189 protein-coding genes, 3 tRNA genes, 1 pseudogene and 1 riboswitch (1 of these 194 only partly in view) are annotated in these 227,865 nt (G+C 71.0%); of the genes and pseudogenes, 116 read left to right on the forward strand and 77 right to left on the reverse strand.

The annotated features are described in order from the left end of the window. Positions 1–18: 18 nt before the first annotated feature. From ACIBKY_RS33430 to ACIBKY_RS33440, 3 genes are all read left to right on the forward strand, one after another. Complete coding sequence (locus tag ACIBKY_RS33430) at positions 19–534, forward strand: flavin reductase family protein (RefSeq protein ID WP_397102971.1); 516 nt, start codon at positions 19–21, stop codon at positions 532–534. Between the two features lie 123 nt (positions 535–657). Then, the gene (locus ACIBKY_RS33435) at positions 658–1,437 is read left to right on the forward strand and encodes an alpha/beta fold hydrolase (RefSeq protein ID WP_397102973.1); all 780 of its coding nucleotides are present in this window, start codon (positions 658–660) and stop codon (positions 1,435–1,437) included. Positions 1,438–1,585: 148 nt separating this feature from the next. After that, positions 1,586–2,956 carry a sensor histidine kinase gene (locus ACIBKY_RS33440; RefSeq protein WP_397102975.1) on the forward strand — a complete coding sequence of 457 codons (1,371 nt, stop codon included), beginning with the start codon at positions 1,586–1,588 and terminating at the stop codon, positions 2,954–2,956. A gap of 68 nt (positions 2,957–3,024) precedes the next feature. Here the strand turns inward: ACIBKY_RS33440 and sppA are convergent, their stop codons facing one another. The 4 genes from sppA to glgB form a co-directional block, all read right to left on the reverse strand. After that, on the reverse strand, positions 3,025–4,722 hold the full coding sequence (gene sppA, locus ACIBKY_RS33445) for a signal peptide peptidase SppA (RefSeq protein ID WP_397102977.1): 1,698 nt from the start codon (positions 4,720–4,722) through the stop codon (positions 3,025–3,027). 70 nt (positions 4,723–4,792) lie between these two features. Continuing rightward, positions 4,793–6,727, reverse strand: coding sequence for a S8 family peptidase (locus tag ACIBKY_RS33450; protein WP_397102979.1), 1,935 nt, complete (start codon positions 6,725–6,727; stop codon positions 4,793–4,795). 254 nt (positions 6,728–6,981) lie between these two features. Then, positions 6,982–8,823, reverse strand: coding sequence for a S8 family peptidase (locus ACIBKY_RS33455; protein ID WP_397102981.1), 1,842 nt, complete (start codon positions 8,821–8,823; stop codon positions 6,982–6,984). Between the two features lie 205 nt (positions 8,824–9,028). After that, a complete protein-coding gene (glgB, locus tag ACIBKY_RS33460) occupies positions 9,029–11,233 on the reverse strand; it encodes a 1,4-alpha-glucan branching protein GlgB (protein ID WP_397102983.1) in 2,205 nt (734 codons plus the stop codon). A 169-nt stretch (positions 11,234–11,402) separates the two neighbouring features. Between glgB and ACIBKY_RS33465 the strand changes: the two genes are divergently transcribed. Next, on the forward strand, positions 11,403–12,110 hold the full coding sequence (locus ACIBKY_RS33465) for a DUF4328 domain-containing protein (protein WP_397102985.1): 708 nt from the start codon (positions 11,403–11,405) through the stop codon (positions 12,108–12,110). Here the strand turns inward: ACIBKY_RS33465 and ACIBKY_RS33470 are convergent. Then, positions 12,073–13,224 carry a copper amine oxidase gene (locus ACIBKY_RS33470; protein ID WP_397102987.1) on the reverse strand — a complete coding sequence of 384 codons (1,152 nt, stop codon included), beginning with the start codon at positions 13,222–13,224 and terminating at the stop codon, positions 12,073–12,075. The genes ACIBKY_RS33465 and ACIBKY_RS33470 overlap by 38 nt on opposite strands. Position 13,225: 1 nt before the next feature. Beyond that, the gene (locus ACIBKY_RS33475; protein WP_397102989.1) at positions 13,226–13,879 is read right to left on the reverse strand and encodes a hypothetical protein; all 654 of its coding nucleotides are present in this window, start codon (positions 13,877–13,879) and stop codon (positions 13,226–13,228) included. A gap of 125 nt (positions 13,880–14,004) precedes the next feature. Here ACIBKY_RS33475 and ACIBKY_RS33480 point away from each other — a divergent pair, with 125 nt between their 5' ends. Then, on the forward strand, positions 14,005–15,567 hold the full coding sequence (locus tag ACIBKY_RS33480) for an MFS transporter (RefSeq protein ID WP_397102991.1): 1,563 nt from the start codon (positions 14,005–14,007) through the stop codon (positions 15,565–15,567). Here the strand turns inward: ACIBKY_RS33480 and ACIBKY_RS33485 are convergent. After that, positions 15,552–18,803 carry a BTAD domain-containing putative transcriptional regulator gene (locus tag ACIBKY_RS33485; protein ID WP_397102993.1) on the reverse strand — a complete coding sequence of 1,084 codons (3,252 nt, stop codon included), beginning with the start codon at positions 18,801–18,803 and terminating at the stop codon, positions 15,552–15,554. The two genes, ACIBKY_RS33480 and ACIBKY_RS33485, sit on opposite strands and share 16 nt — an antisense overlap. Before the next feature lie 58 nt (positions 18,804–18,861). On the opposite strand from ACIBKY_RS33485, the gene ACIBKY_RS33490 reads away from it, so the two are divergent. Then, entirely contained in the window at positions 18,862–19,722 is an 861-nt protein-coding gene (locus ACIBKY_RS33490) for an NAD(P)-dependent oxidoreductase (protein WP_397102995.1), read from the forward strand. Here the strand turns inward: ACIBKY_RS33490 and ACIBKY_RS33495 are convergent. Genes ACIBKY_RS33495 through ACIBKY_RS33505 form a run of 3 tightly spaced genes read right to left on the reverse strand, consistent with a single transcriptional unit; the run spans position 19,719 to position 24,934 of the window. Continuing rightward, entirely contained in the window at positions 19,719–21,059 is a 1,341-nt protein-coding gene (locus ACIBKY_RS33495; RefSeq protein WP_397102997.1) for a phosphotransferase, read from the reverse strand. The two genes, ACIBKY_RS33490 and ACIBKY_RS33495, sit on opposite strands and share 4 nt — an antisense overlap. Positions 21,060–21,062: 3 nt before the next feature. Then, a complete protein-coding gene (gene treS, locus ACIBKY_RS33500) occupies positions 21,063–22,775 on the reverse strand; it encodes a maltose alpha-D-glucosyltransferase (protein WP_379612088.1) in 1,713 nt (570 codons plus the stop codon). A 23-nt stretch (positions 22,776–22,798) separates the two neighbouring features. Continuing rightward, a complete protein-coding gene (locus tag ACIBKY_RS33505; protein ID WP_397102999.1) occupies positions 22,799–24,934 on the reverse strand; it encodes an alpha-1,4-glucan--maltose-1-phosphate maltosyltransferase in 2,136 nt (711 codons plus the stop codon). A gap of 249 nt (positions 24,935–25,183) precedes the next feature. Here ACIBKY_RS33505 and glgP point away from each other — a divergent pair, with 249 nt between their 5' ends. Then, a complete protein-coding gene (gene glgP, locus ACIBKY_RS33510) occupies positions 25,184–27,754 on the forward strand; it encodes an alpha-glucan family phosphorylase (protein ID WP_397103001.1) in 2,571 nt (856 codons plus the stop codon). Positions 27,755–27,776: 22 nt separating this feature from the next. Continuing rightward, entirely contained in the window at positions 27,777–28,652 is an 876-nt protein-coding gene (locus ACIBKY_RS33515; protein WP_397103003.1) for a MurR/RpiR family transcriptional regulator, read from the forward strand. Here the strand turns inward: ACIBKY_RS33515 and ACIBKY_RS33520 are convergent. Beyond that, positions 28,649–31,525: an AAA family ATPase gene (locus tag ACIBKY_RS33520; RefSeq protein ID WP_397103005.1), complete on the reverse strand. Its 2,877-nt coding sequence runs from the start codon at positions 31,523–31,525 to the stop codon at positions 28,649–28,651. The genes ACIBKY_RS33515 and ACIBKY_RS33520 overlap by 4 nt on opposite strands. Before the next feature lie 102 nt (positions 31,526–31,627). Here ACIBKY_RS33520 and ACIBKY_RS33525 point away from each other — a divergent pair, with 102 nt between their 5' ends. Next, entirely contained in the window at positions 31,628–32,701 is a 1,074-nt protein-coding gene (locus ACIBKY_RS33525; RefSeq protein WP_397103007.1) for an alkene reductase, read from the forward strand. Positions 32,702–32,734: 33 nt separating this feature from the next. On the opposite strand, the gene ACIBKY_RS33530 is transcribed toward ACIBKY_RS33525, so the two are convergent. After that, positions 32,735–34,642: an N-acetylmuramoyl-L-alanine amidase gene (locus ACIBKY_RS33530; RefSeq protein WP_397103009.1), complete on the reverse strand. Its 1,908-nt coding sequence runs from the start codon at positions 34,640–34,642 to the stop codon at positions 32,735–32,737. 118 nt (positions 34,643–34,760) lie between these two features. On the opposite strand from ACIBKY_RS33530, the gene ACIBKY_RS33535 reads away from it, so the two are divergent. Beyond that, positions 34,761–36,128, forward strand: a complete 1,368-nt coding sequence (locus ACIBKY_RS33535; RefSeq protein ID WP_397103011.1) for an FAD-dependent oxidoreductase — start codon at positions 34,761–34,763, stop codon at positions 36,126–36,128. 12 nt (positions 36,129–36,140) lie between these two features. Here ACIBKY_RS33535 and ACIBKY_RS33540 read toward each other — a convergent pair whose 3' ends face one another. After that, positions 36,141–36,578: a VOC family protein gene (locus tag ACIBKY_RS33540; RefSeq protein WP_397103013.1), complete on the reverse strand. Its 438-nt coding sequence runs from the start codon at positions 36,576–36,578 to the stop codon at positions 36,141–36,143. Positions 36,579–36,668: 90 nt separating this feature from the next. Between ACIBKY_RS33540 and ACIBKY_RS33545 the strand changes: the two genes are divergently transcribed. After that, positions 36,669–37,274, forward strand: a complete 606-nt coding sequence (locus ACIBKY_RS33545) for a DNA-binding response regulator (RefSeq protein WP_397103015.1) — start codon at positions 36,669–36,671, stop codon at positions 37,272–37,274. On the opposite strand, the gene ACIBKY_RS33550 is transcribed toward ACIBKY_RS33545, so the two are convergent. Together ACIBKY_RS33550 and ACIBKY_RS33555 are read right to left on the reverse strand one after the other, a co-directional pair. Then, entirely contained in the window at positions 37,200–39,095 is a 1,896-nt protein-coding gene (locus ACIBKY_RS33550) for a sensor histidine kinase (RefSeq protein ID WP_397103017.1), read from the reverse strand. The two genes, ACIBKY_RS33545 and ACIBKY_RS33550, sit on opposite strands and share 75 nt — an antisense overlap. Before the next feature lie 25 nt (positions 39,096–39,120). Then, positions 39,121–40,740 (reverse strand): lysylphosphatidylglycerol synthase domain-containing protein, encoded by a 1,620-nt coding sequence (locus ACIBKY_RS33555; RefSeq protein ID WP_397103019.1) that lies wholly within the window; start codon positions 40,738–40,740, stop codon positions 39,121–39,123. A 78-nt stretch (positions 40,741–40,818) separates the two neighbouring features. Between ACIBKY_RS33555 and ACIBKY_RS33560 the strand changes: the two genes are divergently transcribed. Genes ACIBKY_RS33560 through ACIBKY_RS33580 form a run of 5 tightly spaced genes read left to right on the forward strand, consistent with a single transcriptional unit; the run spans position 40,819 to position 47,415 of the window. Next, positions 40,819–41,781, forward strand: coding sequence for an NAD-dependent epimerase/dehydratase family protein (locus ACIBKY_RS33560; RefSeq protein WP_397103021.1), 963 nt, complete (start codon positions 40,819–40,821; stop codon positions 41,779–41,781). Next, on the forward strand, positions 41,778–43,121 hold the full coding sequence (locus ACIBKY_RS33565; RefSeq protein ID WP_397103022.1) for a hypothetical protein: 1,344 nt from the start codon (positions 41,778–41,780) through the stop codon (positions 43,119–43,121). The genes ACIBKY_RS33560 and ACIBKY_RS33565 overlap by 4 nt, the downstream gene beginning before the upstream one ends. Further along, positions 43,108–44,106, forward strand: a complete 999-nt coding sequence (locus ACIBKY_RS33570; RefSeq protein WP_397103024.1) for an iron ABC transporter substrate-binding protein — start codon at positions 43,108–43,110, stop codon at positions 44,104–44,106. Before ACIBKY_RS33565 ends, ACIBKY_RS33570 begins: the two co-directional genes overlap by 14 nt. Then, on the forward strand, positions 44,106–46,622 hold the full coding sequence (locus ACIBKY_RS33575) for an ATP-binding cassette domain-containing protein (RefSeq protein ID WP_397103026.1): 2,517 nt from the start codon (positions 44,106–44,108) through the stop codon (positions 46,620–46,622). Before ACIBKY_RS33570 ends, ACIBKY_RS33575 begins: the two co-directional genes overlap by 1 nt. A 19-nt stretch (positions 46,623–46,641) precedes the next feature. Continuing rightward, complete coding sequence (locus tag ACIBKY_RS33580; RefSeq protein ID WP_397103028.1) at positions 46,642–47,415, forward strand: enoyl-CoA hydratase/isomerase family protein; 774 nt, start codon at positions 46,642–46,644, stop codon at positions 47,413–47,415. A gap of 169 nt (positions 47,416–47,584) precedes the next feature. Here ACIBKY_RS33580 and ACIBKY_RS33585 read toward each other — a convergent pair whose 3' ends face one another. From ACIBKY_RS33585 to ACIBKY_RS33600, 4 genes are all read right to left on the reverse strand, one after another. Further along, the gene (locus ACIBKY_RS33585; protein WP_397103030.1) at positions 47,585–48,196 is read right to left on the reverse strand and encodes a class I SAM-dependent methyltransferase; all 612 of its coding nucleotides are present in this window, start codon (positions 48,194–48,196) and stop codon (positions 47,585–47,587) included. A 147-nt stretch (positions 48,197–48,343) separates the two neighbouring features. Further along, entirely contained in the window at positions 48,344–49,582 is a 1,239-nt protein-coding gene (locus tag ACIBKY_RS33590; protein ID WP_397103032.1) for an MFS transporter, read from the reverse strand. A 5-nt stretch (positions 49,583–49,587) separates the two neighbouring features. Then, complete coding sequence (locus ACIBKY_RS33595; RefSeq protein WP_397103034.1) at positions 49,588–51,039, reverse strand: family 20 glycosylhydrolase; 1,452 nt, start codon at positions 51,037–51,039, stop codon at positions 49,588–49,590. Continuing rightward, positions 51,036–52,235 carry a glycoside hydrolase family 1 protein gene (locus tag ACIBKY_RS33600; RefSeq protein ID WP_397103036.1) on the reverse strand — a complete coding sequence of 400 codons (1,200 nt, stop codon included), beginning with the start codon at positions 52,233–52,235 and terminating at the stop codon, positions 51,036–51,038. The genes ACIBKY_RS33595 and ACIBKY_RS33600 overlap by 4 nt, the downstream gene beginning before the upstream one ends. Positions 52,236–52,327: 92 nt before the next feature. Here ACIBKY_RS33600 and ACIBKY_RS33605 point away from each other — a divergent pair, with 92 nt between their 5' ends. Next, on the forward strand, positions 52,328–52,924 hold the full coding sequence (locus tag ACIBKY_RS33605; RefSeq protein ID WP_397103038.1) for a TetR/AcrR family transcriptional regulator: 597 nt from the start codon (positions 52,328–52,330) through the stop codon (positions 52,922–52,924). A gap of 51 nt (positions 52,925–52,975) precedes the next feature. Here ACIBKY_RS33605 and ACIBKY_RS33610 read toward each other — a convergent pair whose 3' ends face one another. After that, a complete protein-coding gene (locus ACIBKY_RS33610; protein WP_397103040.1) occupies positions 52,976–53,428 on the reverse strand; it encodes a hypothetical protein in 453 nt (150 codons plus the stop codon). A 72-nt stretch (positions 53,429–53,500) separates the two neighbouring features. Further along, positions 53,501–54,325 (reverse strand): alpha/beta fold hydrolase, encoded by an 825-nt coding sequence (locus ACIBKY_RS33615; protein ID WP_397103042.1) that lies wholly within the window; start codon positions 54,323–54,325, stop codon positions 53,501–53,503. Between the two features lie 67 nt (positions 54,326–54,392). Between ACIBKY_RS33615 and ACIBKY_RS33620 the strand changes: the two genes are divergently transcribed. The 12 genes from ACIBKY_RS33620 to ACIBKY_RS33675 all read left to right on the forward strand — a co-directional run bounded on the left by ACIBKY_RS33620 (position 54,393) and on the right by ACIBKY_RS33675 (position 67,383). Next, positions 54,393–54,962 (forward strand): TetR/AcrR family transcriptional regulator, encoded by a 570-nt coding sequence (locus ACIBKY_RS33620; RefSeq protein ID WP_397103044.1) that lies wholly within the window; start codon positions 54,393–54,395, stop codon positions 54,960–54,962. A gap of 26 nt (positions 54,963–54,988) precedes the next feature. Continuing rightward, complete coding sequence (locus tag ACIBKY_RS33625) at positions 54,989–55,612, forward strand: class I SAM-dependent methyltransferase (RefSeq protein WP_397103045.1); 624 nt, start codon at positions 54,989–54,991, stop codon at positions 55,610–55,612. A 20-nt stretch (positions 55,613–55,632) separates the two neighbouring features. After that, positions 55,633–55,920, forward strand: coding sequence for a hypothetical protein (locus ACIBKY_RS33630; RefSeq protein ID WP_397103047.1), 288 nt, complete (start codon positions 55,633–55,635; stop codon positions 55,918–55,920). Continuing rightward, positions 55,917–57,122 (forward strand): DUF6395 domain-containing protein, encoded by a 1,206-nt coding sequence (locus ACIBKY_RS33635; protein WP_397103049.1) that lies wholly within the window; start codon positions 55,917–55,919, stop codon positions 57,120–57,122. Before ACIBKY_RS33630 ends, ACIBKY_RS33635 begins: the two co-directional genes overlap by 4 nt. Next, complete coding sequence (locus ACIBKY_RS33640) at positions 57,110–57,961, forward strand: M55 family metallopeptidase (protein WP_397103051.1); 852 nt, start codon at positions 57,110–57,112, stop codon at positions 57,959–57,961. Before ACIBKY_RS33635 ends, ACIBKY_RS33640 begins: the two co-directional genes overlap by 13 nt. Next, complete coding sequence (locus tag ACIBKY_RS33645) at positions 57,958–59,502, forward strand: flavin monoamine oxidase family protein (RefSeq protein WP_397103053.1); 1,545 nt, start codon at positions 57,958–57,960, stop codon at positions 59,500–59,502. The genes ACIBKY_RS33640 and ACIBKY_RS33645 overlap by 4 nt, the downstream gene beginning before the upstream one ends. Before the next feature lie 25 nt (positions 59,503–59,527). Then, a complete protein-coding gene (locus ACIBKY_RS33650; RefSeq protein ID WP_397103055.1) occupies positions 59,528–60,058 on the forward strand; it encodes a YbaK/EbsC family protein in 531 nt (176 codons plus the stop codon). A 194-nt stretch (positions 60,059–60,252) separates the two neighbouring features. Further along, complete coding sequence (locus tag ACIBKY_RS33655) at positions 60,253–62,367, forward strand: protein kinase (protein ID WP_397103057.1); 2,115 nt, start codon at positions 60,253–60,255, stop codon at positions 62,365–62,367. Between the two features lie 16 nt (positions 62,368–62,383). Further along, positions 62,384–64,153, forward strand: coding sequence for a serine/threonine-protein kinase (locus ACIBKY_RS33660; protein WP_397103059.1), 1,770 nt, complete (start codon positions 62,384–62,386; stop codon positions 64,151–64,153). 35 nt (positions 64,154–64,188) lie between these two features. Then, positions 64,189–65,412 (forward strand): serine/threonine-protein kinase, encoded by a 1,224-nt coding sequence (locus tag ACIBKY_RS33665; RefSeq protein WP_397103061.1) that lies wholly within the window; start codon positions 64,189–64,191, stop codon positions 65,410–65,412. Positions 65,413–65,630: 218 nt separating this feature from the next. After that, positions 65,631–66,410, forward strand: coding sequence for an electron transfer flavoprotein subunit beta/FixA family protein (locus ACIBKY_RS33670; protein WP_397103063.1), 780 nt, complete (start codon positions 65,631–65,633; stop codon positions 66,408–66,410). A gap of 19 nt (positions 66,411–66,429) precedes the next feature. Next, positions 66,430–67,383 carry an electron transfer flavoprotein subunit alpha/FixB family protein gene (locus ACIBKY_RS33675; protein ID WP_397103065.1) on the forward strand — a complete coding sequence of 318 codons (954 nt, stop codon included), beginning with the start codon at positions 66,430–66,432 and terminating at the stop codon, positions 67,381–67,383. A 48-nt stretch (positions 67,384–67,431) separates the two neighbouring features. Here the strand turns inward: ACIBKY_RS33675 and ACIBKY_RS33680 are convergent, their stop codons facing one another. After that, entirely contained in the window at positions 67,432–67,767 is a 336-nt protein-coding gene (locus ACIBKY_RS33680; protein ID WP_397103067.1) for an HIT family protein, read from the reverse strand. Then, complete coding sequence (locus ACIBKY_RS33685) at positions 67,764–68,927, reverse strand: cysteine desulfurase family protein (RefSeq protein WP_397103069.1); 1,164 nt, start codon at positions 68,925–68,927, stop codon at positions 67,764–67,766. Before ACIBKY_RS33685 ends, ACIBKY_RS33680 begins: the two co-directional genes overlap by 4 nt. Before the next feature lie 54 nt (positions 68,928–68,981). Here ACIBKY_RS33685 and ACIBKY_RS33690 point away from each other — a divergent pair, with 54 nt between their 5' ends. Both ACIBKY_RS33690 and ACIBKY_RS33695 read left to right on the forward strand, forming a co-directional pair. Continuing rightward, on the forward strand, positions 68,982–69,482 hold the full coding sequence (locus ACIBKY_RS33690) for a TetR/AcrR family transcriptional regulator (protein WP_397103071.1): 501 nt from the start codon (positions 68,982–68,984) through the stop codon (positions 69,480–69,482). A gap of 150 nt (positions 69,483–69,632) precedes the next feature. Continuing rightward, positions 69,633–70,757: an MFS transporter gene (locus ACIBKY_RS33695; RefSeq protein ID WP_397103073.1), complete on the forward strand. Its 1,125-nt coding sequence runs from the start codon at positions 69,633–69,635 to the stop codon at positions 70,755–70,757. Here the strand turns inward: ACIBKY_RS33695 and ACIBKY_RS33700 are convergent. Further along, complete coding sequence (locus ACIBKY_RS33700) at positions 70,754–71,290, reverse strand: hypothetical protein (protein WP_397103075.1); 537 nt, start codon at positions 71,288–71,290, stop codon at positions 70,754–70,756. The two genes, ACIBKY_RS33695 and ACIBKY_RS33700, sit on opposite strands and share 4 nt — an antisense overlap. Positions 71,291–71,370: 80 nt before the next feature. Between ACIBKY_RS33700 and ACIBKY_RS33705 the strand changes: the two genes are divergently transcribed. Both ACIBKY_RS33705 and ACIBKY_RS33710 read left to right on the forward strand, forming a co-directional pair. After that, positions 71,371–72,054 (forward strand): response regulator, encoded by a 684-nt coding sequence (locus ACIBKY_RS33705; RefSeq protein WP_397103077.1) that lies wholly within the window; start codon positions 71,371–71,373, stop codon positions 72,052–72,054. Continuing rightward, complete coding sequence (locus ACIBKY_RS33710; RefSeq protein ID WP_397103079.1) at positions 72,041–73,846, forward strand: sensor histidine kinase; 1,806 nt, start codon at positions 72,041–72,043, stop codon at positions 73,844–73,846. The genes ACIBKY_RS33705 and ACIBKY_RS33710 overlap by 14 nt, the downstream gene beginning before the upstream one ends. Here ACIBKY_RS33710 and ACIBKY_RS33715 read toward each other — a convergent pair. Further along, entirely contained in the window at positions 73,767–74,822 is a 1,056-nt protein-coding gene (locus tag ACIBKY_RS33715) for a DUF695 domain-containing protein (RefSeq protein WP_397103081.1), read from the reverse strand. The genes ACIBKY_RS33710 and ACIBKY_RS33715 overlap by 80 nt on opposite strands. 413 nt (positions 74,823–75,235) lie before the next feature. Between ACIBKY_RS33715 and mnmA the strand changes: the two genes are divergently transcribed. After that, positions 75,236–76,294, forward strand: a complete 1,059-nt coding sequence (gene mnmA, locus ACIBKY_RS33720; protein WP_397103083.1) for a tRNA 2-thiouridine(34) synthase MnmA — start codon at positions 75,236–75,238, stop codon at positions 76,292–76,294. Between the two features lie 334 nt (positions 76,295–76,628). On the opposite strand, the gene ACIBKY_RS33725 is transcribed toward mnmA, so the two are convergent. Beyond that, positions 76,629–77,261: an MBL fold metallo-hydrolase gene (locus ACIBKY_RS33725; protein ID WP_397103085.1), complete on the reverse strand. Its 633-nt coding sequence runs from the start codon at positions 77,259–77,261 to the stop codon at positions 76,629–76,631. Between the two features lie 28 nt (positions 77,262–77,289). Here ACIBKY_RS33725 and ACIBKY_RS33730 point away from each other — a divergent pair, with 28 nt between their 5' ends. From ACIBKY_RS33730 to ACIBKY_RS33775, 10 genes are all read left to right on the forward strand, one after another. Further along, positions 77,290–78,282, forward strand: coding sequence for a methionine synthase (locus ACIBKY_RS33730; protein ID WP_397103087.1), 993 nt, complete (start codon positions 77,290–77,292; stop codon positions 78,280–78,282). A 14-nt stretch (positions 78,283–78,296) separates the two neighbouring features. Further along, on the forward strand, positions 78,297–78,716 hold the full coding sequence (locus ACIBKY_RS33735) for a hypothetical protein (protein ID WP_397103089.1): 420 nt from the start codon (positions 78,297–78,299) through the stop codon (positions 78,714–78,716). An 80-nt stretch (positions 78,717–78,796) separates the two neighbouring features. Then, positions 78,797–82,702 carry a hypothetical protein gene (locus tag ACIBKY_RS33740; RefSeq protein WP_397103091.1) on the forward strand — a complete coding sequence of 1,302 codons (3,906 nt, stop codon included), beginning with the start codon at positions 78,797–78,799 and terminating at the stop codon, positions 82,700–82,702. Between the two features lie 12 nt (positions 82,703–82,714). Beyond that, the gene (locus tag ACIBKY_RS33745) at positions 82,715–83,053 is read left to right on the forward strand and encodes a hypothetical protein (protein WP_397103093.1); all 339 of its coding nucleotides are present in this window, start codon (positions 82,715–82,717) and stop codon (positions 83,051–83,053) included. A 55-nt stretch (positions 83,054–83,108) separates the two neighbouring features. Next, on the forward strand, positions 83,109–85,283 hold the full coding sequence (gene ligA / locus ACIBKY_RS33750) for an NAD-dependent DNA ligase LigA (protein WP_397103095.1): 2,175 nt from the start codon (positions 83,109–83,111) through the stop codon (positions 85,281–85,283). A gap of 197 nt (positions 85,284–85,480) precedes the next feature. Next, a complete protein-coding gene (locus tag ACIBKY_RS33755) occupies positions 85,481–87,556 on the forward strand; it encodes a putative bifunctional diguanylate cyclase/phosphodiesterase (protein ID WP_397103097.1) in 2,076 nt (691 codons plus the stop codon). Between the two features lie 166 nt (positions 87,557–87,722). Continuing rightward, positions 87,723–88,022, forward strand: coding sequence for an Asp-tRNA(Asn)/Glu-tRNA(Gln) amidotransferase subunit GatC (gatC, locus tag ACIBKY_RS33760; protein ID WP_184960458.1), 300 nt, complete (start codon positions 87,723–87,725; stop codon positions 88,020–88,022). Further along, positions 88,019–89,509: an Asp-tRNA(Asn)/Glu-tRNA(Gln) amidotransferase subunit GatA gene (gene gatA, locus ACIBKY_RS33765; RefSeq protein ID WP_397103100.1), complete on the forward strand. Its 1,491-nt coding sequence runs from the start codon at positions 88,019–88,021 to the stop codon at positions 89,507–89,509. Before gatC ends, gatA begins: the two co-directional genes overlap by 4 nt. A gap of 5 nt (positions 89,510–89,514) precedes the next feature. After that, positions 89,515–91,002, forward strand: a complete 1,488-nt coding sequence (gene gatB / locus ACIBKY_RS33770; RefSeq protein ID WP_397103583.1) for an Asp-tRNA(Asn)/Glu-tRNA(Gln) amidotransferase subunit GatB — start codon at positions 89,515–89,517, stop codon at positions 91,000–91,002. 149 nt (positions 91,003–91,151) lie between these two features. Further along, positions 91,152–92,480, forward strand: a complete 1,329-nt coding sequence (locus ACIBKY_RS33775; protein ID WP_397103102.1) for an MFS transporter — start codon at positions 91,152–91,154, stop codon at positions 92,478–92,480. A 491-nt stretch (positions 92,481–92,971) separates the two neighbouring features. Here ACIBKY_RS33775 and ACIBKY_RS33780 read toward each other — a convergent pair whose 3' ends face one another. From ACIBKY_RS33780 to ACIBKY_RS33790, 3 genes are read right to left on the reverse strand one after another with little or no spacing between them, the layout of a single operon-like run. Next, entirely contained in the window at positions 92,972–94,495 is a 1,524-nt protein-coding gene (locus tag ACIBKY_RS33780; RefSeq protein WP_397103104.1) for a tripartite tricarboxylate transporter permease, read from the reverse strand. Between the two features lie 3 nt (positions 94,496–94,498). Further along, on the reverse strand, positions 94,499–95,035 hold the full coding sequence (locus ACIBKY_RS33785) for a tripartite tricarboxylate transporter TctB family protein (RefSeq protein WP_397103106.1): 537 nt from the start codon (positions 95,033–95,035) through the stop codon (positions 94,499–94,501). Further along, positions 95,035–96,009, reverse strand: a complete 975-nt coding sequence (locus ACIBKY_RS33790; RefSeq protein WP_397103108.1) for a Bug family tripartite tricarboxylate transporter substrate binding protein — start codon at positions 96,007–96,009, stop codon at positions 95,035–95,037. The genes ACIBKY_RS33785 and ACIBKY_RS33790 overlap by 1 nt, the downstream gene beginning before the upstream one ends. A 136-nt stretch (positions 96,010–96,145) precedes the next feature. On the opposite strand from ACIBKY_RS33790, the gene ACIBKY_RS33795 reads away from it, so the two are divergent. The 3 genes from ACIBKY_RS33795 (at position 96,146) to ACIBKY_RS33805 (ending at position 100,413) form a co-directional block, all read left to right on the forward strand. Further along, complete coding sequence (locus ACIBKY_RS33795) at positions 96,146–97,705, forward strand: ATP-binding protein (RefSeq protein ID WP_397103110.1); 1,560 nt, start codon at positions 96,146–96,148, stop codon at positions 97,703–97,705. Then, positions 97,702–98,352, forward strand: coding sequence for a response regulator (locus tag ACIBKY_RS33800; protein ID WP_397103112.1), 651 nt, complete (start codon positions 97,702–97,704; stop codon positions 98,350–98,352). Before ACIBKY_RS33795 ends, ACIBKY_RS33800 begins: the two co-directional genes overlap by 4 nt. Positions 98,353–98,442: 90 nt before the next feature. Beyond that, positions 98,443–100,413 carry a VanW family protein gene (locus ACIBKY_RS33805; RefSeq protein WP_397103114.1) on the forward strand — a complete coding sequence of 657 codons (1,971 nt, stop codon included), beginning with the start codon at positions 98,443–98,445 and terminating at the stop codon, positions 100,411–100,413. Here ACIBKY_RS33805 and ACIBKY_RS33810 read toward each other — a convergent pair. Further along, the gene (locus ACIBKY_RS33810) at positions 100,394–101,419 is read right to left on the reverse strand and encodes a PQQ-dependent sugar dehydrogenase (RefSeq protein WP_397103116.1); all 1,026 of its coding nucleotides are present in this window, start codon (positions 101,417–101,419) and stop codon (positions 100,394–100,396) included. The two genes, ACIBKY_RS33805 and ACIBKY_RS33810, sit on opposite strands and share 20 nt — an antisense overlap. Before the next feature lie 128 nt (positions 101,420–101,547). Here ACIBKY_RS33810 and ACIBKY_RS33815 point away from each other — a divergent pair, with 128 nt between their 5' ends. The 5 genes from ACIBKY_RS33815 to ilvC all read left to right on the forward strand — a co-directional run bounded on the left by ACIBKY_RS33815 (position 101,548) and on the right by ilvC (position 108,664). Further along, complete coding sequence (locus tag ACIBKY_RS33815; protein ID WP_397103118.1) at positions 101,548–102,366, forward strand: 2-hydroxyacid dehydrogenase; 819 nt, start codon at positions 101,548–101,550, stop codon at positions 102,364–102,366. A gap of 178 nt (positions 102,367–102,544) precedes the next feature. Next, positions 102,545–105,184 (forward strand): putative bifunctional diguanylate cyclase/phosphodiesterase, encoded by a 2,640-nt coding sequence (locus ACIBKY_RS33820; RefSeq protein ID WP_397103120.1) that lies wholly within the window; start codon positions 102,545–102,547, stop codon positions 105,182–105,184. A gap of 215 nt (positions 105,185–105,399) precedes the next feature. Next, positions 105,400–107,133, forward strand: a complete 1,734-nt coding sequence (locus ACIBKY_RS33825; RefSeq protein ID WP_397103122.1) for an acetolactate synthase large subunit — start codon at positions 105,400–105,402, stop codon at positions 107,131–107,133. Further along, on the forward strand, positions 107,133–107,657 hold the full coding sequence (gene ilvN, locus ACIBKY_RS33830; protein WP_184960445.1) for an acetolactate synthase small subunit: 525 nt from the start codon (positions 107,133–107,135) through the stop codon (positions 107,655–107,657). Before ACIBKY_RS33825 ends, ilvN begins: the two co-directional genes overlap by 1 nt. 23 nt (positions 107,658–107,680) lie before the next feature. After that, a complete protein-coding gene (gene ilvC, locus ACIBKY_RS33835; protein ID WP_379612253.1) occupies positions 107,681–108,664 on the forward strand; it encodes a ketol-acid reductoisomerase in 984 nt (327 codons plus the stop codon). A 64-nt stretch (positions 108,665–108,728) separates the two neighbouring features. Here the strand turns inward: ilvC and ACIBKY_RS33840 are convergent, their stop codons facing one another. Then, positions 108,729–110,138 (reverse strand): MFS transporter, encoded by a 1,410-nt coding sequence (locus ACIBKY_RS33840; RefSeq protein ID WP_397103125.1) that lies wholly within the window; start codon positions 110,136–110,138, stop codon positions 108,729–108,731. A 102-nt stretch (positions 110,139–110,240) separates the two neighbouring features. Here ACIBKY_RS33840 and ACIBKY_RS33845 point away from each other — a divergent pair, with 102 nt between their 5' ends. Continuing rightward, on the forward strand, positions 110,241–113,000 hold the full coding sequence (locus ACIBKY_RS33845; RefSeq protein ID WP_397103127.1) for an ATP-binding protein: 2,760 nt from the start codon (positions 110,241–110,243) through the stop codon (positions 112,998–113,000). Here ACIBKY_RS33845 and ACIBKY_RS33850 read toward each other — a convergent pair. Further along, the gene (locus tag ACIBKY_RS33850; protein WP_397103129.1) at positions 112,987–113,931 is read right to left on the reverse strand and encodes an EamA family transporter; all 945 of its coding nucleotides are present in this window, start codon (positions 113,929–113,931) and stop codon (positions 112,987–112,989) included. The genes ACIBKY_RS33845 and ACIBKY_RS33850 overlap by 14 nt on opposite strands. A gap of 42 nt (positions 113,932–113,973) precedes the next feature. On the opposite strand from ACIBKY_RS33850, the gene ACIBKY_RS33855 reads away from it, so the two are divergent. Further along, positions 113,974–114,468, forward strand: a complete 495-nt coding sequence (locus ACIBKY_RS33855; RefSeq protein ID WP_397103586.1) for a MarR family winged helix-turn-helix transcriptional regulator — start codon at positions 113,974–113,976, stop codon at positions 114,466–114,468. Positions 114,469–114,477: 9 nt separating this feature from the next. Here the strand turns inward: ACIBKY_RS33855 and ACIBKY_RS33860 are convergent, their stop codons facing one another. The 4 genes from ACIBKY_RS33860 to ACIBKY_RS33875 all read right to left on the reverse strand — a co-directional run bounded on the left by ACIBKY_RS33860 (position 114,478) and on the right by ACIBKY_RS33875 (position 119,234). Next, a complete protein-coding gene (locus ACIBKY_RS33860; RefSeq protein WP_397103131.1) occupies positions 114,478–115,410 on the reverse strand; it encodes a hypothetical protein in 933 nt (310 codons plus the stop codon). Positions 115,411–115,675: 265 nt separating this feature from the next. After that, positions 115,676–116,485 (reverse strand): CAP domain-containing protein, encoded by an 810-nt coding sequence (locus tag ACIBKY_RS33865; RefSeq protein ID WP_397103133.1) that lies wholly within the window; start codon positions 116,483–116,485, stop codon positions 115,676–115,678. A 483-nt stretch (positions 116,486–116,968) separates the two neighbouring features. Continuing rightward, positions 116,969–118,513, reverse strand: a complete 1,545-nt coding sequence (gene dacB, locus ACIBKY_RS33870) for a D-alanyl-D-alanine carboxypeptidase/D-alanyl-D-alanine-endopeptidase (protein ID WP_397103135.1) — start codon at positions 118,511–118,513, stop codon at positions 116,969–116,971. A gap of 79 nt (positions 118,514–118,592) precedes the next feature. After that, complete coding sequence (locus ACIBKY_RS33875) at positions 118,593–119,234, reverse strand: FHA domain-containing protein (protein WP_397103137.1); 642 nt, start codon at positions 119,232–119,234, stop codon at positions 118,593–118,595. Here ACIBKY_RS33875 and ACIBKY_RS33880 point away from each other — a divergent pair. The 3 genes from ACIBKY_RS33880 to ACIBKY_RS33890 are packed head-to-tail and all read left to right on the forward strand — an operon-like array spanning position 119,233 to position 122,995. Then, positions 119,233–119,742 (forward strand): PadR family transcriptional regulator, encoded by a 510-nt coding sequence (locus ACIBKY_RS33880; protein WP_397103139.1) that lies wholly within the window; start codon positions 119,233–119,235, stop codon positions 119,740–119,742. The genes ACIBKY_RS33875 and ACIBKY_RS33880 overlap by 2 nt on opposite strands. Continuing rightward, a complete protein-coding gene (locus ACIBKY_RS33885; protein WP_397103141.1) occupies positions 119,739–120,419 on the forward strand; it encodes an ABC transporter ATP-binding protein in 681 nt (226 codons plus the stop codon). The genes ACIBKY_RS33880 and ACIBKY_RS33885 overlap by 4 nt, the downstream gene beginning before the upstream one ends. After that, positions 120,416–122,995 (forward strand): FtsX-like permease family protein, encoded by a 2,580-nt coding sequence (locus tag ACIBKY_RS33890; RefSeq protein WP_397103143.1) that lies wholly within the window; start codon positions 120,416–120,418, stop codon positions 122,993–122,995. Before ACIBKY_RS33885 ends, ACIBKY_RS33890 begins: the two co-directional genes overlap by 4 nt. A gap of 77 nt (positions 122,996–123,072) precedes the next feature. Here the strand turns inward: ACIBKY_RS33890 and ACIBKY_RS33895 are convergent, their stop codons facing one another. The 3 genes from ACIBKY_RS33895 to ACIBKY_RS33905 all read right to left on the reverse strand — a co-directional run bounded on the left by ACIBKY_RS33895 (position 123,073) and on the right by ACIBKY_RS33905 (position 126,113). Further along, positions 123,073–123,828, reverse strand: coding sequence for a class I SAM-dependent methyltransferase (locus ACIBKY_RS33895; RefSeq protein ID WP_397103145.1), 756 nt, complete (start codon positions 123,826–123,828; stop codon positions 123,073–123,075). After that, positions 123,786–125,165 carry an MFS transporter gene (locus ACIBKY_RS33900; RefSeq protein WP_397103147.1) on the reverse strand — a complete coding sequence of 460 codons (1,380 nt, stop codon included), beginning with the start codon at positions 125,163–125,165 and terminating at the stop codon, positions 123,786–123,788. The genes ACIBKY_RS33895 and ACIBKY_RS33900 overlap by 43 nt, the downstream gene beginning before the upstream one ends. A gap of 84 nt (positions 125,166–125,249) precedes the next feature. Further along, positions 125,250–126,113 (reverse strand): hypothetical protein, encoded by an 864-nt coding sequence (locus tag ACIBKY_RS33905; RefSeq protein WP_397103149.1) that lies wholly within the window; start codon positions 126,111–126,113, stop codon positions 125,250–125,252. 276 nt (positions 126,114–126,389) lie between these two features. Here ACIBKY_RS33905 and serA point away from each other — a divergent pair, with 276 nt between their 5' ends. After that, positions 126,390–127,979 carry a phosphoglycerate dehydrogenase gene (serA, locus tag ACIBKY_RS33910; RefSeq protein ID WP_397103151.1) on the forward strand — a complete coding sequence of 530 codons (1,590 nt, stop codon included), beginning with the start codon at positions 126,390–126,392 and terminating at the stop codon, positions 127,977–127,979. A 429-nt stretch (positions 127,980–128,408) separates the two neighbouring features. On the opposite strand, the gene ACIBKY_RS33915 is transcribed toward serA, so the two are convergent. The 5 genes from ACIBKY_RS33915 to ACIBKY_RS33935 are packed head-to-tail and all read right to left on the reverse strand — an operon-like array spanning position 128,409 to position 133,105. Next, complete coding sequence (locus ACIBKY_RS33915; RefSeq protein ID WP_397103153.1) at positions 128,409–129,221, reverse strand: class I SAM-dependent methyltransferase; 813 nt, start codon at positions 129,219–129,221, stop codon at positions 128,409–128,411. A 10-nt stretch (positions 129,222–129,231) separates the two neighbouring features. Then, a complete protein-coding gene (locus tag ACIBKY_RS33920; RefSeq protein WP_397103155.1) occupies positions 129,232–130,104 on the reverse strand; it encodes an ROK family protein in 873 nt (290 codons plus the stop codon). Continuing rightward, a complete protein-coding gene (locus ACIBKY_RS33925) occupies positions 130,101–131,276 on the reverse strand; it encodes a sugar ABC transporter permease (RefSeq protein ID WP_397103157.1) in 1,176 nt (391 codons plus the stop codon). The genes ACIBKY_RS33920 and ACIBKY_RS33925 overlap by 4 nt, the downstream gene beginning before the upstream one ends. Then, positions 131,273–131,983, reverse strand: coding sequence for an ATP-binding cassette domain-containing protein (locus ACIBKY_RS33930; protein ID WP_397103159.1), 711 nt, complete (start codon positions 131,981–131,983; stop codon positions 131,273–131,275). The genes ACIBKY_RS33925 and ACIBKY_RS33930 overlap by 4 nt, the downstream gene beginning before the upstream one ends. Beyond that, a complete protein-coding gene (locus ACIBKY_RS33935) occupies positions 131,984–133,105 on the reverse strand; it encodes a sugar ABC transporter substrate-binding protein (RefSeq protein ID WP_397103161.1) in 1,122 nt (373 codons plus the stop codon). A gap of 487 nt (positions 133,106–133,592) precedes the next feature. Here ACIBKY_RS33935 and ACIBKY_RS33940 point away from each other — a divergent pair, with 487 nt between their 5' ends. Beyond that, positions 133,593–135,236 carry an ROK family protein gene (locus ACIBKY_RS33940; protein ID WP_397103163.1) on the forward strand — a complete coding sequence of 548 codons (1,644 nt, stop codon included), beginning with the start codon at positions 133,593–133,595 and terminating at the stop codon, positions 135,234–135,236. Positions 135,237–135,764: 528 nt separating this feature from the next. Here the strand turns inward: ACIBKY_RS33940 and ACIBKY_RS33945 are convergent. Beyond that, entirely contained in the window at positions 135,765–136,277 is a 513-nt protein-coding gene (locus ACIBKY_RS33945; protein WP_397103165.1) for a C40 family peptidase, read from the reverse strand. A 144-nt stretch (positions 136,278–136,421) separates the two neighbouring features. Further along, a riboswitch (cyclic di-AMP (ydaO/yuaA leader) is annotated at positions 136,422–136,567 on the reverse strand. Between the two features lie 99 nt (positions 136,568–136,666). On the opposite strand from ACIBKY_RS33945, the gene ACIBKY_RS33950 reads away from it, so the two are divergent. Beyond that, positions 136,667–137,722, forward strand: a complete 1,056-nt coding sequence (locus ACIBKY_RS33950; RefSeq protein WP_397103167.1) for a 3-isopropylmalate dehydrogenase — start codon at positions 136,667–136,669, stop codon at positions 137,720–137,722. Positions 137,723–138,052: 330 nt separating this feature from the next. After that, a complete protein-coding gene (locus ACIBKY_RS33955) occupies positions 138,053–139,150 on the forward strand; it encodes a branched-chain amino acid aminotransferase (RefSeq protein ID WP_397103169.1) in 1,098 nt (365 codons plus the stop codon). Positions 139,151–139,385: 235 nt separating this feature from the next. Here the strand turns inward: ACIBKY_RS33955 and ACIBKY_RS33960 are convergent, their stop codons facing one another. Next, positions 139,386–140,030: an O-methyltransferase gene (locus ACIBKY_RS33960; protein ID WP_397103171.1), complete on the reverse strand. Its 645-nt coding sequence runs from the start codon at positions 140,028–140,030 to the stop codon at positions 139,386–139,388. 14 nt (positions 140,031–140,044) lie between these two features. Further along, complete coding sequence (locus tag ACIBKY_RS33965; protein ID WP_397103173.1) at positions 140,045–140,632, reverse strand: Uma2 family endonuclease; 588 nt, start codon at positions 140,630–140,632, stop codon at positions 140,045–140,047. A 132-nt stretch (positions 140,633–140,764) separates the two neighbouring features. Between ACIBKY_RS33965 and ACIBKY_RS33970 the strand changes: the two genes are divergently transcribed. Continuing rightward, positions 140,765–141,412, forward strand: a complete 648-nt coding sequence (locus ACIBKY_RS33970; RefSeq protein WP_397103175.1) for a DsbA family protein — start codon at positions 140,765–140,767, stop codon at positions 141,410–141,412. 232 nt (positions 141,413–141,644) lie between these two features. After that, positions 141,645–143,219, forward strand: a complete 1,575-nt coding sequence (cimA, locus tag ACIBKY_RS33975) for a citramalate synthase (protein ID WP_397103177.1) — start codon at positions 141,645–141,647, stop codon at positions 143,217–143,219. A gap of 65 nt (positions 143,220–143,284) precedes the next feature. On the opposite strand, the gene ACIBKY_RS33980 is transcribed toward cimA, so the two are convergent. Both ACIBKY_RS33980 and ACIBKY_RS33985 read right to left on the reverse strand, forming a co-directional pair. After that, complete coding sequence (locus ACIBKY_RS33980) at positions 143,285–144,805, reverse strand: N-acetylmuramoyl-L-alanine amidase (RefSeq protein ID WP_397103179.1); 1,521 nt, start codon at positions 144,803–144,805, stop codon at positions 143,285–143,287. An 84-nt stretch (positions 144,806–144,889) separates the two neighbouring features. Beyond that, on the reverse strand, positions 144,890–146,509 hold the full coding sequence (locus ACIBKY_RS33985) for a heparinase II/III family protein (protein ID WP_397103181.1): 1,620 nt from the start codon (positions 146,507–146,509) through the stop codon (positions 144,890–144,892). Between the two features lie 112 nt (positions 146,510–146,621). On the opposite strand from ACIBKY_RS33985, the gene ACIBKY_RS33990 reads away from it, so the two are divergent. From ACIBKY_RS33990 to ACIBKY_RS34000, 3 genes are read left to right on the forward strand one after another with little or no spacing between them, the layout of a single operon-like run. Continuing rightward, positions 146,622–147,227 (forward strand): HD domain-containing protein, encoded by a 606-nt coding sequence (locus ACIBKY_RS33990; RefSeq protein WP_397103183.1) that lies wholly within the window; start codon positions 146,622–146,624, stop codon positions 147,225–147,227. Positions 147,228–147,241: 14 nt separating this feature from the next. Beyond that, positions 147,242–148,015 carry an SAM-dependent methyltransferase gene (locus tag ACIBKY_RS33995; protein WP_397103185.1) on the forward strand — a complete coding sequence of 258 codons (774 nt, stop codon included), beginning with the start codon at positions 147,242–147,244 and terminating at the stop codon, positions 148,013–148,015. A gap of 35 nt (positions 148,016–148,050) precedes the next feature. Further along, entirely contained in the window at positions 148,051–148,404 is a 354-nt protein-coding gene (locus tag ACIBKY_RS34000; protein WP_397103187.1) for an antibiotic biosynthesis monooxygenase family protein, read from the forward strand. A 599-nt stretch (positions 148,405–149,003) separates the two neighbouring features. Here ACIBKY_RS34000 and ACIBKY_RS34005 read toward each other — a convergent pair. The 4 genes from ACIBKY_RS34005 to ACIBKY_RS34020 all read right to left on the reverse strand — a co-directional run bounded on the left by ACIBKY_RS34005 (position 149,004) and on the right by ACIBKY_RS34020 (position 149,943). Further along, positions 149,004–149,076: transfer RNA gene (locus ACIBKY_RS34005), tRNA-Glu, on the reverse strand. A 17-nt stretch (positions 149,077–149,093) separates the two neighbouring features. Beyond that, positions 149,094–149,169, reverse strand: a tRNA-Glu gene (locus ACIBKY_RS34010). A gap of 78 nt (positions 149,170–149,247) precedes the next feature. Beyond that, complete coding sequence (locus ACIBKY_RS34015; RefSeq protein WP_397103189.1) at positions 149,248–149,829, reverse strand: hypothetical protein; 582 nt, start codon at positions 149,827–149,829, stop codon at positions 149,248–149,250. Positions 149,830–149,871: 42 nt separating this feature from the next. Next, positions 149,872–149,943: transfer RNA gene (locus tag ACIBKY_RS34020), tRNA-Gln, on the reverse strand. Between the two features lie 166 nt (positions 149,944–150,109). On the opposite strand from ACIBKY_RS34020, the gene ACIBKY_RS34025 reads away from it, so the two are divergent. Continuing rightward, positions 150,110–152,077 (forward strand): M3 family metallopeptidase, encoded by a 1,968-nt coding sequence (locus ACIBKY_RS34025; RefSeq protein ID WP_397103191.1) that lies wholly within the window; start codon positions 150,110–150,112, stop codon positions 152,075–152,077. Between the two features lie 43 nt (positions 152,078–152,120). Here ACIBKY_RS34025 and ACIBKY_RS34030 read toward each other — a convergent pair whose 3' ends face one another. Beyond that, on the reverse strand, positions 152,121–152,660 hold the full coding sequence (locus tag ACIBKY_RS34030) for a PadR family transcriptional regulator (RefSeq protein WP_397103193.1): 540 nt from the start codon (positions 152,658–152,660) through the stop codon (positions 152,121–152,123). 54 nt (positions 152,661–152,714) lie between these two features. Here ACIBKY_RS34030 and ACIBKY_RS34035 point away from each other — a divergent pair, with 54 nt between their 5' ends. Continuing rightward, the gene (locus ACIBKY_RS34035) at positions 152,715–153,998 is read left to right on the forward strand and encodes an MATE family efflux transporter (protein WP_397103195.1); all 1,284 of its coding nucleotides are present in this window, start codon (positions 152,715–152,717) and stop codon (positions 153,996–153,998) included. On the opposite strand, the gene gltX is transcribed toward ACIBKY_RS34035, so the two are convergent. Continuing rightward, positions 153,892–155,265, reverse strand: a complete 1,374-nt coding sequence (gltX, locus tag ACIBKY_RS34040) for a glutamate--tRNA ligase (RefSeq protein ID WP_397103197.1) — start codon at positions 155,263–155,265, stop codon at positions 153,892–153,894. The two genes, ACIBKY_RS34035 and gltX, sit on opposite strands and share 107 nt — an antisense overlap. Then, positions 155,258–156,034: a fumarylacetoacetate hydrolase family protein gene (locus ACIBKY_RS34045; RefSeq protein WP_397103199.1), complete on the reverse strand. Its 777-nt coding sequence runs from the start codon at positions 156,032–156,034 to the stop codon at positions 155,258–155,260. The genes gltX and ACIBKY_RS34045 overlap by 8 nt, the downstream gene beginning before the upstream one ends. A gap of 179 nt (positions 156,035–156,213) precedes the next feature. Between ACIBKY_RS34045 and ACIBKY_RS34050 the strand changes: the two genes are divergently transcribed. From ACIBKY_RS34050 to ACIBKY_RS34075, 6 genes are read left to right on the forward strand one after another with little or no spacing between them, the layout of a single operon-like run. Next, a complete protein-coding gene (locus tag ACIBKY_RS34050) occupies positions 156,214–156,684 on the forward strand; it encodes an Asp23/Gls24 family envelope stress response protein (protein ID WP_397103588.1) in 471 nt (156 codons plus the stop codon). Next, positions 156,681–156,953, forward strand: a complete 273-nt coding sequence (locus ACIBKY_RS34055; RefSeq protein WP_397103201.1) for a hypothetical protein — start codon at positions 156,681–156,683, stop codon at positions 156,951–156,953. Before ACIBKY_RS34050 ends, ACIBKY_RS34055 begins: the two co-directional genes overlap by 4 nt. Beyond that, complete coding sequence (locus tag ACIBKY_RS34060; RefSeq protein ID WP_397103203.1) at positions 156,950–157,135, forward strand: hypothetical protein; 186 nt, start codon at positions 156,950–156,952, stop codon at positions 157,133–157,135. The genes ACIBKY_RS34055 and ACIBKY_RS34060 overlap by 4 nt, the downstream gene beginning before the upstream one ends. A 26-nt stretch (positions 157,136–157,161) precedes the next feature. Beyond that, positions 157,162–157,563 carry a hypothetical protein gene (locus tag ACIBKY_RS34065; RefSeq protein ID WP_397103205.1) on the forward strand — a complete coding sequence of 134 codons (402 nt, stop codon included), beginning with the start codon at positions 157,162–157,164 and terminating at the stop codon, positions 157,561–157,563. After that, a complete protein-coding gene (locus ACIBKY_RS34070) occupies positions 157,560–158,123 on the forward strand; it encodes a DUF6286 domain-containing protein (RefSeq protein WP_397103207.1) in 564 nt (187 codons plus the stop codon). The genes ACIBKY_RS34065 and ACIBKY_RS34070 overlap by 4 nt, the downstream gene beginning before the upstream one ends. Then, positions 158,120–158,686 (forward strand): hypothetical protein, encoded by a 567-nt coding sequence (locus tag ACIBKY_RS34075; RefSeq protein WP_397103209.1) that lies wholly within the window; start codon positions 158,120–158,122, stop codon positions 158,684–158,686. Before ACIBKY_RS34070 ends, ACIBKY_RS34075 begins: the two co-directional genes overlap by 4 nt. A 27-nt stretch (positions 158,687–158,713) precedes the next feature. On the opposite strand, the gene ACIBKY_RS34080 is transcribed toward ACIBKY_RS34075, so the two are convergent. Both ACIBKY_RS34080 and ACIBKY_RS34085 read right to left on the reverse strand, forming a co-directional pair. Continuing rightward, on the reverse strand, positions 158,714–160,441 hold the full coding sequence (locus ACIBKY_RS34080) for a hypothetical protein (RefSeq protein WP_397103211.1): 1,728 nt from the start codon (positions 160,439–160,441) through the stop codon (positions 158,714–158,716). A 68-nt stretch (positions 160,442–160,509) separates the two neighbouring features. Beyond that, positions 160,510–161,226 (reverse strand): IclR family transcriptional regulator, encoded by a 717-nt coding sequence (locus tag ACIBKY_RS34085; protein ID WP_157250884.1) that lies wholly within the window; start codon positions 161,224–161,226, stop codon positions 160,510–160,512. 65 nt (positions 161,227–161,291) lie between these two features. On the opposite strand from ACIBKY_RS34085, the gene leuC reads away from it, so the two are divergent. The 4 genes from leuC to ACIBKY_RS34105 all read left to right on the forward strand — a co-directional run bounded on the left by leuC (position 161,292) and on the right by ACIBKY_RS34105 (position 163,907). Beyond that, positions 161,292–162,689: a 3-isopropylmalate dehydratase large subunit gene (gene leuC, locus ACIBKY_RS34090; protein ID WP_397103213.1), complete on the forward strand. Its 1,398-nt coding sequence runs from the start codon at positions 161,292–161,294 to the stop codon at positions 162,687–162,689. Positions 162,690–162,707: 18 nt separating this feature from the next. Next, positions 162,708–163,295, forward strand: coding sequence for a 3-isopropylmalate dehydratase small subunit (gene leuD, locus ACIBKY_RS34095; protein WP_397103215.1), 588 nt, complete (start codon positions 162,708–162,710; stop codon positions 163,293–163,295). Continuing rightward, on the forward strand, positions 163,274–163,516 hold the full coding sequence (locus ACIBKY_RS34100; protein ID WP_397103217.1) for a hypothetical protein: 243 nt from the start codon (positions 163,274–163,276) through the stop codon (positions 163,514–163,516). The genes leuD and ACIBKY_RS34100 overlap by 22 nt, the downstream gene beginning before the upstream one ends. Before the next feature lie 91 nt (positions 163,517–163,607). Beyond that, positions 163,608–163,907 carry an HU family DNA-binding protein gene (locus tag ACIBKY_RS34105; protein WP_157250888.1) on the forward strand — a complete coding sequence of 100 codons (300 nt, stop codon included), beginning with the start codon at positions 163,608–163,610 and terminating at the stop codon, positions 163,905–163,907. A 57-nt stretch (positions 163,908–163,964) separates the two neighbouring features. Here ACIBKY_RS34105 and ACIBKY_RS34110 read toward each other — a convergent pair whose 3' ends face one another. Then, positions 163,965–164,165 carry a hypothetical protein gene (locus ACIBKY_RS34110; protein ID WP_184960401.1) on the reverse strand — a complete coding sequence of 67 codons (201 nt, stop codon included), beginning with the start codon at positions 164,163–164,165 and terminating at the stop codon, positions 163,965–163,967. Between the two features lie 55 nt (positions 164,166–164,220). Here ACIBKY_RS34110 and ACIBKY_RS34115 point away from each other — a divergent pair, with 55 nt between their 5' ends. Continuing rightward, entirely contained in the window at positions 164,221–165,444 is a 1,224-nt protein-coding gene (locus ACIBKY_RS34115) for an MFS transporter (RefSeq protein ID WP_397103219.1), read from the forward strand. Between the two features lie 215 nt (positions 165,445–165,659). On the opposite strand, the gene cofC is transcribed toward ACIBKY_RS34115, so the two are convergent. Next, the gene (cofC, locus tag ACIBKY_RS34120; protein WP_397103221.1) at positions 165,660–166,301 is read right to left on the reverse strand and encodes a 2-phospho-L-lactate guanylyltransferase; all 642 of its coding nucleotides are present in this window, start codon (positions 166,299–166,301) and stop codon (positions 165,660–165,662) included. An 80-nt stretch (positions 166,302–166,381) separates the two neighbouring features. On the opposite strand from cofC, the gene ACIBKY_RS34125 reads away from it, so the two are divergent. From ACIBKY_RS34125 to ACIBKY_RS34135, 3 genes are read left to right on the forward strand one after another with little or no spacing between them, the layout of a single operon-like run. Beyond that, a complete protein-coding gene (locus tag ACIBKY_RS34125; protein WP_397103223.1) occupies positions 166,382–167,092 on the forward strand; it encodes a lysophospholipid acyltransferase family protein in 711 nt (236 codons plus the stop codon). A gap of 4 nt (positions 167,093–167,096) precedes the next feature. Continuing rightward, positions 167,097–168,107 carry an NAD(P)H-dependent glycerol-3-phosphate dehydrogenase gene (locus tag ACIBKY_RS34130; RefSeq protein ID WP_397103225.1) on the forward strand — a complete coding sequence of 337 codons (1,011 nt, stop codon included), beginning with the start codon at positions 167,097–167,099 and terminating at the stop codon, positions 168,105–168,107. Between the two features lie 28 nt (positions 168,108–168,135). Beyond that, complete coding sequence (locus tag ACIBKY_RS34135) at positions 168,136–169,230, forward strand: D-alanine--D-alanine ligase family protein (protein WP_397103227.1); 1,095 nt, start codon at positions 168,136–168,138, stop codon at positions 169,228–169,230. On the opposite strand, the gene ACIBKY_RS34140 is transcribed toward ACIBKY_RS34135, so the two are convergent. After that, positions 169,213–169,647 carry a DUF3515 domain-containing protein gene (locus tag ACIBKY_RS34140; RefSeq protein ID WP_397103229.1) on the reverse strand — a complete coding sequence of 145 codons (435 nt, stop codon included), beginning with the start codon at positions 169,645–169,647 and terminating at the stop codon, positions 169,213–169,215. The two genes, ACIBKY_RS34135 and ACIBKY_RS34140, sit on opposite strands and share 18 nt — an antisense overlap. A 20-nt stretch (positions 169,648–169,667) precedes the next feature. Then, a complete protein-coding gene (locus tag ACIBKY_RS34145; RefSeq protein ID WP_184960545.1) occupies positions 169,668–169,901 on the reverse strand; it encodes an Lrp/AsnC family transcriptional regulator in 234 nt (77 codons plus the stop codon). 180 nt (positions 169,902–170,081) lie between these two features. Here ACIBKY_RS34145 and ACIBKY_RS34150 point away from each other — a divergent pair. From ACIBKY_RS34150 to thiD, 3 genes and pseudogenes are all read left to right on the forward strand, one after another. Next, positions 170,082–170,633 (forward strand): annotated as a pseudogene (locus ACIBKY_RS34150) (thiamine-monophosphate kinase); the annotation flags it as partial. A gap of 2,477 nt (positions 170,634–173,110) precedes the next feature. Then, on the forward strand, positions 173,111–174,097 hold the full coding sequence (locus ACIBKY_RS34155; protein WP_397103231.1) for a hypothetical protein: 987 nt from the start codon (positions 173,111–173,113) through the stop codon (positions 174,095–174,097). 8 nt (positions 174,098–174,105) lie between these two features. Next, the gene (thiD, locus tag ACIBKY_RS34160; RefSeq protein ID WP_397103233.1) at positions 174,106–174,930 is read left to right on the forward strand and encodes a bifunctional hydroxymethylpyrimidine kinase/phosphomethylpyrimidine kinase; all 825 of its coding nucleotides are present in this window, start codon (positions 174,106–174,108) and stop codon (positions 174,928–174,930) included. A gap of 81 nt (positions 174,931–175,011) precedes the next feature. Here the strand turns inward: thiD and rpmB are convergent, their stop codons facing one another. Continuing rightward, positions 175,012–175,197: a 50S ribosomal protein L28 gene (gene rpmB, locus ACIBKY_RS34165; protein ID WP_049556934.1), complete on the reverse strand. Its 186-nt coding sequence runs from the start codon at positions 175,195–175,197 to the stop codon at positions 175,012–175,014. A 199-nt stretch (positions 175,198–175,396) separates the two neighbouring features. On the opposite strand from rpmB, the gene ACIBKY_RS34170 reads away from it, so the two are divergent. The 8 genes from ACIBKY_RS34170 (at position 175,397) to mutM (ending at position 183,495) form a co-directional block, all read left to right on the forward strand. Continuing rightward, positions 175,397–176,941 carry a DAK2 domain-containing protein gene (locus ACIBKY_RS34170; protein WP_397103235.1) on the forward strand — a complete coding sequence of 515 codons (1,545 nt, stop codon included), beginning with the start codon at positions 175,397–175,399 and terminating at the stop codon, positions 176,939–176,941. Between the two features lie 52 nt (positions 176,942–176,993). After that, positions 176,994–179,210, forward strand: a complete 2,217-nt coding sequence (recG, locus tag ACIBKY_RS34175; protein ID WP_397103590.1) for an ATP-dependent DNA helicase RecG — start codon at positions 176,994–176,996, stop codon at positions 179,208–179,210. A gap of 647 nt (positions 179,211–179,857) precedes the next feature. Next, entirely contained in the window at positions 179,858–180,424 is a 567-nt protein-coding gene (rsmD, locus tag ACIBKY_RS34180; protein ID WP_397103237.1) for a 16S rRNA (guanine(966)-N(2))-methyltransferase RsmD, read from the forward strand. 15 nt (positions 180,425–180,439) lie between these two features. Beyond that, positions 180,440–180,916, forward strand: a complete 477-nt coding sequence (gene coaD / locus ACIBKY_RS34185) for a pantetheine-phosphate adenylyltransferase (RefSeq protein WP_379612477.1) — start codon at positions 180,440–180,442, stop codon at positions 180,914–180,916. 72 nt (positions 180,917–180,988) lie between these two features. Next, entirely contained in the window at positions 180,989–181,540 is a 552-nt protein-coding gene (locus ACIBKY_RS34190; RefSeq protein ID WP_397103239.1) for a YceD family protein, read from the forward strand. A gap of 1 nt (position 181,541) precedes the next feature. Continuing rightward, positions 181,542–181,721, forward strand: a complete 180-nt coding sequence (gene rpmF / locus ACIBKY_RS34195) for a 50S ribosomal protein L32 (protein ID WP_157250905.1) — start codon at positions 181,542–181,544, stop codon at positions 181,719–181,721. 209 nt (positions 181,722–181,930) lie between these two features. Continuing rightward, positions 181,931–182,650 (forward strand): ribonuclease III, encoded by a 720-nt coding sequence (gene rnc, locus ACIBKY_RS34200; RefSeq protein ID WP_379612526.1) that lies wholly within the window; start codon positions 181,931–181,933, stop codon positions 182,648–182,650. A 2-nt stretch (positions 182,651–182,652) separates the two neighbouring features. Continuing rightward, positions 182,653–183,495, forward strand: a complete 843-nt coding sequence (mutM, locus tag ACIBKY_RS34205) for a bifunctional DNA-formamidopyrimidine glycosylase/DNA-(apurinic or apyrimidinic site) lyase (protein WP_397103241.1) — start codon at positions 182,653–182,655, stop codon at positions 183,493–183,495. On the opposite strand, the gene ACIBKY_RS34210 is transcribed toward mutM, so the two are convergent. Further along, positions 183,443–184,522 carry an MFS transporter gene (locus ACIBKY_RS34210; RefSeq protein ID WP_397103243.1) on the reverse strand — a complete coding sequence of 360 codons (1,080 nt, stop codon included), beginning with the start codon at positions 184,520–184,522 and terminating at the stop codon, positions 183,443–183,445. The genes mutM and ACIBKY_RS34210 overlap by 53 nt on opposite strands. 132 nt (positions 184,523–184,654) lie before the next feature. On the opposite strand from ACIBKY_RS34210, the gene ACIBKY_RS34215 reads away from it, so the two are divergent. The 6 genes from ACIBKY_RS34215 to ACIBKY_RS34240 all read left to right on the forward strand — a co-directional run bounded on the left by ACIBKY_RS34215 (position 184,655) and on the right by ACIBKY_RS34240 (position 193,369). Beyond that, positions 184,655–185,572 carry a LysR family transcriptional regulator gene (locus tag ACIBKY_RS34215; RefSeq protein WP_397103245.1) on the forward strand — a complete coding sequence of 306 codons (918 nt, stop codon included), beginning with the start codon at positions 184,655–184,657 and terminating at the stop codon, positions 185,570–185,572. Continuing rightward, entirely contained in the window at positions 185,573–185,851 is a 279-nt protein-coding gene (locus ACIBKY_RS34220; RefSeq protein ID WP_184960384.1) for an acylphosphatase, read from the forward strand. It abuts the gene before it with no gap. 190 nt (positions 185,852–186,041) lie between these two features. Next, on the forward strand, positions 186,042–186,236 hold the full coding sequence (locus ACIBKY_RS34225) for a hypothetical protein (RefSeq protein ID WP_157250910.1): 195 nt from the start codon (positions 186,042–186,044) through the stop codon (positions 186,234–186,236). 219 nt (positions 186,237–186,455) lie between these two features. Next, positions 186,456–190,133 carry a chromosome segregation protein SMC gene (gene smc / locus ACIBKY_RS34230; protein ID WP_397103247.1) on the forward strand — a complete coding sequence of 1,226 codons (3,678 nt, stop codon included), beginning with the start codon at positions 186,456–186,458 and terminating at the stop codon, positions 190,131–190,133. A gap of 54 nt (positions 190,134–190,187) precedes the next feature. Then, positions 190,188–191,366, forward strand: coding sequence for a signal recognition particle-docking protein FtsY (gene ftsY / locus ACIBKY_RS34235; protein ID WP_397103249.1), 1,179 nt, complete (start codon positions 190,188–190,190; stop codon positions 191,364–191,366). 332 nt (positions 191,367–191,698) lie between these two features. Further along, a complete protein-coding gene (locus ACIBKY_RS34240; RefSeq protein ID WP_397103251.1) occupies positions 191,699–193,369 on the forward strand; it encodes a tetratricopeptide repeat protein in 1,671 nt (556 codons plus the stop codon). 138 nt (positions 193,370–193,507) lie between these two features. On the opposite strand, the gene ACIBKY_RS34245 is transcribed toward ACIBKY_RS34240, so the two are convergent. From ACIBKY_RS34245 to ACIBKY_RS34255, 3 genes are read right to left on the reverse strand one after another with little or no spacing between them, the layout of a single operon-like run. After that, positions 193,508–194,290 (reverse strand): ABC transporter ATP-binding protein, encoded by a 783-nt coding sequence (locus ACIBKY_RS34245; RefSeq protein WP_379612469.1) that lies wholly within the window; start codon positions 194,288–194,290, stop codon positions 193,508–193,510. Beyond that, complete coding sequence (locus ACIBKY_RS34250; protein ID WP_397103254.1) at positions 194,287–195,339, reverse strand: FecCD family ABC transporter permease; 1,053 nt, start codon at positions 195,337–195,339, stop codon at positions 194,287–194,289. Before ACIBKY_RS34250 ends, ACIBKY_RS34245 begins: the two co-directional genes overlap by 4 nt. Beyond that, entirely contained in the window at positions 195,336–196,367 is a 1,032-nt protein-coding gene (locus ACIBKY_RS34255; RefSeq protein ID WP_397103256.1) for a FecCD family ABC transporter permease, read from the reverse strand. Before ACIBKY_RS34255 ends, ACIBKY_RS34250 begins: the two co-directional genes overlap by 4 nt. A gap of 95 nt (positions 196,368–196,462) precedes the next feature. Here ACIBKY_RS34255 and ACIBKY_RS34260 point away from each other — a divergent pair, with 95 nt between their 5' ends. Further along, the gene (locus ACIBKY_RS34260; protein WP_397103258.1) at positions 196,463–197,431 is read left to right on the forward strand and encodes an ABC transporter substrate-binding protein; all 969 of its coding nucleotides are present in this window, start codon (positions 196,463–196,465) and stop codon (positions 197,429–197,431) included. On the opposite strand, the gene ACIBKY_RS34265 is transcribed toward ACIBKY_RS34260, so the two are convergent. Next, complete coding sequence (locus tag ACIBKY_RS34265; protein ID WP_397103260.1) at positions 197,408–198,493, reverse strand: PLP-dependent cysteine synthase family protein; 1,086 nt, start codon at positions 198,491–198,493, stop codon at positions 197,408–197,410. The genes ACIBKY_RS34260 and ACIBKY_RS34265 overlap by 24 nt on opposite strands. Before the next feature lie 245 nt (positions 198,494–198,738). Here ACIBKY_RS34265 and ACIBKY_RS34270 point away from each other — a divergent pair, with 245 nt between their 5' ends. After that, entirely contained in the window at positions 198,739–199,323 is a 585-nt protein-coding gene (locus tag ACIBKY_RS34270) for a sigma-70 family RNA polymerase sigma factor (protein WP_379612464.1), read from the forward strand. On the opposite strand, the gene ACIBKY_RS34275 is transcribed toward ACIBKY_RS34270, so the two are convergent. Then, positions 199,300–200,256, reverse strand: a complete 957-nt coding sequence (locus ACIBKY_RS34275) for an anti-sigma factor RsbA family regulatory protein (RefSeq protein ID WP_397103262.1) — start codon at positions 200,254–200,256, stop codon at positions 199,300–199,302. The genes ACIBKY_RS34270 and ACIBKY_RS34275 overlap by 24 nt on opposite strands. A gap of 28 nt (positions 200,257–200,284) precedes the next feature. Then, positions 200,285–201,118, reverse strand: coding sequence for an EamA family transporter (locus ACIBKY_RS34280; RefSeq protein ID WP_397103264.1), 834 nt, complete (start codon positions 201,116–201,118; stop codon positions 200,285–200,287). Between the two features lie 88 nt (positions 201,119–201,206). Between ACIBKY_RS34280 and ACIBKY_RS34285 the strand changes: the two genes are divergently transcribed. From ACIBKY_RS34285 to ACIBKY_RS34310, 6 genes are all read left to right on the forward strand, one after another. Continuing rightward, complete coding sequence (locus ACIBKY_RS34285; RefSeq protein ID WP_397103266.1) at positions 201,207–201,782, forward strand: helix-turn-helix domain-containing protein; 576 nt, start codon at positions 201,207–201,209, stop codon at positions 201,780–201,782. A gap of 75 nt (positions 201,783–201,857) precedes the next feature. After that, positions 201,858–202,163, forward strand: coding sequence for a hypothetical protein (locus ACIBKY_RS34290; protein WP_397103268.1), 306 nt, complete (start codon positions 201,858–201,860; stop codon positions 202,161–202,163). A 90-nt stretch (positions 202,164–202,253) separates the two neighbouring features. Beyond that, positions 202,254–202,979, forward strand: a complete 726-nt coding sequence (locus tag ACIBKY_RS34295; RefSeq protein ID WP_397103592.1) for a polysaccharide deacetylase family protein — start codon at positions 202,254–202,256, stop codon at positions 202,977–202,979. Beyond that, the gene (locus tag ACIBKY_RS34300) at positions 202,976–204,490 is read left to right on the forward strand and encodes a helicase HerA-like domain-containing protein (protein ID WP_397103270.1); all 1,515 of its coding nucleotides are present in this window, start codon (positions 202,976–202,978) and stop codon (positions 204,488–204,490) included. Before ACIBKY_RS34295 ends, ACIBKY_RS34300 begins: the two co-directional genes overlap by 4 nt. Positions 204,491–204,520: 30 nt before the next feature. Beyond that, positions 204,521–205,171, forward strand: coding sequence for a DUF2461 domain-containing protein (locus tag ACIBKY_RS34305; RefSeq protein WP_397103272.1), 651 nt, complete (start codon positions 204,521–204,523; stop codon positions 205,169–205,171). A 92-nt stretch (positions 205,172–205,263) separates the two neighbouring features. Beyond that, positions 205,264–206,691 (forward strand): DUF2079 domain-containing protein, encoded by a 1,428-nt coding sequence (locus ACIBKY_RS34310; RefSeq protein WP_397103274.1) that lies wholly within the window; start codon positions 205,264–205,266, stop codon positions 206,689–206,691. On the opposite strand, the gene ACIBKY_RS34315 is transcribed toward ACIBKY_RS34310, so the two are convergent. Beyond that, a complete protein-coding gene (locus tag ACIBKY_RS34315; RefSeq protein WP_397103276.1) occupies positions 206,688–209,177 on the reverse strand; it encodes a hypothetical protein in 2,490 nt (829 codons plus the stop codon). The two genes, ACIBKY_RS34310 and ACIBKY_RS34315, sit on opposite strands and share 4 nt — an antisense overlap. Before the next feature lie 142 nt (positions 209,178–209,319). Between ACIBKY_RS34315 and ACIBKY_RS34320 the strand changes: the two genes are divergently transcribed. Continuing rightward, positions 209,320–209,934 (forward strand): hypothetical protein, encoded by a 615-nt coding sequence (locus ACIBKY_RS34320; RefSeq protein ID WP_397103278.1) that lies wholly within the window; start codon positions 209,320–209,322, stop codon positions 209,932–209,934. A gap of 51 nt (positions 209,935–209,985) precedes the next feature. On the opposite strand, the gene typA is transcribed toward ACIBKY_RS34320, so the two are convergent. Beyond that, positions 209,986–211,839, reverse strand: a complete 1,854-nt coding sequence (gene typA / locus ACIBKY_RS34325; RefSeq protein WP_397103280.1) for a translational GTPase TypA — start codon at positions 211,837–211,839, stop codon at positions 209,986–209,988. A 72-nt stretch (positions 211,840–211,911) separates the two neighbouring features. Then, positions 211,912–212,088 (reverse strand): hypothetical protein, encoded by a 177-nt coding sequence (locus ACIBKY_RS34330; RefSeq protein WP_397103282.1) that lies wholly within the window; start codon positions 212,086–212,088, stop codon positions 211,912–211,914. A gap of 148 nt (positions 212,089–212,236) precedes the next feature. Between ACIBKY_RS34330 and ACIBKY_RS34335 the strand changes: the two genes are divergently transcribed. Genes ACIBKY_RS34335 through ACIBKY_RS34350 form a run of 4 tightly spaced genes read left to right on the forward strand, consistent with a single transcriptional unit; the run spans position 212,237 to position 216,603 of the window. Continuing rightward, a complete protein-coding gene (locus tag ACIBKY_RS34335) occupies positions 212,237–212,971 on the forward strand; it encodes an AMP-binding protein (protein ID WP_184960363.1) in 735 nt (244 codons plus the stop codon). 42 nt (positions 212,972–213,013) lie between these two features. Next, positions 213,014–215,428, forward strand: a complete 2,415-nt coding sequence (locus ACIBKY_RS34340; RefSeq protein ID WP_397103284.1) for a LuxR C-terminal-related transcriptional regulator — start codon at positions 213,014–213,016, stop codon at positions 215,426–215,428. A gap of 55 nt (positions 215,429–215,483) precedes the next feature. Further along, a complete protein-coding gene (locus ACIBKY_RS34345) occupies positions 215,484–215,834 on the forward strand; it encodes an AMP-binding protein (RefSeq protein WP_397103286.1) in 351 nt (116 codons plus the stop codon). A 10-nt stretch (positions 215,835–215,844) separates the two neighbouring features. Further along, complete coding sequence (locus tag ACIBKY_RS34350; protein ID WP_397103288.1) at positions 215,845–216,603, forward strand: alpha/beta hydrolase; 759 nt, start codon at positions 215,845–215,847, stop codon at positions 216,601–216,603. A gap of 390 nt (positions 216,604–216,993) precedes the next feature. On the opposite strand, the gene ACIBKY_RS34355 is transcribed toward ACIBKY_RS34350, so the two are convergent. Together ACIBKY_RS34355 and ACIBKY_RS34360 are read right to left on the reverse strand one after the other, a co-directional pair. Then, positions 216,994–218,427: an aldehyde dehydrogenase gene (locus ACIBKY_RS34355; RefSeq protein ID WP_397103290.1), complete on the reverse strand. Its 1,434-nt coding sequence runs from the start codon at positions 218,425–218,427 to the stop codon at positions 216,994–216,996. Positions 218,428–219,049: 622 nt separating this feature from the next. Further along, positions 219,050–222,067 carry a M14 family zinc carboxypeptidase gene (locus ACIBKY_RS34360; protein WP_397103292.1) on the reverse strand — a complete coding sequence of 1,006 codons (3,018 nt, stop codon included), beginning with the start codon at positions 222,065–222,067 and terminating at the stop codon, positions 219,050–219,052. Between the two features lie 190 nt (positions 222,068–222,257). On the opposite strand from ACIBKY_RS34360, the gene ACIBKY_RS34365 reads away from it, so the two are divergent. The 3 genes from ACIBKY_RS34365 (at position 222,258) to ACIBKY_RS34375 (ending at position 225,175) form a co-directional block, all read left to right on the forward strand. Further along, positions 222,258–223,148, forward strand: coding sequence for a coiled-coil domain-containing protein (locus tag ACIBKY_RS34365; protein WP_397103294.1), 891 nt, complete (start codon positions 222,258–222,260; stop codon positions 223,146–223,148). Between the two features lie 16 nt (positions 223,149–223,164). Beyond that, positions 223,165–224,010: an RNA polymerase sigma factor SigJ gene (gene sigJ / locus ACIBKY_RS34370; RefSeq protein WP_397103594.1), complete on the forward strand. Its 846-nt coding sequence runs from the start codon at positions 223,165–223,167 to the stop codon at positions 224,008–224,010. Between the two features lie 64 nt (positions 224,011–224,074). Continuing rightward, positions 224,075–225,175: an NAD(P)/FAD-dependent oxidoreductase gene (locus tag ACIBKY_RS34375; RefSeq protein ID WP_397103296.1), complete on the forward strand. Its 1,101-nt coding sequence runs from the start codon at positions 224,075–224,077 to the stop codon at positions 225,173–225,175. Here ACIBKY_RS34375 and ACIBKY_RS34380 read toward each other — a convergent pair. Further along, positions 225,157–226,449 (reverse strand): GH1 family beta-glucosidase, encoded by a 1,293-nt coding sequence (locus ACIBKY_RS34380; RefSeq protein WP_397103298.1) that lies wholly within the window; start codon positions 226,447–226,449, stop codon positions 225,157–225,159. The genes ACIBKY_RS34375 and ACIBKY_RS34380 overlap by 19 nt on opposite strands. 80 nt (positions 226,450–226,529) lie before the next feature. On the opposite strand from ACIBKY_RS34380, the gene ACIBKY_RS34385 reads away from it, so the two are divergent. Continuing rightward, positions 226,530–227,168 (forward strand): TetR family transcriptional regulator, encoded by a 639-nt coding sequence (locus ACIBKY_RS34385; RefSeq protein ID WP_184960354.1) that lies wholly within the window; start codon positions 226,530–226,532, stop codon positions 227,166–227,168. Between the two features lie 80 nt (positions 227,169–227,248). Here ACIBKY_RS34385 and ACIBKY_RS34390 read toward each other — a convergent pair whose 3' ends face one another. Next, on the reverse strand, positions 227,249–227,865 hold the final stretch of the coding sequence (locus ACIBKY_RS34390; protein ID WP_397103300.1) for a peptidoglycan D,D-transpeptidase FtsI family protein. 841 nt of this gene lie beyond the right edge of the window; the window shows 617 of its 1,458 coding nt (coding positions 842–1,458); its start codon lies off the right edge, out of view; the stop codon is at positions 227,249–227,251.

The raw sequence follows: 227,865 nt of genomic DNA on the forward strand, positions 1-227,865 counted from the left end.
CGCGCGGGGGCGGGTGGTGTGTGGTGGGGGGGGGGGGCGTGTGTTTGTGGGGGGGGGGGGGGGGCCGGGGGGGGGGGCCCCCCCCCGCGGGGGGGGGGGGGGGGGCGCCCCCGGGCGCCCCCCCCCCCCCACGACCTCGGGGTCACGGTCTCCGCCCTCATGTCGGTCTCCGCGGACCCGCCGCTGGTGCTGGTCTCACTGACCAGCCGCGGCTACCTGGCCGAGGTACTGCTGCGCCAGGACCTCTGGGCCGCCTCCCTGCTGTCGTCGGGCCAGGCGGCCGTCGCCAGCCGGTTCGCCACCGCCGGGCGCCCGTCGGCGCGGCATCTGGTGGCAGGTGTGCCGCACCACCGCGGGCCGCGTACCTCCGCGCTGATCGTCGGAGGCGGAGTGGCCGCGCTGGAGCTGGAGACCGTCCGGGTGATTCCGGCGGGCGACCACACGTTGTTCGTGGCCGGGGTGCTCGCCGTCGACTACGTGACTCCCACTGTCGACCCTCTGGTACGGCTGCGCGGCCGCTACCGCCCGGTCTGACCCCTCTTCTCCGATCCCGGCCGGGAGGCCGCATGCCGTTCACCGAAAGAATTTTTCTTCTTGACAAGTTCTTTTGTCGGTAGAACACTGGAGACAAGCGACCCCCCAGACAGGGAGAAGACCATGAGCACCGTTCGTTCCCAGGACGGCACGACCCTCGCCTACGACCGGATCGGCGAGGGGCCCGCGCTGGTCATCGTCGGCGGCGGTGGCGCCACCGACCGTTCCGTCAACGCGCCGCTGGCCGGCCTGCTGGCCGACTCGTTCACGGTGTACAACTACGACCGGCGCGGCTCCGGCGAGAGTGGCGACACCGAGCCGTTCACCGTCGAGCGCGTCTACCAGGACCTCGACGCCGTCATCCGGGAGGCCGGCGGCCAGGCGTACGTCTTCGGCTCCTCCGGTGGCGGCATCATCGGGCTGGAGGCGGTCCTGAACGGGCTCCCCATCACCAAGCTGGCCGTCTGGGAGGCCCCGTACATCGTCGACGACTCCCGCCCGCCGGTGCCCGCCGACTACCTCGACCGGCTCGTCGCGCTGCGCGAGCAGGGCCGCAGGGGCGACATGGTGGAGCTGTTCCTGACCGCCGCGGTCGGGCTGCCGGCCGAGTTCGTCACCCCGATGCGCGGCATGCCGATGTGGCCCGGCATGGAGAAGGCCGCCCACACCCTGATCTATGACGCCATGGTCGTCGGCGACTTCTCGCTGTCCGCCGGGCGCATGGCCGGAGTGGCGATCCCCACCCTGGTGCTCGACGGAGGCACCATGCCGTGGGCCACGAACTCCGCCGAGGCCCTCGCCGCCGCCCTTCCCGCCGCGCGTCGCGAGACGCTGGCCGGGCAGCCGCACAACGTCGACGCCGCGGCCCTCGCCCCGGCGCTGCGCGCCTTCTTCGCGGCCTGAATTTGAGTTTTTACCCGATGTCGGATCTGGCGGGCAGAGCGAAGGATCGGCACGGCGGAGCCCATCCTGACCTGGGTAAATACTGATATATCCGGAAGCTTTACTCGCCAGTAGGCGTTCCCCCAAAACGCATAAAGGGGGGTAACGCGTGAGCCTTCGCGCGCGCAGCTGCGTCATCGCCGGGCTGGTTTCCACAGTCCTCGGGCTGCTGTTGTGTACCGGTCTGGCCATTCAGGGATATCGCTCGGAGATCGACGACGTCACCGACCAACTGGCGACCGCGGCCCGGCGGCTGGCCATACTGGCGAGCGAGAACGCGCTGCCGAACCCGATCCCGTCGGTCAGCGGCCAGAGCGTCCAGGTGGTCACCGAGGGCGGGAAGGTGCTCGGCAGCACCCCCGACCTGGCCGGGCAGCCACCGCTGACCACACAGCTCCCTCCCCGGGACGACTTCCGCTGGGACGGCGTCGTCCGGCACGACGGCCACGAGCTCATCGTGGTCGGCTTCACGATCACCCCCGCGGGCTCCGCCTCCGACCTGTCCGTCTATGTCGCCACCCCCAAACCCGGCTACCTCTACGACTGGCCCGCCCTGCTCGGACTGCTCGTCGCGGCAGCCGTCGGCATCACCGGGGTCATGGTCCTGACATGGGTACTGGTCTCGCGCGCGCTCAAGCCCGTCGAGGCGATCACGGCCGAGCTGGAGGAGATCACCGGCAGCCACCCCCACCGCCGCGTGCCGGAAACCGGCCGGCACGACGAGATCGCCGCCCTCGCCGTCACCGTGAACCAGACCCTCGACCGGCTCGACGGCGCCCTCAGCCAGCAGCGCAGCTTCGTCGCCGACGCCTCCCACGAACTGCGCAGCCCCATCACCGGGCTGCGCGCCGAGGTGGACCTGGCCCTCATGGAGACCCGTGGCGACGGTCCCGAGCACGCCGCGCTCGAAGCCGTGGACCGCGCGGCCGACCGGCTGCAGCTCCTCGTCGAGGACCTTCTCGCCGTCGCCAGGCTGGACGCCGGGATGGAGCCGCGGCCCGAGCCGGTGGACCTGGCCGAGCTGACCCGCGACGAGCTGGCCAGGCGGCACCCGGCCAAGAAGCTGCTGACGGAGCTGGAGAACGGCGTCGTCGTCGAGGGCGACCGGCTCCAGCTCACCCGCGTGCTGGTCAACCTGCTGGACAACGCGATCCGGCACGCCGACAGCACCGTCCGGCTCGTGGTGCGCGGCGACACCTGTGCCGAGCAGGCCGTGCTGGAGGTCAGCGACGACGGCGACGGGCTCGCGCCGGACGACCGCGAACGGGTGTTCCAGCGCTTCACGCGGCTCGCCGAAGGACGGACCAGGGATCCGGGCGGCAGCGGGCTCGGGCTGCCGATCGCGCGGGAGGTCGCCACCCGGCACGGCGGGACGCTCCGGGTCGAGGATCGTTCCCGGTTCGTCCTGCGGTTGCCGCTTCTGACCCGCTCGGCGGTCTCCGCCGGCCGTTACGACGAGCAACCCCGTCAGACTGCCTGACGACACCTCCCGACCCGCCCGCCGACGTCGGCGGGGGGTGCGGGGGTGGCTTGCCGTAACTCAGAAGATCAGCGGATCTCGTACCAGGCGGGCAGGGCGAGCGGCCCCTGCGGCGGGAGGCCGAGCTCGGCGGAGAGCCGGGCGAGCGGACCCCAGGCCTCCAGGCGCATGCGCGTCAGGGCCGCGGCGCGGTCCTCGCTGGAGTCCGGCCCGCGCAGGCGCTCCAGCGGGTTCAGGCGGGGGTAGGTGCGCACGGGCGCGTCCTCGGCCAGCCCGGCGCGCTTGCGGGCCAGCACCAGGGCGTCCTCCAGCCCGCCGAGCTCGTCGACCAGGCCGCCTTCGAGGGCGTCGGCGCCGGTCCAGACGCGACCGCGGGCGAGTTCGTGCGCACGTTCGCGGGTGAGCTTGCGACCCGTGGCCACCTTGCCTACGAAGTCATCGTAAATACGGTCCAGCCAGGCGTTGACCCGGTCCCACTGCTCCGGGGAGAACGCCCGGGACGTCGAGAACATCCCCGCGTTGGCCCCCTGGGAGATCAGCTCGGAGCTGACCCCGACCTTCTCCAGCAGCTCCGACAGGACCGGCTTGCCGCCGAACACCCCGATCGACCCGGTCAGCGTCCCCGGTTGCGCGACGATGACGTCGGCCGCCATCGCGACGAAGTACCCGCCCGACGCCGCCACGTCACCCATCGACACGATCACCGGCTTGGTCTTGCGCGTCAGCACGACCTCCCGCCAGACCGTGTCAGAGGCGACATACGACCCGCCAGGACTGTCGACGCGGAACACCACGGCCTTGACGTGCTCGTCCCTGCGCGCCGACCGGAGCGCCGCGGCGATCGTGTCCGACCCCATCGCGCCGCCGCCGCCGAGCGGGCTGCGCCCGCTGCGGCCCATCCTGATCGGCCCGCTGCCGTGCACGAGCGCGACCGTGTCCACCCCGGGATGCGGCAGCTTCCGTACGGCCGGCGCCTTCGCGTACCGCGACACGAACAGCAGCATCGAGTCGGCGCCCGCGGCCTTCTTGACCTCGTCGTAGACCTCGTCCCGGTAGGCCAGCCGGTCGACCAGCCCGGCCTCGACCGCCTCGTCGCCGATGAACGGCCCCCGGTCGACCAGTTCCCTGACCTTCTCGGGATCCAGCCGCCGCCCGTCCGCGATCCCGGCCACGACCTGCTCGGTGACCGACTCGGCGATCCGGGTCAGCGACTCGCGGTGCGGCTCGGTCATGTGGTCCTGGGTGAACATGTTGGCCGCGGTCTTGTACTCGTGCCGCTGCGCGCCTTCGTAGGCGATGCCCAGCTTGCCCAGGGCGTTCTTGATGAAGCGCTGCTCCAGCGCGACGCCGGTGAGCCCCACGTCGCCGCTGGGCTGGAGGTAGACGCGCTCGAAGGCGGAGGCGAGGTAGTAGGGGACGGTGCCGTTCCCGAACTCGCCGAACGTCTCGGAGAAGGCGACGGTCAGCTTGCCCGAGGTACGGAAGTGGATGACCGCCTGGCGCAGCTCCTGCACCATGGCCAGGCCCAGCGGCTGCCCGCCGATCTTCACGATCAGCGCCTTGACCCGCGAGTCGTGCCTGGCCCGCTTGAGCCCGCCGAGCACGTCGGCCAGGCGGGGCTTGCGCATGGACAGCAGCGCGGAGAGCGGATCCGCCGGAGGCCCTTCGGTGAGCCCCTCGGTGAGATCGAGCTCCAGCACGAGCGGGGCGGTGCGCCGCTGGCGAAGCTTGTCGACGGTTTCGAAGATCGCCTTGCCTGGGTCCATATTTCACACCCTAAGCGACATGTCCCTCTCCGGGGCGGCACCCCGGAGAGGGACGGCGATCAGTCGATCCTTACTTGTTGACGTGCCGGTAGAGGAAGACGGCCGACTTCTTCAGCTGTGCCGTCGTCGCCTTGCCGGTCCGGTACTTCTCGGCGATCGTGATCGCCTTCTTCAGCGTGGTCGTGCCGTGCACCTTGGCCGAGGAGTTGTACACGCCGTGCGCGTAGTTCAGCCACGCGGCCAGCAGTTCCCGGTCGAGCAGCGCCTTGCCCGCCTTCGACTTCGTCTTCAGCACCTTGTACGCACGGGCCAGGGTGTCGGCCTTGGTCGCCTCGGGGAAGACCTTGCTGCCGTTCTGCGCGATGGACAGGTAGCAGATCAGCGTCTTGTCCGACAGCGAGCCCTTGTTCTTCAGCATCTCCGTGGCCCACGCCTTGGAGCTGAGCGGCTTGGTGCCCTTGCCGCGCTCACAGGTGTCGGGGACCGGCTCCGGGTTCGGGTCGATCGAGATCGGGTCCGGGTCCGGCTGCGAGGTCGGCGTCTTGGTCGGCGTGGGGGTGGGCGTCGGCGTGACCGTGGCCGTGGGGGTCGGCGTGGGCGTCACGGTCGGCGTCACCGTGGGGGTGGGCGTCGGCGACTGGGTCGGCTTCGGCGGGGTGCCCTTGGCCAGGTCGATCCGCGGCGTGGTGACCTGGGGGCCGCCGGCCGAGTAGGTGATCGGCTTGCCGGTGGTGCGGAGCTTGGCCAGGATCTGCGCGGGGCCGTAGGCCGGGTAGGCCTGCTTCACGACGGCGAAGGCGCCCGCGACGTGCGGGGCGGCCATCGAGGTGCCGTTCTTGTTGCCGTAGGCGTCGTCCGGCACCGAGGAGTTGATGCCGACGCCCGGCGCGAACAGGTCCAGCAGCCTGCCGCGGTTGCTGAACGGCGCGACGGCGTCGCCGTCGTCGGTGGCGCCCACGGTGACGGCGGAGGAGATGCAGGCGGGGCTGCTGACGCCGTTCTGGAAGGCGGAGTTGCCCGAGGCGATGACCGTGGCCACACCGAGCGCCGCGAGCGCGTCGATGTTCGGCTTGATGGCCGCGGCGTCCACATTGGCGTCACAGTGCGCGGTGAACTTCTGGTTGCCGCCCAGGCTCATGTTGACCGCGACGACGTTGTTCGCCGTGGCGACCGTCGCCAGGTACTCCAGCGCCAGCTTCTGGTCGGAGTTGAAGCTGAGGTAGCAGGGCGCCGGGATGCCGAAGCCCTCACAGACGCTCGCGGTGACGATGCGGCTGAAGACCTGGATCGGCAGGATCTTGGCCTCGGGGGCCACGCCGTTGGCCGGGGCGCCCTCGGTCTTCTTGCCGGCCGCGATGCCGGCCACGTGGCTGCCGTGCGAGCACTGGTTGACGCCACCGGCGATGCACCGCTCGGTCTCGGCGTTGGCCGCGCCCGCCCCGATCTGCTCGCTCTGCTTGTTCGGGCAGAGCGACTCGGACTCGTACTCGCTGTTCTTGAAGTTCGATGAGAAGCACGCGTCGCCGACCAGCCGGCCCGCGAGGAAGGGGTGGTCGCTGTCGACACCGGTGTCCAGGACGGCGACGGTGTAGCCCTTGCCGGTCCAGCCGGCCTCGTTGGCCTTGTCCGAGCCGATGAGCTTGGTGCTGACGTCGAGCGTGGGCGCGCTGAGCTCGTCCTTCGTGATGGACTTGATGCGCTTGTCGTCCTTCAGCGCCGCGAGCGTCGTCGCGTCCACCTCCGCGACGAAGAACTTCGCCGAGGCGTCCTTCTCGATCACGTCGGTCTTGGCGGAAGCGTCTTCTGCCTTGGTCGCGACGGCCTTGACGCTGGCGCCGGGCGCCAGCTCGATGATCGCGCGGACGGTCTCCGTCTTCGCTTCCTGCTTTAACTCCGCGCTGACGACCGGGTCAGCGGTGGCCGCCTGGGCGGCCGGGGCCACCACGAGGGCGGCCGAGGTCGCCGCCAGCGCGACCGCGCCGGCGAGCAGAGACCGTAGTCTCACTGTTCCTCCGAGGGTAGGCGCCCGCCCGGACACACGGGCAGGCGTGAGGCAGTGGGACGCCGTCAGCGGCGCGGCGCGCCGAAGCAGAGCTCTGATATTGGAAAGCCCCCCAATAGCTCATGCGCCGATTTGACTGATGACAGCCGGAAAAATCCCCACATGTGATGGTCGTGGGGCCTGAGCTTACTGAGGGGCCTGCGAGGTTTGGGAGTTTGAGATGGCTCCGTTATGCGGATATCGGCAGTTCCGGATGATTAGCTGCTCTTTAGGGTTTTTGTGGATTTTGTAAGCTGGGCTGTCGAGGACTTGGCGCTCAGGCGGACCTTCTCCGCGGACTGGAGGGCCTGGAGGGTGCCGGTGCCGTTCGACCAGTTCAGCCAGCCCCTCAGCAACGCCGCGTCCAGCTTGGCCCGTGCGCCTGACGTGCCCTTCAGTACCCGGTACGCCGTTCCCAGCGACGAGGCCTTGGTCACCTCGGGGAAGACCTTGCTGGCCTTGCCGACCATGCGCAGGTAGCAGGTGAGCGTGGCGTCCGGGATCGTGCCGCTGCTGCGGTGGATCTCCACGGCCCACTGCTTGCCGGTCAGCTTCTTGCCGGCCGTACCCCGCTTGCAGACGGCCGCGGGCGGGGTGGCCTTCACGGTCACGGTCACCGTCACGGTGGGCAGCGGGACGGGACTGGGCTGGGGGTTGTCCGGCTGGGGCTCGGGGGAGGGGCCGCTGGGGTCGGGGTCGGGGTTGTCCGGACCGGGGTTCTCCGGGTCCGGGTTCTCCGGGTTTCCCGGCGTGGGGGTCTGCTCGATCGGCGGGCCGGGGGTGGCGCCGGTCAGTGCCGCCTGAAGGTCGAGGCGCGGAGTGGTGACACCGTCGTAGGTGTAGGGGCGGCCGGTCGTCCTCAGCTTCTCGATCAGCTCCGGCATCGGCGTCTGCGGGTTCTGCGCCTTCAGTACGGCCAGCGCCCCCGCCACATGCGGCGCGGCCATCGAGGTCCCGCTGTAGGACGTCATCTGGTCGTCAGGGACCGACGAGTCGATGTCCACGCCCGGCGCGAACAGGTCCAGCAAGGCACCGCTGTTGGAGAAGTCGGCGATCCTGTCGCCGTCGTCGTTGGCGCCGACGGCCACGGTCGAGGAGACGCAGGCCGGGAAGGAGGCGCCGGTGAAGGACTCGTTGCCCGCGGCGACCACCGTGGCCACGCCCTTCGCCAGCAGGTCGTCGACCTTGGGCTTGAACGCGGCGCCCTCCTCGCCGGTGTCGCACGAGGCCGGCGTCGGCCAGCCGCCGAGGCTGAGGTTGACCGCGGCGATCGGGCGGGTGGCGGCGAGCGTGGCGACGTGGTCCATGGCCAGGCGCAGCGAGGACTCGAACGCCGCCAGGCACGACGGCTCGCCACAGACCTCCGCGTCGTTGATGCGGCTGAACACCTGAACCGCGATGATCCCGGCCCCGGGCGCCACGCCGCCGCTGCCCGCGGCGATGCCGGCCACATGGGTGCCGTGGTCGCAGATGTTCGCGCCGCCGAGCATGCACTTGCCGATCTCGACGTCGGCCGCGCCGGGGCCCAGCTGGGTCGTCGAGCCGTTCGGGCACAGCGACTCCACGCCCTGGTCGACGGCCGAGAAGCAGGCTTCGTCGACGATGCGGTTCTGGAAGAACGGGTGGTCGCGGTCGATGCCGGTGTCCAGGACGGCGATCGTCTGGCCGGTGCCGGTGAAGCCCTGCGCGTGGGCCTGGTCGGCGCCGATCTGCTTGAGGCTGGAGGAGAGCGTGGGCGGGTAGGCGCGGTCGCGGCGGACGGCGGTGACCCTCGGGTCCTCGGCTAACTTCGCGAGCTCTTCCGCGGTGCCGTTCACGACCACGAACGGCTGCGTCGCCGGCTGGAGAACGACCTCCACGTCGCTCTGCGCGGCGGCGCCGGCGATCGGGGCGTTCTGGGCCGGGTCGGTCAGTTCGACGATGGCGCGTACCGGGCCCGTGCCGACGGCGATGCCCTCTTCGAGCTTGTCGGAGACCGGGGGCGGATCGTCGGCGAAAGCGGGGGTGGCCGGGAGTACGGCGAGCAGGGCCGCTGCCGCGATCAGGCGTCGAAGTCGCACTCGTCCTCCGATGGGGATGATCTCGGAGTTTAGGGGGATTTGCCCCGCAAGCCCAGAGGGAGCCCTGAGGTGGTGCGCGCAATCTGAGGCCCCCTCGCCTGGCAGGGGGCTGAGGGGGCCTCAGATTGCTGGGGGGAAGCGTAAGGATGACCGGCTTGTCGGGGCAATGGGTGAAGATCCCTTTTAAGCCTCGCTTGAGCTTCCGTTAAGGTGCCTCTTCCGAGCCCTCCTCAAGTTCTGCGGGCTCGGGAGAGCCGGCGGGCGGGCCTTCGCTGTGGAGCCACACCGCGCCCAGCGGCGGCACCCGCAGCACTGTCGAGTACGGCAGGCCATGCCGCGACTCCTCGACCGCCTCGACCCCGCCGAGGTTGCCCACCCCGCTGCCCGCGTACTCGTAGGCATCGGTGTTGACGACCTCTTCCCACCGCCCGCCGTACGGCAGGCCGAGCCGGTAGTCCTCGTGCGGGGCCCCGCTGAAGTTGACCACGCACGCCACCGCCGCCCCGTCGGCCGCGTAACGGACGAAGGAGAAGGTGTTGCCGGAGGCGTCGTCGGCGTCGATCCACCGGAACCCCTCCGGCGAGCAGTCCTGCTCCCACAGCGGCGGCGTCCGCCGGTAGACCTCGTTGAGGTCGCGCACCAGCTTCTGCACGCCCTTGTGCCCGTCGAACTCCAGCACCCACCAGTCGAGCCCGCGTTCCTCCGACCACTCCGAGCCCTGGCCGAACTCGCCGCCCATGAACAACAGCTGCTTGCCCGGATGCGCCCACATGAACGCCAGCAGCGCCCGCAACTGCGCGAAGCGCTGCCACTCGTCGCCGGGCATCTTGCCGAGCAGCGAACCCTTGCCGTGCACGACCTCGTCGTGGGAGAGCGGGAGCACGAAGTTCTCGCTGTAGGCGTACATGAGCGAGAACGTCATCTGATGGTGGTGGTACTGGCGGAACACCGGCTCGTGCCGGAGGTAGGCGAGCGTGTCGTGCATCCAGCCCATGTTCCACTTGAAGCCGAAGCCGAGGCCGCCCAGGTGAACCGGCCGGGAGACCCCGGGCCAGGCGGTCGACTCCTCAGCCACGGTCGAGATGCCCGGCGTCTCCCGGTAGGCGACGGCGTTCATCTCCTTCAGGAACTCCACCGCGTCGAGGTTCTCCCGCCCGCCGAACACGTTGGGCGTCCACTCGCCCTCGCGGCGTGAGTAGTCGAGGTAGAGCATCGAGGCCACCGCGTCCACGCGCAGCCCGTCGATGTGGAACTCCTTGAGCCAGTAGACCGCGTTGGCCACCAGGAAGTTGCGGACCTCGGTGCGGCCGAAGTCGAAGACGTAGGTGCCCCAGTCGGGGTGCTCGCCGCGGGCTGGGTCGGCGTGCTCGTACAGCGGGGTGCCGTCGAAGCGGGCCAGCGCCCACTCATCCATGGGGAAGTGCGCGGGCACCCAGTCGAGCAGCACGCCGATCCCGGCCTGGTGCAGCCGGTCGACGAGGTGCCGGAACTCGTCCGGCGTCCCGAAGCGCGCGGTCGGCGCGTAGTAGGAGGTGACCTGATATCCCCAGGAGCCGCCGAAGGGATGTTCGGCCACCGGCATCAACTCGACATGCGTGAAGCCCATCTCGCTGACATAATCCGTCAGCTGTTCGGCCAACTCGCGATAACCAAGTCCGGGCTTCCACGAACCGAGATGCACCTCGTACACGCTCATCGGCCGCCGCTGCGCCGGCTCGGCGGCGCGCCCGTCCATCCACCGCGCGTCGTCCCAGGTGTAGCGCGACTCCTCGACCACCGAGGCGGTCTGCGGCGGAGTCTCGGTCCGCCTGGCCATCGGGTCGGCCTTGTCGCGCCACACCCCGTCGGCTCCGAGGATCTGGAACTTGTAGCGCTGCCCCGCCCCCACACCCGGCACGAACAGCTCCCACACCCCCGATCGCCCCAGCGAGCGCATCGGATGCCCGGCACCGTCCCAGTGGTTGAAGTCGCCCACCACCCTGATGCCGCGCGCGTTGGGCGCCCAGACGGAGAAGGCGGTGCCCTCCGCCTCCTCGTGGGTCATCACCCTCGCGCCCAGCGCCTCCCAGAGCCGCTCGTGGCGGCCCTCGCCGATCAGGTGCAGGTCGATCTCGCCCAGCGTGGGCCAGTAGCGGTAGGGGTCCTTCGTCTCGTACGGCTCGCCGCCCCCATAGCGGATCCGCAACGTATACCCCGGGACCTTGTCCAGGCCGGGCACCATGACCTCGAACACCCCGTGCGCCACGTGCTCCATGACATGCGAACCACCGTCGTCGAGCACCACCTCCACCCGCTCGGCCAGCGGGCGCAGCGTACGGAAGGTGACCCCGCCGCCGCCGGGGTGGGCGCCGAGGATGGAATGCGGATCATGATGTGCCCCGCCCGCGAGGCGGTCGAGCTCTGTCCTCATCGGCATGCTCCCCACAGTGCCCTACGACGGCCGTCTGCCTCAGCCCCTGCCCGCTTTCACGATGGGAATCCCCGAAAGTGCGAAATCACGGCATCAGAATGCAGATGACCTGGTGCCCAGGTATTCGACATACTGACGCAACCCCCACCGGAACGCACGAGGACCCGCCATGCAACCCCCCAACCCCATGCGCCGCGTGCGGCCCGTCCGTGGCCCGGCCACGCTCGCCGTCGCCCTGCTCATCGCCGACTCCGTGGCCGGCCTGGCCGCGGCCGGCGTCGACCTGTGGGTCGCCGGGCTCATGGACCAGGTCGCCGCCGATCTCTTCTCCGTCACCGAGGCCGAGCTGACCTGGGCGGACGTGATCTGGGCCGGGTCGGGTCTGGTCGAGATGGCCGCCCGCGTGGCCGCCATCGCCGGATTCCTGTTCTGGCTCTTCCGCGTGCGCGACAACGCCGAGGCGCTCAGCCCCGAGTCCCACCAGCACTCGCGTACGTGGCTCGTGCTCGGCTGGCTCGTGCCCGTCGTCAACCTCTGGTTCCCCAAGCAGATCGTGGACGACATCTGGATCGTCTCCACGCCCGGAAGGGTCCACGGCGTCGGCCTCATGCACGCTCGCCGTCCCGGCCTGGTGTGGGCCTGGTGGCTGGCGTGGCTCTGCGGCTGGCTGGGCTCGAACGTGGCCGGGCGGCTGCTGTTCGCCGGGGAAGATCCGGAGAGCCTCGCCCGCGCCGCCCGGTTCGACGTGTTCAGCATCGCGCTGTACTGGATCGCCGCCGCGCTCGCCATCGCGGTCATCCTGAGGATCACGGCCATGCAGGAGGCCGGTCGTGCCGCGGCTAGTGCGGGTTCTTCGCCGTCACATCTCTTGGCGTGATGCGGAAGCCCTGCCAGTGGACCGGCATCGGGTCGGCGTCCTCGTCTCTGGCGACGTGGTGGTAGCCGACGTTCACCCAGATCACCGGGTCCTTGACGCGCTCGCGGCCGGCGTACTGGTCGACGGACTTGCCGCATTTGGGAGCCACGTTGTAGGTGGCCAGGCGTTCGCAGGAGCGGTACTGGGTCACGTAGAGGTCGGCGCGGGTGAACGCCTCGTCCGACGGGCCGCGGTACTGCGCGCTGTCGGAGTTGTTGATCTCCCAGCTGACCGGGTGGAGATCGGTGTTGCGCACCTTCGGATCGACCACGCGCCACCAGCGCATCCGCCGGTTGACCGCCTTGGTCTCGCGGCGTAGGACGGTCCGCTTCAGCGCCCGCTTCTTCGTCCTGTCGCCCGCGAAGTCGTACTGCTCCACGACGTCGCGGGAGGCGCCCTGGATGTCGAAGTCCATCCGCCAGAACACGTTGTGGCTGTGGGACTCCTCGAAGTGCCTGCCGCCCACCCCGATCGGCCAGCCGTGCTTGGGCGCCGTCGTGGTGCCCGCCAGCGAGCCGGTCGCGCCCACGCGCGGCGTGATCGAGCCGTCGTCGCCGAAGACGAACTCGGCGATGTAGGTGTACCAGCCCACCTGGTAGGCCGACAGCACCACGAGCTCGCGCCCCTGCTTCGACCTGCGCAGCGCCGGGTCGCCGAAGCCGTCCTTGAGGTAGGCGTGGCCGCGCGGCCTGGTCGTCACGCACACGACCTGCCGGCGCCGCTCGCCGCCCGGGCAGTCGGCGTCGGTGAGCGGGATCGCCGCCGACCCGAGCGAGCCGATGTCGTGGTAGCGCGGCTCGCCCGAGTCGTACGGCACGTGGATCTGCGCCAGCGCCGCGCTCCGCAGCACGCTCACGGCCGGCGAGCCCTTGGGCACGTACGTGACCCGGTTGAGCGTCAGCCCCTCGATCGTGCGCATTTCCCAGCACAGCCGCCAGCGCGCGCCGCCGGGAAGCTCCCGGTCGATCAGGTACGGCGAGCCGCACGGACGCTCCGCGGGAGCCGTACCGGAGGCGAGGGGTGTGACGGAACCGGCGGCGGCCACGAAGACCGCCAGAGCGAGTTGCAGGAACAAGTCACCACTCCAGGGTGTGAACCTTCTTGGCGGACAGGTCGATGACGATGCGGCTGGTGTCGAGGTGCTTGCCGTCGGGCAGCCGGACGAACAGCCGCACGCACCGGTGGGTGACGCACGGCCCGCCGGGCTGGGAGTAGATGAGCCCGCGCAGCCCCAGGTCGGCGGCCGAGCGCAGTTCGCGGCCCGCGGCCTTGGCGTAGGCGCGCCGTACGCCCTTGCCGAGCTTGGGGTGGGCAAGCAGCAGTTCGGCGGCGGCCGTCTCCTCACGGCGCGACGGCGGCGGCTGCACGCCCTTGCCACGGGTCTCCCTGACGATCTTGTTGGCGCCGAGGTCGACCGTGCGCACGATGAGCGAGTCGTCGGCGTAGTCGTAGAGGTAGGCCTCCGCCCGCCGCTCGTCCTCGGCCTTGTCGTCGTCGCGCTCGACGTAGAGCAGTTCGACGCGGCCGGCCTTCATGTGCTCGTGGGAGGGCCCGGTCGCGATCACGCCCGCGCGGCTGATCTCGCCGGGGGTCAGCGGGTCGCCCGGCGAGGGCGCCGTCCGCGCGGTCCGCGCGGCTTCCGGGGCGTCTTCGCCGGCCAGCAGCACGGCCGCGCCGGCGAACAGCGAGATTCCGGTGGCCGCGGCCGCCACCACAACAACGCGCCGCATGCCGCCTCCTTTACCCTTCGTTAGACAATGCCTACGAAGAGTAGTGGTTGGCGGTGTTGTCCCGGCCGGCAATCGCCGATATCAGGTTGACCTCAAGTCGAGTTGAGCTTTTATCGTCTATTTGCATGAACATGAAACGTGCCGGTCGTCGCGAGTGGACCGGTCTGGCGGTCCTGATCCTGCCGACCCTGCTGATCTCCATTGACGTGTCCGTCTTGCATCTGGCCGTTCCCGCGCTGACCGAGGACTTGCGGCCCAGCGCCGCCCAGCTCTTGTGGATCAACGACATCTACGGCTTTCTCATCGCCGGCTTTCTGATCACGATGGGCAACATCGGCGACCGGATCGGCCGCCGCAAACTGCTGCTGATCGGCGGGGCCGCCTTCGCCGCCGCCTCCGTGCTGGCCGCCTACGCGCCCAGCGCCGAGTTGCTCATCGCCGCGCGCGCCCTGCTCGGTGTCGCCGGCGCCACGCTGATGCCCTCGACGTTGTCGCTGATCAGGAACATGTTCCACGATCCGGCCCAGCGCACGGCCGCGATCAGCCTGTGGATGACCGGCTTCACCGCGGGCATGGTGCTCGGGCCCGTCGTCGGCGGGGCGTTGCTGGAGAACTTCTGGTGGGGGTCGGCGTTCCTGCTGGGCGTGCCGGTCATGGCGATCCTGCTGGTCGCCGGGCCGTTGCTGCTGCCCGAGTACCGCGCGCCGAGCAGCGGCCGCGTCGACGTGGCCAGCGTGGTGCTCTCCGTCGCCGCCGCGCTGCTGGCCATCTACGGGGTCAAGGAGATCGCCACGTACGGCCCCACCTGGCCGGCCGCCGCCACCCTCGTCGTGGGCCTGGCCCTGGCCGCCGTGTTCATCCGCAGGCAGCGTGGGCTCGCCGACCCGCTCCTGGACATGAAGTTGTTCGCCGAGCGCCGGTTCAGCGCCGCGCTCGGGACGCTGATGCTCGTCATCCTGATCGGCCCGCCGCTGGGCCTGCTGGCCGGGCAGTATCTGCAGCTCGTCGAGGGACTGTCCCCGCTGCAGGCGGGGCTCTGGGCGCTGCCCCCGAGCGTCGCCGTGATCATCGGCTTCCTGGTCGCGCCGCTGCTGACCAGGAAGATCCGTCCCGGATACGTGGCCGGCGGCGGGCTGGTCATCGGCGCGGCAGGCGTCGCCCTGCTCACCCAGGTGGACGCGGGCGGCGGCGTCGCGCTCCTGGTCGGCGGCCAGGTGCTGTTCTTCCTGGGCGCCTCGCCGCTGCTGGTCGTCGGCACCGACCTCGTCGTGGGCGCCGCCCCGCCGGAGCGGTCGGGATCGGCCGCCGCGCTGTCGGAGACCGGCCAGGAGTTCGGCGGCGCGCTGGGGCTCGCCGTCTTCGGCAGCATCGCCGCCGCCGTCTACCGGGGCAGCCTGGAACTGCCCGACGGCGTGTCACCGCGGGCGGCCCTCGACACGCTGGGCGGGGCCCTGTCCGCCGCGCGGGACCTCCCCGCGGACACCGGGACCGCGCTGGCGAGCGCCGCCCGCGAGGCGTTCACCACCAGCGTCAACGTCGCCGCCGGTGCCGGGGCAGTGGTTCTCCTGGCCGCGGCCCTGCTGTCGGCCGTGGCCCTGCGCATGGTCCCGCCGACGAGCGCCCAGCCGAGCGAGGAGCCGGAGCACGCCCCGGAGGAGCGGCCCGTTCCCGATCAGGTGGCCCGGTAGGCCAGGTCGAGAACGTCGGACAGGGGCAGGGCGGCCCCGCGGGCGCGCGCCGACATGTACGGCTGCTCGCCCAGCCCCGCCAGCGCATGGGCGGCGATCCGGTCCACGTCGCCCCGCTCGCCCGGCGGTAGTGGCGCCCCGGATCCCTCCCGCAGCGCGGTCGCCTGCCCCAGCAGCACCGCCGCCTGCTCATGACGTCCCTGGAGCGTCCTGGCCCCGGCCACACCCTCCAGGGACAGCGCGATCGCCCGGGGGTCACCCACGGCCCGCGCCGCGGCCAGCCCGTCGAGATGCGAGGCGACCGCGACGTCCGCATGCACCAGCACAGCGGCACGCGGATCACCGCCCAACCCCGCGCCACCTGGACCAGAGCCGACCCCCGCGCCACCTGGACCACCGCCAAGCCCAGCGCCTCCTGGACCAGCGCCCAACCCCGCGCCACCTGGACCGGCTCCAAAGCCCGAACCGCCCTGACCCGTGCCGAAGGCCGCGTTGTCCTGGCCCGTCGCGGCGGTCAGGACGGCGTGGCCGCGTAGTTCGGCGATGAAGCCGAGCTCGGCCAGGATCAGTGCGGCCCCCGGCTCGCCGGCCACCTCGCGCACCCAGCCCAGCCAGCGCCGCAGGTGCCGCTCGGCGTCGTCCAGCCGCCCCTGCCGCCGGGCCGACAGCGCGAGACCGACCTCGGCGTCCTCCTCCGCCGGCCGGTTGGCCTGCTCGACCGCGCGCCTGCGGGCCCGTTCGTGGTAGTCGTCGGCCAGCGCGTAGTCGCCCTCCAGCAGCGCGATCCGCCCGAGCTTGGACAGGATCGAGGTGACGTCGCTCCACAACCCGAGCTCCTCGGCCACCCGCAGCCCCTCGCGCCGCAGCTCGGCCGCCCGCGCGTAGTCACCGACGATCTCGGCCAGCGAGCTGAGCACCTCGGTGGCGCGTGTCTGCCCCCACCGGTCACCGGCGAGCTTGAACAGCTCCAGGCTCCGCTCGGCGTCGGCCCGCAACTCGGCCAGTTCACCGCGCAACATCGCGCGCTTGGCCCGCACGCTGAGCGCGGCGGCCTCGCCCCACGTGTCGCCGATCTCCACGAACGTCTCCAGCGCCGGGCCGATCAGCGAGTCGCTGCACTCCGGGCTCTCGAACCCGAACAGCGCCATCCCCAGGAACCACCCCAGCCTGGCCCGCTGCCCGGGATCGTCGATCTTGCCCAGCTGGGCGGGATCGAGGTCGACGGGATCGCCCATCGACATCGCCACCCCGGCCCACCACATCCGCGTCTGCGGCTCCTCGGCCAGCGACAGCGCCATCTCCAGCGACCGGCGTGCCTCGCCCAGCCTGCCGCGCAGCACCCAATACCAGGCCAGCGCCCGCACGAGGCGGTGCGCCTGCCCGGCCAGCCCCATCGCGGCCGCGGTGTCGAGCGCCGCGCGCAGGTTGGCGGCCTCGGTGTCGAGCGTGTCGAGCCAGCGTTGCTGGTCATGCCCGCGCAGGTACGGCTCGGCCCGCTCGGCCAGCGCGACGTGGTGGTCGAGGTGGCGCCGGCGTACCAGGTCGGACTCGCCCGCCTCCGCCAGCCGTTCGGCCGAATAGGCGGCGACGGACTCCAGCAGCCGGAAGCGCGCCCCGCCCACCACGAGCGAGCGGTCGACCAGCCTGGCCAGCAGGTCGAGCACGTCGAGGCCCGGCTCCGCGCACACCTGCTCCGCCGCCTCCAGCGTGCACCCGTCGGCGTGTACGGCCAGCCGCCGCAACACCAGCCGCTCCGGCTCGCTCAGCAGGTCCCAGCTCCAGTCGATCATCGCCCGGAGCGTCCGCTGCCGCGCCGGCGCGTCCCGCATCCCGGTGCTGAGCAGCCGGAACCGGTCGTCCAGCCGGTCGGCGAGCTGGCGCGGGGACAGGGCGCGCGCCCGCGCGGCGGCCAGCTCGACCGCCAGCGGGATTCCGTCGAGGCGGGCGCAGATCTCGGCCACGGCGGCGTCGCCGGCCAGCCCGCCGCCCGCGCGCACGCTGAACAGCTCGATCGCCGCATCCGGCGTGAGCGGCGGCACGCTCCAGGCGCTCTCGCCGCTGACCCGCAGCGTCTCCTGACTGGTGGCCAGCACGCGCAGCTCGGGCGCGGCCTGCAACAGGTGGCGGGTCAGCGGCGCGACCTGCTCGACCACGTGCTCGCAGTTGTCGAGGACGAGCAGGGCGCGCTTGCCGGACAGGGCGGCGGCGACCCGGTCGGCGACGGACTCCTGCCCGTGGTCGGGCAGCCCGAGCACCTCGCCCACGATCGCCGCCACGCACCGGTCGTCGCGCCGCGGGCGCACGGGCGCCAGTTCGACCAGCCAGGTGCCGTCGGGGAAGGACTGGGCCGACGCGGCGGCGGCGGCCAGGGCCAGCCTGGTCTTGCCGACGCCGCCGGGGCCGGTCAGCGTGACCAGGCGGTTGTCGGCCAGGAGCGCGCGTACCTCGGCCACGGCCTCGTCGCGGCCGATGAGGTCGGTGAGCGGGGCGGGCAGGTTGCTCTGGGCGCGCGTGGGCGCCTGCAGGGCCGGGTCCTGGCGCAGGATCCGGGCGTGCAGGTCGGCGAGCTCGGGTGACGGGTCGAGGCCCAGCTCTTCGGCCAGGCGTTCGCGCAGGTCGGAGTAGGCGGCCAGGGCCTCGCTCTGGCGGCCCTGCCGGTAGAGGGCGCGCATGTGGGCGGCACGCAGCCGTTCGCGCAAGGGGTGCTCGGCCACCAGGTCCGCGACCTCGACCGGCTCGCCGAGGGTCAGCCGCACCTCGGCCAGCTCCTCCAGGGCCGACAGGCGCTGCTCCTCCAGCTTGGCCGCCGCCGGGCGCACCACGTCGTGGTCGGACTGCCCGGCGAAGGCGGGCCCGCGCCACAGGCCGAGCGCCTGGACCAGCGCGTCGGCCCGTGCCCGGGCGTCGGGCGCGGGCGTGGCGAGCAGCGCCTGGAAACGTTCGGCGTCGACGGCCTCTGCGGGCACGTCGAGCACGTATCCGGCGGCGCGGAACTTGATCGCGTCGCGGTCGGCCAGCGCCCCGCGCAGCTGGGACACCTTGACCCGCAGCGCGGCGAGGGCGTCACGCGGCGGCCGCTCGCCCCACAGCTCCTCGACCAGCCGGTCGGCGGAGACCGGCCGCCCACGGTGCACCAGCAGCCCCGCCAGCAGCAGCCGGACCTTCGCCTCCCGCACGGTGAGCGGCTCCCCGGTGGCCGCCCACACCTCCAGGGGCCCCAGCACCCCGAACCGCATAATCCCCCCATAACTCGCTCAGAAGCCGACCATAACCCCATGCCAGCACGCTGGAGCCATGACTGAGATTTCGATCGTCGGCCTGGGCCTCATGGGCACCGCACTCGCCGAGACCCTGCTCAAGGCCGGGCATGAGGTAACCGTATGGAACCGCACCGACAGTAAGACGGAACCCCTGGTCGCGATGGGTGCCAGGCGCGCCGCGAACCTCGCGGAGGCGGTGCGGCCCGGGTCGCTGGTGATCGTGTGCGTCCTCGACTACGACGCCGTCCACGGGCTGCTCGGGGAGACGGATCTGCGGGGTGTGACGCTGGTCAACCTGACCAGTGGGCGGCCGGAGGAGGCCCGCCGTACCGCGGAGTGGGCCGGAGCGCGTGGCGCCGGCTACCTCGACGGCGGTGTGATGGCGGTTCCCCAGATGATCGGCGCGCCCGGGGCACTGATCCTTTACAGCGGCTCCAGGGAGGTGTTCGACCGCTTCGCCGAGCCGCTGGGGCAGCTCGCCGAGGCGCGGTTCGTGGACGCGGACCCCGGGCTCGCGCCGTTGCTGGACATGGCCCTGCTGACCGGCATGTACGGGCAGATCGCGGGCATCACGCAAGCGTTCGCGCTGGTGCGCTCGGCCGGTCTGCCGACGGGCGACTTCGCCTCGACGCTGCTGGTGCCGTGGTTGCGCGCGATGGGCGAGCTGGCGCACCGCTGGGCGGAGGAGGTCGACGCCGGGCAATGGGGCACGGACGTGTCCAACCTGGGAGTGAACAAGGTCGCCCTCGACAGCATCGTGCTGGCCACCCGCGAGCAGGGCATCGAGGACAACCTGCTGGCCCCGCTCAAGCACCTTGTGGACAGGCGGGTCGCCGGCGGCCACCCGGACCATGGCCTGCAGAGCCTCGTCGAGGAGCTCCACCCCGGCCGTTAGCCGAAGGCGGCCAAGGGGATGGAGATCCAGGAGGGGCGGTTACGCGCCTCGTAGACCACCTCGTAGACGGCCTTGCCCAGCTCGAAGGCGCGCAGCAGCGGCACCTGGGCCGCGTCCAGGTTGCCGCCGCCGTTCTTGTACCCGGTCAGGAACGCCTCCCGGTTGTGCGCGGACCAGTCGGCTGCCCGGGGCTCCAGGCGGTCCGCCTCGGGGTGGCCGGCCAGCAGGTGGCGGGCGGCGTAGTCGAAGGAGCGCAGCATCCCCGCCACGTCCCGCAGCGGCGAGGACAAGGCCTTGCGCTCGCCCAGCGGCTGGCCGGGCTCGCCCTCGAAGTCCAGGATGATCCACTCGGTGGTCGTGCGCATGACCTGGCCGAGGTGGTAGTCGCCGTGCACGCGCTGGATGGGCACCTCGACGGCCACTTCGTCCAGGTCCTGGAAGGCGGCCTCGATCGGCCCGGCGTGCTCGCGCAGCACCGGCACCTCCGCGATGGCCCGGCCCAGGCGGCGGCGGAAGTCCTCGGCCATGCGCTTGATCTCGTGCGGCTCCACGGTCGAGGTCGGGAAGGCGGCGGCCAGCTCCCCGTGGATGCGCGCGGTGGCGGCGCCCAGCCGTTCCGCCTCGGCGGCGAAGTCGCCGCCCGCCTCCGCGGCGAGCACGCGCTCGCCGGACTCGGCCACGGGCTCGGGCATCGCGTAAAGATCACGTACGCTGGTGAGGGCCAGGTCCCAGCCGTCGTTGGCGGTGGACAGGAACTCCTGCATGATCGCGAACGTGGTCGCGGTCCCGTCGAGTTCCCCCTCGATCCACCCGTACGGCTGCGCGATGTGCGGCGCGTTCCTGGCCGCCAGGGCCCGGACGATCTCCAGCTCGGGGTTCACGCCGGGGATGAGCCGCCGGAAGAGCTTGCAGATGTACGCGTCGCCGTACACCAGAGAGGTGTTGGACTGTTCGGCGCCCAGCACGAGGCTGCGCGGCGAGGTGTCGACGGCGACGCCGGGGATGTGGCGCAGGCGCAGGCCGCCGGCTGAGGCGTTGCGGGCCATGCCGTCGAGCAGCCAGCCGGTGCGGTCGGCGTCGTGCGCCGCGTCGTAGTGGTACCTGTCGTCGATGACGCCGATCAGGGCGTGCGACAGCCTCTCCGGGAGTTCGTCACGGATGCCGAGCAGGAGCTGGTAGCGCTCGCGTGAGCCGTCCTGCCAGACCGCGAAGATCACGTGCTGGAGTCCGGGCTCCAGCACGACGTCCGAGTCGACCGACACCGAGTCGATCGGGCGCCCCTTGCCGCCGAACCAGCGCTGCTGTGGAAGCCATGCGGCAAGGAGCTGCTCCAGCACGTCTTACTCCTCCTGGGCTCTGGCCGGTGGGAGAGTGAACCAGTAGAACCCATGCCCAGGAAGCGTCAAAAGATACGGAAGTTCGCCAATCGGTGGGAAAGGTACCCCGCCCATGGTCTCGACCGGTGAGACGCCGGTGAATCTGCGCAGGTCCAGCTCGACCGGCTGGGGGAAGCGCGAGAGGTTGTTGACGCACAACATGCGGTCGTCACCCAGTTCGCGCACGAAGGCCAGCACGCTCGGGTTGGAGGAGTTCAGCTCGATGAACTCGCCCAGGCCGAAGACCGGGTGCCGCTTGCGGATCTCGATCATGCGCTTGGTCCAGTGGAGCAGCGAGCCGCCGTTCTTCTGCTGGGCCTCGACGTTGATGGCCTGGTAGCCGTAGATCGGGTCCATGATGACCGGCAGGTAGAGCCGCCCCGGGTCGCAGTCGGAGAAGCCCGCGTTGCGGTCGGGGTCCCACTGCATCGGGGTGCGTACGCCGTCACGGTCGCCGAGCCAGATGTTGTCCCCCATGCCGATCTCGTCGCCGTAGTACAACACGGGCGAGCCGGGCAGCGACAGCAGCAACGCCGTGAACAGCTCGATCTGGTTGCGGTCGTTCTCCAGCAGCGGTGCCAGGCGCCGCCGGATGCCGACGTTGGCGCGCATGCGCGGGTCCTTGGCGTACTCGGAGTACATGTAGTCGCGTTCCTCGTCCGTGACCATCTCGAGCGTCAGCTCGTCGTGGTTGCGGAGGAAGATGCCCCATTGGCAGTTCTCCGGGATCTTCGGCGTCTGGGCCAGGATCTCGGAGATCGGGTAGCGCGACTCCCGTCGTACCGCCATGAAGATGCGCGGCATCAGCGGGAAGTGGAAGGCCATGTGGCACTCGTCGCCGCCGCCCACCGGGTCGCCGAAGTACTCCACCACGTCCGATGGCCACTGGTTGGCCTCGGCCAGCAGGACGCGGTCGGGGTAGAGGCGGTCGACCTCGGCCCGCACCCGCTTGAGGTAGGCGTGGGTCTTCGGCAGGTTCTCGCAGTTGGTGCCGTCCTCCTCGAACAGGTAGGGGATGGCGTCCATGCGGAACCCGTCGATGCCGAGGTCGAGCCAGAACCTCAGGACCTCCAGCATCGCCTCCTGCACGGCCGGGTTCTCGTAGTTGAGGTCCGGCTGGTGGTGGAAGAAGCGGTGCCAGTAGTACTGGCCGCGCACGGGGTCGTAGGTCCAGTTGGACGTCTCGGTGTCGATGAAGATGATCCGGGCGTCCTGGTACTTCTCATCGTTGTCGTTCCAGACGTAGAAGTCGCCGAACGGGCCCTCGGGGTCGTGCCGGGAGGCCTGGAACCAGGGGTGGGCGTCGCTGGTGTGGTTCATCACCAGGTCGGCGACGACCCGCATGCCGCGCTTGTGCGCCTCGTCGACCAGCTTCACGAAGTCCCCGAGGTCCCCGAACTCCGGGAGGATCTTCATGAAGTCGGCGATGTCGTAGCCGCCGTCGCGCAGCGGCGACTCGTACAAGGGCAACAGCCATAGACAGTCGACGCCCAGCCACTGAAGGTAGTCGAGGCGTTGGATGAGGCCCTTGATGTCGCCGGTACCGTCTCCGTTGGAGTCGGCGAAACCCCGGATGAGCACCTCGTAGAAGACCGCGCGTTTGTACCAGTGGGGGTCGCGGGGCTTTTCCTCGTCGAAGGTGTTGGGGATGGCAGCGGAGTTCACGGTGTCTGACAAGTTGGACTCCCCGAAAGGCTTCGTTACCTGTGAGCCGCTCGCACGGTGAAGATGTGCGCCGGGTGGATATGGGGGTCGAGGCGCACGTAGTTCTGCTGCCGCCACCGGTACGACTCACCTGTGAGCTCGTCGTCCACGACGAACTCGGCGTTCCAGTCGAGTCCGAGGGCGGGCAGGTCGAGTTCGACCGTTGCCTCATGGGTGTTGTGCGGATCCAGGTTGATGACCGCCAGGACGACGTCGCCCAAGCCGTGCCGTCGTGTGGCCGTGTCAAAGGCGCCGGGAAGTCGCTTGGAGAAGCAGACCATGTCCGGGTGGTCAACCCTGTGGAAGTGTAGATTACGCAATTCCTGAAGTGCTGGGTGAGCTCTTCGGAACAAATTCAGATGGGTGATGAAGGGGGCGAGACTGCGGCCTTCTCGCTCTGCTGCCACCCAATCGCGTGGTCTGTACTGATATTTCTCACTATCTAGGTATTCTTCGCTGCCCGGCCGTACCGGGACGTTCTCCGCGAGCTCGTACCCCGAGTAGACGCCCCACGTGGGCGAGCACAGCGCGGCGAGGACGGCGCGGATCTTGAACGCGGGCACACCCCCGTGCTGCAGGTACTCGTGCAGGATGTCCGGAGTGTTCACGAACAGGTTCGGCCGCAGGTAGTGCGAGGTCTCGCGGGACAGCTCCGACAGGTAGCTCTCCACGTCCTGCTTGGAGTTCTTCCACGTGAAGTACGTGTACGACTGGTGGTACCCGATCTTCGCCAGCGTCTGGAGCATGGGCGGCCTGGTGAACGCCTCGGCCAGGAAGACCACGTCGGGGTCGGTCGTGTGGACGTCGGCCAGCAGCCGCTCCCAGAACGCCACCGGCTTGGTGTGCGGGTTGTCCACGCGGAAGATCCGCACCCCGTGGTCCATCCAGTGCCGCAGCACCCGCTTGACCTCGGTGTAGATGCCCTCGGGATCCCTGTCGAAGTTGAGCGGGTAGATGTCCTGGTACTTCTTGGGCGGGTTCTCCGCGTACGCGATCGTGCCGTCTGCCCGGATCGTGAACCACTCCGGGTGCTCCTTGACCCACGGGTGGTCGGGGGCGCACTGCAGCGCGAAGTCGAGCGCCACCTCCATCCCCAGCTCGCGGGTGCGTCCGACGAACTCGTCGAAGTCCTCGATGGTGCCGAGGTCGGGGTGGATCGCGTCGTGGCCGCCGTCCTCGGAGCCGATGGCCCAGGGAGAGCCGGGGTCGTCGGGCTCGGGGGTGAGGGTGTTGTTGCGGCCCTTGCGGAAGGCGTGGCCGATCGGGTGGATCGGGGGCAGGTAGACGACGTCGAAGCCCATGCGGGCGACGGCGGGCAGGCGCTTGGCGGCGGTCTGGAAATTTCCGGACTTGCTGATGCCCTCGGCGTCCACGATCGCGCCCTCGGACCGGGGGAAGAACTCGTACCACGAGCCGTACAGGGCCCGGCGCCGCTCCACCCTGATCCGTTGCTGCTTGGACCGTGTCACCAGGTCGCGCAGCGGGTGGGCGGCCAGGAGCGCGGCCGTCTCCGGCAACTGGGCGATCGACAGCCGCGCCCGGGGGTCGAGGTCCTCGTCGCGCAGGGTCGCCGAGACCGACAGCAACGCCACCCGGTGCCCGCACGGGCTCTCGCCGGGCGCGCCCGCCGCCGGCGTGTCGTCGGCCATGGCGGAGGAGGAGGCGGCGGCGGAGGTGGTGGCGGCGGTGGTGGCGGAGGTGGTGCGGGCGGGGCGCAGCGGGTGGGGGCAGTCGGCCGGCCGTACGGCGCGGGCGGCGCGCTCGAACAGGCGCGCGCCCTCCTCGCACATCAGGTCGCTGTCCATCCCGCGCGGGATCTTGATCCCCGCGTCGTGCAGCCACGTGGCGATCGGGTCGCTCCACGCCTCCACGCGGAACTGCCAGTCGCCCTCGTCGGCCAAGGTGACGGGCACCGCCCAGTGATCGGTCCCCTTGCCCTGTTCGAGCATGGGTCTCAGCCGCCCGCGCAGGCCGTCGGGCGAGGTGAGCACGACCCCGGCCGCCACGGCGTCGTGTCCCTCCCGGAACACGGTGGCGGAGATCTCGAAGGTCTCACCAGCTACCGACTTCGCGGGCCACTGCCCGCATCCGACGACAGGCTGGATGTCCGTGATGGGAATTCGTCCGATCATCGCTTCCGTTCTCATGGCTCGGGTCCGCGTAGAGCAGATACGTGGCAGGAACGATCCTTGCATCTCGATGCGGGAGGCGGCGGAAGCCACCCAAGTGTGTCCCCGGGACGGCCATATGGGGGAGTTGCCCCAATAGTCCCGCTTCATGCTTCTGGTCGGTAGGGGGTTTGAAGGGGTATGCGCATGGTGAGGGACTCAGAGGTCCCGATCACCTCGTGCTCGCCCCTTCGACGCCCTAGGGTTCCCAACGTGAGAGCTATCCGCAGGTTCACCGTCCGCACCGTCCTGCCCGCGGAGCTGGCCGCACTCGGCGAGCTCGTCCACAATCTCCGCTGGTCATGGCACCCGGAGACGACGGACCTGTTCGCCGAGGTCGACCCACAGCTGTGGCGTCAGGTCGGGCATGATCCCGTCGCCCTGCTGGGCGCCGTCGACCCCGCCAGACTGCGCGAGCTGGCCGCCGACCGCCGTTTCCTGCGCCGTCTCGCCGACGCAGCCGACGATCTGCGCGAGTACATGACCGCGCCCCGGTGGTACCAGACGCTCTCCGACGCGCCGAGCGCCGTCGCCTACTTTTCTCCCGAGTACGGCATAGCCGCCGCCCTGCCCCAGTACTCCGGCGGCCTCGGCATCCTGGCGGGCGACCACCTGAAGGCCGCCAGCGACCTGGGCGTGCCCATCCTGGCCGTCGGCCTGCTCTATCGCCACGGCTACTTCACCCAGTCGCTGTCCCCCGAGGGCTGGCAGCTGGAGCACTATCCCTCACTCGACCCGGGCGGCCTGCCGCTGACCCTGCTCAAGGACGTACACGTCCGCGTGGGACTGCCCGGCGGACGCACCCTGCACGCCCAGGTCTGGGCGGCCCAGGTGGGCCGGGTGCCGCTGCTGCTGCTCGACTCCGACGTGGCCGAGAACGACGCCGCCGCCCGCGACGTCACCGACCGCCTCTACGGCGGCGGCACCGACCACCGCCTCATGCAGGAGCTCCTGCTCGGCATCGGCGGCGTACGCGCCATCCGCGCCTACTGCGAGATCACCGGTCACCCCGAGCCCGAGGTCTTCCACACCAACGAGGGACACGCCGGATTCCTCGGCCTGGAGCGCATCCGCGAGCTGACCGAGGCCAGGCTGAGCTTCGACGAGGCCCTGGAGGCGGTACGCGCCGGCACCGTCTTCACCACCCACACCCCGGTCCCCGCGGGCATCGACCGCTTCCCCGTCGAGATGATCGAGCGGCAGTTCGGCGGCGACAACTCCTGGCCCACGGTTCCGGTCGACCGCATCCTGGCGCTCGGCGAGGAGGCGGAGCCCGACCGCTTCAACATGGCGATCATGGGCATGCGGCTGGCCCAGCGGGTCAACGGCGTCTCCGAGCTGCACGGCGAGGTCAGCAGGGAGATGTTCCACACCCTGTGGCCGGGCTTCGACCTCGACGAGATCCCGATCGGCTCGATCACCAACGGCGTGCACGCGCCGACCTGGGTGGGCCGCGAGCTCATGGAACTGGCCGGCCGCGAGCTGCCCGCCCTGATCGAGCGGGCCCAGGGCTGGGAGGGCGTACAGAAGATCCCGGACTCCGAGCTCTGGGCGATCCGCGGCATCCTGCGCCGCCGCCTGGTCGAGGGCGCCCGCGAACGGCTGCGCGCCTCCTGGCGGGCCCGGGGCTCCTCCGACGCCGAGCTCGGCTGGATCGACGAGGCACTCGACCCCGACGTGCTGACCATCGGCTTCGCCCGCCGCGTGCCGTCCTACAAGCGGCTGACGCTCATGCTCTCCGACATCGAGCGGCTGAAGACCCTGCTGCTCGACCCGGACAAGCCCGTGCAGATCCTGATCGCGGGCAAGGCCCACCCGGCCGACGAGGGCGGCAAGAAGCTCATCCAGCAGATCGTGACCTTCGCCGACGCCGAGGACGTGCGCCACCGCATCGTCTTCCTGCCCGACTACGACATGGCACTCGGCCAGCTGCTCGTCCAGGGCTGTGACGTCTGGCTGAACAACCCGCTGCGCCCGCTGGAGGCCAGCGGCACCTCGGGCATGAAGTCGGCGCTGAACGGCGGCCTCAACCTGTCGATCCGCGACGGCTGGTGGGACGAGTGGTACGACGGCACCAACGGCTGGGCCATCCCCACCGCCGACGGTGTCACCGACCCCGACCGCCGCGACGAACTGGAGGCGGCCGGCCTCTACGACCTCATCGAGCACCAGGTCGCCGACCGCTTCTACGACCGCTCACCCGAGGGCCTGCCCAGGCGCTGGCTGGAGATGGTCAAGCACACGCTCGCCTCGCTGGGCCCGAAGGTGCTGGCCGGCCGCATGCTGCGCGACTACGTGGTCGGCCTCTACGCGCCCGCCGCCGCATCGGCCCGCGCCCTGTCCGCCGACGGGTACGCGCCCGCCAAGTCGTTCGCCGCCTGGCGGCTGCGGGTGACACGGGCCTGGCCGGGGGTCAGGGTCGAGCACGTTGAGGCGTCGGGTGTCGGCGACACGCCCGAGGTGGGCGCCGCCCTGGACCTGCGCGCCACGATCGCGCTGGGCGACCTCGACCCCTCCGACGTCATGGTGGAGGCGGCCTACGGCAGGGTCGGCCCGCACGACGAGCTGATCCATCCCGGCTACCTGGAGCTCACGCTCGACGGGCACACCGGGGACGACGGCCGCGCCCACTACACGGGCACGATTCCGCTCGACAACACCGGCGCCTTCGGCTACACCGTCCGCGTGGTGCCCTCGCATCCGCTGGCGGTCGCGCGGGCCGAACTCGGGCTCATCGCCGTACCCGAGGAACCCGCGGGTATGACGAACGGCACACTGCGCTGACATTGGCCCCATAATCGATTTTGTGGACGACAGTCGCGACGGCATGCGTGCCGACACCCTGGTGGCCACGGTCCGAGGTGTGCTGCCGTCGCTGACGCCCGCCGCCCAGACCGTGGCCCGGCTGATCCTGGAGGATCCCGCGACCGTGGCGCGCAGCACGATCACCGAGCTGTCGGCCGCTTCCGGCACCAGCGAGGCCACGATCGTGCGGACCGCCCGGCTGCTCGGATTCGCCGGGTACCCGCAGCTGCGCCTGGCGCTGGCGGCCGCCGCGGCCCAGCCGGACCGGCTGGTGCCCGGCGACCTGGCCCCCGACGATCCGCTGTCGGAGGTCATCCACAAGGTCGCCCGCGCCGAGTCCGAGGCGATCAACGACACGGTGGCGCAGCTGACCTCCGAGCGGCTGGGCCTGGTCGTCGACGCGATCGTCGGCGCCCGCCGGGTGGACGCCTACGGGGTCGGCGCCTCCGGGCTGGTGGCCATGGACATGGCGCAGAAGCTGCTGCGCATCGGCATGTCCAGCCACGCCTTCCAGGACGCCCACCTCGCGCTGACCAGTGCCGTCCTGCTCAAGCCCGGTGACGTGGCGATCGGCATCAGCACCTCGGGGGAGACGCCCGACGTGCTGGAGCCGCTCGGACGGGCGGGCGAGGCCGGAGCCACCACGGTCGCGATCACCAACAACCCGCGCTCGTCCATCGCGGAGCTGGCCGAGCACGTGCTGATCTCCGCCGGGCGGGAGACCGAGTTCCGTCCTGCCGCCATGGCCAGCCGCATCAGCCAGCTCGTCATGGTCGACTGCGTGTTCGTGGGCGTCGCCCAGCGCACGTTCGACTCCTCGCAGGAGGCGTTGCAGAGCACCCGGCAGGCGGTCGCGGACTTCGTCAAGAAGCGTTAGCCGGCGCCGGTGAGGTCGAGGCGGGCCAGCTCGCGGCGGTTGCCGACGCCCAGCTTCGGATAGGCCTTGTACAGGTGGTGCTCCACCGTGCGCTTGCTCAGGAACAGCTGGGCGGCGATCTCCCGGCTGCTGTGGCCCTCGGCGGCCAGCCGTACCACCTGGAGTTCTTGGGCGGTCAGGCGGTCGCGCGGGTTGGTCGCGGTCGCCTCGGCCACCGGGACGCTGTCGCCGGTCGCCCGGAGTTCGGCGCGGGCCCGCTCGGCCCAGGGGGTGGCGCGGAGCCGTTCGAAGATCTCCAGCGCGGAGCGCAGGGGCGTGCGGGCGTCGCTGCGCCGCCTGGCCCGCCGCAGCCACTCGCCGTAGAGCAGCTCGGTCCGCGCCCGCTCGAACGGCCGCCCCGGCCCTTCCCGATGCAGCCGTACGGCCCGCGAGAACAACTCCTCAACCCCGGACCCGGCACCCACCTCGCCCTCAGACCCGGACCCGGCACCCTCCCGGTCCCCGGGCCCGGCCGGCTTCCCGGCCTCGGCGCCCTTCCCGGCTCCGGCTTCGGATCCGGTCACCCCTGGCCCGGTCGCCCCTGGTCCGGTTGCCTCTGGCCCGGTCGCCCCTGGCCCGGTTGCCTCTGGTCCGGTCACCCCTGAGGTGGCCACCCCGGAGGTGGGCAGGGTGGGGTCGGTGGTCAGGGCCTGGCTTCTGGCGGCCACTGCCAGGGCCCAGGGCTGGCCGGTGGCCTCGGCCCAGGCGGTGAAGCGGCGCAACGGGGCCTGGGCGCGGTCGGGGCGGCCGAGCCGTACCGCGGCCTCGATCTGGTCGGCGGCGGCGGTGATGAGGTCGAGGCCGTTCGCGCCCGGCCCTCGCCAGGCGCTCTCCAGCCGGGACAGGGCCGGCTCGTAGTCGCCCAGGCCCAGGTCGAGGAGGCTGAGGGTGATGGCGGTGCCGGCGTGTTCCTCGTCGGGCGCCTGGGCGGCGAGGTCACGGCAGGTGCCGGCGTCGCCCTCGATGGCGGCGATCCGCGCGGGGACGGCCTTCAACCAGGGCAGGTCCTGGGGCAGCCCGGTGTCCCTGACGATCTCCGCCGCCTCGGCCACGGCCATCTCGGCCTCGCGGTGCAGCCCGGCGCGTACCTGTGTCTCGGCGAGCACCCGCAACGCCTCGGGGAGGGCGCCCACCAGGCCGCGCTCGCGGCAGCGGGCCACCTCGGCGGCGGCCAGCGCCAGCGTGGCGGCGTCGTCGCCGACGATCACGCCGGTGTACATGGCCTCGGCGGTCCTGCCCGCCTCCGGTTCGGCGAGGAACCCGGCCAGCTGCGGCAGCCCGCCGGCGTAGTCCTCGTCCATGAGCCGCGCCAGCCCGTACACCATGGGGTCGGGCCGGCCGATCTCTCGCAGGCTCGCGGCGGCGGTGCGCACCGCCGCGGACTCGCACGAGAACCACGCGTACGTCGCGCCCGCGCGCAGCATCTCGGCCGCGCGGTCCGTCTCGGCCTGCCCGGCCCGCTCCATCAGCAGGTGTACGGCCCGCCCCCGCTCACCCAGCTCGAACAACGCGGCCGCGCGCACCTGGGCCAGCTCCGCCAGCCCCGTCCCGTGCGCCGGCGCGGTCCTGGCCAGCTCCTCCGCCTGCTCGGACAGCTCCGCCGCCTGGGCGGGATGCCCGGCGCTGAGCGCGGCGCCGGCGGCGTGGCCCAGGTGCGCGATCTGGGCGGCGTCGCCGGGTGACAGGCGGGCGGCCTGGCGGTAGAGGCGTACGGCGGCGGAGTACGCGCCGCGCCCGAGCGCCCGCCCGGCGGCGTCGGCCACCTCGGCGGCGACGTCCTCGTCGGGCGCGGTGGTGGCGGCCGAGAGGTGGTGGACCCGGCAGTCGGCGGTGGCGCTCGCCTGGGCCAGCGCGCGGTGGACTTCGACCCGGCGGGCCATCGGCGCGCCCTGGTAGGCGGCGGTGGCGATCAGCGGGTGCCGGAACGCGAGCGTGTCGTCGATCACCTGCACCAGGCCGGCCCGCTCGGCCGGCTCCAGGTCCTCAAGGCCGACGCCCAGGACCTTCCCGGCGTTCACCAGCATCGGCAGGTCGCCGCGTCCCTCGGCGGCGGCGATGAGCATCATGCGCCGCGTACGCTCCGGCAGGTTCACGATCTGGGCGCGGAAGGAGCCGAGTACCCGCTCGGCCACGTGCAGGTGGACCGAGGGGGCCGGCCTGTCGCGCTGGGCGGCGGCGAACTCGATCAGCGCCAGCGGGTTGCCCGCCGCCTCGTCGATCACGTGCCGGCGCATCGCGGCTGCCAGGCCGTGCTCGGTGAGCAGTTCGGCCGCGCCGGCCGCGTCGAGCCGGGACGGCCGCACCTCGGCCAGCCCGGCGGCGGCGAAGCCGTCCTCCCGCGTGGCGAACACCAGGGCCACTCCCTCGGCGCCCAGGCGCCTGGCCGCGAACAGCAGCGCTTCCGCACTGGCCTGGTCGAGCCACTGGGCGTCGTCGGCCAGGCACAGCAGCGGTTCGTCCTCGGCCAGGTCGGCCAGCAGGCTCAGGGTCGCCAGGCCGGTCAGGAACCGGTCGGGGGCCGGCTCGCCCGCCGCGCCGCCGCCGCTCAGCACGGCCTTCAGCACGTCCGCCTGTGGGGCCGGCAGCCGGTCGAGGCGCTCGCGAACCGGCCACACCAGGCGGGCCAGCCCGGCCAGCGCCAGGTCGGCTTCCTGCTCGATCCCGGTCACGCGCAGCACGCGGAGCCCGGTCGCCTGCCGTTCCGCCCAGTCGAGGAGCGCGGTCTTGCCGATGCCGGGCTCGCCGCGGATCACCAGCGCGCCGCTGCGCCCGTCGCGTGCCCGCGCGATGAGATCCGCGAGCCCGGCCTGCTCGGTGGTCCTGCCGTACAGCACGCGTCCTCCTAAGTACACGGACCAGTAAACCGTACGGATTCGTCGGTGATTCCGCCGCTCGTACCGTCGTGGCCAGCCCCGTTGACGCAGGAAGAGGTTGTGATGAACGAGTTGTTCGAGCCGGTGACCGTAGGAAGACTGGAACTTCCCAACCGGCTCTTCATGTCCCCGATGACCCGCAGCCGTGCCGCCGAGGGCGCGGTGCCCACCGAACTGGCCGTCGACTACTACGCCCAGCGCGCCGCCGCCGGATTGATCATCTCGGAGGGCACGCAGCCCTCGGTGATCGGCCAGGGATACATCGACACTCCCGGGTTGCACTCCGAGGAGCAGATCGCGGGCTGGCGCAAGGTCACCGACGCCGTGCACGCCCGCGGCGGCCGGATGTTCGCCCAGCTGATGCACTCCGGCCGGGTCGGGCACCCGTGGCTCTACCCCGACGGCGCGCTGCCGCACGGCCCGTCGGCCATCCCGTCGGGTGAGCGGCTCTACACCCCCGAGGGCATGCTGGAGCACCCGGCGCCCAAGGAGATGACGCTCGCCGACATCGCCGCCACCGTGGACGACTTCGTCGCCGCGGCGGGGAACGCCCTCGCCGCCGGGTTCGACGGGGTGGAGCTGCACGGGGCCAACGGCTATCTCATCCACCAGTTCTTGTGCGGCAGCGCCAACGCCCGCACCGACGCCTACGGCGGCAGCGTGGACAACCGCATCCGCCTGGCCGTCGAGGTCGCCCAGGCGGTCGGCGACGCCATCGGGCCGGAGCGGGTCGGCTTCCGCATCTCCCCGCGCAACCCCAGCAACGGCATCAGGGAGCGGGACTCCGACGAGCTCTACCCGGCGCTGGCGCGCGCCCTTTCCCGGTACGGCCTGGCCTACCTGCACATCATGGAGTGGGACAGGGAGCTGACCAAGGCCATCAGGGCCACGTGGCCGGGAACGTTGATCCTGAACCCGAAGGCCGAGCCCGGCACCCCGTCGGGCACTCCCGAGCAGGCGGCCGCCGTCCTGCGCGAAGGGCTGGCCGACGCCGTCACGCTCGGGGCGTACTGGCTGGCCAACCCCGACCTGCCGGCCCGGATCAAGTCGGGCGGGCCGTACAACGTGGCCGACCCGGCCACGTTCTACGGCGGCGACCACCGCGGCTACACCGACTATCCCGCCCTGATCGGGTGAGAGGCGGGGCGGCCCGGCCGCCCCGCCCGGTGGTCAGGCCCAGGACAGGGTCACGTCACTGGCCTTGACGAACATCACGCGATGCCCGAACTGGATCTGGTAGTAGAGCGTCTTGCCGCGCACCACCTTGTGGGTGGACGGGTCGATGGTGACCGCGCGGTAGTACTCGCCGAACTGGGCGCCGCCGAAGCTGTACTTCTCGCCCGCGGAGAACGTGTACATCAGCGGTGTGATCGGCTGGTACGGGATGTCGGCCGGGTAGGCCTCCTGCTCCGGGTAGGCCCTGCCGTACACGGGAACGGTCGCGAGGCCCTTCTTGGGCGTGACGACGAGCCCCATGGACGGGATCGCGGTCGGGGCCGAGGCGGGGTTGTGGAACCAGGCCTTCTGCCCGAGGTACCAGATGGCGGTCCACTCGCCCTGGCGATCGGCCACGGCGTAGCGCTGGCCGGTGACGGCGCGGGCGCTGTGGTCGTAGACGCTGTAGATGGACCTTCCAGCGCCACGCTTGCCGATGTCGTCCACGAGCGGGCCGTCGGGGCGCGGCTCCTTGCGCAGCCAGACGGTGGCGGCGCTGGTGGGCGGGCAGTCGAGCTCGGGCTGCTTGCGGTCGCAGCCGTAGAAGTACGGCTTGTTGGTGGCGAAGTCCGGCTTGATCATGACCGTGCCCGCGTTCGGGCCGCCGAAGGGGTGGAACGGCGCGCCGATGAGCTTGAAGTAGCGGTCCCAGTCCCAGAAGGGCCCAGGGTCCTCGTGCATGCCGCGCACGGTCGTCGGCAGGGTGCCGGGCACGTTGTCGTGGCCGAGGATGTGCGCGCGGTCGAGCGGGACGCCGTGCCGGAGCGCCAGGTACCGGACCAGTTTGGCGGAGGTGCGGTACATGGCCTCGGTGTACCAGGAGCCGCGCTCGGCGAGGAAGCCCTCGTGCTCCAGGCCGATGGACTTGGCGTTGACGTACCAGTTACCGGCCTGCCAGCCGACGTCCTTGGTCTTGATGTGCTGGGCGATGTGCCCGTCGTTGGAGCGCAGCGAGTAGTGCCAGCTGGCCGCGCGGGCCGGGTTCAGCAGCAGGTCGATGGAGGGCCGCCAGTACCCCTCCATGTCATGGATGATGATGTAGTCGACCTTCTGGTTGAAGGGCCGGTTCGAGGTGTCGAAGTTGCCGTAGTTGCCGTTGGGCAGTTCGGCCTGCTTGGCCGGGATCCACTCACAGGAGATCGTGGACGGGCACTCGACGCCGTCGCGGCGCGGGGGCTTGAGCCCGAGCTTGTCCAGCCACTCCTTGATCGCGCCGAGTCCGGGTACGCCGGTCAGCCTGACCTGCTGGCCGTCGTCGGTGGTGCGCTCGGCGCCCTGCTTGATCGTGGTGTAGACCTCGTCGGCGAAGAACTGGGCGGCTTCCTTCTCCTCCGCGCCGGAGTAGCGGGCGACCGCGCCGTACCACTGGGCCGGGTCGTCGCTGAGCGGGGCCCCGAGCGCCTTCTGGTAGGAGGCCAGCAGCGCGGCGCCGCCGCGGATGTTGGCGGCCGGGTCGGTGCGCAGCTTCTCGTGGGACTCGCCGGTCAGCTCGGCGGCCTTCTCCATGGTCCGCAGCGACTCGGGGATCTCGGCCGGTGCGGGCGGAGTCTCCTCGCGCGGGGGAAGGGGCCTGCTGTCGTCGCCGCGCGGGTCCTCCTCGCCCTCTTCATGGTGGTTGGAGCCGGTGTAGGCGGCGGCGTCGGTCAGGTGCATGGGGCCGAATCCGGCGTCGCTGCTGGGCCGGCCGGCGTTGGCGTCCCAGCGCGACTCCAGGTACGAGACGCCGAGCAGCACGCTCGCCGGGACCTGGAACTCCTTGGCCGCCGCGGCGAAGGCCTGCTGCCGGTCGGCGGGTTCGTCGGCGTGGGCCGCCGGAATGTTGAGTAACGGGAGCAAGGCGACGATCGCCAAGGCTCTGCGCATTCACTGCTCCTTGGACTGGGGGGCTTCAGGTGGAGTCAGCGTCTCAACATTTTCCTTCTCGGGCGAGAGTTTTGCGAAGGAATTTTTCACTCGTTAACGTCTCATAGGCTGATCCGCTGTGACGAGTGCGGATCTGGTGATCCTCGGAGCGGGGCCGGCAGGGCTGACGGCCGCCTGGCGGGCCGCCGCGCGCGGCCTGTCGGTCGTGGTCCTGGAGCGCGCGGACCACGTCGGCGGGCTGTCGGCCGGGTTCGAGGTCGCGGGGGTGCGCGTGGACCACGGCAGCCACCGCCTGCACCCCGCCACGCCGCCGCACCTGCTGGCCGCCCTGCGCGGGCTGCTCGGCGCGGACCTGCAGCTCCGGCCGCGCAACGGGCGGTTGCGGGTGGCGGGGCGGTTCGTCGGGTTTCCGCTCCGGGCGGGGGAGTTGGTGCGGCGGCTGCCGTACCGGCTGCTGGGGGGTGTCGTCCGTGACGCCCTCACCTCTCCGCTGCGGGTACGGCCGGCCGCGGGCACCTACGCGGAGGTCCTGCGCGCCGGCCTGGGACCGGCGCTGTACGGCGCGCTCTACGAGCCCTACGCCCGCAAGCTCTGGGGTCTGCCCGGCGAGGAGATCGACGGCGACCAGGCACGCAGACGGGTCACCGCCGACAGCCCGTGGAAGATCGCCCGCAGGGTCCTGCGCGGCGCCCCGGACGGCCAGGGCAGGGTCTTCCACTACCCCAGACGCGGTTTCGGGCAGATCGTGGAGGCGCTGGCAGACGCGGCGAGCGCCGCCGGAGCCGAGATCCGGCTCGGCACCGCCTGCACCCAGGTGTCCGGCGGCGTCGTGCACGCGGGGGAGGAGATCCGCGCCGGGCACGTGTTCTCGACGATCCCGATGCCGCTGCTGGCCAGGCTGGTCGAACCCGGCCCCGGACCGGAGGTGCTGAGCGCGGCGGCCCGGCTGGGGTTCCGGGCGATGGTGCTGGTCTACGCGGTGCACGAGGGCGGCAGGTGGACCCCGTACGACGCCCACTACCTCCCGGACGCGGGCACCCCTGTCACCCGCGTCTCCGAGCCCGCCAACTACCGCGTCAGCGCCGCCGATCCGGCCGATCGCAGCGTGCTGTGCTTCGAGATCCCCTGCCAGGTGGGCGACGAGATCTGGACCTGTGACGACTTCTCTGGGCTGGTCGCCGAGTGCCTGGCCCGCTCTGGCCTGCCGCCGGTCAACCTCGCCGGGATCGAGGTACGCCGCCTGCCGCACGTCTACCCGGTCTACCGCACCGGCTACGCCGGGCACCTGGCCGGTCTCGACGCCTGGGCGGCCGGGGTGGAAGGGGTCACCACGTTCGGGCGGCTCGGGCTGTTCGCCCACGACAACACCCACCACGCCATGGCCATGGCCTACGACGCGGTCGCCGCGCTGACCGCCGGAGGCTGGGACGACGCCGCCTGGTCGGCGGCGCGCACCCGTTTCACCCGGCATGTCGTGGAGGACTGAGTCGAGGACTGATCAGCCCTCGACCGCCGTCTCCAGGCCCTTCACGTCGATCTTCCCCATCGTGAACATGGCCTGCATCGCGCGCTCCGCCCTGGCCGGGTCGGGGTCGCTGAGCAGGCGCGGCAGCGCCTTCGGGATGATCTGCCACGACACCCCGAACTTGTCCTTGAGCCAGCCGCACCGGCCCTCCTCGCCGCCGCCCTCCAGGAGCCTGCCCCAGAGCTCGTCGACCTCTTCCTGGGTCTCGCAGTCGACGTAGAGCGAGATCGCCTCGTTGAACGTGAACTGCGGGCCGCCGTTGAGCGCGAGGAAGCGCTGGCCCTCCAGCTCGAAGGTCACGATCATCGGCGTGACCTCGATGACCCGGGAGTTCTTGAAGATCGAGACGTAGTGGTTCGCGGCGTCCTCCGCCTGGTTGTTGAACCAGAGGTAAGGGGTGATCTTCTGCATGACGTGCTCCTCTCTTGTGTCTGTATAGTCGCCAATCGGAAGTAACTCCAGGTAGTGCCGCATTCACCGATCCCGCGTGAAGGATTCACAGTGATCCGTGTGCTGATCGCAGAGGACGTCCGCATCCTCAGGGAGACGCTCACCGCCGTCCTCGCCCTGGAGGACGACCTTGAGGTGGTGGCCGCCGTGGAGCGCGGCGACCAGATCGTCCCCGCCGCCGTGACCTACACTCCCGACGTCGCGGTCATCGACATCGACCTGCCGGAACTGGACGGCCTCACGGCCGCCGCCGAACTGCGCGAGAAAGTGCCGTCCTGCGCCGCGCTGGTCCTGACCGGGCTGGCCAAGCCCGGATACCTGCGTCGCGCGATGGCCTCGGGCGTCAGCGGCTTCCTGCTCAAGCACTCGCCCACCGGCGACCTCATCGACGCGATCCGCAAGGTGCGGGCGGGCGAGCAGGTGGTCGACCCGCAGCTCGCCCTCGCCGCGCTGCGCAAGGTCGACAACCCCCTGGCCGCGCGGGAGGTCGACGTGCTGCGCCAGGCCGCCACCGGCGCCGAGCCCGACGAGATCGCGGTACGGCTGTCGCTCAGCCGCGGCACGGTACGCAACTACCTGTCGTCAGCGGTCATGAAGCTCAACGCGCGCAACCGGGTGGACGCGATCAGGATCGCCGCCGACGAGGGCTGGATCTAACGGCAGCGCCGCCGCCAGCGCGAACGTGTCCGGCCCGGTCTCGATCGACAGCTGCCCGCCCAGGATCTCGACCCGTTCGCGCAGGTTGCCGAGCCCCGATCCCGGCTCGTGGGCGGGGGCGCGTACCCCGTCGTTGGCCAGGCGCAGCCCCACCGTCTCGTCGTCCACCGCGAGCACGAGCGTGCCGTGGCGGGCGTCGCTGTGACGCAGCACGTTCGTGACCGCCTCGCGCAGCACGGTCGCCAGTACGGCGTCGTGCGTGTCCGGCAGGCGCTCGGCGGAGACGTCCGCGATCAGCTCGACGCCCGCGGCGGCCAGCACCGCGCGGGCGGAGGCGATCTCGTCGGCCAGCGCGATCGTGCCGTAGCCGGAGGCGACCGAGTCGATGTCGGACAGCACCCGGCGGGCGGCGTCAAGACCGTCGGACAGTTCCCGCCTGGCCGCCGCGGGGTCGCGGCCCAGCAGCCGCACGGCCAGCTCGGCCTTCAGCACCACCACGGACAGGCCGTAGCCGAGCAGGTCGTGCAGGTCGCGGGCGAAGCGCAGCCGCTCGCGCGCCACCTCCACCCTGGCCAGCTCCATCCTGGCCTCGTGAATCTGGGCGGCCAGCCGCGCCATGCGCCACAGCGCGTAGACGATCAGCGCCCGCTCGGCGATGTAGACCAGGCCGTAGGCCGTGTCGAGCGCGTTGTCGGCCCAGCCGGTGACCGCCGAGTGGTAGTAGAGGTCGCCGAGCATCGCCGCCGCCGCGACCGCCCACCGCAGGCGACCCGGCACCAGCGCCAGCGCCGCGCCCGGCAGGTACGCGGCCACGTACCAGAGCTTCGGCCCCAGAGCCAGGCTCGGCAGGTAGGTGACCAGCACCAGCGCCGCCAGCACCCACGGCCAGTACCGGTCGGTACGCAGGCAGGCCCGCAGATGCAGCCCGACCATCAGCACCAGCGACGCCCCGAACAACGCCAGCAGGCCCGGCGGCGGCGGCGCCAGCGCCACCTGCCGCAGTTCCCGCGGCACGATCATGAGCAGGATCGTCACCACCACCAGCACCGACGCCACCCTGATGGTCAGGTCCGCGGCCACCGGACGGCCGCGCGCAGTCTCTCGGGTGGTGTGCGAGACCGACCTGACCTCGGTCAGGGCCAGCCTGGCCGTGCTCAGCCCCGTGTCGAGCTCGTGCCGGGCGCGTTCCCGGTCCTCGGCGGCGAGTACGGCCTCGCCATGCCTGACCACCCGCTCCAGCCCGGCGCCGACCCGTTCGTTGAGCTCCTCGGCGAAGGCCAGCCGTTCCCTGGCCACCACGGCCGCGGCCAGCCCCGCCTGGGTGCCGCGCAGGTCGGCGATCAGGTCGGTCAGCCGGACCACGCCGTACAGGGCGATGCCCACGAACGCGGTCTGGCCGATCGCCACGTACAGGCCCTCGGTCACCGCCGGGCGAACGGTCAGGGTGGAGGCGAACTGGGCCGCCAGCACCAGCGCGAACCCGCCCCACTTCGGCCACGGCCGCCGGAACAGCAGCAGCATGGCGGCGGCCAGGAAACCGGTGTTGCCGTACCAGGTGGCGGGGAACAGCAGCAGGCCGGCGCCGGTCAGCACCACCTGGACGGCCAGCGTCCAGGGCCAGCCGCCGGGTCTGCGGCCGTCGGCGCGCCGTACGCAGTTGCGCAGGTGCAGCGCGAACAGGACGGTGAGCAGGGTGAAGGCCAGCGCCTTCATCGGCGCGGGGTCCTTGGAGTACACGATGCCGATGACCCCGCCGAAGGCGAAGCCCGCGCTGACCCCGGCCGCGACGAGCCGGGCCAGGCGTAACGCCGGTGCGTTCATGGAGCCGCAGGGTAGAGGCCTCAGGTCACGTATTGAGCTCGCGGTGCACGGCGGGGACCACCTCGCGCAGGTAGCGGCCGAGCCTGACGAAGGACTCGCCGCTCTGCCGGAAGGCGTAGCGGATCGGGACCTCCTGGTAGGCGAAGCCCTTGGCGAGCAGGTCGAGGGTGAGGACCTGGGCGTAGTTGTAGTCGTGGATGACCTCGGCCGCGCGCGCCGCCCGAGGGGAGAAGGCGCGGTAGCCGCTCTGGCCGTCGGTCAGGTCGCGGCGGCGGGTCAGCCAGCGGACCCAGAGCGTGAGCACCCGGTTGCCGAAGCGGCGGCGGGGGAGCATGCGCTCGATGGTGCCGGCGAAGCGGGAGCCGACGACGTAGTCGGCCGCGCCGCTCAGAACCGGCGCGGCCAGGGACTCCAGGTCCTCGGGGAAGTACTCGAGGTCGGCGTCCAGGTAGACGGCGACCGCCGGGGTCCTGGCGCTCGCCTCACCCAGGCCGCGCCGGACGGCGGCGCCCAGACCCAGGTTGCGTGGCTGGGCGAGCACCGTGGCGCCCGCGGCCCGCGCGCGGCCGGCGGAGGCGTCGGTGGAGCCGTCGTCGATCACCAGCGTGACGACGGGGCGGCCGGAGACCGTGCGCGGCAGGCGGGCCACCACCGCGCCGATCGTCGCCTCCTCGTTGTAGGCGGGGATGAACACCACGACCGGGGCGTCCGGCGCGGGCTCCTCCGTCGGCGGGCGGGGCGGCAGGCGGCGGGGCAGGCGGAACCTTCCGAAGTAACCGGGAGCCGGGACGAAGAGGGCGGGGACGCCGACGGCCAGCGAGTACGCGGTCTTGACCGCATGGGTGAGCAGGGCCACCGCGAACGCCTGACCCGGCGCGACGCCCAGAGTGGTGAGGGCGGCGGTCGCCGCGGCCTCGTAGGAGCCGATGCCGCCCGGGGTCACCGCGACCGTCTGGGCGGCGATCGTCACGGCCGTCACCGCCACCGCGCCGGCCGGGCTCAGCGCGACGCCGCTCATCCTGGCCACCTCGTACACCACGGCCGCCTCCAGCACCCACGCCACCAGCGCGCACACCGTCACCAGCGGCAGGTGGGACCGGGTTAGCGGAAGGAAGCGGAAGGCCGCCGCCATCACCAGCGCCAGGCCGGCCGCGACCGGCCACACCCACCAGCCCGCCGGCCCGCCGACCAGCGCGGGCCCGCCGGCCAGTGCCGGTCCGCCGGCCAGCGTCGCCACCAGGGCCAGCGCGAGCACCGCGAGCAGGTCGGCCGCCCGCACCGCCACCACGGAGGCCACCACCGTCTTGGCGTCGGTCAGGCGGGTCCGGCGCAGGACCGAGGTGGCGCGCAGGGCCTCGCCCAGGCGGAACGGCAGCATGTGGTTGCCCAGCAGCGACACGTGGACCGCCGCCCAGGCCTGGCCGCCGGGCAATCCGGGCAGCACGCGGGTCCAGGACCACGAGCGCAGGGCGAAGGCGGTGCCGTACAGGATGAGGGCGAGCGCGAGGCCGAGCGGGCCGGACAGCAGCGCGCGGGCGGCGGCGGCGAGGTCGGGGCCGGAGACCACCCGCGTCAGGTACCAGCACGCGACGGCCAGCAGCACCACGCCGGCGATCCGCCGGGCCGCCCTGGTGACGTTCCCCATGAGGCACCTTTGTGGCTGGAAGGAGTGAGGTTAGGCTACCTTTACCTAGCTCTTGGCGCTCCAGCGAAGGGGACGCGGGTGACAGTCGTCGTGACCGGGTCCGCGGGCTTCATCGGCCGGGCCCTGACGGAGGCGCTGCTCACCGCGGGCCGGCGGGTGATCGGCGTCGACCGGCGGGCGCAGGCCGCCCGCCCCGGGCTGACGGCGCTCACCGCAGACCTGCTCGACGACGACCTGGTCGGCGCCGCACTGGCCGCCGCCGACGCCGTCTACCACCTGGCCGGCTGCCCCGGCGTGCGCGGCGGCGGCCCCGGCCTCGCCCGCCGCAGGCACCGCGACAACGTGCTCGCGGGCGCGCGGGTGCTGGCCGCGGTCCCGCCCGGCGTCCCGCTCATGATCGCCTCCTCCAGCTCCGTGTACGGCGGCGCCCGCCACGGCCGCCCCAGCCACGAGGCCGACCCGCCCCGCCCGGCCGGAGGCTACGCCCGCAGCAAGCTCGCCCTGGAACACCTGTGCGCCGGGCGGCCGGTGACCGTGGTCCGCCCGTTCACCGTCGCAGGGGAGGGCCAGCGGCCGGACATGGCGCTGTCGCTCTGGCTGGAGGCCGCCGCGCTCGGCCGCCCGCTGCGGGTGCTCGGCTCGCTGGAGCGTACCCGCGACGTGACCGACGTACGGCAGGCCGCCCAGGCCATGATCGCGTTGACCGGGGTGCCCGGCGTGGTCAACCTCGGCACGGGCCGGGGACGCACGCTGCGGGAGCTGGCCGGGGCCGTGGCCGAGGTGACCGGGGCGCGGGTGCGCTACACGATCGAGCCCGCCCCGCCCGTGGAGCCGGGCGACTCGCTGGCCGACACCCGCCGGTTGCGCGCCCTGACCGGCTGGACCCCGGAGACCGACCTGCTCGACGTGGTCCGCCGCCAGTACGCCCATGTTCTGGCCACGACCGGATTGGCCACGACCGGTTTGGCGCCGACCGGTTTGGCGCCGACTGGGTTGGCGGCGACCGGGTTGGTGGCGACCGGGTTGGCGGGGAGGTCGTGATCGCGGGGGCGGGTGTCGCCGTCGCCCGCGTGGGCTCCGGTGTGCTCTACCGCCACATGGCGCTGGCCGGGGTGGTGGCCGTCGTGGCGGCGGCGCTGGGGATCGGGGTGCCGTCCACGTTCGGCGCGCACGTGGCCGTCGACGAGCCCCAGTACCTGCTCACCGCCCTCTCCCTGGCCGAGGACCGCTCGCTGGACATCTCCGACGAGCTGGCCGGACGCCGCTGGGTCCCGTGGGGCGGCGCGGAGCTGCCCGTCCAGACCGAGGTGCTCGACGGCGGTACCCAGATCAGCCCGCACGACCCTCTGCTGCCCATCGTGCTCGCGATCCCGATGCGCCTCGGCGGCTGGGTGGCGGCCAAGGCGGTCATGGCGCTGATGGCCGGAGCCCTGGCCGTCCTCACCCTGTGGACGGCGGTGCGCCGCTTCGCCGTACCCCTGAAGATCGCGACGGCGGGGGTGGCGATCGCGGCGGCGAGCGCGCCGCTGGCCGTCTACGGACAGCAGGTCTACCCCGAGGTGCCCGCGGCGCTGGCCGCGGTCGGCGCCGTCGCGCTGCTGGGCACCCCGAGGATCTGGGCCTTCGCCGCGGTGGTGTCGGCGCTGCCGTGGTTGTCGGTCAAGTACGTGCCCGTGGCGCTGGCACTGGCCGCGCTCGGCCTGTGGCGTACCCGATCGAAGGCGCTGCTCGCGGGCTTCGCCGTCATGGGCGCGCTGTACCTGGTCGTCCACCGCCTGATCTGGGGCGGCTGGACCGTCTACGCCAGCGGCGACCACTTCCAGACCTCCGGCGAATGGGGCGTGATGGGCTTCGCCCCCGACCTCGCCGGACGCGCGCTGCGGCTGACCGGCCTGCTGGTCGACCAGGGGTACGGCCTGGCCGCCTGGCAGCCCGCCTGGCTCCTGCTGGTCCCGGCGCTCGCCCTCGGGATCAGGCGCGTGAGCCTCGTGCTGCCGCTGGCGGCGGGCTGGCTGACGGCCACGTTCGCGGCGGTGACCATGCACGGTTTCTGGTGGCCGGGCCGCCAGCTCGTCGTGGTGCTCCCGCTGGCCCTCATCCTCATCCTGTGCTGGCTGGACCGCACCTGGAAGCGCGTCGCGGCGGCGGTGCTCGGCCTGTCGGGCGTCCTCACCTACGCCTGGCTGGCCGCCGACGGCCTGGCCGGGCGGCTCACCTGGGTGTCCGGCTTCCGGGAGGTCGCCTCGCCCGTCTACCAGGTGGTCGCGAACGTCCTGCCCGACTACCGGCGGCCCGGCTTCTGGCCCCCGCATCTGGCGTGGGCGGCGGTGCTCGTCCTGTTGTTCACGATCAACCTGAGGAAGTCCCATGTCCGTGCGTAGGCTGATCGCCGCGGTTCTGGTACTGCTGGCCGCGAGCGCATGCGGGTCCGGCGGGGCGGAGGGCTTCGCCGACGACTCCCTGGTGATCTACTCCGGCCGCAACGAGAAGCTCGTCGGCCCGCTGCTGGCCCGCCTGAAGTCGGCCACCGGCCTGAACGTCCAGGTCAGATACGGCGACAGCGCCGAGCTGGCCGCCCAGATCATGGAAGAGGGCGAGCGCACCCGCGCCGACGTCTTCTTCTCCCAGGACGCGGGCGCACTCGGCGCGCTGTCCAGGCAGGGCGTCCTCGCGCCGGTGCCGCAGGAGACGCTGGCGAAGGTGCCGCGGCAGTACCGCGGCGCCGACTGGGTGGGCGTCTCCGGCCGCTCCCGGGTGATCGTCTACGACCCGCGCACCGTGACCGCGCCGCCCAAGAGCGTCTTCGAGCTGACCCACCCCCAATGGAAGGGCAAGGTCGGCTGGGCGCCGACGAACGCCTCCTTCCAGGCGTTCGTGACCGCGCTGCGCGTGCTCAAAGGCGAGGACGCGGCCAGGAAGTGGCTCACCGGCATGAAGGCCAACGGCGTCCAGAGCTTCGGCGACAACATCAAGATCCTCAACGCCGTCGACGCCGGGCAACTCCAGCTCGGCCTGATCAACCACTACTACTGGTACGAGAAGACCGCGGAACAGGGCCAGATCCCCTCCAGGCTGGCCTACCTGCCGGGCGGCGACCCCGGCGCGCTCATCAACGTGGCCGGTGCCGGCACGCTCAAGGCGTCCCTGCACCTGCCCGCCGCCCAGAAGGCCATCGGCTACCTGCTCAGCCCCGACGCCCAGAAGTACTTCGCGCAGACCACGAAGGAGTACCCGCTGGTCGCCGGCATCGAACCGGATCCCGCCCTGCCCAAGCTCGACGCGCTCAAGGGCCCGCAGATCGACCTGGCCAAGCTCGACTCGCTGGAGCAGACGCTCAAACTGCTCCAGGAAACGGGCCTCGTCTGATGCCGCGCGGCCGCCTCCCCGCGGCGCTCCTGGTGCCCGCCCTGCTGGCGGCCGCGCTCTCGCTCGCGCCCGTCGCCTATCTCGTGGTGCGGGCGGCCGAGGGCGGTCCCGCCGCCTTCGCCGGGGTGCTCTTTCGCGTCCGTACGGCGGAGCTGGCCGTGCGGAGCCTCGGGCTGGCGGCGGTGGTGACGGCCGCCTGCCTGGTCGTGGGGGTGTCGCTGGCGTGGCTGGTGGTCAGGACCGACCTGCCGGGGCGCGAGGTGTGGGGCGCGCTGGCCGCGTTGCCGCTGGCGGTGCCGTCGTACGTGGCGGCGTACACGTGGGTGGCCGCCTTCCCCGGCGTCTCGGGGTTCTGGGGGTCGGCGCTCGTGCTCACGTTGTGCACCTACCCCTACGTGTACCTGCCCGTGGCGGCGGCGCTCGGCCGGATGGACCCGGCGCTCGAAGAGGTCGCGCTGTCCCTCGGCCGCGGGCGCATGGCCGTCGTGGTGCGGCAGCTCAGACCGGCCGCGGCGGCGGGCGGGCTGCTGGTGGCCATGTACGCGCTGGCCGAGTTCGGCGCCGTGTCGATCATGCGCTTCGACGTCTTCACCACGCAGATCTACACGTCCTACCGGGCGGGGTTCGATCGCACTCCGGCCGCGGTGCTCGGTCTGGCGCTGGTGGTGATCACTCTGCTGATCGTGCTGGCCGAGGGGCGTACGCGGGGGCGGGCGGCCTATGCCCTGCGGGGCAGCCCCGCCCGGCGGCGGGCCGTCGTACGGACCTGGAAGGCGCCCGCGCTGGCCTGGGCCGCGCTCGTGGCGTCGCTGGCGGTCGGGTTTCCGCTGGTCGGCATCCTGTACTGGCTGGTGGCCGGGTCCTCGCGCGGGCTCGACCTGGGGACGCTGGTCTCGGCCACCGGGGCCACGCTGGGAGTCTCCGCGGCGGGGGCGGTTGTGACGGTGGCGCTGGCCGTACCCGTGGGGATCGTCGCGGCCCGGCATCGGGGGCGGCTTTCCCGGTTCGTCGAGCAGTCCGCCTACGTGGGGCATGCGCTGCCCGGTGTGGTGATCGCGTTGTCGCTGGTGTTTTTCGCCGTGCGCTACGCCTATCCGATCTATCAGCAGTGGCCGTTGCTGGTGCTCGCTTACGCGGTGTTGTTCCTGCCCGCGGCCGTTGGGGCGGTGCGGGCCTCCGTTCTTCAGTCGCCGCCGGTGCTGGAAGAGGTGGCGCGGTCGCTGGGGCGTGGCCCGCTGGGGGCGGTGCGGCAGGTGACGCTCCCGCTCGCGCTGCCGGGGGTGCTGGCCGGGGCGGCGCTGGTGTTTCTCACCGCCATGAAGGAACTGCCCGCCACGATCCTGCTGCGGCCCAACCGGCATGGAGACGCTGGCCACGCGGCTGTGGACGGAGACGGGGGCGGGGGCCTATGCGGCGGCGGCGCCGTACGCGGCGCTGCTGATGGCGCTGGCCGCGGTGCCGGGATTCCTGCTGGGAAGGCGGGGGACATGAGCGGGCTCACCGTTTCCGGGGTGACGAAGGCGTTCGACGGCGCGGCGGTGCTGCGTGGCGCCGCGCTGGAGGTGGCCGACGGGGATCTGGCGGCGGTGCTGGGGCCGTCCGGGTGCGGGAAGACGACGTTGCTGCGGATCGTGGCCGGGTTCGAACGGGCCGAGGCCGGGTCGGTGCTGATCGGCGGGGCCGAGGTGGGCGGGCTGGCGCCGGAGAAGCGGCGGGTGGGGATCGTGCCGCAGGACGCCGCGTTGTTCCCGCACCTGTCGGTGGCGGGGAACGTGGGATTCGGGTTGGTTCGCGGGCTCTTCCGGCGGGCCGGGGCCGGGGTTCTGGAGCGGGTGGAGGAGTGCTTGGAGCTGGTCGGGCTCGGTGGGTACGGCTCGCGGATGCCGTACCAGTTGAGTGGAGGGCAGCAGCAGCGGGTCGCGCTCGCCCGCGCGCTGGCACCGCGGCCGGGGGTGGTGCTGCTCGACGAGCCGTTCAACGCGCTGGACCGCTCACTGCGCGGGACCGTACGCGACGACGTGCGCGCGGCGCTCAAGAAGGCGGGCGCCACCGCGGTCCTGGTCACCCACGACCAGGAGGAGGCGCTGTCGATGGCCGACACCGTGGCCGTGATGCGAGACGGCGTGATCGTCCAGCAGGGCACCCCGGAGCAGCTCTACGCCCGCCCCGCCGACCTGGGCGTGGCGACGTTCGTCGGCGAGGCGGTGGTCCTGGAGGCCGTCGCCGCGAACGGGACGGTCACCTGCGCCCTCGGCCCGCTACGGGCCGACGTCACCTCAGAAGACGGCCTGCCGGGAACCGGCCGGGTGGCGTTGCGGCCCGAGCAGCTTGTGCTGGTACGCGGTGGCGTGGCCCGGGTGGAGCGGGTGGAGTTCTTCGGCCACGACGCCGCCGTCACGGTGGTACTGCCCGGCGGTGTGATGGTGCGCGCGCGGGCGAGGGGAGAGGCGGCGTACCGGGTCGGCGACAGGGTGAGCGTGCGGGTGCAAGGGCCCGTCCTCTTCTTCGCGGAGTGATTCCGGTAGCGTGCCTGGCATGGGTGAGTTCGTGCGTGTCGAGGTGGCCGACCGGATCGCGACGATCAGACTCGATCGTCCCAAGATGAACGCTCTCAACGGGCAGGTACAACAGGAGATCGCCGAGGCCGCCCGCCTGGTCGATGCCGACCCCGTGGTGCAGGCGGTGATCCTTTACGGTGGCGAGCGCGTCTTCGCCGCCGGAGCCGACATCAAAGAAATGGCCGACATGTCCTACGCCGACATGTCCGCCCACTCCCGCACCCTCCAGGACTGCTTCACCGCCGTGGCCAGAATCGGCAAGCCGGTGATCGCCGCGATCACGGGATACGCGCTGGGCGGCGGATGCGAGCTCGCCCTGTGCGCGGACTTCAGAGTGGCAGGAGAAGGCGCGAAGCTGGGCCAGCCCGAGATCCTCCTGGGCATCATCCCCGGCGCGGGCGGCACCCAGCGCCTCCCCAGGCTGGTGGGCCCGTCGAAGGCCAAGGACCTGATCTTCAGCGGCCGCCACGTGACGGCCGGGGAGGCGTTGTCGATCGGCCTGGTGGACAAGGTGGTGGCCGACGACCAGGTGTACACGGCGGCACTGGAGTGGGCGTCGACCTTCGCGGCCGGCCCGACGATAGCGCTGAGAGCCGCGAAACAGGCAGTCGACCAGGGCCTGGAGGCAGACCTGGACACCGGCCTGGAGATCGAACGCCTGCAGTTCTCCGGCCTGTTCGCGACAGAGGACGCCAAGGTGGGCATGCGCGCCTTCACCGAGAAGACCAAGCCCAAGTTCACCGGCAACTAACCACCAACGAGGTCCCTGCTCCTCGCTTCGTTCGGGCGGTTCCGAGTGGCCCCCTCTCCTTTGGAGGCCACCGCCTGTTCGTTGTCGCGCGTCGGAGGCGATCGGTCCGGGTTGGCCGCCGGGTCCCGCGAGCGGGGGTGTGCCTGTCGTCGAGGTGACTGGTGGGCGGTCAAGGGGCCTTGGTGGGTCTGCGGCAGTGGTAGACGAAGGCCGGGGGGAGGTTGGCCCAGATGGTCCGGCCCACCACGACTTCTTCGAAGGCCGCCTCCAGGGATCGGCGGAGCCCGCGTGCCGGGGCGGCCCAGCGCAGGTGCGCGTACGCGAACGTGGTGAACGCGCCCTCCCGGGAGAGTGAGCCGACCACGGCGTCCAGGACGTCACGCTGCTTGGCCGGCGGGAACGCGGCCCACGGCAGGCCGCTGACGATCACGTCCGCGGGCAGGTGACCGCGCCGGGTCAGCAGGGCGGGCAGCTGCCGGGCGTTGCCGGCCACGACGTCCACGCCGGGGAATCGGGCGGCCAGTCCGCGGGCGAACTGTTCGTTGCTCTCCACGGCGATGTGGTGGCCGCGACCGCCGAGCAACCGCTGGATCACGTGGGTGAACGCGCCGGTTCCCGCGCCGAGTTCGACGACGACCGGGGCGCCCGTGTGCGGGATCGGTGCGGTGATGGCGTTGGCCAGGGCGGTGCTGCTCGGGGTCACGGCGCCGACGGTCATCGGGTGACGGGCGAATTCCAGCAGGAAGGAGATGCGGTTGTCGTCGGCGGGTCTGCGGTTCATGGTTGTCTGCGCGATCAGGTGTGGGCGAGGCCCTGGCCGGGATCGTGGACGACGGCCGTCCACGTGTCCACTGTGCCAGTCAACGCCGTCCAGCACGCCACCGGCAGGCGCGTGACCTGCCGATCCTGATGGAGAACCCGGCGGGGCTCAGCGCACCGACCTGATCGGAAGCACGGCGAGGGCGCCGAGCGCGGCGACGACGGTGACCGCCAGGTAGAGGGCGCCGTAGCCGCCGAAGGCGGTGACGATGGTCCCGGCGGCCACGGGTGCGACGGTGCTGGGCAGGGTGGCGGCGATGTTGATGACGCCGAGGTCCTTGGCGTAGTCGTCCTTGCGGGGGAGCACCTCGGAGACCAGGGCCATGTCGACGGAGATGAAGGTGCCGAACCCGATCGTCAGGACGACCGCGGAGACGATCAGCCCGGTCACGGTGGGCCAGAACACGGGAAACAGCGCGGAGGCGGCGATGATGAGCCCGCCGGCCAGCACGAGGGGTTTGCGCCTGCCGAGCCTGTCGGACAGGGGCCCGGACAACCCGATGGCCAGCAGGAAGCCGGGCAGCCCCGCCAGGCCGATGAGGGGAACCAGGCGCGCGGCCTCGTCGAGGGTGAGCCCGATGTGGTCCTGGGCGATGTACAGCTGGAAGGTGTTGGTCATGGCGAAGCCGCCGAAGATGAGGATGCGGCCGAGGAAGGCCCAGAAGAAGTCGGGGTGGCGTACGGGGTTGACCCAGAAGGCGCGGGCGAGGGCGCGGGCCGGCAGCGGTGGCCTGGGGACGTGCCGGTTGTCGCGGTCGGGGTTGAGCGCGAGGAAGATCACGATGGTCAGCAGGACCAGCCCCGCGACGCTCAGGTAGCCGACGGGGATACGGCCGGCGAAGGCGGAGGCGAGGACAGGCCCGAGGAGCGCGGCCAGGACCGTGCCGAGCCCGATCAGGGTGGAGAATCGGCCGCGCCGGTCCGTGGGGACGCGGTCGGGCAGGATCGACGACAGCGGACCTTGGAAGGCGTTGAAGCCGAACTGCAGGATCATCATGGCCACGACGAGGTGGGCGATGGCGGTGGACAACCCGGCGACGACCATGCCGACGGCGCCGATGGCGGCGCCGGCCAGCATCCAGGGAGTACGGGCGCCGTGCCGCGTACGGGTCCGGTCGGACAGGATGCCGACCACGGGCTGGGCGAGCATGGCGGCGACCGCGCTGAGGGTCTGGACGAGGCTGAGGTTCTCGATCTTGGCGGTGGCGTCGATGGCCTGGACCTGCAGGGGCAGGTAGTAGGCGGCCACCGCGTAGGCGAGGGGCGCGGCGGCGCTGGCGAAGGGAATGGAGAGGAACAGCCGCCGCATCGGGGTGACGGCGGGGGCGTGTGTCTCGTGGTCCGTCATGGCGTTCAGGTCCAGTCGATTTCGGTGGACCTCAGGAACGTCAGGCCCCGTTGCGCCCACAGGCGTCCGTCGGCCGCCAGGTGCCGTCGTTCTTCGTTCCAGGGGGTGGGCCGTCCGGTCCAGGCGGTACGGGCGATGGTGGCCAGGCGGGGCAGGAGCATGGTGGTCAGGTCGTCGAAGCCGCGCAGGGTCTCGCTCCACAGGGCCGCCTCCACTCCGGCCACGTGCTCGTCGCCGAGCCCGTACGCGCCCGGGTCCCAGCCGGCGACGTCGCGGACGGTGCGGGGCTCGTAGATGAATCCGAGGCCGGCGGCGCGTTCCCGCTGCGCTTCCGGGACGATCGCGGGGGCGTAGGGCCGGTCGAGGTAGAGGTGTGACTGCGGCGACAGCAGAACTCGTCCACCGGCCCCGACGATGCGCGCCAGGTCGTCGCCGGAGGGTGCGAAGAATTCGGTGATGGTGGCGATGAGGTCGCCGGTCAGGCCCAGGGCGGTGAGTTCGGGGCGCCGGTCGAGGTCGCCGGGGACGGGCAGGTCGATCATCTCGGGGTCGACCCACCACTGCGCGACGCCGCCGGGGTCGAGGCCGGCGCGTGCGGATTCCTGCCAGCCGAGCGGCTGCTTGCCGCCGGCGCGGATGACGGCGCGGGCCAGCACGACGGCCTGGTCGTAGAGGGTGCCGTCCATGCCGAAGGCTTCGTCGGCGCCGAAGTGGACGTAGGGGCCTTCGGTCATGCGGCACAGCTCGGTCAGGACGTGGGAGACGAAGTCGCGGGTGGCGGCCTCGCGCGGGTCGAGGGCGACGGGGGCCGGCAAGTGGGCGCTCCAGCCGGTCGGCGCGGGCAGGACGGCCAGGTCGGGGTAGGCGCGCAGGGCGGCGGCGCTGTGACCGGGCAGGTCGATCTCGGGAACGATGACCACGTGCCGCCGGGCCGCGTGGCGTTGCAGCTCGGCGTAGTCGGCCGTGCTGTAGTGCGGGGTGCCGGCGGTGAGGCGGGGCAGGCCGGGGATCTGGATCCGCCAGCCCTCGTTGTCGGTGAGGTGCAGGTGCAGGACGTTGAGCCGGTGGATGGCGGCCAGGTCGATGATCTGGCGCAGTTCGGGAACGGTCCAGAAGTGGCGCGCGGTGTCCAGCATGAGGCCGCGCCAGGCGTAGCGGGGTCCGTCTTCGACGGTCCCGGCGTGCGGCGGGCCGTACAGGCGGGTGTGCAGGGCGGCGCGGAACAGGCCCTGGTGGGTGCGGGCCCGGCAGACGGTGGCGGTGGGGGTGGTGGTGATGCGGTGGCACTCGTCTCCGCCGCTGATGGGCACGCCCGCGGCCGCCGGCGCGCGGGTGAGGTCGCCGAGGGTCAGGTGCAGGTTGGTGGTGAGGGGCGCGTGGGGGCGCGCGAGGTCGGCGACGAGGTCGGCGACGGGCTGGAGCGACGGGTCGGCGACCGTGACGCGTGCGGCGTTCATGGCAGGTACGGCAGGGCGCGGGTGCGGCCGACGGCGCCGAGCCAGGCGGCCGACGGTTTGGGGGTACGGGCGAAGGTTCCCCGGTCGACGTGGATGAGGCCGAAGGTGGGCGCGTAGGTGCCCCATTCGTAGTTGTCCAGTGCGCTCCAGTGGAAGTACCCGCGTACGTCGACGCCGTCGGCCATCGCCTCCGCCATGCCGGTGAGGGCGGCGCCGGTGTAGGCGATGCGGCGGGTGTCGTCGGCGGTGGCGATGCCGTTCTCGGTGACGATCAGCGGGACGCCGGGGACGACGGCGGCGGTGTGGCGCAAGGCGTGACCGAGCGCGGCGGGGTAGTACTCCCAGCCCGTCAGGGTGCGTTCGGCGTCCGGGGGCACGGGCAGCGGGCCGTCGGGGCCGATGCGGGTGCGGGTGTAGGACTGCACGCCGAGCCAGTCGTCGTCCGCCGCGGCCTGGAGGAAGAGGTCTTCGCGGGGGTGGGAGTAGGCGGCGGCGAGGTGTTCGGCGCCGGGCAGCGGCTGGTAGACCTGGTTGGCGACGGTCCAGCCGGTGCGCACGTGGGGGGCGTGGGCCTTGACCGCCTCGACCGCGCGGCGGTGGGCGTGGACGAGGGCCTGGGAGACGGCCTGGTCGGGCTCGGGCAGGCCCGCCTCGGGCATGGCGGCGCCGGTCGTGAGGAGCTGGATGAAGCCGGCCATGGTGGCGATCATGTTGGGTTCGTTGATGGTGCACACGTGCTCGACGCCTTCGCCGTACACGGGGGCGGCGGCTTCGACGTAGCGGGCGAACAGGTCGCCGGAGTCGGCCGCGGGCCAGCCGCCGCGCTGGCTGAACCATGCCGGGGTGCTGAAGTGGTGCAGGGTCAGCATGGGCCGCAGTCCGCGTTCGCGGGCGCCGTCGACCATGCGGCGGTAGTGGTCGAGGGCGGCCCTGGAGAATTCGCCCGGCGCCGGTTCGACGCGGGCCCACTCGATGCTGAAGCGGTAGTCGGTGAAGCCGAGGCCGGCCAGCAGGTCCATGTCCTCGCGCCAGCGGTGGTAGCTGTCGCAGGCGTCGCCGCTGGGTTCCTTGATGTGGCCGGTGCCGGTGGAGCTGTGCTCCATGACCCACCAGTCGCTGTTGGTGTTGCCGCCTTCGGTCTGGTGGGCGGAGGTGGAGGCTCCCCAGAGGAAACCGTCGGGAAGGGGACGATGCACGGATGGGTCCTTCCAGGTGGGGGGTGGTGGCGCCTCAGCGTAACCACGAAAACCTTGAACCTCAATAGTTTCGTGTCGCTAGAATCCTCCGCGTGAGCGCACCACGGGGCCCGTATGCCAAGACCTCCGCCAAGCGGGAGCGGATCCTGCGCGCCGCCCTGGAGATCTACGCCGAGGCCGGCAGCCGCAAGGTGTCGGTACGCGACATCGCCAAGCGGGTCGGCATGACCGACACCGGGGTGCTGCACCATTTCGGCAGCCGGGAGGGCCTGCTGACCGCCGTGCTCCAGGCCAGGGACGAGATCAGCGCCGAGATGTACGGCAGCGCCCTCACCGACCCCCCGGCCGGGGCGAAGATGCTGGCCGACAACGTCTCCACGCCGGGCCTGGTCAAGCTCTTCCTGGATGTCGCGGCGGCCGCCGCCGAGCCCGAACATCCGGCGCACGACTTCTTCACCGAGCGCTACGCCCGTTTCCGCAGGGAGGGCGCCGCCGCCCTCGCCGACCCCGCCCTCACCCCCGGCTCCGGCACCGAGGCCGGTCACATCGACGGCGAGTGGGCGGCGCGGATTCTGATCGCCGCCATCGACGGGCTGCAGATCCAGTGGTTGCTGGAGCCGGAGATCGACATGGCGGCCGACCTCGCGGCCCTGCACAGAACGCTCCTGGCGGCTCTACGCCCGAACTAGACTCAACGCCCGAACCAGGGCTCTACGCCCGAACCAGGCTCTACGCCCGAACTAAAGGTGGAAGGGCGCGGTCTCCACCTTCACCCGCAACCAGAACCTGCCGTCGAGTTCGAGCTTGCAGTTGATTTTGTAGGTGTTCTCGTTCCCGCCGCCGATCGTCGAGGCGCCGGTGTCCACGCGCCTCGTGACGTTCGGTCCCTGGCGGATCTCGTATCCGGTGTGCGAATGCCAGGTCGCCGAGATGCCGTTCCAGTGGCGGTGAACAGGGAAGCACCAGATGCGCATCTTGCGGGTCTTGGCGCAGGATCCAAAGCCACGGTAGGTGTACCTGTTCGCGTTCCGGTTCCAGCTGACCGCGGCCTTCACCGTGCAGCCGAAGGCGCTCGCCTCACGCGAACTGCCCCCGACGGGGCCGGCGGCATTGACGGGAGTGGCGCACAGACTCAGCCAGGAAACGAGAACGACCGCCCCCGCCGCCAGTACGCGTAATCGCCCATGACCCATCGAAGATCACCTCGACAGCTTGTCCAGGGTCCTTTCTCAGGCTTACCAGACCGGTGAAACCGCGTCGAGGGGCTATCCGGGGTCATTGGCCGGGTGGGTGAGCAGGCGCGTGAGCTCCCGGCAGAACGCCGCCGGTTCGGTGACGTGGGCCAGGTGGCCGCCGGGGAACTCCGCGACCCGGAGGCCGAGCCGGTCGGCGAGTTCCGTGGTCGCCCGGTAGCAGGGATACCCGCGCGAGGCCCGTCCCGCCGCGAGGATGATCTTGGTGCGCAGCTCCGCCAGGGCGGTCAGATCGAGCGTGCCCGCGGGGTACGGCCGGAGCTCATGCTCGAACCAGTGCGCGACGTTCGCCCGTATTGGCGGGACGAGCAGGTGCAGTCCCCTCCCGGCGTTCATGGCCTTGCGATCGGGCTCGGCGAACGTGTTGTCCCGGAACAACTTCAGCGCGGGCCGCATACCGCGCCGGCGGTAGGTGTCGTAGGCGTCGTGGAACAGGTCGATCCAGCGCTGCCCGTCGGGCAGCAGGCGCATCGCGGGCGGTTCGAACGGTACGACGGCGTCCACGTGGCCGGGATGCCGGGTGAGGAGTTCCAATGCCACCAGCGCGCCGGAGCTCTCGCCGAACACGGCGGCGGGCCGGTCACCGATGTGCTCGATCAGCCGGGCGGCGTCGTCCGCGTCGACGGCCACTAGGGAGTCGCCGGCCGGCCCGTCGGCACGGCTGCCGGAGAACCCGCGACGCGCGTAACGAACCACGGTGTATCCGGCCGCCAGCCGTTTCGCGACCCGCGCGAACGCGAGGCCGGTGCCGCCCGCACCCGGTATCAGCAGCAGAGTCCGCCCGGTACCGGTCGCCGTGTACGAAAGCACGGCGCCGGAGACCTGAAGTTTCGGCATGGCGACACCATATGAGACACACTGTGTATAGGCAAGACACTATGTCTACGGACGGTACGCTACGGGGATGGCCGCGCAGTGGAAGGAGATCGTCGAGGCACATCGCCGCGACGCCCGCGAAACGATCCTCGACGCCACGGCGGCCCTGGTCGCCGAACGAGGACTCACCGGAGTGACGATGTCCGGCATCGCCGCCGGAGCCGGAATCGGACGCGCCACCCTGTACAAGTACTTCTCCGACATCGAGGCGATTCTGCACGCATGGCACCAGCGCCATGTCGAGCAACATCTCCAGCGGCTGGAGCAGGTCCGTGCACGGGCCACCGATCCGGGCGAACGCCTCGAAGCCGTACTGACCGCCTGCGCCGAGCTGGCCCATCATCGCCCGGACACCGGCCTGGCCGCCCAGTTGCACCGCGACCAGGACGTGGCCGGCGCCTACCGTCGCGTCCACGCCATGGTCCGTGACCTGATCGCCGACGCCGCCGGCTCCGGCGTCATCCGCACCGACGCCACCCCGGACGAGCTGGCCGCCTATTGCCTGCACGCGCTCACCGCGGCCACCGGGATGCCGTCGGAGGCCGCGGTGCGTCGCCTGGTCGCCATCACCTTGAACGGCCTGCGCGCACCCCGATAAGAGACAGCCACCGGTCAGGGGAACCTTTGCCGAACGAGACGTACTGGAACACCAATGTCGCCCGCCACCCCGGGATTCTGCGTGAGATGCCCGAAGGGTGCGCGGAGGCGCTGGACGTGGGCTGCGGGGACGGCCTGCTCGTGGCGAAGCTGGCCGGGAAGGCCAAGCGGGTCACCGGCGTCGACACCTCGCCGGAGATGATCGCCCGCGCCCGGGAAAGGGCCGGAGGAAGCCGGGACGTCGTTCTCCTGGAGGGCGACTTCCTCGCCGCCGACCTGCCGCGGGAGGGATTCGACTTCATCTGCTCGGTGTCCACGATCCACCATATGGACTTCGAGGCGGGCCTGGTCAGGATGCGTGAGCTGCTGCGTCCCGGCGGCAGGCTGGTGGTGGTCGGGCTGGCCCGCGACGTCACCCTCGCGGACTGGCTGGTCAGGATCCCGGGGCTGCCCGCCGTATGGCTGGTCAAGAAGCTGCGGCGGGCCGCCGGGCCCCCGGGCATGCCCGCCGCCGACGTCCAGATGGGGTACGGGCAGGTACGGCGGGAAGCGCGGCGGCTGCTGCCCGGATCCCGGTACCGCCGCCACCTGCTGCGCCGGTATTCGGTGATATGGGAAAAGCCCGGTGGAACAGCCGAATATGAGGGCTGATGCCGGTATGGTGACGGTTCATGATGCGCGTCCTGGTTCCTGTACGGCTGCGTAAGGCGGTACGCGGCTGGTTCGACTCCCGGTACATCTCGGTCGCGGATCATCGCCAGGACATCAAGGACGCCCTCTGGGAGGTCCAGACGCTCCGGCGCGAGGTCGTCACCCTCCAGGAGGAGGTCAGGCAGCTCGCCTCCAGGACCGGTGACGCGCAGCGGCTGTCCAAGGAGACGGCGGACGCGCTCGACCACGTCCTGCAGAACGAAGTGCTGGTCTGGCAGGCGATCGACGGGCTCAAGGAGCGCTCGTGAGGGTCGTCTGGGACGGCGCCAGGCTGGCCTTCCGCCTCGACCCCGAGGACGAGATCACCGGCAGGGCGGCCGACGAGCACCCGGTCAAGCTCAGGACCAGCTCGTGCGCGTTCGGCGGCGTGCCGGACGACGCGCACCCCGACCTGTTCGCCGTGGCCGCCTGGTCGGTCGTCGCGCCCTGGACACGCAGGCGGATCACCTTCGACCGGCCCGTCTCCGCCGAGGTGGCGCAGGCGTTGCACGACGGTTGGGGGATCGAGGCGGGCCCCGTCGGCGGGCCGTCCAGGAGCCAGGGCCGGACGCTGGCGATCTCCTACAGCGGCGGCGCGGACTCCGTCGCGGCCGCGGCGATCTTCCCCGAGGCGCCGTTCGTGCACTTCAGGCGGGTACCGCATCCGAGGGTGCCCAACCGGTGGACCCACTACCGCTCCGACGTGCTGGCCGGCCTGGCGAAGAAGACCGGCCGCGAGCTGACCACGGTCACCTCCGACCTGGAGTTCACGCTCGCCGAGCCGCGTCCCGGCTACCCCGAGCACCACGCCGTCGCGGCGGGCGCGCTGCTGCTGGCCGACCGGATGGACCTCGGCGGGCTGGCGTTCGGCTACGAGCTCGGCTCCCGGTGGCTGGGCGGTGACCGGTACCTGCTGCGGTTCACGCCGGACAACCCGATGTGGGCGCCGCACGGGGCGTGGGGCCGGTTGTTCGCCGCCGCCGGCGTGCCCATCGTGCTGCCGGTCGGCGGGGTCAGCGAGGCCGTGACGATGCGGCTGGCGCTCGGCTCCGCGCTCAGGGCCCAGGTCCGCTGGTGCCTCCAGGGCGGCGACGGGCCCTGCCGTACCTGCGGGAAATGTTTCTACAAAGAGATCATCCAGGCCGCCGTGGAGCGGCGGCCCCTCGACACGCCGCTCACCGCCGACCGCGCCGTGGTGCGCAAATGGCTGCGCAAGCCGCCTTACGGCGGCATGGAGATGATCGAGTACGGCCTGGCCCGCATCCCCGGTGTGGAAAGCTCCATACTTGCCGGAGCCCTCGACTACTTCGACGCCACGGAGGAGTCCACGAGCTGGCTGGAGCGCTGCTACCCGCCCGCCCTGGCGGAGATCCCCGAGCCGTGGCGCGAGCCGGCGAGTGCGTTCATGGCGGAGAACGCCGGGCTGATGACCCCCGGCGAGGCACGGCGCGTGGAGGAATGGGGAGCGTGAAGGTCTACCTGTCGGTCGACATGGAAGGCGTGACCGGGTTGACCGACCCGGAGGAGATGCACGCGGGCAAGCGCGGCTATGAACGCGGCTGCGAGCTCATGACCGCCGACGCCAACGCGGCCGTCGAGGGGGCGTTCGCGGCCGGGGCGACGAACGTGCTGGTCAACGACGCGCACGGTTCCACGAAGAACCTGCGGATCGACCTGCTCGACCCGCGCGCCACGCTCATCAGGGGGCCTGGCAAGTCGCAGCGGATGGCCCAGGGACTCGACGCGTCCTTCCAAGCGGCCTGCTTCGTCGGCTACCACGCCATGGCCGGGGTGCCGCACGGGGTGCTCAACCACACGTGGATGGGCAAGGAGATCCAGAACGTCTACCTCAACGGCGAGGTCTGCGGCGAGACCAGGATCGTGGCCGCGTGCGCCGGGTTCCACGGGGTGCCGGTGGTCCTGGTCGCCGGGGACGAGGCGGTCGGCGAGGAGGCCCGCGAGCTGCTCGGCGACGTCGAGACGGTCGCGGTCAAGAAGGGCATCGACAAGTTCTCCGCCGAACTGCTGCCGCCGAGCGTGGCCCAGGCCAGGATCCGGGCCGCCACGGAGCGGGCGCTGAACCGGGTCGCGGACTTCACGCCCTATGCGGTGGCGGCGCCGTACACGCTGGGGGTGGAGTGGAATTCCACCGCCATCGCGGCGGCGGTGGCGCTGATCCCGGGCGTGAAGACGGCGGGGACGCGCCACACCGAGTTCACGACCGACGACTTCACCCAGATCATGGCGCTGTTCGGGCTGTTCGCGACCATCGGCGGTCAGGTCGCCTGCGGTAGCGGTCCCTACGGATGAACACGGTCACCCGGCGCGGGCTCCTGGTCGGGATCGGCGCGGCCGGGGGAGCTGGGGCGATGTACGCGGCGATGGGGGCGCTGGGGCTGGCGCCCGACGAACAGGAGAAGGCGTTCACACCGCCGTCGCCGGGCGACTTCACGCTGCGCGGCAAGGCCTCGGCCAAGGTGGTGATCATCGGGGCGGGGGTCGCGGGGCTGACGGCCGCGTACGAGCTGGGCAAGGCCGGCTACGACTGCACGCTGCTGGAGGCGCGGGCGCAGGCCGGCGGGCGGAACCTGACGCTGCGCGGCGGCGACCGGCTGACCGAGAGGAGCGGGCCCGCGCAGGACGTGCGGTTCGGGGAGGGCGTGTACTTCAACGCCGGGCCCGGGCGGATCGCGCCGTGGATGGTCACCATGGACTACTGCCGTGAGCTGGGCATCCCGATCGAGGCGTTCATCAACAACAACGCCAACGCGTTCGTGCACACCAACGGGCGGACGGTCCGGGCGAAGGCCGCCCGAGCCGACATGTACGGATATATCGCCGAACTCCTCGCCAAAGCCACAAATGTCGGCCAGCTCAACCGCAAGCTCACCAAGGACGACAAGGAACGGCTGCTGGAGTTCCTGCGCCGCTTCGGCGACCTCGGCCCGGCCTACGACTACAACGGCTCCGCCCGCCGCGGATTCGTGAAATATCCGGCCACCCAGAACGGCATCCAGCTCGACCCGCCCGGCTCACTCCACCAGGTCCTCGCCGCCGCCACCGGCCGCGCCATCACCAACGACTTCGGCTACGACCAGGCCACCCCCATGTTCCAGCCGGTCGGCGGCATGGACGCCATCGTCAAGGCCCTGACCGCCGCCGTCGGCCCCGAACGCATCAGGACCGGCGTCCAGGTCACCGCCGTCACCACCCGCGAGAAGGACGTCCAGGTCACCTGGAACGGCGGCGCCCTCACCGCCGACTACTGCCTGGCCACGCTCCCGCCGCACATCCTCGCCAAGATGACGCACAACCTCGGCGCCGACGTCACGGCCGCGCTCAAGCGGCCCGTCCCGGTCGCCGCGGGCAAGATCGGCCTGGAGTACGGCCGGCGCTGGTGGGAGATCGACGACCGGATCTACGGCGGCATCACCGAGACCGACCTCGACATCACCCACATCTGGTACCCCTCCCACGGCTACCACTCCCGCCGCGGCCTCATCGTCGGCTACTACACCAGCGACCAGCACGCCGAGCTGTACGGCGCCCTGACCCCCGAGGACCGCCGCCGCCGGGCACTCACCCAGGGCAAGAGGATCCACGGCGAGAAGTACCGGGCGGAGCTGCTGTCCGACGTCTCCGTCGCCTGGGAACGCCAGCCGCACATCCAGGGCGGATGGGCCCGCTGGCCCGCCTTTGATTCGTCCTTCACTCTTCTGCAACGCCCCAGCGGAAGGGTTTACTTCGCGGGTGACTGGCTCACCCACCTGATCGCCTGGCAGGCGGGGGCCATGGAGTCCGCGCGCAACGCCGTCACGCAGCTGCATCAACGAGTGCTGCAGTCACCGTAGCGACGGCGGGCGTAAGGTCCTGAGGATGGAAGAGACTTTGCACTGGCAGCCTGCGGCGACACACACCGAGCTCCTTGCCGGCCCGGTGGCCGAGGCGGTGCGCGCGCTCGCTGACGACGACGTCCACGTGGCCGCGATCGACCCCGGCCTGGCCGACACCGCCGCGTTCTGTGAGAAGTACGGCGTGGCACTCGACGAGTCGGCCAACTGCGTGATCGTGGCGGGAAAGCGGGGCGGTGAGGTGCGGTACGCGGCGTGCATGGTGCTGGCGACCATGCGGGCCGACGTCAACGGCGTCATCCGCAAGCACCTCGACGTCCGAAAGTCCAGCTTCGCGCCGATGGCCGAGGCGGTCGAGCTGACCGGCATGGAGTACGGAGGCATCACCCCGCTCGGACTGCCGGCGGACTGGCCTATCCTGGTTGATTCGAACGTGGCATCGCATAACAGGGTCGTCATCGGCAGCGGCGTACGCAGGTCCAAGCTCGCCGTCTCCGGGGCACTACTGGCCGGGTTGAAGGGTGCCGAGGTGCTCGACCTGGCCACTGGAGCGTAGGAGCTCTGACCGTAGAGAGAGCGAGGAACGATGCCGGCGAAGGTCAGAGCGGACGCGACCATTTAGACATTGAGATCTATTCGAGACCGTTGGATGGGAAACCGATGGGGCTGATCCGGACGTTGTACGAGTGGGAATGTGGCCCCATGGTTCATCTCGTGGGCGGGGATTAAGCCGGTATGGTGCTTCATGCCATGAACGATGACCGACTCGGCCCTTACCGGCTGCTCAGGCGGCTCGGTGAAGGCGGAATGGGCGTTGTCCACCTCGCTGTCGATCAGCATGGTCGGCAGGTGGCGGTCAAGGTCCTGCGTGCCGAGGTCGCCGGCGACGAGGTCGCCAGGCGGCGGCTCTCGCGTGAGGTCGAGACGATGCGGCGGGTGCGCAGCAAGTACATCGCCGAGGTGGTCGACGCCGACGTCACGGGTCATCGGCCGTACATCGTCACCCGGTACGTGGCCGGGCGCGCCCTCGACGAGATCGTCAGGGACGACGGCCCGCTGGAGCTGCCCGCGCTGCTCGCGGTCGCGCACGGCGTGGCCTCCGCGCTGTCCGCCGTCCACTCCGTGGGCGTCATCCACCGCGACCTCAAGCCGGGCAACGTGCTCATCCTCGACGGCCAGCCGGTGCTGATCGACTTCGGCATCGCCCAGGCGGTCGACGCCACCCGGCTGACCCAGACCGGCATGTTCATCGGCACGCCCGGCTACCTCGCGCCCGAGATCATCGAAGGTCAGGAGGCGGGGCCGGAGGTCGACGTGCACGCCTGGGCGGGCACGCTGCTCTTCGCCGGCACCGGCCTGCCGCCCTTCGGCAAGGGCACGCTGGAGATGATCTTCTACAACATCACCGCGGGCAAGGCTGACGTGAGCGCCGCGCCGGCGGTGCTGCAGCCGCTGCTGAAGGCGGCCTTCCAGCGCAACCCCGCCAGGCGGCCCAAGGCGGCCGAACTGGCGGAGCAGACCGCGCGGCTGCTGCCCAAGTCGGCCAGAACCATCCCGGACGAGATCTCCACCGTCCCCCGCACGGACCGTACCGGCGACTCGCAGGCCCCGGCCCAGCCGCCCCAACAGTACGTTTCCCTGCTCCCCAACGGTCCCCAGAACGGCGGCCAGGCCCCGCCGGCCACCTCAGGCCCGCACCAGGGCCAGGCCCCGCCCGCCTCGGGCCCGCACCAGGGCCAAGGCGGCCAGAGCGGCCAGAGCCAGGGCCAGAGCGGCCAGAGCCTGGGGCAGAGCGGCCAGGGCCAGAGCGGCCAGAGCCAGGGGCAGAGCGGACAAGGCCCGCAGGTCACCATGCCTCCCCGGCACGGTCAGCCGTCCCCGCACGCCGCGTCGGGAGCGCAGGCGCCACCGCAGCACGGCGCGCCTCCGCCCGGCCCCGCGCACTCCGACCAGCACGCCAGGCCGCCCGGCTACCAGCAGAGTCCCGCCCAGGGCGACCCGTGGCCCACCCGCAGGGTCACCCCGGAAGAGCTGCGCCAGATGCAGGACGGCGGCGGCGCCCCCAGCGTGCCGTGGCCTGGTCAGCAGGGCTGGCACAACAGCTACCCGCCGCCTCCGCGCGAGGGCGACGTGCCGACCACGCGGGTGCGCTCCGAACCGCCGCCCTACGTTCCGGTGCAGGCGCCGCCGCACCAGCAGTACCCGCAGGATCCGGCCACGCGCCGCGAGCCGTACATCCCGGGAGTACGTCCGGGACAGCTCCTGCAGCGGTCCCGCGCGTACGGCGTGGCCGGCGCGATGCTGCTGATCATCATGATCGTCCTGGCCGCGCTCGCCCCGGTCCTGGTGGCCCTGGTGGCCCTCCCGGTCGCCCTGCTCCTGCGCGCCGCGGACCTGGCCCAGCCCGAGCTGAGCGCGCGCCGCTCCACCGGCGCCGCCGCGCTCGACGTGCTGCGCGTCTTCAGCCATCCGAAGGCGCTGGTCAAGTCGGCGGGGATCACGCTGGCGCTGGTCCTGTACGCCGCCATCCTCGGGCTGCCGGTCACCCTCCTGCTCACGGTGCTGGGCAGGAGCGTGCCGGCGAACGCCCTGGCCTGGGGCGCGGCCGTCGCCATCTGGACGATTTGCGCCGGTCCCGGCGTCGAGGGACCTGGCCGCCAGATGCGCAGGACCCTCTCATCCCTCGTACCCTCAAGGACATCGGCCATGGTGATGGCCGGGGTGCTCGCGGCGGGCGCCGCGCTTTCACTGGTGCTCGCCATCGGTACGTTCGGCACGTCGCCGAATTTGCGCGCAGTATGGACACCAGTGAACGTCTCGCAGCTGGAAGATCAGCTCGGGAAACTGTCGAAGTCGGGGGGATGATGCAGGGAGCCAGGCGATGAACACGCAGGTTCCAGAGCGGCTCGGGCCGTACCGGCTGGTCAGGAAGATCGGCGAGGGCGGCATGGGTGTGGTCCACCTGGGCATGGACGCCGATGGCGGCCAGGTGGCCATCAAGGTCCTGCACCCGCATGTCGCCGCGGACCTCAAGGCGCGCGACCGGCTCACCCGCGAGGTCGAGACCATGCGGCGCGTGCGCAGTTCGCACGTGGCCGAGGTGCTCGACGCCGAGCTCGTGGGTGGCCAGCCGTACGTCGTGACCCGGTTCGCGCCGGGCCGCACGCTGGAGGACACCGTCCTCGCCGACGGGGCGCTGCGCGACTACGAGCTGGTCCGGCTGGCGCGCGGGCTCTGCCAGGCGCTCGTGGCCATCCACGCGGCCGACGTGATCCACCGCGACTTCAAGCCCTCCAACGTCATGCTCGTGGGCGGGGAGCCGCTGGTCATCGACTTCGGCATCGCGCACCTGGTCAACGCCACGCGGCTGACCCAGACCGGGATGTTCGTCGGCACGCCCGGCTATCTGGCGCCCGAGATCATCCGCGACTCGGAGATCACCCAGGCGGCCGACGTGCACGCGCTGGCCTCCACCGTCTTCTTCGCCGCCACGGGCGCGCCGCCGTTCGGCACGGGCACGTTCGAGGCGGTCTGCTTCAACATCATGGAAGGCCGGGCCCAGCTCGACAAGGCGCCGATGTGGCTGCGCGGCTGGCTGAGCCGTGCCCTGCAGGTCGACGCCCGCTCGCGGCCCGGTGCCCAGGAACTCCTGCGGATGGCCAGGCAGCTCGACCCGACCAGGACCGCCTTCCACGAGGTGCCCACCGCGCCGCCGCCCTCTGGGGGTACGCGCGTGCTGCCCGCCGGGGACAACTACTCCGACCTGCTGCCGCCGGTCGAGTACGCCAAGCCGCCGCGCGTGGAGAGACCGCAGCGGGTGGAGAAGCAGCCGCGGACCGCCACGCCGCCGCCCTATGTGCCGGCGCCGTTGCCGCGCACCGACCAGCGGGTCGCCGGTTATCCGGCGCCGCCCCAGGTGCGTCCCTACACGCCGCCGCCCGCGCCGGCGACGCAGGCCAGGCCGTACACGCCGCCGGGGGAGCGCAAGCGCTTCGTCGTCGGCAGCCAGCTCGTCGGGTTCTTGCTGCTCGTGGGGCTGACCGCGATGACGGTCATGGTCCCGGTCACCGTCGGCGCGGTCGCCATCGCGCTCGCGGTCGTGCTGCGCGTCGGCGAGTACCTGTTCGGCGAGATGGTGAACCGGCGGCGGGCGCGCGGCGGAGGCAGCTCGGCCGACGCGTTGCTGGCGATCGTCGGCACCCCGTGGGCGCTGGTGAAGGCCGCTCTGATGACCCTCGTGCACGTGCCGCTCGCCCTGGCCTTCGGCGCGATCGTCTGGGGCATCCTGCGCTGGGGCGGCGGCATGAGCATCAACGGGGCCGCCGCCTACGCCGCCGGGGCCTTCACGCTCGGCCTGTTCGTCCTGCCCGGCGGCGGCGCTCCGCGCAAGGCCGTGACCCGCAGCCTGACGAGCGTGCTGCGCACTCCGGGCGCCGCCCTGGTCGCCACGGTGGCCGTCGGCACCCTGACCTTGCTGGCGGTGTTGTTCGCCTTCAGCCAGAAGACCGTCTGGACCCCCTGGGAGCCTCCCTCCGAAGTCATCGACCGCCTGACCGCCCAAGCCCAGGACGGCGCCGTCAGCCTCCTCACCGGCCTGGCCGACGACCTGCTCAAGAAGACCGGGCTGGGATTCCTGTCACCCTGGTCCTGAGTGTCCCGTCCCTGCCACCGGGGGAAAGGATGGGTATGAGCGAGCAACTGGGGCCGTACCGGTTGCTGTCCCGGCTCGGCGCGGGCGGGTTCGGCGAGGTGCATCTCGCGCTCGACGCCGAGGGCCGGACGGTGGCGGTCAAGATCCTGCATCCGCACGTGGCCGCCGACGATGCCGCTCTGACCAGGCTGGCGCGTGAGGTCGAGACGATGCGGCGGGTGCGCGGGGCGCGGGTGGCGGAGGTGCTCGACGCCTCTCTGGACGGCGAACGCCCTTATCTGGTGACCAGGTATGTGCAGGGGAAGCCGCTGTCCGCCGTCACGGTGCCGGTCGCCGATCTGCGGCTGCTGGCTTGCGGGCTGGCCGAGGCGCTGTCGGCCATGCACGAGGCGGGCGTGACCCATCGGGACCTCAAGCCGGCCAACGTGATGATGGCCGACGGCGAGCCGGTGGTGATCGACTTCGGGATCGCGCTCGCGCTCGACTCCCTGTCGGTGACCGCCTCGGGCGCGGTGATCGGGACGCCCGGCTATCTCGCGCCCGAGCTGCTGGAGGGGCGGGAGGCGGGCATGGAGGCCGACGTGTTCTCCTTCGGCGCCACCATGGCCTATGCCGCTACGGGGCGGGAGCCGTACGGGAAGGGGCCCGCCTCCGCGGTCGCCTACCGGGTGGTCCATCACGAGCCCGACCTCGACGGCGTGCCGGAGTGGCTGGCCCCGCTCCTGCGCGAGTGCCTGGCGCGCGAGCCGGCCGCGCGGCCGACGGCCGCGCGCGTCTGTGCGGTGCTGGGCGCCACACCGGCCCCGCGCGGCAGTCACAGCCGCGGACCTTCCTCCGGTACGGCACAGCCGCCGGTCCTGGTGGCCGATCCGCACGCCGAGCCCACCCGCGAATGGCGGCCGGGCGCCCGGCGGGACGTAGGTCTGGAGCGCGCGCTGCACCGGGAGAAGGTGCGCAGGCGGTGGGTGATCGGGTCGGGGCTGTTCGTTTCGTTGCTGGCCGCGGCGGCGCGCGAGCCTCTGCCCGAGGTGTCGCTGTTCCTGCTGTCGGCCTTCGCGCTGGCGATCGTGGCCGACGCGGGGGTGGCCCTGGTCTCGCGGCGGCAGTTCAGGAACCGCAGGATCGTGGCCGATCTGGCGACGATCGCGGGGACGGGGGCGTTGTGGTTCGGGCTGAGCACGTTCTTCAGCCCGTTCACTCTGGCCCTGTTCGCCGGGACCGCGCTGGTGGCCGGTGTGGTGTTCCTCATGTCGGCCTGATCACATTTCCCGATCCACCCCATAGCCGGACTCTGGAACAAAGTTCGGTAAGCTGGGGCCACCTGCGAGTTTGCCCTCAAGCTACTCATGGGTAACATAGCGACTCAGGAACGAGGGGTGACCCGCCGACGCGGTCCACCCCTGGCACCTGGCACTCTGGACACCGCACGAGCTTTCTACCGAGCTATCCGGCGAAAACGGGAGGTCGGCCACCGGCCATGAACATCGTCGTCTGCGTGAAGCAGGTTCCCGACACGGCGACCGAGCGCAAGCTGCGGTCCGATGACAAGACGCTCGACCGTGACGCCGTCGACGGCGTGGTGAACGAGCTTGACGAGTATGCGGTCGAGGAGGCGCTGAAACTCAAGGAGGCCCATGGCGGTGAGGTCACCGTCCTCACCATGGGCCCCGGCAAGGCCACCGAGACCATCCGCAAGGCCCTGGCCATGGGCGCCGACAAGGCGGTCCACCTGACCGACGACGCCCTGCGGGGCTCGGACGCGCTCTCGACCTCCTACGCGATGGCACAGGCGCTGAAGAAGATCGGGTTCGACCTGGTCATCCTCGGCTCCGAGTCCACCGACGCGCGTACCGGCGTGCTGCCCGCGATGCTGGCGGAGCGCCTGGGCGCGCCGCAGCTCACGCTGGCCAACAAGGTCGACGTCGAGGGCTCCTCGATCACGATCCAGCGCCTGACCGACTACGGCTACGACAAGGTCGAGGCATCGCTGCCGGCCGTCGTCTCCGTGGTCGAGAAGATCAACGAGCCGCGTTACCCGTCCTTCAAGGGCATCATGGCGGCCAAGAAGAAGCCGGTCGAGACGCTCGGCGTGGCCGACGTCTCCGCCGACGCGGCCCAGGTCGGCCTCGGCGCCGCCTGGTCGGAGGTCGTGGACTTCGCCGCGGCCCCGCCCCGCGCGGCCGGCACGATCGTCAAGGACGAGGGCGACGGTGGCGCGAAGGCCGCCGACTTCCTCGCGTCCAAGAAGTTCATCTGAGAACGGGGGTTTTGCTGATATGTCGGAAATTCTCGTTCTGGTCGAACACGTCGACGGCGAGGTCAAGAAGGTCACGCTTGAGCTGCTGACCCTGGCCAAGTCCCTCGGCTCCCCGTCGGCCGTCTGGGCGGGTCCCGGCCTGAGCGACGCCGCCACGGCCAAGCTCGCCGAGTACGGCGCCGACAAGGTCTACAACGCCTCCTCCCAGGAGATCGTGGACTACGTCGTGGCCCCGAAGGCCGAGCTGCTCGCGCAGCTGGTCTCCTCGGCCGCGCCCGCCGCCGTCCTGGTCGCCGCCACGGCCGAGGGCAAGGAGATCGCCGGCCGCCTGGCCGTCAAGACCGACTCCGGCGTCATCACCGACGCCGTCGGTCTGGGCGACGGCTTCGTGGCCGACCAGTCGATCTTCGGCGGTGGCGTCAACGTCAAGTCGAAGGTGGCCAAGGGCACCCCGATCGTCGCCGTACGCCCCAACTCCACGGCCCCCGTGGCCGCGGCCGGCGCCGGCGCCGTCGAGGAGGTAGCGGTCGCGCTGTCCGACGCCGCCCGCGCGGCCAAGGTGGTCGACCGGGTCAAGCAGGAGAAGGGCGCGCGCCCCGAGCTGACCGAGGCCGCCATCGTGGTCTCCGGCGGCCGCGGCGTGGGCTCGGCCGAGAACTTCTCGGTCATCGAGGGCCTGGCCGACGCGCTCGGCGCCGCCGTCGGCGCCTCCCGCGCCGCGACGGACGCCGGGTGGTACCCGCACCAGTTCCAGGTGGGCCAGACCGGCAAGACGGTCTCGCCGCAGCTGTACGTGGCGGCGGGCATCTCCGGCGCCATCCAGCACCGGGCCGGCATGCAGACCGCGAAGACCATCGTCGCGATCAACAAGGACCCCGAGGCGCCGATCTTCGAGCTCGCGGACTACGGCGTGGTGGGCGACCTCCACCAGGTCGTGCCGCAGCTGACCGAAGAGGTCAACAAGCGCAAGTAGGCACACGGGCGGCGCCGGACCCCTCGCGGGCTCCGGCGCCGTCCGCTTTCACCCGAGCGCCCGCCTGAGGCGTGCGGCCAGGAGCTCGCCCTCCTCGGGGCTCCACTCCAGGACACCGTTCTCGGCCATCAGCGCGTGGTACTGCTGCCGCTCGTACGGAACGCCGGGCGGCAGCGCCGCCACGTGCCAGTGCAGGTGGGAGTTGCCCTGCCGGCTGCCGAGCGAGAGCACGTAGGTCCGCTCGGACGGGACCACCGCCTCCACGGCCAGCGCCACCCGGCGCACCACGCCCATGAGCGCCAGGTAGGCGCCTTCGTCGAGGTCGCGGACCACGTGCTCGACGTGCGCCTTCGGGCAGACCAGCACGTACCCGGGCAGGGTCACGACAGGCCCGCCCGGCGGGCCCGTTCGACCGCGGCGGGCAGGACGTCGACCAGGCGGTCCACGTCCTCCAGGGTCGAGGTGTGGCCCAGGCTGAAGCGCAGGGAACCTCGGGCGGCGGCCGCGTCGGCGCCCATGGCCAGCAGGACGTGGGAGGGCTGGGCGACCCCCGCGGAACAGGCGGAGCCGGTCGAGCACTCCACGCCCTTGGCGTCCAGAAGCATGAGCAGGGCGTCGCCCTCGCAGCCGGGGAAGGAGAAGTGGGCGTTGCCGGGCAGCCGGTCGACGGGATCGCCGTTGAGCACGACGTCGGGGACGGCCTGCCGTACCCGCTGGATGAGGGTGTCGCGCAGGGCGGTCAGGCGGGCGTGCTCGTGCTCCTGATCGCGTACGGCCACGCGCACCGCGGCGGCGAGCCCGGCGATGGCGGGGGCGTCGAGGGTGCCGGAGCGTACGTCGCGCTCCTGGCCGCCGCCGTGGAGGACGGAGACCGGCGTCAGCCCCCTGGCCAGCAGCAGGACGCCGACGCCCATCGGGCCGCCGATCTTGTGCCCGGTCAGCGTGAGCGCGTCGGCCGTGGACTCGGCGAAGGAGACGGGCAGCTGGCCGATGGCCTGGACGGCGTCGGTGTGGAAGGGGATGCCGTGCTCGTGGGCGACGCCGGCCAGCTCGCGCACGGGCTGGATGGTGCCGACCTCGTTGTTGGCCCACATGACGCTGACCACGGCCACGCCGGACGGGTCGCCGGCGATGGCCGCGCGCAGCTCCGACGGATCGACGCGGCCCACCGGGTCGACGGGCAGGAGGGTGACGCGGGCGCCCTGGCTGCGTTCGAGCCACTGGGCCGGGTCGAGCGCGGCGTGGTGCTCGACGGAGCTGATGAGGATGCGGTCGGCGGGGCGGCGCGACCAGTACAGGCCCTTGATGGCGAGGTTGTCGGCCTCGGTGCCGCCGGAGGTGAAGACGACCTCGCTGGGGCGGGCGCCGAGGGCGTCGGCGATGGACTCGCGTGACTCCTCGACGATCCGGCGCGTCTGGCGGCCGGCGGCGTGCAGGGAGGAGGCGTTGCCCACGCGGCCGAGTTGCTCCGTCATGGCCTCGATCGCCTCGGGGAGCATGGGAGTGGTCGCCGCGTGATCAAGGTAGGCCGACGGTCTGGTCACCCGTCCAGGGTATCTCGCTTGCTACTGTACCGTCCGGACGGTACAGTGTCAGGTATGCGTAGAGACGAGTTGCTGGATGCCGCGGAGGGACTCCTCTGTGACCATGGCTCCGACGCGCTCACGCTGGCCGCCGTGGCCGACCGTGCGGGAGTGAGCAAGGGCGGGCTGCTCTATCACTTCAGCACCAAGGAAGCGCTGATCAAAGCGATGGCCGAACGCCTCATCGGCGACTTCGACGAACTGATGGCGGCGCAGCCGTACGACACCTATACCAAACGCTACCTGGGCGCCACGATGGCGGCGATCCGCTCCGGCCGGCTCCGACGATGGGCCGTGGTGACCGGAGCCTCCGGGAACATGTTCCTGCTCACGCCGCTGCGTGAGGCCATGAGCCGCTGGCATTCCGAGGGCATCAGGGACGAGCCCGACCCGGTCGCCGCCCAGATCGTCCGCCTGGCCTGTGAGGGCCTGTGGGACGTTGCCAGCCACGACCCGAGCCTGCATTCGGAGGAGGAGCTCGCCGCGCTGGAGCGGCGACTGCTCGCGCTCCTCTGAGCGAAACCCTTCCTGACAAGGGGTACGGCCCGGCGGCCGTGCCCCTCTTCTTTGTGCGTGTGAAAGGAACCTGTGATGACCCGCGACCTGAGGACTGCCCGTTTCGGGGCGATCCTCACCTTTGTCCTTGCTGGCTTGATGGTGGGCACCATGACCGTGCGCATCCCCGCGCTGACCGACAAACTCGGTCTGTCCGCGGCGGAGGTGGGCGGCGTACTGCTCGCCTGGGGTCTCGGCGCGCTCGTCAGCATGCAGGCGATGCGCGGCGTCATGAGCCGCGCGGGCAGCAGGGCGGTCCTGCGGGTCGGCGGTCCCCTGACCGCGCTCTCCCTGCTCGGACTCGCCTTCGCGCCCAACCTGCCGTTGCTGCTGGCGACCGCGGTGCTGTTCGGCATGGCGTTCGGCGCGGTCGACATCGCCATGAACGCCCAGGGCTCGGCGGTCGAGCAGGCGTACGGGCGGCCGCTCATGAACAGCATGCACGCGGGCTGGTGCGTCGGCGCCATCGGCGCGGGTGTGATCGGCTCCCTGTCGATCGCTTCGGGGCTGTCGCTGACCGCCAACCTGGCGCTCATCGCCCTCGTCTCGCTGCCCGTCATGGTGTGGGTGAGCCGTTCGTACCTGGCCGACAAGCCCGTGACGGGTTCGGCGGCCGAGACCGGCAAGAAGCGCCTGCCACCGGTCGTCTACCTGCTCGGCGCCATCATGTTCTTCGCCTTCATGGTCGAGGGCACCGTGGCCGACTGGAACGGCCTGTTCATGCGCGACTCGCTCGGCGCCCCCGAGGCGCTGGCCGCGCTCGGCTACCCGATCTTCGAGGCCGGCATGCTGCTGGCCCGGCTCACCGGTGACCGCCTGCGCTCCCGCTTCGGGGTGAAGGGCCTGATGACCGCCTCCGGGCTGGCCACGGCCGCCTTCTTCGCCATCGTGCTGACCGCGGCGACGCCGATCATGGCCTTGGCCGCGATGTTCTTCGTCGGCCTCGGCGTCGCCACGATCGCACCGGTGACGATGTCCATGGCGGGAACCGCCACGGACACCCCCGGGCCCGCGATCGCCCAGGCGGGCGCGATGGGGTACGCCGGACTGCTGCTCGGTCCCGTGGTGATCGGGTTCCTGTCCGACGTGACCTCACTGCGCACCGCGCTCGGGCTGGCCGTGGTGCTCGGCCTGCTGATCGCGCTGGCCGCCCGCTTCCTGCCGCGCCCGCGCCTCCTCGCCCCCGTGAGGATGCCGGAGCGGGGCGAGGAGCGCGAGCTGGCCAGGGCCGGCTAGGAGAAGGCCTCGACGCGGGTGCGCCGCTCGATCTCCAGGCGTTCCGCCTTGCCCATCTTCGGGGTCTCGGTGTACTCCCAGCCGCCCTTCACGGCCTTCACCTTGACCCCGGCGGCGTTGAGCAGGCGTACCCACTCACGGAAGTCGGCGTCGTAGTTCCGGTTGTACCTGGGGTCCATCGCCTTGGGCATCAGCACCTGCTTGTCCGCGCAGCGCTTCACCTTGGCCTCCTGGCCCTTGGCCGGGACGCCGATGCCGCCCGGCCCCACGACCGCCGGGGCCGAGGCGAACTTCACGCCCTGCGCCTTGAGGCAACGGTTGTAGGCCTCCCGCAGGCGAAGGAGCCGGGCCTCGGTGTAGTCGAGCGGGAGCCGTACACCCCGCTCCGCGCCCTTCTCCGCGACGGGCGCGGGTGCGGGGGTTTTGACGGGCGCGGGTGCCGGAGTGGGGGTCGCGGCGTGCGCCGCGATGCTGCCGCCGCCCAGCGTGACGGCGGTGAGACCGGCAATGGCGAGTGCTTGGGTGAGCTTCATGGGCCTCACCCTGCCGCCCGCTTTTAAGGGACTTGTCAGGACGACATGGGAAACCTGTCTTGTCACATACCGTGAAGCGCATGGGGGCACATGTCTTGATCGCCGAGGATGACGAGGGCCAGGCCGAGCTGATCCGCCGCTACCTCGAACACGAGGGCCACCGGGTCACCGCCGTGCACGACGGCCGCGCCGCCATCGACGCGGCCCGCGCCGCCGGGCCGGACCTGGTCATCCTGGACCTCATGCTGCCCCGGGTGGACGGCCTGGACGTCTGCCGCGTGCTGCGCGCCGAGTCCGACGTGCCGCTGCTCATGCTGACCGCCCGCAGCACCGAGGACGACCTGCTGCTCGGCCTCGACCTGGGCGCCGACGACTACATGACCAAGCCGTTCAGCCCGCGTGAGCTGATGGCGCGCGCCCGCGCCCTCCTGCGCCGCCGCGTGCGCGCCGCCTCCCCGGTGCACGCCATCGGCGACCTGCTCATCGACCCCCTCCGCCACCAGGTACGGCAGGGCGGCCGGCCCGTCGAGTGCACCCCCGGCGAGTTCCAGCTCCTGGCGGCCATGGCGGCGGAACCGGAACGCGTCTTCACCCGGCGCCAGCTCCTGGAGCACATCCACGGCTTCGACCGCTACATCACCGAGCGCACGGTCGACATGCACGTGATGAACCTCCGCAAGAAGCTCGAACCCGACCCCCGCCGCCCCGTCACCCTGCTGACCGTCTACGGCGTCGGCTACAAGCTCGTCGATGCGGCGCCGTAGCGGGCTGCGGGTCAAGCTGCTCGCCGCCTCCGTGCTCGTGGCCGTGTGCTCCGTCGCCGCGACCGCCTGGGTCGTCAGCACCCTGACCTCGGGCGCCATCCAGCAGCAGCGCGGCCAGGCACTCGCCGAGGACACCCGCGTCTACGACACCCTCCTCGCCTACGCCGCCCGCCACCCCGCGTGGAACGGCGTGGACCGGATCGTCGCCGACCTCGCCGCCAAGACCGGCCGCAAGATCACGCTGACCACCCACGACCGCCGCCCGATCGCCGCCTCCGCACCCGGCACCCCGCCCGCGACCCCCTCAGCCGTGGTCGACCCGCTGGCGGTGGACACCGCGCTGCTGCCCTCGGTCGGCCCCGACCGCATCGACCCCAGGGCCACCGGCCCGTTCACCCTGCGCACCGCCGAGCTACGCGCGCTGCGCCAGCTCGCCCAGCGGCGCGTGGAGTGCCTGCGCCGCACCGGGTTCGACGCCAAGGCGGTGACCGGCCCGTCCGGCCGTCCCGACGTCGAGGTGGAAGGCGTCGCACCCAGCCCGGTCCGCAACACGTGCTCCGAGGAAGAGCTCGCCCGTCCCACCCGCACCGAGGCCAAGGCCCTGCGCCAGCTCAACTCCCTGGTCAACGCCTGCCTGAAACGCGAGGACCGCGACCCCGTAAAGCTCTCCCGCGACCTCACCTGGACCTGGACCCGCGCCGCGGTCGTCGGCGGCCCCGTCGCCGAAGGCGTCAACGGCTGCCTCGACACCAGCCGCCGCGAGCAACTGCGCTCCCACGTGGCCCCCGCGGCCTGGCTGTTCATCGAGTCGGCCCCCACCGCCCCCGCCCTGAACCTCTCACCGGGCAACACCGTCCGCATCGCCGCCGTGGCCGCCGCGATCCTGGTGCTGAGCGCCGCCATCAGCTTCTACCTGGCCACCCGCGTCATCCACCCGCTACGCGCCCTGACCGCCGCCGTCCACCGCATGCGCGAGGACGGCGCCGCCAAGGTCAGCGTGTCGGCGGGCGGCGAACTCGGCGACCTCGCCGCGGCCTTCAACGAGATGGCCGAGCACCGGCTCCGTCTGGAGGCGCTGCGCAAGGACATGGTCAGCGACGTCGCCCACGAACTGCGCACCCCGCTCAGCAACATCCGCGGCTGGCTGGAGGCGGTCGAAGACGGCGTCGCCCCCCTGGACACGCGGCGCCTGCTCAAGGAGTCGCTGCTGCTGCAGCACATCATCGACGACCTGCAGGACCTGTCGATCGCCGACGCGGGCAAGCTCCGCCTTCACCCCGAGCAAGCCGACCTGCGCGACCTCCTCGACCAGGTGGCCGCCGCCCACCCCGCGCCCGGCCTCACCCTGACCGTCACCGCCGCCCCCGGCCTCACCCTCGAAGCCGACCCGGTAAGGCTGCGCCAAGCCGTGGGCAACCTGGTCACCAACGCCATCCGCCACACCCCACCCGGCGGCCACATCGCACTGACCGGCCGCCTGCTCGGTGATCAGGTGGCGATCGAGGTGGCCGACACCGGCACCGGCATCGCCCCCGGGGACCTGCCCCACGTCTTCGACCGCTTCTGGCGGGCCGACCGCTCCCGCAGCAGGAAGGGCGGCGGCAGCGGACTCGGCCTGGCCATCGTCCGCAGCATCGTCACCGCCCACGGCGGCACGGTGACGGCCGCCGGCACCCCGGGAGAGGGCACCGTCTTCACCATCACCCTGCCGCTCAGGACAGGAACGGCGCCACCGACACCCAGGCGGGATCGGAGTCGACGTCCACCACCGGATCGCCCTCCTGCCAGCTGACGATGAGCTCCTTGGCGTGGATGGCCGCCTCGCCCGTCGGGTCCGCGTACAGGTGGATCACCCGGTGGCCCTCGGCGCTCAGGTGCGCCGCCAGGATCGCGTCGGCGTGGAGCTTGGTCAGGCGGGCGGCCAGCCGTTCCTCGAAGTCGCGCAGCGCGATGAGCGAGTCACCGACCGGAAGCCCGTTCTCGTCACGGTGGGAGTAGGGGAGCGTGATCTGGATGTGCTGGTCGAACAGCGGATAGTCGACCGGCCGCAGCGGATACCGCGTCGTGGCGACCAGCGGCGCGCCACCCGCGGTCTGCCCCTCCAGGAGCGCCCACTGCTCCTCGTCATACCCCGAGGCCACGTCGTCGACGACGGCCCGCAGATGAGCGGCCGAGACGGCGTCGATGGGCTGGAACGTCGCCGCGGTGATCTCACCGATCCAGCGGGCCACGTCGTCCTCGCCGAGCAGCCAGTCGAGCGCCAGCAGCGCCGCCTCCATGCGCGTCTCGTCGTCAAGATCACTGAACACCGGGTGGTAGGCCGCCACGTCGATCCGCGCCGACCCGCGCGGCACGCGCAGCCCGAGCATCAGCTCCTCCAGCGCGAACTCCTTGCCGCCCACATCCAGCGTCAGCTCCAGAGCCAGCGGATTGGCCTGCCGCGACGGATGGAACTCCCACAGCAGATCCGCCGGCGGCGCCGCCTTGGCCCACCGATGCGCCAGCGACCGCAGCTCGGCGTCCCCGGCAGCGGTCACGACCAGCGCATGGGCCGCCCCCCGGCCCGGCGCGATCTCGTACACGAGCCTGGGATGCACCGCCGCGACGGCCGGCTCCAGCGTCTCGGCCAGCCGCTCGGGCTCCTCGGCCGCCACCATGCCATCCAGCTGTGGCCGCGTCCGCTCCCACCACTCCCAGAAGTCGGCAATGAGATCACCGGGCATGACCGGCTCCTGGTCCTCGTCGTCCTTGCGCCCGAACAGTCGCATAACCCGTCATTCTCTCAGAGCCCCCGCCTTTCCCACGCCGCCTTTCTTCCCACCCCGCCCTTTCCGTTGCGCCAAGCCCTCAGGGCGCCTTTCCGTTACGGCAAGCCGCCCCACCGCCACCCGCCGTCGTGCGCGGACGCCGATCGTGGGGATCGCTTCTCACGTCGGACGTGGTCCCCACCGCAACGGCCCCCCTTGACCCAGCCACCGTGCCAAGGCCGGCCACCTGCCGAGGCGCCGACACCCAGCACCAGGCACCCCGCCGTCCCTCTGTCCCGGCGCCCAAAGCCACCGCTGGCACCAGCCTCGCCCGCCACTGACCGGCAGGGGCCGTCTGTTGCTCGTTTGTCTGCTGGATCTTGGCCGTGGGTGGGAAAAGGGTGGCTTGGTTGAGCGGGTACGCTGGTTGGGTCATGGGACTTCGTGTGCTTGCCGCCATGTCGGGCGGCGTCGACTCTGCCGTGGCCGCTGCTCGGATCGCCGAGGCCGGCCATGATGTCACCGGTGTGCATCTGGCGCTGTCGGCCAACCCTCAATCGCACCGTACCGGCGCGCGTGGGTGTTGCACGATCGAGGACTCCCGCGACGCCCGCAGGGCCGCGGATGTGATCGGGATTCCGTTCTACATCTGGGACATGGCCGAGCGTTTCCAGCGGGACGTGGTCGAGGACTTCGTGGCCGAGTACGCCGCGGGGCGCACGCCGAACCCGTGCCTGCGGTGCAACGAGAAGATCAAGTTCGAGGCGGTGCTGGATCGGGCGCTGGCGCTGGGGTTCGACGCGGTGGCCACCGGGCATCACGCGAAGCTGGCCGACGGGGTGCTGTCCAGGAGCCCGGACATGGCCAAGGACCAGTCGTACGTGCTCGGGGTGCTCACCCGCGAGCAGCTCAGCCACGCGATCTTCCCGCTCGGCGACTCCACCAAGGCGCAGGTACGCGAGGAGGCCTCCCGCCGTGGCCTGACCGTGGCCGACAAGCCCGACAGCCACGACATCTGCTTCATCGCCGACGGCGACACCCGCGGCTTCCTGGCCAAGCGCCTCGGCTCCGAGCCGGGCCGCATCCTCGACCAGGACGGCGAGGTGGTGGGCGCCCACCAGGGGGCGCACGGGTTCACGGTCGGCCAGCGCAAGGGCCTGCACATCGACCGCCCGGCCCCCGACGGCCGCCCCCGCTACGTACTGTCGATCGAGCCGGTCTCCAACACCGTGACGGTGGGCCCGCGCGCGGCGCTCGAGGTCACGACGATCCACTGCGTCCGCCCCCTGTGGAACGGCCCCGCCGCCACCGGCCCGGTCACGGTCCAGCTACGCGCCCACGGCGAGGTCTACGACTGCCACTACGCGCAGACCGGCGACGACCTCCACATCACGCTGGCCCGCCCGGCCACGGGCGTAGCCGCCGGCCAGGCCGCCGTCCTGTACACGGGCGACACGGTCATAGGCTCCGCCACCATCACCGCCTCCTCCTAGCCCAGTCCCCACCTCCGCCCCACGCCATCCCGCACACGCGCCTCCGGTGGGTGGCCGGGCTTGGCACGGTGGCTGGTCAAGGGGGGCCGTTGCGGTGGGGACCACGTCCGACGTGAGAAGCGATCCCCCCGATCGGCGTCCGCGCACGACGGCGGGTGGCGGTGGGGCGGCTTGCCGTAACGGAAAAGGCGGGGTGAGAAGGGCAGCGCAACACCGGCCTGCCGTAGCGGAAAGTGCCGTGAGTAGGGCAGCGCAACCCCGGCCTGCCGTAACGGAAAGGCGGGGCGAGAAGGGCGCTGAGGCAAATCCAGCGCGACGCTCGGGAAAGGGCGGGTTAGGAGAGGACTGTGGGGGAGCGCAGGGGGAGGCGGCGGATGTCGGCGTTTTGGCGGTCGGCTTCCATCTTGAGCCAGTTGTCGACCAGGGTCAGGCCGACCTCGCCGTACAACGCGTCGTGCGTCGAGTACGCCCGCGCCGGGCGGATCGTGCGCAGGTACTCCACCATCTCCGACAACTTCAACCATGGCGCCCCTGTCGGCACCAGCAGTGTTCCCACCCGCGCCTCAGGCACCGTCAGCGCGTCCCCGGGGTAGAAGAGCTCTTCGTCCACCAGGAAACCGACGTTGTTGGCGATCGGCATGTCGGGGTGGTTGGCGGCGTGCCATTCACCGTGGGTGCTCACGGTGAATCCGGCGGTGGTGAAGGTGTCGCCGTGCTTCACCGTCTGGACCCTCATCGGCGCGTCGGTCAAGGAGGCGGCCACTTCCGCGCAGGTCCAGACCTCGATGTCGGGGGAGGCGGCCTTGAGGCGCTCGGTGTCGAGGTGGTCGAAGTGGGCGTGGGTGATGAGCACGGCGTCGGCGTCGTCCAGGACCGGGTCCTCGGTGAAGACGCCCGGGTCGATGATCAGGACCTTTCCGTCCTTCTCCAGCCGCACGCACGCGTGTCCGTACTTGGTGAGCTCCATGGTCCCCACGATAACTAGGCTGAGGGCCATGACTGCGTGGGAGGCTACCGGGGTTGGTTCGCATCCGGGTGAAGATCATCTGGAGGCGCTGCGTGTGGTGTTCGGTGAGGTGCCCGGGTTGCCCTATCTGCCGGAGCTACCGGCCAGGGGCGTGGGTGCGGACATGGTCGGGCGGACGGCCTCGATGCTCGTCGATCTGGCGGTCGAGGTGCAGCCGTCGGGCTGGCGGCTGACGGACCGGCCCGGACGTGATCACCACCGCGCGACCGACCACCTGCGCCGTGATCTCGACGGGCTGGAAGAGCTGGGACAGGGGTTCGAGGGGCCGTTCAAGGTGCAGGTGTGCGGGCCGTGGACGCTGGCCGCCACGATCGAGTTGCGTCACGGCGACAAGATGTTGTCCGACGCCGGGGCGGTGCGGGATCTGACCGCTTCTCTCGCCCAGGGAGTTCAGGAGCATCTGGCCGAGGTCAGGAAGCGGCTGCCCGGGGTGAGCGAGGTGGTGCTCCAGCTCGACGAGCCCGGACTGCCCGGCGTGCTGAGGGGCACGGTGCCGACGGCCTCGGGGTTCGGGCGGCTGGCCGCGGTCGAGGAGTGGCGGGTGGAGGAGTCGCTGAAGGGGTTCGAGGCGCCGCTGGTGCACTGTTGCGCGCCCGGTGTGCCCTTTGACCTGCTGCGGCGGGCCGGGGTGCGCGGGGTCTCCATGGACGCCTCGCTGCTGCGGCGGCGCGACGATGACGCGATCGGCGAGGCCGTCGAAGCCGGGCTGGTGTTCCTGCTGGGCGTGGTGCCGGGCACAGACGCGCGGCTGCCGGACGCCGGGGACGTGGCCGGCCCGGCGGTGGAGATGTGGAGGCGGCTCGGGTTCGCGCCGGGTGATCTGGCCGACCGGGTCACGCTCACGCCCACGTGCGGTCTGGCGGGAGCCTCTCCCCGGTACGCGCGGGCGGCGCTGCGCGCCTGTCACAAGGCGGCGGAGGTGCTGCGGGATGATCCTGCAAGCGGGATGCAAGGCGCCTGACTAGCCTCGGAATCATGATTTTTCGCACCATGGCCGTCGGCGCGACCCTCCTCTTCGCGTCGGCGACGCTGGCGGCCCCAGCCATGGCCTCGGCCAACCCCGAGACCTGGAGCTGGGGCTCCATCTATTCCGCTGACCGCGCGGGCAAGGCCAAGGGCAAGGTCGTCCTCGACCGGCCCGGCTTCACCGTCTCCGGCAAGCTCTACGACTTCCCCGGCAAGAAGGGATGTTCCTGGCTGAAGTTCCGCTGGACCAAGGAGAGCGGCGGCCAGGGCAAGAAGACCTACAAGAACTGCTCGGGCACCAAGCCACTGGCGTTCTCCCTCAGCACCGGCTACATGCTCTCCATCGAGGGCAAGGTCTGCCGCGGCACCGCCACCAAGATCACCGGAAAGTGCTCCGGCTGGGACGGCGTCTGGGCCCAAGGCGGCTGAGGCCCAGGTGGCTGAGGCCCAAGGTGGCTGAGTAGGGACCTACCCATAGCGCGATCGCGAGATTGTGCTGAACTCGATGCGTGAGAGCCGGTGATTTCGCGGGCGCCAGCGCGCTGCTGATCGGCACGGGCACGCATCGTCCAGAATCCGACCTGCCGGACCTCCCCGCGGTCGCTCGTACCCTCCACGACCTGCGTGCGGTGTTGCTGGAGACGTGTGGGCTGGCCGACGTCCGGGTCGGGCTCGATCTGGCGAGTCCGCTGGAGCTGGGCGCCGCCGTCTCCCAGGCGGCGGCTTCCGCGGGCGGCCCGCTGATCGTGTATTACGTGGGCCACGGCCTTGTCAGCCGTCGTGGCTCGCTTCATCTGGCCGCCGGTGTCACCCGTTCCGGGCCGCTCCACCTGGAACACACGGCTCTGCCGTATGACACCGTGCGGCGCTACCTCCTCGACAACGTGGACGCGCCGGTCGCGGTGGTCCTCGACTGCTGCTTCTCCGGCCGGGCCATCGAGGGCATGTCCGCGCTCGACGAGGTGGCCGGGCTCACCGAGATCACCGGCGCGTACGTGCTGACCTCGGCCGGGCGCAGCGAACCTTCCTTCGCCCCGGAGGGCGCCAGGTACACGGCCTTCTCCGGGGCTCTGCTGCGCCTGCTGCGGGAGGGGGATCCGGGCGGCCCGCCGTACCTGACGCTGCAGCACGTCCACCGGCATCTGAGCCGCACGCTGCCCGCGGCCGGGTTCCCGCGCCCGCGCGCCCGCTCCACCGGCCGCGTGGGCGAGCTCGCGCTCGCCCGCAACCCCGCCCACGGGCTTTCTCCCGACGGTGTACGGCTGTCGCCGTCCGGCCTGCCGGAGGGCGCCCCCTACAAGGGCCTGGCCGCGTTCGGCGAGACGGACGCGGCGTTGTTCTTCGGCCGGGACCGGCTGGTCGCCGAGCTGGTCAGGCGGCTGGTCGAACGCGAGGCCGACCCGGCGCCGCTGATCGTCACCGGGCCGTCGGGGTCGGGCAAGTCCTCGCTGCTGCGGGCGGGACTGGTCCCGGCGCTGCGCCAGGGCGCGATGGGCGGCCCGCGCACCGCCGCGGTGATCAGGCCAGGCGACCCCCTGCCCGGCGACGTGGACGTGCTGATCGTCGACCAGTTCGAGGAGGACCTGGACGCCGCGGCGCGCGTCTGCGCCCGTCCCGGCCTGACCGTGCTGGCGGTCCGCGCCGACTTCCTCGGCCGCTGCGCCGGGCATCCGGCCCTGCGCACCGCGCTGGAACGCGGCCAGGTCGTGGTCGGCGCGATGACCGAGGACGAGTTACGCGCCGCCATCGAACGCCCCGCCACGGCGGCCGGGCTGTCGCTGGAGCCGGGCCTGGCCGAGCTGCTCCTGCGCGACCTCGGCCAGGAGCCGGGACGGCTGCCGCTGCTGTCCCACGCGCTGCTGGCCACCTGGCAGCAGCGCCGCAGGACCGTGCTGACCGTGGCCGGATACCGCCAGTCCGGCGGCATCCACGGCGCGCTCGCCGCCACCGCCGACGACGTGCTGGCCTCGCTGCCCGACCCGGGCCGCGCGAAGGCGCTGTTCCTGCGGCTGGTGCACGTCGGCGACGGCACCGACGACACCCGCCGCCGCCTCACCCGTGACCAGCTCGCCCTGGAGCTGCCCGCCGCGGACCTGCCCGCCGAGGAGGCGATCGCCGCGTTCGCCGCCGACGACGCCCGCCTGCTCACGCTGGACGGCGAGTACGTCACGATCACCCACGAGGCGCTGCTGACGGCCTGGCCGGCGCTGCGCGGCTGGATCGAGAACGACCGGGCCGCGCTCCTGGTCGAGCAGCGCCTGGTCGAGGCGGCCCGCGCCTGGGAGGGCGACGCGGCGGGGCTGTATCAGGGCTCGCGGCTGGAGCTGGCCCGCGAATGGGCGGCGGGGCGGCGGCCCGGACCGCTGGTGGCCCGGTTCCTGGCCGCCTCCCAGGCGCTGGCCAGGCGGCGGTCCCGGCTGCGGGTGGCGCTGGTGTCCGTGCTGAGCGGGCTGCTCGTGGTGTCGTTGATCGCTTCCGCGGTGGCCGTACTGAAGTATCAGGACGCCGAGCGCGAGCGCCGCACGGCCGCCGCGCGCGCGAAGGTCTTCCAGGCCGACGTCGTACGGCAGGCCGACCCACCCGCCGCCCTCCGCCTCGGCATCGAGGCGGTCAGAACCGACGCCGGAACCGTGACGGAGTCCGCCCTTGCCGCCGACGCGCTCAGCATGGCCTACCGCGCCCGCCTGACCGGGTTCACCGCCTCGGTCAACGCGGTCGCCGTCAGCCCGGACGGCGCCAGAGCCCTGACCGGCGACTTCCAGGGCGCGCTCCACCTCTGGGACCTGGAAAAGCGCGCCAAGCTCGCCACGCTGCCCGGCACCGGCAAGGGCTCGGTCTACGCGGCCGGCTTCGGCCCGGACGGCCGGGCGGTGGTGTCCTGGCGCGAGACGGCGCCGGAGATCTGGGACCTGACCGGCTCCGCGCCCCGGCTGCAGGCGGTCCTGGGCGATCCCGGCCATCACGCGGAGTTCTACGCGGACGGCGAGCGGGTGGCCGTGGCCACGGACCGCGGCGTGGAGCTGTGGGACGTGCGCGGCACGCCGAAGATGCTCTCCCGCTTCGGCCCTCCGGTCACGGACCTGGCCGTGGCTGGTGAGGTGCTGGTGGCGGCCGACGGGTCCGCCGCGGGGCGCGTCTGGCGCCTGGACACCGGAACCTCAGAGCCGCTGCCCGTGCCGGAGACGGAGAGTAACCCGAGTCTCGGCGTCGCGCTGCGCGCGGACGGCGCCCTGGCCGTGGTGGGCGAGCGTGTCTGGGACGTACGCGGCAGACCCGAGCTGGTCGGCTACCTGACCGGGCACGAGGGTTTCATCGGCGACGCGGCCTTCGCGCCTGGCGGCACCATGCTGGCCACGGCCGGTGACGACTACTCCGTCATCGTCTGGGATCTGTCCGACCCGCGCTTCCCGCAGGTCAGGACCCGGCTGGCCGGGCACACCGCCGAGGTGACCGCGGTCGGGTTCGGGCCCGCCGGACGGCTGCTCACGGGAAGTGGCGACACCAGCGTCATCCTCTGGCGCTACGCCGACCCGCCCGCCAGGAAGGTCCTGCCGGGCGCGGCGGACCAGATCGCGGTGGGCGGGCCGATGAAGCTGACCCACGACCGCGAGGGCGCCACCCTCTGGGGTCCGGGGGGCGAGGTGGCGAGCTTTCCGGCGGCGACGGCGGTGGCGCTGAGCGCGGACGGGACCTCGGCCCTGATCGGCGGTGAGGCCGGTGCGACGCTGCGCCGTCCGTCCGGATCGCTGACGCTGGCCGAGGGGATGCGGCTGCGCTCGGTCGCGCTCAGCCCGGATGGCCGCCTGGCCCTGATGAGCGGGCCCGACGGGGTGGTCCTGTGGTCCGCGGCGACCGGGCTGGAGAGCCGCCTGCCCGGGACGGGCGCCGCCTCCGTGGTCGCGCTGGGCGACGGGTTCGGGGTCGTGGGCGGGGCGGACGGGCGGCTGGCGCTGTGGGATCTGCGTGATCCCGTACGGCCTCGCCGTACCGGCACCGGTGACGGGCACTCCGGTGACGTGCGGGCGCTGGCCGTACGCGGGGAGCTGGTGGTGAGCGGCGGCGAGGACAGGAAGGCGGTGCTGTGGGAGGTGAGCGGGGGCACGCGGCTGGGCGCGGCGGGCTCGATGGGCGGGCACGGCGGCCCGGTTCACGAGGTGGCGATCAGCCCCGACGGCCGCGTCGCCGCGACTGCCGCCCTGGACGAGACGGTCGCCGTCTGGCTCATCCGGGACCGTTCCGGGCCGCGCCGCGTGCACACGCTGTCCAGGGCCGGGGAAGGGGTCGCCTTTGGGCCTGGCACGTACGCGATGGTCGCAAGTAACGTCCAAAGCGGGGTTGTCGAATGGGATTTCCGCTATTTGGCCGATGTGATCGACCAGCCGTTGATCGCGGCCTGCGCACTGACCACGTGTTAGGAGAGGCGGGAAATGGTGGAGAGCACTAGCAAGGTGTCCCTTCCTTCGCCTTCTCACCGGGCCGACGCGACACTCAAGATCAGCCCCCGGAGAAAAGGGTTCAAGAGGTACCGCATCCGCTACTCCCTGGAGGACGGCGGACCGGGCTGGGACACGCGGCTGACCATCTACTACAGGACCGAGGGCGGCGGCCGGGGCAGCCGTGAGATCTTCAATCCCGGGCCCGGCACGGACACCGGCACGATCGTCATCAACGCCAGCCGGAAGATCACCGAGATGGGCGCCAAAGTCGAGCGGATCAATTCGCACGAGACAGGGGTGCGCGGCAGGGACCCCAATGTCTTTTCCTGACCGCCGCTCCCTTGGATAGCGTTCACCCTGAACGTTGAACGAGGGGAGTACGGGGATGACCGCCGAAGCGCCCGATGATGCCCGCAAGAGGCACGCGGAAGTAAGCGAACTGGTCGAAGAAGCTCGCTGGCGGTATTACGTGCTCGACGATCCGACGGTGAGCGACGCCCAGTTCGACCAGTGGTTCCGGGAACTGCTCTCGCTGGAGGAGACCGACCCCACGCTGCGCACGCCCGACTCGCCCACGCAGAAGGTGGGCGCGCCGCCGTCGGGCGACTTCGCCAAGGTGCAGCACATCGCGCGGATGGAGAGCCTGGACAACGCCTTCAACGAGGCCGACATGGCCGCGTGGAGCGCGCGGGCGGAACGGCTGGCCGAGGGGGACGCGGGGCCGTACCTGTGTGAGCTGAAGATCGACGGGCTGGCGATCGCGCTGGTCTACCGGGACGGGAAGCTGGAGCGCGGCGCGACCCGCGGCGACGGGCGCACGGGTGACGACGTAACCCCGAACGTGCGCACGATCCAGGGGGTGCCGCACCGGCTCCGGGGCGACGACATCCCGTCGCTGGTGGAGGTACGCGGCGAGGTGTACATCCCGGTGGCCGACTTCGCCAGGCTCAACGAGCAGCTGGGCGCGGAGGGCAAGCCGCTGTTCGCCAACCCGCGCAACGCGGCGGCGGGCACGCTGCGGCAGAAGGACCCGCGCATCACCGCCCAGCGCCCGCTGCGCATGATCGTGCACGGGATCGGGGTCTGGGAGGGCGCCGAGGAGCCGAAGGCGCAGTCGGACGTCTACGACCGGCTGCGGGCCTTCGGGCTGCCGGTCTCCGACCTGTACCAGGTGGTGGCCGATCTCACCGAGGTCAACGCCTTCATCGAGCACTACCGGGTGCACCGGCACGACCCGGCGTACGAGATCGACGGCGTCGTGGTGAAGGTCGACGACTTCCGCACACAGCGTGAGCTGGGCTCGACCTCGCGGGCGCCGCGCTGGGCGATCGCCTTCAAGTACCCGCCGGAGGAGGTCAACACCAAGCTGCTCGACATCCACGTGGGCGTCGGCAGGACCGGGCGGGTCACGCCGTTCGCGGTCATGGAGCCGATCGTGGTGGCCGGATCGACGGTGGAGCGTGCCACGCTGCACAACGCGGCGGTGGTGAAGGCCAAGGGCGTGCTCATCGGCGACACCGTGGTGCTGCGCAAGGCCGGCGACGTCATCCCCGAGGTCGTCGGGCCGGTGCTCGCGCTGCGCGACGGCAGCGAGCGCGAGTTCACGATGCCGACCCACTGCCCGGCCTGCGGCACCGCGCTGGCCTACGAGAAGGAGGGCGACGCCGACCTGCGCTGCCCGAACGCCCGGCATTGCCCGGCGCAGCTGCGCGAGCGGGTCTTCTTCGCCGCCCGCCGCAACGCCCTCGACATCGGCGGCCTGGGGTACGTGGCCGCGACCGCGCTCACCCAGCCGGTGGCCGGGCAGGAGCCGGTGCTGCGTACCGAGGCCGACCTGTTCGACCTCACGCTCGACAAGCTGATCCCGATCCGCTCGATCGTCCGTGACCAGGACACCGGCGCGCCCAAGATCGACGAGAAGACCGGCGAGCCCAAGGTCGTCTCGCTGTTCTCCAACGCCAACGGCGAGCCCTCGATGGCCGCGCTCAGCCTGCGCGAGCAGCTGGAGGCGGCCAAGGACAAGGAGCTGTGGCGGGTGCTGGTGGCGTTGTCGATCCGGCACGTGGGGCCGCCGACGGCCCGCGCGCTGGCCTCGGCGATGCGCTCGATCGACGCCATCATGAACGCCTCGGTGGAAGAGCTGGCCGCGATCAAGGACATCGGGCCCAACATGGCCGCCACGATCAAGGAGTGGTTCGAGGTCGGCTGGCACCGCGAGATCGTCGAGCGGTGGCGGGCGGCGGGCGTGCGCATGGAGGACGACGAGCCCGCGCAGGCGTCCGGCCCGAAGACCCTGGAGGGGCTCACGCTCGTGGTCACCGGCACGCTGGAGGGCCACACCCGCGACTCGGCCGCGCGGGAGATCGAGTCGCGCGGCGGCAAGGTGGCCGGTTCGGTCTCCAAGAAGACCGCGTTCGTGGTGGTGGGGGAGAACGCCGGGTCGAAGTACGACAAGGCGGTGTCACTCGGCGTGCCCATCCTGGACGAGCGGGGCTTCGGCGTGCTGCTGGAGCAGGGGCCGGAGGCGGCCGCGGCGGTCGCGGTCGAGCCTGAGCCGTAAAAGATCCTGGAGCCCTTGGTCGCGGCGGGCATCGCGCGAGGTCGGGGGCCGTATCGGGTTCTAGAAGCAGGTTCTGGGCCGGTCAGAATGTGAAGGAATGTCGGAAAGGCGAAGTGACGGAACGTACGCGCTCGGTTTCGCGAAGTGGGGTTAAGGTCGTACCCTCCCATAGTGACCTAATGGGGGTTCTGTTACTCATGACTGACCCAACCGACACCCGCGACACCGGCCCGCGCATGGGCACTCCGCTGTGGGCCTTCCTCGCGGCCATCTCCGCGATCGGCGGCACCGCGCTGGTCGCGGCCATCCTCAGGCTCGACCCCGTCGGCCTGGTGGAGCTCGCCAGGACCCCGCTGTTCTGGGTGCTCGCGGTGCTGGTCGTGCTGGGCGAGCTCAGGCCCGTCATGGTCTCGTCCGCGGCCTCCGTGGGCGGTACCTACCCCTCGACGATGTTCACCTTCGCGGTGCTGCTGCACTTCGGGCTGCCCACGGCCGTGCTCATGCAGGTCGTCGGCGTGGTCATGAACGGGGTCGTCACCCGCAAGGCCTGGCACCGGGTCCTGTTCAACGTCGGCCAGTCCACGCTCGCGCTCACCGCCGCCGCCGTGGTGCTCGGCGTCTTCGGGATCGTGCCCACGCCCGCGGTGCCCTGGGTGCCGGGCGGCGCCGACCTCGTGCCGATCGCGCTGTCCGGCATCGCCTACTTCATCACCCGCGCCATGCTCGTCTGCGGCGCCGTCGCCCTGCACGAGCGCCGCTCGGTGATCCGCGTCCTGCGTGGCACCGCCGGACCCCAGGCCCTCGTCTACACCGCGCTGCTGGGTCTGGCCCCCCTGGTCGTGGTCGTCATGAGCCACTCGCCCGGCCTCGTCCCGCTCTTCGTCGCCCCGCTGGCCGCCGTGTACTTCACCGCCACGCTCTCGATGCGCCGCGACCACCAGGCGCTGCACGACGAGCTCACCGGACTGCCCAACCGCAAGATGCTCATCGTCAGCACCGAGGAGGCGCTGGCCGAGTCGCGCGAAGGCGAGCGCGTGGGCCTGTTCCTCCTCGACCTCGACCGGTTCAAGGAGGTCAACGACACCATGGGCCACCCGGTGGGCGACCGCCTGCTGCAGATGGTGGCCCACCGCCTCCTCCATTCGGTACGGCCCGGCGACGTCGTGGCCAGGCTCGGCGGCGACGAGTTCGCCGTGCTGCTGCCGAGCATCCGCGACGCCCACGCCGCCCGCGAGGTGGCGGCCAGGCTCCGCGCCGCCCTCACCGAGCCGGTGCGGCTCGAAGGCATGACCTTCGACCTCGACGGATCGGTCGGCATCGCGCTCTTCCCCGACCACGCGCCCGACTTCGAGCTCCTCATGCAGCGCGCCGACGTCGCCATGTACATGGCCAAGGAGGCGCGTACCGGCGTCGAGCTCTACCAGCCGGACAAGGACCGCAACTCGCCCGAGCGCCTCCACCTGCTCGGCGACCTGCGCCGCGCGGTCGACAATCGCGAGCTGCGCCTGCACTACCAGCCCAAGGTCGGCCTCACCACCGGCGCCGTCCACGGGGTCGAGGCGCTGGTGCGCTGGCGGCACCCGGTGCACGGGACGATCCCTCCGGCCGAGTTCATCCCGCTGGCCGAGCAGTCGTACCTGATGCGGCAGCTCACCGAGTACGTCATCGAGGAGGCGCTGGAACAGGCCGCGCGATGGTGGCACCTGGGGCTCAAGGTGCAGATCTCGGTCAACGTCTCGGCCCGCGACCTGCTCGACTCGGCGCTGCCCGAGCAGCTGGAGGTCGGCCTGGCGCGTTACAGCCTGCCGCCGGACGCCATCCAGCTGGAGGTCACCGAGCGCATCCTCATGGGCGACCAGGCGTACACGCACGACACGATCAAGGCGCTGGCCACGCTCGGCGTGCCCCTTTCCCTGGACGACTTCGGCACCGGCTACTCCTCGCTCATCCGCCTCCAGCGCCTCGCCGTCGCCGAGGTCAAGATCGACTCGTCGTTCGTGCGGCGCATCACCGAGTCCGAGGACGACGAGCGGATCGTCCGCTCCATCGTCGACCTCGTCCGTTCGCTCGGGCTGCGCTCGGTGGCCGAGGGCGTCGAGTCGGACGAGGCCGCGCACCGGCTGGCCGAGATGGGGTGCGACGTGGGCCAGGGGTGGCTGTTCTGCGAGCCGATGGTCGCCGCCGACGCCACCCTCTGGCTGCGCGACCACCTCGACGCCGAACCCGCGCTCGGTTACGGCTACCGCCCCGCCGAGGTCACCAGAACCGCCTGAGCTCGCAGGCCGGCGCCGAGCGTCCATACTGAACGTTTCATGGGAAATTGCGTTACGCAGCGGAAACGGATGAACCGCGGGCCCCCGTTATCCGTTCGGCCCCGCTTGCCCGAGCCCCCTAGGATGACAGTGTCCAAACTCCATCCAGAAACGGGTTCAACGACTCATGTCCGCCATAACCCGCGACGAGGTCGCCCACCTGGCCCGGCTGTCCAGGATGGCGCTGTCCGACGACGAGCTCGACCACTACGCCACGCAGCTCGATGCGATCATCGAAGCTGTCGCGAAGGTCGCCGAGGTCGCCGCCGAGGACGTGCCGCCTTCGTCGCACGCGCTTCCGCTCACCAACGTCTTCCGCGCCGACGAGGTGCGACAGTCCCTGACGCCTGAGCAAGCCCTGGCCGGGGCGCCTGCCGTCGAGGACGACCGCTTCCGGGTTCCGCGCATCCTGGGGGAGGAAGCATGAGTCTCATCCACAAGACGGCCGCCGAGCTCGGCGCGCTCATCGCGTCCGGCGAGACCTCCTCCGCCGAGGTGGCCGAGGCGCACCTCGACCGGATGGCCGAGGTCGAGCCCAAGGTCAAGGCATTCCTCCACGTCGACCGCGAGGTCACGCTGGCCCAGGCGCGGGCGGTCGACGCCCGGCTGGCCGCGGGGGAGAAGCTCGGGCCGCTGGCCGGCGTGCCGATCGCGCACAAGGACATCTTCTCCACGCATGACATGCCGACGACCGCCGCGTCCAAGATCCTGGAGGGGTGGCGGCCGCCGTACGACGCGACCGTGACCGCGCGGCTGCGCGCGGCCGGTCTGGTCATCCTCGGCAAGACCAACCTCGACGAGTTCGCGATGGGCTCCTCCACGGAGAACTCCGCCTACGGCGACTCGCACAACCCGTGGGACCTGACCCGCACCCCGGGCGGCTCCTCCGGCGGCTCGTCGGCGGCGGTAGCGGCCTACGAGGCGCCGCTGTCCACCGGCACCGACACCGGCGGCTCCATCCGCCAGCCCGCCTCGGTCACCGGCATCGTCGGCATGAAGCCCACCTACGGCGGATCCTCCCGCTACGGCGTCATCGCCTTCGCCAGCTCGCTCGACACGCCGGGCCCGTTCGCCCGCAACGTGCTCGACACGGCGCTGCTGCACGAGGTCTTCTCCGGGCACGACCCGATGGACTCCACCTCCATCGACGCCCCGGTGCCGGGCGTCGTCGAGGCCGCCCGCCACGGCGACGTCCAGGGCATGCGCATCGGCGTCGTCAAGGAGTTCGGCGGCGAGGGCTACCAGCAGGGCGTGCTCAACCGCTTCCACGACACCGTCGAGCTGCTGGAGTCGCTCGGCGCCAAGGTCGTCGAGGTCTCCTGCCCGACCTTCACCACCGCGCTGCCCGCCTACTACCTCATCGCGCCGTCGGAGTGCTCGTCCAACCTGGCGCGCTTCGACGCCATGCGGTACGGCCTGCGCGTCGGCGACGACGGCACCAGGAGCGCCGAGGAGGTCATGGCGCTGACCAGGGCCGCCGGCTTCGGCCCCGAGGTCAAGCGGCGCATCATGCTCGGCACCTACGCCCTGTCGAGCGGCTACTACGACGCCTACTACGGCCAGGCCCAGAAGGTGCGCACGCTCATCGCGCGCGACTTCGAGGCCGCCTACCAGCAGGTGGACGTGCTGATCTCGCCGACCACGCCGACCACGGCGTTCAAGCTCGGCGAGCGCACCGGCGACCCGATGGCGATGTACCTCGCCGACCTGTGCACGATCCCGTCGAACCTGACGGGCAACGCGGCCATCTCGGTGCCGTGCGGCCTGGCCGACGAGGACAACCTGCCGGTCGGCCTGCAGATCATGGCTCCGGTGCTGGGCGACGACCGCTGCTACCGGGTCGCCGCCGCGGTCGAGAAGGCCCTGGAGAGCCGCTGGGGCGGCCCGCTGCTGAAGGAGGCGCCCGCGCTATGACCGTGATGGCTTTTGACGAGGCGCTGGGCCGGTTCGAGCCCGTTCTCGGCCTGGAAACCCATGTCGAGCTCGGCACCGCCTCCAAGATGTTCTGCGGCTGCAAGACCACCTTCGGCGCCGCGCCCAACACGCAGACCTGCCCGACCTGCCTGGCCTTCCCCGGCGCGCTGCCGGTGGCCAACGAGGCGGCGATCGAGTCCACGATCCGCATCGGCCTGGCGCTCAACTGCTCCATCGCCGAGTGGTGCCGCATGGCCCGGAAGAACTACTTCTATCCGGACATGCCGAAGAACTACCAGATCTCGCAGTACGACGAGCCGCTCTGCTTCGACGGCTACCTCGACGTCGAGGTCGACGGCGCGACCGTGCGCGTCGAGATCGAGCGCGTGCACCTGGAGGAGGACACCGGCAAGTCCACCCACGTGGGTGGTGCCACCGGCCGCATCCAGGGCGCCGACTACTCGATCGTCGACTACAACCGCGCCGGCATCCCGCTGGTCGAGATCGTCACCAAGCCGATCCCGGGCACCGACCGGATGGCGCCCGAGGTGGCCAAGGCCTATGCCACCGAGCTGCGCGAGATCATGCGGTCGCTGGGCGTCTCCGACGTACGCATGGAGGAAGGCTCCATGCGCTGCGACGTGAACGTCTCGCTCATGCCGCGCGGCTCCTCCGAGTGGGGCACCCGCACGGAGACCAAGAACGTCAACTCGCTGCGCAGCGTCGAGCGGGCGGTCCGTTCCGAGATCGAACGGCAGGCCCGCATCCTGGCCGAGGGTGGCAAGATCATCCAGGAGACCAGGCACTTCCACGAGGACACCGGCACCACCACGCCCGGCCGTTCCAAGGAAGAGGCGCAGGACTACCGCTACTTCCCCGAGCCCGACCTGGTCCCCATCGCGCCCGACGCGGCGTGGGTGGCCAGGCTGAAGGCGGAGCTGCCCGAGCTGCCCCGGATCAAGCGCAAGCGGCTGCAGGCCGAGTGGGGCGTGTCCGACCTCGACATGCAGGCCATGCACAACGCCGACGCCATCGACCTGGTCGAGGCGACGGTCGCGGCGGGCGCCCCGGCGGCCGACGCGCGCAAGTGGTGGATGGGCGAGCTGGCCCGCCGCGCCAACGAGAGCGGCACCGCCCTGGCCGACCTGCCCATCACCCCGGCCGACATCGCCCGCGTGACCGTGCTGGTCGCCTCGGGCTCGCTCAACGACAAGCTGGCCCGCCAGGTGCTGGAAGGCGTCCTGGCCGGCGAGGGCACGCCGGACGCGGTCGTGGCCGCGCGCGGCCTGGAGATCGTCAACGACGAGGGCGAGCTGTCGGCCATCATCGACGAGGTCCTGGCCGGCAACGCCGACGTGGCCGACAAGGTCCGCTCCGGCAAGATCGCCGCGGTGGGCGCGCTGGTCGGCGGCGTCATGAAGGCCAGCCGAGGCAAGGCGGACGCCGGCCGCGCCCGGCAGCTGATCCTGGAGAAGCTGGGCGTCTCCGAGTAGTTCCCAGGGGCCCTGCCGTCGCGGCGGGGCCCCTGCCCTGGACTTCATTCCGGCTATTCTGGATATAGAAGATCTAGGACTATGGACCCATGGGGACCTAGGACCACGGCACGATGTGCTATCCCCGGCGCCGCCGTACTTTCGTGGGCATGAAGCGCAAAGCATTGACAATCGGCCTGGTGGCGATGGTGTCGCTCGTCGCCTTCGAGTACATGGCGGTCGCGGTCGCCATGCCCGTCGTCGCCCGCGAACTGGGCGGACTTGAGTTGTACGGCCTGGCCTTCAGCGGTGCCATGGCGGCCGGTGTGATCGGAACAGTCCTGGGCGGCCGATGGGCCGACCTTCGCGGGCCGCTGGCGCCGCTCTGGGTGGGAGCGGTGGCGTTCGCCGGCGGTCTGGGGTTGGCCGGGTTCGCGCAGAGCATGGAGATGCTGATCGCCGGACGCCTGGTGCAGGGCTTCGGCGGGGCGCTGGTCCAGGTCGCCCTGTACGTCGTGGTGGCCAGGGCCTACCCCGAGGCGATGCACCCGAAGATCTTCTCGTTGTTCGCGACGGCATGGGTGGTGCCGTCCATGGTGGGGCCGGCGATCGTCGGAGTCGTCGTGGAGACGGCCGGATGGCGCTGGGTCTTCCTGGGCGTGCCGATCCTGTCCGCGATCGCGGCACTGGTCCTGCTCCGTGGCCTGGCGGGCCAGCCGGTCTCCGGCGGGCAGGCGGACACCTCGCCCGGCATGATCGGCAAGCTCGGCTGGGCCGCGGTGACCGCCGTCGGCGCCGGCCTCATGCAGTACGGCAGCCAGGGCCAGGTGCTCCTCCTCGTCGCCGGCCTGGTCGTCCTGGCGCTGGCACTGCCGAGGCTGCTGCCCGCCGGCACCCTGCGCGCGGCCAGGGGCCTGCCCTCGGTCGTGGCCCTGCGCGGCCTGGCCACCGGCGCCTTCTTCGCCGCCGAAGTGATCATCCCGCTGATGCTGATCAGCCAGCGCGGCCTGTCGACCTTCGTCGCCGGCATCGCCCTGACCGGCGGCGCGCTGACCTGGTCGTTCGCCTCGTGGCTGCAGGGCCGCGAGGTCTTCAGCCGGATGACGAACCTGCGCGGCGGCGCCGCCCTGATCGCCCTGGGCATCCTGCTGATGGGCGCGGTCACCTTCGAGCCGGTGCCGATCTGGCTGGCGTACCCGTCGTGGATCATCGCCGGCTTCGGGATGGGGCTGGTGTACCCGACACTCTCGGTGCTGACGCTCGAACTGTCCTCGCCGGGCGAGCAGGGGGCCAACTCCTCGTCGCTGCAGGTGGGCGAGGCGGTCTTCTCGGTGGTGGCGGTCGCGGTCACCAGCGCGCTGTTCACGGCGGCGGCCTCGGGCTACTGGACCGTGTTCGCGGCGACGCTGGTGATGGCGCTGGCAGGCGTGTGGGTGGCCCCCCGCTTCGGCGTGACCACCCCAGGCCACCGGAAGGCCGCCGTTGCCACCGCCGCATAGCCCTTGTCAGACCAGAGCCGGACGCCCACCCAGGCGCCCGGCTCCTCCACGTCCCACCCCATCCCCGCCTCACCCCTGATCCCCCATCACTCCCGCCACAGCCATCCCGATCCACGCACCACGTGTCGCGCGCCAAGCAGCGCGACCCGCCGCAATATCTGCATCAGACGTGGTGCGGGACGTTGACGCGGTGATCGTGTAGAGGGTGGTTGGCGCGTTTCCGCCTTGACGCTCGTGATGGACGGCACGTGGTGCACCAGGCACCCCGGCCTTCCCTGCCCACACACGCGCCAGCCGCGTGCCGAAGGCGCGCACAAGCGGAACGCCCGAGCGCAGCGAGGCCCGACGCGGGGTCGGGGCCACGCCCCGACTGGAAGTACGCGCGGAGCGAAGCGGAGCACCGTGCTTGTGGCCCCGCCGGTGGACAAGGTCGGCGGGGCCACAACGTCTTTCCCAGGAACCACTCGGGGGATACCCCGGTTCACCACCCTCTACTCGGGGTGTGACCCGGGTGTGACCGCTCTGCCACGCCGCCGTGCCATCAGCTTCCTGAAGACCGGGGTCAGCAGCGCCAGCGCCGACAGCACGAGCAGCACCACCGCGATCGGGCTCTTGACCAGTACGGTCACCTCGCCCGCCCCGATGGCCAGTGCGCGGCGGAGCTGGATCTCGGCCATCGGGCCCAGGATCATGCCGATCACCGCGGGCGCCACCGGCAGGCCGAAGCGTCGCATCGCCCAGCCCAGCAGGCCGAGGATGAAGAGCACGATCAGGTCCACGGCCGAGGCGTTCAGGGCGTAGACGCCGAGCGCGGCGAACATCACGATTCCCGCATAGAGGTACGGCCGCGGCACATGCAGCACCTTTGCCCAGAGCGGCGCCAGCGGCAGGTTGAGCACCAGCAACATCGCGTTGCCCACGAACAGGGATGCGATCATGCCCCAGACCAGGGCCGGGTTGTGGTCGAAGAGCTGGGGCCCGGGTTGCAGGCCGTACTGCTGGAAGGCGGCGAGGAGGATCGCGGCGGTGGCCGATGTGGGCAGGCCCAGGCTGAGCAGGGGGACCAGGGTGCCGGCCGCGGAGGCGTTGTTGGCGGCTTCCGGGCCGGCGACGCCCTCGATGGCGCCCTTGCCATACTCCTCGCGGGCCACGCCGCGGGCCAGCTTCTTCTCGGTCGCGTACGACAGGAAGGTGGGGATCTCGGCGCCGCCGCCCGGCAGCGCGCCGAACGGGAAGCCCAGCGCTGTGCCGCGCAGCCACGGCTTCCAGGAGCGCGCCCAGTCGGCGCGGCCCAGGTACGCGCGGCCGACGGGGATGACCTCCGGCGGCACGTGCCGCAGCCGGGAGGCCACGTACAGGGCCTCACCCAGCGCGAACAGGCCCACCGCGACGATCACCACGTCGATGCCGTCGAACAACTGCGGGATGCCCAGCGTGAGCCTGGCCTGCCCGGTCTGCTGGTCGATGCCGACGAGCCCGATCGCCAGGCCGAAGCCGAGCGAGGCCAGGCCGCGTACGACCGAGCGGGACAGCACCGAGGAGACCGCGGTGAAGGCCAGGATGGCCAGGGCGAAGTAGTCCTCGGGGCCGAACGCGATCGCGAACGCGACCACGGCCGGGGCGGCCACCACGAGCAGGCCGGTGGCCAGCGTGCCCGCGACGAACGAGCCGATGGCCGCCGTGGCCAGCGCTTGGGCGGCGCGGCCCCGCTTGGCCATCTTGTTGCCCTCCAGCGCGGTGATCATGGAGGAGGACTCGCCGGGGGTGTTGAGCAGGATGGAGGTGGTGGAGCCGCCGTACATGCCGCCGTAGTAGATGCCGGCGAACATGATGAACGCGCTGGCCGGCGGCACGGTGAACGTCACCGGCAGCAGCAGCGCGACCGTCATGGCCGGGCCGATGCCGGGCAGGACGCCGACGAGCGTGCCGAGGGTGACGCCGACGAGCGCGTAGAGCAGGTTGACCGGCGTCAGCGCGGAGGCGAAGCCGTCGAGCAGGAGCTGGAGGGAGTCCATGGCTCAGATCAGCCCTTCCAGGAGGCCCGCGGGCAGGTTCACGCCGAGGCCCTTGACGAAGGCGAGGTAGGTGCCGAGGCCCAGCACCACGCCGATGATCGCCGCGCGGACGCGGTGCTCGGCGCCGAGGGCCAGCGACAGGCCGAAGAACAGCAGGCTGCCCGCGACGACCCAGCCGAGCGTGTCGAGCAGCGCGGTGAAGGCGAGGAAGACGCCGCCGACCAGCCCGACCTGCTTGAGGTCGGCGGGGGCGTCGGCGTCGATGTCCTCGCTCTCCTCGGGGTCGCCGCGGCCGCCGCGCACGACGTCGATCACGTAGAACACGCCCACGACGGTGATGGCGCCGCCGACCAGCATGGGGAAGAACCTCGGCCCCAGGCCGACGACGGAGGTCGCCGCCTCCACGTTCAGGGTGCCGACGATCACGTAGACGCCGACGGCCAGCAGGGCCAGCGCCAACCCGAGTTCGGGTCGCCACCAGCCCCGCTTCTTGCCCGGCGAAGGCGCGGGCGAGGACGAGGGCGAGGACGAGGGCTCCATCAGGAGACGAGCCCCATCTCGGCGATGATGGACTTGACCCGGGTCTGCTCGGAGTTGAGGTATCCGGCGAACTGCTCGCCGGTCTGGAAGGAGTCGATCCAGCCGTTCTTGGCGACCGCGTCCTTCCACGCCTGCGAGGCGTGCATCTTGGTGACCAGGTCGGTCAGCGCCTTCTTGTCGGCGTCGGACAGGCCGCCGGGGGCGACCATGCCGCGCCAGTTGGCGATCTCGACGTCCAGGCCACCCTCCTTGATCGTGGGCGCGTCGAGGTCGGGCAGGCGCTGCGGGGAGCTGACGGCCAGGGCGCGCAGCTTGCCGGCCTTCACCTGCTCGGCGAACTCGCCGACGCCCGAGATGCCGATCGTGGCCTTGTTGCCCAGCAGGAGGTTGAGCGCCTCGCCGCCGCCGGAGTTGGCGACGTAGTTGATCTGCTTGGGGTCGACGCCCGCGGCCTTGGCCATGAGACCGGCCAGGATGTGGTCGGTGCCGCCGGCCGAGCCGCCCGCGATGGAGACGGTCTTCGGGTCGGCCTTCCACGCCGCGACCAGGTCGGCGACGGTCTTGAGCTTGGACTCGGCGGGCACGACGACGATCTCGTACTCCTCGGTCAGCTTGGCGATCGGCGTGGTGTCGGCCAGCGTGACCTTGGACTTGTTCTGTTCGATGGCGCCGACCATGACCAGGCCCATCGTCATGAGCAGGTTGCCGTTGCCCTTCTCGCCGGCCAGCTGGGCCAGGCCGATGGTGCCGCCCGCGCCGGGCACGTTGTAGACCTCGACCTTGCGTGAGGGATCGGCCTGCTTGATCGCCTGCTCGGCGGTGCGCGAGGTCTGGTCCCAGCCGCCGCCGGCGTTGGCGGGCGCCATGATCTTCAGCGTGCCGCTGCCGGAGGCGCTCGTGCCACCGCTGTTGCCGCAGGCCGACAGGGTGGCCACGGAAAGGGCCGCGAGCGCGGCGAATATGCGCAGGCGCATGATCACTCCAAGGGGGGTTCTCACGTTCGGTGAACTGCGATGGTGAGCCGAGAACCCTTCCCGGTCGAGCCTTTACGCACTTGCCGTCTTTTTGTTCGTATTGGTCGCTACCCGCCCGTGACCTGGGCCTGTTTCCATGAAGCGCGTGAGGAGGGTCACAAACGCCTCGCTCGGCACTCAGCTGTTCGTGCTCCAGATGGTGATCGTGTTGCTCGCCGTCGGTGGTACGGCCGTCGTGTGGGCCGGGCACACGCGTACCCAGCTGAACTCGCGCTACCAGCAGCGCGCCCTGGCCATCGCCCAGTCGGTGGCGGGCATGCCGCAGGTCCGCGAGGCCTTTAACGCGAAAAATCCGGAAAAGGTGCTGCAGCCGCTCGCCGTCAGCGTCCAACAGGCCACCGGCGCCGACTACGTCGTGATCGCCAACCGCGAGCAGACCCGCTACGCGCACCCCAACACCACCCTGATCGGCCACAAGCTGTCCACCGACGGCAGCGGCGTCATCGAGACCGGCCGCACCTGGGTCGGCACCGAGACCGGAACCATCGGCACCACCGTCAGGGGCAAGGCGCCCGTCTTCGACGAGTACGGCACCGTGATCGGCCTGACCTCGGTCGGCGTGCTGGAGGCGACGGTCAGCGAGCAGTTGTTCGACACCCTGCCGCCGTTGCTGTGGACGGCGCTCGCCGTACTGTTCGCCGGTTCCGCCGCCGCCGCCCTGATCACCGCGCGCGTACGCAGGCAGACCTTCGGCCTGGAGCCGCGCGAGATCGCCGCGCTGCTGGAACAGCGCGAGGGCGTACTGCACGGCGTGAAGGAGGGCGTGCTCGCCCTCGACCTCACCGGACGCGTCACGCTCGTCAACGACGCCGCCCGCGAACTGCTCGGCGAGGTCGGCGAGGACCTCACCGCCATGCCGGTCTCCGACCGCATGCGCGACGTGCTCGGCGGCGCCGACCCGGGCGAGGACCGCATCGTCCTGCACGGCGAGCGTGTGCTGGTGCTCAACCGCACCCCGGTCTCGGTGCGCGGCCAGCACCGCGGCTGGGTGGTCACCCTGCGCGACAGGACCGAGCTGGTACGGCTGGCCCGCGACCTCGACGACGCCAGCAGCGCCACCGAGGCCCTTCGGGCGCAGGCCCACGAGTTCGCCAACCGCATGCACACCGTGGTCGGCCTGCTCGAACTGGGCGAGCAGGAGGCGGCGGTCTCCTTCATCACCAGAACCACCCGCAGCACCTATGCCATCGGCATCCGCGAACGTGTCCAGGACCCCACGCTGGCCGCCCTGCTGCTGGCCAAGTCGGCCGAGGCCGCCGAGCGCGGGGCGACGCTGGAGCTGGCCGAGGACTCCGAGGTGCCCGAGGGCGTGCTCGGCGACCCGCAGGACGCCGTCCTGGTCGTCGGCAACCTGGTGGCCAACGCCATCGACGCGCTCGACGGAGCCCCCGGCACGATCGAGGTGTCGGTCAGGGCCGCCGCCGACGGCCTGCACGTGCGCGTCGGCGACTCCGGCCCCGGCATCACCCCGGGCCTGGTCGAGGAGGTCTTCAGGGAGGGCTTCACCACCAAGGCCGCGCGCGCCGGTCAGCGCGGCCTCGGGCTGGCGCTGACCAGGCAGGCGTGTTTGCGCAGGGGCGGCTGGGTGAACGTACGCAACGAGGGAGGAGCGGTCTTCACCGCGCTGCTGCCATGATCAAGGTGCTGGTCGTCGACGACGACTTCATGGTGGCCAGGATCCACAGCGGCTACGTCGCGCGGATGCCGGGCTTCGAGGTCGTGGCGGCGGCCCACACCGGCAACGACGCGCTGGAGGCCGTCCGCCGCTTCCGCCCGGACCTGGTGCTGCTCGACATCTATCTCCCCGATCTGTCCGGCCTCGACGTGCTCAAGGCGCTCAACGACGTGGACGTGCTCATGATCAGCGCCGCCCGCGACCTGCCCACGGTCAGGGAGGCGATGCGCAGCGGCGCGGTCAACTACCTGATCAAGCCGTTCACCGCCGCCGCGCTGGCCGACCGCCTGGGGCAGTACGCCGCGAGCAGGAAGCGGCTGACCGCGCTCGGCCCCGAGGTCGGCCAGGACGAGGTCGACCGGCTGTTCGGCGCGCTGAAGACGCCGCTGCCCAAGGGCCTGTCGTCGGCCACGTGCGATCTGGTCGCCGACACGCTGCGCGCCGCGGCCGGCGACCTGTCGGCCGCCGAGGCCGCCGCGCTGGCGGGCCTGTCGCGGGTCTCCGCCCGCAGGTACCTGGAGCACCTGTGCGCGGTGGGCAAAGCGGAACTCCGTCCGAGGTACGGCACCGCCGGCCGGCCGGAACACCGCTACCGCTGGATTGGTTGACCCGAGATAACCCATTTCCCGTGACATACCGGGATACCCGTGCCTTACTGTTGCCTGAGGAGAGGCTGCGGAGCAGGAGGAGATAGAGGCGTGCGGCGCGCCGGACCGATCGATTCACCGACCGACCCGTTCGCCTCGGTGCCCTTGCCCATGCCCGGCAAGAAGCCACCGAAGGTCGAAGGACTGCCGCCTGGCGTCTCACGGGATATCTTCGGCTCCACCGGCCAGCCCGAGCCCAAGCCGGAACCGGCCGCCGGCGGCGGACTGCCGCCCGTGGCCCCGCCGCCCACGCCCTGGCCGATGCAGGAGCCCCAGCCGCCCGCCTCCTTCCGGCCCCCCGAACCGCCGCCCCGGCCGCCCGGCTACGACCCCGAGCCGCACCGCCGCCGTATCCTGCCCACGCTCCTGCTCGTCCTCGTGGTCCTGGGCCTGCTGGCCTACCTCGTGCCCGCGGTCGTCATGTCCGGCTCGGTGCTGCGCGGCACCCGCGTCGCCGGCATCGACATCGGCGGGCTGACCGTCACCCAGGCCGCCGACAAGCTCCGAGCCGAGCTCGCCGCGCGGCTCGACCGCCCCGTCACCGTCAGCATGGGCGGGCGCGAGGAGCGCATCCAGCCCGACGAGGCCGGGCTCGAACTCGACGTGGTCGCCACCATCGGCGAGGCCCCGAGCGGCTTCCCCACCCCCGCCGAGGTCTGGCGGGCGCTGACCGGCACCACCGACCTCCAGCCGAAGATCTCCATCGACGCCGCCCAGCTCGCCAGGACCGTCGAGGGCCTCGCGGAATCCGTCGACAAGGCGCCCAAGGAGGGCCGCGTCGTCTTCTCCGGCATGCGGCCGCGCGCCGTACTGCCGCAGGACGGCCAGCTCCTCGACCGCGACGCCGCCGTGCGCGCCATCAGCACCGCGTTCCTGCGCTCCCAGGGCGACGTCGCGCTCAACATGGTCCCGGCCAAGCCGGAAACCACCGAGGAAGCGGTACGGCAGGCCGCGGCCCGCGCCAAGCGGGCGGTCGCCGCCCCGGTCACCCTGACCAAGGACGGCAAGCGGGCCGAGCTCACCCCCGCCGCCATCGCCGCCCACCTCACCTTCGTCCCCGACGGCAAGGGCGCGCTGAAGCCGCAGTTCGACGCGGAGAAGGCGCTGGAGCCCATCGAGGGCAAGCTGGTCGACCTGGCCCAGCGGCCGGCGGACGCCACGTACCAGATCATCGACAACAGGCCCGTGCTCGTCCCGGCCCGCCAGGGCAGGGGAGTGGACGCAGGCAAGCTGGCCGAGGACCTGAACCGCGTGCTGACGCAGGGCGGCGGCCGTACGCTGGCGGTCTCGCTCGGCGCGGTCAAGCCGCGGCTCAGCACCGCGGAGGTGAGCGGCCTCGGGATCAAGGAGAGCGTCGCGACCTTCACCACGTTGTTCGACTGCTGCCAGGCGCGCGCGACCAACATCCAGAAGATGGCCCGGCAACTCGACGGCACGATGGTGCTGCCGCGCAAGACCTTCTCCTTCAACGAGGTCATGGGCCAGCCGACCGCCGAGGCCGGATACCTTGAGGCCCCGCAGGTCGTCGGCGGCCGGATGGTCAACGTCGTGGGCGGCGGCGGCTCGCAGTTCGCCACCACGCTCTACAACGCGGTCTTCCTCGGCGGCTTCGAGAACGGCGAGCACACGCCCATGGACTACCACGCCCCCCGCTACCCCGAGGGCCGCGACGTGGCCGTCCTCTACCCCCGCCGCGACTTCAGCTGGGTCAACAACTCCCAGTACGGCGTGCTGATCAAGACCGCCTACTCACCCACCTCGGTCACGGTCACGCTGTGGAGCACCAGACGCTACGACAAGGTCGAGGCCGTCGTCTCCGACCGCCGCGAGGTCACCCCGTTCCGCCGCCAGAGCAGCAGCGAGGCAGGCTGCCTGCCGACCACCGGCCAGCAGGGTTTCACCGTAGACGTCACCCGCGTCTTCTACGACAACGGCAAGGAAGTCAAGCGGGACAAGAAGATGACCACCGAGTACCGGCCGCAGGCGCAGGTCACCTGCGCCGCTAGGAACGACGTGGAGTGACGGCGAGGATCCTGTCGTCGTCCTGGGCGGGCGAGCCTCTGCCGTCCTTGTTGCTCGTGCCCACCCACAGCGTGCCGTCGGGGGCCACGGCGACCGCGCGCAGCCGGCCGTAGGTCTCCTCGAAGTGCGCGACCGGCTTGCCCGGCCGGCCCTCGGCGTCCAGCGGCACCTGCCACAGCCGGGCGCCGCGCAGCGCGCCCACCCACAGGGAGCCCGCCGCGTAGGCCATCCCGGACGGCGAGGCCTCGCCGGTGCCCCAGGTGACGATCGGGTCGGCGAAGGCGGAGTCCTCGCCCTGGCCCTCCTCCCGCGGCCAGCCGTAGTTGCGGCCCTCGACGATCTGGTTGACCTCGTCGAAGGAGCTGGCTCCGAACTCGGAGGCGTACATGCGGCCCGCCTCGTCCCAGGCCATGCCCTGGACGTTGCGGTGGCCGAGCGTGTGGATCCTGGCGTCGCCGTCCACGCCCATGCGCAGGATCTTGCCGCCCAGTGAGTCGGGGTCCTGGGCCAGGGGGCGCTCGCCGGCCTCGCCGGTCGAGGCGTACAGGAAGCCGTCGGGGCCGAACGCGAGCCGGCCGCCGTTGTGGATGCCGGCCTTGGGGATGCCCTCGACCAGGACCTTCGGCTCGGCGATCGTGTCACCGTTCAGGCGGTAGCGGACGATCCTGTTGTCCTCGGCCGCGGTGTAGTACAGGAAGACGAAGTCGTCCTTGACCGCGACGCCCATCAGCCCGCCCTCGCCGCCGGGGCTGACCTCGGAGATCTTCGCCACCTCGGTGACCTTGCCCTGCGGCGTCACGCGCAGCAGCCGCGCGCTGTCGCGCTCGGTGACCAGGGCGTCTCCGCCGGGCAGGAACGCGATGCCCCACGGCACGCTCAGGCCGGAGGCCACGACCCGTGGCGCGTCCGGCGGCGGGGCGGCGGGCACGTTGGCCGCGGGCGTCACCGCGCCGCCGGTGGAACACCCGGCCAGCGCGAGCAGGACGATCAACCAGAGCTTCCTCATGCCTTCCATACTGACCCCCGGGTCGTAAGGTTCTCGGCATGAAGATCTGGGTGCCGTCAGAAGCCATGATTGACGTCCTTTCCGACCTGCCTCGCGTTCAATGCGTGGTCTATGACGGGAAGGGGGGATTGCCGGATGGGATCGAGGACGTCGAGGTCTGGGTGCCGCCGCTGATCACGCCGCCCGACGTCAAGGGGACGCTGGCCAAGATGCCCTCGCTGCGCCTCGTGCAGACGGTCACGGCGGGGGTGGAACCGTACCGGCCGAACATGCCCGGGGGCGCGGTGCTCTGCAACGCGCGCGGCGTGCACGACGCGGGTACCGCCGAGTGGGCGGTCGGCGCGATGATCGCGGTACTGCGCGAGTTCCCCGAGTTCGTGGACGCGCAGCGCAGGGGCGCCTGGACCTACCACCACACCGGGGTGCTGGCCGACTCCACGGTGCTGATCGTCGGCTACGGGTCCATCGGCGGCGCCCTGGAGCGGCGGCTCGACGGGTTCGAGGTGGACGTCGTCCGGGTGGCACGCACCGCGCGCGAGGGCGTGCACGGCATGGACGAACTGCCAGGGCTGCTGCCGGCGGCCGACGTGGTCGTGCTGCTCGTGCCGGCCACCGCCGACACCGCGGGCATGGTCGACGCGGCGTTCCTGGCCCGGATGAAGGACGGCGCGCTGCTCGTCAACGCGGCCAGGGGCGGCGTGGTCGACACCGACGCGCTGGTGGCCGAGCTGAAGTCCGGCCGGCTCAAGGCGGCCGTGGACGTCACCGCTCCCGAGCCGCTGCCCGAGGGGCACCCGCTCTGGTCGGCTCCCGGCCTGCTCATCACCCCGCACGTCGCCGGCAGCACCCCCGCCTCCGGCCGGCGCATGCTGCGCCTGGTGCGCTCACAACTGCTGCGCTATCTGGCGGGCGAGCCGCTGAACAACGTCATTTCCGACACGTATTGAGAGGAATCCGGAACGTGGCTGGTCCGTGACCTTCGGTGCGTACGGTTGTCGTCTATTGGGCCCTCTTGACTCCCAGTCAAGGAGGGCTCGAGAGCAATTCGGTCTGTGTGGTTATCAGATCGGTGACGACATCGGCGTTGTCACCACTCGCGTACCCGGCACCGCACACACTGTCGATGTGAGGGCAAGGACTGTGATCCGCTGGCGTGACCCACGGGCGCCGATTACGGCCGCCGCCGCCATAGGCGCGGCCGGTTTCGCCATGGCGCTGGCGGTGGGCGGGCCGGCGCCGGCGACCGGTGCGATCGCGGGAGTGACGGCGGCGCTGCTGGCGGCGGTCTCCCTGCTGGTGAGCGCGTTCAGGTCGGGCGACCAGCGGCATGCCGCCGGGGCCCGCTGGCTGGGCGCGGGCGCGGTGGTGTGGTCGGCCGGCGTCGGCGTGCGGCCGATAGCCTCCGCCTCCAGCTTCATCCTCAGCTTCGCCGACCTTCTCGTGCTGGTCGGCGCCGTCCTCATGGCGGGCGGCGCGATCATCGCCTCGGGGCGCAGGACCACCGCCAAGGCGGCGCTGCGCTACCTCGTCGACGCCTATCTGTGCACGGCCGCGCTCTTCCTCATCGGCTGGGTCGTCGCGCTGCGCCAGGTCTACGCGGAAAGCTCGCCCGGCTTCACCTTCATGCTGCTGCCGGCCATGGTCTGCCTGCTGGTGACCTGCGCGACCATCCCCGTCGTGGTCAAGGGGACCCTCTCCGGCCTGCCGCTCGGCCTGGCCGGGATCGGCGTCCTGGCCACGACCACGATCGCCGAGACCGCCTCCGCCGTTGCCAGGCTCGGCGAGGGCACCCCGCCCACCTGGAGCCTCATGCTGGCGCCGGTGGCGTTCCTGCTGCTGGCGGCGGCGCCCTGGGGCATGCGCCGCAGCGGCGACGAGCGGCCCGCGAGCGGTCCCGCCGTGGCCGACCTGCTCGCGCTGGTCCCGCTCGCCCTGGTGGCCGTCTCGGTCGTCGTGCTCGCCGCCCACCTGGCCGGCAGTCGCGACCGTCCGGTCACGGGCGTCGTGGTGGTCGCCGCCTCGGTGGTGCTGATCCTCGTGCTGCGCCTGTTCGTGCTGGCCACCTCGCACGCCCGCCTGCGCGGGCTGGTCGCGCTCGGCGACCGGCAACTGCGCGAGCTGGCCGAGAGCTCGGGCGACGTGGTGCTGCTGTGCGACTACGACGGCACCGTGCGCGAGATCGGCGAGGGCGTCGAGGTCACGTACGGCTACCGCCCCGAGGAGATCGTCGGCGGCTCGATCTTCGACTACATCCACCCCGAGGACCTGCCCGGCATCCAGATCGCGCTGCGCGCCATGGGACTCGACGAGGACACGACCGAACCCGGCGCCTGCCTGATCGCCTGCCGGGTACGCGCCGCGGACGGCACCTGGCGGCCCACCGAGTCGGTGGCCACCCGCCACGTGGGCGGCGAGGACGTGCTGCTGATCACCACCCGCGACATCAGCGACGAAGAGGCCCTGCGCAACCAGGTCGTCCACCTGACCTTCCACGACGGCGTCACCGGGCTGCCCAACCGCTCCTACTTCGAGGAGCGCACCCGCGAGGTGGTGGCGGGACGCGTCTCCGGGCAGGCCGCGATCTTCCTCGACCTCGACGGCTTCACCTCGGTCAACGACTCGGTGGGCCACGCCAGTGGCGACACCCTGCTCGGCCAGGCGGCCAGGCGGCTGCGCGGCGTCGTACGCCCCGAGGACACGCTCGCCCGCTGGGGCGGCGACGAGTTCGCGGTGCTGGTGGAGACCGGCGGCGAGGCCCAGCTCGCGGTGGACGTGGCTGAGCGCCTGCTGCGCGCGGTCTCCCAGGAGCCCTTCCGCGTGGCCGACCGCGACGTGGCGCTGACCGCGTCCGTGGGCGTGGCCTTCGCCGAGGAGGAGATGCCCGCCGGCGACCTGCTGCGCAACGCCGACGTGGCCATGGCCAGGGCGAAGGACCTGGGCGGACGGCGGGTGGAGGTGTTCGCCGCGCAGATGCACGCCGACGCCGTGCGCCGCCTCGAACTCGCCGCCGACCTGCAGCGGGCGCTGATCGAGAACCAGTTCGCGATCGAGTACCAGCCCGTGGTGGACCTGGCGACCTCGCGAGTGACCGCGGTGGAGGCGCTGGTGCGCTGGTGGCGCGGCTCGACGTTCGTGCCGCCCGAGCAGTTCCTCGGCCCCGCCGAGGACACCGGGCTGATCGTGCCGCTGAGCGAGTGGATCCTGCGCGAGGCCTGCCGTGAGGTGGCCGCCTGGCGGGCGTCCTCCTGGGACATCGGCCTGTCGCTCAACCTCTCGGCCCGGCAGATCACCGCGCCGCGTTTCGTCGAGACGGTCTCGCAGGCCCTGGAGGAGAGCGGCCTGCCGGCCTCCGCGCTGACCCTTGAGGTGATCGAGGAGATGCTGGTGGAGGACGCCGAGGAGACGATCTCCCGGCTGTCGGAGCTGCGCGCTCTGGGGGTACGGCTGGCCATCGACGACTTCGGCACCGGCTACGCCTCGCTGGCGTTCCTGCGGCAGCTCCCGGTCGACATGATCAAGATCGACCCCAGCTTCGTCTCCGGCCTGGGCCGCGACGAGACGCTGACGTTGCTGACCAGGACGATCGTCCGCCTGGGACACGACCTGGGCCTGATCGTGGTGGCCGAGGGCATCGAGCGTCCCGAGCAGCTGGAGAAGCTGCGGGAGATGGGCTGCACGCGAGGCCAGGGCTTCCTCGTGGCGCGGCCGATGGCGGCGAGGGGGGTCGACACCCTGATGCGCACCAGCCTCCAGTCCGCGCTGTGATCCCAGATAATGAGATAGCTGTCCAGCAAGTTGACACTGTGGGCCACTGAGCGGCTAAGGTGGCAGCATGCTTCGCAGTGAGATTCTCGTAGTACTTCGCCGGCGCGCGGGCCGATAGCGAAGCACTACGACCTGCGCGCCGCCCCAGTCCCACCCCCCGGTGGGGAGGGGCCTTTTTTATGTCCTTAAGTGTCTGGCCTTTAAGGAACGAGCCGATGACCGAACGGATGACAGGTGCACAGGCCCTGGTCAGGGCCTTGGAGCACGTGGGAGTCGACACCGTGTTCGGGATTCCCGGCGGAGCGATCCTCCCCGCCTACGATCCCCTCTACGACTCGGTCAAGGTCCGGCACGTGCTCGTACGCCACGAGCAGGGCGCCGGCCACGCCGCCGAGGGATACGCGCAGGCGACCGGCAAGGTCGGCGTGTGCATGGCCACCAGCGGCCCCGGCGCGACCAACCTGGTGACCCCGATCGCCGACGCCTACATGGACTCGGTGCCGATCGTGGCCATCACCGGCCAGGTGGCGAGCGCGGCCATCGGAACGGACGCCTTCCAGGAAGCCGACATCTCCGGCATCACCATGCCGATCACGAAGCACAACTTCCTGGTGACCGATCCCGCGGAGATCCCGCGCACGATCATGGAGGCCTTCCACATCGCCTCCACCGGCCGTCCCGGCCCGGTCCTGGTGGACATCTCCAAGGACGCGCTGCAGGCGCAGACCGAGTTCCACTGGCCGCCGACGATGCAGCTGCCGGGCTACCGCCCGGTGACGCGGCCGCACTCCAAGCAGATCCGCGAGGCCGCCAAGCTCATCGCCGAGTCGCGGCGCCCCGTCCTCTACGTGGGCGGCGGCGTGCACAAGGCGGGCGCCTCCGCCGAGCTGCTGCAGCTGGCCGAGCTGACCGAGATCCCGGTCATCACCACGCTGATGGCGCGCGGCACCTTCCCCGACGGCCATCCTCAGCACATGGGCATGCCCGGCATGCACGGCAGCGTCTCCGCGGTCGGCGCGCTGCAGAAGGCCGACCTGATCGTCGGCCTCGGCGTCCGCTTCGACGACCGGGTGACCGGCCAGCTGTCCACGTTCGCGCCGTACGCCAAGATCGTGCACGCGGACATCGACCCGGCCGAGATCTCCAAGAACCGCCACGCGGACGTCCCGATCGTGGGCGACTGCAAGGAGGTCATCACCGACCTCATCGGCGCCGTCGGGACCGCGGGCAAGGGCGACTACGCCGAATGGTGGACGCTGCTCAACGGCTACAAGCAGACCTACCCGCTGGGCTACGACGAGTTCGAGGACGGCTCGCTGGCCCCGCAGTACGTGATGAAGCGGCTCAGCGCCATCGCCGGGCCGGAGACGTACTACGTGGCCGGGGTCGGGCAGCACCAGATGTGGGCGTCACAGTTCATCGACTACGAGAACCCGGGCACGTTCATCAACTCCGGCGGGCTCGGCACGATGGGCTTCGCCGTCCCGGCCGCGATGGGCGCCAAGATGGGCCGGCCCGAGGCGACCGTGTGGGCGATCGACGGCGACGGCTGCTTCCAGATGACCAACCAGGAGCTGGCCACCTGCGCCATCGAGGGTGTGCCGATCAAGATCGCGGTCATCAACAACGGTAACCTCGGCATGGTCCGCCAGTGGCAGACCCTGTTCTACGACAAGCGTTACTCCAACACCGACCTGCAGACCACCCGCCGCATCCCCGACTTCGTGAAGCTCGCCGAGGCCTATGGTTGTGTCGGCCTGCGGTGCGAGCGCCCCGAGGACGTGGACGCGACCATCAAGAAGGCCATGGAGATCAACGACGTGCCCGTCGTGGTCGACTTCGTGGTCCACCAGGACGCGATGGTCTGGCCGATGGTGGCCGCGGGCACCAGCAACGACGACATCAAGATCGCCCGGGACATGGCCCCGGTCTGGGACAGCGAGGACTGATGAGCAGACACACGCTCTCCGTGCTGGTGGAGAACAAGCCCGGCGTGCTGGCACGCGTCTCCTCGCTGTTCAGCAGGCGAGGCTTCAACATCGACTCACTTGCCGTCGGGCCCACCGAGCACGACGACATCTCCCGTATGACGATCGTGGTCAGCGTGGAAGAACTCCCGCTGGAGCAGGTCACCAAGCAGCTCAACAAGCTGGTGAACGTCCTGAAGATCGTCGAGCTGGACACCTCGCTGTCCGTGCAGCGCGAGCTCATGCTCATCAAGGTCAAGGCCGACGCCGACAGCCGCTCGCACGTGCTCGAACTCGTCCAGCTCTTCCGCGCCCGCTGTGTCGACGTGGCGGCCGACGCGGTGACCATCGAGGTCACCGGCACGCCGGACAAGCTTGAGGCCTTCGTGAAGGTGCTTGAGCCGTTCGGCATCAAAGAGCTCGTCCAGTCGGGCATGGTGGCCATCGGCCGCGGCGCCCGTTCCATCACCGACCGGTCCCTCAGGGCACTGGACCGTACCGCCTGAAAGGTTTTCAGCAAGTGACCGAGATCTTCTACGATGACCACGCCGATCTGTCCATCATCCAGGGCAGGGTCGTGGCCGTCATCGGGTACGGCTCCCAGGGCCACGCGCACGCCCTGTCCCTGCGCGACTCCGGCGTGGACGTCCGCGTCGGGCTGCCCGAGACCTCCAAGAGCCGTGAGCTGGCCCAGGCCGAGGGCCTGCGCGTCGTCACCCCGGCCGAGGCCGCGGCCGAGGCCGACCTCATCATGATCCTCGCGCCGGACCACCTGCAGCGCGGCATCTACGAGAACGACATCCAGCCGAACCTGCAGGAGGGCGACGCGCTCTTCTTCGGTCACGGCCTCAACATCCGCTACGGCCTCATCGAGGCGCCCGAGGGCGTCGACGTCGCCATGGTCGCCCCGAAGGGCCCCGGCCACCTCGTGCGCCGCCAGTACCAGGCCGGGCGCGGCGTGCCGTGTCTCGTCGCGGTCGAGAAGGACGCCTCCGGCAAGGCCTTCGACCTGGCCCTGTCGTACGCCAAGGGCATCGGCGGCACGCGCGCGGGCGCCCTGAAGACCACCTTCACCGAGGAGACCGAGACCGACCTGTTCGGCGAGCAGGCCGTGCTGTGCGGCGGCGTCTCCGAGCTGATCAAGGCGGGCTTCGAGACGCTCATCGAGGCCGGCTACCAGCCCGAGGTGGCCTACTTCGAGTGCCTGCACGAGATGAAGCTGATCGTCGACCTCATGTACGAGGGCGGCATCTCCAAGATGTACTGGTCGGTCTCCGACACCGCCGAGTACGGCGGCTACACCCGCGGCTCGCGCGTGGTGACCGAGGAGACCAAGAAGGAGATGAAGCGCATTCTCGAAGAGGTCCAGAACGGCACCTTCGCGCGGCAGCTCGTCGAGGAGTTCGAGAGCGGCCAGAAGGAGTTCACCCGCCACCGCGAGGAGCTGGCCGAGCACCCGATCGAGAAGACGGGCGCTCAGCTGCGGCCGATGATGAGCTGGCTGAAGGCCTGATCACGCGTTCCTGAGGGGTGGCCGCCGTCCGGCGGTCACCCCTCAGTTGTCCACACGCTGTTCTTCAGACGCTGTCCTCGGCCAGGACCGGGGTCCTGGCCATGCCGGGCAGGCGCAGCGCGGCCAGGACGCCCAGCAGCGACCCGGCGGCGGCGACGTACGCGGCGACCGCGAGGCCGTCGGCTGTGGCCGCGCGCAGCGCCTCACCGGACAGCCCGCCCAGCCCGGCGTTGGCCACGGCCACCAGAACCGCCAGCCCGGCGCCGGAACCCACCTGGAGCGCGGTGTTGGCGATGCCGGAGGCGGTGCCCTGCTCGGAGCCGTCCACGCCGCTGCCCACCGCGTTGAACATGGCCGGGTAGATCAGGCCCATCCCCAGACCGACGACCACGATGCCGGCCAGCACGGTCAGGTACGACCCGTCCGCCGTCATCCCCGGCCCGAGCAGCGCGCTGCCCGCGGCGCCCGCGACGAGACCGGCGATGAGCGTGGTCCTGGTGCCCAGCCGGCCGATCAGACGCTCGCTGATCGTGTTGCCGAACGTGATGGACAGGGTCGGGCCGAGGAAGGCCACCCCGGTCTGCAGCGCGCTGAACCCGAGCACGCCCTGGAAGTAGAGCGTGAGGAAGTACGGGATCGCCTGGAGGGTGAGCCCGAACACCAGGATGACCACGGCGGCGGCGCTCAGGCTCCGGTTGCCGAACAGCCTCAGCGGCATCAGGGGGCTGGAGCTGCGTTTCTCCACCGCCAGGAACGCCGCCAGCAGGGCCACGGCCAGCAGGGCCGAGACGATCACCGGGGTCGAGGTCCATCCCGCCTCCGGGCCCTGGGCGACGGCGAACACCAGGAGCGTGACGCCGGCCGTACCGGTGAGGGCGCCGGGCAGGTCGAAGGTCCGCCCGCGCTCACGCGCGCCGTCGGCGACCAGCAGGCCGGGCGCGAGGGCGAGGCCGATGAGGGCCAGCGGCACGTTGACGAAGAAGACCCACTGCCAGCCGAGCCAGTTGGTGAGCGCGCCGCCGAGCAGCGAGCCGAGGCTCAGTCCCGCCGCACCGCCGGTCGCCCACACGGTCAATGCTCTGGTACGGGCCCTGCCGGCCGGAAACATGGTGTTGACCAGGGAAAGCGTGGCAGGCGCGAGGATCGCCCCGCCGAGGCCCTGGAGCATCCTGGCCACGATCAGCAGGGCGGGCGAGGGGGCCAGGCCGCCGAGCAGCGAGCCCACGCCGTACAGGCTGAGGCCGGCGGCGAACATCCTGCGCCGGCCCACCAGGTCCGCCAACCGGCCGCCGAGCAGCAGGAACCCGCCGAACAGCACCGCGTAGGCGCTCACCACCCACTGCAGCGAGTGCGGGGTGAACCCGACCTCCCGCGCGATGTCCGGCAAGGCGACGTAGACGATGGTGAAATCCAGAGAGGTGATCAGGTTGGCGAACGCCAGGAGAGCCAGGCTCATCCCACGTTTCTCATTCACGGTCAAACTCCTTAAAACGGCTGGTCACCACCGTAGGAAAGGTCTACGTACCGCGAATCAGTAGGATTTCTGGGTTGGGTTACGGAACTTCGGGGGTGTCCGGTGGGCCACGTGCTGCACGGCAGGCACGCCGAGCAGGCCGCGCTCGGGGCCTTGGTCGCCGACGCCCTGGAGGGACGCAGCGGAGCGCTGGTCGTGCGCGGTGAGGCGGGGATCGGCAAGTCGGCGCTGCTCGACTGGACCGCCGGGCGGGCGGCTGCGGCAGGGCTGCTGGTGGTCAGGGTGACCGGCATCGAGGCGGAGGCCGACCTCGCCTTCGCCGGGCTGGTCGGGCTGCTGTGGCCGTTGCAGTCCCGCCTGGATGATCTGCCCGAGGCTCAGGCCCGCGCGCTGCACTCCGTCCTGGGTGGTCCGGCGGCCGAGGAGGCGCCCAGCGACCGGTTCAGGATCGGGCTGGCCGTGCTGACGCTCCTGGCGGAGCTGGCCGTCGATCGGGCGGTGTTGTGCCTGGTGGACGATGCGCAGTGGCTGGACCGGGCCAGCGTGGACGCGCTGACCTTCGCCGCCAGGCGGCTCGGCGCGGACGGGGTGGCCATGGTGTTCGCCGCGCGGCAGGAGGGGTTCGACGCGCCGGGACTGGCCGAGCTGCGGCCCGGCCGGCTCGGGGCCGATGACGCCGGCCGGCTGCTGGGCGCGTACGGGCTGGCGCCGGCGTTGCGGGACCGTGTCCTGGCCGAGTCGGGCGGCAACCCGCTGGCGTTGCGCGAGTTCGCCGCCGCCGCGCCCGAGGGCGGGCGGGGTGAGCCGCTGCCGGTGGCCGATCGGGTGCTGGCGGCGTTCCGGGCGCAGATCGCGGTGCTGCCGGAACGGACGCAGCTCATGCTGCTGCTCACGGCCGCCGCGGGCAGCGCCCACGTCGAGGCCGGCCCCTCCGGTGCATCCGGCCGCTCTGGTGCTTCCGGCCACTCTGGTGCTTCCGACTTTTCCGGCCCTTCCGGCTCTTCTGGTGTTTCCGTGCCTTCCGGTGGTTCGGGGCGGGATGGGCGGGATCTGAGGGCGGTGCTGGCGGCGGGGAAGGAGCTTGGGGTGGGGCTCGACGATCTGCAGCCCGCCGAGCGCGCCGCCCTGATCCGGGTCACCGGCGCCGGGATCGCCTTCCGGCACCCGTTGATCGCCACCGCCGCCTATCGCGGCATGCCCATGGCACGGCGGATGGCCGCGCACCGGGCGCTGGCGGGCGCGGCCGACGACCCCGACACCCGCGCCCTGCACCTGTCCCTGGTCACGATCGCCCCCGACGAGGAGACAGCGGCGGAACTGGTGGCCGCCGCCGAGCGCGCCAGGCTCCGCACCGCCTGCGCCGCCGCCGCACACCTCTACCGGCAGGCCGCCCACCTCACCCCCGGCCCGGACGAGCGCGCCGTACGCCTGGCAGAGGCCGCCACGCTCGCCCTGTCCGCCGGTGACGTCGACCTCGCCGCCGACCTGGCGGGGCAGAGCCGCTCACTCACCTCAGAGGGGCCCGCGCCGGCGACGGCGGCGCGGGTGCGGGCCGCGGTGGAGCTCGAACGCGGCGACGCGGGCGACGCCGCCGCCATCCTGGTGGAGGCCGCCGGATCGGCGCCCGTGGGCGTGGCGGCCGGGATGTTGCGCACCGCGGCCGACTACGCCTGGTTCGCCGGGATGCCGGACATCGTGGCGGTGGCCGCCGACCGGCTGGAGTCCCTGGGACGACCGGACCCGGCGGCACACGGCATGGCCGCCCTGATCTCCGGAAACCACTCGCAGGGTGTCGGCCTGCTCAGGACCGCCGCGCGGGAGGACGGCGTACCACGGATGCGGGCCGTGCACCTGGGCTGGATCGTGGGCGACGACGACGCCACCCTCGCCGGGGCGGCCGAGGAGGTGGCCATGTGCCGTCGCTACGGTCTGGTCGGCGCGCTGCCCGACGCCCTCCAGGCGCTCGCCCAGATACAGGTCGTGGCCGGGCTCCATCGCGACGCCGAGGCGTCCGTGGCCGAGGCGGCGGCGATCGCCCGCGACACCGGGCTGCGGCGCCGGGCCGGGCAACTCGACACGGTGCTGGCCAGGATCGCCGCGATCGAGGGCGACGAGGAACGCTGCCTGGAGCTCACCCGCCATTCCACCGCCACCGGCCGGGTCGCCGCGGACACGATGCTGAGCCTGCTCGACCTGGGCCTCGGACGTCCCCAGGAGGCGCTCGACCGCCTGCTCGCCGCCCGGAGCGGGCCCGGCGGGCACGCGGGGGTGCTCATGGGCGCGACGGGGGATCTCGTGGAGGCCGCCGTCAGGGCCGGCGCGCCGGAGGCGGCGCGGGAGCCGTTGCGCGGGCTGCGTGAGTGGTCGGCCGCGGGCGGGCAGCCCTGGGCCCTGTCGATGGCCGAGCGCTGCCTGGCGTTGCTGACCGATGACGAGGCTCACTTCGCGCGGGCCGTACAACTGCATGAAGGGACGAGCCGGCCCTTCGAGCGGGCGCGGACCGAGCTTCTCTACGGTGAGTGGCTGCGGCGTGAGCGGCGCCGCGCCGACGCGAGGGGGCTGCTGGGACCGGCCTTGGAGACGTTCGAACGGCTGCGCGCGCGGCCGTGGGCCGAGCGGGCGCGCGCCGAGTTGCGGATCGCCGGTGGTTCCGCCGCGACGCCCGCCGCCGCGGACCTGCTCGACCGGCTGACGCCGCAGGAGCTCCAGGTGGTACGGCTGGCGGCCGACGGAGCCAGCAGCAGGGAGATCGCGGCCAAGCTGTTCCTGAGCCCGCGGACCGTCGAGTACCACCTCTACAAGGCCTATCCGAAGCTCGGCGTCTCCTCGCGCAGAGAGCTGATCAGGCTCACGCTCGCTTAGCCGTGGCCAGGGGCTCGGCCGCCGGGCCGGTGGGCGGCTCGGTGCGGCGGCGCGGCCGGGAGGCGCCCAGCAGGATCGCGCCCAGGACCGCCACGGCCCCGAGAAGCTGGCCGGGCGACAGCGACTGGCCGAGCGCCGCCCAGCCCAGGACGGCCGCCACCACCGGGCTGAGCAGGGCGAGCACCGTGACGCGGGTGGGGGCGAGCGTGGTGACGCCCCGGAACCACAGGACATACGCCAGCGCGGTGCCGACGAGCGTGAGGTAGGCGTATCCGCCGAGATTGGTGAGGGTGAAGGACGGCAGCGCGCCCTCGATCAGGAACATGAACGGCACCAGCAGCAGCCCGCCCCACGTCAGCTGCCAGCCGGTCAGCGCCAGCAGCGCGGTGGAGCGGTTCGCGAAGCCCTCGGGCGCGCCCCAGCGGCGGCCCAGTACGGTGCCCAGCGACATCACGCCCATCCCCGCGGCCGCCGCGGCCAGGCCGATCGCGTCCAGCGCGACCGTGGAGCGGAGCACGAGGAGCGCCACTCCGGCCACGCCGATGACCGCGCCGAGCATGGCCCGCCCGCCCGGCCGCTCACGCAGCAGCAGGTACGCCAAGGCGGCCACCACGAAGGGACCCAGTGCCCCGAGGACCGCGGCCACGCCGCCGGGCAGCCGGTAGGCGCCGATGAAGAGCAAGGCGAAGAACAAGCCGATGTTCAGGAACCCGAGCAGGGCCGAACGCCACCACCACGCGTGCTTCGGCAGCGCCAGCCGTCCGGCGAGCAGGGCCACGGTGGCGATCAGCAGCAGCCCGGCGGGCAACGCGCGGACGGCGGCGGCCAGCAGCGGCCTGTTCGCGGGCAGGAACTCGGTGGTCACGAGGTAGGTGGTGCCCCAGAGCGCGGGTGCGACCGCGGTGAAGGCGACAAGCCGAAAGTCTCTCATATCTAAGTATCTTAGCCTTAAGCTACTTAGATGCAAGCTACTATGGGAACCGTGGACGACGTCGACCGCATCATCGAGCAGTGGGCCCGGGAACGGCCCGACCTGGACACGCAGGCCATGGAGGTGTTCGGGCGGATCTACCGCATCTCACAGCGGATGGGGGCCCGGCAGGAGAAGGTTCACGCGCGGTTCGGGATCAGCAGGGGCGAGTTCGACGTGGTGGCCACGTTGCGGCGGTCGGGCGAGCCGTACCAGCTGTCGCCCAAGGCGCTGGCGGCGTCGCTGATGCTGACCTCCGGCGGGATGACCGGGCGGCTCGACCGGCTGGAGAAGGCCGGGCTGGTCACCCGCTCACCCGACCCCGACGACCGGCGCGGCCTGGTCATCACGCTGACGGCGCGCGGGCTGGAGGTGGCCGACCAGGCCGTCACGGCGGGGCTGGCGGCGCAGCGCGAGGTGTTCGAGCGGCTCCCGCGCCGGGAACGGGAGCAACTGCCCGCCATGCTGCGTGACTTCCTCGCCCTCCTGGACGGCTGACCTCCGGTCTTACCTGCCGGCCCGCAGGCTGTCGTACAGGGTCGCGTAGGTCGGGGCCAGGCGGCGCAGCGCCGTGGCCGCGGCCGGGTTGTCGCCCGTGGTGAGCGGATATTGGAAGGCGCCCAGCAGGCGGGCCTGGTCGCGGGCCACCGCGGCGGACTCCGGCAGGCCGAGCAGGCCGAGGCAGGCCGACGCGTCGGACAGCCGGCGCACGCCGACCCTGATGGCGAAGCCGGTCAGCAGCCCGCGGGTCTGGGGCGGCAGCCCGGACTCCACCAGGCCGGCGAGCGCGTGCACGGCCTCGGCGCCGCCGAGGGTGCCCGGCGGGACCGGCAGGTCGTCGCGCCCGGCCAGCCAGCGGGCCGCGCCGGGCAGCGAGTCGCGGAGCGCGTCCATGAACGGCACCTCGCGGACCCGGGTGAAGCCGGTGCGCAGGACGAAGCCCTCGGATTCGTAGCTGACGGACTCGGCCTGCCAGGACTTGAGGAACTCCTCGACGGGCAGCGTGGCGTACGGGAAGCCTTCCGGGTCGTGGAGGAGGACGGTGTCGCCGTCCACGGCGAGCACCATGACGTAGTGGTCGCCGCCGGGGTCCGGGGAGTAGGTCAGCAGCTCCATGTCGAGCGGGCCGGCCAGGGCGGGGCCACCGGTGGCGCGCAGGCGGGCCAGGGCTTCCGACGGGGTGCCGCCTGAGGTGCGTACGCAGGTCCAGCCGAGCGCTTCGATCGCCGCGTCCAGGCCGATCTCGGGGTCCCAGGCGTACGGGTCGAAGAAAGGGGTGTCGCCGCCGATGAGCTGTGCCCCGAACGGGGAGCCGGTCAGCGTTTCGATGACGCTCACGGGTGGCGCGTGTTCGCCGAGCGCCATCGCGAGCGAGTTGCTGTAGCAGTAGGGGCCGGAGCCCAGGTAGGTGAGCATGCCGGTCAGTGAACGGCCTGCCACGGTGTGAGGGTCAAGTCCGGCGGTCCGCGCCGCCCGCCGTACCGCTGAGGGGGGAGTGGCGGCAGGGTGTCCCGGGGGCGCGGACCGCTTGAGTGGCCCTCCGGCCCCTGTGCGGCAGGGGCGTCGAGGGCGCGGGCCCGCCCCCGATCCCTGTGCGGTAGGGACGGAGGGCGGGCCCGCATGGAGGGGAACGCCTGGGCGAGGTGGGATTCCGGCGCTTCGCGCACGGAGGAGGCCGCCCGGCGTTCCCGTGGCCGGGGTGGGGTCAGCGGCGGGCGAAGACCTGGGTCCAGTGCGGGCCCTTGGGGTCCTGGCCGGCGCCGATGTGGGTGTAGTTGCAGTTCATGATGTTCGCCTTGTGGCCGGGGCTCTTCATCCAGCCGTCCACGACGGAGGCGGCGGTGCGCTGCCCCATGGCGATGTTCTCGCCCCACGCGCTCATCGGGGAGAACCCGGCGGCCTTGATCCGGTCACCGGGGGAGCGGCCGTCCTGGGAGGTGTGGGAGAAGTAGCCCTTCGCGGCCATGTCGGCCGAGTGGCCCCTGGCCGCGGCGTGCAGCTTGGGGTCGTGGGTGAGGGGCTTGCAGCCGCCGGCCGCGCGGGCGGCGTTGGTGAGCTTGACGACCTCTTCCTCCACGGCCGAGCCGACGCCGCCGCCGTTCGTGGGGGTGGGCGTGGGCGCCGGGGTGCCCGTGGAGGTGGGTGACGGCGTGGGGGTGGGGGTCGGGGTCGGGGTGGTGGAGCACGACAGCCGCACGGGCCTGGACCTGCTGGTCTGGCCGGTGGAGTCGAGGGCGATCACGTAGAAGGTGCGGGGAGTGGTGGTGCAGCGGATTCCGGCCACGATGCTGCCGTTGGTGATGACCTTGGAGCCGCTCTTGACGGTGCGGTCGGGGCCCGGCCGGGCCTGCTTGATCCGTACCCGCAGGCGGGCGGGGTCGTCGCAGCCCTTGCGCGCGGCAGCCCCGCGCACCATGCCCTTGCCGTCGATGTACGGCTTGGCCGCGACGATCTGGCAGAGCTCCGCGCCGGCGGTGGGGGTGGCGGCGTGGGCGGCCGTGACGGAAGTGCTCAATGCCGCCAGACTTCCGAGGCAGGCAAGTGCCTGGAGCTGTCTGCGCACGTTGTCCTCCGATGGGGGGTTAGACGCTGCTTCGAACCCGCATTCTGGTGCGCACACATCGGGCATGTCCCGAAAAACCGTCCTATACCTGGAGTCCCAGGTGTCCCATTCGTAACAAAACTCCCCCGCACCTGGGTAAACCTAGATCCCGAGCCGCGCGTCTCTCCCAAAACTCTTGGGGTTACGGCAAGCCGCCTCACCCCCACCCGCCGCCGTGCGTAGACGCCGATCGTGGGGTCGCCTCTCACGTCGCACGTGGTCCCCACCGCAACGGCCCACCTCAACCGGCCAAGTGGTCCCAAACCCCGTAACCGGCCGGCTGGGCGGGCGTAACGGCGGCCCGCCATGCGCGGCCTGCCTGCCGTGACCCTGGAATGCCCCCAGCCCCGTGCGGGGGTGGGGGCGGGGTGGCTTGCCGTAACGGATGAAAGGGGGTTAGCAGACGACGGGCTTGAGCCAGGAGCACTCGAGATCGCCGTGAGCGGGCGACGGTGCGGACGAACGGAGCTCGGCCGACGTCGCCGGGCTGGTGCGGGAGAATTGGGCCAGGCGGATGGCGATCTTGTCTTCGATGTCCTTGGGGGCGCCGGACAGGTACTGGTTGAGCATGATCGAGAACACCAGCGGCTCCCCGTCCGCGCTCGTCACATACCCCGACAGGGCGGTGACGCCGGTGAGCGAGCCCGTCTTGGCGTGCACGTTTCCGGCGGCCGGCGTGCCGCGCATGCGGCTGCGCAGCGTTCCGCCCACGAGGCGGTCCTGCTCGCCCGCGATCGGCAGCGAGTCGTAGTACGCGGGGAACCACGGCTTGGCCCGCACCGCGCTCAGCAACTGCGTGATCGACGTGGGCGTGAAGCCGTCGCGGCGGGACAGGCCGGAGCCGTCGCGCATGTTGATGATCTGGACGCCGTTGGCCTTGGCGAAGTCGGTGCTGACCTTGAGGCCGGCCGGCCAGGTGCCCTGTCCGGCGACCTTGCGTCCCATCGCCTTGACGAGGATCTCGGCGTGGATGTTGTTGCTCAGCTTCATGAACGGCACCAGCAGCTCGTTCAGCGGCATCGACTCGTGCTCGGCCAGCTCGGCGGCCCCGGAGGGCGCGGCGGCGGAGGTGGTCGGGCCGAGTACCTTCACCCCGTGCTTGGCCAGCGACTTGCGGAACAGCGTGGACACGTAGGCCGTGGGGTCGTCGACGGCCACCCACTCGTCGTACGGGCCGGCCACGGTGCCGGTGATGACGACGGTCCTGGTGCCGTGCAGGCGTTCGATCAGCACGTTGGTCTCGGCGCCCACCGTGGCCCGGTTGACGATCTTGAAGTAGTCCGTCTCGGGCGTCGTGGAGACCTTTACCGCGGAGCCCGCGGCGGCGACCGAGACGACGATGGAGCCGGCGTCGTAGTCGCGGTCGGGGGAGGCGGTCAGGGCCGAGATCGGCGCGGCGTAGTACGCGGTCTCGTCGTCCCACGCCCAGTCGTTGCCGAGGCGCTGACCGTCGAACCAGGTGTCGTCGGCGACGAGCTTGCCGGTGACGAGCTTGATGCCCTTGCCCGCGACGGCGGCGGCCAGGCGGTCGTAGTCCTCGGCGAGGATGGTCGGGTCGCCGGTGCCGCGCAGGACGAGGTCGCCGGTGAGGACGGAGCCGACCTTGCGGCCGGAGGACAGCACGGAGGTGGTGAAGCGGTAGTCGAGGCCGAGTGTCTCGGCGGCCGCGGCGGCGGTGAACAGCTTGGTGTTGGAGGCGGGGGTGAGTAACTTGCCGGCGTCGGTGGCGTAGAGCTCCTCGCCGTTGGCCGCGCTCTTCACCACGACGCCCGCGCGGGCGATGGTGAGGCGGGAGTCGGCGAGGATCTTGTTGATGTCGGTGGCCAGGTCGGCCACGCCGGCGGCCGGGTCGAGCGCGACGGCCGGTGTGGCGGGGGAGGAAGCCCACGCGAGGGCCGCGACGAGCGCGCCCGCGGCGAGGGAGGCGGAGGTGCGCCGCATGTGATCTCCAAAGAGCTGAGAGGACTCGCTCGGATCATCGAACAGCGCGGGAAGCCTGTAATCCGCAAATCTCCGTATTTTAGGCGGAGGGTTGACCCGAGGTCAGAAGGAAACCACAGTCGCCGAAGGAGATCTCGTCACCCGAGCGTACCCTCGCCGGGCCCACCAGGCGCCAGCCGTTCAGCCGGGTGCCGTTGAGCGAGCCCAGGTCGACCAGCATCCATCCGCCGTCGTCCTCGCGCCGCAGCTCCGCGTGGATGCGTGAGACCGTCAGGTCCGACAGCACGAGATCGCAGGCCGAGCCGCGGCCCACGACGTAGCGCACCCGCTCGTCGTCCGGCAGCGCCAGCCGGGGCAGGCGCGGACGCCGCCACGCGGCCTGCACGCGGGTCGTGAGGTCGGACACGGCCGAGACCATGTCGGTGAGCCGCTGCCGCAGGGTGGCTCTGCGTGGCAGGTCGGCGACCAGTTCGTCGAGCTCGTAGCGGTTCTGCGCGCGCAACGCCTGATCCACCCTGCCGACGAAAGTGTCGTGAGAGATGCGTCCCTCGACTGCGCGGTCACGGAGCTCGCTGATCGCGCGATCACGTTCCCCGTCGGATGCGCGGAACGGGGGATGCGTCGAGCTCATCCCCTGAGTATCGGCCTGAGAAGCGTTCCCTGTCCAGAATACGAGGATCTCTTGCGATACGCATACTGAGTATGCATACTCAGTATCCATGTCGATCAGACACGGAATGCTGGCACTCCTGAGCGCCGGGCCGCGTTACGGCTACCAGCTCAAGCAGGAGTTCGAGGCGTCGACGGGGGCGACCTGGCCCCTGAACATCGGCCAGGTCTACACGACGCTCTCCCGCATGGAACGTGACGGACTGGTCGAGCCCGGCGGCGCCGACGACCAGGGGCGATCCGTCTACACGATCACCGAGGCCGGTCGGGAGGATTTGGAGCGATGGTTCAGCACCCCCGTCGGCCAGTCCGACCGGCCTCGGGACGAGCTCGTGATCAAACTGGCCATGGCCGTCGCCGCCCAGGACACGGACGTGGCCCGCGTCATCCTCACCCAGCGCACCGCCACCATGCGCGCGCTGCAGGACCTGACCAGGGCCAAACGGGCCCACACCGGCGGGCTCGCACAGCGGCTCGTCCTCGATTCGACGATCTTCAAGGCCGAGGCGGAACAGCGCTGGCTGGACCACTGCGAGGCCGTTCTCAAGGAGAAGGCATGACCGTGGTGAGTCTGCAGGACGTGGCCCGCGTGCACGAGGAGGTGCGCGCGCTCAACGGGGTGAGCCTCGACGTCTCGCCCGGCGAGCTGGTCGCGGTGATGGGCCCGTCGGGCTCCGGCAAGTCGACCCTGCTCAACCTCGCCGGCGGGCTCGACCGGCCCACCTCGGGCCGCGTCGTGATCGAGGGACAGGACCTGGCCGAGGTGGGCGACCTGGCCGCGCTGCGCCGCCGTAACGTCGGATATGTCTTCCAGGACCTCAACCTCATCCCCTCCCTCACCGCGGCCGAGAACGTGATGCTGCCCCGCGAACTCGACGGCGTGCGCACCCGGCGGGCCCGTGAGGATGCCCTGGCCGTGCTGGCCGAGGTGGCGCTCGACCACATCGCCGACCGCTTCCCCCAGGAGCTGTCCGGCGGCCAGCGCCAGCGCGTGGCGATCGCCCGCGCCCTGGTCGGGGAGCGCCGTCTGCTGCTGGCCGACGAGCCGACCGGCGCCCTCGACACCGCCACCGGCGATGAGATCCTCCAGTTGCTCCGTGGCCGCTGCGACGCCGGGGCGGCCGTCCTCCTGGTCACCCACGAGCCCCGGTACGCCGGCTGGGCCGACAAGGTGGTCTTCCTGCGCGACGGCGAGATCGCGGACTCGACCGCGGTCCCGCTGGAGAGCGCCCGATGAGCGCCTTCCGCGCCGCGCTGCGCATCTCGCGAAGGGACGGCCTGCGCGCCAAGGGACGCAGCGCGCTGGTCATGGTGATGATCGCGTTGCCGGTGTTCGTCTTCACGGCCCTGCTGACCGGCATCGACACCAGCCAGGTGAGCTCCCGCGAGGGCCTCGGCACGCGCCTCGGGTCGGCCGACGCCCAGATCATCACGCAGCGCAGCCGTTGGCCGCTCGTTCAGAACGTCTCCGGAGAGCGTGTCAACCCCACCGACCGCAGCGACCTGGACATCAAGCCCGGCGAATGGAAGATCGAAGAGCTCGCGGCGGTGGCGCCGGGCGGCCGCCTGATCACCTACGACAACGGCTCGGTCGACGTCCGCGTGGGCGCCACCCACATGAACGTGTCCGCGCTCGAGATCGACCTGCGCGACCCCATGACCCGCGGCATGCGCGAACTCGCCGGGGGCCGCTTCCCCTCCGCGCCCGGCGAGGTCGCGGTCTCGGCCACACTCGCCGGCAGAGGCATGCGGCTCGGTGACACCCTCCACGTGAGCAGGCAGTACCGGCCGGTGAAGGTGGTCGGCGTGGTCGCGCACCCGTTCGAGCCCTTCAGGACCGAGCTCGTGGGCCTGCGTGGCACCATTCTGTTCGACAAGCGCGACGGCCAGGGGACCGGTTTCCTCCTCGACGCCGACGCCCCGGTGCGCTGGCCCGCCGTGGAAAGGCTCAATCAGGCCGGCCTGATCGTGCACTCGCGCGCCGTCATCATCGACCCGCCACGCGACACGCCTTCCGAGCGCACGTTCAACGGGCCGGACGACCGCACCGTGATCAACGTCGTCTCGCTCGGAGCGGGCGTCGTCATGATAGTGCTGGAGACCGTACTGCTGGCCGGGCCCGCCTTCGCGGTCTCCCTGCGGCGCCGGCGCAGGGAACTGGCCGTGTATGCCGCCCAAGGCGCCTCGCCCGGCCATCTGCGGACGATCGTGCTGGCCGACGGCCTCCTGCTGGGCGGCATCGCGACCGTCGCCGGTCTCGTGCTCGGCCTCGCGGGGGGTGTCGCGGGAGCGTCGATCATGCCCTTCGTGTCGACCGTGGGCCCGGTCGACATCCCATGGCTGTATGTGGCGGGCATCGCCCTGCTCGGCCTGGCCAGTGGCGTCATCGCCGCCCTGGCGCCGGCCGTCCAGGCCGCCCGGCAGTCCCCCTCCGAGGTGCTCGCCGGCCGCGAGGACGTCCTGTCGCGCGAGCGTGCCGGCAAGCCCGTGCTCGGACTGGTTCTCGTGCTCGCCGGCCTGGTCGCCACGTACTTCGCGCTCCGGTCCTACTTCACGATGATCCTGGCCGCGGCCGTCCTGGTGCAGCTCGGGCTGGTCGCGCTCATGCCCTGGCTGGTCCGCCGCAGCGCGGGACTGGCCGCGCGGCTGCCGCTCTCGCTGCGCCTGTCCGTCCGCGACGCCACCCGCCATCGCGTCCGTACGGCTTCCGCCGCCGCCGCGGTCATGGGCGTGACCACCACGCTGGTGGCGGTGGGCATCGCCTTCACCAGCCTGGACGCGCAGTCACGCGACAGGTACGACGCCAGGATGCCCGCGGGCACGGTCTCCGTCTCAGCGATCACCGCAGACGACCGGAGCTGGGCGGAGTTCCGGGCGTCGGTGGAGAGGAGGTATTCGGGGACGACGTTCGTGACCGGCTACGCCGTACACAACAAGAAGGGCAGGGTCGGCAGACTCGGGCTTTCCACTCCTGTGAAGGTGTGCAAGGAGTGTTCCGAGGCTTTCATCCTGCAGGACGTACCGGTCGGTGACGCGGACCTGCTCGCCCTCGTCCTGGGCCGCAGCGACGCCATGGCCGAGGCGGCCCTGGCGGAGGGAAAGGCGATCGTCTTCCACCCCGAAGCGGTGAAGGACGGCCGGGTAAAGCTTGAGTTCCTCGGAGGGAGCGGCGTGGAGGCGCTGCACGCCTGGGTTCCCGCGATCACGATGCGTCCGCCCGACCACCTGCTCAACGGAGCGCTGATCCCGCCCGCCGCCCTGACCAAGGCCGGTTATCGGGTCAGCCCCCGCATTCTGTACGCCGCCCACACCCCCGCCGATCCGACGGCGTTCAAGAAGGAGCTGGAGTCGTTGGCCTGGGGCGCCGACGCCTGGGTGGAAACCGGCTACCGCAACGACTTCGAGGCGCTGTTCTGGGCCATGGCCGTGGCGGCGCTGGTCCTGGCCCTCGGCGGCACCTTCGCCGCCACGGGGCTGGCGGCGGCCGACATGCGGCGCGATATGGACACCATGTCGGCGGTGGGCGCCCCGTCCGTCACCAGGCGGCTGGTCGTCGCCGCGCAGGCCGCCTACATCACGCTGCTCGGCACCGTGATGGGCCTCGGGGCGGGGACGGTCACGGGCATCGCCTGGGCCTGGTCGGAGATCTCCAATAGTTCCCTCGGCAGCGAACCGAAGCCGATCAGCCTGAGCCAGATCGCCATCCCGTGGGCCCTGCTGGCCGTGACGGTGATCGTCCTGCCCCTGGTGGCGGCGGTGATCGCCGGAGCGTTCACCCGCACCCGGCTCACACTGTCACGCAGGATCGCCTGAGTTCCCCCGGCAACCCCATGATCGTGCAGGGCCGAGATCAGCGTGGACACGCTCGTCCTCAAGGCGACCGATGAGGACTAGGCCCTGCGGGTCACCCGGATCTTCGACTGCTTGTGCCGGAGGTTCTCCCAGTCGGCCATGAAGACGGCGTCCAGGTCGTGGCGGTCGGCCAGGGCGACGAGGGTTTCGGTGCGGTAGTAGAAGTCCTCCCGCAGCACCTGGTGCTCCTTGCCCTCGGTGCGGTCGAAGGTGAAGTCGAACCACCCCTCGGGCTTCATCACCCGCCCCACGTGCCGGAAGCACTCGTCGATGACCTCCAGCGGCGAGTGTGAGAAGACGCTGTGGGCGTGCACGACGTCGAAGTGCGCGTCGGGCAGGAAACCCAGGCGCAGGTCGCGTACCGGCGTCAGGTGGGGCAGGCGGGCCTGCAGCCCGTGTGTCACCAGGGTCTCCTGGGCGGCGACGAGGATGTCGGGGGAGATGTCGAGGCCGTAGTAGTTGCCGGGATCCAGGTAGTCGATGAACAGGCGGCCGGCGCGCAGGTTGCCGCAGCCGATCTCCAGCATGCGGTGCTCGGGGCTCAGGCCGTGGCGGACCAGGTAGTCGAACTGCATCTGGCCCAGCCTCATCCAGCGCTCGTGTGACTTGGAGCCCACGGCCGCCTCGGCGCTGCGGGCGGTGTCGGACCTCATGACCGCCCGGTAGTAGGCCACGTGGTCGTCGGTGCGCAGGCGCAGCCAGGTGTCGCGGCTCAGCCGCCGCAGGTGGGGGAAGATCCGGTCCGGATGCCTCAGGGCATAGCGGGCCTGGTGGTAGAGGCTTGATCGGTCCATGGGACGTCCCTCGGCAGGCGGTACTTCAGTGTCATGAAAACAGACAACAGGATGATTACCGAGGGCACCACGGTCTGACCGAGCAAAACTGCGGTAACCGCAGTGTCAGGTTGCGTGACGGGGCGGCTCGGATCGGACTCGATGAAGCCGCCGATCGACAGCACCGTCCCGAAGAACAATGCGCCGAAGGAGGCGATGCCGCTCTCGATGGCCGTCCACAGCCCGGTGAACACCCCGGCGCGCCGTTTGCCGGTGACCGCGGCGTCCACCGCGACCACGTCGGCCAGCATCGAGAACTGCAGCAGCTGGACCCCCGCGATGCCCGCGCCGACCAGGAGCAGCGTCAGATGCGCGTAGATCGGCCCCAGCACGGGCGTGGCGACGGCAAGCGCCGTCCCGCCCGCGTAGATCATCGCGGCCAGCACCATGGCGCCGCGCTTGTCGAAGCGCTTTGACAGCCACACCCAGATCGGCATCGTCAGCAGCATCGGCCCGACCAGCACCGCGAAGAGCGTGGTGGTCGCCTTGGGGTTGCCGACCGTGTACGCGGCGAAGTACGGCGCGGCGGCCAGCATCATGCTGACGGCCAGCATCTGGGTGGAACTCAGGGCCAGCAGCCAGATGAAGGCCCGGTTGCGCCGGACCGCCTTGAACTGCTCCCACAGGCGGCCGCCGTCGGGTTCGGGGGCGCCGGTCATGGGGGCGCGGGCCGTACCGAAGAAGGAGCCGAGCATCGCGGCGAACATGATCACCGCGATCGTCACCGCCATGAGGCGGTAGCTGCCGAGTGTGCCGTTCTCGCCCTGGCTGTTGACGATCGAGGGGGCGAGGATGCCGCTGATGGCGGTGGCGGCGCCGATGAAGACCATGCGCCACTGCAGCAGCGAGGTGCGCTCGTGGTAGTCCTCGGTCATCTCGGCGGGCATCGCCTTGTACGGGACCTCGAACAGCGCGTACGCGGTGGCGGCGAGCAGGAAGCAGGCGCCCACGTAGAGGGCGGCGGGCAGGCCGCGCAGCGGCGGACCGGCGAAGACGGCGACGAAGGCCAGCGGCAGCGTGAGCGCGCCGGCCAGCATCCACGGACGGCGCGGCCCGAGGCGCGATCGGGTGCGGTCCGACCAGCGGCCCACCAGCGGGTTGATGACCAGGTCCCAGACCTTGGGCGCGGCCACGATCGCACCGGCCAGCCAGGCGGGCACGGCCAGGAAGTTGGTCATGTAGTACAGCAGCAGCAGTCCGGGGACGGCGGCGAACGTGGCCGTGCAGAAGGAGCCGACGCCATAGCCCAGCCGCACGCCGCGCGGGACCGTGGGGGCGTGCGCCGCCGGTGTGATCATGCCTCACATTCAAACCTACCGAGCCCTTGCTCGGTAAGGCCCAACGCCCGGGACCGGCGCTCGCCCGATCCCGGGAAACGTCGCTCAGTCGGTGACGTCCGCGCAGACCACGTGCGCGCCGATCTCCACCATGCGCTGCTCGCTGCGCGCGTCGGCCACGCGGGCCATCAGGATCGGCGCCCCGCTGGCGGCGAACTGCGGCAGCCTGGCCCGAGCGCCCCTGTGGAGGTCGCGCACCACGTCCTCGGCCGCCGACATGTGCACCTTCACGTGCAGCATGATCCCCGTCGCGCCCGAAGCGGTGCGGGCCTCGGAGATCCACACGTGGTGCACGAGCGGGTAGTCGCCCAGCAACTGGGCGATCGCCTGGCGCAGCGCGGGCAGGATGGGATGGGTGCAGCGCCGGTAACCGGGATCCACCTGCTGCATCGGCCCGGACAGGTGCGGGCGCGGCGCCGGGATCCACGGCTGGGCGGGCGCCTCCGGCATCATGGCGGTCTTGTGCGCGGGACGGAACATGTCCGCGCCGCGCGAGACCGTCGCCATCGCACCCGTCGCGTAGGCCGCCGGGGCGGCGGCCGACAGCACCGGTGTGGGTCCCGTCCTGGTGGATCTGAGGAAGCGCTGCAGATCGTCGATCGGTACGGCTGCCGCGGCGGGCCCGGCAGCGTCGATCACGATCTCGCGCACCCCGGTGACCCGCTGGATGTCCAGGATGGTGTCGGCGTCGCACGCCGAGAGGGAATGGCTGCCTCGATGCCGGGCGTAGGTCATCGGGCTGGTGTACCCGAGCAGTACTCGGTCACCTGCCTGTGTCGTGCCGAGCACGACTGATCGGTCTGGCCGCACGGCAACGAGGACTCCACCATCACTGAGGGCGCCGAGCAGGCGATGGGGACTGCCATGCTGGGCGAGCACGTCGGCGAGAGCGGGGTTCCCGATGCTCATATGACGAACCATAGGTAGTTGGCCACGGCTTATCAGGCTAATAGCGAATAAATCTCCCGATCAAGACAAAGATGGCCGCGGGATGGATGAGTTTCCCCGGAGTGGGGTACTCGTCACCCTCGTATCCCCCGTCCCAGCTGCGGTATCAGCGTGCTGTACGTCTCAGATCCCAAGACCCTCGTGAACGCGTTCACAAGCGCGGATACACTCTGAGGGATCCCGAGGGGCCCGCCGCAGTGCCCCTCCACAGCCCGCCGCATGCCTTAAGGATCCACTGTGAACAAGCCCGTCGTCCTGGTCGCCGAGGAGCTGTCCGAAGCAGGCCTCGCCGTGCTCGCCGCGGACTTCGAGGTCCGTCACACCGACGGCGCCGACCGCTCCCAGCTTCTGCCCGCCATCGCCGACGTGGACGCGATCATCGTGAGGTCCGCCACGCAGGTGGACGCCGAGGCCATCGCCGCGGCGCCGAAGCTGCGCGTGGTCGCCCGCGCCGGTGTCGGCCTCGACAACGTTGACGTCGATGCGGCCACCAAGGCCGGTGTCATGGTCGTCAACGCGCCGACCTCCAACATCACCAGCGCCGCCGAGCAGACGATCGCGCTCATTCTCGCCTCCGCCCGCAACACCGCCCAGGCCCACTCGGCGCTGAAGAACGGCGAGTGGAAGCGGTCCAAGTACACCGGTGTCGAGCTGGACGAGAAGGTCGTGGCCATCCTCGGCCTGGGCAAGATCGGCCAGCTCGTGGCCCAGCGCCTGCAGCCGTTCGGCGTCGAGCTGATCGCCTACGACCCCTACCTGCCGCCGGCCCGCGCCGCGCAGATGGGCGTGCGGCTGGTCAGCCTGGAGGAGGCCATCAAGCAGGCCGACTTCATCACCGTGCACCTGCCCAAGTCGAAGGAGACCCTCGGTCTCATCGGCGACAAGGAGCTGCACGAGGTCAAGCCGAGCGTACGGATCATCAACGTCGCCCGCGGCGGCATCGTTGACGAGGGCGCGCTCTACTCCGCGATCAAGGAGGGCCGGGTCGCCGGCGCCGGTCTCGACGTGTTCGCGAAGGAGCCCTGCACCGACAGCCCGCTGTTCGAGCTCGACCAGGTCGTCGCCACCCCGCACCTGGGCGCCTCCACGCACGAGGCCCAGGAGAAGGCCGGCACGCAGGTCGCGCGGAGCGTGAAGCTGGCGCTGGCCGGCGAGTTCGTGCCGGACGCGGTCAACGTCCAGGGCGGCGCGGTCGCCGAGGACGTCAAGCCGGGCCTGCCGCTGGCCGAGAAGCTGGGCCGCGTCTTCACCGCGCTGGCCGGCGAGGTCGCCACCAAGCTCGACATCGAGGTGCGCGGCGAGATCGCCTCCCAGGACGTGCGCGTGGTCGAGCTGGCGGCGCTCAAGGGCGTCTTCGCCGACGTCATCGAAGAGCAGGTCACCTACGTCAACGCGCCGCTGCTGGCCAAGGACCGCGGCATCCACGTCGAGCTGGTCACCAGCTCCGACAGCCCCGACTGGCGCAACGTCGTCACCGTCCGCGGCGTCCTGGCGGACGGCCGCCAGGTCTCGGTGTCGGGTACGCTCTCCGGCCCCCGCCAGGTCACGAAGATCGTCGAGGTCAACGGCTACGAGATGGAGATCGAGCCGACCGCGCACCTGTCGTTCTTCACCTACACCGACCGCCCCGGCATCGTCGGCGTCGTCGGCCGCCTGCTCGGCGAGCAGGGCATCAACATCGCCTCGATGCAGGTGGCCCGGGACACCAAGGGCGGCAAGGCGCTCATCGCGCTGACCGTCGACTCGGCCATCCCGGCCGACGTGGTGGACCAGATCGTCACCGAGATCGGCGCCGACAGCGGCCGCTCGGTGGACCTGGAGGACTAGCCCACAGCCAAAGGCGGCCGTCGTGGAACATTCCACGGCGGCCGCTTTTCTTGTCTCAGCATGCGAGATGCTAGGACATCCAACGAGATCCCGAGGTACGCTGGCGGCAATGCGCCAGGTTCTCGTACTTATTACCTGCCGCGGCGGGGCCTGTTGAGGGCAGGTCGACCACTCGCCGCGGTGTGCGGCGTTGCGTCGGCCATTCAAGACCCTTTCCCACCGGATCCGTGACCCGGATCGGTTGGACCAGGCTCGGTCCGACCCGTGACCGGGGTCCGGCCTCCTTCTCGAAGTACGCCCGCGTTATGAGATGAGTCGCATCATGTACGAGATGTATCCCTGGAACCCGGCCGACGAGCACGAGGAAGAGGCGGCCGAAGCCGTCCAGTTCGCCCTGGACCGGCGCGACAACGGCGGCGCCCCCTCCCGCTAGAAGTTCAGGCGGTAGAACGTCGCCATTTTCCTGAGGGTGGGAATCAGCCTCCCCAGGCCCGCCAGCAGGCGGTACTTGAAGCCGAGCGCGGAGTATCCGCCGAGGTCGAGGGCGCTCATCGTGGTCACGCACCGCAGCCTGGGATGGATCGACTCCAGCTCCGCCACGGAGTCGATCCCCCAGTGGACCTTGGCCCCCGCGGTCCGCATGGCCTTGTTCAGCTTCTGCAGCTTCATGCCCCGGCGGCTGAGCGTCTCGAAGACGAACTGGCCGAGCGGGAAGCGCTCCACGATCGTGTGGAAGAGCGCGCGTCCCTCGTCCTCGCGCAGGTAGTAGACGAGACCTTCGGCGACGACCAGCACCGGCCGGTCGGCGGGCACCTGCTCCAGCCAGGCCAGGTCGGTCACCGACGAGCCGATCACCGCGTAGTGCCCGCGCCGCGGATAGAGCTTCTCCCGCAGCTCGATCACGTCCGGATAGTCCACGTCGAACCACCGCACGCCCGGCCCCGGATCCAGCCGCCACGCGCGGCTGTCGAGGCCGCAGCCGAGGTGGAGAACGGTCGCCTCCGGATGCGTGGCCAGCCACTCCTTGGCCCACACGTCGATCTGCCGCGCCCGCAGCGCGACCGTGTACTCCTCGCCGGGCCGCAGCCCCGTCCGGCGGAAGTCGAAGTCGATCTGCCCCACGACCTGGATCGCCATCGTGTCGTGGAGGATCGAGGCGGACGACCTGGCATCCAGGGCCCGCCCCCACAACGTCGCCAGCAGCGTGGCCCGCTCACCACTGAGCCGTACCTTCGTCGCCATGCCCGCCAGGCTAGGTCGCGGCGTGGGCCAGTGCGAGGGCTCCCAGCAGCGGGGCGTCGTCGCTGAAGCGCGCCTGCCGTACCTCAGGTGCGAAGGGTACGGCCCGCCGCACCTCGGCCACCAACCCCGGCATGATCACGTCGGCCGCTCCCATCATCCCGCCGCCCACCACGAGGCGCTCGGGATCGACCATCACGCACAGGTTGGCCACGCTGACCGCCAGCAGCCGCAACGCCTCCGCCACCAGCTGACTGACCGGGTCCCCGGGATCCGCCGCCCGGGAGTAGTGGGTGAGGAGATGGGCGGTGGTGACCGGACGGCCCAGCAGGGCGGAGGCGCGCCTGGCCAGGCCGCTGCCCGACACCCGCTCCTCCAGCGGCACATGACCCTCGGCGAACGCCGGTTCACCCGGCTCCACCTGCAGGTAGCCGATCTCGCCCGCCGCGCCGTGCGCCCCCGGCACCACGGCCCCGCCGACGATCAGGGCCGCGGCCAGGCCGGTGCCGAGGTTCAGGTAGAGGCCGGTGGAGACGCCGCGCAGCGCGCCCCAGCGCAGTTCGGCGGCGGCCGCGGCGTTCACGTCGTTGTCGATGGCCACGGGGGTGTCGCCGAACTCCTCGGCCAGCAGCCTGGGCAGTTCCAGGCCGTCCCAGCCGGGGACGTTCGGCGACAGCCGTACCACGCCGTCGCGGATCACCCCCGTGGTCGAGAAGCCGACCGCGGACGGATGCCGGTCGAGGCGGCGGGCGGCGGCGAGCGCCCGCGCGAGCGCGTCAGGGCCGGTGTCCAGACGCTCGCGCGCGGTGACCTCGGGCCCGTCGGCGCCGGAGACCCCCACCGCGATCTTCGTGCCGCCGACGTCGATGCCCAGCACCTGGCTCACCTGACAGGACCCTTTCTGGCGAGGGAGTCGATGGCGACGGCCAGTGCGAGCACCGCGGCCGTGACCATGAGGCGGACCGATGAGTCCACGCTGAGCAGGAACATACCGCTGGTGATCGACTGGATGACCAGCACCCCGAGGAGCGCGGCGTAGGCCCGGCCACGCCCGCCGAACAGCGAGGTGCCGCCGATGACCGCGGCGGCGATCGCCATGAGCAGGACGTCGCTGCCACCCGACTGCTGGTTGACCGCGGACAGACGGCTGGCCGCCAGGATCCCGCCGGCCGCGGCGAGCGTCGAGCCCAGCATGAACGCCAGGACGCGGATCCTGGTCACGTTGATGCCCGCGCGCCTGGCCGCCTCGGCGTTGCCGCCGACCGCGTACACGTGCCGGCCGAACGCGGTGTGGCGCAGCATGAGGTCGAAGCCCACCACCAGCGTGCCGAAGATGACCAGCAGCAGCGGCACGCCGCGGTCGGCCGACATGATCAGTACGCCCGCGCCGAGCAGCACCGCCAGCCCCGCCGAACGCGCCCCCAGCCACCACGCGGGCGTGACCGGCAGCCCGGCCCGCGACCGCTGGACCCGGTTCAGCAGGCTCACGCCGCCGGAGCCGAGCACCAGCCCCGCCACCACCAGCCACGACAGCCAGCCCGGCAGCCAGGTATCGCTCAGCTTGGAGATGAAGCCGGTGAACGGCAGGTTGATCGTGCCACCCTCCCGCAGCAGGTAGAGCAGCAACCCCTGCCAGCCCATCAGCCCGGCCAGCGTGACCACGAACGACGGCATCCGCAGCCGGGTCAGCATCAGCCCGTGCAGCAGCCCGATCGCCGCCCCCGCCACCAGCGCGAGCCCGATCGAGGCCAGCGGATGCCAGCCCTGCTTCACGTTGACGATCGTCATGACCGTCGCGCACAGGCCGCTGACCGATCCGGCCGACAGGTCGATCTCGCCCAGCAGCAGCACCATGATGATGCCGAGCGCGATCGTGCCGGTCGCGGCCATCTGCAGGGCCAGCGTGGTGAGGTTCTGTGCCGAGAGGAACCGGTCGTTGAGCGTGCTGAAGATGATCGCGATCGCGACGAGCGCGCCGACGACCGGCCACGCGCCGATGTCACCGCGCTTCAACACCTTCATGGGGTACGGCGTGCGCAGCGTCGTGTCCGGGTTCATGCTCCCGCTCCTGTGATGGCGGCGACGATCTCCTCCTGGGCGGCGGTGGCCGTACCGAAGACTCCCGCGTTGCGGCCCAGGCGCAGGACGGCCACCCGGTCGCTCACGGCGCGCACGTCGGCCAGGTTGTGCGAGACGACCAGCACCGCGAGCCCGCGCTCGCGCAGCCGTCCGATGAGCGCGAGCACCTGCGCGGTCTGCTCCACGCCGAGCGCGGCGGTCGGCTCGTCCAGGATGACCAGGCGCGGCGAGCCGAGCAGCGCCCGCGCGATGGCCACCGACTGCCGCTGGCCGCCGGAGAGCATCGCGACCGGTACCCGGATGTCGCGGATGCGCACGTCGAGCTGGCCGAGCAGGTCGCGGGTGGCGCGCTCCATCCGGATGTGGCGCAGGAAGCGGTCCTCGGCGCCGAGGAAGAGGTTGCCGACGACGTCGAGGTTCTCGCACAGGGCGAGGTCCTGGTAGACGGTGGCGATGCCGAGGGACTGGGCGTCGCGCGGGCCGCCGATCCTGACCGGCGCGCCGTCCACGGCGATCGTGCCCGCGTCCGGGACGACCACCCCCGAGATGGTCTTGACCAGGGTGGACTTGCCCGCGCCGTTGTCGCCCATGAGCGCGACCACCTCGCCGGGCCGCAGGTCCAGGCTCGCCCCGTCGAGGGCCTGGACCGCGCCGTACCGCTTGGTGATCCCCGATGCGGAGATCATCTACTGGATGCCGTTCTTCTCGCAGGCCGCCTTGACCTCGGCGGTACAGATCTGCTCGACCGTGTAGAACCCGTCCTTCACGATCGTGTCCTTGACCTTGCCGGCGGTGACCGGGATGGGGTCGAGGAGGAAGGCCGGGATGTCGGCGGCGCCGTTGTTGACCTTGGCCGGGGCCTGCGGGGTCTCGCCGTTGGCCAGGGCGACGGCCAGCTCGGCGGACTTCTCCGCCTCGGCCCTGATGTTCAGATAAATGGTCATGTGCTGTTCGCCGGTGAGAATGCGCTGGATCGCGGCGAGTTCGGCGTCCTGGCCGGTGATCGGCGGCAGCGGCGCGTACCCCGCGCGCTTCATCGCCGCGATCGCCCCGCCCGCCATGCCGTCGTTCGCGCTCAGCACCCCCACGATCTTGTCCCGGCCCAGCGCCGTGATCGCCTGCTCCATCTGCTGCTGCGCCTTGTCCGGGCTCCAGTCCGGCGTGTCGAACTCCCTGCCCACCTTGACCTTGCCGTCCAGAACGCTCTTGGCGCCCTTCTTGTAGTCGGCCGAGCTCGGGTCGGTGGGGGAGCCGTGGATCATCACGATCTCGCCCTTCGCCGTCGTGCCCTTGGCGTCGAGCGCGTCCAGCAGCGCCTGCCCCTGCATCTCGCCCACCCGCACGTTGTTGAACGACACGTAGTACGCGTAGTCGATCCCCGAGATCAGCCGGTCATAGGCGATGACCGGGATCTGCTTCTGCTTGGCCTGATTGACCAGCGGCGCCACGGCGGCGGCGTCCACGGCGTCCAGGACCAGAACGTTCGCGCCCTGGGTGATGGCCGCCTCGACCTGCTGTTGCTGCTTGGCGGCGTCCTGGTCGGCGTTGCTGTAGAGGATCTCGCAGGTCGCGCAGAGCGCCTTGACCTTGGCCTCGAACAGGGGCCGGTCGAAGGCCTCGTATCTGGTCGTCTTGGACTCGGGCAGGAACAGGGCGATCTTCTTGGCCGTCTGTCCTGTCTGTCCTGCCCGTCCTGTCTGTTCGGCTTGGGATGGCTGGGCGCTCGCCGTCGTACCCGCGCCGCCGCTGCCACATCCCGCCAGCAGCAGCATCGCTGCCGCGACGGGGACCATCACTCCTCGGTACATCGCCCATCGTTCCTCTCGAGTGCAGCCAGACCCCCGGGTCCACCCACCTTCCAACCAGCCCTTCTTCACCGGCTCGCCTCCTACGCCAGCCCTGCCCTTGTGCCGGACCTGCCGGACCTGTGCCGGACCTGCTTGTCCTGTGCCGGCTCTGTGCCGGACCTGCCTGTCTGGTGCTGGACCTGCGGGACCTGCCGGACCTGCCTGCCCTGTGCCGGACCTGTCGGCCCTGCCGGCCCTGTGCCGGCTATGTGCCGGACCTGCCTGTCCGGTGCTGGACCTGCCGGCCCTGCCGGCCCCTGCGCCGGATCTGCCTGTCCTGTGGTGGATCTGGCGCTCTGGCGGCCACGCTCGTCTTTGCCCTTCTTGTGCCGCTCTTGTTGGCTCAGCGCAGCCCCTGGTTCGGTTGGCCTGTGGGAAGGTGGTTGGTAAGAAAGGTAATTTACTATCCCGCGCGTTGGCTAGAGTCTGCCGTGAAGGGGAGGTCGCGGTGCGAAGCGAGCTGGGAAACCCGCGGTTGCTGCGGGTCATGAACGAGCGGCGCCTACTGGACCAACTCCACCGGGAGGGCCCCGCGTCCAGAGCCGACCTCGCCAAGGTCACCGGCCTGTCCAAGCCCACCGTCTCCGCCGCCCTGGCAGGACTGGAAGAAGACGGACTGGTCCACCTGGTGGGCGAGGTGTCCGGCCGCCCCGGCCCCGTAACCTCCCTCTACGACGTGAACGCCGCTTCGGCCCACGTCGCCGGCATCGACATCGGCCGCGACTGGATCCGGGTGGCGGTGGCCGATCTCCGGGGTACGTTCGCCGGCCGTACCGACGGCCGGAACACCGCGCGCACCTCGGCCGAACTGGCCGAACTCGTCGCCCGCCTGGCCCGCGCCGCCGCCCACGAAGCCGAACTCGACTGGCCCGCGATCGTCTGCGCCGTCGTGGGCTCCCCGGGCGTCTACGACCCGAACGCCGGCCGCCTGGACTTCGCCCCCAACCTCCCGGGCCCCGACCTGGCCGACCGCCTGCGCGCCGCCCTCAACGTCGACCTGGTCATCGAGAACGACATCAACCTCGCCGCCGTCGGCGAACACGCGTACGGCGAGGGCAAGGGCAAGTCCAACTTCGCCCTGGTCTCCATCGGCACGGGCGTGGGCATGGGCATAGTCGTCAACGGCGAACTGTACGTGGGCGCCAGGGGCGCCGCCGGCGAGGTCTCCTACCTCCCCGCCACCGACGACCTCCCTCCACCCACCCCAGAACCCCCAACCCCCAACCCCAATCCCCCAACCCCCAACCCCCCAGCAACCAACCCCGGCCCCAACCCGCCAGCAACCAACCCCAACCCCGGCACCAACTCCGGCCCCAACCCCGGCACCAACTCCGGCACCAACTCCGGCCCCAACTCCGGCACCAACTCCGGCACCAACTCCGGCACCAACTCCGGCACCAACTCCGGCACCCGAGCCACACCTGCCGCAGGGTCTGCGCCCGGCAGCCCGCTCCCTCCCGGCGTTCCCGGCACGGGGCCCGCGGGTGAAATGCGGTCCGCGCCCGATGTCCGGCGTGCTTCCGAAGCGAGCTTCCCCGACACGCGGCACACGCCCGATACACGGCCCGCGCCGGATCTGCCGTCCGAGGCTCCGGGTGCCGGATCTGCCGGGGCATCGGTTCGGGCCGCGCGAGAGGCGTTCCCCGGTGTGGTGCAGGCGGTCGGCGTGGACCATGGGGATGCGAGTGTGCGGGAGCACGGGGCAACCGAGACCGTGGCCGCGGCGCCGGGAGTGGTGCGGGCGGCACGGGCCGCAGGGCTGTCCCTGGGAACGGCCAAGGAGATCTTCGCCGCCGCGGAACGGGGTGATCCGGCAGCGCTGTCGGTCGTGGCAGCGGAGGGCCGGCGGATCGGCGGGCTGCTCGTGGCGGTGGCCGCCGTCCTGGACCCGGAGGTGATCGTCCTGTCCGGCGGCGTAGGACACAACCTCGACCTGCTGGGCGACGCCATCCAGCGCCGAATCGGCGAACTGGGCCCCCTCCGGCCCACGATCGTGGCCAGCGCTCTGGGTGACAGCGGGGTGTTGCTGGGCGCGGTCGCCCATGCGAGAAGCCGCGCCTGGGACCTGATCTTCTCCACCCGTATGGGCTGAGATCAGCGGGGGCACGCCGGGCACCGCCTTGTACGTGCGCTTGTTACGGCGGCCGGCCATCCCCGCTGGACGACCGTCTCCCTGGACAGACAGGTCCACGTGCGGCGGGTGGGGGTGGGCGGCTTGCCGTAGGAGAAGACCATTGCGGTGACAGACCCCACGCGCGACAGAACCGCACGCAGGAGAAGCCGCGCGAGAGCCCGCGCGAAGGATCTGTGGGCGGGGTGGCCGCGACAGGGCCCGCGCGCGAAGGATCTGTGGGCGGGGAAGCCGTGACAAAGGCCCGCGCGAAGGATCTGCGGGCCGGGGAAGCCGTGACAAGGCCCGCGCCGAAAGATCTGTGGGCCGGGGAAGCCACGATAGGGGCCTGCACGCGGGAGATCGTGGTTTCTCCCGTGCGTGAGAGATACCACGCACGGGAGAAACCGCGACAGAGCACGCCGCGACGAGCCGACGGCCGACGGGTCGGCGGGTCGGCGGAATCGGTGGAATCTGAGGGTCAGAAGATGGTTGGGAGGAGCACGCGCGTCACAGCGTGGCGGTGGGCATGACGGGTGCGGGTGCTTGGCGGAGTTTTTCGAGCTGGGTGGTGAGTTTGACGCCCGCCGGATCCGGGCGCACGGCGCCGACGAAGGCGCGGCGGCGCCAGGCGCTCAGCTTTTCCTCCTTGACCACGTCACCGGTACGCGGCGAATGCACCATGTGACCAGGCCGGGAGATCATGCCCACGTGCCCCAGTCCTGAGAAGAAGACCAGGTCGCCGGGCTTCAGGTTCTTCCAGCTGATCTTCCGGGAGAACGCCGAGTACTGCTGGGCGGCGGTGCGGGGCAGTTCGATCCCCGCGCTTTCGTAGGCGCGGAGCATGAGGCCGGAGCAGTCGTAGCCGCGTTTGGTGGTGCCGCCCCAGACGTACGGGGTGCCGCGCTTGTCCATGGCGTAGGCCAGGGCTTTCTGCCAGCTGGGCTTGGGGGTTCGCCGCTCCTGGATCTCCTTGAGGTCCTGGCTGGTCAGCGTGACGTCGTAGGGGTCGACGGTGCTCACGGGGGCAGCGGGAGAGACCGGGGATGCGGGGGATACGGGGGATGTGGGGGATGTGGGGGATGCGGTGGCGGGGGATGCGAGGGTGGCCGCGGTGACACCGGTGACAGTGATGAGCGCAGCGGTCGCGATGATGCGAGACAGGGGAATGTCCTTCCACACGGCCTACCGGGTTAGCTGTCGGGCTCGGGCCTGGAAGTAGCCCTACGGCGTGGTAAGCGCCGATTCGCCCCAATGGGGGAGGTGGGTCCCCGGCTCCGCGCTACGGTGCGCGGATTAGGCTGGTGGGACTCTAACGAAACAGTCAAAAGCGTGCAAATCGGGCAAAATGGAGTGTCCGGAAAATGAGATGGGTTGCTCGGCAGGCGAGACGAACCGGTAAGGTACCGCCCATGGAGTCGCGTAGCATTCGCCTGGCCGTCATCCCCGGAGACGGCATCGGTACCGAGGTCGTGACCGAGGGCCTCAAGGTTCTCGAGGCGGTCGGTCCCAAGTTCGACATCACCGAGTACGACCTCGGCGCGGACCGCTACGCCAGGACCGGCGAGGTCCTACCCGACTCCGTGCTGCGGGAGCTGCGCGGCTACGACGCGATCCTGCTCGGCGCCGTCGGCGACCCCCGCAAGGTGCCGCCCGGCCTGCTGGAGCGCGACCTGCTCCTGCGCATCCGCTTCGACTTCGACCACTACGTCAACCTGCGCCCGGTCAAGCTGCTGCCCGGCGTCGCGACGCCGCTGGCCGACACACCGGCCGAGAACATCGACATCGTCGTCGTGCGCGAAGGCACCGAATCGCTCTACGCCGGCACCGGCGGGGCCATGCGCAAGGGCACGCCGTACGAGGTGGCGACGCAGGAGTCCATCAACACCGCCTACGGTGTCGAACGCGTCGTCCGCTACGCCTTCGCCAAGGCGCAGAGCCGCCCGCGCAAGAAGCTCACGCTGGTCCACAAGACCAACGTGCTCACCTTCGCCGGTGACCTGTGGCAGCGCACCTTCGACCGCGTGGCCGAGGAGTACCCCGAGGTCACCACCGACTACGTGCACATCGACGCGGCCACGATGTTCTTCGTCAACCAGCCCGAGCGCTTCGACGTGATCGTCACCGACAACCTGTTCGGCGACATCATCACCGACCTGGGCGCCGCGGTGGCCGGCGGCATCGGCCTCGCGGCCAGCGGCAACATCAACCCCGAAGGCGCCGCGCCGAGCATGTTCGAGCCGGTGCACGGCAGCGCGCCCGACATCGCCGGGCAGAGCAAGGCCGACCCGACCGCCACCATCCTCTCGGTCGCCATGCTCCTGGACCACCTCGGGCTGACCGCCGAGGCCGCCCGCGTCGAGCAGGCCGTCGCCGACGACATCGTCGAGCGCCTCTCGCGCACCTCCGCCCGCACCACCCGGGAAATCGGCGACGACATCGCCGCCCGAGTATCCGGCGGCGCCTGACGCCGCAGGCCACCGGCCCACGAGCGGCCCGCCGTACCGCAGAACGTGAGATCGCCCACCATCGGGGGTCTTACGACACGTCTGCGGAGGTACGGCAGGCAGCGTGCGAACCCGCAGCTCGTGAACACCCGGTACCGACCTGACAAGCGGCCAGGCGCCCCCGGCGCACTCGCGGCCGCCTGACCACCCACGCCCGGTGGCTCGCGAGAGCCTCCGGGCGTTTTCGTTGCGCCCTAACGGTCGTCCTTTTAGATGCAGTAAGTTCCCTCTACCCGATCCGGCGCAGAATGGATGCAGGGTAGTCCTCAGAGAAAGAGAAGGATCTCCGTCATGACCACCTCTCAGAAGCTCAGCTTCGACGTGCAGCTATCCGACCACGCTCGCACCGCGGCAGAGCGCGAGGCGGTACTGGCGAGCCCCGGGTTCGGGAAGGCCTTCACCGACCACATGGTCTCGATCGACTACACCGAGGGCACCGGCTGGCACGACGCCCGCCTCACGCCGTACGGACCGCTCACGCTCGACCCCGCGACCTCCGTCTTCCACTACGCGCAGGAACTCTTCGAGGGCCTCAAGGCCTACCGGCACGCGAACGGCTCCATCGTCACCTTCCGCCCCTACGCCAACGCCGCCCGCTTCAACCACTCCTGCGCGCGCATGGCCATGCCGGAACTGCCGGAAGACACCTTCGTGGAGGCGCTCGAACTCCTCGTCCAGGCCGACCGCGACTGGGTCCCGACCACCGACGGACACAGCCTCTACCTGCGCCCGTTCATCATCGCCACCCAGGTCGGCCTCGGCGTCAACTACCCGTCCGAGAACTACCGCTTCATGGTCATCGCCTCTCCCGCCGCCTCGTACTTCAGCGGCGGCGTCAAGCCCGTCTCCGTGTGGCTCTCGACCGAGTACACCCGCGCCGCCCCCGGCGGCACCGGTGCCGCCAAGTGCGGCGGCAACTACGCCGGAGCCTTCGTCGCCCAGCGCGAGGCCGTCGCCCAGGGCTGCGACCAGGTCGTCTGGCTCGACTCCCACGAGCACCGGTACGTGGAGGAGATGGGCGGCATGAACCTCTTCTTCGTGTACGGCGACCGCCTCCTCACCCCCGCCCTCACCGGCACGCTCCTGCCCGGCATCACCCGCGAGTCCATCCTCACGCTCGCCGGCGACCTCGGCCTGAAGGCCGAAGAGGGCCGGCTGTCGATCGAGGAGTGGCAGGCCGGCTGCGAGTCGGGTGAACTGACCGAGGTCTTCGCCTGCGGCACCGCCGCCGTGGTGACGCCGGTCGGCTCGGTCAAGGGCGCCGACCGCGCCTGGACCGTGGGCGACGGCACCCCGGGCCCGGTCACGATGCGCATCCGCGACGAGCTCGTCGGCATCCAGTACGGCACCCGCCCCGACCCCCACAGCTGGATCCACAAGATCAGCTAACACCCGCGCTGCCCCGCACCCGTGGGGCAGCACCTCCCCTCTGGCCCACACCCGCACGTCAGCGCGGTCCGCCGCCCGATACGTCTCGCACCCGTGCGCGTCGGCGCGGTCGGCTGCCGGGGGTGTCTCGAACCCGCGCTTCGGCGCGGTCCGGCACCCCTCACCCTTGGCAGAGTGCCGCCACCGAGGCATGGCTTGGACGCCCCCCGCCGGACAGGCGTTGACGGGGAAGTGGTCAGTTCTTGCGGATCAGGGTGAGGCCGTCGGAGATCGGGAGGATGGTCGTGCTCACGCGAGGATCCTGCATCACCATGTCGTTGAACTCGCGGATCGTCACCGTGGTCTCGTCGTTTCTCGACGGGTCGGCCACGTAGCCGGTCCACAAGGTGTTGTCCACCATGATCAGTCCGCCGGGGCGCAGGCGTTCCATGAGCAGTTCGTAGTAGGCGGGGTAGCCGGGCTTGTCGGCGTCGATGAAGGCCAGGTCGACGGAGCGCTGGAGGGACGGCAGGGTTTCCGTGGCGGGGCCGAGGGTCAGGGTGATGCGGTCGGAGACGCCCGCGTCCTCCCAGTAGCGTTTGGCGATCGCGGTCCACTCCTCGCTCACGTCGTAGCAGTAGAGGTGCCCGCCGGACAGGCCGCGGGCGAGGCAGAGCGACGAGTAGCCGGTGAACGTACCCACCTCGACCGCCACCGACGGGTCGACGAGCTGGGTGAGCATGGTGAGCAGACGGCCCTGGGAAGCGGAGATCTGCATGCTGGCCTGGTCGCCGGTGGCCGCGCGGGTCTCGATGGCGAGTTGCTCGAGGAGCGGATCGGGGCGGGTGGTGTGTTCGTGGATGTACTGGGCGATCGGCTGGTCGAGCACGAAGTTCTTCATGGCGTCATTGTCGATCAGCCGGAGGTCTCGGCGTCGGTGAGTCTGGCCGTGTCGAGGATGAGGTTCCATGGGTCGGGCAGGGCGAGTGGCGCGCCCATGGTGACCTCGACGTACACGGTGTAGCCGTCAGCGGATGGGCGGGTGAACAGGCTGGCCGTCGACTTGGCCGGGTCGATGCGGAGGAATACGGGAACCTTCGCGGCCGCGTAGGCCTTGGGCTTGGTGACGTAGTCGTCGTGGACGCTGCTGGGAGAGACGACCTCGACGACCAGTTTCGTGTCGTCGGCGTATACCTCGTCGTCGCCCCACATGCGCGGGCGCTTGGAGACGATCACGAGATCGGGGATGAACCTGTCGTTCTGCGTGCCGAGGAGCAGCTTGATGTTGGTCCAAGGCCGCCAGTCCTTCTCCACCAGGAAGCCGGTGATCTGGAAGAGCAGCAGCGCGATGATGTTGTTGTGGAGTCCGGTGGGCACGGGGTTCACCACGATCCGGCCGTCGATGAGCTCGACGCGATGCTCGGGGAACAGCCTGCACGCCGCCTGGTAGTGCTGGTCAGACGGATGCTCTTCGGCAGTGGGACGCGCGAGAAGCTTGGCCATGGTTCCATCATCCCCTCCTGAGAGATGAACGCAATGTGATTGCCGCGCGACCCAAGGTAATGCCCCGGAAAAGAGCTCGCAAGTTTGTTCGAATAACTGGGCTATATGTCGCAAATGATAGGGTCGCCTGCGATGAACAAGAGGCTGGTGGCGGCATGTGTTGCCGCGTGTGTCGTGCTTGCCGTAGTCGCCGTCCTGGCCTTCGCGGAGCCGGGTGGCAAACAGGACGCCTACCAGCTCACCCGCCAGCCGGACGGCTCGATGGTCCTGGCCAGGCCGGGGGTGACCGCGCCGGTCCTCGACCTGTACGAGGACTTCGACTGCCCCGTCTGCAAGCAGCTCCACGCCGCCGTGGATCCCACACTCCGGCGCCTGGCCAAGGCGGGCAGCGTGAAGGTGGTCTTCCATCCGGTGACGATCTTCCGGGACGAGCCGATGCGGTCCAACAGCGTCCGCGCGGCCGCCGCCGCCCGTTGCGTGCCCGCGGCCAACTGGCTGGCCTTCCGCGACCAGCTCTACGCCATCCAGCCGGCCCCGCACGGCACTGCCAGCGGGTTCACGCCGGACGAACTGGTGGGGGCCGCGCGCAAGGCGGGCGCCTCGGTGGACGAGTGCGTGTCCACGCAGGCCTTCGCCAAGCAGCACCTCAGCCAGAACGACGGCGTCCGCCTCGACGGGACTCCGACGGTGCTGTTCAACGGCCAGATGCTGGGTGACGTCGCCTTCGACCCGAAGGCCCTGGAGCAGCTCATTACCGGCGGCGACGGCATCACCGTCTGAGCCCTCCCATGACACGCCCCGCGGGCCCACGTCAGCGCGCCGCCGTACAAAGATTGTCCCAGAACGTGAGACCAGCGTGCCAGATGGTGAATCCATGTGGCACACTCGGCATCACCATGTTCTACGGTCTGCTCATTATCGGCAGGCGCGCTGGCTGACAAAGGACACCGCCAGCGCGCAGACCTCTCACGTCCGTGAGGGGTCTTTTTCATTTCCACGGGAGACCAATCAGATGGCCGACGACCGCTTCCACGTGTACGACACCACGCTGCGCGACGGCGCACAGCAAGAAGGCCTCAACCTCACGGTGGCCGACAAGCTGTCGATCGCGCGCCACTTGGACGGCCTGGGCGTCGGTTTCATCGAGGGGGGCTGGCCTGGCGCCAACCCCAAGGACACAGAGTTCTTCAGGCGGGCCCAAACAGAGCTCGACCTGAAGCACGCGCAGCTTGCCGCGTTCGGCGCGACCCGCCGGGCAGGCATGAAGGCAGCCGATGACCCTTTGGTCGCCGCACTGCGCGAATCCGGCGCGCCGGTCGTGACTCTTGTCGCCAAGAGCCACGACCGGCACGTGGAGCTGGCCCTCCGCACCACCCTCAGTGAGAACCTCGCGATGATCCGCGACACCATCTCTCATCTGAAAGCGGAGGGCCAGCGGGTCTTCCTCGACGCCGAGCACTTCTTCGACGGGTACAAGTCGAATCCAGCCTACGCTCTCGAGGTCCTCAGGACCGCGGCAGAGGCCGGGGCCGACGTCGTGGCCCTGTGTGACACCAACGGCGGCATGCTCCCCGACGAGCTCGCCGAGGTGGTGCACGCGGCCGTCCAGACCAGCGCCCGCGTCGGCATCCACTGCCACGACGACACCGGCTGCGCGGTCGCGAACACGCTGGCGGCCGTGAAGGCGGGCGCCACCCACGTGCAGGGCTGCGCCAACGGTTACGGCGAGCGCTCCGGCAACGCGAACCTGTTCACGGTCGTGGCGAACCTCCAGCTCAAGCGCGGCTTCGACCTGGTCCCGCCGGCCGCGCTCCAGGACATGACCCGGATCGCCCACGCGATCACCGAGGTCACCAACGTCACCCCGAACTCCCACGCCCCCTACGTGGGCATGTCCGCCTTCGCGCACAAGGCCGGCCTGCACGCCAGCGCCATCAAGGTGGACCCGAACCTCTACCAGCACATCGACCCCGCCGCCGTCGGCAACGACATGCGCATGCTGGTCTCCGACATGGCCGGGCGGGCGAGCGTCGAGCTGAAGGGCCGCGAGCTGGGCTACCAGCTGTCCGCCGAGACCTCCAAGGAACTGGTCGACCGGGTCAAGGAACTGGAGTCCCAGGGCTACACGTTCGAGGCCGCCGACGCCTCGTTCGAGCTCCTGCTGCGCGACACCCTGCACGGCGAGCGCAGGCGGCACTTCGAGGTCGAGTCCTGGCGCGTGATCGTCGAGCGCACCAAGGGCGGCGAACTGGTCAGCGAGGCCACCGTCAAACTGCACGCCAAGGGCGAGCGGATCGTGGCCACCGGCGAGGGCAACGGCCCCGTCAACGCCCTCGACAGGGCGGTCCGCCTGGGCCTGGAGAAGCTCTACCCCGAACTGGCTGCGGTCGAGCTGATCGACTTCAAGGTCCGCATACTCGAGGGCACCCACGGCACCGACGCCATCACCCGCGTCCTCATCACCACCAGCGACGCGACGGGCGAATGGGCCACGGTCGGCGTGGACGAGAACATCATCGACGCCTCCTGGCAGGCCCTTGAGCAGGCCGTCACCTATGGTCTGCTGCGCGCGGGCCGCGAGTTGTAGCAGGCCGTAAAGCGCCGCGTGTTAAGGACTTTTGGGGGTACGGCGCCGCCGTACCCCCGAAGCCGTTACTTGCTGATCCGCACGGCGTCGGCGATCACGAGGCCGACGCCGGACGTCCAGCGGCTCACCCCGACCACGTTGTAGTCGCCGGCGTTGAGCGAGAACGTGCCGATGCTCCGCCACCCGCCCCCGCCGGAACGCTGGTCGACGTAGACCGTCTGGTTGCCGCCCGAGGCGGCCACGATGTACGGGGCCGAGCTGTTGTAGCCGGGCAGCGCCGGGTACCAGACCTCGACCTTGTAGGTGCCCGCGGTGGGGATGCCGGCCTTGTACCAGGCCGGGTCGCTGGCGGCGACGGGCTCGGCGTAGCGGTAGTCGGGCCCGTGGCGCTGGGTGGAGTACGTCGAGGTGCCCCAGTTGGCGCTGGAGCTGAACCGGTCGGCGGTCGTGTTGTCCACGATGGTGGACCAGGTGGTGCCGCCGCCTCCGGTGACGTACTGCATGTACTTGTTCCAGTCCCAGTGCCGGCCGGGGTCGGTGTGGGTGGCGCCGGGGACCTCGTTGTGCCCGATGATGCCGGTGCGCGTTTTCGGGATGCCGTACTTGTTGCACAGGTAGGCGGTCAGGGCCGCGGAGCTGCGGTACATGGCGTCGGTGAACCACGAGGGGTTGTCGACGAAGCCCTCGTGCTCGATGCCGATGGAACGCGTGTTGTAGCTCCAGTTGCCGGCGTGCCAGGCGACGTCCTTGTCACGGACCATCTGGGTGACCGCGCCGTCGGAGGAGCGGATCACGTAGTGGGCGGAGACGTTGGCGCTCGGGTTCTGGAACCAGGAGATGGTGCCGGCGTACGAGCCCTGCGTGACGTGGATGATCACACGGTCGATGTTGTAGCTGGACTCGCGGCTGGAGGCGGTGTAGTTGCCGGAGTTCGCGGCGACCCACGCGGCCGGCGGGTAGTCGGGGCTGAGGGCGGCCATCGCGGTGAGGTCCTGTGCCTGTTCGTACGCGCCGCGTTCGGCGGTGACCATCTGGGCGGGAACGCTGATCTGCTCGGCGCCCGCGGTGCCGGTCAGGCCCTTGCCGAGGAAGTCGTAGACGGTGTCGGCGTACAGGCGGGCGGTGGCCGGGTCGGCGGCGTTGCCGTACCTGGCGACGACCGGGTACCAGGCGCCGAGCGCCGCGTCGGCGGCCAGCCCGAGCTCGTCGGCGTAGGCGCGCAGCACGGCCGCGCCGCCCTTGACGTTGGCCGCGGCGTCGCGCTTGAGCGCCCGCGTGGACAGGCCGGTGAGCTCGGCCGCCTTCTCCAGGACCTTGGCGGTGGGGTTGCTGACCAGGTGCATGACGCCGTAGCCGCCGCTGGCGCTCGGCGCGCCGGCGTGCCCGTCGAAGTGGGTCTCGGCGTAGGCGATGGTGGCCAGCAGGTCGCGGGGCACCTTGTAGGTCTGCGCGGCCTGGGCGAAGGCGTCGCCGAGCGGGGCGGCCGGCGCGCTCGCGCGGGCGGTCGTGGTGGGCAGGACGAGGGTGAGCATGGCGATCATGCTCGTCACGAGCAGCACTAATCGGGGGGTTCGAGTAGCCCTCATGGCCGCAAGATACGACTATCCCTGACAGATGTCGATAATTGACATCACTCCGGGTTTACTTGAAACTTTCCGTCGCCCTTGTGTTCAGAAGACCACGGACACGCCGTTCACCTTCACCTTGCCGCCCGCGCAGGACACCTTCGGCGCGTCGGTGCCGGGCACGACCACCGTCACCAGCTCCTTGGCAGCCGGCGAGACGACCACGCTGGCCGGCTTCTTCGACAGGTACGTCGGCGAGACCCAGCCCCGCTTGCCGCCCCGCTCCACCTTCTGCCCGCCGACCGGCTTGCACCCCGCCAGCTGCACCAGCGTGACCCGGTACTTCCCGTCACCCAGCACGACCCGCCCGCCCTCGTTGGAGACGACCGTGAGCGAAGGGTCGAACCGCCACAGGTTGCGCACCTTCTTCCCGCCGCCCGCACTGTCGCGCACCGCCATCACGTCCTCGCCGTGATGGACGAACACACTTCTGGTACGCCCGACGCCGTACGCCTTGTCGGCGACCCGGAAAGTCTGGCGGCCGGAGCCGTACGTCGCCTTGGTGAGCTTCGTGGCGGTACGTGGCCGGAACCGCGCGCCCTCGACCATGGGCACGTTGTGCGCCTCGGGGGAGAGGGTCCAGTAGCGGTAGGCGCTCTTCTCATAGGAGTGGAACCCCGCGTCGACCAGGATGTCGCGCCCGTCCGCGTAGTAGGTGACGCCCATGTGGTCCTCGTGCCCGTGGAACTTGGTCCCCGGCCCGAACCGCAGCGAGTAGTACGCCGCCTCCTTGGTCCAGTCGGTCCGCCCGTAGGCGTAACCCGCCCGGTAGACCTTGACCTTCTCCTTGGGCGTGCCGGTCTCCATCTTCGGCTCGGTCTCGGCACTGCCGTCGCCGATCGGCACCATGTAGCCGCTGGGCTCGGTGGAGTGGGCGACGAAGGACTTCAGCGCCTCGGTCCGCTTGGCGATCTCGCCGGGCACCTTGCGGTCGCAGTCGCGCATGTTGGTCATGGCGACCTGGAGCCGGCCGTACACGTAGACGGCGTAGCGCGGCGCCTGCTCCATGAGCGCGCCCTGGGAGTCCACGTCGAGCTTGACCGTGCCGGTCAGCCGCTTGATCGCCAGCGACGCCCAGTCGCGCCGTCCCAGCCGGCAGCCGATCGCCATGAGCGCGATGTCCTGGTCGATGCCGTGGTTGTGCCCCTTCTTGTACAGCCGGGCGTCCGACAGCAGCTTCGCGTGCTCCTTCAGGCTGTCGGTGAGCCAGCCGTCCTTGACGTGCATGCTCAGGCAGACGAGCGCCTGCGTGCGCAGCGACGTGGGGTGGTCCTTCCAGACATAGGGCTTGGTACGGCTCGCGCCACGCTTGTTGCTCGCCACCCAGTCCTTGGTGATCTCCTTGGCGCGCTCCAGGTAACGTGCCTCACCGGTGTTCTCGTAGCCGACCACGAGCGTGCCGACCCAGCGCAGCGAGTGGAAGACGAACTCCCACGACCTGTTCCGGTACGGGCTCGCGCCCCAGTTGATCTTCTTGCCGAGCTTGTACGCCGGCTGCCCGACCAGCGAGATCTCCCCGTTCATCACGTCTTCCGCGGTGGGCGTACCCGGGATCCAGTCGCCCTGGCACTGGGCGGTGCGCTTCACCTTGTCGGCGGCCTGCGCGGGAGCCCCGAGCCCGGTGGTCGCGAGCATGAGGGCAAGAGGGATCGCGAGGCGGCGCACGCCGGTGTCCTTCCGAGGGTGTCTTCACGGGAGCGAGACATGCTCTCGGACCGGCGATCAAGAGGTCAAGCCGGGTGCGCGATCGTTAGCGGCTCGATGCCATGCTGTCCTCGTGAACTACGCAGACATCCTGATCCCGGACACCGCCGCCTGCCGTCTCGCGCTTGAGGTCGCGACCGAGTTTCACACGCCTTCGCTGCTCAACCACTCCGTCCGCGCCTACCTGTTCGCCGCGGCCTACGGCCAGGAGAACGCCATCCCCTTCGACGCCGAACTGCTCTACGTCTCGGCGATGCTGCACGATCTGGGGCTGACGAAGGAGTTCGACAGCCACACGGTGGCCTTCGAGGCGGCGGGAGGACACGTGGCCTGGGTGTTCGGCGCCGGCGCCGGCTGGCCGGCCGAGCGCAGGACGCGGGCGGCCGAGGTGATCGTGCGCCACATGTGGGCCGAGGTGGACGTCAACGACGACCCGGAGGGCCACCTCCTGGAGCTCTCCACCGCCATGGACATCTCCGGCCGCCAGACCGACGAGATCCCCGAGCCGGTCAAGCACGAGGTCCTGCGGCTCTACCCGCGCCTGGACCTCGTCGAGGAGTTCACCGCCCGCATGACCGAGCAGGGGACCCGCAAGCCGGACAGCGTCGCCGGGGGCTTCGTCCGCGCCGGGTTCGGCGGCAAACTCGCCGCCAACCCCCTGAATTTCCTCCACACGTGATTTAGGTTTGTCCCGTGATCGATAAAACTGTGTCCCATTCGCCGAGAATCTGGAACTACTGGCTCGGGGGCAAGGACAACTACGAGATCGATCGTGAGATCGGCGACCAGTTCGCGCGCGTGTTCCCGGAGATCGTGCCGATCGCCCAGGAGTCGCGGGGCTTCCTGACCCGTGCCGTGACGTTCCTGGCGGGCGAGGCCGGGATGCGGCAGTTCCTGGACATCGGCACCGGCCTGCCCACGGTCAACAACACGCACGAGGTCGCCCAGCGCGTGGCCCCGGAGGCCCGCGTCGTCTACGTGGACAACGACCCGATCGTCCTGGCTCACGCCCGCGCGCTGCTCGTCGGCAGCGAGGAAGGGCTCACCCAGTACATCGAGGCCGACCTGCGCGAGCCCACGGCGATCCTGGCCGGGGCGAGCGCGACCACGCTCGACCTGTCGCGCCCGGTGGCGCTGATGCTCCTCAACATCCTCGGCCACCTGCCCGACTACGAGCAGGCCAAGGCCATCGTGGGCACGCTGGTCGACGCGCTGCCCCCGGGCAGTTACGTGGCGATCGCCGACGGCACCAACGTCATCAAGGGCCCCGAGTTCGAGGCGGCCATCGCCATCTGGAACCAGAGCGGCTCCGTCCCGTACCACCTGCGCCATCCGGACCAGATCGCCGGCTTCTTCGAGGGCCTGGAACTGCTGGAGCCCGGCGTCGTCTCCTGCCCCGGCTGGCGCCCGGCCGGCAAGCCGGGCCCGGCCGTGGACGAGTTCTGCGGACTGGCCCGCAAGCCCTAGAAGAGAGCGGGGCCCGGCACGCATAGGGTTGGCACATGGCTGTCGTGAAGATCAACGTTCTGACCGTTCCTGCCGAGATGCGCGAGGACCTGGAGAAGAGATTCGCCAACCGCGCCGGGATGGTCGACTCGGCCGACGGGTTCGAGTGGTTCGAGCTGCTGCGGCCGCTCGAGGGAACCGACCAGTACCTCGTGTACACGCGCTGGCGCAGCGAGGAGGACTTCGTGGCCTGGCAGCAGGGCCCCGCCTTCCAGCGCGGCCACGCCCAGGCGGCGGAGGCCGCCAAGGCGCAGGGCCAGGGCCACGGCCACGGCCAGGGCGGCCCCGCGGCGACGGGCTCACAGGTCTGGTCATTCGAGGTGATCCAAAGCGCCGGCCTCAAGAACTGACCACCCGCCTCCGAACACCCGAGCCAGGAACACCCACCCACCCGGCAACCACCGGGCCGAACCGGGAGAGCGCCTCTCCGATCGGCCCGGCCAGACAACCACCGGGCCGAACCCGGAAGACCGCCTCTCCGAGGACCGACGGGCGGAGCCATGAGGCGGCTGGGCCACCCGAGCGCTGCGTTGGCGGCACTTGCGGGCGACTGGGCAGCGCGTGGTCGCGGGGTTCTCCCGGGTGCGGCGGATGGCTGCGGGGCTCCCCGAGATGCCGGGATGGCGCCAAGGTCGTGCGGGTTGCCGGCGCGCCGAGCCGGGCGGGAAGCGCGGAGGACCTCCACACCCCGGGCGGTGGGATGCCGCAGGGCGGCGGGTGGTTGGGCGGGTTTCCGGGCGCCGAGACGGCGGGAGGTGTCGCGGTGGTGGGCGGCGCCGGGGGCGGTGGCCGGGGTGGGGTAGGGGAACCGGTTCACGTGGACCGTTGCGGTGGGGACCACGTCCGACGTGAGAAGCGACCCCCACGATCGGCCTGAGCCCACGACGGCGGGTGGCGGCAGGGAGGCCTGCCGTAACAGAAAAAGAACCAGAAAGGTGTGAGGAAGATGTAGTCCCGACCGGATTCGAACCGGCGCTACCGCCTTGAGAGGGCGGCGTCCTGGGCCACTAGACGACGGGACCTTCGTGACTTGTGGCAGTGGTAGTCCCGACCGGATTCGAACCGGCGCTACCGCCTTGAGAGGGCGGCGTCCTGGGCCACTAGACGACGGGACCCTGACCACAAGTGATTTCGCCTGGTCTCCCCGGCGACGCAGGTAACTCTACCGCACCCCGAGGAGCACTCCAAACCGCTTAAGGGCCCATGAGATCGGGCCGGTACCGCCGGATCCAGGCCCCCATCGGCCCCCGCTCCCACAACGGATCGAGCTCTCCCAGCGGGATGGCGACCTCGGGCCGCCCGCTCGCCGGATCGACGGGAACGGCGGCCAGCCGGGCCCGCATCCACCCCGGCAGCCGCTCAGGTGTACGGCGGGTGCCCCAGCCGATGAGGCCGGTCGCCCGCAACGGCTGCGCGCGCACCCGCAGTCCTCCCACCCGCCCGATGCGGCGCGGATCGGCGCTCCGCGTCTCCACCACGCCCACCCGGGTGATGTCGGCCCACCGCAGGCGTACAAGGAAGCCACGCGCGTCGTTCAGCTCCACGCCCGCGTCGGAGAACCGCACGACGGTCCCCGAGACCAGCCTGCGGTGCTTCACCACCAGGACCCCCACCAGCGCTCCGGCGGCGAGCAGTCCCAGCAGCACGCCGCCGGCGGTGGACCCGGTGAGGATGGCGCCCAGCAGCAGGCAGACGAGGAAGAAGAGCAGCAGTGGTCCGGCGAAGGCCAGCGCGAGGCGGGGGAAGGAACCCGGGCGAATACGAAACTCTTCCATAAGCAGAAAACGGATGCCCCGGTGAGAGGACATCCGTCAAAGCTGGGGTACCAGGACTCGAACCTAGACTAACTGAACCAGAATCAGTCGTGCTGCCAATTACACCATACCCCACCGAAACGAACCCCTCGGGAGCTCGCCTTGGCGACGTCCGAAAGAATAGCCCAGCTTGGCGGTCACCACCAAAACGATTGCCGAACCGGGCGTCGGCGGCCCCCGGCAGCCCCCGTGACATGCCAAGCTGAACGAGGACAAAACCACCGCACGAGGAGCTCGAACGTTGGCAGAGAACCCGTTCTTTTCACCCAGCAGCCTGCCCTATCAGCTGCCTGACTTCGGGGCTATCCGGGAGGAGCACTACCTCCCCGCGTTCGAGCGCGGCATGAGCGAGCACCTGGCCGAGGTCGCGGCGATCGCGAACAGCGAAGAGGCGCCCACGTTCGACAACACGATCGCGGCGCTGGAGCGCTCTGGCCGTGTCCTCGGCCGCACGGGCATGGTCTTCTTCAGCATCGTCTCCTCCGACTCCACCGACGGCATCATGGCCATCGAGAAGGAGATCTCGCCGAAGCTGACCAAGCACAGCGACGAGATCCGGCTCGACCGCGCGCTGTGGGCGCGCATCAAGCAGGTCAACACCTCCGACCCGGAGGAGTCGTGGCTGCTGGAGAAGTACCGCGAGGACTTCATCAGGGCCGGCGCGGACCTGTCCGAGGGCGACCAGGAGCGGCTCAAGCGGCTCAACGAGGAGCTCTCCACCCTGTCCACCGACTTCTCGCAGAACCTTCTCAGGGCCGGCAAGGAGTCGGCGCTGGTCGTCGAGGACGCCGCCGAGCTCGACGGCTTCGACGAGGAGCGGCTGAAGGCGCTGGAGAAGGACGGCAAGTACGTCCTGCCGCTGCTCAACTTCACCAACCAGCCCGGCCTGGCGCAGCTGACGAACCGGGAGACCCGCCGCAAGCTGTACACGCTGTCGGTGGAGCGGGCGCCGGCGAACCTGGACCTGGCCGTCCGGATGGCCACCCTGCGCGCCGAGCGCGCGAAGCTGCTCGGCTTCCCGAGCCACGCCTCCTACAGCGTCGCCGACCAGACGGCCAAGACGGCCGAGGCGGTCGAGGAGATGCTCGGCCAGCTCGTCGGCCCCGCCGTACGCAACGCGAAGAAGGAAGCGGAGGCGCTGGCCGAGCAGGCCGGGTTCGCGATCGAGCCGTGGGACTGGTCGTTCTACACCGAGAAGGTGCGCAAGGCGAAGTACGACTTCGACGCCGACGCGATGCGGCCCTACTTCGAGCTCGACCGGGTCTTCCGCGACGGCATCTTCCACGCGGCAGGCCGCCTGTACGGGCTGCGCTTCACCGAGCGGACCGACCTGAAGGGCTACCACGAGGACGTCTCGGTCTGGGAGGTCGCCAACGAGGACGGTTCGCAGCTCGGCCTGTTCCTGCTCGACCCGTACGCCCGCCCGACCAAGCGCGGCGGCGCGTGGATGAACAACCTGGTCGACCAGTCCTACTTGTTCGGCGAATTGCCCGTCGTCATGAACAACCTGAACGTCACCAAGCCGGCCGACGGGCCGACGCTGCTGACGTTCGACGAGGTCAACACGGCCTTCCACGAGTTCGGGCACGCGCTGCACGGCCTGTTCTCGGCGGTGCGCTACCCGAGGGTGTCGGGCACGAACGTGCCGCGCGACTTCGTGGAGTACCCGTCGCAGGTCAACGAGATGTGGGCGACGTGGCCGGAGATCCTCGCCAACTACGCCAAGCACCACGAGACAGGCGAGCCGATGCCCGCCGAACTCGTGGAGAAGATGCAGGCGACGGAGAAGTTCAACCAGGGCTTCCAGACCGTGGAGTACCTGGCCGCGACGCTGCTCGACTGGGCCTGGCACAAGCTGGCCGCGGGCGAGACGGTCGGGGACGCGCGGGCGTTCGAGGCCGCGGCCCTGGAGTCGGCCGGGATCGCCTTCCCGCTGGTGCTCCCGCGCTACCGCACCAACTACTTCGCGCACATCTTCTCCGGCGGCTACAGCGCCGGCTACTACTCCTACATCTGGAGCGAGGTGCTCGACGCCGAGAGCGTGGAGTGGTTCAAGGAGAACGGTGGCCTGAAGCGCGAGAACGGCGACCACTTCCGCCGCGAGCTGCTGTCGAAGGGCGGCAGCCTCGACGCGCTGACCGCCTTCCGCAACTTCCGCGGCCGCGAGCCCAGCATCCGCCCGCTGCTTGAGCGTCGCGGATTGGTGTAGAAAGTCCCTTCTGAGGGGGTACGGCGGGGCCTGCCGTACCTCCTCACTTCTTTTGCGCCCCCAGTTCGTTCCTGAGCCACTCCCGCTCGGCGGCGCCCGTGGCCCGCGCGACCAGCAGCATTCCCCGCCGGTAGGGATCGGTCTCGTCCTCGGCGCGCACCGGCCGCTCCCCGTCGTAGAAGAAGCTGGCCGGGGTCTCCAGGAAGTCGAGCCTGCGCCGCAGCACCCGCGCCCGTTCGGCCGCGTCCGGCAGCGCCGACAGGAACGTCAGCAGCGCGAAGAACCGCGTCTGGTCGCTGATCTCGATGTCGGTGGGCTCGCGCAGGCGGCGCAGCAGTTCCTGCCTGCCCTTGTCCGTCAGCGTCAGCACGAGCCGCCGCGCCGCCGCCGTGCCCTGCTCCTCGTGCCGCTCGACCAGGTCCTTGGCCTCCAGCCTGGCGATGGCCGGGTAGAGCGCGCCGTCGCTGACCGGGCGCAGGTGGCCGCTGAGCGCGTTGAGCCTGGCCTTGAGCTCGTAGCCGTGCATCGGCCGCTCGTCGAGGAACCCCAGGATCGTCAGGGTCAGGTCGCCGCCGCTTGCCATGGGCGCATCGTATCGCTATACCTCTAAGCGAGATATAGCGAATCGAGGTAAAGCATGTTCAGGCTGGCGTTCCCCATCTACGTGGAACTCCTCACCGCGGTCGTCGCGGTGAGCGTGATCGACCTGCTCTGGGTGTCCGGCCTGGGCGAGGGCGCGGTCGCGGCGGTCACCGTGGCCACGACCACCGAGTATCTGGCGCTCGGGCTGTTCCTGGCCGTCCAGACCGGCCTCACCGTGCTCGTCGGCCGCCGCGACGGCCGCGCGCCGCTCGCGCCCCTGGTCAGGACCGGCTGGCTGCTCTGGGCCGCGTTCAGCCTGGCCGTGGCCGTCCCCGGCGTACTGCTGCGCGAACCCCTGGCCGCCCTCCTGGCCGCGGACGCGCCCACCGCGGCGCTTACCGCCGGCTACTACCTGATCTCCCTTGCCGGCCTGCCCGTCTTCTTCGCCCAATGCCTGGTGGACGGCGTGCTCAAGGGCAGGGGCGACACACGGGTCCCGATGCGCAACGCGCTGATCTGCAACGCCCTGGTCATCGTCCTCGACCCGCTGTTCATCTACGGCCTCGGCATGGGCGTCCAGGGCGCCGCGCTGGCCACCGTCCTGGCCCGCCTGGCCACACTCGGGCTCGCCCTGACCTCCCTGGTACGGCAGGCTCCGGCCGACGCCCCGGGCCGCGCTCCCGCGTGGGAGATCGTGCGCACCGGCCTGCCCATGTCGGGCGACTTCCTGGCCCGCGCCCTGGTCGGCCTGGTCCTGGTGGACGTGGTCGCCGGGTTCGGAGTGGCCGCGCAGGCCGGTTACGGCATCGGCTCGAAGATCATGCTGGCCGGTGTCATGGTCTTCTACGCGCTGCGCCAGGCCACGATGATCAGGACGGCCCGCTCCGAGCCGGTGGGAAGGCCGCTGCTACTCGGCCTGGGCGCCGGTGTGGCCGTGGCCGCCGTGCTCAACCTGACGGCCGCGCCGGTGGCCGGATGGTTCACCGCCGATCCCGGCCCGGCGGTGGAGTTTCTGCGCTGGATGACGCTCTACCTGGTGCCCTTCGGCGGGCTGATCGCCGCCGGCGGAGTGCTGCAGGCCAGTGGGAGGGGCGGCCGCCTGCTGGCCGCCACGCTGGCGGGCTTCGCGGTGCAGCTGCCCCTCGCCTACACGCTGAGCTCGTGGCTCGGCGTCACGGGGGTGTGGGTGTCGATGGCCGCCGGGGCTCTGGTGAGCCTCGGCGGCGCCGTACTCACGCCTGGAACTTGGCCAGGGCGGCGCGCAGGCGGTCCTGCGAACGCTCGCGGCCGAGAACCTCGATCGACTCGAACAGCGGCAGGCCCACGGTCCGGCCCGTGACGGCCACGCGGACCGGCGCCTGCGCCTTGCCGAGCTTCAGCCCGTGCAGGGCGCCGACCTCCTCCAGCGCGACCTTGAGCGACTCGGGGTCCCAGCTGACATCGGCCAGGCGCTCCAGGTAGCCGTTGAGGATCTCCACGGGGGAGTTCTTCATCGCCTTGTCCCAGGAGGCCTCGTCGAAGGCGGGCTCGGGCAGGAACAGGAAGTCGACGTTCTGCCGGATCTCCGACAGCACGGCGATGCGCGTCTGGGCCAGCGGGGCGACCTTGCTGAACGTCTCGCGGTCCCAGCTCGGGTCGAGGTAGGCGGCGCAACGCTCCTCGAAGGTCTCCAGCGGCAGCGCGCGGATGTACTCGCCGTTGAAGGCCCGCAGCTTCTTCTCGTCGAAGAAGGCGCTGGCGGAGTTGACGTTGTCCAGCTTGAACAGCGGCATCATCTCCGACCACGGCATGATCTCGCGGTCGTCGCCCGGACCCCAGCCCAGCAGCATGAGGTAGTTGACCATCGCCTCGGCGAGGTAACCCTCGTCGCGGTAGGACTCCAGGGCCACCTTGTCACGGCGCTTGGACAGCTTCTTGCGCTGCTCGTTGACGATCACCGGAAGGTGCGCCCAGACCGGCGGCCGCTTGCCCAGCGCGGGCCAGAGCATGACCTGCTTGGCCGCGTTGCCCAGGTGCTCCTCGCCGCGGATGACGTGGGTGATGTCCTGGGTGATGTCGTCGACCGCGTTGGCCAGCACGTAGAGCGGCGAGCCGTCGGTGCGGGCGATGACGAAGTCCTCCTGCGCGTCGTTGGGGAACTCCACCCGGCCGCGGATGACGTCGTCCACCACCGTGACGCCCTCGTCGGGGGTGCGGAAGCGCGTCGCGCCCGCGGTCAGGCCGCGCTCGCGGCAGTGGCCGTCGTAGCCCTTGTGCTCGGAGCCGGTGCGGGCCACCAGGTCATCGCGGGTGCAGTCGCAGTGGTAGGCGCGGCCGTCGGCGAGCAGCTTGGCCACGGCCTCGCGGTGCTGCGGCTCGAAGGCCGACTGGAAGTAGGGGCCCTCGAAGACCGGGTTGGTGCCGTTGACGCCGATCCAGTCGAGCGCGGCGATGATGCCCTCGGTCCACTCCGGCCTGTTGCGCGAGGCGTCGGTGTCCTCGATGCGCAGCACGAACTGGCCGCCCGACTGCTCGGCCAGCGCCCAGTTGAACAGCGCGGTGCGGGCGCCGCCCACGTGGAACATGCCGGTCGGTGAGGGCGCGAAGCGCACCCGCAGGTCAGTCACGGGAAACCACCTTGTTCGTGAGTGTGCCGATGCCCTCGATGCCGACGCTGACCTCGTCGCCGACCTCCAGCGGGCCCACGCCCGCAGGGGTGCCGGTCAGGATCACGTCGCCGGGGATCAGCGTCATGACGGCGCTGACGTAGGCCACCAGCGCGGGGATGTCGTTGATGAGCTGGTTCGTGCGGCCGCTCTGGCGCACCTCGCCGTTGACCGTCGTGGTCAGCGCGAGGTCGCCCGGGTCGAGGTCGGTCTGGATCCACGGCCCCAGCGGGCAGAAGGTGTCGAAGCCCTTGGCCCGGGTGAACTGCACGTCCTTCTTCTGCAGGTCGCGGGCGGTGACGTCGTTGGCGCAGGTGTAGCCGAAGATGACGTCCTTGACCCGCTCGACCGGGACCTCGCGGCACAGGCGGCCGATGACCACGGCCAGCTCACCCTCGTAGTCGACGCGGTCGGACAGCGAGGTCGGGTAGGCGATGGGCTCGCCGTGGCCGATGACCGAGGTCGACGGCTTGAGGAAGATGAGCGGTTCTTCCGGGACCTCGTTGCCCAGCTCGGCGGCGTGTTCGGCGTAGTTGCGGCCGATGGCGATCACCTTGCTCGGCAGCATCGGGGACAGCAGCTTCACCTGGGCCAGCGGGAACCGCTCGCCGGTGAACTGCACCTGGTTGAAGGGGTGCCCGGCGACCGCGGAGACGACCTCCTCGCCAGGGCCGCCCTCGACCACGCCGAACGAGACGCCTTCGCCTGTGGAGAACCTCGCTATACGCACCAGACAAGGCTATCGCCGACGTGCCGGGGCTCGGCCCACGTTGGTCCGTGGCTCATCCAGCGCAAGTCAGGACTTGTCAATAAATCCAGCTCATGACGCATTTTTCCCGGTATGTCGGAAATTAGGCTGCATAGCAGTCACTACATGCTGTGATACTTCAATTCTCGGGGGTGACGATCGTGTCGGAAGCCACGGTCAAGGAGACGCCGGCCGTACCGCGGGCACGGACCCAGAACGGCTCCGCCAGCGGCGCGCTCGACAGTGAGAATGGCACCACCACCATCGATGACGCCGTCGTGGCCAAGATAGCCGGGCTCGCCGCCCGCGAGGTCAACGGCGTATACGACATGGGCGCGGGCGCCGCGCGCGCCATGGGGACGGTGCGGGGAATCGTCGGCGCCGACAAGAGCGTCACGCAGGGAGTCTCCGTCGAGGTCGGCGAACGCCAGGCCGCCGTCGACCTGGACCTCGTCGTCGAGTACGGCACCGCCATCCCCGACCTGGCCGGAGCGGTGCGCAAGAACGTCGTCTCGGCGGTCGAGCGCATGTGCGGCCTGGAGGTCACCGAGGTCAACATCAAGGTCGACGACGTGCACATGCCGGGCCAGAAGTCCGAGGAGGCGCCCAGGAAGGAGCCCCGGGTCCAATGACCGACGCGCGGGCGATCGCCGAGAAGGCGCGCCGCGTCCCGGGGGTGGCCGCCCTGTCCGGCGGCCCGTTCGGGACGGTGTCCACCTATCTGCCGGGTGAGCGCCTGGTGGGGGTGGCCGTGCGCGACGACGGCGTCGAGATCTCGATCGTCGCCCGCAACGGGCACCCGCTGCCCCAGCTCGCCGCGACGGTCCGCCGCGAGGTGGCGGGCCTGGCGGGCGGTCGCCCGGTCAACATCCGCATCGACGACCTGGAGGAGACCTCATGACGAACTACCCGCTGTCCATCATCGGTATGGCCGTAGGCATGGTGCTCGGCCTCGCCGGCGCCTTCGGCGGCATCGGGGCGTTCCTGCTGGTGCTGCTGCTCGGCGCGCTCGGCTTCCTCGTCGGCCGCCTCGCCGAGGGCGGCGAGGTGAACGTCGCCCATCTCACCGTGAGACGCAAATGACCGCCACCGATCACCGTGAGACGCAAATGACGGCCACCGAGACCACCGCGATCGAGGCCACGGCGCCCGCCGACGTGCTGCTGCCCGCCCAGCGGGTGCCGCCGGAGTCGCGCGGGCGCACCACGATCACCGACCGGGCGGCCACCCGCATCACCTGCGAGCTGGCCGGGACGATGCCCGGGGTACGCGCGGTCACCGAGCACGACGGGCTGCCCTGGACGCGCACCACGGCCGCCCGGGTGGACGGCGACCAGGTCAGGGTCCGGCTCTTCGTCACCGTCGGCTACCCGGCGCCGCTGCGCTCGACCGCCCGCCACATCCGCGGGGAGCTGACCGATGAGCTGGCCCGCATGACCGGGCTGCGCGCCACCGAGATCGACGTCATCGTCACGCACCTGGCGCCGGAATCCGAGGGGGCGGTGTCGTGAGCGCCGCGCCGGGGGACCGGGCGGCGCTCAAGGAGTTCCGGCCCCAGCGCACGGTTCCGGCGGTGATCGTGGCCGTGCTGCTGGTCGCGCTGGGCGCGGTCGTGGCCGCCGAGGTGATCTCCTGGCTCTTCGGCCGCCCGCTCGGCTGGCTGCCGGCCGCGACCATGCTGGAGTGGGGTTCCGCCACGCTATGGCAGAGCCCGCTCGTACTGATCGGCGCCATCGTGCTGACGCTGATCGGGATGGCGCTGCTGGTGCTGGCGTTCGTGCCCGGCCGGCCGAGGATGGTCCCGCTGCACACCAGCGACCCGCAGCTCGTCATCGGGGTCCGGCCGCAGAGCTTCTCCGACACCCTGGCCCACGCCGCGGGTGAGGTGCCGGGCGTGCGCTCGGCCGTCGCAGCGCTGCGCGGGCGCACCGTCGCGGTCACGGCGACCACCAGCGGCTGGAACGACGCCGCCACCGGCGAGCAGGTGCGCGAGGCCGTGCTGGCGAGGATCGCGGGGCTCGCGCCGGTCCAGCGTTACCAGGTGTCCGTCCGGCTGAAGGAGCGACCGTGAACCGCACCACCCGCCGGGGCAACCGTCTCGGCCTGGCCCTGGTCGGGCTGCTGCTGGCCGTACTCGGGGGCGCGGCGGTGGCCAGGAGTCTCGCGCTGATGCCGCAGGACTGGGCGCCGGCCGCAGAGCCGCTGGTGAACGGGCCCGTCAGGGAGTTCTTCGCCTTCTCCTGGGCCTGGTGGCTGGTGGCGCTCGGGGGGATCGTGCTGGTCGTGCTGGGGTTGCGGTGGCTGGCCGTACAGGCGAGGCGGTCGAGGTTGTCGTCGCTGCGCCTCGACGACGGGCCCGCGGGCGTCACGGAGATCTCCGCGAGCGGCGTGACCGACGCCGTCGCGGCGGAGGCCGCGGAGAGCCCCGCCGTGCTCAGCGCGAGCGCCGACCTGGCGGGCTCACCCCGCCGTCCAGAGGTACGGCTGCGCCTGGTCGCCGACGAGCGCGCCCCGATCGACGAGATCAAGGAGCACCTGGCCGGCGTGGCGATCCCGCACATGCGCCAGGCCCTGGAGACGGACCAGTTGCCCGCGGTCGCCCGCGTGAGCTTGAAACCGCCCTCCGCCCGCTGAGTCTTCCGGGGCGGAGGGCGGCCGGGGTCAGGCGGTGGAGCGGGCCTTGAACAGGGCGCGCTTGGCCGCCTTGGCGACCTGCTTGTCCGGGTGGACCTGGGAGATCAGGTCGAGAAGCTCCTCCACGTGCGCGTGGGGGATCTTCCAGATGACCTCCAGGAGGTTGTTCAGGAGCTCGGGCCCGATGTCACGCAGGCTGCTCACGAACTCGGCGCGGCCCAGACCCGCGGAGATGGTCCACATGTCCAGGATGAGCCAGTGGGTGTCGTCCTGGGTGGGTTCGGGGGCGTCCGGGACCTCAAGCTGGCTGAGGTGGGTGGCGGCGTAGGGGCGCAGCGCCGGGTGGTTGAGCGCCTCCTGCCAGGCGGGGACGGCGGCCTCGCCCAGCGTGCCGACGACGCTGGCCGCCTGTACGCGGACCAGGGCGTCGTTGTCGTCCTGCGCCGCGGCCTCCAGGAGTTCCTCGGCGGCCCGGCCAGGCTCGCGCAGCTCCATCCACGCGGCGAACTCGGCGTCGGCCTCCTCCTCCGGCAGCTCGGCGCTCAGCGTGAGCAGGTCGAGGGCGCTCATGGACTCGATGGCGGGCCGCGCGTCCACCTCGATGTCGGCGTCGTCGGCCAGGTGCACGACGCCTTCCACGCCGAGCGGGGTCAGCGTGACCTCGGTGGAGACGGTCACCATGCCGTAGCCGACCAGCCAGTCGAGCACGGGGGCGAGCGGGTCGCCGCCGTAGTGGCGGGCGGCCGCCGCCCAGGCCTCGGAGCCGAGCTCGTCGACCTCGGCGGCCGCCTCCTCCAGCTCGCGCCTGAGGCCGTCGAGCTCGCGGGCGCCGCCGGCCAGCAGCAGCCGGATCAGCAGCCCGCGGGTGAGGCCGGCCAGGGCCATGGTGAGATCGTCGTCGTCGAGCTCGGGGTCGCCGTAGTCGACCGAGTGCAGGCCCAGCATCCACGCGTCGAGTACGTCCTCGTCGTCGTCGAAGGGCCAGCTCGCGGTGTCGTCGTCGACGCTGACGGTGTCGTCGCCGGCCGGCTCGATGAACTCCAGGTCGACCGCGAGGTTCCAGATGTTCCACAGCTGCGGGACGTCCTCGCCGGCCTGCGGCTTCGGCAGCCCGACCACGTCGAGTGCCTCGATCACCTCGTCGTCGGACAGCAGCGCCTCGTCGCCGACCCGGCGCCCGGTGCCGACCCAGACCGACAGGTCACGGGCCTTGGCGATCAGCGGTACGGCGCGCACCGCCTCGGCCAGCTCGGAGTCGGGGCTGAGCCGGATCGTGTCGAGCTCGGCGAGGCGGTCGGCGAACGGCTCGAAGTCCCCGAGATCGCCACCTTCCTCCTCGTCGTCCTCGTCAGCGTCGTCGTCGCCCTCTTCGTCGCCGATGAGGTCCTCCATCAGATCGATGAACTCCTCCTCGACGTCGGCGAGCTCGCCGAGGAGGTCGGCCAGCGCGTCCGAGCGCTCGCTCAGGCGGCCGGACTTCGACAGGAACGTGAGGTAGGCGTCGAGCGCCGGGACCATGCCGTCGGCGGCGGCATCGGGGTCGTCCACCACCTTGGGCATCTGTTCGAGCATGACCCCCCGCACGTTGGCACGCGTCCAGGTACCGACGTTGGGGGAGAAGGTGATGCGGTGCCAAAGAGCGGCGGGTCCCACCAGTTCGGGGGAGCTGTCGGGGGCGTTGGTGCGCGCCCAGACGATGAACTCTTCGAGCAGGGGTCGCAGCTCAGTGGCGGCTACCTCGATGCGATCTGTCACCCACTCAGGCTAGTGCGCCCGGGACGCGCTCGGCTCCCCAAATACACGGTTTAGCTGATCATGGCACCTCAGGAAGAACGGCGCATCGACTCGGTGATCCGCTCGGCCGCCGCCATCACCGGCACGGCGTGCAGCCGGCCGGGCGCGCGGGTGAGGCGTTCGATGGGGCCGGAGACGGAGACGGCGGCGATCACCTTGCCGCCGCTGCCCCTGATGGGGGCCGAGACGCTGGCCACACCCTGCTCGCGTTCGCCCACGCTGTGGGCCCATCCGCGCCGGCGCACGCTGGCCAGGGTCGCGGCGGTGAACTTGGCCCCGCGCAGCCCCCGGTGCAGCCGGTCGGGCTCCTCCCAGGCGAGCAAAATCTGCGCGGCGGACCCGGCGGTCATCGGCAGCGCCGACCCGACGGGCACGGTGTCGCGCAGCCCGCTGGCCCGCTCGGCGGCGGCCACGCACACGCGCTCGTCACCCTGGCGCCGGTAAAGCTGGGCGCTCTCGCCGGTCAAATCACGCAACTGGGTCAGCACCGGCGCCGCGACGGCCAGCAGGCGGTCCTCGCCCGCCGCGGTGGACAACTCCGACAAACGCGGTCCGAGGACGAATCTGCCCTGCGTGTCGCGCGTCACGATGCGGTGGTGCTCCAGCGCCACGGCCAGGCGGTGTGCCGTCGGCCTGGCCAGACCGGTGGCCTGAACCAGCTGCGCGAGCGAGGCCGGTCCGGCCTCCAGGGCATTGAGCACGAGAACGGCCTTGTCCAGTACGCCGACTCCGCTAGAGTTGTCCATACACCGATACTGCCGTCTCGACATATGAGAAAGCAAGTCGGCGCGGAGTCTCAAGGAGGAGATCAATGGGCCGCACACTGGCGGAGAAGGTCTGGGAGCAACACGTCGTACGGCGCGCGGAAGGCGAACCCGACCTGCTCTTCATCGACCTTCACCTCATCCACGAGGTGACCAGCCCGCAGGCGTTCGACGGCCTCCGCATGGCCGGGCGCGAGGTGCGCCGGCCCGATCTCACCATCGCCACCGAAGACCACAACGTGCCGACCGTGCTGGGCCCCATCAGCGACCCGGTCTCCAAGACGCAGGTCGAGACCCTGCGCAAGAACGCCGCCGAGTTCGGCGTCCGGCTGCACCCGATGGGCGACGCCGGGCAGGGCGTGGTGCACATCATCGGCCCCCAGTTCGGCCTGACCCAGCCGGGCATGACGATCGTGTGTGGCGATTCTCACACCTCCACCCACGGCGCGTTCGGCGGCATCGCCTTCGGCATCGGCACCTCCGAGGTCGAGCATGTGCTGGCCACCCAGACACTGCCCGCCTACCGGCCCAAGACGATGGCGATCGAGGTCTCCGGCGAACTGCCCGTGGGCGTCACCGCCAAGGACCTGATCCTGGCCATCATCGCCAAGATCGGCACCGGCGGCGGCCAGGGCTACATCGTGGAGTATCGGGGCGAGGCCGTCCGCAAGCTCTCGATGGAGGGCCGGATGACCGTCTGCAACATGTCGATCGAGGCCGGCGCCCGCGCGGGCATGATCGCTCCGGATGAGACCACGTTCGCTTACCTCAAGGGCCGTAAACACGCGCCCTCGGGTGCGGACTGGGACACCGCAGTCGAGTACTGGAAGACGCTGAGGACCGACGACGACGCGGAGTTCGACAAGGTCGTGGAGATCGACGCCTCGGTCCTCACGCCGTTCGTCACCTGGGGCACCAATCCCGGGCAGGGGCTGCCGCTGGGCGCGGCCGTACCTGATCCGGCGGAGATGGCGGACGCGACCGAGCGGGCGGCGGCCGAGCGGGCGCTGGAGTACATGGGCCTGACCGCGGGCACGCCGCTGAGCGAGATCGAGGTCGACACCGTCTTCGTCGGCTCGTGCACCAACGGCCGCATCGAGGACCTGCGCGCCGCCGCCGAGATCCTGCGCGGGCGGCAGGTGAAGACGCGCACGCTGATCGTGCCCGGTTCGATGCTGGTCAAGCTGGAGGCCGAGAAGGAGGGCCTGGACAAGGTCTTCGAGGCCGCCGGGGCCGAGTGGAGGCAGGCCGGCTGCTCGATGTGCCTGGGCATGAACCCCGACACGCTCCAGCCGGGTGAGCGCAGCGCCTCGACCTCCAACCGCAACTTCGAGGGCCGTCAGGGCAAGGGCGGTCGCACCCACCTGGTGTCGCCGCAGGTCGCCGCCGCCACCGCCGTAACCGGCCGCCTGACCGCGCCCGCCGACCTGGCCGTCACGGCCTGACCGCAGAGGACCACGCACATGGACGCCTTCACCACCCACACCGGTACGGCGGTGCCGCTGCGCCGCAGCAACGTCGACACCGACCAGATCATCCCGGCCGTCTGGCTCAAGCAGGTCAGCCGCACCGGCTTCGAGAAGGGCCTGTTCTCCGCCTGGCGCGAGGACCCCTCCTTCGTCCTGAACAACCCCGTCCACGACGGCGCCTCGATCCTGCTCGCCGGTCCGGACTTCGGCACGGGTTCCTCGCGCGAGCACGCCGTCTGGGCCATCCAGCAGTACGGCTTCCGCGTGGTGATCGCCGCCCGCTTCGGCGACATCTTCCGCAACAACTCCACCAAGATGGGCCTGCTCCCCGTCATCCTGGACGCCAAGGTCGTCGAGGAACTGCAGGCCGCCGTCGAGGCGGACCCGGCCACCCAGATCACCGTCGACCTGGTGGAACGCGAGGTGCGCCACGGCCGGGACGCGTGGAGTTTCGAGATCGACGACTACACGCGCTGGCGGCTGCTGGAGGGCCTGGACGACATCGGGCTGACCCTGCGTCACGCCGGCGACATCGCCACGTACGAGAATGGTCGGCAGCCATGGCTGCCGACGACCGTCTAGACGACGACCTGGAAGACGACGAACTGGCGCGGCGGTTGCGCGAGGCGCACCGCCGCGTCCGCATGCTCCCCGCCGACGAGAAAGAGCGTGCCGCCCGCAGATATCTGGCGATCTGCGACCTGGCCAAGCGTGATCCGGAGCGCGCGGCCTGCCGTCTGGAGGCCTTCATCGAAGGGCTCGACGACACGCCACGCGGTCAAGAAAACACGCCCGGTGATTGAGTTCCCCCGGAAAGCCCCTTAATTTCGAGCGCGTAAGGGGTTTCTACGTGAGGCGAGAGTGCTGGAACCCCGAGCCGTAACAGGGGGATAGATGAACAAGCGGGAACTCGTCGACGCCATCGCTGACCGGGTGGGCGACAAGAAGACGGCCACCGAGGCCGTGAACGCGATTATCGACGCCGTCCAGAAGGCTGTGGCGAGCGGAGACAAGGTCTCGATCACGGGCTTCGGCGCGTTCGAGATGGTTCACAAGCCTGCGCGCACGGCCAGGAACCCGTCGACCGGTGCGGAGATCAAGGTGGCCGAGAGCTGGGCGCCCAAGTTCCGTCCCGGCTCCGACTTCAAGGAGCTGGTGAACGCCGGCGGCAAGAAGGCGTCGAAGAAGAAGTAGTCACTTCTGCGTGATGGCCCGGGTCCCGCTTCCGAGCGGGATCCGGGCCCTCGCGTTTCAGGGCATCGGGAAGGTCGAGAGCGTGATGAACGTGACCTCTCCGTCGGCCACGGCCAGGTTCACGCGCTGACCGGAGCGCAGCAGCAGGAGCGGTCCCGCGTCGAAGGCACGGGTCGGGAAGTCGAGGACCGTGCCGTCGTCGAGAAAGACCGTTCCCGAACGGGTGGCCGGGTCGTAGGTACGCACTGTCGCCTGCACGCGACCAGCGTAAATCGTTTGACCCGGGCGGGCGAGCCCCGGAAGATCGAGACCCATGCGCCTTCGGGGGAATGCCGACTTTTCGCGATTCGCGGTGGCGAATGCCGTGACACAGGCCGGCACGCAGGTCACGTTCGTCGCCCTCCCGCTGGCCGCGGTGCTCACCCTGGACGCCGGGCCGTTCCAGCTCGGACTGCTCACCGCCGCGGAGATGATCGCCTTCCTGCTGGTCGGGCTGCCCGCAGGGGTCTGGGTTGACCGGCTGCGCCGCCGTCCCATCCTGGTGTGGACCGACCTGATCCGCGGCTTCGCGCTGCTGAGCATCCCGGTCGCCGCGTGGCTCGGGGTGTTCTCGCTGATCCAGCTCTACCTGGTCGCGCTGGTCATCGGCTTCTGCACGGTCTTCTTCGACGTCGCGCACATGAGCTTCCTGCCCGCCGTCGTCGGCAAGGACGGGCTCGAACGCGGCAACAGCGTCCTGGAGGCCACCAGCAGGATCTCCATGCTGGCGGGACCCGGTCTCGGCGGCCTGCTCGTGCAGTGGCTGACCGCGCCGTTCGCGCTGCTGGCCGACGCCGTCAGCTATCTCGCCTCAGGGGTACTGCTGTCGCGCGTACGCGTCCGGGAGACGCCCACGCCCAAGCAGGCGGGGCGGCGGCTGCGGCGGGAGGTCGCCGAAGGCGTCAGGTACGTGGTCACCGAGCCCGTCCTGCGCGTCATCGCCCTGCTCGGCGCGCTGGCACAGCTCGGCAACGGCATCTGGTTCGTCGGCCAGCCGCTCTACCTGATCAAGGAGCTGGGCGTCGGCGCCGGGCTCTACGGCCTGATGCTGTCCGTGGGCGCCGTCGGCGGGCTGGCGGGGGCGGCCTTCTCCACCCGGATCACCGCGCGCTTCGGCCCCGGACGCACCATGGCCGGGGCGGCGGCCGTGGCCATGGTGCTCAACCTGCCCCTGACGCTGGTCGCCGGCGGGTGGCGGCTGGCGTTGCTCCCGGTGTTCACGCTGCTGGCCGGGGCGATCGGCGTGGTGTTCAACATCACCCAGGTCAGCTACCGCCAGCGCACCACACCCGAGCACCTGCTCGGCCGGGTCAACGCCAGCATGCGCTTCCTCATGTGGAGCGCGGTGCCGATCGGCGGGCTGCTCGGCGGGGCGCTGGGGGAGTGGGCCGGCGGGCGGGCGGTGTTCGTGACCGGCGTGCTGCTGGTCGCCGCCGCGCACCTGCCCGTGGTCCTGTCCCGCTCGATCCGCCACCTCGACCTGACCCCGGCCCCGTGACACTCGCCCCAACCCCCTGACCCTCTCCCCAACCCCTGACCCTCACCTCTCGCCGGGGGCCGCGCGCTCAAAGCCGGCCGGTTCCGGGGGTCTGGACCCACTTAGCTGGTCGAGGTGGGCCGTTGCGGTGGGGACCACGTCCGACGTGAGAAGCGACCTCCACGATCTGCGCCTGCCAACGACGGCGGGTGGGGGTGGGGCGGCTCGCCGTAACCTCAAGAACGGGGCGGCACTTTCATCAAACGCACCACGGCGGCCGTGTGGCGGCCCAGGCCGAGTTCGATGGCCGCGCGCAGGTCGTCAGGGGTGTCCACGTCGCGGCGGACCGAGTCGATGCCCGTGAGCTCCAGCTCCTTGGCGCCACCGGCCAGGTGCTTGGCCCGCGACTCGCCGCCGAAGCGCGGGGTGAACGGGACGCCGGGCCGTACGCCGTAGAAGGTGGTGCCGACGTCGAGGGCGTCGGGCACGAACGCCTGGTCGTGGTCGGCCGCCGCCGTCAGCACCGCGGCCAGCTCCGGCGCTCGCAGCGTGGGCAGGTCGGCCTGGAGGGCGCCCACGGGCTCGTGCGGCGCCAGCCGTACGGCATGGGCCGCGCCCGTGCGCAGGGCGGTGTTGAGGCCGCGGTCGGGATCGTGCACCACCTCGGCGCCGAGGGCGCCGAGCGGACCGGCGGCGGCGGGATCGGCCGTCACCACGACTACCCGTGCCACGAGCGGGCAGGAGAGCGCCGCCGAGACGGTGTCGCAGGCGACCGCGACGGCGAGCCGGGTGCGGTGGGGACCCGTGGCGGCGGCCAGCCGGGTCTTCGCCGCGACCAGCGTCTTCACCGGGATGACCAGTGACCAGCGGATGCTCATAGGCTTAAGTCTCGTGCCTCGACATCCCGTGCGGCCAACCGGGAGACTTGAGACGCATTCCGTATCTGTTGGAGGAGACCATGAGCCGCCCCGTGCGACCATCGCGCTTCTGGGAAACCCTCGCGGTGGTGATCGTGAAGCCGCTGTCGTGGCTCCTGGTCAAGAAGGACTGGCGGCATGGTGAGCGCATCCCGCGGACCGGCGGCATGATCATCGCCACCAACCACCTGTCGTGGGCCGACCCGGTGCTGCTCGCCCACTTCCTCTACAACAATGGCCGCTGGCCGGTCATCCTGGCCAAGGCCGGGCTGTTCAAGGTGCCGGGGCTCGGGGCGGCGGTGCGCGGACTGCTGGCCATCCCGGTCCAGCGGGGCAGCAGCGACGCGGCCAAGTCGCTCAGCTACTCGTCGGAGCGGCTGCGGGACGGCGCGGTCGTGCTCTTCTACCCGGAGGGCACCGTCACCCGCGATCCCGGCCTGTGGCCGATGACAGGCAAGACCGGCGCCGCGCGCCTGGCCCTGGAGAGCGGCGCCAAGGTCGTCCCGGTGGCGCACTGGGGAGCCCAGGAACTGCTGCCCTACGGGGAGAAGCGGCCCCGGCTGTTCCCGCGCAAGACCTTCAGGGTCTCGGTGGGGCCGCCGGTCGACCTGTCCAAGTACGCGGGCCGGCCGGCACACGCCGACGTGCTGCGCGAGGCCACCGCCGACATCATGGCGGCGATCACCGTTCAGCTGGCCGAGCTGCGCGGCGAGAAGGCTCCGGAAACTCCCTTCGACCCCGCCGGGCGGTGAACGCATGACCAAGACCGCTGTGTTCGGCACCGGATCGTGGGGGACCACGTTCGCCATGATCCTGGCCGAGGCGGGCAACGAGACGGTGCTCTGGGGGCGCAGGCCCGAGCTCGTCTCGGCGATCAACTCGACCGGGGAGAACCCCGACTACCTGCCCGGCATCGCCCTGCCCGGCTCGCTGCGTGCCACGGACTCGGCGGCCGAAGCGCTCGACGGGGCCGACTTCGTGGTGCTGGCCGTACCGTCGCAGACACTGCGCGGGAACCTGGACACCTGGCGCGAGCACATCCCCGGCGACGCGGTGCTGGTCAGCCTGATGAAGGGCATCGAGCTCGGCACCACCAAGCGGATGAGCGAGGTGATCCGCGAGGTCGCGGGCGTGCCCGAGGAGCGCGTGGCGGTCGTCTCCGGGCCCAACCTGGCCAAGGAGATCGCCCAGCGCCAGCCCGCCGCGACCGTCGTGGCCTGCACTGACGAGGCCGTGGCCAAGCGGCTGCAGGACGCCTGCCACCTGCCGCCGTGGTTTCGCCCGTACACCAATCTCGACGTCGTCGGCGTGGAGCTGGGCGGCGCGGTCAAGAACGTGATCGCGCTGGCCGTCGGCGTCGCCGTGGGCATGGGCATGGGCGACAACGTGGCCGCCATGATGATCACCCGCGGGCTGGCCGAGATCTCCCGGCTCGGCGCGGCGCTCGGCGCCGACCCCCACACCTTCTCCGGCCTGGCCGGCATGGGCGACCTGGTGGCCACCTGCACCTCGCCGCTGTCGCGTAACCGCACGTTCGGCGAGAACCTGGGCCGGGGCATGACCCTGGAAGAGGTGATCGCCGCGACGCGCCAGACGGCCGAAGGCGTCAAGTCCTGCGAGTCGGTGCTGGAGCTTGCGCGCAAGCACGACGTCGAAATGCCGATCACCGAGGTCGTCGTGGGTGTCGTGCACGACGGCATGTCGCCGGGGGAAGCGGGGATGTTGCTGATGTCGCGCTCGCCCAAACCCGAGCGTTACGGCGTCTGAGCGGCTGTCTCCGGTAGATTCGGACACCATGAGCAAGCCACGCGTCGCCGTCGTATTCGGAGGTCGCAATTCCGAGCACGCCGTCTCCCTCATGGGGGCGGGCAGTGTTCTGGACGCGATCGACAGGACCAAGTACGAGGTGATCCCGATCGGGATCGCCCAGGACGGCAGATGGGTGCTCGCCACGGGCAGCCAGCGCTTCGCCATCGAGGCGGGTGAGCTGCCCGTGGTCGACACCTCGGGGGCCGCGCTCGCCCTGCCCGCCGACGGCGGTTCGCTGGTGGCCTACGACCCCGGCAGCATCCCCGTGGAGCTGGGCTCCGTCGACGTGGTCTTCCCGGTGATGCACGGACCGTTCGCCGAGGACGGCACCATCCAGGGACTGCTGGAGATGGCCGGGGTCCGCTACGTCGGCTCCGGTGTGCTGGCCAGCGCGGTCGGCATGGACAAGGCGTACATGAAGACGGTCATGGCCGCCGCCGGGCTGCCCGTCGGCCGCTACGTGGTCGTACGCGACCGCGACTGGCGCCTCGACCGCGACCGGGTGCTCAAGGAGGCCGAGGAGCTCGGCTGGCCGGTGTTCGTCAAGCCGGCCCGCGCCGGCTCCTCCCAGGGCATCTCCAAGGCGCACGACCGCGCCTCGCTGGAGGCGGCCGTCGAGGCCGCCCGCGAGCACGACCCCAAGGTGCTCATCGAGGCCGCGATCGTCGGCCGCGAGATTGAGTGCGCGGTGCTGGAGTCGCTGGACGACGATCCCCCCGCCGCCTCGCGGCCCGGCGAGGTACAGGTCGAGGGCGGGCAGGCGTTCTTCGACTTCGAGGCCAAGTACTACCCCGACCAGATGTCGCTGACCGTGCCCGCCGACATCCCCGCCGAGGTGGCCGAGGAACTGCGCGCCATGGCGGTGCGCGCGTTCGAGACGCTGGAGTGCGAGGGTCTGGCGCGGGTCGACTTCTTCTACACGGCCGAGGGCGAGCTGATCTTCAACGAGATCAACACGATGCCCGGCTTCACCTCGCTGTCGGTGGCGCCGCAGCTCTGGGCCGCCTCCGGGCTCGACTACCCGGCGCTGGTCGACCGGCTGGTGCGGCTGGCGCTGCGCCGTTCACCCGGTCTTCGCTGAGGTGACCTGGCCGATCGCCCCGGACAGCCGCGCGAGGATCTCCGGGGCGACGTGCCCGGCCGCGATCGTGGTCTCGACGTAGGCCACGTCGGTGATCGCGGTGAACAACGTGCTCCGGTCCGGGTCGGCGAACCAGCCGACCCCGTCGATCTCCTGCAACTGGTCGGTCGGCGCCATCCTGGCCGGCCGTCCGACGCCGCAGCGCACCGCGATCTCGCCCTCGCCCCAGACCGCGACGTAGGGCGACTCGGGGCTGGAGGTGGTGCGCTCCGCGCCGCCCAGCGTCTGGGGCAGCAGCGGGCCGAGCTTCGCGCACGCCGTGGCCGCCGCACCCTGTGGCGCGGGCGGTTCCACCTGTACGGCGCCGCCGCATCCGGAGACGGCCAGCAGGACGAGGAGGACGGCGGCGGCGCGCATGAGGGAAAGGCTCTCTGGCTCTAGATGTGGACGATCGGGCACGTAAGAGTACGTGTGATTCCCTCCACCGCCTGAATCTGGGCCACGACCAGTTTGCCGAGCTCATCGACGTTGCGGGCCTCCGCGCGCACGATCACGTCGTAGGGGCCGGTCACGTCCTCGGCCTGCGTGACGCCGGGGATGCCGGCGATCTCGCGGGCCACGGTCGCGGCCTTGCCCACTTCGGTCTGAATAAGGATGTAGGCCTGCACCATGACGTCCTCCAGGGCGAATTGGATCAGCGCCGAAGGGCCACCGTACCCTTTCCCGGCCGGTGTGCGGGAGTGTGGCCGGTCGCCCGGGTTCGCACCTGCGTGACCCGGCGTGTCCTGTGTGTGCTTCAGCATACGTAGGCACCCTGGCGGGCAGGTGAAGCAGGCCTCCACATACCGTATTTGCACAGGAGGTGCACCATTAGAGTCGGAAATTTCGGCGAGTTTAGGGTTATATCCCGAATCTCCGGACAGTTGCCCCAGGGGCCCGGCGTACTGCTCGGCCCCGGAGACGACGCGGCCGTCGTCACCGCGCCCGACGGCCGGGTCGTCGTCTCCACGGACCTCCTCGTGGAGGGCCGCCACTTCCGCCGCGACTGGTCCTCCGGCTACGACGTCGGCCGCAAGGCCGCCGCCCAGAACCTCGCCGACATAGCCGCCATGGGCGCCACCCCCACCTCCATGGTCGTCGCCCTGGGCATGCCCGCCGACCTCCCCCTGTCCTGGGTGGACGAACTGACGTTGGGCTTCCGCGACGAGTGCGCCCTGGTCGGCGCATCGGTGGTCGGCGGCGACCTGGCCCGCTCCGACACCGTGGTCATAGGCGTAACCGCCCTGGGCACCCTGTCCGGCCAAGCCCCCGTAACCCGCTCCGGAGCCCGGCCCGGCGAGATGGTCGCCATAGCCGGCCGCCTGGGCCACGCCGCCGCCGGCCTGGCCCTCCTGGAATCCGGCCACCTCCCCACCCCACCCACCAGCACCCCCACCCCACCCACCAGCACCCCCACCCCTCCCACCAGCACCCCCACCCCTCCCACCCCCACGCCGGGGTCCACGCCTCCACCCCCCACCACTCCCACCCCCACGGGCGGGCCCGCGTCCACCGCCCCCACTCCTGGGCCCGCCAACACATCGCCTTCCGGTCCCACGCCCCCGGCCGCCGCCCCCAGGGACCCGGCCTCTGCCCCTACACCCCCGCCCACCGCACCCACGGACCCGCCCACCGCACCCACGGACTCGGCCTCTGCCCACGCGGGCGCGCCCTCCCGTCCCACGCCCCCGGCCGCCGCCCCCAGGGACCCGGCCTCTGCCCACGCGGGCCCGCCCTCCGGTCCCACACCCCCAGCCACCGCACCCACGGACCCGGCCTCCGCCGCTCCCACAGGCCCCGCCTCCCCGCCCACGGATCCCGGTTCCTCTGTCCCCGGTGTCGTAGGGCCTGGGCGGGGAGGGGTTTGGCCGGCCGGCTCGGGCTCGCGTGGCACCGTTTCCCATGCGGTCGTGTCCGGGGAGGCCTTGCCAGAGGCGGGGGCTGGAGCTGCGGGGGTGGAAGGGCTGCTGCTGGAGGCTGTGGAGGGGCATCGGCGGCCTCGCCCGCCGTACCGGAGCGGGCCCGAGGCGGCGCGGCTCGGGGCGAGCGCGATGATGGACGTCAGCGACGGCCTCCTACAGGACCTGGGGCACATCGCGAAGGCGAGCGGCGTGCGGATCGTGCTGGATCCGGCCGCGTTCGCGGTGGACGAGCCGGTGCTGGCCGCCGCCAAGGAACTCGGGGCCGACCCGCTCGACTGGGTACTGGCCGGGGGTGAGGATCACGCGCTGGTGGCGGTGTTCCCCTCGGAGGTACGGCTGCCGCCCGAGTGGCGAATCGTGGGCCGGATCGAGGCCGGCGAGGGCGTCACGGTTACGGGGCGTGACGATGGACCACGGGGTTGGGACCACTTCCAGGGATGACTTGTCCCGTTTTACGTAAAATTTTCGGGGAATGAGTAGTGACTCCCGTGAAAGCTGTGACAAAGGCGTAGTAAAGGTGTTATGAAGATTGGCGGCCACTGTAACCGGCAGAAAGGGCAGCCATGGGCCGCCACGGCACAGGTGGATCCGATGACGGCAGTGATTGGGGGATGAGCAGGCCGGACGACTCACAGGAGGAGGACTTCAGGTCCACCACCGATCCAGCCGCCGCCTGGTCAGCAGCCCCGGATCCTTCGGCCACCAGCTCCTTCTTCGCCATCAACGACCAGGAGCCGGGCTGGCCGGCACCCCCGGACCAGCTAGAGGTCACGGGCCAATGGTCCCCCCAGCCAGGCACCCGCCCCGGCCACCCCACAGCTGACCCCACGATGGGCCACCCCAGCCCGGCCTCGGCACCCGGCCACCCCACGGGTGACCCCACGATGGGCCGCCCCGGCGCAGACCCCATGGCGGGCCGTCCCGGCATGGACCCGATGATGGGCCGTCCCGGCATGGACCCGATGGCAGGCCGTCCCGGCCCAGGCCCGACGGACGGGCCCGCTCACACGGGCCCCATCCCCGGTGGCGCGGGCATGGGCGCCGCATCCGGTCATCCCGGCACCGGCTCGACACCCGGCCATCCCGCCGGCGACCCGCCGGCGGGTCGTCCTGGCATGGACCCGATGGCGGGTCGTCCCGGTGCGGAGCCCAGGGCGGGTCACCCTGGCGGGGACCCGATGGCGGGGCGTTCCGGGGGTGGTCCGATGATCGGGGCCTCTGGGACGGATCCCTTTGAGACCACCGGGGCCTTTACGCGTCCCGACGCCTTCGACGGCTTTCAGGGCGCGGCTCCCGGGCAAGGGCCCGTCGGGCGTACCCCTGAGCCGTTCGAGACCACGGGGGCCTTCGCTCCGCCGCCTCAGCCCTCCGCCTCTGGACCTTTCAATCGGTCGGTAGGTGGCGGGGCGTTCGAGCGGCCGCACGACGAGACCCAGCGCTTCGGTGAGCAGCCTGGAAGCGACGGGAACACGGCGGCCTTCCCGTCGGATCCTTTCGCGGCCCAACCCCCGGTCTCGGGCCAACCCCCGGTCTCGGGCCAACCCCCGGGCTCGGGTCAAGCTCCGGTCTCGGGTCAAGCCCCGCTTCCGGGCCAACCGCCGCATCCGGGGCAAGCCCCGCTTCCGGGTCAAGCTCCGGTCTCGGGTCAAGCTCCGCTTCCGGGTCAACCGCCGCATCCGGGGCAAGCCCCGCTCTCGGGCCAACCGCCGGTCGCGGGGCAACCGCCGCTCTCGGGTCAGCCGCCCTTTGCGGGTCAGGACGTCTCCGATCCCTTCCCGAGCCAGGGCCGCCCCGCCTCGGACCCGTTCGCGGCGCAACCGCCGGATCCCTTCGCGGCCCAGGACGACGCCACGGCGCAGCACACCGCCGCCCAACCCTGGGACAACGGCGGCCTGCCGCCCGAACCCGGCGACATCAAGGTGGCCGGGTCCCCGACCGTCGTCTCGCCGATGCCCGCCTGGGCCGAGAGCAATGACGGCTTCCTGGGTTCCGGCTGGTCGTCCGAAGGTGACATCCCCGAGGAACCCCAGGGCAAGAGCAAGCGCGGCCGCGGCAAGCCGCCGCCCCGTGGTGACGACCTGCCCGGCGCGCCGCCGTCCGGTGGCAGGGCGCGGGTGGCGCTGTTGTCGGTGGCGGCCGTGGCCGTGGTGCTCGGCGGTACGGTGGCCGGCGTCAAGATGATGGGCGCCTCCGGCGAATGCAAGCAGGGGAGTTGCGCGGCCGTTCAGCAGTCGGGGAACAACGGCCAGCCCGTTCCGTCGGTCAGTGATCCGGGTCCCGGCGAGGGGGAACCGGATGAGGAGCAGGTGACGGAAGAGCCCGAGGAGGCGATGCCTTCGGAGTCGAAGCGGCCGACGCCGACGTTCAGCGCGCGTGCGCCCCGCCGTACCCCGACTCCCAAGCCCACCCCGACCAAGACGAAGCAGAAGAAGACCACGCAGCCCACCGAGGACGCCGAGCCCACGCCCGAGTCCACGGTGACCGAGGAGCCGACCTCGGAGCCGACCAGTACGGCGGAGCCGAGCTCGGGCACCTTCCCGACGGACGCCGGGGTGCCGAACCCGCAGAACACGCAGTCCTCGGGCCTCAGGCAGGCGCCGGGCGGCAGTTCGGTGAACGTGCGCTTCGACGTCACGAAGCAGGGCCTCACCGCCTACAGGGCGAGCGTCGATGTGGTCAACGCCTCCACCGAGACGATGGGCGGCCTGACCGTGTCGCTGCCGGTCTCCGGCAGGGTCACGGACGTGGACGGCGCCGGCTGGACCCAGGACGGCCAGCTGCTGATCATCGACGTCTCCCAGTCGCTGGCGACCGGTGCGACGGCGAGCGTGACGTTCACCGCGATCGGCAGGGGCAAGGCGCCGGAGAGTTGCGGGCTGGTCGGCGGGGAGTGCTCGCTCAGCTGAATGGTTGGATGGGGGACATGACGGTTGTGACCCCTCCACGCGTCCTGACCGTCGCCGGATCCGACTCCGGCGGCGGTGCGGGCATCCAGGCCGATCTGAAGACCATGCTCGCCAACGGCGTGCACGGCATGAGCGTCATCGCCGCGGTCACCGCGCAGAACTCCCTGGGCGTCCAGGGCTACTGGGAGCTGCCGCCGGAGGCCGTACGCGCGCAGCTCGACTCCGTGCTGGGCGACATCGGCGCGCAGGCCGTCAAGACCGGCATGCTGGCCTCGCCCACGCTGGTCGAGCTGGTCGCCGAGGTGCTCGGCGCCTACGACGCGCCCGCGGTGGTGGACCCGGTCGGGGTCTCCAAGCACGGCGACACGCTGCTCATGCCCGAGGCCGTGGAGTCGCTCAAGACGCGGCTGCTGCCGGTGGCGACCGTGGTCACGCCCAACCTCTGGGAGGTCGAGCAGCTCACGTCGGTGAAGGTCGAGGACGAGGACGGCCTGCGCCGCGCCGCCGACGCGATCCTGGAGCTGGGGCCCACCTGGGCGCTCATCAAGGGCGGCCACCTGCCGGGCGAACCCGTTGACCTCCTGACCGACGGCACCGCCGAATACCTTTTCCGCGCCGAACGCCACGACAACCGCCACACCCACGGCACCGGCTGCACGCTGGCCTCCGCCATCGCCTCCCACCTGGCCCGGGGCGACGAGATGCCGGTCGCGGTGGCCAAGGCGAAGGAGTACGTGACCGGCGCCATCGCACGCGGCTTCCCGCTGGGCGGCGGCATCGGCCCGGTCGACCACGCATGGGAATGGCGCGCGCGGGCTACTTCAACGCGCTGACGGCCGGCCGGTCGCGGAGGACGGACATCACGAAAGCCCGGCGCTCTAGGGGTGCGCCGGGCTTTTGAGAGAAGAGTTGTGTCAGCGGGTGACCTTGCCCGCCTTGATGCACGAGGTGCACACGTTCAGCTTCTTCGGCGTGCCGCCGATGACCGCGCGAACCGTCTGGATGTTGGGGTTCCAACGACGACGGGTGCGGCGGTGCGAGTGGGACACGTTGTTGCCGAAGGTCGGCCCCTTGCGGCAGACATCGCAGACGGAAGCCACGGTATCGCTCCTTTAAAACAGTCGATGTAGCCCTGTCCGCTGATGCATTCCGGGCGGAGGGCATGCCGGGACAACCGGCTAGCCAGACGAGAATATCTGATCCGCACCAGTGGGCGCGAACTCAGCACTGGACGCCCCGGCGAACGGGGATATTCTCCTCCATTAACGGTAGCGCATTCAGGGAGGTCGGATCGCCCACATGCAGGTCTTGGAGCCGCCCGCGGTGCGGCGTTGGTCACGGCTGGCGGCGGACTCGCTGGGCCGGGCCAGAGCGGAGATCGACGCGCTCAACGTCTTCCCCGTCGCGGACGGTGACACGGGCACCAACCTGTACCTGACCATGCTGTCGGCAGCCGAGGCGGTCGAGTCGCTGCCCGACGACGTGGACGGGGCCGTGGTCTGGCAGACCCTCTCCTACGGCGCGATGGTCGGCGCCCGCGGCAACTCGGGCGTCATCGTCAGCCAGGCGCTGCGCGGGCTGGCCGAGGTGCTGAAGGGCGGCTCGGACCTGCGGACGGCGCTGGTCAGGGCGGCCGAGCTGGCCAGGCAGGCGGTGGCCAGGCCCGTCGAGGGGACCGTGCTCAGCGTGCTGTCGGCCGTGGCGGTAGCCGTACACGATCTGGACGGTGACCTCGAAGAGGTCGCCAGGCGGGCGGCGGGGCAGGCGCGCACGGCGCTCGGACGCACCCCCGAGCAGCTCGACGTGCTGGCGCGCAGCGGCGTGGTGGACGCGGGCGGAGCCGGGCTGGCGATCATCCTGGAGTCGCTGGAGGCGGTGATCACCGGCACCCACACGCGGCGCTTCGAGGTGCCCGCCCCGACCGGGCGCGTGACGCCGATGGCCGAGGTGGGCGCGGGCTACGAGGTGATGTACCTGCTCGACGCCGAGGACGAGGCGGTGGCCGGGCTGCGCGCCGAGCTCGACGCTATGGGCGACTCGCTGGTCGTGGTCGGCGGCGACGGGCTGTGGAACGTCCACGTGCATGTCGAGGAGGCCGGTCCGGCGATCGAGGCGGCGCTGAGGGCGGGACGCCCGCACCGGATCAGGGTGACCTACCTCGCCGAGCGTACGCACAGAGGCGGCGCGGGCAGGGGCGTGGTGGCGGTCGCGGCGGGCGACGGGATCGCGGCGCTGTTCGAGGAGTGCGGGGCCGTCGTGGTACGCCGCGAGCCCGGCACCAGCCCCTCCCTGCCCGAGATGCTGGCCGCGATCCGCGAGGCGGGTGGCGAGGTCACGGTGCTGCCGAACGACGAGAGCGTGGGCGACGTGGCCGCCGCCGCGGCGGAGATCGCCCGCGAGGACGGCGTCACCGTCAGCGTGCTGCCCACCAAGGCCACCGTGCAGGGGCTGGCGGCGCTGGCCGTCCACGACCCGCTGCGCCGCTTCGACGACGACGTGGTCGCGATGACCGACGCCGCCGGACACACCCGCCACGGCCACATCACCGTCGCCGACCGCGAGGCCGTCACCAGCGCGGGGCTGTGCCGTCCCGGCGACGTGCTTGGCCTGATCGACGGCGACGTCGTGCACATCGGCGCCGCGCTCGACGAGGTCGCCACGCTCGTCGTCGACCGGATGCTGGCGGGCGGCGGCGAGCTCGTGACCCTCGTCACGGGCAAGGACGCTCCGGTACGGCTCGCGCCGCACGTGGAGCGGCACCTGTCCACGTCGCGCCCCGACGCCGACCTGGTCGTCTACTCCGGCGGCCAGGGCGGCTACCCGCTGCTCATCGGCGTGGAATGATTCCTGTCGGTCACACGCGGTAGAACATATGACCGTGAGCGAACACAGCGCCATGGCTTCTTCCTCCTCCTCCGACGAAGGGGGCAGAAGAAGCCGATTCGACGAGCCGCTGGCCAAGGCGCTCGACCCGAAGACCGCCAAGCTCCTGCACGGCGTGCTCGGCCTGGAGACGGTGGGCGACCTGCTGCGCCACTATCCGCGCCGCTACGCCGAGCGCGGCGAGCTCACCTCTCTCGACATGCTGGAGGTCGACGAGCACGTCACCGTGGTCGGCGAGGTCACCCGCGCGATGCGCAAGCCCATGCGCAACCGCGGTGGCACCTGGCTGGAGGTCGAGGTCGTCGACGGCACCGGCAAGAAGATCTACCTGTCGTTCTTCGGCAAGGGCTCCCACGTGGCCGAGTCCCGCCTGAAGCCGGGCAGACGCGGCATGTTCGCCGGAAAGGTCGGCGCCTTCGGCTCCCGCGCCACCCCGCGCTGGCAGCTGACGCATCCCGAGTTCGAGCTGTTCGACGAGAGCGAGACCAGCGCGGAGGAGTTCTCCACCGCGCCGGTGCCGATCTACCCGGCGGGCAAGGACCTCACTCCCTGGGCGATCAGGCGCGCGATCGGCATCGTGCTCGACACGCTCGGCCCGCTCGACGACCCGCTGCCCGCCGACCTGCGCGCCCGACACGGCCTGGCCGATCTCGGCGACGCGCTGGTGGCCATCCACCGGCCGAAGGACTTCGGTGAGGTGTACCGGGCGCGTGACCGGCTGAAGTTCGACGAGGCGTTCGTGCTCCAGGCCGTGCTGCTGCAGCGCAGGCAGGCCGCGACCGCGTGGCCGGCCAAGCCGCGTCCGCGCAGTTCCGGTGGCATACTCGACGACTTCGACGCCCGCCTGCCGTTCTCCCTGACCGAGGGCCAGGCCGCGGTGGGCGAGGAGGTCGCCGCCGACCTCGCCCTGCCCCACCCGATGCACCGCCTGCTCCAGGGCGAGGTCGGCGCGGGCAAGACGGTGGTGGCGCTGCGCGCGATGCTCCAGGTCGTCGACGCGGGCGGCCAGGCCGTCCTGCTCGCCCCCACCGAAGTACTGGCCCAGCAGCACCATCGCTCCATCACCGCGATGCTCGGCGACCTCGCCGCCGGCGGCATGTTCGGCGGCACCGCGGTCACCCTGCTCACCGGCTCGATGGGCGCGGCGGCCCGCCGCGCGGCCCTTCTCGACGCCGCCTGCGGTACGGCCGGCATCGTCGTCGGCACGCACGCCCTGCTCCAGGAGCACGTGCAGTTCGCCGACTTGGGCCTGGTCGTCGTCGACGAGCAGCACCGCTTCGGCGTCGAGCAGCGCGACGCCCTGCGCGAGAAGGCCGGCGGCGGCAGACCCCACGTCCTGGTGATGACCGCCACCCCGATCCCGCGCACGGTCGCCATGACCGTCTTCGGCGACCTGGAGGTCTCCACGCTGTCGCAGCTCCCGTCGGGCCGCGCCCCGATCACCACCCACGTGGTTCCGGCGGCCGAGAAGCCACACTTCCTCGAACGCACCTGGCAGCGCGTGCGGGAGGAGGTCGGCCTGGGCCGCCAGGCGTACATCGTCTGCCCGCGCATCGGTGACCTGGAGGGCGACGAGGGCGACCTGGAGTCGGTGACGTCGTCCGACGAGGACCGGCGGCCACCGCTGGCGGTCCTGGAGGTGGCCGAGATGCTGGCCGGGGGCCCGCTGCACGGCCTGCGCCTGGAGGTGCTGCACGGAAAGCTGCCGCCGGAGGAGAAGGACGCGGTCATGCGCGCCTTCACCCGAGGCGAGGTCGACGTGCTGGTGGCCACGACGGTCATCGAAGTGGGCGTGGACGTGCCCAACTCCTCCGTCATGATCATCATGGACGCCGACCGGTTCGGCGTCTCCCAGCTCCACCAGCTCCGCGGCCGGGTCGGCAGAGGAGGTCTGCCCGGCCTGTGCCTCCTGGTGTCCGAGTTCCCCGAGGGCACCCCGGCCAGGGCCCGCCTGGACGCGGTCGCCTCGACCCTGGACGGCTTCGAACTGTCCCGCGTCGACCTGGAACAACGCCGTGAGGGCGACGTCCTGGGCGCGGCTCAGTCCGGAAAGCGCTCTTCGCTGAAGATGCTGCAGTTGCTACGCGACGAGGACGTCATCGAAACCGCCCGAGCCGAGGCGGCCGCCTTCCTGGAAAAGGACCCCGCCCTGACCTCCCACGAGGGCCTACGAGCCGAAATAGCCCGCCTCCTGGCCGACGAAAAAGCCACCTACCTCGAAAAGACCTAACCCCACCCAGCACCCGGACATCACCCCACAGCCCTGGACCACCCCGACCCCGGGCGCGGGCCACAGAAGCCCCGCCACCGGGTCCCCGACAGCCAGGGGCGCTCGGGTGCCGGGTCGCCCGGTGCGGGGCCGTGGTGCGGGACTCGGGGCGCGCGGCGGGACACCACCGAGGTTTGTGGCGCCGGGCGGTGGGGTGGTGTGCGGTGGGGCTCGGCGCCCTTGGCAGGTGGCCGGGGTGGGGCACGGTGGCCGGGTCACGTATCGCCGTTGCGGCGGGGACCACGTGCGACGTGAGAAGCGATCACCACGATCGGCGGACACCCACGACGGCGGGTGGCGGTAACCCGGCTTGCCGTAACGGCGAAAGGGCGTGAAAGAAAACCTGCAGAAAGGGAAACAAGGCCCAGCGGCGGGGACGGCCTCCCCCCGAATGCCGTCCCCGGCTGGGCCCACCCTCGGGTCAGGTGCCGAGGGATCCGGCGTGCGGAAGGGCTCACGATCACGCCGGTCGGCCTCCATTTGGGTCACCTCGAAGGCCGCAGTCATCATCATGCGGGCCCGCCCGCCCCAAGGGAACGACCCTTGCGCAGTCGAGGCCGACACTTGTCCACTCTTGACCTGCGGTGACATGGGGGACAATGGCCCTCATGACTCGGATCATCGCGGGGAGCGCGGGTGGGCGTCGGCTGGCGGTTCCGCCGGGGCGCGGGACGCGACCTACCAGCGACAGGGCAAGGGAAGGGATCTTCTCTACCCTCGGTTCACTTCACTGGCTGGACGGGGCGCGGGTGATGGATCTGTTCGCGGGTTCCGGGGCGGTCGGGCTGGAGGCTTTGTCACGCGGGGCCGTCCACGCGCTGCTGGTGGAGTCGGACGCGAAGGCGGCTCGGACGATCAGGGCGAACGCCGCGGCGCTCGGGCTGGACGGCGCTCTGGTGGTGCACGACCGGGTGGAGCGGGTGCTGGCCAAGCCGGGGGAGGAGCCTTATGACGTGGTGTTCGCGGATCCGCCCTATGCGGTCGCCGATGACGAGGTTCTGGAGGTTCTGGCCCGGCTCAGGGACAACGGCTGGCTCGCGGAGGACGCCCTGATCGCGGTTGAACGCGAGAGCAGGGGAAATGCCCTGGTATGGCCGGAAGGCTACGTTGAGGAGAGGGTCCGTCGATATGGCGAAGCGTCCGTTTGGTACGGTCGCGCCGCCAGGGACCCGTAAGCCTGGGAGGGCATCTTGCGGCGCGTTGTCTGCCCGGGGTCGTTCGACCCCATCACCAACGGTCATCTCGACATCATCGGCCGGTCCGCCCGGCTCTACGACGAGGTGACCGTCGCGGTGCTCATCAACATCGAGAAGAGCAGCCTGTTCACGGTCGACGAGCGAATCGACGTCCTGCAGACCGTGACCAAGGAGTATCCGAACGTCAAGGTGCGGAAGTTTCACGGCCTGCTGGTCGACTTCTGCAAGGAGAACGACATCCCCGCGATCGTCAAGGGCATCCGGGTGGTCAGCGACTTCGACTACGAGCTGCAGATGGCGCAGCTCAACTATCGCCTGTCCGGGGTCGAGACGCTGTTCATGCCGACCAACCCCGAGTACTCTTTCCTCTCGTCCAGCAGGGTCAAGGAGATCGCCCGCTACGGCGGGGACGTGTCCGGCCTGGTCCCGGATCTGGTGCACAAGCTGCTCATCGAGCGGCTCAGGGGCTGACCAGGGCCTGGTATTCTTTCTATTCGGCCTTGTACGACGGCGATCGTTTCGCCATGCCTAGCGAGAGCAAGGATGACTCAGCACCTCGACCCCCGCTCCCCATGGGTGATCTCCACCCACGACCTGGGCAAGCGACCGGGCACGATGCTGGAGCGCCGGCTCTCGCTTCCGGCACCGGCGGATCTCGGCGTCGACATGATCGGTGTCCCCAAGGACGCCGAAGTCGAGCTGGATCTCCGGTTCGAAGCAGTGATGGAAGGCGTGCTCGTCAGTGGCACGGCGCGGGCCCCGCTGGCCGGGGAATGCGCCCGCTGTCTCGACCCGATCTCCTCGGGCATCGAGGTGGCGCTGCAGGAGCTGTTCTTCTACTCCGACGAGGACGCCTCGGAGGAGGATTCGCTGCTCGACGGTGAGCTGCTCGACCTCGAGCCGACGTTCCGCGACGCGGCGGTGCTCGCACTGCCGTTGAGCCCCATGTGCGGTGACGACTGCCAGGGACTCTGCGTGGAGTGCGGGGTCAGGCTGGCCGACGCCGGCCCGGACCACCGGCACGAGAAGATCGACGTCCGCTGGGCGTCGTTGCAAGGTCTGGTTACCGAGAACGATAACGATCAGGAGAAGTGACGTGGCCGTCCCGAAGCGAAAGATGTCGCGGAGCAACACCCGCGCCCGTCGCTCCCAGTGGAAGACGACTGCTGTCGCGCTGGTGAGCTGCCCGCAGTGCCGTTCGCCGAAGCAGCCGCACATCGCCTGCCCGAGCTGCGGTACGTACAACCGCCGTCAGGTCATCGAGCCGTCTGCCTGATTCGCAGAGTTGACGTGATGCCGACCGGGTGCAATTGTGCCCCGGTCGGCGTTAACGTCTGAGATGCGTGCGGTGGCGGTTCGCCCGCGGCCGTGGTGGACGCCGGGACACCATCCCCGACGCCCACCACGTTTTCGGGCATCTTCCACAGCCATCGCGCCATGTGAAGGTGTCCGAGGAGGAAACACGTGGGCGCAGGTCCTAAGCCGGTGGCCGTGGAGGTCGCCAGAGACGAACTGGAACGAGTCCTTTCCGCGCGACTCGCTTCCGACATCCTTGAGCGGGCGCTGACGCACCGCTCCTACGCGTACGAGAACGGCGGCCTGCCCACCAACGAGCGCCTGGAGTTCCTGGGCGACTCGGTGCTGGGCCTGGTCGTCACCGATACGCTCTACCGCAACCACCCCGATCTGCCCGAGGGCCAGCTGGCCAAGCTGCGGGCCGCGGTGGTCAACATGCGCGCGCTGGCCGACGTGGCCAGGTCCCTGGGCCTGGGCCGCTTCCTTCGCCTCGGCAGGGGCGAGGAGGGCACCGGCGGGCGCGACAAGTCGTCCATCCTGGCCGACACGCTGGAGGCGCTGATCGGCGCGATCTACGTGGACAAGGGCCTGGAAGAGGCCTTCCGCGTCGTGCACGTGCTGTTCGATCCGCTGATCGTGCGCTCGGCCTCGCTGGGCGCCGGCCTCGACTGGAAGACCTCGTTGCAGGAGCTGACCGCCTCGGAGGCACTCGGCGTGCCCGAGTACCACGTCGAGGAGAGCGGCCCCGACCACGCCAAGTCGTTCACCGCGGTGGTGCGCGTGGGCGGCGAGTCCTACGGCTCGGGCACCGGCCGGAGCAAGAAGGAGGCCGAGCAGCAGGCGGCCGAGGCGGCCTGGACCCGCATCAGGGCGCGTCGCGAGCAGCGCGAGAGTCAGCCGGCCGGTTAGGGATGCCAGAACTGCCCGAGGTCGAGGTCGTCCGCCGCGGCCTCGCGGAATGGGTCACCGGGCGGGAGATCGCCGAGGCCGAGGTGTTGCATCCTCGCGCCGTCCGGCGGCACCTGCCCGGGGCCGACGAGTTCGCCTCGCGGCTGAAGGGCCGCACGATCGTCTCGGCCGAGCGCCGCGGCAAGTACCTGTGGCTGCCGCTCGGCCCCGGCGACGCGCTCATGGCCCACCTGGGGATGAGCGGCCAGCTGCTCGTGGTGCGGCCGGACTCGCCGCTGGAGAAGCATCTGCGCGTACGGCTGCGCTTCGCCGACGGCGGCCCTGACCTGCGCTTCGTCGACCAGCGCACGTTCGGGCACGTCATGGTCACGCCGATGGCCGGCGGAGTCCCCGAGCCGATCGCGCACATCGCGCCCGACCCGTTCGAGGACTCCTTCGCCGACGAGGTCTTCGCCCGCAAGCTGAAGGCGAAGAACACCGAGGTCAAGCGGGCGCTGCTCGACCAGTCGCTGATCAGCGGCGTCGGCAACATCTACGCCGACGAGGCGCTGTGGCTGGCCAAGCTCCATTGGGCCCGCTCGACCAGGACCCTCACCCAGCCGAAGATCACCGAGCTGCTCGCCGGGGTGCGCGCGGTCATGAGCTCCGCCCTGGCGCAGGGCGGGACGTCCTTCGACAGCCTCTACGTCAACGTCAACGGCGAGAGCGGCTACTTCGAGCGCTCCCTGGAGGCCTACGGCAGGCGCGACCTGCCCTGCTCGCGGTGCGGCACCCCGATCAGGCGTGACCCGTTCATGAACCGCTCGTCCTACTCCTGCCCGACGTGCCAGCGAAAGCCGCGCTGAGCACGGCCATCACCGCCGCGAACCACAGCACGGCCGACAGCGACACGCCGTCCACGATCCGCCCGCCGACCAGGGCGCCGGCGGCGATGGTGGCGTTGAACACCGACGACACCCAGGCCATACCGGACTCGCCGCCGCCCGCCTTGATCATCCAGAGCTGGCTGGTGACGGAGACGCCGCCGTAGGCCAGGCCCCACAGCACGACCAGCGCGAGCGGGCCGCCCGTCAGGGGCAGCGCCGCGGTGGCCATGGCGACGAGCAGGCTCAGCGTGATGATCACCTGCTTGGGCCGCGTGGCGGCGAGCGCCCCCGCGGCGAAGTTGCCGGCCACGCCGGCCAGGCCGTAGGCGAGGAGGGCGAGGCTGATGTTGGCGCCGCTCTGCTCCAGGAAGGGCCGGACATAGGTGTACGCGCCGAAGTGGCCGATCACGAGTACTCCGATGACGATGAGCACGGCCCGCATGCCGGGGTCGCGCCAGACGCCGCCCAGGCTCACGGTGCTCTCGGCGGGCAGCGGTGGCAGCAGGGCCAGGAGCGCCGCGGTGACGGCCAGGGCGAGTAGCGCCATCACCCCGAACGCCCAGCGCCAGCCGGCCATGGAGGCGATCAGCGTGCCCGTGGGGACGCCGAGCACGGAGGCCACGGAGACGCCACCCGCGACCATGGCGGTGGCCCGGCCCACGGAGCCCGGCGGCACCAGCCGTACGGCGAGGCTCGCGGCGAAGGCCCAGTAGCCGCCGATGCTCACGCCGGTCACCACCCGGGCCGCCATCATCACCGTGAAGTTGGGCGCGAGCGCCGCCACCAGGTTCGACAGCACCAGCAGCGCCATGAGCCCGGCCAGCAGCATGCGCCGGTCGAGCCCGCGCACGCTCATGGCCAGCACGGGCGCGGCCACCGCGGCGACCAGGCCGGGCGCCGACATGGTCAGCCCGGCGACGCCGGTGGATACTCCCATCGCGCCGCTGATCGGCGTCAGCAGCCCGATGGGCATCATCTCGCTGGTCACCACGATGAAAATGCCCACGGCTGTGGTGAAGATGGCGGGCCAATATGCCCGGGATGTGTCAATCGTCGTCATGGTCCAACCCTGTGAACGAGCGCACGCGGGAACAATGCCGAAGATCGAATCCTTGGTTTAGCTGGACTAAGGGGTGCCATGGAGTTCAGACAGCTGGAGACGTTCGTCGTGGTGAGCGAGGAGCTCCATTTCGCCAAGGCCGCCGAGCGGCTGTATCTGTCTCCCGGCCGGGTCAGCCAGATCGTCCGCTCGCTGGAGGACTCGATCGGCGCCCGGCTCTTCGAGCGGACGAGCCGCCGGGTCCGGCTGACCCCGCTGGGCGAGCGCTTCCTCGCCGACGTACGCCCCGCCTACGAGGGGCTGCACGGCGCGGTGAACCGCGCCAGATCGGCCGCCAGGAGCGTGTACGGCGTGCTGCGGGTCGGATTCCTCAGCACGCCGGGCGAGGCCGTCACCGGGGCGGTGCGCGCCTTCGAGCGCCGTTTCCCCGAGTGCGCGGTCGAACTGGTCGAGGTCCCGCTGTCCGATCCGTTCGGCAAGGTACGCGAGGGTGTGGTGGATCTCACGTTCACGCTGCTTCCGGTCGCCGAGCCCGATCTGGAGACGAGCGTGGCGCTGAACCGGGTGCCGTTGAAGCTGGCCCTGTCACCGGCGCATCCGCTGGCCGGACGCGTGTCCATCGACGCCGAGGAACTGGCCGGCGTGCCGCTGGTCGGGGTGGAGGGCCCGGCGCCCCAGCGCTGGAGGGAGCTGACGGCCCCGGTGACGACGCCCAGCGGCCTGCCCATCCCGTCGGCCGGAGCGGTTTCCACGAGCCAGGAGGGCCTGACCGAGGTCGCGCTGAACCGCGGAAGCATGTTGTTCTGCACCCCGACGGCGGCCTATCTGGGACGCGACGACGTCACGTTCGTGCCGGTCACGGGCCTGCCGGATTCGGTGCTCGGCCTCGTGTGGCAGCGTACGAGGCGCACGGCGGCGGTGACCGCGTTCGCCGAGGTGGCTGCCGACCGAAATGCCGGAGAAGTGGCAGTAAATCTACAGAGAGTGACCGGATGAATGGGCGATGACACGCGGCTGACGGCCTGGGTAAGGGGTCGTGTCCAGGGTGTCGGCTTCCGCTGGTGGACCCGTGCGCGGGCGCTTGAGCTGGGGCTGGCCGGGTGGGCGCGCAACATGGACGACGGCCGGGTGGAGGTCGTCGCGGAGGGGTCCAGGGAGTCCTGCGTCAAGCTGCTTGAGCTGCTGCGAGGTTGCGACACGCCGGGCAAGGTGACGGGAGTAGTGGAACGGTGGAGCGAACCCCGAGGTAGTTTGGTTGGGTTTATGGAGAGGTAGACCCTTTCGTTAAACCCCCCAAATAGGGTATATTTGTATGTCGGGAGTGCCCATCGGTGCGTCTCTGCGGTGCGTTCGACTTGACCGCCCACACTGCCGGTGCGACTCTTGTTAGGTACCACGCGCACCCCTCCCGCGGAATAGAAGTGCGCGAACCAGTCTGGTCACTCAGCGTGGAGGACCCTTAACCATGGCGAAGGCTCTACTAGGCCACGTCGGCGGTCCTGACCCTCGGATGGTCTCGGAGATGCGCCGCCTGCAACAGCGTATTCGGGATCTGGAGGCAGAACTCATCCGGCTCCAGGCCCAGAATGACGCTCTTGCGGCGCAGACCCGTGATGAGGCACGGGGCCGTATGCAGGAGCGCGAGCCGGCACTCACCTGAGTGGTCGGACCGCTACATCCAGGGACGTCTCGGAGAGGCGTCCCTTGCTATTTGTCCACCTTTCTGAAGATGTTCACGTTGGTGGTCCGCGAGTGTGCAGACACGCGCGGATAACCGCCCTCACCCGCCTTGCCGTATCGCAGACTGGTTCTTAGCACGAGCCCAAGGGCAGAGACCAGTAGGCTTTCCGGAACGCGGTCGACGGGAGGGGGTCATCAGGTGTACCTGAAGACCCTCACCCTGCGTGGGTTCAAGTCGTTCGCCTCGGCCACCGCACTGCGTTTCGAACCGGGGATCACCTGTGTCGTCGGGCCCAACGGGTCCGGCAAGTCCAACGTCGTCGACGCCCTCGCCTGGGTCATGGGCGAGCACAGCGCCAAGTCGCTGCGCGGCGGCAAGATGGAGGACGTGATCTTCGCCGGCACGTCCAGCCGGCCGCCACTCGGCCGGGCCGAGGTCACGCTGACGATCGACAACTCCGACGGCGCGCTGCCGATCGACTACACCGAGGTGACGATCAGCCGCCTGATGTTCAGGAGCGGCCAGTCCGAGTACGCCATCAACGGCGACACGTGCCGCCTGCTCGACATCCAGGAGCTGCTGTCCGACTCGGGCATCGGCAGGGAGATGCACGTCATCGTCGGCCAGGGGCAGCTCGACGCCGTGCTCCACGCGGGCCCCGAGGACCGCCGCGCCTTCATCGAAGAGGCCGCGGGCGTGCTCAAGCACCGCAAGCGCAAGGAAAAGGCGCTGCGCAAGCTCGACGCGATGCAGGCCAACCTCACCCGGGTCCAGGACCTCGCCACCGAACTGCGCCGCCAGCTCAAGCCGCTGGGCCGCCAGGCCGAGATCGCCCGCAAGGCCGCCGTCATCCAGGCCGACCTGCGTGACGCCCGGCTGCGGCTGCTGGCCGACGACGTCGGCATCCTGCGCGACACGCTGCGCAGGGAGGCGGCCGACGAGGCGGCGATCCAGGCCCGCCGTACCCAGGTCGAGACCGAGCTGGCGCAGGGCCAGGAGCGCGAGGCCGCCCTGGAGGAGGCCGAGGCGCAGGCCCAGCCGCGGCTGTCGGCCGCGCAGGAGACCTTCTTCCGGCTGTCCTCGCTGCGCGAGCGCACCTCGGGCCTGGAGCAGCTCGCTGCGGAACGTCACCGCCACGCCGTCGACGCCGCCGCCATCGAACGGCGCGGCCGCGACCCCGAGGAGCTCGAACGCGAGGCCGCCGAGGCACGCGAGCAGGAGCTCATTCTCAACGCCGAGCTGGAGCACGCCCAGGAGCTGCTGGAGGAGGCCGTCCAGCGCCGGGCCGAGGCCGAGGCCGAGCTGAGCGGCGAGGAGCAGCGGCTGGCCATGGCCGCCCGCGCCCAGGCCGACCGCCGCGAGGGCCTGGCCAGGCTGCGCGGCAAGGTCGACTCGGCGCGCAGCCGCGCCCGCGCCGCCGACGAGGAGATCGGCCGCCTGGCCCAGGGCGTCTTCGACGCCGCCGAACGCGAGCGCGCCGGCCGGATGGAGCTTGAGGAGCAGCAGCGCGCCGAGCCCGCCGCCGACCCGGCGCTCGCCGAGGAGCTGGACACCGCGCAGGCGCTGGTCGAGGAGGCCAAGGCGGTCGCCGACGAGGCTCGCGCCGCCGCGGAGGAGTCCAGGTCGGGGCTCGACGTCCCGCGCGCGGCCCTGCAGGCCGCGAAATCCGCCGTGGGTACGGCCCGCACCGCCGACCAGCAGGCCCAGCGCGCGGTGGCCGGCCTCCAGGCCCGGCGCGAAGCCCTCGAACTCGGCCTGAGCAAGGGCGCCGACGGCGGCGCCGCGCTGCTGGAGGCCGACCTGGCGGGAGTCCTGGGCCCGCTGGCCACCGAGCTGACCGTGGCGCCCGGCGCCGAACTGGCCGTCGCCGCCGTTCTGGGCCCGGTGGCCGAGGCGATCGCGGTGAAGTCGCTCGACACGGCGGTGGAGGCCTTCGAGCTCCTGCGCGCCGGTGACGGCGGCCACGCGACCATCCTGATCGCGGGCGAGGGCCGCGCCGGGTCCCGGCCCGCCCTCGACGCACGGGGTGTCTGGGCCGCCGATCTGGTGACCGTTCCCGACCACCTCAGAGCCGCCGTCGACCACGTGCTGACCGGCGTCGTCGTGGTCGACGACCTGCCCGGGGCGAAGGAGCTGGTCGAGCGGCGGCCCGAGCTCAGGGCCGTGACCAGGCAGGGCGACCTGGTGGGAGTCCACCTGGCGGGCGGCGGCGCGGTGGGCGGTTCGTCCGTCCTGCAGATGCGCTCCGCCCTCGACCAGGCCACCGCCGACCTCGACGCCGCCCAGATCACCGCCGAGCGCGGCGCCGCGGGCTTCGAGGCCGCCGTCGAGGCAGAGCACGAGGCCCAGGCCCAGCTCGAAGCCGCCCAGGCCCGCCTCACCGAGGCCCAGACCGCCGTCAGCACCGCCCAGTCCGGCCTCAGCGCCGCCCAGGGCACGCTCGACCAGGTCAGGGGCAGGCAGCGTGAGGCCGACCAGCGCAACGCCGCCGCCGCCAAGCGCCTGGCCCAGCTGGAGGCCGCCGCCCAGGCCGCCGCCGCCGAGGCCGCCCGCCTGGCCCGGAGCGTGACCACCGCCGAGGAGGCGCGGGCCGAGGCGCTGGAAGAGGTGGCCGAGCTGGAGATCCGGCTGGCCGAGGCGGAGTACGCGAGCGAGCTGGAGTCCGAGCCCACCACCGACACCCGCGACGAACTGGCCGAGGCCACCAACCTGGCCAGGCAGCGCGAGATGGAGACCCGCCTGCAGGTCCGCACCGCGGAGGAGCGGGTCAAGGGCATCGAGGGCAGGGCCGACGGCCTGGTGCGGGCCGCGGAGCGCGAGCGTCAGGAGCGGGCCCAGGCCGCCGCGCAGCGGGCCAGGCGCCGCAGGCAGGCCGTCGTGGCAGAGGCCGTGGCCAAGGGCGCCAAGCGGGTGCTCGGGGCGCTGGCCGGCTCGATCGAGCGGGCCTCGCGCGAACGCGACGAGGCGGACCTGGCCAGGGTGGCGATCGACGCGGAGCTGAAGCAGGTACGCCTGCGCGTACGCGAGCTGTCGCAGGAGCTCGACAAGCTGGTCAACCGGGTGCACGGCAGCGAGGTGGCCCGAACCGAGCAGCGGCTCCGGCTGGAGCAGATGGAGCAGCGGGCGCTCGACGAGTTCGGCGTGGAGGCCGAGTCGCTGATCTCCGAGTACGGCCCGGCCGTTCCGGTCCCCGGGGACCCGCCCATGCCGTACGTCCGGGAGGAGCAGGAGAAGCGCGCCCGGATCGCCGAGAAGCAGATGAACCAGCTCGGCAAGGTCAACCCGCTGGCGCTGGAGGAGTTCGCGGCGCTGGAGGAGCGTCACGCCTTCCTCAACAGCCAGCTCGAAGACCTCAGGAAGACCAGGCGTGAGCTGATGACCGTCGTCCAGGAGGTCGACAACCGGGTCGAGGCGATGTTCTCCTCCGCCTACGAGGACGTGGCCCGCGAGTTCGAGCAGATCTTCACGAGGGTGTTCCCGGGCGGCGACGGACGGCTCGTGCTCACCGACCCCGCCGACATGCTGACGACCGGCATCGAGGTCGAGGCCAGGCCGCCGGGCAAGAAGGTCAAGCGGCTGTCGCTGCTGTCGGGCGGTGAGCGGTCGCTGACGGCGGTGGCGTTCCTGATCTCCATCTTCAAGGCGCGGCCGTCGCCGTTCTATGTGATGGACGAGGTCGAGGCGGCGCTCGACGACACCAACACGCAGCGGCTGCTGACGCTTTTCGAGGAATTGCGGCAGAGTTCACAGCTGATCGTCATCACGCACAACAAGCGCACGATGGAGATCGCCGACGCTCTGTACGGCGTGTCCATGCGCGGTGACGGCGTCACCCAGGTCGTCAGCCAGCGCCTGCGGGAGCGCGAACCGGCCTGACGCGCACGCTCCCCGGGCGCGAGCATGCGGGCTGATCTGGAAAACTGACTTGTTGTGGATGGTTACCTGGGCATCATCGTGATCGTGGTCGTCGTCGCCCTGCTGGCGGCCGGCGGCCTCTTCCTGCTGTTCAGGCCGGGTGGCAAGGGTGCGCCGCCGGTCGAGCCGCCGGCGACGATCCCGCTTCCCGACGAGAAGGAGAAGCGGCCCGCAGGGGGTGGTGAGGAGTCCGAGGGCGCCACCACCACCGTTCCGCCGCCCGCTCCCGCTGTCGAGGTCAAGCCCCAGCCCGAGGTCGAGGTGCCGCCGCCGTCGGCCGGCCGCATGGTGCGGCTGCGCTCGCGGCTGGCCCGCTCGCAGAGCGCGTTCGGCCGCGGCCTGCTGGAGCTGCTGTCGCGCGACCGTCTCGACGACGAGGTGTGGGACGAGATCGAGGAGAGCCTGATCACCGCCGACGTCGGCGTCGCGCCGACGCAGGTGATGGTCGAGGAGCTGAAGACCAAGGTCAAGGTGCTCGGCAGCCGGACGCCGAACGAGGTGCGCGGTCTGCTGCGCGAGCAGTTGCTGGCGCAGGTCAACCCCGACCTGGACCGCACGCTGCACATCGCCAAGCACGGCGAACGGCCCGCGGTGGTGCTCGTGGTCGGCGTCAACGGCACCGGCAAGACCACCACCACCGGCAAGCTGGCCCGCTCGCTGGTGGGCGACGGCAAGAAGGTCGTGCTCGGCGCCGCCGACACCTTCCGCGCCGCCGCCGCCGACCAGTTGCAGACCTGGGGCGACCGGGTGGGCGCCGAGGTCGTGCGCGGCCCGGAGGGCGGCGACCCGGCGTCGGTCGCCTTCGACGCGACGGCCAAGGGCATGGCGGAGAAGGCGGACGTCGTGATCGTCGACACCGCGGGCCGCCTGCACACCAAGACCGGCCTCATGGACGAGCTGGGCAAGGTCAAGCGCGTCATCGAGAAGAAGGCCACGGTCGACGAGGTCCTGCTCGTGCTCGACGCCACGACCGGCCAGAACGGCATGCGGCAGGCCCAGGTGTTCGCCGAGGTGGTCAACATCACGGGCATCGCGCTGACCAAGCTCGACGGCACGGCCAAGGGCGGCATCGTGATCTCGGTGCAGCGTGAGCTGGGCGTGCCGGTCAAGCTGGTGGGTCTGGGCGAGGGGGCGGACGACCTGGCGCCGTTCGATCCGGAGGTCTTCGTCGACGCGATCTTGGGTGACGACTGAGGCTTTTGGTGGGTTTTCGGACGCTCCATGGGGTTCCGTGGAGCGTCTCCTTATTTGGTGGGTAATGACCCTTACCCCGCAGGTCTTGATCTCCGACTCGGGCGTGTGTTCACATGAGTCGGTCACCTAGAGATCGCGGCCGTATTCGGAACGTTCGCGTCATGAGGTGTGTGCGGAGTGGAAGGGCAAGAATGAAAAAGGTCGTGGTCCACAAGCCGGGAACAGTCAAGCCTGCAGGCGTCGACGCGCCGCGGCACAAGAACTGATCTCAAAGGGGCGGTCCGTCTCCTCCCGGGAGATGCGGGCCGCCCTTCGGCTTGGAAAAGGACCTGGTGAACCTTCCGACCATCGACGCCGACCGGCGTCCCCTCGGCCCCTACACGTTCGGTGCGGCGCTCCTGGACGCCCTCGTGCCCGCGGCGCTCGCGTACGGGCCGGAGCTGGTGGCCGCCCACGACATCGAGATCATGGCCGCCGCGCCGCACCTCGCGCCGCGGGTGCCGCGCAGCAGGGGGTCCCTGGCCGACGGCCTGCCCCGCGAGCAGCGCATCCTGATCCCGGGCGCGGGACGTACGCTGCGGCTGGCCAACGGGCTGGCCGAGTTCGTCCGTGACCACCTGGCCAGGACCGGGCCGCTGGCCGTCGCCGTGGCGAACCTGGACGCGGCCGACCCGACGGACGTCCAGCTCGTCGAGGTGCTGCGGCGGCGCGTACCCGAGCTGGTGATCACCGAGGTGGACGGCCGGCCCGGCGGCGGGCCGTTGGCCACCGACTACGACCGCTTCCGCGACGAGGGCTTCCACCACGCCATGGCCGAGGCCGGGCAGGCCGAGCTGGAGCTGCTCACCCACGACGACGACCCCGAACGCTGGTGGACGCTGCTGCACCGCACCACCGCCGCGCTGGAGGCGATCGGCCACGAGCCCGCCGCCAGGGAGCTGTACGAGCGGGCCAGGCGCGTCGCCACCGAGCCCGGCCACCGCGCCACCGTGGCCTGCTCGATCGCGATGCTGTTCGTCCGCCACCACGACCCTCGCCTGCGCGACCCCGAGGAGGCGCTGGCGTGGATCAACGAGGCGATCACCATCACCTCGCTGCTGCCCGACCGCCGCGAGCGCGCCTTCCACCTCGGCTTCGACCTCAACGGCAAAGCCCTCATCGAGGTACGCCGGGGCCACCCGGCCGCCGCCCTGAGCCTGGTCGAGCAGGCCATCGAGCTGGCCGACCGCGACCTGCCGCCGGACCGGCACCCGATCCACCGGCTGGTGCTGCGGGCCAACCGCGGCCAGCTCCTCGGCGTGCTGGGCCGTACCGGGGAGGCGCTGGCCGACTACGCCGCCGCGATCGCCGCCGACCCCGGCTACCCCGACTACTACCTCGACCGCGGGACACTCCTCCACAAGCTGGGGCGTCTCGACGAGGCGGTCGCCGACTACGAGAGCGCGATGCGGGTCAGCCCGCCCTTTCCCGAGCCCTACTACAACCGCGCCGAGGTCCGCTACGCGCGCGGCGACCTGGCCGGAGCGCTGGCCGATCTCGACTACGCGCTGGAGCTCGATCCGGGTTTCGCGCCCGGCTACGTCAACCGGGCCGGGCTGCGTGCCGCCCTGGGCGATCAGGGCGGGGCGCGGGCCGACGTGGAGGCGGGGCTGCGGCTGACGCCGCGGGAGCCGTACCTGCTGTGTGTGCTGGGGCAGGTCGAGCAGGGGGCGGGCCGGCGGGCGGCGGCCAGGGCGGCCTACGACGGCGCGCTGGCGCTGGACGGCGGGCTGGCGGCGGCGTGGGCGGGGCGCGGCGGGCTGGCGTTCGAGGAGGGCGCGCACGAGGCGGCGGTCGCGGACCTGACCCGCGCGCTGGAGCTGGGGGAACGCGCGGATCTGCTGTTCAACCGGGCGCTGGCGCTGCGCGCGGCGGGACGGGAACGGGAGGCGCGGGCGGACCTGGAGAGGGCGGCGCGGCTGGATCCGGACGACCCGGACGTCCGGCGCGAGCTCGCCCGATAGCGATGCGAGCCGTCAGCGATGAGAGTCGATGGCGATGAGAGTCGATGGCGATGAGAGTCGATGGCGATGAGAGTCGTCAGCGATGAGAGCCGTTACCGAGGCGAGCTGTAAGCGGTGAGCCGTTGGCGGTGCGGGCCGTTAGCGGTGTGAGCCGATGGGCACGACCAGCGGGGTGCCGGCGACAGGGTCGGTGATGACCTTGGAGTCCAGGTCGAAGACCTCCCGGATGAGCTCCTCGGTCAGCACCTCGTGCGGGGTGCCCGCCGCCACGACGCTGCCGTCGCGCATCGCCACCAGCCGGTCGGCGTAGCGGGCGGCCAGGTTGAGGTCGTGCAGGACCATCACGATGGTACGGCCCGCCTGCGCGTGCAGATCGCGCACCAGCTCCAGCACCTCCACCTGATGGGCCAGATCGAGGAAGGTCGTCGGCTCGTCCAGCAACAGCAGGTCGGTGCCCTGGGCCAGCGCCATGGAGATCCACGCCCGCTGCCGCTGCCCGCCGGACAGCTCGTCCAGCGGCCGCTCGGCGAGGTCGGACAGGCCGGTCATGTTCAGCGCGACGCCCACGGCCTTCTCGTCGTCGGAGGACCATTGGCGGTACCAGGTCTGGTGCGGGTGGCGTCCCCTGGCCACGAGGTCGGCGACGGTGAGCCCTTCGGGGGCCGAGGGCGACTGGGGCAGCACGGTGAGGATCCGGGCCACCTCCTTGGTGGCGATCGTGGAGATCTTCTTGCCGTCCAGCAGCACCTCGCCGCCCGACGGCTTGAGCAGGCGGCCGAGGGCGCGCAGCAAGGTGGACTTGCCGCAACCGTTGGGACCGATGATCGTGGTCACGGTTCCGGCCTCGACCCCGAGGTCGAGCCCGTCCACGATGACGCGGTCGCCGTACCCGAGCTTGACGTCTACGGCCTGCAGTCTCATGTGCGCCCCTTACGGATGCGGATCAGAAGGTAGATCAGATACGGTGCGCCGAGCACGGCCGTGACGACACCGACCGGCAGTTCGATGGGGGAGAAGGCGGTGCGGGCGAGCAGGTCGGCGCCGGCGGTGAGCACGGCGCCGACGATCGCCGACGACAGCAGCGGCGGGTGGGCCGAGCGGATCAGCCGCAGCGCGATCTGCGGCGAGGCCAGCGCGACGAAGGCCACGGGGCCGGCCGAGGCGGTGGCCACGGCCGCCAGCAGCACCGCGGCCAGGATCATCAGGGCCCTGGACAGGTTCATGCGCACGCCGAGCGCGGTGACGGTGTCGTCGGAGAAGCGCAGGGCGTTGAGCGAGCGGGTGCCGAGCAGGGTCAGCGGGATCAGTACGGCCAGCGCCAGCGCGACCGGGATCACGTGCTCCCAGCCGCGGCCGTTGAGCGAGCCGCTGATCCACACCATCGCCTGGGCGGTGTCGTTGACGTCGCCGATGGTCATCAGCCAGTACTTGACGTTGGTGAAGACCGCGGCCACGCCGATGCCGACCAGGACGAGGCGGTAGCCGTCGAGGCCGCGCCGCCAGGCCAGGCCGTAGACGATCACGGCGCCGAGCAGGCCGCCCAGCAGGGCGAGCACCGGCATGCCCACGCTGGACAGCAGCCCGCTGACCCCGCCGTGAACGCCGCCGCTGACCACCACTCCGGCGACCACGGTGACCGAGGCGCCGGTGGTGACGCCGAGGATCTCGGGGCTGGCCAGCGGGTTGCGGGCGATCGACTGGATGATCGCGCCGGACAGGGCCAGCGCCGCGCCGACCAGCGCGCCGGTCAGCGCCCTGGGCAGGCGCAGTTCCATGATGACGAAGTGGGCGGGGCTGGAGGCGTCGAAGGTGTCCCTGAACACCTCCTGCACGGTCATGGGCAGGTCGCCGATGCGCATGTTCAGCGCCATCAGCAGCACCAGGAGGACCAGGCCGCCGAACGTGACGGCGACGCCGCGCAGCCGTACCTGCCAGGACAGGCCCGCGAGTCTCAGCGCGTAGGAGGTCACAGCCGCACCGGCTTCCTGCGGCGGACCAGCGCCACGAAGAAGGGCGCGCCGAGCAGCGCGAGCACCACGCCGACCTCGAGCTCGCCTGGCGGTGCCACGACGCGGCCGATCACGTCGCCGAGCAGCAGGAGCGCGGCGCCGATCAGCCCGGAGTACGGCAGCAGCCACCGATGGTCGGTCCCCGACACGCGGCGGGCCAGGTGCGGCACGATCAGGCCGATGAACGACAGCGAGCCGCACGCGGCGACGGCGGCGCCGGTCAGCAGCGTGACCGAGGCGACGCCGACGGCCCGGGTGAGGGCGATGTTCTGGCCGAGGCTGCGGGCCACGTCCTCGCCGAGTGACAGGGCGTTGAGGCCGGAGGCGTTGATCAGGGCCAGGAGCAGCCCGGCCGCGACGAACGGCAGCACCTGCCAGATCACCTCGGTGCCCCGGGCGGCGATGGAGCCGGACTGCCAGAAGCGGAAGACGTCCATGGCCTGCTCGTCGAGCAGGACCATCGCCGAGGTGAGCGCGTAGAGGAAGGCGCTGACGGCGGTGCCGGCCAGGGCCAGCGTGACCGGGGTGGGGCCGCCGCGCCCGCCGACCATGCCGAGGGCGAAGACGCCGACGCTGGCGACGAGCGCGCCGGCCAGGCCGAACCAGATGAAGCCGAGCAGGCTGGTGGTGCCGAGGAAGATGATCGAGGCGACCATGGCGAAGGCGGCGCCCTGGGTGACGCCGAGCAGGCCGGGGTCGGCGAGCGGGTTGCGGGTGTGGCCCTGCATGAGCGCCCCGGCGACGCCGAGCGCGATCCCGGCCAGGATGCCGAGGGCGGTGCGGGGCAGGCGCAGCGAGCGGATGATGATGTCGCTCTCGGTGCCGGTGGGCGAGGTCAGCGCGTGCCAGGCGTCGGTGGGCGGCACCGCCTTGGCGCCGATGGTAATGCTCAGGACGATCGCGAGCACGAGTACCCCCGTGAGCCCGATCAGCCAGGTCAGGCGGCGGTGACGGAGCTGGGGAAGCTTCACGGCGGTGGCTGCCACCATGCCTTCCTCCTACTCATTTGCCCGATCCTGGTGAAGTATGCCAGCTTAGGCAGGGCTAACCTAATTTAGGGTTGCCTTATTGGGAGAGGGACAACATGAGAGCGTTCCGTGCGGTCGCGGTAGCCGTACTCGCGATGGGACTGGCGGCGTGCGGTGGCCAGGCCGCTGCCCCCAAGGCCGCCGAGAGCGCGCAGGCGCCCTTCCGTGTCATCAAGCACGCCATGGGTGAGACGAAGATCCCCACGCAGCCGAAACGCGTGGTCGCCCTCGACCAGAGCTTCGTCGACGCGGTCCTCACGCTGCAGACGCCGGTCGTCGGCTACACGAACTACCGGGCGATCGAGGACAAGCTGCCCGACTACCTGGGCACCGTGGCGGCCGAGTACGGCAAGGAGGCCATCTCGGTCGGCACGCTGGAGCAGCCCAGCCTTGAGAAGATCATGGCGCTCAAGCCCGACCTGATCGTCTCGGCGAAGGTCCGGCACAAGGACCTGTACGACAAGCTCGTCAAGATCGCCCCGACCGTGTTCACCGAGACCACCGGCGCGATCTGGAAGGAGAACCTGCGCCTCATGGGCCAGTCGCTGGGCAAGGAGGCGCTGGCCGAGGAGACGCTGAAGAAGTTCGAGGAGCGCGCGGGCAAGATCGGTACGGCGGTCAAGGAGAAGGAGGGCAAGATGCCCACGATCTCCGTGGTGCGCTTCGCCGGCGAGCCCGAGGTCCGCTCCTACAACGAGAACTCCTACTCCGGCATCGTGCTGAAGGACGTGGGCTTCGCGCGTCCCGAGAGCCAGCCGAAGGACCCGAACCAGATCATGGTCCCGATCAGCCAGGAGCGCATCGCCGAGCTGGACGCCGACCACATCTTCGTCTCCACCTACGCCGACCCCACGGCCGAGGAGCCGAAGAAGAAGTTCCTGGCCAATCCGCTGTGGAACAAGCTCAAGGGAGCCAAGCACGACGTCGCCGACCTCGTCTGGATGAGCGCGGTCGGCGTCCAGGGCGCGCACGCGATGCTGGACGACGTGGCGAAGATCTTTTCAGTGGACCCCGTCAAGGCCTAGGAACGCGCGCAGGTCGTCGAGATGCGGCTGGATGTCCAGGCCCTGGGCCTCCAGCCAGGCGTCGTCGCCGTGGGTGCCGGCGTAGCGCTCGGCGCCGTCGCAGATCAGCGTCACCACGCTGCCCTGGTCGCCCTCGGCGCGCATCTCCTTGATGAGATCGACGCAGGCGGCGATGTTGGTGCCGGTGGAGGCGCCGACCGGACGGCCGGTGACCTCCCGGACCCACCGCATCCCGGCGACCGAGCGGGCGTCGGGCACCTGGATCATGCGGTCGATCACGTCCGGCTGGAACGACGGCTCCACCCTCGGACGGCCGATGCCCTCGATGCGCGAGCCGCTCGCGGTGGTCGTCCAGTCGCGTTCGGCCCAGGCCGGGTAGAAGGCCGAGCCCTCCGGGTCGGCGACGGCCAGGCGGGTGTGGTGGCGGCGGTAGCGGATGTAGCGGCCGATCGTGGCCGAGGTGCCGCCGGTGCCCGCGCCGACCACGATCCAGGTGGGCTCGGGATGCGGCTCCAGGGCGAGCTGGTCGAAGATCGACTCGGCGATGTTGTTGTTGCCGCGCCAGTCGGTGGCCCGCTCGGCGTAGGTGAACTGGTCCATGAAGTGGCCGCCGGTCTCGGCGGCCAGGCGGCGCGACTCCTCGTAGATCGCCGACGGCTGGTCGACCAGGTGGCACTTGCCGCCGTAGAACTCGATGAGGGCGATCTTCTCCGTGGAGGTGGCCGCCGGCATCACGGCGATGAACGGCAGGCCGATCAGGCGGGCGAAGTAGGCCTCGCTGACCGCGGTGGAGCCGCTGGAGGCCTCCACGATGGTAGTCCCGGGGCCGATCCAGCCGTTGGCGAGGCCGTACAGGAACAAAGAACGAGCGAGGCGGTGTTTGAGTGAACCCGTAGGGTGCACCGACTCGTCTTTCATATAGAGGTTTACGCCCCAGCGCGCGGGCAGCGGAAAGACATGGAGATGGGTGTCACTGCTGCGATTGGTATCGGCTTCGACTCTCCGGACGGCCTCGGCGACCCAATGCCGGGCGGCGGAGTCGTGGCGGTCGACGAAGTCCATGGTCCATACGCTATCTCATGTGACGCTGGCCACTTTATCTGCGGAAATGGGTGGATAGTGTTACGATAATGAGACTAGTCCGGCCGTGGACGTGACTACGCACGCCGCGAGCAGTAGGACTGTTCACCTCCCTGACCAGGCAGAACCGGTTAACGCGGCCCTTACGGGGGTTTTGCGAGCATGGAGCTGCTGTCTGGCGGCTCGTGCCGAGACGGGGGATAGCAAGGGGGAATGATTTGATCACGATGACCGAAGAGCAGCGTCAGGATTGGTTCGAGCGCGATGTCGTGCCCGTGACCTCGCAGCTGTTCGCCTCCGCGATGCGTCTCACGCGCAACACCGCCGACGCGGAGGACCTCGTCCAGGAGACCGTGGCCAAGGCGTACACGTCCTACCACCAGTTCCGCGAGGGCACCAACCTCAAGGCGTGGCTGCACCGCATCCTCACCAACAACTTCATCAACGACTACCGCAAGAAGCAGCGTTCGCCCAAGCTCTCGGCCGCTGAGGAGGTCGAGGACTGGCAGCTGCACGCGGCCGAGTCGCACAGCTCCACCGGCCTGAAGTCCGCCGAGACCGAGGCCCTGGAGCGGCTGCCCGACAGCTCCGTGATGAACGCGCTGCGCGCGCTGCCCGAGGACTTCCGCGTCGCCGTCTACCTGGCCGACGTCGAGGGCTTCGCCTACAAGGAGATCGCCGACCGGATGGGCACGCCCATCGGCACCGTGATGTCCCGGCTGCACCGCGGCCGCAAGCAGCTGCGCACCATGCTGGAGGAGTACGCGGTGGAGGAAGGCGCCGTGCGCCTACCCGCCCAGCGGGCCGCCTAGGCCCAGGTGGAGGCGGACCCGGAGCGTTCCGGCATCGTCCCGCATCTCCACCAGATCGCAGAGCTGACGACTGATCCAGAGCCCGTATCCCCGAGGGGATTCGGGCTCAGGTGGTATATAGCCCGGTAACGGGTCATCCAGGACGCCGCCCGGATCGGCGATCTCGCAGACCAGTTCCCTGCCCGTCACCCACATCCTGATCATGCCGTGGCCCGCGCCGTGCTCGACGCAGTTGGCCGCGATCTCCGAGACGCTGAGCACGAGCGAGGCGACCAGGTTGCGCTCCATCCCCGCCGCCCTGGCGTAGTCGGCCACGGCCTGCCTGAAGCGCTTGAGCTCGTGGGCGGTGAAGCCGACCGAGGTGACCTGGCCCGTGGGGTCGGGCAGCGGGTGGCGGTCGCCGTCCAGGATCAGGTCGTGGGGCTCGACGAAGGCCTCGCTGACGGCTTCGCCGTTCACTCCGGCCAGGAACGGGTGGGTGACGGCGCGGTAGTCGAGCGCGGCGGTGGGCGTGGTGCGCACGTCGTAGAGGCAGACGACGATCGCGGGCGCGGCGCCGAGCGCGGCGTTGAGCACCGATTCGTAGCGGATCCACTCGCGGATCTCCCGCTCGGTCCTGCCCTGCCAGCAGGGCTCGCCGACGATCAGCGTCGGGAGGTCTCTGGCGTACTCGTGGCAGGCGGCCAGCGTCCGCTGCGGATGCGCGTACCAGGAGGCGGCGATCCTTCTGTCGATCCGGCCGGCGTCGCGGCCCAGCGCGTCGGCCAAGAGCTGCAGCTTGCGCGAGCTGGTGACCGCGAGCACCCGGCGCCCCTCGTGGAGGGCGGCGCGCACGCGGGGCAGGACCAGATGGAGGAAGCTCTCATCGGAGTCGTAGGGCATCCCTATGTGCCGTAGCGACTCGTGATTGGCCTGTGCCCGCGCAGGGTGCACGGCCGAAACGTAGCAAGCGGCCGGTGGGCTACGCAACGGCTATGAGCGCGACCGCACCGAGCGCGCAGGCGACACCGGCCACCTGGATGGTGTGCAGCCGCTCGCCCAGCACGTATCTGGCCAGCAGGAGCGTGCTGGCCGGGTAGAGCGAGACCAGTACGGCGACCAGGCTGAGCATGCCTTCCTGCTTGGCCAGCAGGAACAGCACGTTGGCCGCCATGTCGAGCAGGCCCGCCAGCGCGATGATGCGCAGTGAGCCGCCGGTGGGCCTGAGTGAGCGCCGGGCGACGACGGCCAGCAGCACGACGAGCGTCACCGAGGAGATCCTGGCGCCGACCAGCGGCCACAGTCCGGTGCCGTCGGGGGACAGGTCGAGCAGGATGAAGAAGCCGCCGAAGCCCGCCCCGGCGGCCAGGGCGATCAGCACCGATCCGAGCGAGCCGCGCTTGCCCGCGGCCGGGTCCTGGCTGACCAGCATCACCGCGGCCAGCGCCAGGACGATGCCGATCAGGGCCTGCGGCGCCGGCCGCTCGCCGGTCGCCAGGCCGAACACCACCGGCAGGGTGGCGGAGGTGACCGCCGTGGTCGGCGCGACCACCGACATGGTCCCGGTGGCCAGCGCGCGGTAGAACAGCACCAGCCCGGCCGCGCCCGCGACGCCCGCGCCCATGCCCCACCACAGCGCCCTCTGGTCGAACAGTCCGGGCAGCAGCGGGAGCAGGGCGAGGATGAGGACCAGGCCGGCGACCTGTGAGAGTGCCACGACCGAGAGCACGCGCGATCGTCGCGTGGCCAGCCCGCCGCAGAAGTCGGCCGTGCCGTACACCACCGCGCAGACGGTCGCGAGGATCACCGCAGTCACGTCACACCCTCCAGTTCACTCAGTTGAACTATTAGTACAGTACATGGAGTTCCACAGACTACACATTTTGTTCACTAGACTGCACTGCATGGAAGATCCGGAGACGATCACGGCGGCCATCGCGAACAACGTGCGGGCGCAGCGGGCCCACCGGGGCCTGACGCTCGACGCGCTGGCCGCCCGCTCGGGCGTGAGCAGAGGCATGCTGGTCCAGGTCGAACAGGCCAGGACCAATCCCAGCGTCTCCACGCTCACCCGGATCGCCTCCGCGCTCGGCGTCACCGTGGCGCGCCTGGTCGAGGTGGCCGACGTCCCGGTCGTGCGGATCATCGACAAGTCCGACGTGGTCAACTTCGACATGGGCGCCTCGCGCGCCATGCTGCTGGTCGGCGCCGACGAGCCGCTGATCCTGGAGCTGTGGGACTGGCGGCTGGCCCCCGGCGAGCACCACGACGGCGACGCCCACCCGCCCGGCACCCGCGAGATGATCACCGTCCTGCGGGGCGAGCTGACCCTCACCGTGTACGGCAAGAGCCACCGCGTGGGCACGGACGACGCCGCCCTGTTCACCGCCGACCGGCCCCACCGCTATGCCAACGACGGCACGGAAGAGGTCAGGATGATCATGGTCGTGGCCGAGCCGCGAGTCGTTCACGACCAATAACGGCGAACACCTTCCGGATGACGGCCCGGAGTTCCATGATTACTCCGAGGGGCGGTGGGTCAACAGGAGGTATGCGTGAGTGAGGCCCGTGCTGCCACCGAGAAACTCCGTGGGGAACTGCAAAGTCTCGGTGTGACCACGGCATACGAAGTGGGCGACGACGCGACCCTGTCGGTGTGGATCGGGTTGGTCGTGCGATTCAGGGATGGTTTTTACCGCTGGCAGGAAGGAGCGGTGAAACGTCGGCATTTGGGTACGGATCCGGTTGGATGTGCCATAAGAGTGGCGCGTCGCTATGCGGAATTGCAGGCCGATGTCCCAGCCTGGTGGGAAGACCTGGCCAAGGAATTGCGGGGGGACTCGGCCGGCGATTACCCATAGCGCCCCCGACGCGATTCCGGGGGGAATATGCGCTGGTGGGGGTGGCCGTTGGCGCTGTTGCTGACGGCAGGGTGCGCGCACGTGCAACCGATGGCCGGGGTCGCGACGGTGCTGCCGATGCGGCCGCCGGACCCTGACCCCGTCGACCCGGGCGTTCTGGCGAGGCAGCTGACCTCCATGCAGCTCGACTGGCCGGGCAGACGCCGGATCGACTGCAAGAGGGCCAAGTGCGTCGCGCTGACCTTCGACGACGGGCCGGGCGACCATACCGCCCGGCTGCTCGGCATGCTGCGCAGGCACGCCGCCAAGGCGACCTTCTTCGTCGTCGGCCAGATGGTCGCCGCCGACAGGCAGGGCAACCTGCGCCGCATGGTCGACGATGGGCACGAACTCGGCAACCACTCCTGGAGCCACGAGCAGCTCACCACGCTGTCGGAGTCGGGGCTGCGCTATCAGCTCAAGCACACCCAGGACGTGGTCGAGCGGGAGACCGGGGTACGGATGACGCTCATGCGGCCGCCGTACGGGTCGACCGACGCCTCGGTGGCCGCCGCGACCCGGCGCGAGGGGCTGGCCCAGATCCTCTGGAACGTCGACACGCTCGACTGGCGCGATCGCAACGCCTCGATCGTGTCCAGGCGCGCCGTCCAGGCGAAACCCGGATCGATCATCCTCATGCACGACATCCACCGCACGACGGTCGACGCCATTCCCAAGATCCTCGACGTGTTCGCGGGCAAGGGCTACGCGTTCGTCACCGTGTCCGAGCTGTACGGCAAGCCGCCGGCACCAGGCAGGAAGTACACCGAACGATGATCGACGACATCATCAGGGGCTACACCTTCGACGAGCCCACCATCGACCTCGGCGCCCTGGTCGTGGACGGCGCGGGCCGCCCCGACGCCCAGGTACGCCTGCCGCTGCGCATGCTCAACCGCCACGGCCTGGTCGCCGGCGCCACCGGCACGGGCAAGACCAAGACGCTGCAGGTCATCGCCGAGCAGTTGTCGGCCGCCGGCGTACCGGTGTTCCTGGCCGACATCAAGGGCGACCTGTCCGGCATGGCCCAGCCCGGCGACCCGTCCGGCAAGCTCATGGAACGCTCCGCCGGCATCGGCCAGATCTGGTCGCCGCAGGCCTGCCCCACCGAGTTCTACGCGCTCGGCGGCATCGGCGAGGGCATCCCGCTGCGCGCCACCATGACCGCCTTCGGGCCCACGCTGCTGTCGAAGGTGCTCGGGCTCAACGACACCCAGGAGTCCTCGCTCGGGCTCATCTTCCACTTCGCCGACCAGGCCGGGCTGCCGCTGCTCGACCTCAAGGACCTGCGGGCGGTCATCCAGTTCCTGCTCGACAACCCCGACGCGCTCAAGGGCGTGGGCGGGCTGTCCAAGCAGACCGCCGGGGTGATCCTGCGGGCACTGGTGAACTTCGCCGCCGAAGGGGCCGACCAGTTCTTCGGCGAGCCGGAGTTCGACACCGCCGACCTGCTGCGGGTCACGCCGGACGGGCGGGGGATGGTGTCGATCCTGGAGCTGCCGGCCGTACAGGATCGTCCGGCGATGTTCTCGACCTTCCTCATGTGGCTGCTGGCCGACCTGTTCAGCGGCATGCCCGAGGTGGGCGACCCGGACAAGCCCCGCCTGGTCTTCTTCTTCGACGAGGCGCACCTGCTGTTCGGCGACGCCTCCAAGGCGTTCCTGCGCTCGATCACGCAGACCGTGCGGCTGATCCGCTCCAAGGGGATCGGCGTGTTCTTCGTCACGCAGACGCCCAAGGACGTGCCGGCCGACGTGCTCGCGCAGCTCGGCGCCCGGGTCCAGCACGCGCTGCGGGCCTTCACCCCGCAGGACGCCAAGGCGCTGAAGGCGACCGTGTCCACCTTCCCCAACTCCTCCTACGACCTGGAGGAGGTGCTCACGCAGCTCGGGATCGGTGAGGCGGTCGTGACCGTGCTGTCGGACAAGGGCATCCCGACGCCCGTGGCCTGGACCCGGATGCGGGCGCCGAGCTCGCGCATGGCGCCCGCCGACGCGGCCGTGGTGCAGGGCGTGATCGCCGCCTCGCCGCTGCGTCCCAAGTACGCCCAGGCCATCGACCGCGACTCGGCCTACGAGATCCTGGCCGCGAAGGTGGTGCCCCCGGCCCCCGCCACGGAGGCACCCGAGCCGGAGCGCCCGGCGGAGCCCCCTCGCTCCGCCGAACCCACGTTGCTCGAAAGTGTGCTGGGATCGTCGGTCTTCAAGTCGTTCGCCCGCTCCGCCGCCAGCTCGCTCGGGCGCGAGATCAGCAGATCCATCTTCGGTACGGCCCGCCGCCGCCGCTGACTGTCGGTCAGGTCTGGCACCCTGATCGGCATGGGTTTCACCGGCTTCCCCGACGAGGCGTTCATCTTTTTCGAGGGCCTTGAGGCGGACAACTCCAAGGCGTACTTCACCCGCCACAAGCACCTCTACGAAGACGCGGTCAGGGCGCCGATGCTCGCCCTGACCGACGCGCTGGGCCCGGAGTTCGGGGCGGCCCAGCTCTTCCGTCCCTATCGCGACGTGCGCTTCGCCAAGGACAAGTCCCCGTACAAGACCCACCAGGGCGCCTTCATCGACACCCAGCCGGGCATCGGCCTCTACGTCGAGGTCAGCGCCGCCGGGCTGTTCCTGGCGGGCGGCATCTACACGCAGGCCGCCGACCAGGTGGCCCGCTACCGCGAGGCCGTCTCCGCCGACCTGTCCGGCAAGCCCCTGACCCGGATCGTCGCGGACCTGCGGGCGCGGGGCTACGAGATCCGCGGCGACCGCCTGAAGACCCGCCCGCGCGGCGTGCCCGAGGACCATCCGCGTCTCGACCTGCTGCGCCACCGCTCCATCTACGCCGGCGTGCGCGCGGAGCCGGAGCCATGGGTCCACACGCCGGAGGTCGAGTCCCGGGTCCGCGTGGCCTGGCGGGAGTTCGCGCCGCTGGTGGAGTGGCTGTCCACGCATGTGCGTGGCTCCGAGCTGCCCCGCCGCTAAGAACACCTGACCGATGGGCCATCCCTTCCCATCTCCGCGGGGAAGCGGGAGGGCCGTCCCGGGCGAGGTTCGGGCACCGGTACCGTTGCAGCGTGTTCGGCGACGTTCCCGGGGCCTCCAGGCGGGAGTGGCTGTGGATCTGGGGGATCGCCGGGGTGGCGGCGGTGGTCTACTCGGTGCTGTCGCTCGTACGGGTCCACGCGCTCAAGGCCGGTACCTACGATCTGGTGATCTTCGATCAGGCGGTGCGGTCCTACTCCGGGTTCCGGCTGCCGATCGCCATCGTCAAGGGCGTCCACAACGACTTCGGGGCCGGCTTCTCCGTGCTCGGGGACCACTGGTCGCCGATCCTCGCCCTGCTGGCGCCGCTCTACTGGCTGCATGACGGGCCGGAGACGCTGCTGATCGCGCAGTCGGTGCTGCTGGCCGCCGCGGCCGTGCCGCTCTGGGTGTTCGCCCGGCGGGCGCTCGGGACGGGAGCCGCCCACGCGGTGGCGATCGCCTACACGCTGTCGTGGCCGGTGGCCGAGGCGGTGGCCTTCGACTTCCACGAGGTGGCGTTCGTGCCGCTGCTCACCGCGGTCATGCTCGAACGCTGGCAGGCCGGGCGCAGGGCCGCCGTCGTGGTGGCCGCGCTCGGGCTGCTGTGCGTGAAGGAGGACATGGGGTTGCTGGTCGCCGGGTTCGGGCTGGTGCTGCTGACGCGGGCCGGGTGGCGGATGCTCGGTGGCGGGTTCGTGCTGGGCGGGGTGGCGTTCACGGGGCTGGCCTCGCAGGTGCTCATCCCGGCCTTCGGCGGGCGGCCCGACTACTACTGGGCCTACGGGGCGCTCGGTGACGGGGTGTCCAGCGCGGTGCGGACGATCGTGACCGACCCGCTCACGGCGTTCGGGCTGCTGGGGACGCCGCCGGTCAAGCTGGTGACCCTGCTGCTTCTGCTGGGGGTCTCGGCGCTGGCGGCGCTGGGCTCGCCGCTGGTGCTGATGGCGGTGCCGTTGCTGGCCGAGCGGATGCTGGCCAGTTCGTTCCCCAACTGGTGGGTGCCCGAGTACCACTACAACGCGTTCCTGGTCGTGGTGATCTTCGCGGCCGGGGTCGACACGGTGCGGCGGTTCGGGCGGCTGCGGAAGGTCTGGGTGGCAGGGATCGTGGTGTTCGCACTGGCCACCGTGCCGTTCTTCTCGCTGGCGCAGCTCGCCGACCCCGGCTCGTACCGGCGCGATCCGCGGGAGCTGGCCGCCGCCGGGGCCGTGGCCACGGTGCCCGACGGGGCGCTGGTGGAGGTGGCCAACAACCTGGGGCCGCTGCTGACCGGACGGGCGCGCGTGCTGCTGCTCGACCGTACGCCCCGGTGGGCGCCCTGGGTGGTGGTGGAGGTCGGGCGGCGCGTGTTCCCGTTCAAGAACGCGGCGGAACAGGCCGACCGGCTCGACGCGCTGGTGGCGGCGGGGTACCAGATCCGGTTCCGCCAGGACGCCTATGTCGTGCTGCACCGGCCGGGGCCGGATCCGAAGCTCTAGGGGCCGCCGGTCTGCACCTGGTCGCCGCGCAGGATCCGGTCGACCGACTGGCTCGCGGCCGAGGTGGCGGCGGTAGTCACCACGGCGATCAGGACCGCGACCAGAGGCGTGGCCAGGCTGCGCAGGCTGCGGATGTTTCTGACCCGGCCCCACGGCTCCCCGGCCAGGTGCATGAGCCGCCACTCCCAGAAGAGCCCGAGGCCGATGTAGACCAGCGCGACCTGCCCGACCACGATCGCCAGTAACTGAAGCTTGTCGAAGGCGGAGACGTCCGGCTCCGCGAAGGCGGGCAGGTACGCCGACAACTCCGTGACCAGGGCGGCGGCCATCAGGTGCAGCACCTTCGTCATCGGCTGCGTGCCCCTGATGCGCGGGTAGAAGTAGCCGAACAGGAAGCCGAACGCGGGCAGCGTCAGCAGGTAGCGCGCGTCGAAGAGGTAACTGGCCAGGTCGGGGCCGGCGGGCAGGCCGTACATGAAGAGGAACGGCAGGCTCAGCAGCAGGCAGATCACGAAGGCGTGCACGCCGTTGTGCCAGGGCGTGCAGGCGGCGCTGGTGGCGAAGGCGGTCTCGGGATGGCGGCCGTGCCCGTCCAGGGCGGTTTCGAGCTCGTCGCGCTGCTGCTCGAAGTCGCCCATCGACAGCTCGCCGGCGCCGATCCTGCCGCGGCCGACGCGGTAGAGCTCCTGCTCGGAGACGAGCAGCAGCCGCTTGTGGAGGGCGCGGCGCACCATCGCGCGGTGCTCCTCGGCGGTACGCGGCTCGTCCAGCCCGTCCGGCATGGGCCCGAGCAGCCACCACGCGGAGATCCACGCGAAGACCGAGGTGACCGAGAGCAGGGGCACGGTGACGTCGAGGTCGGGCAGGCTGCCGGTGCCCCTGGGCGACAGGTGGAGCACCATCAGGCAGACGGTCACGCTGGCCACGGCGGCGCGGTGGTGCACGGCGCCCAGCTCGCCGCCCAGGCGGCGCAGCCGCAGGATCAGCAGGACGAAGCCGAGCAGGAGCAGCCCGAGCACGCCGCGGACCAGCGGGGTGAGCTCCAGCGTGCCGAGCATGGGCTCGGGGTGGTCGACGGGCGTGCTCCAGGAGCCGTCGTCGAGCCACTCGGTGGGCCAGCCCTGCATGAGCAGGCTGAGGATCACCGCGGCCACGAGGGCGCCACGCGACCAGGTCCTGGTGACGACGGCGACGGCGCCGATCGGGATCAGTGACCAGAACAGGCCCAGCACCAGGTGGACGCTGTCGGGCGGGTAGACGTCGTAGAACAGCGCCTTGAACCACAGGGCGAGCGCCAGGGTGCCGATGGCGGTCCCGGCGGCCACGGCGGCCAGCCGTACCACCACGAAACGGATGCCGAGGTCGGCGCTGAAGGCGATCGCGGCGCCCGCCGCGGCCAGCGCGGCGACGGCGACGCCGGTGATCAGCTGGGGCGGGTGGAGCTGGACGTGGCGGGTCGACCACACGAACATGGCGAAGGCCACGAGCACGCCGAGCGCGGTCACCGCGAGCGCGTCACGGCTGGTCCAGGGCGCGGGCGTGGGCACCATGCGGCCGGCGTGGCGCACCGCGATCGCGGGCAGCACGCCGAACATCACCACGTACGCGATGCCCTGCAGGCCCTTGGCGTAGAACGGGCTGGCCAGCACGGGCGCGGCCAGGAGCAGGCCGATGAACAGCTCCCGGTTGTGGAGCTGCTGCCACCACGGCCGGCCGAGCGAGCGCAGCAGGAAGGCGATCAGCAGGAGCGCGGTGACGATCGCCAGCTCACTGCCCCAGGAGAACGCCTCGTCCTCCTCGTGGTCGACGAAACCGTAGGAGTCGTGGACGAGGGTGACGGTGACCTGGTAGTTCACCGTGAACTGCAGCCGCTCGGCCTCCTCCCGCTCCGGTTCGAGACCCGAGGTGCGCAGCACGCTCCACTCGGTGGGGAACAGCGTGATCGTGCGCTGGTTGATCAGCGAGGGCTGGACGCCGGGCGCCTGGAACTCCAGCGTCAGTTCCTCACCCCTGGCGAGCTGGCGCAGCACGATCACGCGGAACTCGGCGGTGGACTTGCCGCCGGAGGTGGTGAGCTCGGCCGGGTACCTGACGGTGGGCGCGAGCCAGCCGCCGCCGACCTTGAGCGCGCCGAGGCCCTTGTCGGTGATCGCCCGCAGGTCCGGGGGCACGCTGCCCCTGATCCAGCCGGCGAGCGGGTCGTCCTCGTCCATGCGGAACGTGTGGGTGATCGTCACCCTGACCTGATGCTGGCGCTCGTCGATGCGGGCCGGTGGCACCTGGCGAAGGTCGGCGGCGGTGGCCCTGGCGATGGTGACGTCGGTGGTGGCCCTGCGCTCGTCGGCCGCGCCGGAGGGCAGCGGCCGCGACCCGTCGGGCTGTCCCCGTGACAGTGGCCGATCCACCGGCATCGCCGTGAGGGTGCACCAGATGATCGCCGCAGCCGAAAGGGCGGCGAGCCCGTACGCGACGACCCTCCGGATCAAGCCCACACCTTGGATGATTCATGTGAGACCGCTGATGTTCCACGGACCTAGGTAACGGTGTGATTACACCGGTCCGCGAACTGGGAGATCGGGCTAATCTGCCCCCTTTGTGCCCGATGAGCAGAGAGGGGACTGCGAAATCGTGTGGATCACCCGGCGGCTTCGCCGCGACAAGCAGAAGGGACAGGCCGACGACGGCCGCTTCCCGGTCGAGCGGAAATGGGGCTGGCAGCTACAACTGAGCGCCCAGGCGGAGACCGCCTTCATGACCGGCCTGCGCGCTTACGAAGAAGGGGGCGGCAAGCTCACCATCCACGGGGAACACGGGATTCTGACGCTCGCGGACCCGCCGCGGGCGATCTCGCTCTACGTGCTGGCCGCGCGCTTCGCGGCCCTGAGCCACAACGCGCTGCGCGACCCGGAAGGCGCGGTCGAGGGACTCATGAAGGTCTGCGTCGAGGTCGCGCAGCCCGGAGTCCTGCACCTGCGCGGGACGGCCTCCACAGAGGTCCTCGCCGCCGTGCGCGAGGTCACCGAGAACCTCGGCAGCTGGTACGGCGACGCCGAACTCGGCTACGTGTCGGTGATCGCCCCCGGCGAGGACGAGAACACGTTGATGATCGATCTGGCCAAGGCGGCCGGACGCCACACCGCCGGTGACCCCATGCGGGAGGTGGTCCAGGGGCTCATCGACGACGGTGAGGTGACCTGGGCCCGGCCCCCGGTGGGGGAGCAGCGGCGGCTGCTGCTGAAGTAACGCGCCGAAGGGGTACGGCGGAGGCCCGCCGTACCCCTTCGACGTGGTGTGTCAGTTGTTGCGCTTGGCCCGCGCGACGGTGCGGGCGCGGGTGGAGGCGTCCAGCACGACCTTGCGGATGCGGACCGTCTCCGGCGTGATCTCCACGCACTCGTCGTCCCGGATGAACTCCAGCGCCTGCTCCAGCGACAGCACCCGCGGCGGCGTCAGCGTCTCGGTGACGTCGGCCGTGGAGGAGCGCATGTTGGTGAGCTTCTTCTCCTTGGTGATGTTGACGTCCATGTCGTCGGAGCGCGAGTTCTCGCCGACGATCATGCCCTCGTACACCTCCGTGGTGGGGGAGACGAAGAGCGTGCCGCGCTCCTGGAGGTTGAGCATGGCGAACGCCGTCACCGGACCGGAGCGGTCGGCCACCAGCGAACCGTTGTTGCGGGTGCGCAGCTCGCCGAACCACGGCTCGTAGGCCTCGAAGACGTGGTGCACCAGGCCGGTGCCACGCGTCTCGGTGAGGAACTCGGTGCGGAAGCCGATCAGGCCGCGCGCCGGGACCACGAACTCCATCCGGATCCAGCCGGTGCCGTGGTTGGTCATGTGCTCCATGCGGCCCTTGCGGACGGCGAGGAGCTGGGTGACGGCGCCGAGGTACTCCTCGGGGCAGTCGACGGTCAGGCGCTCGACCGGCTCGTGGAGCTTGCCGTCGACCTCCTTGGTGACGACCTGCGGCTTGCCGACGGTCAGCTCGTAGCCCTCGCGGCGCATCTGCTCGACCAGGATGGCCAGCGCCAGCTCGCCACGGCCCTGGACCTCCCACGCGTCGGGACGCTCGGTGGGCAGCACGCGCAGCGACACGTTGCCGACGAGCTCCTTGTCGAGGCGGTCCTTGACCATGCGGGCGGTGACCTTGGAGCCCTTGGCCTTGCCGACCAGCGGCGAGGTGTTGGTGCCGATGGTCATCGAGATGGCCGGCTCGTCGACGGTGATGAGCGGCAGCGGGCGCGGGTCCTCGGGGTCGGCCAGCGTCTCACCGATCATGATCTCGGGAATGCCCGCGATCGCGATGATGTCGCCGGGACCGGCCTCCTCGGCGGGCTTGCGCTCCAGCGCGTCGGTCATGAGCAGCTCAGTGATCTTGACGCGCTGGATCGTGCCATCGGTACGGCACCACGCGACCTGCTGACCCTTGCGAATCGTGCCCTGGTGGATACGGCACAGCGCGATCCGGCCCAGGTAGGAGGAGGCGTCGAGGTTGGTGACGTGCGCCTGCAGCGGGGCGCTCGGGTCGTAGGTCGGCGCCGGGATCGTCGACTTGATGATGTCGAACAGCGGCTCGAGGTCCTCGGAGTCGGGCATGCCGCCGTCGGCGGGCCGCGCCAGCGCGGCGCGCCCGGCCTTGGCCGAGGCGTAGACGATCGGGAAGTCGATCTGGTCGTCGGTCGCGTCGAGGTCCATGAACAGTGCGTAAACCTCGTCGACGACCTCCGCGATGCGGGAGTCGGGGCGGTCGACCTTGTTGATGCACAGGATGACCGGCATCTTCGCCGACAGCGCCTTGCGCAGCACGAAGCGCGTCTGGGGCAGCGGGCCCTCGGAGGCGTCCACCAGCAGCACGACGCCGTCGACCATCGACAACCCGCGCTCGACCTCGCCGCCGAAGTCGGCGTGGCCGGGGGTGTCGATGATGTTGATGGTCATGTCGCCGTGCTTGACGGCGGTGTTCTTCGCGAGAATGGTGATGCCCTTCTCGCGCTCTAGGTCGTTGGAGTCCATGACGCGGTCGTCGACGTCCTGGTTGGCGCGGAAGGCCCCGGACTGCCAGAGCATGGCGTCGACCAGCGTGGTCTTGCCATGGTCGACGTGCGCGATGATCGCGATGTTCCGCAGGTCGTCGCGGCTGTTCAAAGGCATGATGACGTCTCGCTCTGTGTTCGTGGAGGCAGACCGCGCGAACCGCGGCCTATTAAGTCTAGTTGATCCCGCTCATGGCAGGAGCGGCACGAGGTGCCGGGCGGCGAACGCCCTGGCCTCCTCATCGCTGCTCAGGGGTACGACGCTGTCCGGGGTGAGCAGGAACAACAGGGTCACCCTTATGAACACCTCGGCGACCGCTTCTGATTCCGGGCTGCGCAGATGCCCGGCCAGATGTTCCCTCGCCACCTTAAGGTACGGCCCCGCCGGCAGGGTCGTCTCCGGCTCCGCGAAAGCGGCATTGAGGATGCGATCGGCCGTCTCGTCCGTGGAGATACATAGCCGCTTGCACATTCATGATGATGCCGGGGCGGGCGTTGCTCCCTACATTGACGGCATGACCTGGACAGAGTTGGTCATGAACGCGGCTCCGGCCGGCGGCGACCGTCCCGCGGTCACCGACGTACGGACCGGCGAGGTCATGACCTATGCCACTCTCGTCCGCCGAGTCACTCACGCGGCGGCCGGGTTGCGCCGTCACGGCTTGAGGTACGGGGACCACGTGCTGGTCGACCTGCCTCCGGGCGCGGCACTGCCGTGCGCGGTGCATGCCGTCGCCTGGTCGGGCGGGGTGGCGCTGCTCAATCCGGGGGGCGTCGCGCGGCTGGCCGTCGTCCACCGGATGCGCGAGACGCGGGCGGAGAAGGTGTTCACCTTCGAACCGGGCCAGGGACCTGACCGGTTCTCCTCGCTGATCGGCGAGGAGCGCGTGGACTTCGGCCCGCTCGCGGGACCGGCGCTGACCCTCGACGGCCGGCGGGTGCTGAGCCACGAGGAGCTCGCCGGCGACCTGCGCAGGCTCGCCGCCCGGCTGCTCATCGGCAAGGACGACGTGGTGCTGGTGGCCGTCACCGACGTGTTCAAGGCGCTGCGTACGCTGGATCTCGCGCTCATGTGCGGCGCGCACGTGGTCGTGGCGCACGAGCCGACGCTGATCGGCTGCAGGGTGCTGGCGAGCGAGCACGCGGCCACGCTGGTCGTGGCGCCGTACGAGCTGGCCAGGCGGCTGTTGGGCGATCCGCTGCTGCGGGTGGTCGACGACCGGGCGGTCACGAGCTCACTCGCGCTGTGAGAAAACGGTGACAGAGCGCGCCAAGTGCGCCACTGTGAAGTCATGGCGGATGCCCCGCGGCACAACCTGCCGGCCGAGCCCAACCGGTTCGTCGGCCGTGAGCGTGACATCGGCGACCTGTGCGCGATGTTCGACGAGACGCGTGCGGTGACCTTGTGCGGAGTCGGCGGCATCGGCAAGACGCGGCTGGCGTTACGCGTGGCCCACCGGCTGCTCGACGACTTCGCCGACGGCGTGTGGGCGGTCGAACTGGCCAAGATCTCCCGGCCCGAGCTGGTCATGCAGGAGATCGCCGAGGTGTTCGGGCTGGAGAGCGAGCGCGGCCGCGACCTCACCGACGCCGTCGTCACCCGGCTGGCCGGGTCGAGCCTCCTGGTCCTGCTGGACAACTGTGAGCACCTCGTCGAGGCCACCGCGCACGCGGCGGCGGCGCTGATGGCCGGCTGCCCGGGCATGCGGGTGCTGGCCACGAGCCGGGAGGCGCTGCGCATCTCCGGCGAGCTGATCTGGCACGTGCCGCCGCTCGACCTGCCCGGCGCCGACCCGTCGGCGGCCGAGTCGGTGCAGTTGTTCCTCAACCGGGCGCGGGCCGCCGGAACCCAGCTCGGCGAGGAGAGCCTGCCCGACGTGGCCAGGCTCTGCCGCGCGCTCGACGGGCTCCCGCTGGCCATCGAACTGGCCGCCGCCCGCACCCGCATGCTGAGCCCTGGCCAGATCGCCGACCGGATCGACGACCGGTTCGCGCTGCTCACCTCCGGCGACCGTACGGCTCCCGCCCGGCAGCGGACGCTGGCCGCGGCGGTCGAGTGGAGCCACGACCTGCTGTCGGAGGCGGAGAAGACGCTGCTGCGCCGGCTGTCGGTGCTGGCCGGCGGCTTCGACCTCGACCTGGTCGAGCGGGTGTGCGCCGAGCCGCCGCTGTCGGAGTCGCGCATGGTCACGCTGCTGGGCGCGCTGGTGGACAAGTCGCTGGTGGTCTGCGACGAGGACCGCGGGCGCTTCCGGCTGCTCGACACCATCCGGCAGTTCGCCGCCGAGCGGCTGGCCGACTCCGACGAGGAACGGATGGTACGCGACCTGCACCTGAGGGTGCTGTGCAAGCTTCAGGAGCGGGCGTTCGACGCGGAGTTCCTCACGCCCGGCGTCACCTGGCGCGAACGGCTGGCCGCCCACACCGGCAGCCGAGACCGGCTCGCCGACCAGCGGGCCGCGCTGGAGTGGGCGCTGCGCTCCGGCAACGTCACCATGGGCCTTCGGCTGTGCATGCGCAGCAGCGGCCTGCTGTCGCTGGGCGGCAGCGCCGCCGAGGTCGTCGGGTGGGTCGAGCGGCTGCTGCGGCAGGACCTCAGCCTGGTGGCGCCGGAGCAGATCGCGCTGGCGAAGGGCTACCTGGCGTACGGGCTGCTGACCCGCGACGACCTCGACAGCGGCCTGGCCGCCGCCCGCGAGGGACTGGCCGGCATGGCGGGGGACCCGTTCGTCCTGGCCACGGCCCACACCGTGGCCGGCGGAGCGCTGCTGCGCATGGGCAGGGGCGACGAGGCGACCGCCCACATCGACAGCGCGCTGACGGTGGCCAGGGACAACGGCGACCGGTTCAACGAGGCCGGGGCGCTCATCGAGGGGTCCATCTACTCGCTGCAGCGCGGCCGCCAGCGCGAGGCCCAGCGCGGCGCCGAGGAGGCCCACGCCGTGGCGAGCGCGCACGGTCATCCGTGGATCCTCGCCATGGCCGCCTCCCACCTGGGTCTGGCCGCCGAGACCCGTGGCGACCTGGAGTCGGCGGCCGAGCACTACGACGCGGCCATCTCCTGGCTGCGCGAGCTCGGCAACCGCGGCGACCTGGCCCAGAACCTCGCCAGGAGCGGGCGCGTCTGCGCGCAGCTGGGTGACCTGGCCGCCGCCCGCCAACGGCTGGCCGAGGCGGTCGCCATGGCCCGCGAGTGCGGCCTGCGCCAGGCCATGAACCGCTGCCTGGTGTCGCTGTCCGCGCTGGCACGGGCCGAAGGCGACCTGGAGAGCGCGGTGCTGGCCTCGTCCGCGGTGGCCGCCCTGCGCGAGTCGATGGGCCAGCGGACCGGCTCGGTCAAGGTCGACGAACTGCTGTCTTCCGCCCGTGCCAAGCTGGGCGAGGGCCGTACCACGTCGTTGTGGTCGAGGGGGCGCTCGCGGCCGCCGTTCGAGGTGGCGACGCAGGTGCTGGAGGGGCGTCGGCCGGAACCGGCCGCGGGCCCGGTCCAGGTGGAGCCGGTACGCGGCTCGCTGCTGACCGCCCGCGAACAGGAGATCGCCGGCATGCTCACCCGCGGCCTGTCCAACAAGGCCATCGCCGAGGAACTGGTGATCAGCCCGGCCACGGTGGCCCGGCACATCGCCAACATCATGGACAAGCTCGGCTACACCTCGCGCGCGCAGATCGCCGTGTGGGCCGCCGACCATGGTGTTCCTTCTGCATAATCATCTGCATAATCCGCCCCATGTGCGCGGATCCCGGCGTCCCTACCGTGGTCGCATGGACCAGCGGATCGTCATGATCGACCCCGGGACGGGGCAGACGCTCACCGAAGAACAGCACGATGAGCGCCTGGCCACGGCGGCCGCGCGGCTCCGGCGGCGAGGCGTGCGGGCGGGTGACACGGTGCTGATCTGCCTGCCGGTCGGATCCGCCCTGCTGGTGGCGGCGGACGCGGTGATGGCGGCGGGAGCGGCCGTCTCGCCACTGGCGCCCGACGGCGACGGCCTCTGGGAGCGGGTCGTGACCAGCTCCGCGCGGCTGATGATCTCCGACGATCCACGGGCGCTCGCGGCCGCCCAGGACTCCAGGATCAGGGTGGTGATGAGCGCCGCTGAGCTGGGTGCCTAAGCTCGGATTCATGCCGCTTGCGAAGAATTTTCCCGTCATGCTCAGGACCTCGGACGGCATCCGCCTGGAAGGGGTCCACACGCCCTCCGCCTCCGGCGACGTCGAGGCCGGGATCGTGCTGGCCCACGGGTTCACCGGGTCGTGGCGGTGCGCGGACACGCGGCGGATCACGCACGTGCTCAGCCGGTTCGGCGGCGTGGTGTCCTTCGACTTCCGCGGGCACGGGCGCTCGGGCGGCGAGAGCACCGTGGGCGACCTTGAGGTCCACGACGTGGAGGCCGCGGTACGGCACGCGCGGGTCATCGGATACCGCAAGGTCGCCGTGGTGGGCTTCTCCATGGGGGCGGCGGTCGCCGTACGGCATGCGGGGTTGCACGGGGGGATCGACGCGGTGGTCGCGGTGAGCGGCCCCGCGCGGTGGTACTACCGGGGCACCAAGCCGATGCGCCAGGTCCACTGGGCCATCGAGAAGCCGATCGGCCGGATCGCCGCGCGCGTGGTCAAGCGGACCCGGATCGCGCGCGGGCAGTGGGACCCCGTGCCGATGCCGCCGCACGAGGCCGCCGCGCTGATCTCGCCCACTCCCTTGCTGATCGTGCATGGGGATTCGGACACGTTCTTTCCCCTGGAGCACGCCCGTCAGCTCTACGACGGCGCCCGGGAGCCGAAGGAGCTGTGGATCGAGCCGGGGTACGGCCACGCCGAGTCGGCGGCCAGGCCCGATCTGGTTCTCCGGATCGGAAAGTGGATTGATTCGAACCTTTCCTGAGTAATAGGCGTCTACCTAGGGCGGATGGAAGAAAACCGCCGGGAGAAAGTCCTTGGGGAAGGAAACCGCCCCTGGTGGAGACCGTAGGACATACTTCATGTAGTCAGGCGGTCGCCCAGCGTTGCGGGGGCGCGCTGGGTGCCATCTAGACGTGCGAAGGGGCCCGTGGAGTCACGGGCCCCTCTCGTACCTTCACGCTTCCCCAGGTCAGCCCAGGGTTCACCCGTTCCCGGGTTCGTCCGCTTCCGGTTCGCTCGCTTCCGGGTTCGTCCGCTTCCGGGTTCGTCTGCTTCGGGGGTGGTCGGGTGCTGGGTGGGGCCGGTCCCGGGGCACGTTTTGGGCGGGGTTCGGCTGGCCGGGGTTCGGGTTTGTGGGTTTTGGGTGGTGGGGTCAGCCCAGGCGGGCGATGGTCTTGTACTCCAGGTAGGCGCTCAGGCCCTCGGGGCCGAGCTCGCGGCCGAGGCCGCTGGCCTTGTAGCCGCCGAACGGGACGTTGGCCTCCAGCATGAGGCAGTTGACGCCGTAGGTGCCGGTGCGCACCTGGCGAGCGATGTCCATGCCGTGGTCGGTGTCGGCGGTCCAGACGGTGCCGCACAGGCCGTACTCGCTGTCGTTGGCGATGCGCAGCGCGTCCGCCTCGTCCTCGAAGGGGATGACGGCGAGCACGGGGCCGAAGATCTCCTCGCGGGCGATCCGCATCTCGTTGGTGGCGCCGGCGAAGACGGTCGGGGCCACGTACCAGCCGCGGTCCATCGGGCGGGACAGGCCGCCGACGACGACCTTGGCGCCCTCGTCCATGCCGATCTTGATGTACCCCTCCACCCGCTCCTGCTGCCGCTTGGCGACCAGGGGGCCGATGCCGGTCGCCGGGTCGGACGGGTCGCCCACGGGCTGGGAGCTGACCATGGCGGCGACGGCCTCGACGACCTCGTCGTACCTGTTGCGAGAGGCGAGGATGCGCGTCTGGGCCACGCAGGCCTGGCCGTTGTTCATGAGCGAGGCGATGGCGAGCATGCCCATGCTGGCGGGCAGGTCGGCGTCGTCGAGGATGATGGCGGCGGACTTGCCGCCCAGTTCGAGGCTGACCCGCTTGAGCTGCTCGCCGCAGATGGCGGCGATGCGGCGGCCGGCGGCGGTGGAGCCGGTGAAGGCGACCTTGTCGACGTCCGGGTGGGAGACGAGGTGCTCGCCGGCCTCGCGGCCGGCGGGGACGATGTTGAGCACGCCCGCCGGGATGCCGGCCTCGGTGATCATGTCCGCGAACATGTAGGAGTCGAGCGGGGTCTCCGGCGCGGGCTTGAGCACAATCGTGCATCCGGCCAGCAGCGCCGGTGCGATCTTGGTCATGGAGACGAACTGCGGGACGTTCCACGGCACGATCGCGGCCACCACGCCGACGGGCTCGCGCCGTACGGTGGTGGGGCCGAACAGGCCGGGACGCTCTTCCTCCTGCGCGAACGTCTGGCCGTACTCGGCGTAGAACTGCAGCATGCCGAGGGGCTGTGGTGTCTGGGCGAGGTTGGAGAACGTGATCGGCGAGCCCATCTCCTCGGTGATGAGCGCGGCCATCTCGCCCTGCTTGGCGGCGTAGATGTCGGCCAGCCTGCCGATGACCGCGGCGCGTTCCGCGAAGGTCATGCGGGGCCAGGGGCCGTGGTCGAAGGCCGCGCGGGCGGCGGCGACCGCGCGGTCCATGTCGGCCGGGGTGCCGTCGGGTACCCGGCCCACGACCTCCTCGGTGTGCGGGGAGATGACGTCGATCACACCGGTGCCCGCGGGGGCCACCCATTCGCCCCCGATGAACAGCGTGTCGTGCTGGCGCATGTCGTGAGCCTCCTACCGACCGAATGCTTGCTTGGTTCAGTCTTCCTCTGGCGACGAGTCGTGTCCAGGGAAACCGAACCATGTTCTGTCCGGAACGGCAAGGGCGCGAGGCGTCCCGGTGCCCGCCACGCCACCGACCGGAGACCCGGAAGCGGCCCTCGGGAAGCCCTCGGCCCTCGGGCACCACGGCCGGAGGGCACGCCACGGGCGAGGCTGTGGCCTGGGAGCCCACGCCACGAGGGAGGCGGCCGCTGCCCAGGAGGGCATGCTGCGGGGGAGGTGGGTTGTGGTCGGGAAGGGGGGCTGCGGGGGAGTGGCTGTGGCCCGGGAGGAGTGTCGCGGAGTGTGGGCGCGGGCCGGGGGAGGGTGCCGCGGGGAGGTGGCTGTGGCCCGGGAGGGGTGTCGCGGGGGAGGGTGGGCGCGGGCTGGGGAAAGGGCGCTGCGGGGGAGGTGGCTGCGGGCCTGGAGGGGGTGTCGTGGGGGATGGGCGTGGGCCGGGAGGGGGTGTCGCGAAGGACGGGGCGCGGGTTCGGGTTCGGGAAGGGGCGGCTGCCGGAGCGGGGCGGGTGGGCTTGTGATGGTGCCCGCCGTGACTCCGCTCGGCAGCCGCCCGCGGGAGTGGCTAGCCGATCAGGTGCTTCATCGCCCTCCTCACCAGATCGGTCCGGATGGCCTGCGTGGTCAGGCTCTCCGCGCCGAACCCGAGGTAGACCGTGTCACGGGTGACGATGCCGCCACCCTCCTCGAAGAGCTGGTCGGTGCGGAACCAGTTGTTGACCGAAGGCGCCGACCCCGCCGGCGGGTCGGCCGCGGTCCAGCCGCCCAGGTCCGACTCGAACGAGGTCTGCTCGGCGCTCGCGCCGTCCAGGGTCACCGTGAAGTCGTCGAGGAAGACGCCGGCGCCCTGGGTGGCCCAGTCGCTGATGTAGGAGATCGACAGCTCGACCTGCTTGCCCGCGTACGGGGTCAGGTCGATCTTCCACTGCTGCCAGCCGCCCGAGTTGCCCGAGGCGGCGTGCCAGGCGCCGGAGGTGCCGGTGGGCTCGCAGTTGACGCCCTGGTAGCGCTGGGTGAAGGGGTGGATGTCGCGCCAGCCGCCGGAGTTCTCGGTCTTGCAGCTCTCCCCGGTGTCCTGGGTGGTGTGGCCGTTGGCGTCGGGCAGGGTGGTCCAGTCGTCCTGGCCGGCGGTGCGGGCCTCGACGGTCAGGAAGTCCCAGGCGGCCTCGGTGTCGAAGGAGGTCCAGAACGACAGGTCGCCACTGCTCTTGCCGGTCAGGTTGACGGTCTTGGTCAGGCGTTTCCAGGAGACGTCGGCGATGCCGCTGTAGACGTCCCAGGCGCCGGTGTGCGGGTCGAAGGGGCCGCCCGGCCGTACCCACTTGATCTGGGCGGAGCTGGCGAACAGCGGGAACTGCGCGGCGGGCAGGATCGCCGAGGTGGCCACGTAGGAGTTGGTGTGGGTGGGCTCGAGCGTGCCGTTGAAGCCCTCGAACCTGCCGCCCTTGCCCTGGAGGGCGAAGGGGTTGCCGGTGCCGTGGTCGGTGCCGGCGTCGTCGAAGAAGACGTAGGCGCCGAGCCAGTACTGCTGGAAGTCGTTGAAGATCGGGATGCACGGCGGGTCGGACGGAGTCGTGCACTCGGGCTGCGTGGGCTGGTTGGGCTGGTAGAAGTAGGCGCCGTTGTTGTTGGCCGCGTAGGACGGGTACTTGCCGGCGTGCAGCAGCTTGCCGCCCTCGTTGAGGTAGTCGCGCACCGCGAGTTCGGTGTCCACGCCCAGCTTGGACGTGGTGCCGGGGGCCTGGCCGGTGCTTCTCGGGATGATGTCGTCGCCGGTCTCCCAGACGATCGCCTTGTAGTGGCTCAGCGTGCCGAGCGGGTGCGGGGCCTTGCGTCCGGCCTTGTCCACGTCGTAGACGTCGGAGCTGTAGCCGGCTTCGTCGAGCGACTTGACGTACTCGTCGGCGTACTTCGCCTCGGTGACGCCCTGGACGGGGCTGATGCCGGTGACGTCCTCGGCGGCCAGGACGAGAACCTTGCCCCCGATGTCGCTGTTGACCTTGTAGGTGAAGGAGCCGCTCTTCTTGGTGATCGAGCTGAACCAGACCTTCACGGTGTCGCCCGGCCGGGTGCCGGTGATCTTGCCGCGCATCCAGTGGTAGTAGCGGTTGTAGCCGTCGCCGTAGCGCTCGCCGCCGCGCCACTCGCCGGTCAGCACACTCTTGGTACGCCCGCCGTTGACCTGGTACTGCAGCCAGACCGGGCCCAGCTTGCGCTTGGCGTTGACCTGGACGACCTGGTCGCGGCCGTTGCTGGTCTCGAAGGTGTCCAGGACGAAGTCCGGTGTCGTGTTGCCCAGGTGGCTGACGGGTTCGACCGGGTTGCGCGCGGACTTGGCCACGTCGAGTGCGAAGGGGATGTTCTTCTCGAACTCCGCCTGGACCAGCGCCTCGTCATCGGGGAAGACGAAGCCGCAGCCTTCGCAGCCCTCATTCAATTCGGGGGTCCAGGACAGCGTGCCGTACTCGGAGTGCGCGCGGTCGTTGGTGTCGCCGTTGGTGATGTACAGCTCGGCGCCGAGGTCGGGGTCGAAGCCGGGGATCGCCGGGTTGGCGTCGTCGCCCGACAGCGCCTCGTAGATCGGGTTGTCGGCGGTCTCCGTGGCGATCTGCACACCCAGCGGGTAGAGCAGCAGCGGGCCGAAGGAGTGGTAGTTGACGTTGAACTTGAACCGGATGCGCTTCATCAGGCCGTCGAACGCCTTGGTCTCCGGCTCGCTGGCCGGTCCGGCGCCCCGGTAGGTGTCGCTGCTCGGGATCGAGGAGGAGCCCTCCTCGTCGTAGTGGAAGTTCGTGGGGAAGTTCCGGTTCGGGTCGACGCCGTCGCCGCGGGTGATGGTCCCGTCGCCGTTCACGTCGCGCAGGTTCTTACGCCAGAGGCGGTTGCCCTCGGTGAAGGAGAAGTCGTAGCCGTCGGGGTTGGCCACCGGCAGGAACCAGAGCTCGGTGGTGCCCAGCAGGCCGCGCAGCGACGCCTTGTTGGCGACCACGTGCTTGAGCAGCCGCATGTTGACCTCGGTCGCGATCCACTCGCGGGCGTGCTGCGTGGCGGAGTAGAAGACCGCGGGCTTGGCGCCGTCCGGCAGGATGCGGGCCAGCGAGGTGACCTTGGCGGCGAGGATGTCCTTGCCTTGGATGGTCTTGCCGATGGACATCAGCTTGACCACGTCTTTGTTGGCGTTGGCGATGGACCTGAGCTGGTCGGCGATGCCGCCCGGCTCCGTGTAGGACTTCCAGACGGTGTAGCCGCCGGCGGCCTGGGCCTTGGCCGCCTCCAGCTGTGTCTGGCCCTGCTGGTTGCGCACGGGCTCCGGCTTGTGGCCGAGTTTGGCGAGCCCCGCTAGCCCCGCCTGGTCGGCGGTCAGCTCGATGTGCTCCTTACCGCCGTTGACCTGCTGTTGTACGACGTCGAAGCCTGCCTCCCTGAGCCTCTCGCCAGTGCCGGGCGGACTGTCGAGCTGGTAGAGCTCGATACGATCGCTGGGCGGCAGTGGATCCACGACCGACGCCTGGGCCTCGACGGAGACCAGGGAGCTGCCTAAGCCGATGAGGACGGCTGTGAGAAGCGTTAAAGAACGTGACACGGTCTGCCCCTTCGCAGAGACGATTCGCTCGCAATTTCGCTCCACGGGGTGTCCTCGGCAAGACCCAAAGTTCGGGGCCACCTCACAAAGTGGTAGATACTTCGCCAATGGTGCATGGGTTCGTCGGTTCCGGTGGCAACGACCAAGATCATCTTCTATAGTCACCACGTCTAGGAGGGGAGGGACGAGCGTGGGAGTCAGGCGTTTCGCCGCCATCGCCACCGTGCTCGTCGGCCTGCTCGCAGCGCCCCTTCCGCAGGCCGCCACCGCCGATCCCGGCAGCCCCGCGCAGCTGCGCAAGCTGACGAAGCAGGCAGCCCAGCTCAACAAGCTCTTCCGCGGCCAGATCGAGTTCCTGGAAGACGCGCGCATCCAGGCCAAGAAGGCCACCGAGAACGCCGACAAGCTCCGGGGCCAGCTCGGCGCGGCGCGCAGCGAGGTCGCCACCATCGCCCAGAGCACCTACATGGGCGGGCCGCTCGACGGGACCCAGCTCCTGGCCATCGCCGACCCCGCCATGCTGCTCGGCCAGGCCGCGAACATGCAGTACATGTCCGACGAGCGCACCAGCCGGGTCAAGCGCATCGAGCAGCTGATCAAGAGCGCCGGCACCGCCAAGAAGGCGGCCGACGCCAAGATCAAGGAGCTTGAGAAGAAGATCAAGGAGATGCGCGACAAGCGGCGCGACGTCGAGAAGCTCCTGGCCAAGTACGGCTTCCAGACCCCGACCGGCGGCGCGGGCCTCACCCAGCGCATGACCAGCGTGAAGATCGAGGTCATGCAGAACTTCCCCATGCCCTACGGAGTGGGCTGCCTGCGTCCCGGCGACCCCGGCGAGCACGGGAAGGGCCGGGCCTGCGACTTCATGATCTCGCGCGGCTACGCCTCCGGCGCCGACGCCGACCGGGGCGACGCCCTGGCCGAGTTCCTGATCAAGAACGGCTCCCGCCTCGGCGTGATGTACATCATCTGGAAGCAGCGCTACTACGACATCCGCTCGGGCGGCGGCTGGGACCCCATGTCCGACCGGGGCAGCGTCACCGCCAACCACTACGACCACGTCCACGTCTCCGTCTTCTGATGGCCTCAGCGTTTTGATGGACTTCGAGGAGCACCGCAGCCACCTGTGGGCCGTGGCCTACCGGCTGCTGGGCAGCGTCGCCGACGCCGACGACGCCGTGCAGGAGACCTGGCTGCGCTGGCGCCAGGCCGACCAGGCCGCCGTCACCGGTCCCCGGGCCTACCTGACCACCGTCGTGAGCCGGATCTGCTACGACCAGCTCGGCTCCGCCCGCGCCAGGCGCGAGTCCTACATCGGGCCGTGGCTGCCCGAGCCGGTGGTCGAGGAGCCGGGGCCGGAGGACCGGGCGACCATGGACGAGTCCGTGGGCATGGCGCTGCTGGCCGTCCAGGAACGGCTGAGCCCGGCCGAGCGGACGTCGCTGGTGCTGCATGACGTGTTCGCGATGCCGTACGAGGAGATCGCCGGCATCCTGGGCAGGAGTCCCGGCGCGGTCCGGCAGCTGGCGGCGCGCGGGCGGCTGCGCGTGCGTGACTACGCGCCGCGGCGCTCGCTCGACCGCGGCGAGCAGGCGGCGGCGGTGCGGGCCTTCGCCACGGCGGCCACCACCGGCGACCTGCGGGCGCTCGTGGCCGTGCTCGACCCCGACGTGGTCTGGCGCGCCGACGGCGGCGGCATGGTGGGCGCGGCGCTGGTGCCGGTCGTCGGCGCCGAGAAGGTGGCCAGGGTCGTGATGGGGCTGGTCGAGCGCTGGTTCACCGGCATGACGGCGCACTTGCGCGAGGTCAACGGCGGGCCGGGCTTCGTGATCGTCGACGAAGGCGACATCGTGGACACCGTCATGTCCTTCACCGTCTCCGACGGGCGGATCACCGAGGTCGATGTGGTGAGAAATCCCGACAAGCTGGGCCATGTGAGGTAGTTCACTCAGACATTTCCCTCGGCCGTCCTGTCTCCCCTGCAGAAGCGAAGGACAGGAGACGGACATGGATATCGTGGTCATCGGAGCCGGCTACGCGGGCATGACGGCGGCGCTCCGCCTCGACAGGAGCCACCGGATCACCCTGATCAGCGCCGACGACAGCTTCACCGAGCGGATCAGGCTGCACGAGCGGGCGGCGGGGCGGCCGTCGGTGAGCACGCCGCTGGCCGAGCTGACCCGGGGGACCGGCATCAGGACGGTCGAGGGCCGGGTCACCGGCATCGACGCCGAGGCCGGGACCCTCACGCTGGGAGACGGGCGCGAGTTCCGCTACGACACGCTCGTGTATGCGCTGGGCAGCTTCACCGACACGAGCGTCCCGGGCGTGGCCGAGCACGCCTACGCCGCCGAGAACGCGGCCGAGCTGGGGGAACGGCTGCGCCGGGGCGGCGGCCACCTGGCCGTCGTGGGCGGCGGGCTGACCGGGATCGAGCTGGCCACGGAGCTGGCCGAGTCGTACCCGCGCTGGCAGGTCAAGCTGGTCACCGGTACCCATCCGGCCGCTGGGCTGTCGCGCCGCGGCCGCGCGCATGTCGCCAAGGTGCTGACCAGACTGGGGGTGAGCGTCCACACGGACACGCTGGTCGAGGCGGTGACCTCCGGCGGGCTCAGCACGGCGCAGGGCCCGATCGAGGCCGACGTCGTGGTGTGGGCCGGTTCGTTCGCCGTGCCGGAACTGGCGGCCAAGGCCGGGCTGGCAGTGGACCGGCGCGGCAGGACGCTGGTCGACGCCACCCTGCGCTCGATCTCCCACCCCGACGTCTACGTGGTCGGCGACGCCGCCGCCGTGGACGTGCCGGGGGCCGGGGTCTCGCGCATGTCGTGCGCGGTCGGGATGCCGATCGCCGCGCACGCCGCCGACGCCGTCAACGCCCGCGCCCGTGGCCGCGCGGCCCGCCCCTTCCGCTTCCGCTACATGATCCAGTGCGTCAGCCTCGGCCGCCGCGACGGCGTCATCCAGGTCGTGCGCCGCGACGACTCGCCGGTCGAGCTGATCCTGCCCGGCCGCCCGGGCGCGTGGGTCAAGGAGCTCATCTGCCGCTACGCGGCCGGCTCGCTGCGCGTCGCCCGCCTGCTGCCGCGCTCCTACTGGTGGCCCAAGTAGTCCTTAAGCCAGTGGTAGGAGCTCTTGGGCGTACGGCGCAGCGTCTCGAAGTCCACGTGGACCAGGCCGAAGCGCTGGTTGTAGCCCTCCGCCCACTCGAAGTTGTCCAGCAGCGACCAGACGAAGTAGCCGCGCACGTCCACGCCGTCCCGCCGGGCCCGCTGGAGCGCGGCGAGGTGGCCGTCGAGGAAGGCGATGCGCTCCGGGTCGTCGACGGTGCCGTCGGGGGAGACGTTGTCGGGCTGGGAGCAGCCGTTCTCGGTGACGTAGATGGGCGGGAGTCGCCGGCCGTACCGGTGCTTGAGGCCCGTCAGCAGTTCGTGCAGGCCGTCGGGGACGACGGGCCAGCCGAAGGCGGTGGTGGGGTAGCCGGTGATGCCGGCGTCGTCGAAGGGGAAGGCGTCCTGCCGGGGCGCGGCGACGCGGGTGGGGTTGTAGTAGTTGACGCCGAGGCCGTCGATGGGCGTGGAGATCACGTCCAGGCCGTCCTGCGGGGCCTCCTTGCCGAAGGCCGACAGGTCCGGGTACGCGCCGGTGAGGATGGGGTCGTTGAACAGCCGGTTGTGCAGCGTGTCGTACGCCTCGGCGGCGGCGAGGTCCTCCGGGCTGCCGGAGGCGGGCCAGACCGGGGTGCAGTTGTTGGAGATGAGGATCTCGCGGGCGCCCGCCGCGCGTAGCGCCTGGGTGGCCAGGCCGTGGGCCAGGAGCTGGTGGTGGGCGGCGGGCAGGGCGTCGAGCAGCAGGCTCTGGCCGGGGGCGTGCACGCCGAGTGCGTAGCCGAAGGCCATGTGGACGAAAGGTTCGTTGAGGGTGATCCACGTCTCGACCCGGTCGGCCAGGCGGTTGGCCACGATGGCGGCGTAATCGGCGAATTTTCCTGAAATATCGCGATTCATCCAGCCGCCCTCGTCCTGGAGCTCCTGCGGCAGATCCCAGTGGAACAGGGTGGGCACCGGCGTGATGCCCCCGGCCAGCAGGTCGTCCACGAGGCGGTCGTAGAAGGCCAGGCCCTTCTCGTTGGTACGGCCCCCGGGCTGAACTCTCGGCCAGGAGATGGAGAAGCGGTAGGCGTTGACGCCGAGACCGGACATGAGCGCGATGTCCTCGGCGGTGCGGTGGTAATGGTCGCAGGCCACGTCGCCGGTGTGGCCGTCGCGCACGCGGCCGGGCTCGTGGGTGAAGGTGTCCCAGATCGAGGGGCCACGGCCGTCTTCCGCGACGGCGCCCTCGATCTGGTAGGCGGCAGTGGCCGTACCCCACAAGAAGGTGCTCATAAGAGGTGAGTATCACTCATGTAATTGCCGGGCCGAAAGAGCAAGACTGTACTTGCTGGTAATGCGCCAGGATGGAGGGCATGACGAGTACCTTGCGCCGCCGCCCCGCCCAGCGCCGCAGCGTGGAGAGGGTTGAGCGGATGCTCGACGAGTGCGCGCTGCTGCTCGACCAGGTGGGGTATGACGCGCTGACCACCAAGGAGGTCGCGCGCCGAGCTGAGGTCCCGATCGGCACGTTCTATCAGTTCTTTCCCGACAAGCAAGGGCTGGTCCGCGCCCTGGCCATGCGCAACCTGGAGGCGTTCCTCCAGCGTGTGACCGAGCGGATCGCCGGAGCCGATCTTGAGCACTGGACCGACCTCGTCGACCTGGCCATCGACGAGTTCGTCGCGATGAAGCGCACGACGCCGGGGTTCGCCGTGGTGGACTTCGGGGAGGTGCTGCCGACGCCCGGCGGGCCCGCGGTCGAGGGCACCAACCGGACACTGGACGCGGCGCTGGAGAACAACGTCATCGTGGCCGACCGGCTGCGGGCGCTGACCGTCGACCTGCTCCACGCGCCCGCGGGGTCGGGGCTGGACCGGGCGCTGCTGGTGGCGGTGGAGGCCACGGACGCGGTGCTGAAGCTGGCGTTCCGCATGCACCCGGACGGTGACCCCGAGCTGATCGCCGAATGCAAGCAACTGGTCCGCCGCTACCTGGCCGACCACCTTCCCTAGCCGACCACGTCCTAAGCCGACCGCCTTCCTAGGCCGACCGCCTTCCTAGGCCGACCGCTTTCCCAGACCGGCCGCCTTCCCTACGGGAGTGCCGAGCGCAGGACGGCCTGGGCGATCGGCGCGGCCGTCTCGCCTCCGGAACCGCCGTTCTCCACGACCACGCCCACCGCCACCTCCGGCGCGTCGGCCGGGGCGAAGGCGGTGATGACGGCGTGCGCCGCCGCCCCCCGGGCGTGCTCGGCGGTCCCGGTCTTGGCCGCCACCGCCACGCCGGGGATCGCCGCGGCGGCGCCCGTACCGCCGGGCTGGGTGACGGAGACCATCATCGCGGTGAGGTCGGCCGCCACCGTCTCGGGCATCGTGGTGCGGTACTCGGTGGGCCAAGCGCGGTTGATGACCGAGCCGTCGGGCAGGCGGGCCTCCTCCACCAGGTACGGGCGCATGAGCGTGCCCCGGTTGGCGACAGCCGCCGACATCATGGCGATCATCAGCGGCGTCGCCCGGTCCTCGTACTGGCCGATCGCCGACAGGGCGGTCTGCGCCTGGTCCATGCCCTTCGGGTAGCCGCTCTCCGCCACCGGGAGCGGCACGGTCAGCTCGTCGGTGTCGAACCCGAACGCCTGCGCACCCTCCCGCAGCGTGTCCGGCCCCAGGTCGAGGCCGATGTTGGCGAACGCGGTGTTGCACGACACCTGGA

Source organism: Nonomuraea sp. NPDC050394, assembly GCF_044459065.1.
GTDB lineage: Bacteria > Actinomycetota > Actinomycetes > Streptosporangiales > Streptosporangiaceae > Nonomuraea.

Excerpts from the sequence above, each read along its gene's own strand:
- ACIBKY_RS34190 (WP_397103239.1), top strand. The coding sequence starts at position 180,989 with ATGACTCAGCACCTCGACCCCCGCTCCCCATGGGTGATCTCCACCCAC.
- ACIBKY_RS33555 (WP_397103019.1), bottom strand. The coding sequence starts at position 40,740 with ATGGGGAACGTCACCAGGGCGGCCCGGCGGATCGCCGGCGTGGTGCTG.
- ACIBKY_RS34065 (WP_397103205.1), top strand. The coding sequence starts at position 157,162 with ATGACGGCCACCGAGACCACCGCGATCGAGGCCACGGCGCCCGCCGAC.
- ACIBKY_RS33745 (WP_397103093.1), top strand. The coding sequence starts at position 82,715 with ATGGTGGAGAGCACTAGCAAGGTGTCCCTTCCTTCGCCTTCTCACCGG.
- ACIBKY_RS33550 (WP_397103017.1), bottom strand. The coding sequence starts at position 39,095 with ATGAACGCACCGGCGTTACGCCTGGCCCGGCTCGTCGCGGCCGGGGTC.
- typA (WP_397103280.1), bottom strand. The coding sequence starts at position 211,839 with ATGCCTTTGAACAGCCGCGACGACCTGCGGAACATCGCGATCATCGCG.
- mutM (WP_397103241.1), top strand. The coding sequence starts at position 182,653 with ATGCCAGAACTGCCCGAGGTCGAGGTCGTCCGCCGCGGCCTCGCGGAA.
- ACIBKY_RS33900 (WP_397103147.1), bottom strand. The coding sequence starts at position 125,165 with ATGATCACACCGGCGGCGCACGCCCCCACGGTCCCGCGCGGCGTGCGG.
- recG (WP_397103590.1), top strand. The coding sequence starts at position 176,994 with ATGGCTTCTTCCTCCTCCTCCGACGAAGGGGGCAGAAGAAGCCGATTC.
- ACIBKY_RS33645 (WP_397103053.1), top strand. The coding sequence starts at position 57,958 with ATGAACACGGTCACCCGGCGCGGGCTCCTGGTCGGGATCGGCGCGGCC.
- ACIBKY_RS33925 (WP_397103157.1), bottom strand. The coding sequence starts at position 131,276 with ATGAACCCGGACACGACGCTGCGCACGCCGTACCCCATGAAGGTGTTG.
- ACIBKY_RS33570 (WP_397103024.1), top strand. The coding sequence starts at position 43,108 with ATGTCCGTGCGTAGGCTGATCGCCGCGGTTCTGGTACTGCTGGCCGCG.
- ACIBKY_RS33955 (WP_397103169.1), top strand. The coding sequence starts at position 138,053 with ATGACCACCTCTCAGAAGCTCAGCTTCGACGTGCAGCTATCCGACCAC.
- ACIBKY_RS33490 (WP_397102995.1), top strand. The coding sequence starts at position 18,862 with ATGACTGAGATTTCGATCGTCGGCCTGGGCCTCATGGGCACCGCACTC.
- ACIBKY_RS33810 (WP_397103116.1), bottom strand. The coding sequence starts at position 101,419 with ATGAGGAAGCTCTGGTTGATCGTCCTGCTCGCGCTGGCCGGGTGTTCC.
- ACIBKY_RS33540 (WP_397103013.1), bottom strand. The coding sequence starts at position 36,578 with ATGCAGAAGATCACCCCTTACCTCTGGTTCAACAACCAGGCGGAGGAC.
- sppA (WP_397102977.1), bottom strand. The coding sequence starts at position 4,722 with ATGGACCCAGGCAAGGCGATCTTCGAAACCGTCGACAAGCTTCGCCAG.
- ACIBKY_RS34055 (WP_397103201.1), top strand. The coding sequence starts at position 156,681 with ATGACCGACGCGCGGGCGATCGCCGAGAAGGCGCGCCGCGTCCCGGGG.
- ACIBKY_RS33885 (WP_397103141.1), top strand. The coding sequence starts at position 119,739 with ATGACCGTGGTGAGTCTGCAGGACGTGGCCCGCGTGCACGAGGAGGTG.
- ACIBKY_RS33950 (WP_397103167.1), top strand. The coding sequence starts at position 136,667 with ATGGAGTCGCGTAGCATTCGCCTGGCCGTCATCCCCGGAGACGGCATC.
- ACIBKY_RS34100 (WP_397103217.1), top strand. The coding sequence starts at position 163,274 with ATGGCTGCCGACGACCGTCTAGACGACGACCTGGAAGACGACGAACTG.
- ACIBKY_RS33755 (WP_397103097.1), top strand. The coding sequence starts at position 85,481 with ATGACTGACCCAACCGACACCCGCGACACCGGCCCGCGCATGGGCACT.
- dacB (WP_397103135.1), bottom strand. The coding sequence starts at position 118,513 with ATGCGGCGCACCTCCGCCTCCCTCGCCGCGGGCGCGCTCGTCGCGGCC.
- ACIBKY_RS34135 (WP_397103227.1), top strand. The coding sequence starts at position 168,136 with ATGAGCAAGCCACGCGTCGCCGTCGTATTCGGAGGTCGCAATTCCGAG.
- ACIBKY_RS33780 (WP_397103104.1), bottom strand. The coding sequence starts at position 94,495 with ATGGACTCCCTCCAGCTCCTGCTCGACGGCTTCGCCTCCGCGCTGACG.
- ACIBKY_RS33465 (WP_397102985.1), top strand. The coding sequence starts at position 11,403 with ATGCAACCCCCCAACCCCATGCGCCGCGTGCGGCCCGTCCGTGGCCCG.
- ACIBKY_RS34305 (WP_397103272.1), top strand. The coding sequence starts at position 204,521 with ATGGGTTTCACCGGCTTCCCCGACGAGGCGTTCATCTTTTTCGAGGGC.
- ACIBKY_RS34295 (WP_397103592.1), top strand. The coding sequence starts at position 202,254 with ATGGCCGGGGTCGCGACGGTGCTGCCGATGCGGCCGCCGGACCCTGAC.
- leuC (WP_397103213.1), top strand. The coding sequence starts at position 161,292 with ATGGGCCGCACACTGGCGGAGAAGGTCTGGGAGCAACACGTCGTACGG.
- ACIBKY_RS34345 (WP_397103286.1), top strand. The coding sequence starts at position 215,484 with ATGGACCAGCGGATCGTCATGATCGACCCCGGGACGGGGCAGACGCTC.
- ACIBKY_RS34035 (WP_397103195.1), top strand. The coding sequence starts at position 152,715 with ATGTTCAGGCTGGCGTTCCCCATCTACGTGGAACTCCTCACCGCGGTC.
- ACIBKY_RS33965 (WP_397103173.1), bottom strand. The coding sequence starts at position 140,632 with ATGGCCAAGCTTCTCGCGCGTCCCACTGCCGAAGAGCATCCGTCTGAC.
- gatB (WP_397103583.1), top strand. The coding sequence starts at position 89,515 with ATGGCTTTTGACGAGGCGCTGGGCCGGTTCGAGCCCGTTCTCGGCCTG.
- ACIBKY_RS33710 (WP_397103079.1), top strand. The coding sequence starts at position 72,041 with ATGCGGCGCCGTAGCGGGCTGCGGGTCAAGCTGCTCGCCGCCTCCGTG.
- ACIBKY_RS33480 (WP_397102991.1), top strand. The coding sequence starts at position 14,005 with ATGAACATGAAACGTGCCGGTCGTCGCGAGTGGACCGGTCTGGCGGTC.
- ACIBKY_RS33525 (WP_397103007.1), top strand. The coding sequence starts at position 31,628 with ATGAACGAGTTGTTCGAGCCGGTGACCGTAGGAAGACTGGAACTTCCC.
- ACIBKY_RS33875 (WP_397103137.1), bottom strand. The coding sequence starts at position 119,234 with ATGGATACTGAGTATGCATACTCAGTATGCGTATCGCAAGAGATCCTC.
- ACIBKY_RS33630 (WP_397103047.1), top strand. The coding sequence starts at position 55,633 with ATGATGCGCGTCCTGGTTCCTGTACGGCTGCGTAAGGCGGTACGCGGC.
- ACIBKY_RS34115 (WP_397103219.1), top strand. The coding sequence starts at position 164,221 with ATGCGCCTTCGGGGGAATGCCGACTTTTCGCGATTCGCGGTGGCGAAT.
- ACIBKY_RS33675 (WP_397103065.1), top strand. The coding sequence starts at position 66,430 with ATGTCGGAAATTCTCGTTCTGGTCGAACACGTCGACGGCGAGGTCAAG.
- ACIBKY_RS33880 (WP_397103139.1), top strand. The coding sequence starts at position 119,233 with ATGTCGATCAGACACGGAATGCTGGCACTCCTGAGCGCCGGGCCGCGT.
- ACIBKY_RS33655 (WP_397103057.1), top strand. The coding sequence starts at position 60,253 with ATGAACGATGACCGACTCGGCCCTTACCGGCTGCTCAGGCGGCTCGGT.
- glgB (WP_397102983.1), bottom strand. The coding sequence starts at position 11,233 with ATGAGGACAGAGCTCGACCGCCTCGCGGGCGGGGCACATCATGATCCG.
- ACIBKY_RS33775 (WP_397103102.1), top strand. The coding sequence starts at position 91,152 with ATGAAGCGCAAAGCATTGACAATCGGCCTGGTGGCGATGGTGTCGCTC.
- ACIBKY_RS34245 (WP_379612469.1), bottom strand. The coding sequence starts at position 194,290 with ATGAGACTGCAGGCCGTAGACGTCAAGCTCGGGTACGGCGACCGCGTC.
- ACIBKY_RS33690 (WP_397103071.1), top strand. The coding sequence starts at position 68,982 with ATGCGTAGAGACGAGTTGCTGGATGCCGCGGAGGGACTCCTCTGTGAC.
- ACIBKY_RS33660 (WP_397103059.1), top strand. The coding sequence starts at position 62,384 with ATGAACACGCAGGTTCCAGAGCGGCTCGGGCCGTACCGGCTGGTCAGG.
- ACIBKY_RS33620 (WP_397103044.1), top strand. The coding sequence starts at position 54,393 with ATGGCCGCGCAGTGGAAGGAGATCGTCGAGGCACATCGCCGCGACGCC.
- ACIBKY_RS33640 (WP_397103051.1), top strand. The coding sequence starts at position 57,110 with ATGGGGAGCGTGAAGGTCTACCTGTCGGTCGACATGGAAGGCGTGACC.
- ACIBKY_RS33705 (WP_397103077.1), top strand. The coding sequence starts at position 71,371 with ATGGGGGCACATGTCTTGATCGCCGAGGATGACGAGGGCCAGGCCGAG.
- ACIBKY_RS33650 (WP_397103055.1), top strand. The coding sequence starts at position 59,528 with ATGGAAGAGACTTTGCACTGGCAGCCTGCGGCGACACACACCGAGCTC.
- ACIBKY_RS33590 (WP_397103032.1), bottom strand. The coding sequence starts at position 49,582 with ATGACGGACCACGAGACACACGCCCCCGCCGTCACCCCGATGCGGCGG.
- ACIBKY_RS33970 (WP_397103175.1), top strand. The coding sequence starts at position 140,765 with ATGAACAAGAGGCTGGTGGCGGCATGTGTTGCCGCGTGTGTCGTGCTT.
- ACIBKY_RS34335 (WP_184960363.1), top strand. The coding sequence starts at position 212,237 with ATGACCTGGACAGAGTTGGTCATGAACGCGGCTCCGGCCGGCGGCGAC.
- ACIBKY_RS33895 (WP_397103145.1), bottom strand. The coding sequence starts at position 123,828 with ATGGACCGATCAAGCCTCTACCACCAGGCCCGCTATGCCCTGAGGCAT.
- ACIBKY_RS34350 (WP_397103288.1), top strand. The coding sequence starts at position 215,845 with ATGCCGCTTGCGAAGAATTTTCCCGTCATGCTCAGGACCTCGGACGGC.
- ACIBKY_RS34105 (WP_157250888.1), top strand. The coding sequence starts at position 163,608 with ATGAACAAGCGGGAACTCGTCGACGCCATCGCTGACCGGGTGGGCGAC.
- ACIBKY_RS33800 (WP_397103112.1), top strand. The coding sequence starts at position 97,702 with ATGATCAAGGTGCTGGTCGTCGACGACGACTTCATGGTGGCCAGGATC.
- ACIBKY_RS34265 (WP_397103260.1), bottom strand. The coding sequence starts at position 198,493 with ATGGACTTCGTCGACCGCCACGACTCCGCCGCCCGGCATTGGGTCGCC.
- ACIBKY_RS34385 (WP_184960354.1), top strand. The coding sequence starts at position 226,530 with ATGACGAGTACCTTGCGCCGCCGCCCCGCCCAGCGCCGCAGCGTGGAG.
- ACIBKY_RS34270 (WP_379612464.1), top strand. The coding sequence starts at position 198,739 with ATGACCGAAGAGCAGCGTCAGGATTGGTTCGAGCGCGATGTCGTGCCC.
- mnmA (WP_397103083.1), top strand. The coding sequence starts at position 75,236 with ATGGGACTTCGTGTGCTTGCCGCCATGTCGGGCGGCGTCGACTCTGCC.
- ACIBKY_RS34380 (WP_397103298.1), bottom strand. The coding sequence starts at position 226,449 with ATGAGCACCTTCTTGTGGGGTACGGCCACTGCCGCCTACCAGATCGAG.
- ACIBKY_RS33915 (WP_397103153.1), bottom strand. The coding sequence starts at position 129,221 with ATGGCGACGAAGGTACGGCTCAGTGGTGAGCGGGCCACGCTGCTGGCG.
- ACIBKY_RS34215 (WP_397103245.1), top strand. The coding sequence starts at position 184,655 with ATGGAGTTCAGACAGCTGGAGACGTTCGTCGTGGTGAGCGAGGAGCTC.
- ACIBKY_RS33475 (WP_397102989.1), bottom strand. The coding sequence starts at position 13,879 with ATGCGGCGCGTTGTTGTGGTGGCGGCCGCGGCCACCGGAATCTCGCTG.
- ACIBKY_RS33825 (WP_397103122.1), top strand. The coding sequence starts at position 105,400 with ATGACCGAACGGATGACAGGTGCACAGGCCCTGGTCAGGGCCTTGGAG.
- ACIBKY_RS33695 (WP_397103073.1), top strand. The coding sequence starts at position 69,633 with ATGACCGTGCGCATCCCCGCGCTGACCGACAAACTCGGTCTGTCCGCG.
- ACIBKY_RS34130 (WP_397103225.1), top strand. The coding sequence starts at position 167,097 with ATGACCAAGACCGCTGTGTTCGGCACCGGATCGTGGGGGACCACGTTC.
- ligA (WP_397103095.1), top strand. The coding sequence starts at position 83,109 with ATGACCGCCGAAGCGCCCGATGATGCCCGCAAGAGGCACGCGGAAGTA.
- ACIBKY_RS33795 (WP_397103110.1), top strand. The coding sequence starts at position 96,146 with ATGAAGCGCGTGAGGAGGGTCACAAACGCCTCGCTCGGCACTCAGCTG.
- ACIBKY_RS33585 (WP_397103030.1), bottom strand. The coding sequence starts at position 48,196 with ATGAACCGCAGACCCGCCGACGACAACCGCATCTCCTTCCTGCTGGAA.
- ACIBKY_RS33730 (WP_397103087.1), top strand. The coding sequence starts at position 77,290 with ATGACTGCGTGGGAGGCTACCGGGGTTGGTTCGCATCCGGGTGAAGAT.
- ACIBKY_RS33435 (WP_397102973.1), top strand. The coding sequence starts at position 658 with ATGAGCACCGTTCGTTCCCAGGACGGCACGACCCTCGCCTACGACCGG.
- ACIBKY_RS34375 (WP_397103296.1), top strand. The coding sequence starts at position 224,075 with ATGGATATCGTGGTCATCGGAGCCGGCTACGCGGGCATGACGGCGGCG.
- ACIBKY_RS33930 (WP_397103159.1), bottom strand. The coding sequence starts at position 131,983 with ATGATCTCCGCATCGGGGATCACCAAGCGGTACGGCGCGGTCCAGGCC.
- ACIBKY_RS34030 (WP_397103193.1), bottom strand. The coding sequence starts at position 152,660 with ATGGCAAGCGGCGGCGACCTGACCCTGACGATCCTGGGGTTCCTCGAC.
- ACIBKY_RS33790 (WP_397103108.1), bottom strand. The coding sequence starts at position 96,009 with ATGCGCCTGCGCATATTCGCCGCGCTCGCGGCCCTTTCCGTGGCCACC.
- ACIBKY_RS34000 (WP_397103187.1), top strand. The coding sequence starts at position 148,051 with ATGGCTGTCGTGAAGATCAACGTTCTGACCGTTCCTGCCGAGATGCGC.
- ACIBKY_RS33850 (WP_397103129.1), bottom strand. The coding sequence starts at position 113,931 with ATGAGAGACTTTCGGCTTGTCGCCTTCACCGCGGTCGCACCCGCGCTC.
- rsmD (WP_397103237.1), top strand. The coding sequence starts at position 179,858 with ATGACTCGGATCATCGCGGGGAGCGCGGGTGGGCGTCGGCTGGCGGTT.
- ACIBKY_RS34170 (WP_397103235.1), top strand. The coding sequence starts at position 175,397 with ATGCAGGTCTTGGAGCCGCCCGCGGTGCGGCGTTGGTCACGGCTGGCG.
- ACIBKY_RS34220 (WP_184960384.1), top strand. The coding sequence starts at position 185,573 with ATGGGCGATGACACGCGGCTGACGGCCTGGGTAAGGGGTCGTGTCCAG.
- ACIBKY_RS33670 (WP_397103063.1), top strand. The coding sequence starts at position 65,631 with ATGAACATCGTCGTCTGCGTGAAGCAGGTTCCCGACACGGCGACCGAG.
- ACIBKY_RS33980 (WP_397103179.1), bottom strand. The coding sequence starts at position 144,805 with ATGAGGGCTACTCGAACCCCCCGATTAGTGCTGCTCGTGACGAGCATG.
- ACIBKY_RS34260 (WP_397103258.1), top strand. The coding sequence starts at position 196,463 with ATGAGAGCGTTCCGTGCGGTCGCGGTAGCCGTACTCGCGATGGGACTG.
- ACIBKY_RS34085 (WP_157250884.1), bottom strand. The coding sequence starts at position 161,226 with ATGGACAACTCTAGCGGAGTCGGCGTACTGGACAAGGCCGTTCTCGTG.
- leuD (WP_397103215.1), top strand. The coding sequence starts at position 162,708 with ATGGACGCCTTCACCACCCACACCGGTACGGCGGTGCCGCTGCGCCGC.
- ACIBKY_RS34225 (WP_157250910.1), top strand. The coding sequence starts at position 186,042 with ATGGCGAAGGCTCTACTAGGCCACGTCGGCGGTCCTGACCCTCGGATG.
- thiD (WP_397103233.1), top strand. The coding sequence starts at position 174,106 with ATGGGGGACATGACGGTTGTGACCCCTCCACGCGTCCTGACCGTCGCC.
- ACIBKY_RS34285 (WP_397103266.1), top strand. The coding sequence starts at position 201,207 with ATGGAAGATCCGGAGACGATCACGGCGGCCATCGCGAACAACGTGCGG.
- ACIBKY_RS33485 (WP_397102993.1), bottom strand. The coding sequence starts at position 18,803 with ATGCGGTTCGGGGTGCTGGGGCCCCTGGAGGTGTGGGCGGCCACCGGG.
- ACIBKY_RS33890 (WP_397103143.1), top strand. The coding sequence starts at position 120,416 with ATGAGCGCCTTCCGCGCCGCGCTGCGCATCTCGCGAAGGGACGGCCTG.
- ACIBKY_RS33735 (WP_397103089.1), top strand. The coding sequence starts at position 78,297 with ATGATTTTTCGCACCATGGCCGTCGGCGCGACCCTCCTCTTCGCGTCG.
- ACIBKY_RS34060 (WP_397103203.1), top strand. The coding sequence starts at position 156,950 with ATGACGAACTACCCGCTGTCCATCATCGGTATGGCCGTAGGCATGGTG.
- ACIBKY_RS33715 (WP_397103081.1), bottom strand. The coding sequence starts at position 74,822 with ATGCGACTGTTCGGGCGCAAGGACGACGAGGACCAGGAGCCGGTCATG.
- ACIBKY_RS33665 (WP_397103061.1), top strand. The coding sequence starts at position 64,189 with ATGAGCGAGCAACTGGGGCCGTACCGGTTGCTGTCCCGGCTCGGCGCG.
- ACIBKY_RS33580 (WP_397103028.1), top strand. The coding sequence starts at position 46,642 with ATGGGTGAGTTCGTGCGTGTCGAGGTGGCCGACCGGATCGCGACGATC.
- ACIBKY_RS33935 (WP_397103161.1), bottom strand. The coding sequence starts at position 133,105 with ATGTACCGAGGAGTGATGGTCCCCGTCGCGGCAGCGATGCTGCTGCTG.
- ACIBKY_RS34015 (WP_397103189.1), bottom strand. The coding sequence starts at position 149,829 with ATGGAAGAGTTTCGTATTCGCCCGGGTTCCTTCCCCCGCCTCGCGCTG.
- ACIBKY_RS33575 (WP_397103026.1), top strand. The coding sequence starts at position 44,106 with ATGCCGCGCGGCCGCCTCCCCGCGGCGCTCCTGGTGCCCGCCCTGCTG.
- ACIBKY_RS34125 (WP_397103223.1), top strand. The coding sequence starts at position 166,382 with ATGAGCCGCCCCGTGCGACCATCGCGCTTCTGGGAAACCCTCGCGGTG.
- ACIBKY_RS33505 (WP_397102999.1), bottom strand. The coding sequence starts at position 24,934 with ATGATCGGACGAATTCCCATCACGGACATCCAGCCTGTCGTCGGATGC.
- ACIBKY_RS34255 (WP_397103256.1), bottom strand. The coding sequence starts at position 196,367 with ATGGTGGCAGCCACCGCCGTGAAGCTTCCCCAGCTCCGTCACCGCCGC.
- cofC (WP_397103221.1), bottom strand. The coding sequence starts at position 166,301 with ATGAGCATCCGCTGGTCACTGGTCATCCCGGTGAAGACGCTGGTCGCG.
- ACIBKY_RS33595 (WP_397103034.1), bottom strand. The coding sequence starts at position 51,039 with ATGAACGCCGCACGCGTCACGGTCGCCGACCCGTCGCTCCAGCCCGTC.
- ACIBKY_RS33960 (WP_397103171.1), bottom strand. The coding sequence starts at position 140,030 with ATGAAGAACTTCGTGCTCGACCAGCCGATCGCCCAGTACATCCACGAA.
- ACIBKY_RS33785 (WP_397103106.1), bottom strand. The coding sequence starts at position 95,035 with ATGGAGCCCTCGTCCTCGCCCTCGTCCTCGCCCGCGCCTTCGCCGGGC.
- ACIBKY_RS34300 (WP_397103270.1), top strand. The coding sequence starts at position 202,976 with ATGATCGACGACATCATCAGGGGCTACACCTTCGACGAGCCCACCATC.
- ACIBKY_RS33615 (WP_397103042.1), bottom strand. The coding sequence starts at position 54,325 with ATGCCGAAACTTCAGGTCTCCGGCGCCGTGCTTTCGTACACGGCGACC.
- sigJ (WP_397103594.1), top strand. The coding sequence starts at position 223,165 with ATGGACTTCGAGGAGCACCGCAGCCACCTGTGGGCCGTGGCCTACCGG.
- ACIBKY_RS33700 (WP_397103075.1), bottom strand. The coding sequence starts at position 71,290 with ATGAAGCTCACCCAAGCACTCGCCATTGCCGGTCTCACCGCCGTCACG.
- ACIBKY_RS33530 (WP_397103009.1), bottom strand. The coding sequence starts at position 34,642 with ATGCGCAGAGCCTTGGCGATCGTCGCCTTGCTCCCGTTACTCAACATT.
- ilvN (WP_184960445.1), top strand. The coding sequence starts at position 107,133 with ATGAGCAGACACACGCTCTCCGTGCTGGTGGAGAACAAGCCCGGCGTG.
- ACIBKY_RS33610 (WP_397103040.1), bottom strand. The coding sequence starts at position 53,428 with ATGGGTCATGGGCGATTACGCGTACTGGCGGCGGGGGCGGTCGTTCTC.
- ACIBKY_RS33725 (WP_397103085.1), bottom strand. The coding sequence starts at position 77,261 with ATGGAGCTCACCAAGTACGGACACGCGTGCGTGCGGCTGGAGAAGGAC.
- ACIBKY_RS34140 (WP_397103229.1), bottom strand. The coding sequence starts at position 169,647 with ATGCGCGCCGCCGCCGTCCTCCTCGTCCTGCTGGCCGTCTCCGGATGC.
- ACIBKY_RS33855 (WP_397103586.1), top strand. The coding sequence starts at position 113,974 with ATGGGAACCGTGGACGACGTCGACCGCATCATCGAGCAGTGGGCCCGG.
- ACIBKY_RS34340 (WP_397103284.1), top strand. The coding sequence starts at position 213,014 with ATGGCGGATGCCCCGCGGCACAACCTGCCGGCCGAGCCCAACCGGTTC.
- ACIBKY_RS33905 (WP_397103149.1), bottom strand. The coding sequence starts at position 126,113 with ATGAGCATCGGGAACCCCGCTCTCGCCGACGTGCTCGCCCAGCATGGC.
- gatA (WP_397103100.1), top strand. The coding sequence starts at position 88,019 with ATGAGTCTCATCCACAAGACGGCCGCCGAGCTCGGCGCGCTCATCGCG.
- ACIBKY_RS34355 (WP_397103290.1), bottom strand. The coding sequence starts at position 218,427 with ATGCGCCAGCACGACACGCTGTTCATCGGGGGCGAATGGGTGGCCCCC.
- ACIBKY_RS34145 (WP_184960545.1), bottom strand. The coding sequence starts at position 169,901 with ATGGTGCAGGCCTACATCCTTATTCAGACCGAAGTGGGCAAGGCCGCG.
- gatC (WP_184960458.1), top strand. The coding sequence starts at position 87,723 with ATGTCCGCCATAACCCGCGACGAGGTCGCCCACCTGGCCCGGCTGTCC.
- cimA (WP_397103177.1), top strand. The coding sequence starts at position 141,645 with ATGGCCGACGACCGCTTCCACGTGTACGACACCACGCTGCGCGACGGC.